This window comes from Tropicimonas sp. TH_r6, assembly GCF_033101155.1.
Lineage (GTDB): Bacteria > Pseudomonadota > Alphaproteobacteria > Rhodobacterales > Rhodobacteraceae > Tropicimonas.
The window spans coordinates 1-226511 of the sequence record NZ_JAWMPX010000004.1; the positions used below are offsets into that span (position 1 = coordinate 1).

Genomic DNA, 226511 nt, shown 5'->3' on the forward strand with positions numbered 1-226511 from the left:
GTCCGTTTCCATTGTCCCTGTGATGGGGCTTCTGGCCGCGATGATCGTTCGTCCTCTGCCGAGCCGCGGCCAACGGGGTGATCTCGATGCGATCTCCGTTGGCGCGCTCGACGGTGATAACGGCGTCCTCGCGGGTCAGAAGCCTGTTCAGGTCCGGGTCGGAACCCTGAAGCCAGTTGCGCAACCACTTCATTGGCATGTCCTTTCTGTTGGGGCGTCTACCGTTGGGAGCCCGAGAAAGGTGGAACCGACACAAAGGAGGAGAGCTTTTTCGATCGATGTCATCGGATGGGAATACAGATGGGACACGAAAATACCAAGGTACTAACCAATTGTTTTTGTTCTAATCATGGAGCCGGTACTCGCCTCGAAGTTCCATAAAGCCTTGATATTATTTAGGGTATCGGAACGTTGTCCAAGCCCGTGTTGTCCACTTTGTACAACAAGGATGCGAGCGAGAACGATATGCGATACCTCAAACAGCCTCGTGGCCTCGGCAAAAGCTGGGTCTTCCGCATGATTACCCCCACTGAACTCGTCGGGATGCCAAACCCGTGGGACGGAAAACCGCTCCGCAAAGCAATTGTGACTACCCCCTAAAACTGGCCAATAGAAATGGAGTTGGACACTCGAAGGCTGGCCGGAGCGACCACACCAGTATCGGTATAGCCATCATGAATTCCGCCGAAACATCGAGCCCACCATCCTGCCTACTGCGACCCGTTACCCCTACTCTCCGCAAGTCAAAATTGACTGGATGTCCGAACCTCAGATCGTGCTGCCGGAAGTATTCCACCAGCGTGATCTCGCCGGGGACGTAGTCCCCGTTCAGCCATTCCTCTTCCGGGCCATACATCCGAAGGATGGTGAACCAGCTCTTGCCCGGAATGGTCTGCACCCAGTTGCTTTCCCAGCCTTCGGGCGCCTCGAGTGCAAAGAAGACATCGATGGATCCGTTGTCGTTGAGCTTCGGATCATTCTGGATGGAGTCGATGGACGGAAGCGGTTGGTCGGTCTGGAGCATGGACCGGGTCTGCGTGTCGTAGAGCGTGAAGGCCCAGAAATTGGCCCCCGGGGGGTTGGGCGGCATGGTCACCTTGTAGGTCTTCGACCCGTCGAATGGCTTGCTCGCCGCATCGAGGAAGGCGATGCGGTAGTCGGAGCCCACGCCGGGCGACGGCTTCGCCATTGCCGGTGTCACGGCCGTGTAGGGGGAGTGGAAGGTCACCCGCGCATCGGTGTTCATGGCGGCATCGCTCTCACGTCGAAGAACATATTCACGTGGAAAATGCTGGGGCAAAGCGATCGTCGGCTGGGACAATTCGGCCTCCACCAGCCGCGTCATGCGCGTGTTCTTATACCCGGCTCTCGGTTAAACGGGAAAGGTTCCAACAGCACAGAGCCCGTCATGGCCAACGCCACAATTGCCCCTTTCCAGTACCGCTCCTACCGGCTTCTCTGGGCTGCCTCGGTGGTCACCAATCTTGGCGGGCTGATACAGGGCGTCGGGGCAGGTTGGTTGATGACCTCTCTCTCCAACTCACCGATCATGGTGTCGCTGGTGCAGGGCGCCGTGACATTGCCTCTGGCAGTGCTGTCGGTATTGGGCGGGGTGTTTGCTGACAATTACGAACGGCGCAGCGTGATGATGGCAGCGCAGACCTTTATGCTGGCAACCTCCTGCGCACTGGCGATCCTCACCTGGATGAGAATGATTGGCCCTTGGGGGCTACTGGCCTTCACGCTAGCCATCGGATGTGGCGCAGCAATGCACCTTCCGTCCTGGCAGGCCTCCGTTGGCGATCTGGTGCCGCGCGAGCACCTGCCGCAGGCGGTGATGCTGAACGGCATGGGATTCAATCTGATGCGCTCGACCGGGCCGGCGGTGGGCGGCCTGATCGTGGCGCTTTTTGGCGCCGCCGCGGCCTTTGCCGTCAACGCCGTGACTTACGTTCCCGTGATCTTCGCGCTCTCCAGCTGGAAGCCGAAACGGGAGCCGGACCCCCTGCCCCGCGAACCGCTTGGCTCCGCGCTCCGCGCCGGAATGCGCTACGCCCTGCTGTCGGCCGGACACATGCGCATCTTCATCCGCAGTGCCATCTTCGGATGCTCTGCCGTGGCGATCCTGGCGCTCATGCCGCTCGTCGCCAGGGTGGTGGTACAAGGCACCGCGATCACCTATGGCGCTTTGCTCGCCTGTTTCGGCATGGGCGCGGTGCTGGTCGCCCTGACCATGCATCGGATCCGCGACCGTTTCGGCTACGAGGCCATCGTACGGTCAGCCTTTCTCGGGTTGGCTCTGGGTCTCTTCGCCATTTCTCGCAGCGAAACGATCTGGGCGGCTGGCGCGGCAGCCTTCGTCACGGGGATCGCCTGGCAATCGGCAATGTCGCTCTTCAACGTGGCGACCCAGATGGCAACGCCTCGTTGGGTGCTGGGCCGCGTCATGTCGCTGCTGCAGGTCTTCACCTTCGGCGGTATGAGCATCGGCAGCTATGTCTGGGGCCGGATGGCCGACAATGCCGACGTGCAGACCGCGCTGGCGGTCGCTGCCGTAACCTGTCTGCTGGGCGCCAGCCTCGGGGTCGTTATGCGGTTGCCAGAGGAAACCAGCGCCAACCTCGACCCTTTCCGCGGCTTCACCCCACCGGAGCTGGCGCTCGACATCGACCTGCAAAGTGGGCCGATCAAGGTGTCGGTGGAATTCCTCATCCCGCGCCAGAATACGCGCGCCTTCCTGGAAGTGATGGCGCAGCGTCGCATCATCCGGATGCGCGATGGCGCCGACAACTGGTCGCTCTACAGAGACCTCGTCGAGCCAGATCTCTGGCACGAAACCTACCGCGTGCCGACCTGGGCGGCCTACCTGCGCCACATGGCACGGCGGACAACGACCGACGCGGAGAACTTCCACAAGCTCACCGAACTGCACAGCGGTGAAGACCCGCCGCGCGCCCGTCGCTGGATCGAGCGTCCGGCAGATCCAGAGCACCTGCACGCCCGAAACTGAGCGAGGATTCGGGTGTGGGCTCCCTCGGCCGAGATGTCTCCACAACGAACGGTGGCTTATCCACCAAACGGCCCCACGTGCTCGCCTTCACCCGAAATCGTCTGCACCCCCGGGAGACGCACGAGGTTTTGGCTCCGATTGGCGACCAGCGGCACCACCCCCGCGGACTGAACCCGCTCCACTGCGCGTTCTGGCAGCAGCACTTCCGCGCAAGGCAGTAGCCGCGTCCCCTCGATCGCCTCGTAATAGACCAGCGGCAGGTCGCCGAAGTCGAGATTGCCACTCAACCGCGCCTTCCAGCCGGCCTGCCGGTAGGCCTGCGCGATCAGCACCGCGCCCATCACCGATGGTGCACCCCACAACATCGCCTCTGGTTCTTCCCCGGGCCGCTCCAATTCCTCGAATGCAAACCCCTCGACCGGGTCGAACTTCTTGCCATAGGGCGAGCGCAACAGAAAACCCGGACCGAAGCCGCAGATCCGGCTCGCGACGCCGCTCTCACGCAAGGCCGTCCACCCGACCGAAGGGGCAATCTCCTGCCCGATCGTATCTGACAGTGCCGCCCAGCTCTCCATGCCCAAAGCATCCGGCTCCACAGGGGCCAGCACCACGCCCCCCGTCCGCCCGGCTATCGCGCCCAGCGTGCCCAGCAACCGCATATCCTCCATCTCGCCGCCGAATGGAAACTCGCTCACAATCAGCGTGAATGGCGCCGCCTCGCGTTCCACGACCAACCGCCGGTCCAGCACCGAGCCCTCAAGCGTCCCTTCGCCCAACGCTGCCAACAACTCGTCCCGCGTCACGTTCCACAGATGGAGCGAAAGCTCTTCATCCGTCTCCACCCGAGAAACCAAGAAATCGAGCCCGCGCCACGCCGCCTCCAGCGCCTGGAACCCCGGATCATGCAGGACCCCCCGCATCTGGGCCGCCAGCGCCGCGTCCACCGCCGCCACATAATGGTCCGCCCGCGGGTCTTCTTCCGGTACGATATGCGCCGCTACCGCCTCCCTGATCAGCCCAGTCAGGAAACTCTCCTGCGGCGTCGCAGGGGCAGCTCCGGCATCCGCGGGCTTACCCAACAAACGCGCGAAGGTGTCACTGTCGGTCTCCGGCACCGTCTCGCTCTCGCCCGCTTCTGGCGCTGCCAGCAAGAGAGCCCGAACCTCCGCTGCCGCCGCATCGAAACTCCCTGACATCCGCAACCGCCGCCGCAGATCGTTCAACTTCTGGAAAGCTGGGAGGTTGCGCGCAATCTCGTCAGGATGGAAATCCTCCACCTCCCGAGGCGCAATCTCCACCTCGCCGAGCGAAATCACCGGCCGCTCACGCTCGAAAAGATCCTCGAACGTATCGACATCCAGCGGCAAGATCGGGCGCATCTCCAGCGGCACATCCTGCGACCGCGTCCCTGCACCCAGATCCAGCATCACGAGAATGCGCAGGGGCTGCCCCTCTACCGGTCGCGCAGATGAATTCATCTGACCGAAATCCATCGAGAAACGAAGCGGGTTGGACATCGTGAACCTCCCTGATCAGTTATTTTCCCCGATGGTACAGCGCGCGCCTGATCGATCCAGAAAATTCGCTCATCTGAGGTGCCCCCACGACTGATGCGCATAGCTCCGATCCTGTTTTTGGGCGCCAAGCCCTCCGATGGCCGAACAGGTTTTGCCAAAGGTTCGGACGGAGAAATCGGCTTTGCCGACCTTTCCTCCGCTCGCGGCAACGCAGCACTCGCCTCCGATCCCGTCCGGCGTCAAACTGCGCGGGGGACAACCGGACGTTCGCGGTGGGGCACACGACGGTCAAGTCAGCGGACAGAACCGTCGTTCGACTCGAGATTGTCAACGAGCACTACCTGCGCGTATCTGCCGCTCACCACGTCCAGCCGGTGTGGGATGCCTGACGGATGACGGCAGTCAGCCCAATGGACGAAGCCGCTCGCGCGGCATTGGCGCGTGTGGCTGTCGTTGGGCACTGATCTGACCGCTAACTATTTGGGAAAGGGCGAGTCTGTCTGACGATTGGGATCTTCTCAATCGAAAGACAGGAGGTTCCGATGAAGAAGGAGAGAACCACGCCGCTGCGGAAACGTATGATCGAGGACATGCGGCTCCGCGGGATGGGCGAGAAGTATCAGAAAGCTCATATCCGGGCGATCAGGGACTTTGCCGCGTTCCTCGGGCATTCGCCGGACACGGCCACGCCAGAGGAGTTGCGTGGGTATCAGTTGCACATGGCGGACAACTGCTCATGTTGCTCGGCTACTACACCGGATTCACAACATGACTCCCCTGCGGAGATATCTGCAACAGAGCCACTGGCACCGGTCAACGTTTTAGCCCCTCAAGGGCACGACTTGCTGAACGTTTACGATGCCCACGTCTCGCTGACCCAATCGGGCCAACCGACCACTGATTTGAGAGACGCGTTCATAAAGGCTGGCGATGTTGTGGTAAGCAACGGTGCGGGGGCGATACATTTGGTCAGATCGGAAACAGCCTTGCGAAGCCGTTTCTGGTCGAAAAATGTTGCAAGGAGGCTCTTCGGGCGGCAACATAACCTTCGAGGAGCGTCACTTGGGAAAGATCGTTTAAGAAAATGGGTAAGCAAACCCGGCGAGATGTTCTTCTTACTTTGCGGCAGTGGGTATAATTCCGTCCGAACAATCTGTCCTAAAAACTCCAACTCGGGAGCGCTGTTATGGCCGTTGAAACCGTCTTCACGATGTCCAATCCACACGACACGTGCACCGCAGCCGCGTATCTTTGGGCCCACAAGAAGTTGAGAAAGGCAGAAGTTCACGCGCAGGACTTTCAGCACGACAACGATTTCCTCACCTACGCAATGCCCAAAATAAATTCTCTCGACAGTGAGTATCGTCAGCAGGCCTCGCATTTCGGACTTCGGATCATTGATATGGCCGATGGAGTAAACATTTCATCGGCCGAAATTTCAGAGAAGTTTAAGGCGAGGAGCCCCCATGTAGGTCTGTTCTGGTGCAGCTTCCATACTATGGGGTATTACTACGGACACCACGACAAGCAGTACTTCGACAACAATCATGGGCTCTACAAATCAAAGCTGACACAGGACCTGATTGCGTTTATGGATGAAAAAAAGACGAACTACTATCAGGTACCTTGGTGCGGTTACATGATCGTCTCTATCTGAGGAACTGAGACCAGCGTCATCTATTGGCGTCGAAGACTGGGGGGTGTTCTTTAACGAGGCAACTGGTGGTTGCTTCATGGAAGCCGCCCAGGGTCCCTACGTCGTCCAAGTCGGAACCGAAGCGGCGCGTCTTGGGGCTGGTGAAGACGAACAGTTCGGCTTCCTGGCGGTCTACACCACCGATCTTGGGCCGCAGGTTGTTGATGGCGAACTCAAGGATGTCGTCTTGGAAGTCGACGGCGAGTCGTTTGTGTACTCTCGTACCGGTGTGGTCCGCGAAGGCTATGTCGGGGGCTATGTCGTTTCGAACGATGTCATCTTTGGTCAAAGTTTTTCAGACAAGCACACGATGTTGATCAACCCGGGCCACCCGGGATCTGTTGCAATCGATCTGACGGGGACGATGAAGGCAATGGACGCAACACGTGCGTGCCAAATGGAAATGGGCGGCAACCAAGTCGCCACGGGTCGAAGGTGTTGTTCTTGCTCAACAGGGCGGCACCTTCGAACATATCGAGCTTCTGCTCGCCACGTGCGGTTCGCTGCGCACCGCTCTAATGTCCGACTCGGACTTTGCCGCCGTTAGCCAGCAACAGGCAAAGGCGGCCGTCAGCCCAATGCAGAAGTTCGGTGGGGATTCCGAATTGGGCAAAGCGGTCCTTCAGTGTGGCGAGGATGGCCGACCGGTGAGCGGACCTTGCCGACATTCGGCCGACCACCGCGAGCAACCGCAACCTGCGCACACCGGACCTCGACTGATTTAGCCCAATGTCGGCTCAGCGCAGCTTTCGGGCTTTGCAAAGTTTGAGCTTTGTCACTGAAGCGGACCTTGATCCCCGACGCGGCGAACGTGGCAGGGACTCCAGTTTGATGGCAATCGCCTTTGTTATCAGTCGATCAGTTTTTCAAGCGGCTGCCATCGCGATTTCGGCTTGCTCATCGAATGTGAGAACTCGAAATAGCAGCCGCCACCGCCTGAGCCCTGATCGAAATCACGGCTAATCGAGTGCCCTGAAAGGTAGCAATACAAAAGCGTACCAACGCCTCCGTGACCAACGAAAAGAACGTCGCCGGTCTTGCATAGACTCAGGCACTGTTGGACCTCTGTCACAATTCTGTTCTGCGCATTCGTCGCGGTCTCCCAGCCCCTCACACTTCTATCAGGGTTGGCAAAGAACTGGTCTGCAACGATTTCGAACTCTTCAGGTGGAAGAAAGCCAGTGGCGCTTCGGTCATTCTCGTGCATCGCCTCCCGAACCTCGTTGCGGCAACCGAGAGCTGTCGCCAGCGGAGTGGCGGTCTCAATTGCCTTGGTTTCTGCACTACTGATCACATGTTGCGTACCAGCCAGCGCCTTGGACGCAGCGAGTGCCGCAACGCGCCCTTTGCCGAGGTCGTTCAGTCCCCAATTTGGCACTGGAATGGCTGGATCAATCAGTACTTGCGGGTGCGAAAGGTATCGAACGACTTGTCTCATGATCTCAGCCTGCCAGAAAGACGACGGGTCAGAAAGTCCGTTAGGTTTACAGCGGCGCAATCGATCGCAAATGACAGCATCCAAGGGCCTCGCCGAGAACCATGCGAGTCCGGTGTCGAATGCTGCAAGTGCGGCGCTTGGCGGCACGGTCGGCATTCCGCCAGTTCGTCCGGAGCGCAGCATCTGCGAAGATGGGCGCGAAGATGCTCGGAGTGACACTATGCGCAAGAAGCACGTCTTCGCCGACGCCGAGGAAATTGGGAACATTGCCACGGCTTGCCGGATTTTGCGGCATTCGTCCGGAAACCTACTACGACTGGAAGAAACGCGACGTAGCTCGGGTGGACGCTGGTCTGGTGAACTCGGAGCGCCACCTGCTGTCCGATCGATCTCCTGTCATTCGAGCTCTGACGCGATTTCCTGCTGGACCGGCCATACAGCCGAGTTGGCCACCTGATCGTGGGCGTCCCAAACAAACTTAACCTGACATCAGTAACCTGGCACAGCCGGCCAATGTGCTCCTGCGCCGTCAAAGGCGATCCGCGACCAAGACCGTGCGGTCATCGAAATACTCGGCACCAGTTGTCCCCTTCACCGTCGCGAAGGGTCCGATCTTGTGAACATCTTCGATCTCAGCGCGGGAAAAGGCGGCTTCCCAGGCTTCAACCGATACCGTCTCTGGAATGCAGGGATAGCCGTCGGTGAAGATCTCGATGCTCCGAACCTGATCCTTGGGCCGCTTGACGTCGATGAACTCGCCACGCCGCGGCAGCACACCGTTCAGGGTGTCGAAGCCAAGTGGACTCTCCGGATCATTGCCGAATTGATACTGAATCTGGATCCCACCCAGCAGGAACCTGCAGACAAGCGCTCGAATATCATCGAGTTGCAGGGCGTCAATCGTGGCGTCGATGATGCTATCCGCAGCTTCCCGCGTGATGATGCCTTCTGCCACAGCATTTTCGAACCCGAGCAGAATGGACCTGCGGGTCGCAGCTTCTGTCGCATCCGTCACTGGTGCGGCGGCGGCCAATGTCTTGAAAACCGCCACCCGCGCATGTGTCGCAATCGCGTCCAGCAGCTTGTTGAAGCAGAACAGTTCGGTACCGTTAAGCCGGATTCCAGTGTCTCCAAGCGCGAAGAAGCGCCAATAGTCGCCGCAGTCGAAGGCGGCGGCCAGCGTTGCGGACGGGGGGATCGGCAGGTCCAACTCTACCGTCCGTCGCGCAAGGGCGTCCGATACCCGGGCGAGGATTTCGGTTCCCGGCATGGTCCGCAACGCCGGATCGAGCGCCAGTTCGGTAACGGCGGTTGCGAGGGTCAGAGCCGCCAGCCGCCCGGCACCGATCCCGTCAACGACAGTGCCGCGAGGATCCGTTGCGCCATCGCAGATCCCGATGACCGCACCAGGCAGGACAATCGGAACATCGTCCCCGACCTTCGAGTTGGTACGGTATTTCGACACATTCAGGAGTTCGAGTCTCATACCAACCTCATACGAATGCCGAGTCACGGTTGTCAGCGAAGCGGAACACGGCGTAGACGCAGATCCCTGTGCAGAGAAGCAGAACGGTCGAGAGCGCCGCCGCAAGACCGAATTCCCCGTCCAGAACCGCGAGATAGATCTTCACCGGCATGGTGATGGTCCCGGAATCATAGAGGATCAGGGTCGAGGACAACTCGTTGATCGCGGTGATGAAACTCATGAGCGAGCCAACGATCAACCCCGGTATGATCAACGGCAACGTGACCGAAAGGAAGGCTTTCAGTGGCGGCGCCCCAAGGTTCACCGCGGCCTCTTCGAGCGAAGGCTTGATCTGTCGCAGGCTCGAAGTTGTCGACCGCACACCATAGGGTAGCCGGCGGATGAAATAGATCAGGATCAGCAGGCCAGCCGTGCCGGCCAGGTCAAAGACACCGCCGCGGAACGTGGTGACAAACCCGATGGCCATTACGACGCCGGGGACGAGGTAGGGCACCATCATGAGGAAGTCGATTGCGCCTGCGGCCACGTTATCGCGACGCACGATGACATAGGAAATCAACGCCGAGAACGTCGTGATCAGCACAACAGCGCATAGCGAGAACAGGAAACTGTTGCCAATCGCCTCGGGGGCGTCATGGAGGATCCGCCGATAGCTTTCCAGCCCGAAACCGCCGGTAAAGACAGGCCCGTTCGTCTGGAGGAACGAGGTGTAGACCACGACCGCCGTTGGCAGCATGGCCAGCGCGACGACACCGTGACAGAAGCCATGCACCGCCATGCTCCGCCAGCCGTGTAGATGCACCTTCACCGGCAGGTTGGTCAGCGAAGAGGCGTAACGGCGTTTCGAGAGGATGAAGCGCTGCACCAGAAGGGCCAGCATCGAAATCGCCATCATGACGATCGAGATGGTCACCGCCATGGTGGGCAGCCCCCCCAGTTCGGAGCGGTAGGCCGCGAAAGCAATGGTCGAAAGCGTACGGAAACCGCGCCCGAGGATCGCTGGCGTGCCGAAATCGGCAATAGAGAGCACGAAGCATATGATTGCCCCGGTCGAGACCGCCGGGAACACCAGCGGGAGTGTGATTTTCACAAACCGTTGCCAAGGCGTGCAGCCGAGGTTTTCGGCGGCGTCTTCGAAGCTCTTGCTCACTGCGTTCAGTGCGGTCTGGGTCATCAGGAAGACGAAGGGGAAGAACTTCAGCGTGTAGACCAGAATGATCCCGTGCGCACCGTAGATCGTCGGTGTCGAGATGCCGATGCTTTCGAAGAAATTGGTGATAAAGCCGTTCGATCCCAGCATCATGATCCAGGCGTAGGCGCCAATAAAGGGCGGCGCGACGAGAACGAGGATCGCCAGCGTCGAGATCCATGCACGGCCCCAGATATGGAAGCGCGCGGTGAAGAAGGCGAGCGGGATGCCGATCAGGCAAGCGCCGAGCGTGCCAAGCAACCCCACGAAGAGCGTGTTCTTGAATCCCTTGAGATAATAGTTTCGCGTGAAGGCCTCGACGTAGTTGCCCAGGGTAAACTCCCCTGTCTTGGCATCGACGAAGCTCAGCATCAGCACCCGCAGGATCGGCAGGATCAGCAACACAGCGAGCAGAACAAGGATCAGGACCGTGACGACCGTCCAGAATTCGAACCGGGGCCGAAGCGCACGGGCAATCATGCAACCCTCCTTCCGGTCTCGCTGTCTTCAAAGAACAACAGGTCGTCGCGGACGGCGGTCAGGGTGATGACACTCCCCTCTTCCAGCGCCACGATCGTCGGGTCCGGACGGGAAACGACCTTCACCTCCTCCCCAGTCTCGGTGCGGGCAAAGACTTCCATCTCGCGCCCCAGGAAACTGACCCCGCGCAGGCTGGCCGGGATCGCGATGGCCTCGGGCGCAGAACCCGCTTGGCCGGGAAGAACCTTGAGCGCTTCGGGCCGAATGGCACAGACAAGAGAAGCCCCACCATCGACAGCCGACAACCTGGCAGACAGGTCCGCCCCGCCTGCGCGCAAGGCGGCCGACGCCCCGTCCCGCTGGACCGACAGAAAATTGTTCGTGCCAACGAAGGAGGCGACAAACCGGTTGGCTGGCTTCAAGTAGATGTCCAGCGGGTTCGTCGCCTGCTGGATGACGCCTTCGTACATCACGCAGACAGTGTCCGACATCGCCAGAGCTTCTTCCTGATCATGCGTGACATAAATTGTGGTGATGCCGAGTTCCTGCTGGATACGCCGCAGCTCGGCCCGAAGGTCGACCCGCAGCTTGGCGTCGAGATTGGACAGCGGTTCATCCATCAGCAGAACCTTCGGCTCGATGACGATGGCGCGGGCGAGGCCGACCCGCTGCTGCTGCCCGCCGGACAGTTCATGCGGCATGCGGTCGGCAAACGGGCCGAGCTGTACAACTTCCAGAACCTTCTCCAACCGGCGGGTGATTTCCGCCGATGCGACCTTGCGCTGTTTCAGGCCGAAGGCAACGTTGTCGCGCACGCTGAGATGCGGAAAGATCGCGTAATCCTGAAACACCATGCCGACATCGCGGCGATAGGCCGGAAGATCCTCGATGGAATTGCCGTCCACCTCGATACTGCCGGAATTCTGCCGATGGAAACCGGCGATTGTCCGCAGCAGCGTGGTCTTCCCGCAGCCCGAGGGGCCGAGCAGGGTATAGAACGCCCCGGAAGGGATCGACACGTTGATGTCCGACAACGCCACCACATCGCCGTAAAGCTTGCGAAGCGCAGAAATTTCCACCGAAGACATTGCTTGCCTGACCTGATTTTGGGATCTTTACGTGCCGGGCGCAGCGGCTGCGCCCGGCTTTTGCGTTACTGGACGTCGAGGACGATGTCTTTCCACTGTTCGACCAGCCGCTCACGATTGTCCGCAGCCCATTTGGCGTTGTATCCAACCGAGTTCACCTCGGAAAGCGGCAGCAGCGCTTCCTTCGAGGCGACATCCGAGCGAACAGGGCGACGACCTTGCTCTGCCACGACTTTCTGGCCTTCCACGGAGAGCATGAAGTCGATGAAGGCCTTGCCGCCATCGGCATTCGGAGCACCCTTGATGAGCGCCATGGCATCCGGTGCGATCGCGGTGCCTTCGGACGGATAGACGATCTGGACCGGACCGCCACCTTCGACATAGCGAAGCGCAGCATCTTCCAGCGTCACGCCAATCGCAAGCTCACCGTCATTGACGAAGCGCGGCACGGCGCCCGAGCTCTCAGACAGAACGAAATTGCCGAGCATGCCCTTGTAGGTCTCAAGCCCTTCTTCTTCGGAGCCGAAGGCCTGGAGCACCGTGGCAAACTGGATATAGGAGGAGCCCGATGCGTCGGCACGAGCCGAGGAAATCATATCGTCATATTGCGGATCGGCCAGCGCAGCCCAGCTATCGGGCACCGGCTTGCCGTCGAGTTTCGACTCGTTGACGATGAAGGCCATGACAACGGCGGTGAACGGAGTCCACAGGTCGCTCTGCTTCATGCCATCGGCCAGTTTGTCGGCTTCGGTGGCCTCATAGGCTTCGAACAGGTCGGGGTTGAAGTCGATGACGGTGCCGTCGACGCTCCAGATCACATCAGCTTGCGGGCTGCCCGCTTCGGCCGTCAGCCGGTTCAGCAACTCGCCCGACCCTGCCTTGATGATGTCGACCTTCATACCCGAGGCCTCTTCGAACATCGGTGCAAGGGCGTCGATGAAGTTCTGAGGAACGGCTGTATAGACCGTAACGTTACCTTCGGCTATCGCGCCGGTGGCGCAAAGCGCCATGGCCGAACCGAGAATCGCGGATTTCAGTTTCATTCAGTCCTCCCGTTGGGTTTAGGGGGCCGAATCCCGCAGTCATGCGGTGCTGTCGGGTCGGCCGTGAATTAAGTTGCAATCCAGAATATAATCCAAGTCAAACGAATTATTTCCGCTTTTCGTCGCAGCACGGTCTGCTACAGCTTCCGTTCATGGGGGACACGAACGACCGTTTCAGGCTGACTTACAACGGCCGCAGGATCATCTCCGCAATCCGGAGCCAGGGTCCGCAATCGCGTGCGGACCTTGCCCGCCGGCTCGATATCAAGCCGTCGACCGTGACCCGCCTGACGGGTCCGATGGTGTCCGAGGGATTGCTGAAAGAAGGTCCGGACCCGAGCCGCGAGGGGCGAAAGGGCTATCCGGCCCGGCTGCTGAGCATTGATCCCGATGGCGTTTTTACGGCCGGGGTCTATCTTGACCCCGACCGCATCATGACCTGTATCTGCGACCTGAGCGGCCGAGCTCTCGAAGTCGAGGAAGCCGCGGTTCACAATACGTCCTTCCCCCAGCTGATGACCGAAGCAGGGGCCAGCGTGGCACGGTTGGTGGACAAGTCCGGCATCGACAGGTCCCGGATTGCCGGATGTGGTGTGAGCTATCCCGGCCAGTACAGCGCCGACCCCACGCAGGTCCTCAAGATCCGGCAGTTTCGCGACTGGCCGGACGTCAATGTCGAGCGCGACCTGACCCGGTATTTCGGCATGCCGGTTCGACACATGAACGACGCCAAAGCGGCCTGCATGGCCGAACTCTACCATGGTGCCTGCCGAAACGTTCGAAACTTCTGCCATATATGGTTGTCCTACGGCATTGGCGGGGCGGCCGTCGTCGACCAGCAGCCATATCTGGGACGTACCAACCTCGCGGCAGAATGGGGCGGACTGTTCCCGAAATCGCAGCCGAGGCCGTCTGGGCAAGACCTCCTGGATGTTCTTGCCCGCGAAGGCATTGCGCTGAGGCATCTGAACGACCTGACCGAAAGCAATCTCTCGCTTCCGGCCGTCAAGGAATGGTGCAAGCGCGCCGCTGAGCAGTTGCGATGGCTCTGCCTTGTCATCGACCGGACATTCGCCCCCGATGCAATCGTTCTGGGAGGCACGCTCCACCCAAGGCTCATTGATGACATGCTGGATGCCATACTGGCTGCCGAAACCCTTGGCGAAGACTACCTTGTTGCACCACCTCCGGTGCTGAGGGCCGAACAGGATACCCTGCCGCAGCTTGGTGCCGCGGCATTGCCGGTTCACGAGATATTCAACCCGTCGGCTTTCTCGGGTGCCGCAAGCAAACAGCGCTGACTGCCTTGTCAGGCTACGGCCGTCAGATTGCGACCAGGCAACCCAAGCTTGGTCGATTTAGTCCGCATCATCAGTTCAAGCGATTTGCATCTCTTAGGCTTCGCTTCACAAACCAGTTGAGGGATTCACTGCGTGAATGCAGCATGACAGCCGGAAGGCAAGAGCAGTTGTCCGGCTCAGCCGTTGGTCGTCTGCAGCACGATGAAGGTCCGCTTGTCCCATTCCGACAGATCCGCGAGAGGACCGCTTTGGGCTGACAGCGGTCAGTGATGCCAGTCTCATCGACGGCGGCTTCGTCCGCTGACCTTACTTCGGTGCGCCACATCCTGAATGACCGGTCCCTGCATACGCACAAAGCTCGGGTGTCAGAGTAAAGGCCCAGAAGCGTCTTCATTCCTCGCGGAACCCATTCAAACTGCTTAATCCATCTCAGGTTAAATGATGCTACCCACAGCTCGCTTCAAGCTCGTGAGGCCCTGCTCACTACGTGTCATCGCCCAGTATCCCGTCGGGCCCCTCGAGGTGCCTTCCGCTTTTGGTGGCTTGTCCAGATGGTGTTGCCTCTCCGTGGAGCGATTTCAGAGTTCTGCAAAGTTGCGAATGTAGGTGTCATCCCCCTCTCTCGTCCATGACCGGCTCCAGCGGTCCGGTGGCTTCACTATGCTGTTGTACACACAGGACAACCACACAAATGGACAACACAAAGCGATATTATACAGCAATATCATTAAGTTAAACTAACAGCACGGCAACGCAAGGCGGTTTCGGAAGGGATGCACAGTAATGGTGGCGGCCTGTTTCTTTGCGTCAAAGGATGCCGAAGGTCATGGGTTTTCCGCTTCACGCCCGCACGGACAAAGAAAAAAGCGCGATCTGGATCGACGTCTTCAGCGAGGCAACCGTCAAGATCAGCAGGACGGCAAGGGCCGCTGGATCGACAACCGCATGATCGAGCGCCTGTGGCGATCCCTCAGTGCGAGTGCATCTACTTTCACGCTTACGATCGTGGCTCAGAGGTGAAGGCCGGTATCGGAACCTGGTTGGCCTAATGGAACGCCGGGCGTCCACATTCCTTCCACGGCATATTGCCTCCCGGCGAGGTCCATGTCAGCAAAAGCAAACCAACGAGAATGGCAGCCTGATGTGAACCCCTGAACCGCCTTAGAAAAGCTAATAACTGATCGAAATTGTAGGACCACCTCGGAGTCCGGCTAGACGGTTTACGTATATGAAGGCGGGGGGCGCCTGCCGGATCGAGCGAAAGTTCACTGCGGAAACTGAATCAGCGACAAGCGCTTCGATCAAGCACGAGTTTTTCAACACAATCCGCCCTCTTTGCCCGTTCAATCGAGCCACCATGACCCGCTGCCTTACCGATGTCGCTGCCATTTGGTTGGATGGCGGTTCTGGCATCAACAAAATAGATGGACTTCGGCACCCGAAAACGCCCAATGTCGAGTGTTGACGGGCTCACCCCGGGGGGAGTCCAGTGATCGAAAGAGAACCAAGACTTCTGTGCTTCCTAAAGTCGATTGGTCCCAAGGGAGCAGGTCAAGGCTTGCGAAAATGGCAGACGCAATCGTGAAAAACCGGAGAAATGAATTGAGTAGCAATAAGCTTCGGGTTGTAACGATGGGATCCGCGACGATCGACATCATCGCGACTGTCGCGAACGAAGATATTGAGCAGATGCGCCTTACGAACCAAACTGCATCATTCTTGCTGATGGAGCCCGGTCGAAAGGTCGACGCGGAGAATATCCGAACTTACATCGGTGGCGGTGCGGTCAACGCTGCGGTCTGCCTTGCAAGACAAGGGTTTTCGGCGGCACCCCTGGTAAAGATGGGACAAGATCTCAATGCCGATAACATCGTCTCGGCGCTGACTTTGGAGGGGGTCGACACATCCCTCGCGATCCATGATCCGAACTATGCGACCGCTGTTTCCCTGCTCATCGCGTCCCATGATCGAGATGCGGCGATCTTCACGCATCGCGGAGCGAACGAGCACCTTTTCCTGGAAGACCTTGAGAAGAACCCCTTTGAAAATGCTGATCTCGTCTACATTGCGGGCCTGAGCAACGCGTCCGCCGATCTGTTCCCGGAGATCGTGAGCCGGGCGAAGGAGGCGGGGGCATTTGTTGCGACCAACCCCGGCATAAGGCAGCTCACGCGGAAGACGGATCCCTTCTTTGACAGCTTGGGCAAAGTCGATCTCTTTATTTGCAATCGCGCCGAAGCGCGCGCGCTCATCCCGAAACTGGTAGAAAGAACCGGATGGGACAAAGGCCAACCGCCAAAGGCCGACCAAGATGAACTCGTCCTCGAAATCGAGGGCTTCAAACTGCCATCGGCAGACTACTTCGCCCGCATGCATAGCCTCGGCCCATCTTACGTTGGTATTACCGACGGCTCTCAGGGCGCTTTTCTGTCTGTTTCAGGCGACATCCAGTTCCAACCGGTCGTGCCTGCCGATGTACTTGGAACAACGGGTGCAGGAGACAGTTTTTCATCCACTTTGGCCGGATGCCTGGCCAGCGGCGACGCACCATTGAAGGCGTTGCGCCTTGCTGCGCAAAACTCGTCCTCCGTGGTGAGTTTCACAGATGCTCATTCCGGGCTGCTGTCCCGGGAACAGCTTGCGGCGCTTGTGCAGTAAGCCGCGCTTTGTGTCGGATGGGCGTTTTTGCATAACAGCCGTAGAGGATTCACTTTGCGAATCCCTTGGTTTAGATCGGCGACATGCCGAAACCCGCTTTTCCCCGCTATCGCGCAATGAACCGGTCCAGCTACAGCGAGTCGCTTCGAAGGCGGGGATCGCTGCTGGTTTGGTTTGATCGAAACATGACCTGGTTGGCGGAACGAACCGGCAAACGCGGGCACCCGGAGACATTCTCCGATGCAACGATCCAGTTCTGCCTGAGTGTGAAGGTGTTGTTCGGTCTGCCGCTTCGCCAGACCTCCGGAATGGTTGCCAGCCTTCTGGAGATGGCTGGGCCTGATTGGCCGGTTCCAGGTTTCAGTACGTTGTCTCAGCGCCAGAAAACCTTGAACGTCCAGATCCCCTATCACCGCGAGGACGAACCGCTGGACCAGAGGTGGCTCGGGAAATATGAACAGTCCGGAGCCGTTTTCTCAGTGGATTTTCCGCTCAGTTATGCCGCGAGCGGGATTGGTCGGGGCGGGTTGAGAGATGTCTGATCGGGCGTTTGCCCGTCCAGCGATGAATGCGGTCTCCGCGTGTTGTAGAAGGCCAGGTATAGGGCGAGGCCCAAGCGGGCGGCGGAGACGGTTTCATCGGCGTGCAGGTAGACCTCTTCGTATTTGATCGCCCTCCATAGACGTTCGACAAAGACGTTGTCGCGCCAGGCGCCTTTTCCATCAGTTACCGGCAGGTGATTGGAACAATCACCGAGAGGCATGCTGATCTGGATCTCGGCGGCCTTCAGCGCCTTGATGAAGTCGTTGGATGTGAACTGGCTGCCCTGGTCCGTGTTCATGATCTCCGGCTTGCCGTATCTGGCTATTGCTTCGTTAAAAGCTTCCAGACGCGGCTCCGTTTCCAGCGTGACCGATAGCCGCCAGGCCAGCACATTGCGGCTGCACCGGTCCACAACCGCCGTCAGGCAGGCGATGCTTCTCATCGCTGAGAGGGGGACCAGCGGTGATGAAGAACCGGATCGGGCATCCCGAAGCGTCGGTGACGGCATGCAGCTTCGTGTTCATACCGCCTTTCGTGCGCCCGATCAGCCTTCCACGCCCCCGTTCGTCGGGAAACTGATCCCCCGGATCAATTCCTGATCCTCCTTACGTCAACCGCAGGCCGGAGGCCGTGCGATGCGCCTTTAGGTAGGTCGCGTCGATCATGATCGTGTTCCGATCCGTTCCCTCCGAAGCCGACCCTACCATGATCCGGGCAAACACGCCCATGTCGCTCCTCCGCTTCCAGCGGTTGTAGAGCGTCTTGGGCGGGCCATATTCTTTTGGTGCGCTACTCCAACGCAAGCCATTGCGATTGAAGAAGATTATTCAATTCAAAACGCGCCTGGCATCGACGCGTGGCTTGCAATGGCTCTTCGGAAAGTACGGTTGGAGCCGTGCCATCTGGTTCGACAGGAAAACAGTCCCCCGGACTGTTTTCGTATCTGTCTCACTCGTTCAGCCACAAAAGATTGCTCATCACGCCCCCTGAAGTTTGGGAACTTGAATCAAGATCGCGCGGAGACCGAAACCAAATCAATGGGTCCAGAGCCTAACGGCGTCCGTCGCCGTCCCGGAGGGCGACCTGTCCCAGAGGCCCGGGGAAAAGCCTGTCCGGGGAGGGGGGGCGTTCAACCATCAACAGAATTACGAAACAGAGCCTTTCTGGGACCTCCACGGAATGTGGTTGAGGCGTTCGGTCTTCTGCCGGAGTCAGGCCTCCGGCACGCGACCGTCCCGCTCCAACAATTCGCCATGCTTGCGCCCGGCGAGCATCTCGCGTGCCTTGGCATATTCCGGGTCGTTCCAGAACATCAGGCAACCGTTGCAGCCACGGCCACAGCATCCCTCGACGCCCTTGCGCGACGAACGGGCGCGCTTGTTCACCTCTTCGGCCGAGATTGCTTCCTGCAACTCGCCCACCTGCCGGCGATAGGCACCCTCGCGACCGGTCTCGCCCAGTTCGATCTTCTGCGCCGTCCGGTCCAGCCGAATGCGGCGCCAGTCGTCTTCGGGCAGCATCGATTCCTTGCGGATGATGGTCAGCGGCGGGAACGCATTGCGGATGGCCTCCGGATCCTCGCGGTCAAACGCGCTCCAGGGGACGAAGACGCGGTGTCCGAGCGAGCCATGGACCACGTCCAGCAAGACATCTTCCTCGTCTTCACCTGCGCCAACAATCTCGAATCCGTAAAGCCGCAGCAGCACCGAGTCCCGCTCCGGATCCGGCGGCAGGAATTCCAGCACATCGCCCGCGTCGATCCGATTGCGGATCTCCAGCACCAACCCATCGTCGCGCAACTCGGACACCTTCGCGGCATATTCCCAAGGCGCAGTCGATTTGGTGTGATCGTAGTTATGGGCGTGGTTCTTCAACCGGCCCTCGTGAAAGCCAATGGTGAAGCCCCGGTTCGTCGCGCCTTCCAACTCCTGCATGAAGGGTTCGGGCGACCATCCTTCGGGATCGCGATACCAGGCGTCGATCGCCCGACGATAGGCGCGGGTGACGGTGGCCACGTAATAGGCGCTCTTGTTGCGGCCCTCGACCTTGAGGCTGTCCACGCCGATGGACAGAAGCTGGTCGAGCTTCGGCATCATGCACATGTCCTTGGAGTTGAGGATGTAGCTGCCGCGCAGATCCTCTTCCAAAGGCATGAACTCGCCCGGGCGCACACCTTCCTCCAGCAGGAACTCAAAGAGCTCGCTATTGTGTTCGTTCAGCTCGATCTCCTGCGAGGTGCCGTCCTTGAGCTTCAGGTGAAGCTTGTACATCCAGCGGCAGGAATTGGCGCAATTGCCCTGGTTGGCGCCCCGTTCGGCGAGGAAATTCGAGAGCAGGCAGCGCCCCGAATAGGTCATGCACATGGCGCCATGCACGAAGGTCTCCAGCCGGATGTCCGGGCAATGCTCCCGGATCTCGGCCAGCTCGGCAAAGCTCACCTCGCGGGCGAGCACCACAAGCTCCGCCCCTTCGTCCTTCCAGTAATCCACCGTCAGCCAGGAGCAGACATTGGCCTGGGTCGAGACATGCAGGGGCAGTTCGGGGGCATGTTTGCGCAGGTAACGGAACACGCCCGGATCGGCGATGATCACCCCGTCGGGCCGAATCTCGCGCAGCACCTCCACGTAGTCGGCGAGCTTGGCGATATCCTTGTTATGCGAGAACAGGTTGAGCGTCAGGTAGACGCGCACCCCATGCGCATGGGCAAAGGCGACGCCGGTGCGAACGTCGTCCAACGAGAATTTCGATTTCGTCCGGAGCGACATGTCGGGCGTCCCGAGATAGACGGCGTCGGCACCGTAGAGCACGGCGATCTGAAGCCGTTCCAGCGAGCCGGCGGGCATGAGCAGTTCGGATCGGCGGGGCGGTTGCGCGTTCATGATGTCCTGTCCTTCGGGAATCGTGGGGTTCTAGCCCGGGAGGGCTCTCGGCGCCAGTAAAAGCACCGCAAGGGAACCGAAGACCCCATCTTGCCAGACCGCGCGGAAAGGCAGAACACTGGTCCCGAAAGGGAGGTCAGCCATGAAGAAGGATCTCTTCTGCCCACCGAACGCCGCCGCTATACGCCCAGCCGGGCACCGCCTCCGAGCGTCGCAGGGCAAGCTGGATTGCCTGTTCCAACCACTCGAAGCAACCGGCGTACCGCTGGGCGGCATAGGGACCGGCACAATCACCCGCGCCTCGGACGGACGGTTTAGCCGCTGGACTCTCAAAGGCGGAGGCATTGCCGATTTCACCATGCCCGCCAATGGGTTCCTGCTGAGGGTCAAACCCGAAGGTGCGGCCGCACAAGCCCGGGCGCTGCAACCCGCGCCGGACAGGAAAGAGATGTCCAGCTTCCAGTTCGAGACAGAGGCGCCGGACTGGGGCGGGCTCTTCCCCCTCGCCTGGCATCGCCACGCGCCGCTGGCCGGGATCGAGACGACCTGCCGGTCCTTCTCGCCCGTTATCCCGGGGGATCTGCAATCGGCGAGCCTGCCTGTCTCGATCTTCCGCTGGCGCCTCACCAACCGGGGCGATACGCCGGCCGAGGTCTCTCTTGCCTTCACCTTCGCCAATCTGAACGGCTGGTTCGACAGTTTCTCCGAAACGCGCCCGGCCCGGGTCGCGGCGGGCTGCTACAATCATGGGATGGAGCTGAGCGGCGGCACAGGGCTGTTTCTCGACCGTCGCCAGGTGGCCGCGGAGCCGCCCGAAGGCTCTGGCCAATGGGCGATTTCCATCGCGGCGGGAGAGGCCGCGCAGTACAGCCGGACCATCTGTTTCGACGCGACGGGCGACGGATCCGAACTCTGGTCCGCCTTCCATGAAACCGGTGATGCACCGGATTTCGGGGACGGATGGGTCTCGGAGAGCGGCTTCCGGGAGACGGCGCCGGGACACCCCGCCGGGGCGGTCTGCGCCCGACTCGACCTCGCGCCAGGCGAGAGCCGGGAGCTTACCGTCACGCTTGCCTGGGACCTGCCCACCCTCTCCTTCGGACAGGGCCGGCGCTGGTTCCGGCGCTACACCGGGGACTGGGATTGCTCGGGCCGCAACGCAACCGCACTGACGGAGCATGCACATCGCCATGCTGCGGACTGGTCGGCGCGGATCGCGGACTGGCACGAGAGCATCCGGAACAGGCTCGGCGACGCGCCGCATCAGGCAGGGTTGGCCATCAACGAGTGCTATTTCCTCACCGGTGGGCTGAGCGTTGCGACCTCGGCGCAGGGCAGCCCGGACGGGCGGCCACGTTTCGGCATTATCGAGTGCCACGATTACGCGCTCTACAACACGATGGACATGTGGGTCTATGCCGCCGAGGCCGTGTCGCGCTTCTTCCCCGAACTCGCCGCCGGCGTGGCGCAGGATTACGCGGAATTCCTTTTGCAGGAGGACCGGAACCAGCGGCGGCACCGCTGGGACAAGAGCCTATTCCCGCTCAACCCCGCCGGCACATGCCCGCATGATGTCGGCGGGCCGGGCGAGGATCCCTTCGTGGTTCCTAACTCCTACAGCTATCGCGACAGCACGATCTGGAAGGACCTCAATTGCGATCTGGTTCTTTGCCTCTATCGCGAAGGTCGGCAGATGCCGGTCGACTGGCGCCGCGCCCGTTTCCCGGCGGTCAAAGCAGCGCTCGATCACCTGCAGCGCTATGACCGGGACGGCGACGGTCTGATCGAGAATGACGGCATCCCGGACCAGACGTTTGACAACATCCCCATGACCGGTCCGTCAAGCTATTGCGGCGGGCTCTGGATCGCAGCGCTGCTGGCCGGGGCTGCGCTGGCGACGGAGATCGGGGAAGCCAGCCTCGCCCGGAGCTGGCGCGAACAGGCCGAGGCCGCAAAACAGGCTTTTAATGCGCGGCTCTTCAACGGCGCCTGGTTCCGGGTCGACACGGACGGCCCGTTCTCCGAGGCCTGCTTCATCGAGCAGCTTTTCGGCCCCTTCCTCGCCAAGAGGCTGGGACTGGGCGATATCGTGCCGCAGGATCACGCCCAAAGCGCGCTATCCGAGATCTTCGCGCGAAACTTCCTGAAGGCTGGCGGCGGCGAGGGCGCGGTCTCGATCACCGGCCTGACAGAGGCCGCCCGGGCCGCCCTGCCGCATCAGGACGACACGAGCTTCCAGACCTCCGAGATCCAGCCCGGCTTCAATTTCAGCCTCGCTGCCCAGCTCGATCTCTGGGGGATGGGCGCCGAAGCCGACCAGTTGCGGGCCGCGCTCTGTCACCAGCTTCACGAGCGGAACCTGTCCTTCCAGACGCCAGCGGCCTTTGACCGTGGCACGCGGAACTGTCGGGCGATCCTGAACATGCGGCCGATGGCGGCGGCCTGGGCCTTCGGGGAGGGGGTCTGATTCAACGCGTCACCGCTCTTCGCAGAGATATCGGGGTCGCAAAACAGGCCGTTTTCTGTTGAACTGCACGGGATGATGCAACCCAACACCTCCCCCTTGCCCGCATTCGCGCGGCGTCTGAAACGACAGCGGATTGCCATCGGTCTGAAGCAGGCGGCGCTGGCGCATCTGCTCGGCCTGAACCAGACGACCGTGTCCCGTTGGGAGAGTGGCCGCCAGATTCCCGATCCGGCGATGCAGCAACGGGCGCTGGAATGTGTCGCCGCGCGCCGAACCGACGATGTAGCACTGAAGCGGCTGGTCGAGAGTTCGACCCTCGCGATGCATCTCGTCGATGACGCCGACCATACCTGCCTTGCCTATTCGAAACGGCGCGCCCGGGACTGGCATACAACGGGTCGGCAGATGCTCGGTACGTCGCTCTGGCGCTTCGCCACGGACGAGATCCGGAAGGCCGAACAGGCGCTGGCAACGCAGGGCTGGTGGGACGAGGCCCTGCCCGCTCCGCGCAAGGTCTTCACGTCCGAAGCGATCTATCCTGAGCTGCGGATCAGCCCGGGCGGCATGCTCTGGGAACGGATCTATCTCGCGGACGGCACCCCCGCACGGCTGGTCACGGGGATCGACGCGGACGCATAATTCATGCGTGGCCTTGCAGGACCGGCTCCGATAGCAGGGGGCCCATGACAGTCACATGCCCCGCCCTCATTCAGGTCCTGCTGCTGTGGTTTGCCGGCCTTGGCGCGGCGGCGCAGTTTGCCAAGATCGCGGTGCCCTTCGCGCAGGTGCGCGCCGCCTACCCGGAGACCGGCGACGAGATCGGCTGGCTTCTTTCCCTGATCAGCCTCGTGGGCGCGGTTCTCGGCGTTGTCGCCGGTGATCTGGTCCGGCGCTTCGGCGAAAGACGTCTGCTCATCGCGGGGCTGTTGCTCGGGGCCGCGATCTCGCTCTGGCAGGCCAGCCTTCCGCCCTTCCCGCTGATGCTGGCGAGCCGCCTTCTGGAAGGTTTTTCGCATCTCGCCATCGTGGTCGCCGCGCCGACCCTGATTTCCCGGATCAGCCATGCGCGCTTCATTGGCGCCGCCATGACGCTCTGGAGCACGTTCTTCGGGGTCTCCTTCGCGCTGGTCGCCTGGGTCGCGTTGCCGCTTCTGGGCGACGGCGGCATCCCGACCCTGTTCGCGAGCCATGGCGGTTTCATGATTGCGATCGCCGCGCTTGTCGCCCTCTCCATCCCGGAGCAGGCACGGGAAACCGGCCCCGACGCCCTTCCCGCATCCGGGATCATCGCGACCCATGTGAAAGCCTATCTCTCGCCCCATATTGCGGCTCCGGCGGCTGGCTGGCTCTTTTACACACTGACCTTCGTCTCGTTGCTGGCGCTCGTGCCGGAAACACTGGCGCCAAAGGATGCGGCCTGGGCGGCCGGGCTGATGCCGCTCGTCAGTATCGCGGTCTCGATGCTGACCGTGCCGATCCTGCTGCGGCGCGTGTCAGGCGTCAGCGTCACAATGCTCGGCTTTGCCCTGGCCATGCCGCTGGTGGCGCTTGCGGGCCTGCTCGACCAGCCGCTGGTCTTCGCCATCGCCCTCTTCGCCGCGCTCGGCCTCGTGCAGGGAGCGAGCTTCGCCGCCGTACCCGAGCTCAACCCCGATCCTGGCGACCAGGCCCTCGCCTATGGGCTGCTGGCGCAGAGCGGCAATTGCGGCAACCTGCTGGGCACGCCGATCCTGCTCGCCATTCTTGGCGCGCAGGGACCGGGCGGCATGTATCTCTCCGTCGTGGCGATCTACCTCGGAGGTTTTCTGGCGCACCTGTTGCTTGCGCAGCGGCGCGGGGTCGCACGGAACTGACCGCGCGCAGCTACACCTTTTCGGCATCCATCACATTGGACTTCACGGCCACGAAGCTGTCCGGCGTCACCGAGATCGAGTCGATCCCGGCGGCGACAAGCAGCCGCGCGAAGCCCGGATCGTTGCTCGGCGCCTGTCCGCAGAGCCCGATCTTCGCCCCGGCCGCATTGGCCTTGGCAATGACCGTCTCGATCATCCAAAGGACAGCCGGGTCGCGCTCGCGGAAGAGATAAGCCAGCCCCGCGCTGTCGCGGTCGATTCCGAGGGTGAGCTGCGTCAGGTCGTTGGAGCCGATGGAGAAGCCGTCGAAGCGCTTGGCGAATTCCTCCGCCACGATGACGTTCGAGGGGATCTCGCACATCACGTAGACCTCAAGCCCGTTCTCGCCCCGAACCAGCCCGTGTTCGGCCATCACCGCGAGCACCTTGTCGGCCTCCTCGGGCGAGCGGCAGAAGGGGATCATGACGAGCACATTGTCGAAGCCCATCTCCTCGCGCAGCCGCTTGATCGCGAGACATTCCAGCGCGAAGCCGTCCCGATAGGCGTCCGAATAGTAGCGCGAGGCGCCCCGGAAGCCGATCATCGGGTTCTCCTCGCCCGGCTCGAACTGCGCCCCCCCAAGAAGGGCCGCATATTCATTGGTCTTGAAGTCGCTCATCCGCACGATGCAGGGGTTCGGATACCAGGGGGCCGCAATACAGGAGAGCCCCTGGGCCAGCTGTTCGACAAAGAAATCCTCGCGGTTGGCATAGCCCTGTGTCAGGGCGTCGATCGCCGCGCGGTCGGCATCGGATTTGAGCTCATCGTAGCGGGTCAGCGCCAACGGGTGGACCTTGATCTCGTTGCTGACAACGAACTCCATCCGCGCCAGACCGACACCATCGGCCGGCAACCGCCACCAGCGCATGGCTGCGCCCGGGTTGGCGAGGTTCAGCATCACCTTGGTGCGGGTCTCGGCCATCGCGCCGAGCTGGGTTTCCTGCACCTCGATATCGGCCTTGCCGGCATAGACCATGCCACGGTCGCCCTCGGCGCAGTTCACCGTCACCATCTGGCCGTCATGCAGAACATGCGTCGCCTCGCCGGTGCCGACAATGGCCGGCAGACCAAGCTCACGACTGACGATTGCCGCGTGGCTGGTGCGCCCGCCATGATCGGTGATGATGGCGGAGGCGCGCTTCATGATCGGGACCCAGTCCGGGTCGGTGATCGAGGTGACAAGGATCGCACCATCGACGAAGCGCTCGATATCGGCGGCGCTCTCGATCAGGCAGACCTCGCCGGTCGCAACCGACAGACCGACGCTCAGCCCTTCCAGCAACTTCTCGCCGGCATGCGTCACCCGGAAGGATTTCAGCACCTCGCCAACGGCGCGGGACTGGACCGTCTCTGGCCGGGCCTGGACGATATAGAGCTTGCCGGTCTCGCCATCGCGCGCCCATTCCATGTCCATCGGCATGCCGTAATGGTCTTCGATGGTGCAGGCCATGCGCGCGAGATCGAGGATCTCGGCATCCGACAGCACGAAGCGCGCCCGCTCCTTGCGCGAGCAGGCGACGTTGCGGGTCTTGGCCCCGGTCGCGCCGCCATGGATCATCTTGATCTCCTTGGCCCCCAGCGCCTTGCGCAGGATCGGCGTGACGCCGGGCCGGCTGAGGAAGGGTTTGTAGACCTGGTACTCGTCTGGATCGACGGCGCCTTGCACCACATTCTCCCCCAGCCCCCAGGCGGCGTTGATCAGCACCACCTTGTCGAAGCCGGATTCGGTGTCGAGCGAGAACATCACCCCCGAGCCGCCGATATCGGAGCGCACCATGAGCTGCACGCCGATGGAAAGCGCCACGGCGAGATGGTCGAAGCCCTTCATGGTCCGATAGGAGATCGCCCGATCGGTGAAGAGCGAGGCGAAGCAGTGGCGACAGGCGCGCAGCAACTCCTCCTCCCCGCGCACGTTGAGGAAGGTCTCCTGCTGGCCGGCGAAGGACGCGTCCGGCAGGTCTTCGGCCGTTGCGCTCGAGCGCACGGCCACCGATGGTTCAACCACCCCGGCCCGAGCGCCCAGCGCCCGGTAGGCGGTCCGTATCTCATCCTCGATTTCAGCGGGCCAGACCCCGGCGCGGATCTCCGCCCGGATCATTTTGCCGGCTTCCTGCAAGGTGATGCGCTCGCGCGCGAGATCCTCGAGGCAGGCCGCCACAACGGCATGCAGCTCGTTCTCCGTGATATAGCGGCGATAGGCGTCGGAGGTGGTCGCGAAGCCCGGCGGCACCGCGATCCCCTGCGCGCCGAGTTCGCGCACCATCTCCCCAAGCGAGGCATTCTTGCCCCCTACCAGCGCAACATCATCGCGCCGCAGTTCTTCAAACCAGACCAGATTGTCATGAGTGTCGTACATGGTCGCACCTCCAGAAGATCGACACAGGTATCCAACCCGAAGTCTACACCCTCCACGCCCGGCGCGCGTTGACCGGCGTCATATTGCGCTGCGCTCTCGCGAAAAACCTGCACCCCCCGTGGATTCGCGTGTCGAACGGTTCAGGCGTTGACGTGTGTCATGGCGCAAACGCGCCGCAGATGGGATAATCGCGACAGGAGGAATCCGACATGCTTGGGACGATCCGGAAAGAGTCCGGAGGGACTCGAGATGTGTCTCTTCCGGACCCGGACGAGACACGCAAGACATTCACCTGGGACATCGCGGAGGCCATGCTGGACGGCCTGCCGGACGGAGGCCTGAACATCGCCCACGAGGCGGTGGATCGCCACGTTCTGGCCGACAACGGAGCGCAGGTTGCGATCCGCTGGCTCGGCAAGGGCGATGCGCGGGAGGACATCACCTACCGCGACCTTGCCGAAAGGACATCGCGTTTCGCCAATGTGCTGACGGCGCATGGGCTGGAGCGCGGCGAGTCTGTCTTCGGCCTGATGGGCCGGGTGCCTGAGCTTTACGTCACCGCCCTTGGTACGCTGAAGGCCGGGCTTGTCTTCACACCGCTCTTTTCGGCCTTCGGCCCGGAACCGATCCGCACCCGGATGGAGATCGGCGCCGCGAAGGTGCTGGTGACGACCGCAACCCTATTCAAGCGCAAGATCGCGAAATGGGTGGATGAGATCCCGACGCTGAAGCTGGTGCTGATCGTCGGGGAGGAGGCGCCGGAGGGCTGCGTGGCCCTCGCGCCCGCGATGGCGGCGGCAGAGCCGGTCTTCGAGACCGCGCGCACCCGGCCCGAAGATCGGGCGCTGATCCATTTCACCTCCGGCACCACCGGCAAACCCAAGGGCGCGGTGCATGTGCACCAGGCGGTGATGTATCACGCCCTATCCGGTCGCTACGCGCTCGAGCTAACCCCCGGCACGGTCTACTGGTGCACCGCCGATCCCGGCTGGGTCACCGGCACGTCTTACGGCATCATCGCACCTCTGGTGAACCGCGTGACGATGATCGTCGACGAGGCGGAGTTCGACCTCGACCGCTGGTACAGGACGATCGAGCGGGAGAAGGTCGAGGTCTGGTACTCGGCGCCGACCGCGATCCGCATGATGATGCGGGCGGGCGACGACGCAACGAAGCCCTATGACTTCTCCGGCCTGCGCTTCCTCGCCTCTGTCGGTGAGCCGCTGAACCCGGAGGCCGTCGTCTGGTCCAACCGTGTCTTCGGCAAGCCCTTCCATGACAATTGGTGGCAGACCGAGACCGGCGGCATCATGATCGCCAATCTCGCCGCACAGGAAGTGCGCCCCGGCTCGATGGGCAAGCCGATGCCCGGCATCTGCGCCGGCATTGTCGAGCGCACGCCCGGTGGCGTGAAGGAGCTCGGCGATGGCGATATCGGCGAGCTGGCGCTGCGGCCCGGCTGGCCCTCGATGATGCGGACCTATCTTGATGAGCAAGCCCGCTACGACAAATGCTTCGCCGATGGCTGGTATCTCTCCGGCGATCTCGCGATGCGGGACAAGGAGGGCTATTACTGGTTCGTCGGGCGCGCCGATGACCTGATCAAGTCCTCCGGCCACCTTGTCGGCCCGTTCGAGGTCGAAAGCGCGCTGATCGAGCATGAGGCGGTGGCCGAGGCCGGAGTGATCGGCGTACCGGACGAGACCGCCGGCGAGGTCATCAAGGCCTATGTGACGCTGAACCCGGGCTTCACGGCAGACGAGGCGCTAGAACGCGCAATCCGCGGCCATGCCCGCAAAAAGCTCGGCCCGGCGGTCGCGCCCCGCGAGATCGTCTTCCGCAACACGCTGCCCAAGACCCGTTCGGGCAAGATCATGCGCCGCCTGCTGAAGGCGCGCGAACTTGGCCTGCCCGAGGGGGATATCTCAACCCTGGAGACTGACGAGACATGACCGTGATCGACAAACCGCGCCTGACGCGCGAGCACGTCCTGTCGCTGCTGACAGGAATGATCCGAATCCGGAAGTTCGAGGATAAATGCGCTGAACTCTATCAGCAGCAGAAGATCCGCGGCTTCCTGCATCTCTATGACGGCGAGGAGGCGATTGCCGCCGGGGTGATCCCGGTGCTGGGGCCTGATGACAAGATCGTCGCCACCTATCGCGAGCACGGCCAGGCGCTGGCACGCGGGGTGCCGATGACGACCGTCATGGCGGAGATGTATGGCAAGGCCGAAGGTTGCTCCGGCGGACGCGGCGGCTCGATGCATATCTTCGACGCTGCGACCAATTTCTACGGCGGCAATGCCATTGTCGGCGGCGGCTTGCCGCTCGCCGCAGGCATCGCGCTGGCCGACCGGATGCGCGCCGCGCCGCATGTCACCGCCTGCTTCTTCGGCGACGGGGCCGCAGCCGAAGGCGAGTTCCACGAAACGCTGAACCTCGCCGCACTCTGGAACCTGCCGGTGCTCTTTGTCTGCGAGAACAATGGCTATGCCATGGGCACGGCCATCGCGCGCTACGATTCCGACACCGACATCCACCGCAAGGCACAGGCCTATGGGCTGGAAAGCCGGCAGGTGGACGGGATGGACGTGGTCGCGGTCGAGGCCGCCGCACGAGCGGCGGTGCAGTTCATCCGCGAGACCGGCAAACCGGTCTTCCTCGAATGCCGGACCTACCGGTTCCGGCCGCATTCGATGTTCGACGCCCAGCTCTATCGCAGCAAGGAAGAGATCGAGGACTGGCGCAAGCGCGGCCCGATCCACCGCTTCCAGGACTGGGCGCTGCAGAGCGGGCTGCTTCATGCCGAGGACGTAACACGCATCCACACGGTGGTCGACGCCGAGATCGCCGAGGCGGTGGACTTCGCCGAGGCCGGCACCTGGGAACCGGTGGCGGATCTCGCGAAGCACGTCATGGCGACGCCGCGCCCCGATCCGGTCACGGCCCGGCCTTCGGGCCAGACCGAGGAGATGACCTATCGCGAGGCGGTCAAGCAGGGGCTCAGCGAGGCGCTGACGCGGGATGACCGGGTTTTCCTCATGGGTGAGGATGTTGGTGCCTATGGCGGCTGCTACGCGGTCTCCAAGGGGCTGCTGGACGCGTTTGGCGAGGATCGCATCCGCGACACGCCGCTCTCTGAATCCGGCTTCACCGGCGCGGGGATCGGCGCTGCGGCGGCAGGCATGCGGCCCATCGTCGAGGTGATGACGGTGAATTTCTCGCTTCTGGCGCTGGACCAGATCCTCAACACCGCCGCCACGGTGCGGCACATGTCGGGCGGACAGTTCGGCGTGCCGGTGGTGATCCGAATGGCAACCGGCGCGGGCAAGCAGCTCGCCGCCCAGCATTCGCATTCGCTGGAGGGTTGGTTTGCTCATATCCCGGGGCTGAAGGTGCTGGCGCCAGCCACGCTGGAGGACGCGCGCGGAATGCTCTGGACCGCGCTGGAAGATCCGGACCCCGTGCTGATCTTCGAGAACGTGATGCTCTACAACCGGACCGATCAGCTCGACACCAATGCCGGCCCGGTGGATATCTCGAAGGCCGCAATCCGGCGCAAAGGCGGAGACGTGACGCTCATCACCTATGGCGGCTCGCTCTACAAGACGCTGGAGGCGGCCGAGGAACTGGCCAGCGAAGGCGTCTCGGCCGAAGTGATCGACCTGCGCGTCCTGCGTCCGCTGGACGATGCGACGATCATGACCTCGGTCGGGCGCACCCGTCGGGCGGTGATCGTGGACGAGGGCTGGAAGAGCGGCTCGCTCTCGGCCGAAATCGCGGCGCGCATTCATGAACAGGTCTTCTGGAGGATGGACGCGCCGGTCGGGCGGATCTGCTCGGCAGAGGTGCCGATCCCCTACCCGGCCCATCTCGAACAGGCCGCAATCCCGCAGGTGCCGCAGATCGTTGCGGCGGCGCGGGCCACGCTGGGGAGGTGAATGATGGGTGTTTTCCAGATGCCAAGCCTTGGCGCAGACATGGAGGACGGCACGCTCGTCGAATGGCTTGTCGCGCCGGGAGATGACGTGAAACGCGGCGATATCGTCGCCGTGGTGGAGACCCAGAAAGGCGCCATCGAGATCGAGATCTTCGAGGCAGGGATCGTGCAATCGCTTGACGCGGAACTCGGCGCCCGACTACCCGTGGGCGCCCCGCTGGCAACGATCCTGGCCGAGGGGGAGGCGCCGCCACCTGCCCCGGCGGCGCCGACAGACGAAGCGGAGGCAGAGCGGCACGAGATCGCGCCGACCGCAACCGCGCCACCGCCGCCCGAAACCCGGACCATCACCTTTGGAATTGCTGCCTCGCCGGCCGCGCGCCGACGGGCGGCCGAGGCCCATATCGAACTGGCCGGGCTCGCGGGGAGTGGCCCAGGCGGGGCGGTGATGCTGCGTGACGTCGAGGGCATCGCGCCAGCGCAAGACTCCCCGGCTCGAAAACCGAGCGATGCCATGGCGGAAATGCGCAAGGCCATCGCGGCGGCGATGCAGCGCTCCAAACGCGAGATCCCGCATTTCCAGCTCAGCCAGAGCGTCGACATCCAGACCGCCTCGGACTGGCTTTCCGCACGCAATGCGGATCTGCCACCGGCGGAGCGCATCCTGCTCGGAACACTCTTCCTGAAGGCGGCGGCCCTTGCCGCCGCCAAGGTCAAGGAAATGAACGGGCATTATGGCGATGACGGGTTCATACCCGCGCGCGCGGTCAATCTCGGCGTCGCGGTGGCGCTGCGCGGCGGCGGCTTGATCGCCCCGGCAATCCCGCAGGCCGACGGGCTTTCACTGCCCGATCTGATGGCGGCGATGAAGGATCTTGTCGCCCGGGCACGGGCCATGCGCCTGCGCTCCTCGGAGATGACCAGCGGCACGCTGACCGTCTCCAGCCTCGGCGAGAAAGGCGCTGACGCGATGGCTGGCATTATCTTCCCGCCACAGGTGGCGCTGTTGGCGATCGGCGCGCCGAAGCTGCGGCCCTGGGTGGTGGACGGCGAAGTCGTCCCGCGCCTGCTCGCCACATTCACCCTCTCGGCGGATCACCGCGTCAGCGACGGTCGGCAGGCCAACCGCTTCCTCGCCGAGATCGACGCACAATTGCAGAAACCGGAGGCTCTATGACACAGGATGACGCAAGAGCGATCTTTCTGGAGGAACTGGTAAAGGTCGCACCCGATCTCGACGCCGAGGACATCGCGGCGGAGGATCATATCCAGGACGATCTTGAGCTGGACTCGATGGATGTGCTCAACCTCGTCGCGGCGCTCCATGCCCGGCTCGGGGTGGATATCCCTGAGGCCGATTATGTACAGATCGCCACGCCAGCGCTGGCGGCAGCCTATCTGAACGGGCGAATGGCGGCCTGACCGGACAGCGACGAAGCCTAAAGGTCCCGCTGTGCGCCCGCTACAGGGCTTCCGCCAGCACCGACTGAAATGTCAGTCCAGCCCGTGCCTCAAACCCAACAAAAAAGCCGCCCATCGGGGCGGCTTCCTCGTCTCGGAAAGGGGCGATCTTACTTGATCTTGCCTTCCTTGTAGTCAACATGCTTGCGCGCAACCGGGTCGTACTTACGAACAACCATTTTCTCGGTCATGGTGCGGGCATTCTTCTTGGTCACGTAGAAATGACCGGTGCCGGCGGAGGAATTCAGCCGGATCTTGATCGTTGTCGGTTTTGCCATCGTCTGTCTCCTACAACGGACCGGTGGCCCGTGAAATCTGAGCCATGCCTTTTACTGTAAGCGTAAACAGAGTCAACCCCAATCGCCCCGATCCGGGGGCGAAGGAAGCAGGCGGCGGCAATTGATCTGGCGGCGGCCGGAGCGCGCCGTCAGGCGAGAGGCGGAACCCCCAGTTTCGCGTGGATCTGGTCCCGGATGTCGTCGTCGATCTGAAGCGCGTCGGCAAGCTGGCGAAGATACTCCGCCTCCGCAGCGTGATCGAGACGAATCGCGGCCAGTGACGTGGCATAGACCTGTTCCCGCGCAGCTTCCGCCGTTTCATTGGCAAGCCCGGTCACGTCGATCGGTTTTTCCAGTTCCGCCTTGACGAAGGCGCGCTCTTCCTCGTTCGCCTCGGTCAGGTGGTCGAGGATCGCCTGCTGTTCCTGCGGGTCGATTTTCCCATCGGCCTTGGCGGCCTGGATCATCGCGCGGATCATCAGTTGGGCCTGCGCTTCGACGGCTTCGCCTGCGGGTGTTCCGCCAAAGATCGAGGACATCATGTCGGCCGACTGCTTGGAACCCGCCGCAGCAGCGCCTTGCAGGGTGTTCATCAAACTGCCGAGGCTCGCGGCGCCTGTGCCTGCGGCGGTCGCCGTTCCAGCGCCCATCTGGCCCATGAGTTCCTTTACCTTTTCGGAGCCTCCCGGCAATCCGAACTGATCGGCGAGCTTGCCGAGTTGTTCGGCAGCGCTGCTGTCGCCCGCGCCTTGCAGCATGTTCTGTACGCCGGCCATGCCGCCCATCTTGCGATACTGTTCTGCGCCCTTTGCGGCGGCGAAACCGGCGCCAACGGCCATAAGCGTTTTCAGAAAACTCATTCTACCCTCCCTGGGAACACCATTGAGATTGCATAGCACAAACCATGCAACAGGCAAAAAACCTGTTTCTGCTCTGGAGAATATGCGCGGATGGCCTGTAAGCCGGATTCTGTTCCAGGGCTCAGCACCCCTTCGATGACCATTCCTCTTGGCGCGCCGTTGCCGACGCACTCTAGCTGCCTACCCGACCTGCCTGGGGCTGAAGCGGCCCTGGGGTCAAGCCCCGCGGAGGTCCTATCTGGCATTGCTCCCGGTGGGGCTTGCCGTGCCAGGGCTGTTGCCAGCCCCGCGGTGGGCTCTTACCCCACCGTTTCACCCTTACTGCGCGAACGCAGCGGTCTGTTCTCTGTGGCGCTTTCCGTCGGGTTTCCCCGCCCGGGCGTTACCCGGCACCGTTGCTCCAGGGAGTCCGGACTTTCCTCGCGGCGCTTGCACGCCCCGCGGCCATCCGGCCATCCGCGCCTGACGGATTTAGGCGTCGCCCGGACCGGGGTCAACCGGGAAGCGCGTGGCGAGGTGTCGGGCAAGCACAAGATCGGCGGAAGAAACGGGTCCGCTGGCTTGTTGTCTGAAGCGGGCGCGGAAAGCGTCGAGCACCGGGTTGGCCGATCCGTCCGTAGGGTAGCCAATCCGCTCGCAGGCCTGTTTGAAGTTCTGTTCGAGGCGGGCGGGTTCCTCGGGGACCGAGCCCCCCTCGTCACCCGCGCAGGCCGCTGGCCAGCAGGCCAGGCCCCGGCGGGCGAGGCGATGCCAGTCGAAGCGGCGGCCGGGATCGATCTTGCGGCCCGGCGCCATGTCGGAATGGCCGATCACGCGGGAGGCGGGGATGCTGTGGCGTGCCTGGATATCCGCGAGAAGCGTTTCGAGGCGGGACAAGAGTGGCTCGCTGAAGGGGCTCGTGCCGTCATTGTCGAGCTCGATGCCAATGGAATGACTATTTACATCGGCGCGCCCGCCCCAACTCCCTGCACCCGCGTGCCAGGCCCGGTCGGTTTCCGAAACCAACTGCCAGCAAGTGCCGTCGCGACCGATCAGGTAGTGAGCGGAGACCTCGATCTCGGGATCGCAGAGCCGCTCCAGCGCCGCCGGTGCGCTTTTCATCGCGGTGTAGTGCAAGACGATCATATCCGGTTGTGCGCCGCCGCGCCGAGGACCGAAACTCGGCGATGGATGCCAGCGGCAACCCGGCGCCTCAGCCACCGACAGCACGGCGATAGCGACCGGGATCCCAGTTGCAGGCATAGCCGTCCCCATCCGGGTCGATGCCAAACCGATCCTTCTGTGGGCCACCGGCCTCCATGAAAGCGAATTGCGCCATGTCGTCGGAACCATAGCCGGCACAGTTGCGTTCCGCCTTGGCGCGGTTCGGCAATGTGCGGGTATAGAGCGTCTGGCCGACGGGCTGGGTCGCGGAGAGCGCATAGGCGACGATATCGGGACCGGTGTCGTTTGGCCGGACCGGAACATCCACCGGGGCGGCAGTGTTGCCGCCCAGATAGGCAGCTCCAGCGGCCGTCGCCGTCAGCGGCGCGCTCGTTGGGAGTGGCGTCGCGGCGGTGCTCGGCGGTGCGGCGGTGCCGATCCCGGCGGCGGCCAGGTCCCCGGCACTCAGGGTGGGAGCGCCCGATGCCGTCGGCGCGCCGGTGGCTTCGGGAGACCCGCTGGGGCGCGAACTCGCCAGCTGGGCATTCCGTTCGGCCCGGATTGCAGCATCGCTGCGCTGGTAGGTCGCGTAGTCGTTGACCCCCGCGCCCGCCGCGCTGTCCGGGACTTCGGGGTCACAGGCGGACAGTGCCAACACGCTGGCCGCCGCAAGTCCGAATTGCCTCATCGGATCACCTGCTCGTTCTGGTTTTCGTTACCGAACCCCTACCACCAGCGACCCGGTTTGGCCACGAATCCTGCTGAACTCTCCAGAGACGCGGCGATGTTCAGCAAGTCGCCCTCTTCCCAAGGCCGCCCGATCAATTGCAGCCCGAGCGGCAGACCTTGCGCGTCAAGACCGGTCGGCACCGAGATGCCCGGCAGTCCGGCAAGGTTCACCGTCACCGTGAAGACGTCGTTGAGATACATCTGCACCGGATCGGCATCGGTCATTTCGCCAAGGCCGAAAGCCGAGGACGGCGTGGCGGGGGTCAGGATCGCATCGACACCGGCCTCGAAGGCCAGATCGAAATCGCGCTTGATCAGCGCGCGGACCTTGCGGGCGCGGTTGTAATAAGCGTCGTAGAAGCCAGCCGAGAGCACATAGGTGCCGATCATAACGCGGCGCTGGACCTCGGCGCCGAAACCCTCGGCGCGGGTCTTCTCGTACATCTCGGTGATGCCGTCGCCCTGTGCCAGCGACGCGCGGCGACCGAAGCGGACACCGTCATAGCGGGCAAGGTTGGAAGAGGCCTCGGCGGGCGCGATCACGTAATAGGTCGGCAGCGCGTATTTCGTATGCGGCAGCGAGATATCGACGATCTCGGCGCCCGCATCGCGCAGCATGTCGGTGCCATCGGCCCAGAGTTTCTCGATCTCGGCCGGGGTGCCTTCCATGCGGTATTCTTTCGGGATGCCGATTTTCTTGCCGCGAATGTCGCCAGTGATGGCGGCCTCGAAATCCGGCACGGGCAGGTCGGCCGAGGTGGAATCCTTGGGGTCGTGACCAGCCATGGCGCCGAGCATGATCGCGGCGTCGCGGACCGACTTGGTCATCGGACCGGCCTGATCCAGCGAAGAGGCGAAGGCGATGATGCCCCAGCGGGAGACACGGCCATAGGTCGGCTTGAGGCCCGTAATACCGGTGAAGGCGGCAGGCTGGCGGATCGAGCCGCCAGTGTCGGTGCCGGTTGCGGCGAGGCAGAGGTCGGCCGCCACGGCGGAGGCGGAGCCGCCCGAGGAGCCGCCCGGCGTGAGCTGGGCCTCGTCATTGCCGCGCCGCCAGGGGTTCACGGCATTGCCATAGGTCGAGGTCTCGTTGGACGAGCCCATGGCGAACTCGTCCATGTTCAGCTTGCCGAGCATGACCGCTCCGGCCTGCCAGAGCTGAGTGGTGACGGTCGACTCGTATTCCGGCTTGAACCCGTCGAGGATGTTGGACGCGGCCTGGCTCGGAACGCCCTGGGTGCAGAACAGGTCCTTGATGCCAAGCGGGATGCCGCACATCGGGTTCTCGGCGCCGCCCTGAATGCGGGCATCGGCGGCCTCGGCCTGTTTCAGCGCGATCTCGGGGGTCTTGTGGACGAAAGCGCCGAGCGCATCGGCCTTCTCGATCTCGTCGAGACAGGCTTGCGTCAGCTCGGTCGAGGTCACGTCGCCGGCGCGCAGCGCATCACGGGCATCGGCAATGGTGAAACGGGTAAGTTCTGTCATCTTTCAGAAATCCTTATCGGGCGTCTAGAACGGACGGGCTCCGCCCGTTCGCGGCTGAAACCGTCCCCCGGACGGTTTCCGAGACGCCGCTCACTCAACAACCTTCGGCACGGCAAAGAAACCCTCGCGGGCATCGGGGGCGTTGGCGAGCACCTTCTCCTGGTAGCCGCCATCGGTGACGACATCCTCGCGGCGCTTCAGGCGCTGCGGGGTGACGGAGGTCATCGGTTCGATGCCGTCCACGTCCACTTCATTGAGCTGCTCGATGAAGCCGAGAATGGCGTTGAACTCGCCGGCAAGGGCCGGCAGCGCGTCGTCCTCGACCTTGATCCGGGCGAGTTTGGCGACGCGGCGGGCGGTATCTGTGTCGATCGACATTGGGGCCTCCGGGGTCGGGCGGATGATCGGTTGCGGTGTATCGCCCGGTGCGGCGGGTCGCAAGTCCAGCGCGGGGGAAAACGGCCGGGGGTGGTGCGGGACGCCTCGGTTATGACGTTTTGGTCGCGACAATGGCCGTTGTGTCGATCACACCGCCGGTCAAAGGAGGCGGAGTTCCTCATCGCGCGTGGTTTGCTTCGACAAAACGGACACAGACGGCACAGTAGCAAGGAAGCTCGTCGAGGTCACTTCGGCATATTGGCGGACCGAGCTTCCAGTCGCCTCGTTTGGTCCAAAGATCGCTTCCTGCGCAAAGCTGCCACTCGCATTGATTGAGCCCGTCGCACTTGCAACATCGCGGCACCAACCCAAAGCGCCCCTTCGCGGCGAGCGCGGCGAATGTCGACAATTGCAGGTGTCATCTGCTGTCTGCGCTCCACCTGTCAATGTGCGCTGATTGCGGGGTTTCGCTGCGGTCGCCTCCACCAGGTGCAACGCAGCGATACCAGCTCATTAATCCCATCTTAGAGGGATATCGTGCATCCCGGTGAGAGCACACGGTACCCGAGTCGAGCAAGCATCTCTCATGAACGAACCGAGATCTTTACATGGCCTTCCGATCCAATCGGTTTGGCTTTTTGGAGGCTTCATGTTCGGGTGTTGCTTCCCAACGGTAGCAATCGTGTTTGATCGCGTTTTTGCCGGAAACAACTCGTCCTCAGTTTGGACGACTCTCGTCTCAAATCCGATCCACTTCATCATTTTGCTGGCCCCCTTGGTTCTGGGGGCAACGGGTTTATTGATCGGTCGATCACATGAACGTCTGCGGGAGACTGTTCAGAAATTGTCGGCCGCTGAGCGGGAGCAGTGGCGGCTTGCAAACCACGATACGCTGACCGGTCTGGGAAACCGGCTGAAGCTGATGTCCGACATGGTAGACGCGCAACGGGAACACGGCAGACAAATCATAGTCCTGATGGACCTGAACAGGTTCAAGTCCATCAATGACAACTACGGGCATGAAGCGGGGGACTCGGTTCTCTGTCATTTTGCTCAGACCTTGCGGTCCGTTTTACCCTCTGACGTCAAGCTATATCGCCTGGGAGGGGATGAGTTTCTGGCCTTGTTTCCCACTGGCGTTGACGCAGAACGCGCCAGTCAAGCCGTCAGCGTGATAACGTCACAAAGCAAGGAACCCAAGCTTATCGGAGACGCGCAACTCAAGATCGGTGTCAGCCTGGGCCTCACGTCCCTGAGATCGGAAGATCAGCAATCGAGCGATGCGATCCAACGCGCAGATATTGCACTCTACCGGGCGAAGTCAGAGGTCGATAGCGCACTCGTGGTGTTCGAAGACAAGATGATGGAAGAAATCGGTCAGGTGAAGACCATACAGACCGATCTTGATGCCGCTTTGCGGCGCGGAGAACTCTATGTCGAGTACCAACCGATCCACAAAGGAGAGACAAACGCCCTGGTTGGTGCGGAAGCATTGCTGCGCTGGCGACATCCGCTTTTCGGGAACCTGCCCCCAGATAAGTTTATCGGCGTCGCGGAAGAGACCGACCAGATCGTGCAACTGGGACATCTCGTCCTCGAAAACGCCTGCAGGGCGGCAACGTTCTGGCCTGATGATCTGTGGGTATCTGCGAATATTTCCATCAAGCATTTTCAGCGTGCTGGCTTCCATGAAGAGGTGCTGGACATCCTGCTCGTGACCGGCCTGCCGCCCCACCGGCTTGTCATCGAGATAACCGAAACGATGTTGATCGAGGATCGCGATGCAGTGATGGCAGCGATCGGAAAACTGCACAAAAACGGCATAAGAATCTCACTCGATGATTTTGGAGAAGGGTATACCAGCGTGAAAAACCTGGTCTCGCTCGGCCTTGATCAACTGAAAATCGACATGTCCCTGACACGTGGTATCGACCAGAGCTCCCGTTCGCGCGGAATCGTTTCGGGCATTGTGACGATTGGCAAGGCAATAGACATCGAATCCGTCATCGAGGGGATCGAGCGAAACTCCGAGCTACAGGAGGCCAGGAAAATGGGAATTGACCTGGTTCAAGGGTATTATTTTTCCAAACCGTTGGGGCGTGATCAATTCGCCGATTACTGCCGCTCATACTATCTGGGATCGTCGCGCGCGTAGGCTGACGACCCGTTCGTGCCGACCGCGGCATTTGTGGCTTTGGGCTATCTTCCGCCGATAGACGTTCATTCTCGAAGGACCGGAGCAAAACAGAGCCCTCAACATGGTCTTTTTCGGCTGAGCAACGCCCCCCCTGCCACGACGGTTGGCAATGCCGTTACCGGGTGCCCGGTTGGGGATCGGGAGCGCGGCGTTTCTGTTCCATCCTGGTCAATCCAACGGTTGCACCGGGCATCGCACCCAAGCCTCGCGCTTGATGCATCTCCCGGGGGGGGATACCCTGCTCCCGACAGCCGGAGTTGACGTCACACTCGCCATGCTCGCCATCCTCGCCAATAAATCCTATCGCCACCTCTTCGCCGCCCAGATCGTCGCGCTTCTCGGCACGGGGCTGGCAACCGTTGCGCTCGGCCTGCTCGCCTATGACCTTGCCGGGGCGAATGCAGCCATGGTCCTCGGCACCGCCTTCACCGTAAAGATGGTGGCCTATGTCGGCATCTCGCCAATTGCAGGCGCCTTCGCTACCCGCTGGCCGCGCCGAACCATGCTGGTCACGCTGGATCTCATCCGCGCGGGCGTCGCCTTGCTCCTGCCCTTCGTCACCGAGATCTGGCAGGTCTACCTGCTGATCTTTGTCCTGCAATCGGCCTCTGCCGCCTTCACGCCGACCTTCCAGGCGACCATCCCCGACCTGCTCCCGGACGAGGAGGACTATACCCGCGCCCTCTCGCTTTCGCGCCTCGCCTATGATCTCGAATCACTGGTCTCGCCGATGCTTGCCGCGCTGCTCCTGAGCTTCCTGAGTTTCGACACGCTCTTCTTCGGCACTTTCGCGGGGTTCCTCGCCTCTGCCCTGCTGGTCTTCTCGGCCATCCTGCCCAGCCCGACTCCTTCGGGACCGCGCAGCATCTACGAGCGCACGACACGCGGCTTGCGGATCTACCTGCGCACGCCGCGCCTGCAGGGGCTGCTGGCCCTGAACCTCTCCGTCTCTGCGGCCGGTGCAATGGTCATCGTCAACACGATCACCCTCACCCGCACCGAGCTTGGTCTCGGAGCGAACGGCGTCGCCCTGACCCTCGCGGCTTTCGGCTGCGGCTCCATGATCGCCGCCCTCCTCCTGCCGCGCCTGCTCGATCACGTCCCGGACCGCCCTGTCATGCTGGTCGGTGCCATGGCGATGACAGCGCTCCTGCTCGGTCTCGCCGGGATCATTTCCGCAATCGGCCTCTCCTGGCCGCTCCTCCTCGCCGCATGGCTCGCCCTCGGCGTCGGCTACTCGACCACCCTCACCCCTTCCGGCCGCCTCCTGCGCCGGTCCGCGCACCCGGAAGACCGTCCGGCTGTCTTCGCGGCGCAATTTGCGCTGTCACATGCCTGCTGGCTGCTGAGCTACCCGCTGTCGGGCTGGCTCCAGACCCGCTTCGGCACCGTCCCGGCGCTGGTCACGCTCGGAATGCTCTGCCTCGCCGGGGTTCTGATCGCGCGCCGATTGTGGTCCCCCGGACAGGTCCGGGAGGTCGAGCATGAGCATCCGGACCTGCCATCGGACCACCCGCATATGCAGGGCGGACATCGGCATAGTCACACCTATATCATCGACGACCACCACAGCCATTGGCCGCAGCAGGGCTGATCCAACGAGTGCAGGGGGGAGGCCTGCCCCCGGGGCTGGAGTGTCTATTCGATGCTACCTTACGCGCCGGCTCCGCACATTGGGGGCAAACGGTGACGGACACGGAAACATAACCAAGCTGCCCCTACCCGTCTCGCAACAGACCCAGCGCGTCATCCGGACCGAGCGGCGCCGGACGCGCGCAGGATGTCGTCAGCGTGACGAAGTCCCCGCATTCGCCGGAGCGCAGGATGGAGGTCATCGCATCCACCACGTGGATCGCCAGCTCCAGCGAACAGCGATGCGCACGGTTCTCGTCGATCGCCGCCATCATCTCGGCCAACCCCGCGCAGCGGAAATTGGCGCGCATCCCGCCCGGGTGTTCGTCATTGGCGACGCCGAACGGATGATCCCACGGCGCGAGCACCTCCGCGTCCTCTTTCGTCGCGCGCTGCAAATCACCGCCGAAGAAATTCGGATCCGGCAAGTAGAGGCTCGCCTCTGAGCCATAGAGCTCCATGTTGGCGTGGCGATGCGCGGTGATATCCCAGCTTGCTCCGAGCGTGATCGTGGCACCGCTCTCGAAATCGAGCAGGGCATGGATATTGGTCGGCGTGTCCACCGGGACCGTCTCGCCCGCGCGCGGACCGGAGCCGATGGTGCGGGTCGGGAAGCTGGCATTGGCAAGGGCCGCCACGCGTTTCACCGGGCCAAGCAGTTGCACGAGATTGGTGATGTAATAGGGCCCCATGTCGAGGATCGGCCCCCCCCCGGGCTGGAAGAAGAAATCCGGGTTCGGGTGCCAGCCCTCCATGCCGCGCCCCATGATATGGGCGGTGCCGGCGACCACGTCGCCGATCCCGCCCGCGTCGATCAGGGAGCGCGCCTGCTGATGCGCGCCGCCGAGGAAGGTGTCCGGCGCGGAACCGATGCGCAGCCCCTTCTCGGTCGCCAGCGCGCGCAGCGCCTCGCCCTGTTCCAGCGTCAGGACCAGTGGCTTTTCCGAGTAGGCGTGTTTTCCCGCCTCAAGGATCGCCGAGGTTACATCGAAATGGACCTCCGGAATGGTGAGATTGATCACCGCGTCGATCTCGTCCGAGGCCAACAGGTCCTCGACGCTCATGGCGGCGATGCCATAGGCCTTGGCCTGCGCCTGTGCGACCTCGGGCTTGATATCGGCGATAGCCGTCATCTTCAAACCGCGGAACAGAGGGCCGAGCTTGAGATAGGCCGAAGAGATATTGCCGGCACCGATAATGCCGATTGCGTGGTCTTTCATGGGTGTGTTCCTCAGAAGGCCTGCGCCGTGGCGATGGAGCGGCGGGCGAAGCGGGCATCGTCTGACGGGTTGTCGTGTTCCATGATGCGAAAACGGGCGGCGGAGGCGTCGACCGCGGCGATAACGGGCGCCCAGTCGATCACACCATGACCAAGATCGGCCCAGCCGCCTTCGTCTAAACAGTCTCCGTCCGGCGCCACATCCTTGAGATGGACCGCGAGGATCCGGTCGGCGTATTTCGTGGCCCAGTCGGCGGGCGCATGGCCAGCACGGGCGACCCAGCCGAGATCCAGTTCGAGACCGATCTCCTCGCCGCCGGCGAGAAGCTGGTCGAGCGGCAACTCGCCGGAAGCGGTCGGAGCGAATTCGAAATCATGGTTATGCCAGCCGAAGGCAAGCCCGGCATCGCGGATCGGCTTGCCGGCTTCCGCCAGCTGCTTGCCGAAAGCGGCCCAATCGGATGGGCGGGCCTCCGGCGGCAGGAAGGGGACGATAATCGCCTCGACATCGAGGATCCCGGCGATCTCGATGGCGAGGTCCGGCGTCTCGGAAACCATGTCGAAGCCAAAATGGCCGGTGGGCATCTTCAGCCCGGTGGCGGCAAGTTCCGCTTCGAGTTTCGCGGCCGCATCCACATCCGGATAGAGTCCGCCGAACCCTTCGACCTGAGTGTAGCCGAGCCCGGCCACTAGGCGCAGCGTCTCGGGGAGAGGACCGAAATTGCGGGAGGAGTAGAGCTGGTAGGAATAGTCTCGCATGGGGTTGCCTTTCGGAACGCGGGTCAGCCGTAAATGGAGCTGGCCGAATGGAGATCCCGGAGCGTCAGGTTGGGCTTGGCGGCGGGGTCTTTGGGAGTGAACTGGATTTCGGCGGGGACGCCAGGGAGAAGCAGGACGCCATTTTCCGAGAACTGGCCCGGGACATCCGCTTCGAGGGCGGTGAAGAAAGCGGGTTTCGCGGCGGTGAGCTGGATGCGGAAAGCTCCCTCGGCCTCGACGACCTCCATGTCGATCTCGGGGGCTTCGAGCGGGTAGGCCTTGTAGGGGCGCGGCGCGAAATGATCCGCGCCGGTGGTTCCGTCGGGCAGGTGCCAGCGATAGACCAACACCTCGAGCGCGCCGATTTCCGTGACACGAAAAATCTCGTTGGCACCGCCCGCTTCAAGGGACGCGGTCACGCTGCCGAGCAGGCGCTGGCTGCCATCCATGCTCAATGCCGCGACCTCAAGCGTGATCTCGACCGGGTCCGGCGCGTCGTTGATGGCGTGCAGGACGATCTCGCTGCCGTCGGGAACGGCGGAGACGAAAACCGGGGCGTAGAAGCGTCGCGCCGCGTGGTGCAGCAGCTTCCAGCCGCCGCCATGGTCGAGCGAGGACCACGAACAGACCGGCCATGTGTCATTGAGCTGCCAGATCAGCGTGCCCATGCAGTGCGGCTTGAGGCTGCGCCAATGGGTGACGGCGGTGTGGATCGCCAGCGCCTGCTGGACCTGGCTCAGATAGACGAAATTCTCGAACCCGTTTGGAAAGCGGAAATAGCGGAACATGGTCTCGGCGATGCGCGCATTGCCGCCCTTGTTCTTCTGGTGGCTCTCGAACACCGGGGCCGAGATGTTGAAATCTTCCGGCGCCGCGAAACGGCGGATGACATCCATCGACGGGTAGGACTGGAAGCCGAATTCGGAGCAGAAGCGCGGGGAGACATCGCGGTAGTGGTCGAAATCGCGGCCCTCGTGCCAGACGGACCAGAAATGCATGTCGCCGGAGCTGTCATCATGCCAGGCATCGCCAAAGGAGAGCGGTCCCGGCGTGGGCGAGCTGGGCCACCAGATCGCCTGCGGGTCCGTCGCCAGAAGCGTGGCTTCGAGGGCGCGGTTGAGCCGGTCGTAATTGACGAGGTAGCGGTCGCGGTCGCGTCGGCTCTCCTCGAACCAGGTCAGCGCGCCGACCAGCTCGTTGTCGCCGCACCAGAGCGCTGTCGAGGCGTGGTGATGCAGCCGGGCGACGGTGTCGCGCACCTCCGCCTCGACCTCGGCAAGGAAGTCTGGCGTCGAGGGATAGAGATTGCAGGCGAACATGAAATCCTGCCAGACGAGCAGGCCCATCTCGTCGCAGAGATCGTGGAGCCAGGTCGGTTCGTAGCGACCTCCGCCCCAGATGCGGATCATGTTCATATTGGCCTGAACGGCGGACTGAAGCAGTTCCTCGACCTCTTGCGGGTCGATCCGACCGGCCAGCGCGTCGGCGGGAATCCAGTTGGCACCCTTGCAGAAGATCGGGCGACCATTGACCTTCAACAGGAAGGAGCGGCCGATCTCATCCGGCTCGCTTACCAGCTCGATCTGGCGCAGCCCGATGCGGCGCTCCTCGGTTTGTGCGCCGAGCTGGACAGAGAGGTCGTAGAGCGGCTGCATGCCTTGCCCTGCCGGCCACCAGAGTTCGGGATTTGCGACCTGAAACTCGGCGATGAGACCGGGGGCCTTGCTGTCCTTGGGGACCGCGATACTCTTCTGCATCCCGCCGAAGGTGAAGGTCAGAGCCGTGTCTTCGGCCGAGACCCCGTCGAGATGGGCGGCGACCCTGACGGCCACGCCGTCGCCGGAATGATCCTGCGAGATCGCCAGTCGCTCGATGCGCAACGCTTCATGCGGCTCAAGCCGAAGCGCACCGTAGACACCGGAGGCGGCCAGCGCGATGTTCCAGTCCCAGCCGAAATCGCATTGCGGCTTGCGCAGCATGTTGCCGTTGCGAATGGGAGAGTTCTCGCCATGGTCAGGGATCGGGAAGGGCTGGGCGGCGGCTCGCGCGTCGCATTCCCGGGTGACCGAATGCAGCCGGATTTCGAGCGTGTTGGCGCCAACCCGCGCAGCTCGGGAGATATCGGCACGATAGGTCCGGTGGGCGTTCTGCGTTTCCAGCACCGGGATATTGTTGAGCGAAATCGTGGCGACGGTATCGACCTCGCCGAGAACCAGCGTGAAATCGGTGCGGTCCAGCTCGATCTCCCGGGTCAGGATCCAGTCGCGCTCGCAGATCCATCGCAGGTCGTATTCATTGCGGCCCCAATAGGGATCGGGAATTTGCCCGGCCGCGTGCAAGCCGGTGATTATGTCGCCGGGCAGGGTGAGGGCAAATCGGTGCGCGCCGCACTCGTCGGTCGCGGTCCATTGGCCGGCAAGCGAAATGGCACCGGCATGCTGGGAATGGGTCATAGTCTGAGTTCCGAGGCCTTGTCGAAGAAGGAGGCTTTTGTCGGGTCGATGCCGATGCGGATCGTGTCGCCGTCGCGAATTTCGGCCTGCCCGTCCATGCGGAAGCGGAAAGACTGGCCGGCGAGCGTGGTCCAGATCTGTGTATCGGAGCCCATCGGTTCGACCAGTTCGACCGTGACATCTGCCTGAATGGCCAATCCCTCGAGATCATGGCCGGTTGCGACATGCTCGGGGCGGATGCCCATCTCGGCCGGACCGGTGGCCGTGCCCTCGAAGGCGTATCCGGAGATGTCGAAATGCGCGCCGCCGGTCTCGAAGTGTCCCTCGGAGAGCGTGCCATCGAGGAAGTTCATCGACGGGGAGCCAATGAAATCCGCAACATAGCGGTTGCGCGGTCGGTTGTAGATCTCGGCCGGCGAGGCGAGCTGCATGATCTGCCCGCCCTTCATGATCGCGATCCGGTCGGCCAGCGTCATCGCCTCGACCTGGTCGTGGGTGACATAGATCATCGTGTTTTCGAGTTGCTGGTGCAGCCGCTTGATCTCGACCCGCAGGTCGGCGCGCAGCTTGGCGTCGAGATTGGAGAGCGGTTCGTCGAAGAGGAACACATCCACGTCGCGCACCAGCGCCCTGCCGATGGCAACGCGCTGGCGTTGGCCGCCCGAAAGCGCGCCGGGTTTGCGCTTCAACAGCGGCTCGATCTGAAGGATCTTCGACGCCCGGGCAACCCGTTCGGCGATGTCCGCCTTGGGCAGGCCGGCGTTTTTCAGCCCGAAGGAGAGGTTCCCTTCCACGGTCATCTGCGGGTAAAGCGCGTAGCTCTGGAACACCATGCCGATGCCGCGCTCGGAGGGTTCCAGCCAGGTGACATTCCGGTCCTTGATGAAGATCTGCCCGTCCGTGACGTCCAGCAATCCGGCGATGCAGTTGAGCAGGGTGGACTTCCCGCAGCCCGAGGAGCCGAGCAGGACGAGGAACTCGCCGTCATGGATGTCGAGATCGAGGTCCCTGAGCACCTTGACGGCGCCGAAAGCGAGGTCGAGCGAGCGGATGGAGACTGAGTGCATTTTCTTATCCCTTCACGGCGCCGGCGGCGATGCCGCGAACGAAGAGCTTGCCGGAGATGAAATAGATGGTGAGCGGGACGAGCCCCGTCAGCAGGGTTGCCGCCATGTTGACGTTGTATTCCTTCACGCCCTGCACCGAGTTGACGATATTGTTGAGCTGCACCGTCATCGGGTAGATTTCCGGCTTGGTGTAGATCACGCCGAAGAGGAAATCATTCCAGATTCCGGTGACTTGCAGGATCATCGCCACCACGAGGATCGGCAGCGCCATCGGCAGCATGATGCGGAAATAGATGGCCCAGAAGCCGGCGCCATCGACGCGGGCGGCCTTGAACAGCTCGTCCGGGACGGAGGTGAAATAGTTGCGGAACAGGAGCGTCAGGAGCGGCATGCCGAAGATCGTGTGGACGAGGACGAGCCCCCAGAGCGAGCCGTAGAGGCCAAGCTCGCGCAACAGGATGACGATTGGGTAGATCATCACCTGGTAGGGGATGAAGACGCCGATCATCAGGATGGTGAAGAAGACCTCCGAGCCGGGGAAGCGCCATTTGGAGAGCGCGTAGCCATTCACCGAGGCGACGGCGATGGAGAGGATGACCGAGGGGATGAGGATCTGGACAGAGTTCCAGAAGCCGCGGCTGAGCCCGTCGCAATTGATCCCGGTACAGGCCTCCGACCAGGCCTTGATCCAGGGCTCGAAGGTGATTTCGACGGGGGGCGCGAAGATATTGCCCATGCGGATCTCGGGCATGCCCTTGAGCGAGGTCACGACCATCACGTAGAGCGGCAGCGCGTAATAGGTCGCCATGACGATCAGCGTGCCGTAGAGCATGATATTGCGCCCCGAGAGGCTGCGGCTCGGCTTCGGGCCGCGCGGACCATCGAGGAGGCGGGTTTCATCCGTCATGTTTCTTGCCTCCGAATTCGAGATAGGCCCAGGGAATCAGGATGATCGCCACGGCGAGCAGCATCATGGTCGAGGCAGCGAAGCCCTGGCCGAGATTTTGCGAGGAGAACATGCGGTCATAGACGTATTTGGCGGGGACTTCGGAGGCGATCCCCGGGCCCCCGGCGGTCATGGCGACCACGAGGTCGTAGACCTTGATGATACCTGCGGTGATGACGACGAGCGCGGTGATGAAGACCGGGCGCATCATCGGGACAATGACCCGGAGATAGGTTTTCCAGACCGGGATTCCGTCGACCCGTGCGGCCTTCCAGACATCCTCGTCGATGCCACGCAGGCCCGCGAGCATGATGACCATGACAAAGCCCGTGCCCTGCCAGAGGCCGGCGATCAGCAACCCGTAAATGACGATCTGGGCGTTGTAGAGCGGGTCGAACTCGAAGCCGGTGAAGCCCATGGAGCGGACAACGTGCTGGATGCCGAGATCGGGGTTCAGGATCCATTGCCAGACCAGGCCGGTGACGATGAAGCTGAGCGCGAAGGGGTAGAGGAAGATGGTCCGGAAGGCGGCCTCGAAACGGATCTTGCGGTCGAGCAGCGCGGCCAGCGTGAAGCCGATCACGAGGGTGAAGCAGAGCGAGAAGATGCCGTATAGCGCGAGATTCTCGATGGAAATCAGCCAGCGGCGGGTGTTCCAGAGCTTCTCGTACTGATCGAAACCGACCCAGTTGAGCTTGGGCAGCAGCTTGGAGCCGGTGAAGGAGTGGACGATGGTCCAGCCTGTACAACCGATGAAGACCACAAGTGCCGTCAGCACCATCGGGAGCGAGGCGATCTTGGAGGTCAGGTTGCGAAAGAGCGGATTGGGCGGACGGCTCCCGTCCGCCCGGGAGGCGGGGGTGGTGTCTGGTGGGCTCATGGAAACCTCCGGCCGGTCGTGACGGCCTGTCGGATGCAAGGGGTGGGCCCGGCGCGCGGCCGGGCCCGGGGATCGCTCAGGCGATCATTCGGCGCGGGAAATGATTTCCGCGTAGGCTTTCTGAGCATCTTCCGGAGCATAGGAATGATCCGACCAGAACTCGGTCAGCAGGTCTTCCAGCTCGTCGAGGATGTCGCGGCTCAACGCCATGTCGCCGGAAGGGATGGTGCCGCCATCGACGAGGATCTGCAGACCCTTCTTCATGCAGTCATTCGCGGCCGAGAGGTCCACGTCGCCACGCACAGGCAGCGAGCCCTTCTTGAGGTTGAAGGCAACCTGGGCTTCCTTGGACATCAGGATCGAGGCCAGTTCCTTTTGGGCAGCGGTGATCTCCGGGTCTTCGTTGACCGGGAAATAGAAGGCATCGCCACCAGTGTCGATCACCGCGTTGACACCAAGGCCCGGCAGGCAGGTGTAATCTTCACCGGCAACTTGCTCGGCCACGGCGAACTCGCCCTGGGCCCAGTCGCCCATGATCTGCGCGCCGGCCTGACCGGTGATCACCAGGTTGGTGGCCTGGTTCCAGTCCTGCACCTTGCTGTCCTTGGAAAGCTCGCGGGCCAGCGCGGCGGCTTCGAAGACCTTGGTGTATTCCGGCCCCATCACGGTCTCTTCGTTCTTGTTCACGAAGACATCGGTCCAGGCATCAACACCGGCAATGGCGACCGACATCACGCCGAAGGCACCGTTGGACTGCCAGGCCTGGCCACCGACGGCGAGCGGTATTTTCCCGGCTTCCTGAAGCGCAGGGGCGGCAGCGACGAACTCATCCCAGTTCTGGGGCACATCAACGCCGGCATCGGCAAAGGCCTTGTGGCTCAGCCACATCCACTGCCAGGAGTGAATGTTGATCGGCGCGCAGTAGATCTTGCCGTCGAGCGTGCAGGCGTCGAGCAGCGAGGGCGGGTTAACCACATCCTTCCAGCCTTCGGCCTCGGCGATCTCGGTGAGATCCATCATCAGGCCTGCCTCGATCAGCTCCTCGGCCTGCCGGCCGTGGTTGAGCTGGGTTGCCCCCATCGGGTCGCCCCCGAGGATGCGGCTGACGATAATCGGGCGGGCTGTGCCGCCAGAGCCGGCGATGGCGCCGTCGATCCAGGTGTGGTCCGTGCCCTCGCTGAAGGCCTTGGCGAACTCGGCCACGGCGGCCGCCTCTCCTCCCGAAGTCCACCAATGCGTCACTTCAAGATCGGTCGCAAAGGCGGCGGAGGCGCTTGTCAGCGCGGTTGCAGCCAGCAGTCCGGTGATGGTTCTCACGTTTCTTCCTCCCAGAACTAAAACGTTGTAGGGAGAGCCTAAAACGATGTAGATTCTTAAATCAAGGGAGTCGTTCCGCCTTTTTCGCTGTTTTTCGAAACCGCCCGGCGGCGCGAAATCGGTTGCTGTTAGCGTCTGGAGCATGGCAACTGCGACTGAGAAACGGGAGCGGTACCGGTGACATCGAAGCGACCGACGCTGAAGACGATTTCGGAGCTGAGTGGGTTCGCGGTGCCGACGGTGTCGCGGGCACTCAAGGATGCGCCCGATATCGGCGAGGCCACGAAGCAGACGGTGCGCCGAATCGCGACCGAGGTCGGCTATGTCCCGAATCGGGCCGGTGTCCGTCTGCGGACCGGCAAGACAAATGTCATCTCCATCGTTTTGAGTTCGGAGCTGGACGCGCTGGACGACCATTCCGGGCGGATCATCAACTCGGTTGCCCAGGTGCTGCGGGGCACGCCTTATCACATGACGGTCACCCCCTATCTGGAGGGCGAGGACCGGCTGGCCCCGATCCGCTACATCGTCGAGACGCGCTCCGCCGACGCGGTGATCTTCGCCCAGGTCGAGCATGAGGATCGCCGTGTCGATTACCTGCTCGACCGGCATTTCCCCTTCGCGACGCTGGGGCGCTCCGGTCGCTGCGAGGAACATCCCTATTTCGATTTCGACAATGTCGAATTCGGCAGACAGGCCGTGCGCCGCCTTCTCGGGCGCGGGCGGCGAAATCTGCTGCTGGTCGCTCCGCCCTTCTCGCAGAGCTACAGCCGCCACATGATCGCGGGCGCCCGCGAGGCGGTCACAGGCACCGAGGCCCGGCTGGCGGTGACCGACGAAATCACGAGCCATGACCAGCGCGAGATCATCAGTGCGGCGCTCGTGCGGCATCTGCAGGCCGATGCGACGATTGACGGCATCATTGTTCCCGCGACAACCGCGGCGATTGCATCGACCATGGCGATCGAGCGGCTGGGGCGCCGGCTCGGCGAGACGATCGATATCTATTCCAAGGAGCCGTCGCCCTTCCTGCGTATGTTCCGGGCGCCGATCATGGCCGTCCACGAGGAGCCGCTGATCGCCGGTCGCTTCCTCGCCGAAGCAGCAATCCGCGCCATCGAACAGCCCGAACTACCTCCGATGCAAGCGGTTGAATGCGCGCGCGAACCTTTCGCTCCGTAAGGCGGTCCGGTCCACTCAAGTTGGGCGCATTCGCCAGAAATCCGCCCAAATCTTTACCTGTTCCCGGTCACAAACCAGCCCTTTTTCCCGGTTAATCCTGTCTTCAGAATTCAAGCCGATGATAGGACCGAAGGTGAGTTCGTGATGGATGAAACCGCAAAGATCGAACGAAAGTCGAATGGGCGCGTTGCCGCTTTCGCCTGTTTCGGGCTTGCATTGGCCTGCGTCGTAGCACGCGCCTCGCTCGGCGCCCGCAAGCCGGATATTGCCTTGCTACCGTTGACGGCGGCCGGCATTCTTGCCTGTCTCGGGCTTTTCCTGCTGCTACGCGGAGTATTCGCCGGGCGAACGCGTTCGAAATCGGACGAGCCCGAAGCGACAGTCCAGATCGCTCCATATTCTCCGGAAATGTCGGATGGCTCTGACGGAGCCGAGGCGGTGCAGGCCGTCCTTGCTCCCCTTTCGAAAATCGGCGAACCGGCGGAGTGCGAGGCCAGTCGCACGGCACCGCGTGCGCCGCGTGGACGGGCCGTGTCACGCAAACGGGTTGCTGCTCAACGGCTTGGGTCGGAATGGAGCAACGACCTGCAATTGTCGCCGCGCGCCCAGGCACGATTGGAAGCAGATCCCTTCGTGCAACGCCTTGCGAGGCTTGCATAGCGGCTCGCCCACTCTCTGACCCGTCTTCAAACAGCACAAAGCGCCTGTCGAAGCGATCTTCAGCTGTTGGTTTGCCGATGTCTGAAAGGATGGAGCGGGTGAAGGGAATCGAACCCTCGTCTTAAGCTTGGGAAGCTCCTGCTCTACCATTGAGCTACACCCGCAAGAGGGCTTCGGGATACGAGGCCCGGGCGCTGACGTCAAGGGGCGTCGGCTCAGCCGCGACGCCGCCGCCGGCGTGGCCGGTCCCCGCCGCCGTCTCCACCGCTGCCGGTATTGAAGGTGACCTCCGGAAGCGTGACCAGTTTCATGAGATTCGGGAACGGGTCGGAGGCATGGGGCAGAGCGCTGGCGGCAACGAAATGTTCCTGAAAACGCGGCTCGATGGCCGTTTCGACCTTGGTGATCTCGCCGACCTCACGCTCGATTTCTGCCCGGGCGGTGCGATTGAGAAGCGCGATCCGCGCGCCGGTTCCGGCGGCATTCCCTGCCGAACTGACGGCCTCGAGCGGCACATCCGGGATCATGCCGAGCACCATCGCGTGTTTGGGGCTGATATGAGCGCCGAACGCCCCTGCCAGGACGACACGGTCGACCGTCTCGGTTCCCATCTCGTCCATCAGCAGCCGCGCTCCAGCATAGAGCGCCGACTTTGCGAGCTGGATCTCGCGGATATCGGCCTGAGTCACGGTGATGCGCGGCCCGCCCTCGGGGGAACCGTCATGGAGCAGATAGGCATGGGTACGCCCGTTGGGCTCGCAGCGCTCCGTTCCGGTCTGGGCAGACGAGCCGATCAGGCCGGCGCGGTCGAGCAGTCCTGCCATGCGCATCTCGGCCACGGCCTCGATGATGCCGGAGCCGCAGATCCCGGTGACCCCGGTCACCGCCGTGGCTGCTTCGAACCCCGGATCGTCGGACCACAGCTCGGAACCGATGACGCGGAAGCGCGGCGCCTTGGTCACCGGGTCGATCTCCACACGTTCGATGGCCCCGGGCGCGGCGCGTTGACCGGAGCTGATCTGCGCGCCCTCGAAGGCCGGGCCGGTGGGCGAGGAACAGGCCAGCACGCGCTCGCGATTGCCCAGCAAGATCTCGGCATTTGTGCCGACATCGATCACCAGCGTCAGGTCTTCCTGCTCCCCGGGCGCCTCGGAGAGCGCCACGGCGGCGGCGTCCGCACCGACATGGCCGGCGATGCAGGGCAGGATATAGCTGCGCGCCTGCGGGTGAATTGAGACGAAGCCAAGCTCGGCGGCGGGGAGATTCACCGCGTCGGACGTGGCCAGCGCGAAGGGCGCCTGACCCAGCTCGACCGGGTCGATCCCGAGCAGCAGGTGATGCATCACCGGGTTGCAGACCAGCACCGTCTCGACGATACCCTCCGGTTCGATCCCCGCCTCGGTCGCGATCTCGGCGGCAAGAGTGTCCAGCGCCTCTCGCACGGTGCGCGTCATCTCGACCGCCCCGCCCGGGTTCATCATCGCGTAGGAGACGCGGCTCATCACGTCCTCGCCGAAGCGGATCTGCGGATTCATCAGGCCGGAAGAAGCGAGCACCTCGCCGGTGGCAAGATTGCACAGATGTGCGGCCATGGTCGTCGAGCCGAGATCAATGGCGAGCCCGTAGAGCGGGCCCTCGAAATAGCCGGGCCAGATGTCGAGCAGGCGCGCGGGACCACCGACCTGGTTGTGGATGGCGCAGGTCACTTGCCAGTCGCCCTTGCGCAGAACGGGTTGCAGCTTGCCCAGCAGCGCCAGCGGGACCTCGGCCAGTTCGACCTCCCATGCTTCGCGCAAGGCATCGCGCAGGCGCTGGAGATCGCCCGAAGGCTCGTGCATGTCCGGCTCGCCCACCTCGACGAGCAACAGACGGGTGGCAGGGTCCATCTCGATGACGCGGTCGGTCGCGGCCTTGCGGACGACCTGCCGGTGAACCTGGCTCTCGGGGGGCACGTCAAGCACCACGTCCCTCTGGATCGTCGCCTGGCACCCGAGCCGCCGACCCGATTTCAATCCGCGCTTCTCGTCATAGCGCGCTTCGACCTTGTTCCACTCCGACAGCGCATCTTCCGCCACGGTCACCCCGTGCTTGGGGAAGTCGCCGAAGGCCGGCTGGACCTGGCATTTGGAGCAGATCCCGCGCCCGCCGCAGACGGAGTCGAGGTCGACGCCGAGTTGACGCGCCGCCTGCAGCACCGGCGTGCCGACGGGAAAGCGGCCACGCTTTCCGGAGGGGGTAAAGATGACGAGGGGGTCCTGTTGGCTCACGGGTCGGATCCTGTTGCTTGGGCCCGACATCTCCGCCGGGTTGGTCTTCCGGCCATTCTTGGCCATGGTCGGGCGCGGGGTCATCCCGTTTGCGACACCCGATGCCGGGGGGCGACGCGATGGCAGGGCTTATCGGACATGTGGTGCGAGAGTTCAACGCCGGGCGGGTGGCCGAACGCCGCTCCAATGATCACGATTTCCGGATGTGGTGCCAGCATTTCGAAGCGTTTGTGGCACCGGGCTGGGCGCGGATTGGCATCGGATCAAGACGGAAGGTCCGGCCCGCTGTTCGGCAACCGTTGAAACCTCATCCTGCCACGGCGGAGAGCGGACCGGTCCACAAGACCTTATCCCCAGTCCGGGCCCAGATCCTCCCGCGCCCGTTCGATCCAGTGCTCCCGAAGCCAGGAGCAGGGCAGCGTGTGACGAATGACCGAGCCGTGATAGCCTTCCACGGCCTCGCTCATCTTCGGCCTGCCGTGGAAACAGACCACCCGCGCCGCTTCCGGCAGGCGCGGCTCCCGGACATAATTCATCGGCGGCAGATGCAGGCAGCCATGCTTGAAACTCACGACCTGGTCGGGCGGCAGATAGGCGAATTCTCCGCGCTCCTGCGCGATGATAGAGGTGTAGCGTTGCTCCGAGCCACGCGCCTTCTCCACCTCGCCCGTCGGATCGGCGGCCAGAGTGTCATAGAGCCAGCCATGCAGCGCCGGGTCATAGCGGAAGACCGATCCATGTCCCGTCTTCCGGCCGCGCCGCGCCTCGACCCAATCCGCGCGCATCGCCACCTTGCCCGGTTCGAAAAACAGCAGGTCGTCGAGATTTCCGGTGATGACCACGTCGAGGTCGAAGCCGAGGATCGGGCCTTCGAGATCCGGAATCAGTCCCGGGCGGAACAAGCTGACCTTGCGCATCGCCCCCTGCCGATTGGCGACCGACAGCGCGGCGTCCATCTTTTCCAGATAGGGTTCGCGGGGCAGATCCAGCAGCTCGATATCCGGATGCAACCCCTCCGCATCTTCGGTCATGCAGAAGAAGCGGACCTCGTCGGTCAGGTTCCGTCGGGCACCCGAATAGAGCCGGTTGACATATTCCGGCCCGAACAGGCTGCCCCATTTGATGCAAATGACATTGGCCATGGCCATGCGCCTCTCCTTTGCCCCGCTCTAGCGTGAAGCCCGCCGGCTCGCCAGAGCAGAAAACCGCAGGCGGCGCCGAATTCGATTGCACTATGGTTGCAAATTGCTTCTGGACCCCCATATCGCTGAATGAAAGCAATTTACTATCAAATTGATGCGACCCGACTTTCGGGCCGCCACGTCCGGGAACCCCGCCATGACCAACCAGATCGCTCCTTCACCCTGCTCGCCCACTCCTCAGTTCCCGGGGGCCGGGGGCGACCGGGCCCGGTTGGGCGCGGAATTGCAGCAGCTCAGCGACACGCTCGCGCATTTGCGCGGGGAGGTTCAGCGTGGCGACAACGGAACGCCGCTATCCGGAAAGCTCATGCAGATCGCGGATCGCCTCGAACAGATCGCGTCCCAGCTGTGCGACTCCCTCCCGCTCAAAGCTGAAGCGCCGCTCCTGAGCCCGCGAGAACATGAAGTTCTGCGCTGGATTGCCCTTGGCAAAAGCAATGCTGTGATCGGCGAGATCCTCGGCATCTCCCGCCATACGGTCGACACACATAACCGTCGGATTTTCCGAAAGCTCAACACGGCAGACCGGACCACGGCCGCGATCCGGGCGGTGGAATTCGGGCTGGTTTGACGTCCACGGAGATCTGGCTTGCTCCGCTGGGCACGGTTTCATGGATGGCGCAGGCCGCTTGCGCGCTTTCTCCAACCGTTGCTCGGAGCCTGAACGCCTAGCGTATCCCCTCGCGCGTTGTCGCCACGCGGTAATAGGCCCAGAGCAGGCGCGCCGCCACGCTGCGCCAGGGAGACCAGGCTTCTGCCATCTCACGCAACGCCGCCTCGCTCGGCCGCCCGTCCAATGCGAACAGAACCCGCGCGGATTCCTGCAAGGCAAGATCCCCCGGGGCGAAGACATCCGCCCGCCCGAGCGAGAACATCGCGTAGATCTCCGCCGTCCAGCGGCCGATCCCCGGAACATCCGTCAGCAAGGCGACAAGCTCCGCTTCCGGCGTTTCCCGCAGGGCGGCATAGTCGAGCCGCGCCGCCGCCAGCGCCTTCGCGTAGCGGATCTTTGGGCGACTCAGGCCGCAGCCACGCAGATCCTCCTCGCTGGCCCAGCCGATCTTGCGCGGACCGGTCAGCCGCGCCGCCTTCAGCCGCGCCCAGATCGCAGTCGCCGAAGCCACCGAGACCTGCTGGCTGACGATCGCCGACAGCAGCGCTTCGAAACCGTCCTTGCGCAGCCGCAGCGGCAGCGGTCCGGTCTGCGTCAGCGCAACCGCGAAACGCGGCTCCCGCGCCGCCAGCCAGGCCGCGCCTTCGGCCACGCACTCCTGCCCCTCGATGATCCGGCCAATTTCACGCATCGCGCATCCCGGCAAAGCCCTGCTTCAAGACGATCTTCTCCCTCGGCGCCAACACGGGACGGCGCCACCGATCAAACCTATCTGTCACCGCCCGACACGCAAAGCCCGGAACATGCGCAAACGTGCATCCCTGCGCCCTTGCCTCGCGCCGCAAAGCCGGGCAAAGCGGATCGCGATGGAAGAGACGCCCAGCATATCCCCCGCCGCACAGGACGCCCGCGCGAAGCGCAACGTGATAATCCTTGTCGCCGCCCAGGCCATCCTCGGCAGCCAGGTCGCGATGATCTACACCGTCGCCGGGCTCGCCGGCGGCATGCTTGCACCAAATGTCTGCCTCGCCACGCTGCCGATCTCGCTGATCGTCATCGGCACCATGACCACCGCGCCGTGGCTTTCCTCTGCCATGCAACTGCTCGGCCGCCGTACCGGCTTCTTCATCGGCGGCATCGGTGGCGTCATCGGTGCCTCGATCTCCGCGTATGCGCTCTGGAAAGGAAGCTTCGGGCTCTTTATGCTCGGCTCCTATTTCACAGGTATCTATGTCTCGGCTCAGGGCTTCTACCGCTTCGCCGCCGCCGACACGGCCTCCGAAGAGTTCCGCCCAAAGGCGATCTCCTATGTGCTGGCCGGCGGGCTGGTCTCCGCCGTGATCGGCCCGACGCTTGGCACCAGCCTCGCCGATATGTTCGTCATCCCATTTCTCGGCACCTATTTCGCCGCCATCGCCATTAACATCCTCGGCATGGGGCTGTTCCTTTTCCTCGACATCCCGACACCGCCCCGCCCCGTCGCCGGCATGCCCACCGGGCGGAGCCGCCGCGAATTGCTCTCGGACCCGAATATCCTCGTCGCGATCATCGTCGCCATGGTCTCCTATGCGCTGATGAATCTCGTCATGACCTCGACCCCGCTCGCGGTGGTCGGCTGCGGCTTCGAGACGGAAACGGCGGGCTTCGTCGTCACCGCCCATGTGCTCGCCATGTTCGCGCCCTCCTTCATCACCGGTCACCTGATCGCACGTTTCGGCGTCAAGGCCATCGTCTCGACCGGCCTTCTCATCCTTGCCACGGCCGGCGCGGTGGCGCTGCAGGGCGTCGATCTTGCGAATTTCTTCATCGCCCTCATGTTGCTTGGGGTTGGTTGGAACTTCGGCTTCATCGGCGCCACGACCATGCTCTCCCAGGCCCATTCGCCGGAGGAACGCGGCCGGGTGCAGGGGATGAACGACTTCCTGGTCTTCGGGTGCGTCGCCGTCGCCTCCATGGTCTCGGGCGGGCTGATGAATTGCTCGGGTGGCGACACCCAAACCGGCTGGGTATCGGTCAACCTCGCCATGGCGCCCTTCCTTGCCTTGGCCGGCGGCGCGTTGATCTGGCTGACCCTGCGCCCGAAGGACTAGGCCACTCCTGCGGTATCACGGCCCCAGCTCACATGAAAAAGGGTGCCCCCGAAGGCCTAAGCATTCCGCCGTAGGGGACATAGGTTAGTGAGAAATGAGATGTGGCCCGAAACCGGCCCATCTCGCTCGCGCACGACATATTTGACCTTGCTCATGTAGCGGCTCACCCCAGCGGCTTGATCCTGGGAAGTTCCCGAGCCGGAATGCGATGCCGATCGGTTCGACTGGTTGCGGCTGGCGCACGGACATATGTCGACGACTTCAGGTCAGCATCGAAGTCCCCGAGATGGATGTCGAGGGCGTCCAGAAGAACTTCTGCAGCGGCAAACACCTTCGTCCGATTTCGGATAGGATTGCTGTGAAAAACTTCGTTCCTGGCATCGCGCACCAACTTGATGCGCGTTTGGAAAGCACTTTTGTCCAGCGCAAAGCCAAGTTCATTGTCCGGCCTGAACACCCCCCGACATTTTCTCCAGCCAGTGACCATGAGTCTTGACAAATCCCCCAGTGTCATCCGCGCGAAGATCTGATCTTCACTGTCGGGATCTATGAGTTTTCCCTTGCTGGGTGAGTGCAGGACCCTGTCAATTGTGAAGAAGACCTGCTTGATGAAGTCTCTGCTGATCGGCATGCCGCAGATGTTATTAAGACCTGACTGGTCCACATTGGCCGTTTTTCTGAGACCGAAAATCTTGAGAGTATTTTCCCATTGAGTGTTGCCCGTAAGTATTCCTACGGGCAACAGTCCCGAAAAATCTGACGATTGCGTGAAAAAATCACAAAAGATCAAGACCCTACCGGCTGTCATCGGCAGGGCCTTGATACTGTCTCACCTATATGTCCCCTACGGCGGAATGCTTAGCCCGAAGGCGCGCCCCAATCTCGTTGAGATCCGGAAAGGATCAGGCCGCTGCCGCGTCCTTCAGCCCGAACCGGCCGTAGAAGCTCTGCCCCTTCTCGCCCATCTCCTTGAGCAGCATTGGCGTCGCGAAACGTGCGCCATAGGTCTCGGCAAGCTCCGCCGTCCGCTCTGCCGCATAGGGCGTGCCCAGCATGTCGAGCCAGGAGAACGGCCCACCGGACCAGGGCGCGAAGCCCCAGCCGAGGATCGCCCCGACATCGCCCTCGCGGATATCTTCCAGGACGCCCTCTTCCAGCGCGCGCACGGCCTCCAACACCTGCACGAAGAGCAGGCGGTGCTGCACCTCGGTCAGGCTCGGCTGCTCCTCGGCCAGCGGGTATTGCTCGGCCAGACCACTCCACAGGCCCGTCCGCTTGCCCTTGACGTCATAGTCATAGAAACCCGCGCCCGCCTTGCGGCCCAGCCGCCCGGCCTCGACCATGCCGAAGACGATGTCGTCGCTGGCATCGTCATAGGCGTCGCCCATCGCCGCCTTGGTCGCCTTGGCGATCTTGGCACCGAGATCGAGCGAGACCTCGTCGGTGAGCTGCAATGGCCCCAGCGGCATGCCGACCAGCTTGGCGGCATTCTCGATCAGCGCCGGGTTCACACCCTCCTTGATCATCCGGATGCCCTCGTTGGTATAGGGCAGGATGCAGCGATTGGCGTAGAAGAAGCGTTCGTCATTGACGACGATCGGCGTCTTGCGGATCTGGCGCACATAGTCGAGCGACTTGGCCACGGCACGGCTGCCGGTCTCGGCACCCTTGATGATCTCCACCAGCAGCATCTTCTCGACCGGCGAGAAGAAATGGATGCCGATGAACTGCTCGGGCCGCTTGCTGGCCTTGGCCAGCTCGGTGATCGGCAGGGTCGACGTGTTGGTGGCGAAGATGCAATCAGCGCCCACGACCTCTTCGACCTTTTTCGTCACTTCGGCCTTTACGGCCACATCCTCGAAGACCGCCTCGATGATCAGGTCGCAGCCGGCCAGATCATTGTAGTCATTGGTCGCGGTGATCTTCGAGAGCAGAGCCTCTTTCTTCTCCGGCGTGGTCTTGCCGCGCTTGATCCCCTTGTCGGCATAGTCGGCGGTATAGGCCTTGCCCTTCTCGGCGGCCTCAAGGCTCTGGTCGAGCAGCACGACATCAATCCCGGCCTGCGCCGAGACCAGCGTGATGCCCGCGCCCATCATGCCCGCGCCGAGCACACCGACCTTCGACACGGTTTGGTCTTCGACGTCAGGACGGTTCGCGCCTTTCTCCAGCGCTTCCTTGTTGATGAAGATCGACCGGATCATCGCAGAAGAGGACGGGTTCATCAGCACATTGACGAACCAACGGCATTCGATGCGAATGGCCGTGTCGAAATCGACCTGCGCGCCCTCATAGACCGCCGAGAGCAGCGCCTTTGCGGCCGGGTAGACGCCCTGCGTCTTGCCGTTGACCATGGCGGAGGCGCCGACATAGGTCATGAAGCCCGCCGGGTGATAGGGCGCGCCGCCGGGGATCTTTTCGCCCTTCTCGTCCCATGGTTTGACGATCTTGGGGTTGCTCAGCACCCATTCTCGGGCCTTTTCGACCAGTTCCTCAGGCGCCACAACCTCATCGACCACACCGGTCATCTTGGCTTTCTTCGGATTGTTCAACCGGCCTTCGAGCAGCAGCGGCGAGGCGCCCATCGCTCCGAGCTTGCGCGAGAGCCGCGTGGTGCCGCCAGCGCCGGGGAAGATGCCGACCATGATCTCCGGCAGGCCGATCTTGGCCTTCGGATTGTCGGCGGCAAAGATGCGGTGGCAGGCGAGCGGAATCTCAAGCCCGATGCCGAGCGCCGTTCCCGGCAATGCCGCCGCGATCGGCTTGCCGCCCTTGTTGGTCTTGGGGTCCATCCCGGCGCGCTCGATCTTGCGCAGGATGGCATGCATGTTCATCACGCCGTCAAACAGTCCCTTGGCAGGATTGTCCCCGGCATTTTCCTTCATCTTCGCGATGATGTTGAGGTCCATCCCGCCGGCAAAGCTGCCTTTCTTGCCGGACGTGATGACAGCGCCCTTGATCTCGTCAGTTGCAAGCACCTCGTCAATCAGCGCGTCAAGATCGATGAAACCCTGCTCGTTCATCACGTTCATCGACTTGCCCTGGGTGTCCCAGGTGATGATGGCGACGCCGTCGGCGCCGACATTCATGGTAAAATCGGTCATGTCTGTCTCCCTGAGGGATTACTGGCCGCCGCCCTCTTCGGGCGCGGGACTGTTGAGCGTGTCGTGGCGAATCGGGTTCAGGATCGCCGCGATCTGGAATGTTTCCCCGAGCCGGCGCAGCACCAGCGTCTGGCGCACTTTCGGCAGCGGGTGGGCCCCGATATCGACCCGGTACACCTCGGCCGTCACGGCCAGGAGGGTGGGGTCAAGTACCTGGATATTGGCGATCTCTTGTCGCCAGATGGGCTCATGCGTGTCGTCGGACAGCTCGGCGACACGTAGCGCATGGCCGCGCAGCGCCTCCTCGTCTTCGAGCGTCTCTGTGAAGCCGTCATGCACAAGGACCAGCGGACGGGCATAGCGCGCCAGCACCGCTTCGAGACGGCCTGCCGAGATATCCCTGCGGGTTTCCGAGAGGAAGTTGTGAACCCGGGACATAAGTTCCTGTTCGCCGATCCTTGAAAGTGACATGTCAGACCCGTTCGATGATGGTTGCAGCTCCCATGCCCGAGGCGACACAGAGCGTGGCAAGGCCGGTTTCCTTGCCGCTGCGCTCCAGCTCGTCGAGCAGGGTCCCGATGATGATAGCACCGGTTGCGCCCAGCGGGTGACCCATTGCGATGGACCCGCCATTGACGTTGACCAGCGCCGGATCGACCTCGAAGGCCTGCAGGAAGCGCAGCACGACAGCCGAGAAAGCCTCGTTGACCTCGAAAAGATCGATATCACTGATCGCCATGCCGCTATCGGCGAGGATCTTCTCGGTGACCGGCACCGGACCGGTCAGCATGATGGTCGGGTCGAGCCCGATCTTGGCGGTTGCGCGGATGCGGGCGCGTGGCTTCAAGCCGTTGGCTTCGCCGAACTCCTTGCTGCCCACCAGAACAGCCGCGGAGCCGTCCACGATGCCCGAGCTGTTGCCGGCATGGTGGATATGGGTGATCGCCTCAAGATGCGGGTATTTCATCAGCGCGACCTTGTCGAAGCCGGGCATGGCCTTGCCCATCTGCTCGAAGGACGCGTTGAGCCTGGCGAGATCCTCGATTCCGGTGCCCGGGCGCATGTATTCGTCGCGCTCGAGGATGATCAGCCCGTTCTGGTCGAGCACAGGAACGATGGATTTCTCGAAACGGTTGTCGGCCCAGGCTTCGGCAGCGCGGCGCTGCGATTCCACGGCCAGCGCGTCGGCCTGCTCGCGGGAGAAGCCGTATTCGGTGGCGATGATGTCGGCGGAGATGCCTTGCGGGACGAAATACTCATTCATCGCGATGGAGGGATCGACGGCAATTGCCGCCCCGTCCGAGCCCATCGCCACGCGAGACATCATCTCGACACCGCCGGCAATATAGGCCTGCCCTGCCCCGCCCTTGATCTGGTTTGCTGCGAGATTCACCGCTTCCATGCCGGAGGCGCAGAAGCGGTTGATCGACAGACCCGGAATGCGCTCGTCGAGATCGGAGGCGAGCACGGCGGTCCGTGCAAGGCAGCCGCCCTGTTCCTTGACCTGCGTGGCGTTGCCCCAGATCACGTCCTCGGCGAAGTGCCCGTCGAGCCCATTGCGGTCCTTGATCGCATTCATCATCAGCGCGGAGAGCCGCGCTGCGGTCACCTCATGCAGCGCGCCGTCCTTGCGGCCCTTGCCGCGCGGGCTGCGCACCGCATCATAGATATAAGCTTCAGTCATGATCTGTCCTCTCTCAAGCCCGGTTTCACACGCGGTCCGCAGGGGAGCCGGGCATCAGGTCATAGGGGTGTTTCCAGCCCGGAAGCGCCGCGATGCGGTCCAGCCAGGCGTCGATATTCGGGTAGGCCGCACGGTCGAAACCGAAGGGCTCGGGATAGAAAAGATAGGAGCAGCAGGAGAAATCCGCATTGGTGACGTCCCGTCCTGCGACCCAGTCACGTCCCGTCATGTGGCGGTCCAACAGTTTGCAGGCATTGAGAAAACGGCCCTGAATGAAGGCGGTTGCCTCGGCCGGGCGTTTCTCCTCGGGGACGAAGTTCAGCAGGAAGCGTGCCACGCCGGCCATGCTCGACATCTTGTGATTGTCCCACAGGATCCAACGCAGCACCTCGCGCCGCTCAGCCGCATCCGCGCCGCCGAACTTGCCCGTCTTCTCGCTCAGGTAGTCGAGGATCACCCCCGATTGCGTCAGCGTCAGATCGCCGTCTACCAGCGCCGGGCATTCGCCCATCTCGTTGACATTGGCGAGGTAGTCTTCGCTGCGCGATCCGCCGTTGAAGAAGTCCACATAGACCGGCTCCCAGTCCAGCCCCGACAGTTCAAGAGCCAGCGCGGCCTTGTAGGAATGCCCGGATTCTCCAAAACAATGCAGTTTCAGTGTCATTTCTTGTCCTCCTGAACACCGGGAACCCTCGGTTTTTCTTCGCGAAAGCAGTGCCGGGAAAGGATCTGTTAACCCTTCCCGGCCTAGAAACCGGATGCGGTACAGGCTGGGGAGCCGATGGCCGCATCCGTCCTGCCTCCTTGGCTCGTCTCGGGGCCGATGAGGCAGGGCGTCGTCCGGTCTCTGCTGACGGTTTGAAAAACCCGGTCCGGGCGTCTCTCCCTGGTTGAAGCATTTCGTCTTGCAACGGCACCATCTTTCGCTGTCTCTCGGCTGCGCCTTGAACGCAAAAGCCGATACAAGATGCCGGGTTGAAGGCGAAACGCTATGATTGGCGACTACTTCTTGCGATCCTCCAGCTCCGCCTTGAACAGGCGAAGCCGGTGCGGCAGCGCTTCGTCATCCGTCACGCTGCCGAAATTCTCGAACAGGAAGACCAGAGCCTCATCCTGCGTCAGCCCGGCCTCCTCGCTGAATTTCCGAAGCCGCCGGAAAGCGTCCTCGTTGAGCGAGATATTGAGCCGCCGCGTGTAGCGCAGGCGTTTGACCATTGTCTTCCCTTCCGATCAAAACGCTTCCGCGGGCAGCGACATGACCGGCTCCGCGCCGCTCTGGATGCGGGCAAGATGCAGGGCGGTCGCGGGAAGCTGGCGCGCCATGTAATAACACCCCGTGGCGAGTTTCGTCTCGTAGAATCTTGCATCCCCGATCCCGGAAGCCAAGGCCTCATTCGCCGCCAGTCCCATCTGGGCCCACATCAGCCCGAGACAGGCATGGCCGAAGAGATGCATGAAGTCATAGGAGCCGGAAAGCGCCGCGTTCGGGTTGGTCATGCCGTTCTGCATGAAGAACATGCCGGCGGCCTGAAGATCCTTGGACGCCGCCTTGAGCGGGTCGAGGAAGTCCTTTTTCAGCGCTTCGTCGCCTTCATTCTCCTTGATGAAGCTCTTGATCATCTCGAAGAACCCCATGATCGGCTTGCCACCCTCGGCGGCCAGCTTGCGGCCCACGAGGTCCAGCGCCTGCACGCCGTTGGCGCCCTCGTAGATCTGGGTGATCCGGGCATCGCGGACGAATTGGGACATGCCCGAATCCTCGATATAGCCATGCCCGCCATAGACTTGCTGTGCCTGCACGGTCATCTCGAGACCCTTGTCGGTCAGGAAACCCTTGAGGACCGGCGTCAGCAGCGAGACCAGACCCTCGGCTTGCGCGTCGCCCGAGCGGTGGGACTTGTCGAGCAGATTCGCGCCCCAGAGCATGAAGGCGCGCGCGCCTTCGATGAAACTCTTCTGGTCCATGAGGTTCCGGCGAATATCCGGGTGCACGATCAGCGGATCGGCGGGGCCGTCCGGGTTCTCAGTGCCGGTAACGGCGCGACCCTGCAGGCGGTCTTTGGCATAGATCACCGCGTTCTGATAGGCGGCCTCGGCCTGCGCCATGCCCTGCATGGCCACGCCCAGACGCGCCTCGTTCATCATCGTGAACATCGCCCGCATGCCCTTGTGCTCCTGCCCCAGCAGGTAGCCTGTCGCATCGTCGAAATTCATCACGCAGGTCGAGTTGCCGTGGATGCCCATCTTCTCTTCGAGCTTGCCCACGGAGACCCCGTTGGACGCACCCACCTTGCCGTCTTCATCGACGAGGTATTTCGGAACAATGAAGAGCGAGACGCCCTTGATGCCGTCCGGACCGCCGGGGATCTTCGCCAATACAAGGTGGATCACGTTGTCGGACATGTCGTGATCGCCGGCCGAGATGAAGATCTTCTGTCCCGTGACCTTGAAGCTGCCGTCTTCCTGCGGGACCGCCTTGGTCCGCATCAACCCAAGATCTGTGCCGCAATGCGGCTCGGTCAGGTTCATGGTGCCGGTCCATTCGCAGGAGACCATCTTCGGCAGCCACTTCGCCTTCTGCGCATCTGTTCCATGGGCATGAATGGCGGAGTAGGCGCCATGGGTCAGGCCCTGGTACATGGTGAAAGCCTGGTTCGCCGCGGAGAACAGCTCGCCAACAGCGGTGCCGAGGATCACCGGCATGCCCTGTCCACCGTAGTCAGGGTCACAGTCCAGCGCGGTCCAGCCGCCTTCCTTCATCTGCTCGAACGCGTCCTTGAAGCCCGTGGGGGTGCGGACGACACCGTTTTCCAGCACGCAGCCTTCCTTGTCACCGACCTCGTTGAGCGGCGCGATCACGTTGGAGGCGATCTTTCCGGCTTCTTCGAGCACGGCGGCGGTGAAATCCGCCTCCAACTCGTCATAGCCGGGAATATCCTGCGCGGACGCCTTGAGAAGCGTGTGCAGGACGAACTGAATGTCGTTCACAGGAGCCGTGTAGCTCGGCATGGATGTCCTCCCTCGGGATCGGTCGTCGAGTTTACTCCGCGGCCGCCTTGGCATGCAGCTCCTCGAGGCGCTGTGCGCCCCAGTCCAGCTGCCGCTTGAGGTCGTCGATCGCTTCGTCGAGTTCCTCGCGCTGATGCACCATGTCGGCCAGGCGTTGCGTTGCCAGTTCATAGGTCCTGGCAAGCTGCGTCGCCTGCTGGTCGCCCACGTTATACAGGTCCAGAAGCTGCCGGATCTCCTCCAGGCTGAAACCGAAGCGCTTGCCGCGCAGGATCAGCTTCAGCCGGGCCCGGTCACGGCGCGTAAACAGCCGTTTGGTGCCCTGCCGGATCGGAAACAGCAGTTCCTTTGCTTCATAGAAACGCAATGTGCGCGGGGTCACATCGTAGGTGTCGCACATCTGGCGAATGGTCATCGTGGTTTCGTCGCTCATCTTTCTTCCTCTCCGCAGCTGCGGATTCTCATGCGACCCCGGCACTTGCGTTCCGGGACCTTCTTACATCCTGCTTTACGTTCGCGTAAGCTAAACGCTGCGTCATGAAATGGCGCCTTGCCACTGCCGGCAGAATCGCGGTGCGCCCTTTGCCCCAAGGGGTCGAAGCGCTTTGGCAATCGGGTTGAACGGGGCTTTGGGCATCGGATTATCGTTCTCCACGCTAGGTCAGGCTTGCGGCGGTCTCGTCGCGAACCTTCTTGAGATCGAGAATCGCTTCTTCCAGCTCGGCCTTCTGGCGGTTGAGTTCATCAAGCTTGCTGTCGGCAAGTTCGACCCAGGTCTCAAGCTGTGGGCGCACGCCCTCTTCTTCGTAGATCAGCAGCCATTGCCGCAATTCCTCGAGGCTGAATCCCCAGCGGCGTCCGCGCAGGATCAACGTCATCCGCGCAACCTCGCGCGGAGTGTACCAACGCGATCGGCCCTCCTTCTCGGGTTGGAGGAGTTCGATATATTCATAGTAGCGAAGGGTGCGCGGGGTTACGTCGAACTTCGCGCACATCTCTTTGAAGCTCAGGCGGGTGTCGGACACCTCGGTGCACTCCATCATTATCGTTGACGATAGGGTAAGCACGTCATGGACATTGTTCAATGCAGGAAAGCGGGAGTTTTTAGAAAAGCATATGCCGTTGGCGTCGTTGCAAGAAAACCGGCGAAAGACCGCCTGCGATCCCGGATCGCCCCGCGCGCGCGGCTGCGACAAGAAAGTGCTTGCGCAAACACTCGGCTGAGCGCATATGCGCCCTGACGCATAAGCATTCGGAGGAATCGATGCAGTCCTTTCTCACAGCTCTTGCCGACCCGGTCCGCCGCGCCGCGCTCAGGATTGTCTGGGATGGCGGCGAACACTGTGTTTGCGAGCTGATGGAGCGGCTCGACGCGACGCAGAGCCGGATGTCGCGCCATATGAAAACACTGAAGCTGGCCGGGATCATCACCGACCGCCGGGATGCGCAATGGGTCAAGTACCGGCGCCATCCCGATCTCGCCCCAGAGCTTGCCGCCGTGATCGACGCGGTTCTGGCGGCTGAAGCTCTCGCAGAAAGGGACGCGGCATGAGTGTCGAAACGCATCCCGGTCCGGCGCAAGGTCGACCGGACTGGAGCTGGCATGTGGGCGTGGTGGCAGCGTTGGTCGCGTGGTGGATGATCTATGGGCAGTTGATTCCGCTGTCCGAATGGCTGGTCTCCCGGCTCCCCGTGGAGCGGCACAGCCACACGGGCGAAGCACTGGCCTTCTTCTTCTATGACGTGCCCAAGGTCATGATGCTGCTGACGCTGATCGTCTTCGCCATGGGCGTCGTGCGCAGCTTCTTCAGCCCGGAAAAGACCCGCGCCCTGCTCTCGGGCAAACGCGAAGGCGTGGGCAATGTGATGTCCGCCGGGCTCGGCGTGCTGACACCCTTCTGTTCCTGCTCGGCGGTGCCGCTCTTCATAGGATTCGTCTCGGCAGGTGTGCCGTTGGGCGTCACTTTCTCCTTCCTGATCGCGGCGCCCATGGTCAACGAGGTGGCGCTGGTGCTGCTTGTCGGGCTGGTCGGCTGGCAGGTCGCGGCGACCTATCTCGTCTTTGGTCTCGGGATTGCCATCGTGGCGGGTTTCGTCATCGGCAAGCTGAACCTCGAGGGCTGGTTGCAGGACTGGGTGCGCGAAATCCATGCCGGGGCCTCGGCGATAGATGCACCGGAGGACGAAAAGCTCACCCTGGTCCACCGCTACCGGCTCGGGCTGGACGCGGTGCGCGAGATCTTCGGAAAGGTCTGGCTCTGGATCCTGCTCGGCATCGGCATGGGCGCATTGATCCACGGATATGTGCCCGAAGAGCTGATGGTGCGCATCATGGGCGCCGATGCCTGGTGGTCCGTCCCGGCGGCCGTTGTTCTGGGCATCCCCATGTATACCAACGCCGCCGGGGTCATCCCCATCGTCGAGGCGCTGCTCGGCAAGGGCGCAGCCCTCGGCACGGTGCTGGCCTTCATGATGAGCGTCATCGCGCTCTCTCTCCCCGAGATGATCATCCTGCGTCAGGTCCTGACCCTGCGCCTGATCGCCGTCTTCATCGGGGTTGTCGGCGGCGGCATCCTGCTGGTCGGCGTCCTGTTCAACCTTCTGTTCTGAGGAGAAGCGACATGAAATCCATCAAGGTCTACGGCCCTGGCTGCAAACGCTGCGAAACCACCGCGGAAATGGTCCACAACCGTGCCGCCGCACTTGGCGAGGAGGTCGAGGTCGAAAAGGTGACCGACCCGCGCGAGATTGCCATGGCGGGCGTCATGTCCACCCCAGGCATCAGCGTCGACGGCAAGCTGGTCCACGCCGGCGGGCTGCCCGATGAGGGCAAGCTGGATGGCTGGTTGAAAGGCTGACCTCAGAGCAAGGCGCGGCACGTGCGAAACCGGTCAGGCAGGCGGCGCACAGACTGTGTGACGGCTCAGAGGAACTGTGGTCCGGGGATGGTTGGCCCTTGCGCCTCGCGGCTTCGCGCCTGCGGCAGCATCCCGGAAACGACGAGTTCCGCCTCCTCTCCGGACAGCACGGTGTAACGCTGGTTGGTGTCGGTCCAGATCGCCTCCTCCAACGATTGCGGGCAGACCCGGCGCGCGGCCGCGCAATAGGCCAGCGCCTGGCCTTCGACGAAGATCATCTGGTCCTCTTCGAAGGAAACCGTCACGACGACGACGCGCCCGTCCGGCAGCCCCTTCTCCACGCCGGGAAGCACCGCGAGCGCAGCGGCTTGCACGGCCGCGAAAGGATCGTCCAGTATCTGTTCTGCCAAGTCACTCTCGACGATCATCGCCTGCGCTTCCGGCAGCAGGATCCGACGCTGATTGCCGACAAGCCCCACGGGCAGAGACAGCAACGGTTGCACCGCGTCATTCTCGCGGAGCGGGAAAAGCCGTCGGGTCACCCCGGTCACTTCCCGGGCTCCATCATCGAAGGTCACGACCTTGTCTCCGACGCAAATCTGTTCGACCGGAACCCAGCCTTCGATCGTCGCCACCATGGTTCCCGCGACGAGGCCGCTCGGCAGATCCGTTTTCGATGGCGCGGACTCCTCGAGCCTGCCGCCCATCCGCTTCGCCCTGATAGCCCAGTCCAACATCACGTCTTCCCTCTTGCCCAGTTGCGCCTGCATCGCTCCTCATCGTCGTTAACAAGACACAACCGAACGGACAGCAATTCGCCCGCAAAGTGACAACTTTGGGGCGAGCGGCCTCAAAATGGATCCAATGCGCCACCTACGCCCGGATCGTTTCCGGATTGGCGACCAAAACCGGCAAATCGGCGTGCATTCGAGCAATTTGGCTTCCTGATTCTGCCGCAATCGGCTTGACAACGCGCATGATTGTTCCCGCGCCCCGGCTCGGCTATCCTAACGGTCAAAGAGGCGGAGCAGGCCCATGACAGCGCTCACAAAATACAGCCGGCTGGAATGCCCTGGCGTCTGGCGCCCCTTGCCGGAGGAGCAACGCCAGGACGTGATCGTGTCCTTTGGCGACACGTCTCTGGTCATTGCCGATCGCAATGGCAGCGCCCTCAGTCACTGGTCGTTGGCCGCCGTCGTCCGGATCAATCGCGGCGAACAGCCGGCGCTCTACACGCCCTCAGCCGAGGGCAGCGAAACGCTGGAGATCGACGACGAGGCCATGGTCGAGGCGATCGAGACCGTGCGATCCGCGATCCTGCGATCCCGGCCGCGCGAGGGGCGGTTGCGGTTGGTATTGCTGAGCCTCAGCCTCGTCCTGCTGCTGGCCGCGGCCACGCTCTGGCTGCCCGGCGCCCTGACACGCCACACGCTTTCGGTTGTCCCCAAGGCCACGCGCACCGAAATCGGCACACAACTCTTCACAGCCATCGGCCGCGTCTCCGGCAGCCCTTGCCGCAGCCGCCGCGGGGATGCAGCGCTGGCCCGGTTGCATGCCCGCCTGCTGCCGCCGGGCAAGGGCGGCCTGCTGGTTCTGCCCGAGGGTATCCATTCCATCGTTTCACTGCCCGGTGGCCTCATGCTCCTCGACCGCGCGTTGGTGGAGGATCACGAAAGCCCCGATGTCGTTGCCGGGTACATCCTGGCCGAGAGCGAGCGACAAGCGAGGACCGATCCTCTGGAAGCGGTGCTGGAAACGGCGGGAATCGTGCCGACGCTGCGGCTTCTGACCACCGGCCACCTGAAGGACGAGACCCTGCGCGCCTATGCCGAGACCCTCACGGCCCGCGTTCCCGCAACCATCCCCGATGGCGCCTTGCTCGACCGCTTCGCCGCCGCCAATGTCGCCTCGACCCCCTATGCCTATGCGCTGGACCTGACCGGCGAGACCGTGCTGGGGCTGATCGAGGCGGACCCCATGCGGGCCGGTGGCAAGCGCAAGCCGGTGCTGGAGGACAGCGACTGGGTCGCACTTCAGGGGATCTGCGGGAACTAGCGCAGAGAGGCAAACGAGACCGGTCTCGCCGCCGACCCTTGACCGCCTGCTTCCGACGCCCTGCGCTTTCCTCTGCCCCGGGACTCCCTGCGTCCAGCATGTTCTCCAGAAAAGGAACGAGGCCCCGGCCCCGTCACACTTCGGGGCTCTTACGAAGCCGTGACGATAAAAATATACTATTTGAAAAAAAATCGATAATAATGCTATGCGTTGAGTCAGCGCACGCAAAGACGTGCCTGTGACAGTCTGGGAGGACACCATGAAATTTCGCAAGATGATCGCTGGCGGGCTTGCTGCCTGCACCCTGCTTTCAGCAACCGGGGCCGTGGCGGCCAATATCGAGGGCCCCAAGGTCTTCTGGAAAATATCGATGTGGGGCAACCCGCGGGCGCTTTCTGCCGGGATGGAAGAGATGGCAAAAAAGGCAGCCGAGGAGACGGATGGCAATTTCCAGATCAAGATCTTCTATGGCGGCCAGCTCAGCCAGGCGCGCGAGAACCTTGACGGACTCAAGCTGAATGCCTTTGAAGGCGCCGCGATCTGCAACTTCTATCACCCGGGCAAGAACCCCGCCTGGATGGTCTTCTCGCTGCCCTTCCTGCCGCTGGGCGATCCGGCGGTCGACAAGGAAGTGCGCTCGAAGCTGTTCGAACATCCCGCGATCGTCGCCGACATGGAGAAGTGGAACGCGGTTCCCTACGTCTCCGGCCTGCTGCCGCAATACGAGATCCTCGGCAAGGGCGACGCGCCTAACGAGCTGAGCGACTGGGAAGGCATGCGCGTGCGCGCAGGCGGCGGACTCGGCTCGGCGATGGAGAAGCTTGGCGCTGTTAAGCAGACGCTGCCCGCGGGCGAGACCTCGACCGCCTTCCAGCGCGGCGCGGTCGACGCGGCGGCCTTCCCCTACACCTATGCCCATGTCGCCTTCAAGATCAACGAGGAGGCCGACTGGTTCACCTCGAACCTCGCGCCGGGCACCTCGGAATGCGGCTGGATCTTCAACAAGACCGCCTATGACGCGCTGCCGCCGCAATATCAGGAGTTCCTGATGAGCCAGCGCGACATGGTCATGGATGTCACCCAGACCGCCTATGCCGAGCAGGACAAGAAGAACCTGCCCGAGTTCGAGGCCAATCTCACCAAGGTGACCTATTCCGAAGAGCAGCTGGCCGAGTTCCGCGAGAAGGCCGGCAAGCCGGTCTGGGACGCCTGGATTGCCGACAACCAGGACAAGTTCGACGCACAGGGTCTCTTCGACGCCGTTTGGCAATATGCCGAAGACGCCGCGAAGTAATTCGGGCCAGGGGCGCCGCGACCGCGTGGCGCCCCTCAACCAGCAGGAACAAGCATGTCGGACAGCACGGATTCAAACGGGGCGCTTGCGGGAGCCAGCCGGGCGCTGGAGCCGCTCGAGAATGCCGCCAACATGGTGGCGGCGGTGGCCATCCTCCTCCTGATGGTGCTGGGCGTGGCCCAGATCATCCTCAGGACCGCCTTCAACACGCCGATCACGGGCTATATCGACCTCGTCGAGCTTTCGATGGCCAGCATGGCCTTCCTCGGCGCAGCGTATTGCCAGCGACTTGGCGCGCATATCCGCATGGAACTGCTTGTCGGACGGGTCCGGGGCCGGAACCTCTGGGCGATGGAGGTCTTCGGCACGCTTGTCGCGATGTTCATCATCGGGGTGCTGATCTGGTACAGCGCCGGCCATTTCTGGCGCTCCTACACGCTAGGCGACACCACGATTGACGCCGAGTTTCCGGTCTGGCCGTCGAAGCTCATCGTGCCGATCGCCTTTACGATCTGGTGGCTGCGCCTGGCGCTCCAGCTTTTCGGCTACCTGCGTCTCTTCCTCGATCCGTCAAAAGCGAAGGTCGCCGTGGTCACCGTCAAGGACGTCGCGGAGCAGGCACAGGATGAAATCCACGAAGCCACAGGCGGCGTTTCGACCGATGATGGGGAGAGCCGGACATGATCCTTGGCATCGGTTTCGAGGACCCTTTCCTCGTCGGTCTGATCGCGCTTGCGGCACTCATGGGCCTGATCCTTGTCGGGGTGCGCGTGGTCTTCGCCGCGGCAACCGTTGGTCTGTTTGGTTTGATCGAACTGCTCGGCTGGGGGCCGGCGGCCGGGGTCGTCGGCACCATCCCGCATTCCAAATCCTCAACATACGCGCTCTCGGTACTGCCGATGTTCATCTTCATCGGCTTCCTGGCCTTCCATGCCGGCATGACCCAACAGCTCTTCGACGCGGCGCGCAAATGGGTCGGCTGGGTGCCCGGCGGGCTGGCGGTCGCGACGATCTTCGCCACCGCCGGGTTTGCCGCCGTCTCCGGCGCGTCCACGGCAACAGCCGCCGTCTTCTCCCGTGTCGCCATCCCGGAGATGCTGAAATACGGCTATGACCGGAAGATGGCCGCAGGCGTTGTCGCCGCGGGCGGCACGCTCGCCACGCTGATCCCGCCCTCGGCGATCATCGTGATCTACGCCATCATCGTCGAGGAATCTGTCGGCGCTCTGCTGCTGGCGGGCTTCCTGCCCGGCATCGTCTCGGCGCTGATCTATGCCGGCATCATCATCGTCTGGGCGATGATCAAACCCGAGCACGCCCCCGCCGTCACCGGTTATACCTGGGGCGACCGGATCAAGTCCCTACCGGGCGTCTCGCCGATCTTCGCCGTCGTCGCCATCATCATATCCGCCATCTATGCCGGCTGGGCCACCCCCACCGAAGCCGGCGCGCTCGGCGCTGCTGTGGTCTTTGGCATCGCTTTGCTGCGCGGCACTTCCTTCAGCGCGATCCGTGGCTCACTGATGGAATCGGCCAAGCTGACGGTGATGATCTTCTCGCTTATCTGGGGCGTGCTGATCTTCGTGCGATTCCTCGGCTTCTCCGGCCTGCCCGAAGCCTTCACGACCTGGATCGTTTCGCTCGATGTCCCGCCCATGGTCATCATGATCTGCATCCTGCTCGCCTATGCCGTGCTCGGCATGTTCATGGACGCCATCGGGATGCTGCTGCTGACCCTGCCGGTGGTCTACCCGGCCGTCACCGCGCTCGGCTTCGACTCGATCTGGTTCGGGATCATCGTCGTGAAGATGGCCGAGGTCTGCCTGATCACGCCGCCCATCGGTCTCAACTGCTTCGTCGTGAACGGCGTGCGCCCGGACATCGCCCTAACGGATGTATTCCGCGGTATCGCGCTCTTTTTCGTCGCCGATGTGATCACGATCGCGGTTCTTCTGGCTTTCCCGGAAATCGTCACCTGGTTGCCGGACCTGATGAGAAACTGAAGGAGTCCCCATGCGTCTGCAAGCAAGCCTGCCCCTCGAATCCGCATCCCGGATCGTCGACGAAGCCCTGAGGCGCGCCCGTGCCGAAGACATGCTGCCCATGACCGTTGTCGTGCTCGATTCCGGTGGCAAGATGATCGCGATGAAATGCGAAGATGGCTCGGGCCTCGTGCGCTTCGACGTGGCCTTCGGCAAGGCCTGGGGCGCGCTCGGCATGGGGATCTCCAGCCGGCTGATCCGCGACAGGCTCGCCGCCCGGCCGAGTTTTCAATCCGCCCTCGCGACGGCTTCCGACGGGCGCTTGATCCCGGTCCCCGGCGGTGTGCTGATCGAGGATGAGGCGGGCGTGACCATCGGAGCGGTCGGCATCAGCGGCGACACGTCCGAGAAGGACGAGTATTGCGCCATCAAGGCGATCAAGGCGGCGGGCTTCGTCTCGGAACCGGTCGAGCCCGATCCGGACTGGCGCGGCTCCGCCCTCTCCGATCAGCGCCCGTGAGGCAGGCGGACGACCTGATCGATAAAGCGGCGGGTCACCTGGAGGCGCGGCTTCTCAAGATCGTCGGAATCAAGGATCTGGATGCTCGGCTGTCCCTGAAGGGCAATCGGCAGGATCATGAAGCGGACGAAAGCCGTCTTCGGGGCGTCTGTGCTGGCATTTGCCCGAACTGGCGAATGCGCCGCCTCGAACCAGCTCTCCCCTGCGCGCATCCTGACCTCGTGGTCATCCGCCTTCAACGTGAGATCCCCCTGCAGCAGGTGCCGGATCCCCGGCCCGGGATGAACGTGGCGCCAGGCAACGGCGCCGGGCGGAAAGGTCACGGTGTCCAGGCGCAAAAGAACGCGTTCCTGTTCGATATCGACCTCGTCGCAGCGAAGCAGTGTCGCGGATTCGGGGGCCGCATCACTCAGGCTGAAGCGCAACCAGGTCGCCGGGCTGTCAACGGCGCGAATATGCTTGCGCCCCTGCAGGAACTCCGTACCGTCCGGCGCATCGGTCCCGTTTCCCTCGATGGACAGCCGACCCGTGACCGGCCAGATCGCCCCGAAAACGCCCGGCGCTTCCACGACCTGTCCCGCCTCGGCCGTCTCGCGTTGAAGGGACAGATGGAATTTCGGCATTCTCGGGGTCCTCGCTCAGGCATTGCGACATGAATAACACGACAAAATCTCGAATTGAAAGAATTTATCGATGTTTTTTTGAGCATCGCCCCATGAGCCTCACCCGGGCCCTGCCGCTTTGCACCCTCTCGATCACCTCGGGCACGGTGCTGCTGCATCTGGTCTCGGGCTGGGACCCACTCCTGCTGCTCTCCCGGATCGGCTTTGTCGGCATGTGCATTGCGGCGATGCCTCGCTTCGCGCTGCGGGAATGGGCGCTGGCGCTGCTCGCCTGCGGCTGCACCATCGCGCTCCTGCAACAGCCCAACGGCCGCCCGCAACTGCTCGCCACGCTCGATCTCGCGGTCTTCTTCGGCAGTTTCATCGCCCTACTCACGCTCCTTAAAGAAGCCGCCGAGCAATCCGACTCGGTGCGGAAAGTTGGTCGTTTCCTGACCAACCAGCCAAGCGGCCGACGCTATTATGCAACGGCCTTCGGTGGGCACGCGCTGTCGCTGGGGCTCAATTTCGCCGCCGTCAGCCTGATGGCGCCCCTGATCCAGAAGGGCGCCCAGGACTGCGCCGGCCGGATTGATCCCGACCTTGAACGCCGGCAGCTCTCGGCCTTGCTGCGCGGGTTTTCCTGGTTCGTGATCTGGGCGCCGACATCGCTGGCTCAAGCGGTTCTCCTCATGCTGTTCCCCGGCGTGAACTGGCCCAACCTGCTCGCTCTTGGGATTGGAACGGCCCTGATGATGATCCTGCTCGGACGCGCGCTCGACCGCTATGAATGGCGCAATGCCGAGCAATCGGCCCTCTCGGACCGACTGCCCCCTCCCCGACGTGCCCTCGCCGTGGTCACACTGGTTTGCGTGGCGTTGATCGGGGGGACGATCGTTCTTGCCGCGATTGCCGGCTTCACGATTGCACAGGCCCTGATGCTGGTGGCGCCGACGATCACGCTGCTCTGGTTCGTATGGCAAGCCGCGCCATTTGCCGAGGTCACGCCCTTGCAGCGCACAGTCGAGTTCGGCCGCGTCCTCGTTCGCGCCACGCCCTCCCTGTTGCGTTCGGCGGTCACGCTTGGCCTGTCAGGCTTCATAGGCCGCGCCGCCGCGCTGGTTCTGCCGACCGACCAGATCGCGCAATGGATCGATTTCTCCGCGCTCTCGCCCTGGCTCTTCCTCGCCGCGCTGCCCGTCCTCGTCACGCTCGGCGGACAGATCGCGCTCAGCCCGATCCTGCTCGTCGTGTTCTTCGGTGAACTGGTCTACCGGCTTCCCGAATTGCCGGCCGACCCGACGCTGATCGTCTATTCTCTCTCCTTCGGTTGGGCGCTCAGCATGTCGGCCTCGCCCAATGCAACCGCCACACTGCTGGTCTCCGCGATCTGCCGAATTCCACCGACCACCCTGACCTGGCGCTGGAATGGCCGCTATGCCCTTCTGTGTTATGCGGTTTTTCTTGCGCTCCTGGCCGTTCTGGTTTGACGCTGGAAAGCGACAGCTCCCACTCGGTCCAAAAAAATCGACAAAAAATTGCATAGTTAGATTTTATCGTTTAACATCCATCCTGCGAACACAGGGAGGAAACGATGTTCAAAGCAACCAAACAACTGGCTGCCGTGGCGGCCTTGGTGCTGACCGGAGCCACGGCCACGGCCGATGAACTTCGGATCGGGACGGCGAGCCTTGGCGGTGCGTTCTACCCCATGGGCCAGTCGATCTCGAACCTGGTCAACGAATATGCCGGCGACGGGATCTCGATGGTGCCAGTGGTGACCGGCGGATCTGTCCAGAATCCCCGGCTGATCGACAGCGGCGAGGTCGAGATTGCCATCACCAACAACAACCTCGCGGTCCTGGCCACCAAGGGTGTGGGCCCCTACAAGACTGGCCCCATCGAGATCGCCGCCGTCGCCGCACTGCATCCCAGCGTGCTGCACATGATCGTGCTGGACGGGTCCGACATCCAGACCATCGAGGACCTCAAGGGCAAGCGCGTCGCGGTCGGTCCGGCTGGCGGCGGCACGCTCGGCTTCATGAATTTCCTGCTGCCGCTGCATGACATGTCGCTGGAGGACATGACGCCGTCCTTCCTGTCCTATTCGGACGGGTTCAGCCAGCTGGCCGACGGCAATGTCGACGCCGCCTTCGCGCTGTCCGGTTATCCGGCCGGCGCCGCGATGCAGGCCGCCGCAGGCAACAAGCTGCGTTTCATCTCCTTCTCCAACGGGATGCTGGACAAGGCGCTCGAAGCGAACTCCGCCTTCCAGGCTGTGGAGATTCCGGCCGATGTCTATGGCACCGAGGCGCCGGGCACGGTGATCGGCGTGAACAACATGCTGATCGCGCCAAGCTCGATGGATGCGGATATTGTCGAGAAGATCACGGCTGCGATCTTCGATCATCTCGACGAGCTGAAAGCCGAAAACGCGAATGCCAAGCAGATCGACCCCGCTATGTCGACCCAGCTTGCGATCCCGCTGCATGAAGGCGCTGCGCGCTACTTCAACAAGTAAACCATGCCGCGCGGGCCGGCCCCATCCCGGCCCGCGCTACTTGCGTTTTTCACGGACAGGATGAACAGGATGCTTGCGGAAACCTGGTTGGGCCCGAAGGGTGGGCTCGTGCGACTGGTCGCCTTCGTCCTCGGGACCTACCACTTGCTGGTCGTCTCCGGGCTGCTGACGGTCTCGACCATGCCGATGCGGCTGACCCATGTCCTGCTTGCCTTCTGTCTGCTCTTTGCCACGCGCCCGCTGCTGGAGGGGATGGCCGGCAACCGCCTCAACAAGATGATCTCCGCCGCGCTGATCCTCGCCACGATCGGCGCCAGCGCCTGGATGCTGACCCGCTGGAAGCCCATCGCCTTCAGCGGCGGCATGACCGAACCGGGCGACTATTTCGCGGGTCTGATCATCATCGCGCTGGTCTTCGAGGCGGCGCGACGAGCCGTCGGAACGATCCTCGCCTGTATCGCGCTGCTCTTCTTCCTCTACCCGTTCCTCAGCCCCTATCTTCCCGGTGTGCTGAACGGCCGGGGGTACAGCCTTGAACGGATCGTGCTCTTCCTGACGACGGACACCGCCGGCGTCTACGGCATCCCGATCGGCGTGGCTGCGACCTATATCATCACCTTCACAATCTTCGGAGCGCTGTTGTCCCGCTTTGGTGCGGGCGACTTCTTCTTCGAGATTTCCGTACGGCTCACCCGTGGCCTGCGCGCGGCCAGCGCCAAATCCGCCGTGCTCTTCTCGACCCTGATCGGCATGGTCTCGGGCTCTGCGGCCGGAAATGTCGCCGTCACCGGCACCGTCACCATCCCGGTCATGAAACGCGATGGCTACGCGCCGCACCAGGCCGGCGCCATCGAGGCCGTCGCTTCGACCGGTGGGCAGCTCATGCCCCCGGTCATGGGCGCTGCCGCCTTCATCATGGCCGAGATCGTCGGCGTGCCCTACACGAAGGTTATGCTGACAGCGCTCCTGCCCGCGCTCCTCTTCTTCGGCTCTGCCTTCATCGTGGTCCACCTCCAGGGGGTCAAGAACGGTATCGAGCCCAAAACCGAGGATAGAAGCGACCCGCGCACAATGGCCCGTGTCCTGCTTGACGGGTTGCCCTTCATCGGCGCTTTCGCGACGCTGATCACGCTCATGCTGGTGGGATATTCCCCCTTCAAGGCCTCACTCTGGGGCATGGTCGCGCTGCTGGGTGTCGACCTGCTCGTGAAGCGCCGCGTCGATCGGGAGTGGCTGGGCAAGATCACCGGCGGGATCACCGATGGCGGCCTCGGGGTAATCACCATTTCCGCCGCCTGCGCCGCCGCCGGCATCATTGCGGGCACGCTCGGGATCACCGGGCTCGGCTCCAAGATCGCTATCCTCATCGACGCCGCGTCCCATGGCAGCCTTCTGCTGGCGCTGCTCTTCACCATGGTCACTTCGATCATCCTCGGCATGGGGCTGCCGACGACGGCGGCCTACCTGATCCTCGCGACCGTCGTCGCGCCCGCCCTCGTGAAGATGGGCGTGCCGGCGCTGACGGCGCATTTCTTCGTCTTCTATTACGGCTGCATCTCGACCATCACGCCGCCGGTGGCGCTGGCCGCCTATGTTGCCGGCGGCATCGCCGGGGCAAATATCAACAAGGTCGGCTGGACCGCTGCGGCCTATGCGACCACGAGCTTCGTGCTGCCCTTCGCTTTCTGTTTCGCGCCCGGGCTGCTGCTTCAGGGCAGCGCCGTCGAGAACATCCTGGCGGTGTTCACCAGCGCGGCGGGCATCTTCGCCATCGCCGTCGGGGTTGTCGGCTGCCTGCGCGCCCGGCTCGACCCGCTGCATCGCCTCGTCGCTCTGATCGCCGGGCTGTGCTTGTTGTTCCAGGGGCTCGCGAGCGGCCTCATCGGCGCCCTTCTGCTGGCCGGGCTGATGCTCCATGGCCGGATGACGGCGCCCAGACCCACCTGACACTCAAAGGAGACCCCTATGCACCGCGAATTCCGTAGGGTCGTGACCGGCCATGACGCGACCGGCAAGGCCATCATCGAATCCGACAAGACCGCCTTTCACTATCTCGAACGCCCCAACCGTCCCGGCGTCCGGCTGACCAATTTCTGGCTCTCCGGGGAGACACCCGCCGAATATGACGGCGCGACGGAGACCTGCGAAGGCCCCTTCATCCTGCACCCGCCTGCGAATGGCAGCGTTTTCCGCTGCGTCGAGTTCCTGCCGGAAGATCGGGAGGTGCTGGCGACGCTGGACGGACAGGCTGCCTTTGCCGAGATGGGCGCCGGGGCCAATATCGTCGAGGACGCGCGTCACCCCTTCATGCACCGGACGGATTCGCTCGACTACGCGGTGGTCCTGTCCGGCGAGATCATGATGCTGATGGATGACGAAGCGGATGACGTGCATCTGAAGGCGGGCGACGTCATCGTGCAGCGCGGGACCAACCACGCCTGGTCGAACCGCTTCTCCGAGCCCTGCGTAATAGCTTTCATCCTGATCGACGGCGTTACCCGATCCGACGCGCCGGAACCGCACCGCAAGGGCATCCCCCAGCGCTAGCTTCCGCGCGCACGGCCAGCCCCAAAACGAAGAAACTTCCCAAGGCCGGAGACGTGCCATGACCCTTCTCGCCGATCTTCTCTCGACCGTTTTCGACCGGCGCTATCGCCGCGACTCCGTCACACCATTTGACGGAAGACCCCTCGCGGAGTTGACCGATGCCCTGGTCGGAACCGAAGGCGAGATTTCGGGGCTTGCTCTGGCCGACGAGATCCTGACCCGGTTCGAGGCCCTTGGAGATGCCGAGAAGCTCGCTTTCCTTGGGGATATCGCGACCCGGATGAACATTGATCCGGAGCGGGTGCGCAGTTGCCTGGAGAACTATGAGCGCAGCCCGTCGCGCGCGAGCTACCGGGCTTTCGCGACCGCAGCCGAACCGGCCCGCCAGGAGCTGGTGCGACGCCTGAATCGCAAACCGGGCGCCACGGCGGCGCTCGTGCGGATGCGCGCCGACCTGATCCGGCTGGGCGGGAACAACCCCGAATTGCAGGCGCTCGATCTCGATTTCCGCCATCTCTTCGCGTCCTGGTTCAATCGCGGCTTTCTCGTGCTGCGCCCGATCAACTGGGAAAGCCCGGCCCACATCCTCGACCGGATCATCGCCTATGAGGCGGTCCATGCCATTCACAGCTGGGACGACCTGCGCCGCCGACTCGAACCTGACGACCGGCGTTGTTTTGCCTTCTTCCACCCGGCCATGCCGGACGAGCCGTTGATCTTCGTCGAGGTGGCACTCACCCGCGGCATCCCGGGCTCGGTGCAGGGGCTCCTGACGGAGGAGCGCGAGGCGCTGGCCGGGCAGGACGCCGATACGGCCGTCTTCTACTCGATCTCGAACTGCCAGGCCGGACTGGCCGGGATCTCCTTCGGCAACTCGCTCATCAAGCAGGTCGCCGCCGATCTCGCGACCGAGTTTCCCGGGTTGAAGACCTTCGTAACCTTGTCGCCGATCCCCGGCCTGACCCGCTGGCTCGACAGCAATGACATCCCCTGGGAGGACGCGTCCCCCGAGCGGATGCAGGCCCTGGCCGCGCATTACCTGCTGAACGCCCGAACCAGCCGCGGCCTGCCCCGGGATCCCGTTGCCCGGTTCCATCTCGGCAACGGCGCCATCATCCACGCCGTTCACGCCGAAGCCGACATTTCGACCAAGGGTTTCGCCCAGTCCGGCGGCGCGATGGTGAACTACCTCTACGACCTGAAACAGGCTGCCCAGAATCACGAACGCTTCGTCAGCACATCCGAAGTCGTCGCGACATCGAAGGTCCGATCGCTGGCGACGACGGTGACACCGGTATCGTCAGCTGAGAGCTAACGGCCGAGACGCGGCAGCTGGCACGGCATTCCGGGCGCGCTGGATCCATCAGGCACTTTGAAAAAAGGACCGGGCCACCTCGCAGGTGGCCCGGCCCCATTGATTTCCAATACCGCGTCTACTTCAACAGGTTCGGGAAGAAGAGGATGATCTCCGGCACCAGAGTCATCAGGACCAGCGACCCGAGAAGGGCGAAGAGGAAAGGCAGGGAGGCCCACATCACCTTCTCCAGCGGCACCTTGGTCACGGCGCTGGCCACGAAGAGGTCCAGCCCGACCGGCGGGGTGATGCAACCGATCGCAAGGTTCACGACCATCAACACACCGAAGAAGAGCGGGTCGATGCCGAGTTGCAGCGCCACCGGCAGGAAGATCGGTGTCAGGATGACAACCGCCGCCGAGGCGTTGATCAGGGTGCCGATCACCAGCAGCAAAACGTTCATCATCAGCAGGAAAACGATGGGTGAGTTGGTGAGCGAGACCACATAAGCCGCAATATGGTGCGGGATCTCGAGATTGGTCAGCATCCAGCCGAAGACCTTCGCCGCGCCGACGATGAACATGATCAGCGTGGTGCCGATCACCGCCTTGAAGATGATCTTCGGGAAATCCTTCAACTTGAGCTCGCGATAGATGAAGAGCCCCACAGCGATGCCATAGACGGCAGCGACGGCCGCAGCTTCGGTCGGCGTGAAGACACCGCCATAGATGCCACCAATGATGATCACCGGGGTCATGAGCGCGAAGAAGCTGTCGCCGAAAGCCTTGATGGCGGCAACGAGGGAGAACTTGCCTTCCGCCGGGATGCCTTCACGCATCGCGGTGAACCAGCTCACGATGCACATGACGACACCCATCAGGATGCCCGGCGCGAAGCCGGCGACGAAGAGGTCGCTGATCGATTGACCGGCAATGACGCCGTAGACAACGAGCGTGATCGAGGGCGGGATGACGATGCCAACCGTGCCGCCAGCCGCGACGACGCCGGTGGCGAATTCGCGGCGATAGCCCTTGCGTTCCATCTCGTCGACCATGGTCGTGCCGATGGCGGCGGTCGTGGCGGCCGAGGAGCCGGAGATTGCGGCAAAGAACATGCCTGCGACGCAAACCACCTGCGCGAGACCGCCCCGGAAGGAGCCGACCAGCGCCTGTGCGAAGCTCACAAGCCGTTTGGTGACGCCGCCTTCGGACATGAAGGCGCCGGCCAGCATGAAGAACGGCACAGCCATGAAGGAGAAGGAATCGACGCCGGTATACATGATCTGCGGGATCAGGACCTGAGGCATCTCCATGAAGAAGAGCAGGATGACCAACACGGCAAGACAGAGAGAGAAGGCGACCGGAACGCCGGCGAAGGCCATCACCAGGAAGGAGCCTATGAGAGCGAATTCCATTGGGTCATTCCTCCGGGTTGATGGGGGTTGAGCGGGCGTGGATGTGATCGACAAGCCCGGCCGAGCCGGAGCTCATATAGACCCGCGCATCGCCGAAGATCCGCAACGTGTCCCGCGTCAGGTAGAGCGCCATCAGCAAGCCGCTGACGGGCAGTGCGGCGTAGATCCAGCTCACCGATATGCCGAGCGCCGGCGTTGTCTGGAAGGACATGGCGGTCACCATCTTGCCGCCCTGAAAAATCAGCAGGTAGATGAAAACATAGCTGAGAAGGTTGATGACGCTTTCCAGGATCAGTCCGGCCAGCTTGCCGGAGAGCGCGTCGGGCAGGAAACGAACGGCGAGGTGGCCGGTTTCGCCCATGATCAGGGCAGAGCCGAGGAAGACGACCCAGACGAAAAGAAAGCGCGCGACCTCCTCGGACCAGTCGAAGGTGAACCCGAAGACGTAGCGGGTGACCACCTGCAGGAAGATGAGGGCCAGCATCGTGGCCATGGCTGCGACCGATAGCCAGTAAAGCGATGTTCGCAGCCCGGTGAAGAGGGTGTTCATGGGGATGTTCCGCGGCGAGAGTGGGAAGGTATGGGGATCCGGGCGGCGGGGAGGTGCCACCCGGATCTCGGATCGAAGACCGAGCTATTAGTTGCTCTTCAGGGCCGCGATCTTTTCGAGATTGTCCGGGCCAACCATCTTGGCGAATTTCTCGTGGACCGGCTGCACGGCTTCGGCGAAGGCTTCACGGTCGACCTCGGTGATCTCCATCTGGCCGGTTTCGCGGATCTTCGCCCAGTATTCGTCATCCTTCTGGGTGGAGAGCTCACGCTGCCAGTCGACGGCCTCTTTCGCGGCCTGGCTCACGATGGCCTGCTGCTCTTCTGTCATCCGGTTCCAGGACACCATCGAGATCAACACAGGCTCGGGCGAATAGGCATGGGCGGTCAGAGAGGCATAGGGCTGGACCTCGAAGAAACGCTTGGTGAAGATATGGGCGGACGGGTTTTCCTGCCCATCAACCGTGTGCTGCTGCAGCGCGGTATAGAGCTCGGCGAAGGCCATCGGCGTTGCGCTGGCGCCGAGCGCGTTGATCGTCTCGACATAGATCTTGTTGTTCATGACCCGGATCTTCAGCCCTTCCATATCGGCGGGCGTGGCGATCGCGTGGTCGGAATTGGTCATGTGGCGGATGCCGTTCTCCATGTAGCCCAGCAGCTTGATGCCGCGCTTCTCGAGATTGGCGCCCATTTCCACCCCAACAGTGTCGAGCGAGGCATAGGCATGGGCGCGGTCCTCGAAGAGGAAGGGCAGGTCGAAGATGGAGATTTCGGGCAGGAACTGGCCGAGAACGGCGGTGCCGGTCAGCGCCATGTCGACGGACCCGAAGACGAGGCCCTCGATGAGCGATTTCTGGTCGCCCAGCTGCGAGGACGGGAAGACCTTGACCTCGATTGCGCCGTCGGAAAGCTCACCCACGCGTTGGGCGAAATACTCGGCGCCCTTGGCGTAGGGATGCTCGGATTCGGCGATATGGCCGAGCTTGAGGGTCACGTCCGCCGCGATGGCAGATGTCGCCAGGCCGCACGCGACCACCGCGCTCGCAAGCGCTGTCTTGAAGATTTTCATGGATGCCTCCAGGTTACTACCCCGACCCTCCTGTCGGGGATAGTTGCCGTCAGCCTACGCTGCCCTTCGGTCAATTCAACAATACGGGCATAAACGGAAAAACGGGTTTAAACCGCGTTCTGCTCATTCTGTTCACGCAGAACGTGGAGGAGGCGGAACACAGGATCACGGGTGCGACCGACGATGCGGCCTCGCGGGTCGCGGCGTCAGCGGCGGCCAATCGTGCGAGCACCGCTGCGGGAACATCGAGCCCGTCCGCGCTCCTTGTCAGCCTGCCGCGCTCTTTCTATATGCCTATCCTTCGCAGCCATCCTCCATTCCTGCGGAAATGGTCATCCCGTGAAGGACTGGCGAAATCCGCGCAGATCCGCTAGAGCGCTATCTTGCGCCAGAGGATCCAGACCATGACCACACGCTGCGGCTTCGTTGCCCTTATCGGAGAGCCCAATGCGGGCAAGTCGACCCTGCTCAACCAGATGGTGGGAGCGAAGGTTTCGATCGTGACCCACAAGGTCCAGACGACGCGGGCGCGTATTCGCGGCGTGGCGTTGGAGGGCGAGAGCCAGCTGGTCTTCGTCGACACGCCGGGCCTGTTCCAGCCGCGCCGGCGACTCGACCGGGCGATGGTTGCCGCCGCCTGGGGCGGCGCGGCCGATGCCGATCTCGTGGTGCTGCTGATCGAGGCGCATCGCGGGCTGACGCCGGGCGTCCGGGCGATCCTCGACGCGCTCGGCGAGCGGACGGACGGGCAGCGCGTGGCGCTGGCAATCAACAAGATCGACCGTGTGAAATCGGATGTGCTGCTGACGCTGACGAAAGAGATGAACGAGGCCTATCCCTTCACCGAGACCTTCATGATCTCGGCCGAGAAGGGCTATGGCGTCGAGGATCTGCGGTCCTGGCTGGCAGCGGAAGTGCCCGAGGGGCCCTGGCATTACCCCGAGGACCAGATCGCCGACCTGCCGCTGCGGATGATCGCGGCAGAGATGACGCGGGAGAAACTGACCCTGCGCCTGCACCAGGAACTGCCTTACCAGCTCACGGTCGAGACCGAGAATTGGGAGGAACGCAAGGATGGCTCGGCGCGGGTCGACCAGATGATCTATGTTGCCCGCGACGGACACAAGGGGATCATCCTCGGCAAGAAGGGCGAGACCATCAAGGCGATCTCGCAGGCGTCCCGCGCGGAGCTGGAGGAATTCCTCGGCCGCAAGGTACACCTCTTCCTGCAGGTGAAAGTACGGCCGAACTGGCTTGAGGAAGCCGAGCGCTATTCAGAGATGGGTCTGAATTTCAAGGACGGCAATTCGTGAGCAGACTGGCCGCGGGTCTCTGGGTCCAGGCCTATCTGATGCGGCTCCAGATCGAGCTGATTCCGGCCTTCGTCGTCGCTCATGGCGATGACACGGCCGGCGCGATCCTCGTGAAGCTCAACCCGCTCGACGGCACGGCGCGGGTGTTCCAGCGGATCATGGCGATGGATGGCTCGCGCCCCTGGGACTTGTTGCGCGAGGGCGCCGAGGCCGATGTTGATGCCTTGATCGAACGGCAGCGCAGTTCAGACCCGGACCTCTGGGTGATCGAGGTCGAGAGCCGCTCCGGGCGGCACATGCTGGACGAACCGGGTCTGGAATGAGACGCTGGGCCTCGTGATCAAACACGCGGAGGCGCTCCGGAATGGATTGGCGGGATGAAGGGGCGTTGCTGGCGGTACGGCCGCATGGCGAAACCGCGGCGATTGTCGAGATCTTCACCGCCGAGCATGGCCGCCATGCCGGTGTCGTCCGCGGCGGCACCTCCCGCAAGATGACCCCCATCCTTCAGCCTGGCACTCAGCTTTCCGTGGAATGGCGCGCGCGGCTGGAAGAGCATCTCGGGGCCTTCCGGGTCGAGCCGGTGAAGTCACGCGCATCCGCGACGATGGGCGAGCGGCGGGCGCTGTACGGACTCGGGGCCGCCTGCGCGCTGCTGAGCTTCGCCCTGCCGGAACGGGAGCCGCATCCCGGGCTTTACGGCGCAACGCAACATCTCCTCGATGCGATGGGGCACGATCCGCGCTGGCCGGAACTCTACCTGCTGTGGGAGCGGGCACTGCTGGAAGAGCTTGGCTTTGCGCTGGACCTTGGCACTTGCGCGGTAACGGGCTCGGAGGAGGACCTCGCCTATGTCTCGCCGAAATCGGGACGGGCGGTGAGCCGGGCCGGGGCCGGGATCTGGGCGGACCGCCTGCTGCCCTTGCCCGGGCTTCTGCGCGGGGAACCCGCCACCGGGCTGGATGACGTGCTGGCCGGGTTGCGCACAACAGGATTTTTTCTGGAGAACTGGCTGGCACCGGCGCTTGGGGACCACCCACTGCCGGGTGCGCGCGCGCGGTTCGTCGCGCTTCTGGAACGGGAGGAACAGGGATGAAGAGCTTTGCGGAGATCCGCGAGATCGCGATTGCGCGCAAGGGCGAGGCAGGGTTCGCGGCGCATATGGCATCCGCGCCAGAGCCGCCCCTGCGCGAGTTGGCGGATGACCGTCTGTTGGCCGAGTTTACCAAACGGATCTTCCAGGCCGGGTTCAACTGGTCGGTGATCGAAACCAAGTGGCCCGGCTTCGAGACCGCCTTTCACGGCTTCGATATCGGGCGCAACGCGATGATGTCTGACGAGGATCTGGACCGGCACCTGTCCAATCGCGAAATCGTCCGCAACGGGGCCAAGATCCTGACCGTGCGAGACAATGCCATCTTCCTCTCGGATCTGGCGCGGGAACATGGCAGTGCTGCGCGGTATCTGGGAGACTGGCCGGTGGAGGACACGGTCGGACTGTTCGAGCTGTTGAAGAAACGCGGTGCGCGACTCGGCGGAATGACCGGGCAATATGCGCTGCGCTGTGCCGGTTATGACGCCCTCATCCTCTCCAAGTCGGTGGTGGCGGGGCTGAACATGGCCGGCGTGATCGACGGCGCGGCGACCTCGAAGACGGCGATGCGCAAAGCGCAGGCGGCGTTCAACGAATGGCATGCAGAGAGCGGCGAGCGCTATGCGGTGATCAGCCGAACCCTCGCCGCCGCGGTGCCGGACTAGGGGCAGGGATATATGGAAGACATCTGGTTGGGCTATGCCAAGCGGCTACAGGCGCTGGCGGTGACGGGGCTGCATTACAGCCCGGCGGATTACGACCGCGAGCGCTTCGAGGAGATCGACGGGATTGCCCGGGAGATGATCTCGCGGCTGGGCAATGTGCCCATCGAACAGCTTGCCGGGCTGGCCGAACCGCATGAAGGCTATGCCACGCCGAAAAACGACATCCGCGCCGCCGTGATCCGCGACGGGCGGATCTTGCTGGTTCGGGAGAAATCTGACGGGAAATGGACCATGCCCGGGGGCTTCGCCGATATCGGTTTCACGGCGGCCGAGGTCGCGGTCAAGGAAACCTGGGAAGAGGCCACGCTGCGCGTGCAGGCGCGCAAGCTTTTCTGCCTGCGGCATCGGGCGAAACAACCCGGCGATCCGGATTACCGGGATTTCTACAAGGTCTTCTTTCTGTGTGAAACGCTGGACAGCGGCCTGCCGGCTCCCGGTCCGGAGACATCGGGTGCGGCATTTTTCGATCCGGGCGAGCTGCCGGAGATGTCCGCCGGTCGGTCAAACCCACGCGATGTTACCCGCGCCTTTGCCCATTTCGACGCGCCGGACCAACCGACCGAGTTCGATTGACCAACCGTTAGCCGCCCTTGCGTTTCTCGAAGACTGCGCAGGGATCCTCGCGCTCAGCGGCCTCGGTCAGCACCCAGAAATCATGCGGAACATCGCCGCCAGGGGCTGCTTCCTCGAACTGCGCAAGCGTCAGAACGCTCACGTCCGGCGCCGCAGCCGCAAGATAGACCGGCATTCCCCAGTCGCGCCGCGCATGCCCGTTCCCGGTGATCACGACCACCGGGCCGCCGGTCTCCCGCAGCGCCTGAAGCGCCGTTTGCGAAAAACGCGCGTCGCGCAACCGCTGGGCCTCGACCATGCCGGGCAGCATTTCCTCGGGCAAAGCGTTGCAATGCGCCTCGAGCTGGTACGCTTCCCGCGCCTGTTGAACAGTGTCGGGAAGCGGACCCAGCCCGAAACGGTCCGCCTCTGCGCCAAACAGCTTTGCCGCGCCTTCGCTCATGGCGTCCATCAGGTCCCCTCGCGCCACGGACGCGCCGTAGACGGGTGCGTCAGGGGCGGCGAGGAATATCGGGTGATACATGGAGAAATCGGGCCAGCTCGAGTGTGCCCAGTCGAGCGCCATTTCCAGCGCCTTCCGATCCGTACGGTCCGTCGCGTTCGCCGTGGCCGCCTGCTCGGCATCGAGCATTTCGAAGACCAGCGCCGAGGGCGCGAGCGCGCCGACTGCGCTCGCCTGGTTCTCGTGCTGAGCAGGGTTGTCATGCACCTCGCCCAGAAGGATTATATCGGCCCCAGACGGGTCGAAAGAGCCGATGTCGGGAAGCTCAGCCGCGCTGGCCGCCGACGCGACGCCAAGCGCCGCCAGGAACAGGCAATATCTCATGCCATCAAGTCGTATACCGCTTCTCCGTGCCGCTCCAGTGTCTTGCGCATCTTCTGAAACGCCGCGGCTTCGAGCTGGCGCACCCGCTCCTTGGACAGGCCGAGCACCTTTCCCAGCTCTTCCAGCGTCTTCGGCGCGTCGCGCAGCTTTCGCTCGCGCACGATGAACTGTTCGCGTTCCGGCAACTGCCCGATGGCATCGGACAACCAACCACGCAGGGTGTCTCCGTCGCGAACGGCCTCGACCTGTTCGGACGCCGGCGGCGCGTCGCACTCCAACGCATCGACCCAGCTGCGCCCCTCGTCCTCGCTGCTTTGCGGCGCATCCAGCGAGAAATCTCCGCCGCCGAGCCGCCCCTGCATCATCTCGACCTCGGCCAGCGTCACCCCGATCTCATCGGCGATCCGCTGCCGGAGCTGCGCCCCGTCGAGGCGCAGGCCCGCCTTCTGGCTCTCCCTCTCGATCTGCGCCTGGACCCGACGCAGGTTGAAAAAGAGCGATTTTTGACCGGTCGTCGAACCGGTCCGAACCAGCGACCAACTCCGCATCACATGATCCTGGATCGAAGCCTTGATCCACCAGGCCGCATAGGTCGAGAAACGCACGCCGCGATCCGGATCGAACTTGTCTGCCGCCTTCAGCAGGCCGAGGCTGGCCTCCTGGATCAGATCCCCCATCGGGGCACCGTACCGGCGGAACTTCGACGACATCGAGATCGCGAGGCGCATATGCGCCTGAACCAGCCGGTGCAAGGCCGCCTCGTCGCGCTGGTCGCGCCAGGCCCGGGCCAGGTCCACTTCCGTCTCCGCATCCAGCATCTCCGCCCGCATGGCAGCTCGGGAGAAGCCGCGATCGCTCGCATCCATTGTCGAATTCATCGCGTTTCCTTTCGCTCCGGCCCCTCGCGGGGCTTCCTATTTGTCCTGTATCTCTGATACGGAAGGCAGCGCGGAACGGATCACTCGGAGCCGAAAACCCAATGACAGCACAGATCACCCTGGTGCTCGGCGGCGCCTCGTCCGGCAAGTCGGCCTATGCAGAAAACCTGGTCACATCCTCCGGACGCCGCCGCGTCTATCTCGCCACGGCACAGGCCTTCGACAGCGAAATGGAAGCCAAGATCTCCGCTCATCGCAGCCAGCGCGGTCCCGACTGGCGGACGATCGACGCGCCCCATGACCTTGCCGCCGCGCTCGACGCGCTGCCCGAAGGCCACGCCGTGCTGCTGGACTGCGCCACCATGTGGCTTTCCAACCGGATGCTTGCAGATGCGGATATCGAGACCGAGGCGGAGGCGCTGCTCGACGCGCTGGCCCGTTGTGCCTCTCCGGTCGTCGTCGTCTCCAACGAGGTCGGGCTTTGTGGAGTCCCCGACACGCCGCTCGCCCGCCGTTTCCGCGACCTGCAGGGCCGGCTCAATCGTCGGATCGCCGAGCGCGCAGCCCGCGTCATCGCCGTCATGGCCGGCCTGCCGCTGGCGCTCAAGGGCGATCTGCCCGGGGAGGAGACATGGTAAGCTGGTGGTGGGTGCGCCATGGTCCGACACATCGACGCGACATGAATGGCTGGACGGATGTTCCCGCCGATCTCTCCGACAGCGCCGCCCTCGCGCGCCTCTCCGCCTATCTTCCAGAGGACGCGCCGGTCATTTCCTCCGATCTCTCCCGCGCGATCGACACAGCCGACGCGATCCAGCAAGGCCGCGCCCGCCTGCCGCATGAGCGCGGCCTGCGTGAGATCCATTTTGGCGCCTGGGAAGCCCGAACCTTCGACGCGGTTCAGGAGGAAGACCCCCGCCTGATCCGCCGTTATTGGGAGCAGCCCGGAGATGTCTGCCCGCCCGGCGGCGAGAGCTGGAACGAGCTGTGTCAACGCGTCAACCGCGCCGTCGACTGGCTCACCGGGGAAGCCGGTCATGTCATCGCCGTCGCCCATTTCGGCACCATTCTGAGCCAGGTCCAACGCGCCCGCGGCTGCACCGCAGTCGACGTGCTCGCGCAAGACATCGACAATCTCTCGGTAACCCGTCTTGACTGGGACGGCCGGCACTGGAGCGAAGGCAAAACCAATCTAATTCCGTGATGATACGGCCAAAATTCATCACCAAAATAGATAATTCTGCGCACGAATTGTCATTGGGAAAGCCGTCTCGGGGCCGCTAGCCTCGCCGCATGACATATCAACTTTTCCTCGGTGATCCCACCTATTCCAGCTGGAGCCTGCGCGGCTGGCTCCTGTTTGAGCATTTCAACCTCCCGGTCGAGACGATCTGGGTCGATTTCATCACCGGCTCGGTGGCCGAGAAGATGGCCATTGCGCCGCCCGCGAAAACCGTACCAACCCTGCGCTGCCCGGACGGGGCCGTGATCTGGGAGTCCCTCGCCATTGCGGAGGAACTCGCCAGCCGCCACCCCGAGGCTGGCCTCTGGCCGAGCGATCCGGTCGCGCGGGCCACGGCGCGCAGCCTCGCCGCCGAGATGCATTCGGGCTTTTCTACCCTGCGGAACGACTGCCCCATGCATCTCCAGGCCGCCTATCGCGATGTCCCCGTCTCCCCGGAGCTCGACACCGACCTGCGCCGCCTTGAACGTATCTGGGAACACGCGCGTGGCCTGCAGGATGACGCCTCCCCATGGCTCTGCGGATCCTACAGTGCTGCCGATGCCTTCTTCGCACCGGTCGCTGCACGTATCGCGGGCTACGGGCTCAATGTCTCGGACCGCGCCCGCACTTATGTCGACGCCCATCTCGCCGACCCGTCCTTCCGCCGCTGGCGCGCCCTTGGACACGCACGCGGCCCGGTCCTGCCCTGGTACGAACGCGACTACCCACGCCGCGATTGGCCCGGTCCTGCGCCCCTGCCCGCCCGCGCTGTCGAGTCCGGCACTGCGAAAAACACCGCCTGCCCCTTCTCTGGCCGACCGGTCACGCATCTGGCCGAGGTTCAGGGACGCGTTCTCGGCTTCTGCAACGCGGTCTGCCGCGACAAGGTCGTGGCAGATCCGGCTGTCTGGCCAGAGGTCATGGCATTGCTGGACGGGTGAGACTCACCGCCCAGAGAGTCGGCAAACAGCCAGGATCGTCAAGGCGAGATACCTCAGATCGCCAAAAACGGACTGGGTCTCGAGATAGTTGAGATCGTATTTCGCCCTATCGGCAAAAGAGACCTCATTGCGCTCGGATACCTGCCAGGGACCGGTTACCCCCGGTCGCATCCGGTAGTAAGCACTGCCGGGATAGATCTCGGTCTGGGCTGGCAGGATTGGACGCGGGCCGACGAGGCTCATGTCGCCGAAGAGCACATTCAGGAATTGCGGCAGTTCGTCGAGAGACGTGCGCCGCAATATGCTGCCGATCCAGGTCACTCGCGGGTCGCGCGTCAACTTCTGGAACTGCTCCCATTCCAGCCGTGCCGCCGGATCCGACTTGAGATATGTCTGCAGTCGGTTTTCGGCCTCCGGCACCATCGTGCGCAGCTTGATCATGCGAAAGCTGCGCCCGTTCCGGCCGATTCGCCTCTGCAGGAAAAAGGGATTGGCGCCGTCCAGCGCCACGACGCTGGCCATCATCGCGACGACGGCCATCAGCAGTGGAAAGGTCATGACAACCAGAGCCAGGTCGAGCGCCCGCTTGCCCGTGTAACTCCCCCGGCCCCAATTCCGAACCCGACCCTTCTGGCCGGCAAGCACATTGGCGGATTTCGCCAGTTCGAAAGGCATGTTCTTACCCGTATTTTCGGTCCTTCAAGGACCAGAAATCCTGGCATCTTCCTTCAGGAAAACGGGGGAGTTTTTCCAACATTTCCGGTGACGGCCCTGCGTGTTTCGGGTCGCTGAAATCGGGTCTAGAGGGAAAGGCTTAACGAAATCTCAACCAATCCTTACCAAAGGGTTGACAAGTGGTAAAAGCGAGGTTCGCGATGGTTACCCGAGCCCATACAGTGGCCTTCGACGGCGTCGAAGCCCGGCCGGTCGAAGTCCAGTGCGCGGTCTCGCCGGGCCTGCCGGCCTTTTCCATTGTCGGCCTTCCCGACAAGGCCGTCAGCGAGGCCCGGGAGCGAGTGCGCGCCGCACTGCAAAGCATGGCCGTCGCCCTGCCCTCGAAACGGATCACGGTTAATCTCTCTCCCGCAAATCTTCCCAAGGAAGGCTCGCATTTCGATCTCCCGATCGCCCTGGCGCTGCTGGCTGCGCTGGAGATCATCCCGGCCGATGATGTGGAACAGGCTGTCGCACTCGGAGAATTGTCGCTCGATGGCAGCCTCGTCCCTGTTCTTGGCGCCCTGCCTGCCTCGATGAGCGCGGCCGAACAGGAGCGCGGCCTGATCTGTCCACAGGCTTGCGGCCCGGAAGCCGCCTGGGTCGGCGCGACCCGCGTCTACGCGCCCGACACGCTGATCGCCACGGTCGCCCATTTCACCGGTCAGACACCGATCACACCGGCCCAGCCGGGCGAAGTCCACGGCGACGCCCCCGGCCGTGATTTCCGAGAGGTCAAGGGCCAGGAGCGCGCCAAGCGCGCACTCGAGATCGCAGCCGCCGGACGTCACCATGTCCTGATGGTCGGCTCTCCCGGTTCCGGAAAATCCATGCTCGCGGCCCGAATGCCCGGCATCCTGCCCCCGCTGGACCCCGTGGAAGCGCTCGAAACCTCCATGGTCCATTCTCTCTCCGGGCTGCTCAAGGATGGCGGCATTTCCCGGACGCGCCCCTTTCGCGAGCCACATCACACCGCCTCGATGGCGGCGATTGTCGGTGGCGGTCGCGGTGCCCGGCCCGGCGAGATCTCGATGGCGCATAACGGCGTGCTGTTCCTCGACGAACTGCCGGAATTCCCTCGTCAGGTGCTTGAAACCCTGCGCCAACCCATCGAGACGGGCGAGGTCGTCGTCGCCCGCGCCAATGCGCATATCCGCTACCCCTGCCGCTTCCTTCTGGTCGCCGCCGCCAATCCCTGTCGTTGCGGCCATCTCGCGGATGCCGCCCGCGCCTGCCCGCGCGCGCCCGGCTGCGGCGAGGACTATCTCGGGCGCATCTCCGGCCCGCTCATGGACCGGATCGACATTCGGATCGAGGTTCCGCCGGTTGCCTTCTCCGATCTCGACCTGCCTTCGGCCAGCGAGGGCACGGCAGAGATCGCCGCGCGGGTCGCCGCCGCCCGGCGCCTCCAGACCGAACGGTTCGACGGCCATCCGCGCGCCCGTGTGAATGCCGATGCAGAGGGTGATTTGCTGGAACAGATTGCCCGGCCAGATGCGGAGGGGCGCGCCTTGATGCAGAAAGTCGCGGACCGCATGGGCCTGACCGCGCGCGGCTATCACCGGATCCTGCGCGTTGCCCGGACCATCGCCGATCTGGAAAGCAGCCCCGATATCCGCCGCTCCCATATCGCGGAGGCTGTGAGCTTTCGCCTCGCGCTCGGCCCGATGACCTGACGGCCCCGACCGTTGCACCTCACGGCCGGAGCGCGTCGTCCAGCCTCTCCCGGGCAAACCCGGCCACGTCGCGCAGCGCCTCCCGCGCTTCAGGCAGATATCCGTCATAGATCGGCCAGATATGGGGTGTCTGCGGCCATTGGCGAAGGGAGACATCCGCTCCGCAGCGGCGCAAATGCGCTTTCATTCTCAGCGCATCATCCCGCAGAATCTCGGTTGTGCCCACATGAAGCCGTACCGGAGGCGGCGCATCAAACGTCGCAAAGATTGGCGAAATTCGCCAATCGGAGGCATCGAACCCACCAGTCGCATAATCGACCACCTCCGGGACCCGGTCCGCCGACAGAAACGGGTCCCGCCCGGCATTGGTCACGAGGCTTTCGCTTTGCAGGGTCAGGTCCACCCAGGGCGAGAATGCGAACAGCCCCGCGGGTCGCAAATCGCGGGCGCACAGATCGGCCAGCAGCGCCAGAGCCAGACCGCCGCCCGCGCTGTCGCCTCCGAGCAGGATCTCGCCCGGACGATACCCTAGGTCAAGCAGGGCCGCATGGGCCGCAAGCGCATCTTCGAATTGGGCGGGGGCCGGATGGGCCGGCGCCAGTCGATAAGCGGGCGCGGCGACACGCAGACGGCTCAAGGCCGAGATCCGCCCGAGCATGCCCTGATGCGTACGCGGGCTCCCGGCGATATAGGCGCCGCCGTGGAAATAGAGGGTCACGCCGCGCCGGGCGACCGGACCCGCCGTGATCCAGTGGATGTCCGGAGCGCCGGGCGAACGGAGCCGCAGGAGATACGGCGGTCGCCGCAGGCAGCGCCGTGCGAAACCAGCGAATTCCGCAGCAGCCACCGTCGGGGTCTCGGTTGCCTGTAGTCGCGGCCGGACAACCCGGCGCAGAAGCCGGTTCAGCAGCCGCAGCTGCCAGCTTACCCGGCCCGCTTCGTCTCGATCACCTGCCATATCTTCTCGGCCACGTTGATCCCGTCGAACCGCTCCAGCTCCTGGATGCCCGTGGGAGAGGTCACGTTGATCTCGGTCAGGTAGTTGCCGATCACGTCGATTCCGACAAAGATCTGCCCGCGCTCGCGCAGGAGCGGCCCGATCGCCGCGCAGATTTCCATGTCGCGCTCGGACAGGCCGACTTTCTCCGGCCGCCCGCCCACATGCATGTTCGACCGCGTTTCGCCCACCGCCGGCACCCGGTTGATCGCGCCAACCGGCTCGCCATCGACGAGGATGACGCGCTTGTCGCCATTCGAGACATCAGGCACGAATTGCTGCGCGATCAGCGGCTCGTTGTTGATGCCGACAAAGAGCTCGTGCAGCGAGGCGATATTGCGGTCGCCCGGATCGAGCCGGAAAACGCCGGCGCCGCCATTGCCGTAAAGGGGCTTGAGGATGATGTCGCCATGCGCGTGCTTGAAGGCGCGCAGATCGTCCAGATCTCGCGCGATCATGGTCGGCGGAATCAGGTCGGGGAATTGCAGGACAAGGAGCTTCTCGGGGCAATTGCGGACCCAGAACGGATCATTGATCACGAGCACCTCTGGAACGAGTTGCTCCAGCAGGTGGGTGTTGGTGATGTAACCCATGTCGAAAGGCGGGTCCTGGCGCAACCAGACGACATCCATCTCCGCGAGATCGAGCTCCTGCTCCTCGCCGAGCGTGACGTGATCGCCATAAACGCGCCGAACCTCCATCGACTGCGCCCGCGCGACGACCTTGCCGTCGCGCCAGCTCAGCTTGTCGACCGTGTAGAACCACATCTCGTGGCCGCGCGCCTGCGCTTCCTCGGCAAGGCGAAAGGTGGAATCGGCGTCGATATCGACGCCTGTGATCGGGTCCATCTGGAAGGCGATCTTCAGGGGCATGGGGGCTCCTTGGAATGGTTTGACACCTTCTTTGCCCAAAGCCCCGGCGGTGGCAATGTCCGATCAGAGACCGAAGGCCGCTTCGAGCACCTCGATCCGCCCCTGGCCGTCCACCAACGCCACGTCAAACCGCAGCTCCGTGTCCTGCCCTGCGGGCATGCGCGCGATATATTCCGAGGCCGCGGCGTAGATCCGGGCCATCTGCCGTTCACTCAATTGTGCAGCGGCCCGGGCGAAATCCTCCGACGCCTTGACCTCGACGAAGATCAGACGGTCCCCATCCGCGATGACGAGATCGACCTCCCCGGCCGTGCCCCGCCAGCGCCGTTCGAGAACCCGCATCTGGCGGTCGCGATAAAACCGTTCTGCAATCTCTTCGGCGGCCTGACCGGTCAGATGCGCCCGGGATCCACGCGCGCGGCGGGACTGCATCGCCTTGCCGTTGCTCGCGTCGCCCGCGTTCACTCCGGCGTGTCCTTCAAGGCGAGTGCCATCTGATAAACATCCCTCTTGCCGACGCCGAACCGCTGGGCCACTTCGGCCGCCGCCTGTTTCACGGACATGTTTGCGAGCGCTTCGAGCAAGGCGGCTTCGAGATCCTGCTCGGTCACGGCCGCGCCATGCGACCGGTCGATGACGAGGACGATTTCGCCCTTGAGCGTCTTGCCGTCCAGCCTCTCGACAAGTTCGCCCAGGGTCCCGCGCAGCGCCTCCTCGAATCGCTTCGTCAGCTCCCGGCAGATCGCCGCCTGCCGGTCCTGTCCGAACGCCTCGCACATTTCCGGCAGGATCCTGTGAATGCGCTTCGGCGATTCGAAGATCAGCAGCGTCGCGTCGACCCCGGCCAGCTCGGCCAGCCATTTCCGTCGCGCGCCGCCCGAGGCGGGCGGGAAGCCGGCGAAGAGAAAGCGGTCGCTCGGCAGGCCAGAGATGCTCAGCGCGGCCAGCGGCGCGGACGGCCCCGGCGCGCAGGTCACCGGCAGGCCCTCTTCCAGCGCCGCATGGGCAAGCTGGTAGCCGGGATCGGCCACGAGCGGCATGCCCGCCTCGGAGGCATAGGCGACGGATTTTCCATCCCGAACAGCCGCCAGCAGCTTCGGGCGCGCCTGCGCACCATTATGGTCGTGATAGGCGACCATTGGGCGGCCGCGCAGGGGCACGCCGTGAATATCCATCAGGTGCCGGGTCGTGCGCGTGTCCTCGGCGGCGATCACATCGGCCGAGGCGAGGATGTCGAGCGCACGCAGCGTGATATCGCGGGCATTGCCAATCGGAGTAGCAACGAAGTGGATTCCGGCGGCGAGCGACACTTCGCGGAACACTCCCTGGGGCTGGTTCTGGGTCATTTACTTGCCGCGCTCCACGTCATAGGTTCGACCCCGCCCGGGGGATCGTCCTTCCCCATAGCCGGAGCCGTAAGGAAGAGCGAGATTTATAACATGTTTTCCGCATTGACCCTCCCCCGCAAGATGACCGGCAGCGCGCTGGCCCTGGCTGCTGCAATGCTTTTGAGCGCCTGTAACCCGGTCACCACCGCCGGTGGGAATTCCGGCCCCTCGATCAACGCCTCCGCGCCGGTTCCTGTGGCGCTGCTCGTGCCCGGCGGTGGCGGTGGCGACGCGGTCGTCTCCAAGAGCCTGGAAAACGCAGCTCGGCTTGCCATCGCGGATCTCTCCGGCGTCCAGATCGATCTGCGCGTCTACGAGACCGGCGGCAGTGCCGGTGGGGCCCAGGCCGCCGCGAGCCAGGCTGCCACTGACGGCGCCAAGATCCTGCTCGGCCCGCTCTATTCCGAAGCCGCCAACGCGGCCGGCCATACCGTCGCCACTCAGAACATCAATGTCCTGAGCTTTTCCAACAATGCCGCCATCGCCGGCGGCAACGTGTTCGTGCTCGGCAACACCTTCGACAACACCGCCAACCGGCTGGTCCGCTACGCGAAATCGAAGGGCAAGGGCAAGATCTTCGTTGTCTCGGCCCAGTCCACCGCCGAAGAGATCGGTCGCAACGCCATCGTCAACGCCATCGGCCAGCAGGGTGCGACCCTGGCCGGCAACGCCTCCTTCGAACTCTCCCAGCAGGGCCTCGTCGGCGCCGTGCCGCAGATCGCTTCGCAGGTCCAGTCGACCGGCGCGCAGTCGGTCTTCTTCACCTCCGACAATGCCGGCGCCATGCCCTTCCTCGCGCAGCTCCTGCCCGAGAATGGCGTCTCGCCGGCCACATCCCAGTTCATCGGCCTGACCCGTCTCGACATCCCGGCCGAGGCCCTGTCCCAGCCGGGCCTGCAGGGCGCCTGGATGGCGCTTCCCGACCCGACCCTGAGCCAGAACTTCAAGAGCCGCTACGCGTCCGCCTATGGCGGCGCGCCGCATCCGCTGGCCGGTCTCGCCTATGACGGGATCGCGGCTATCGGCGCGCTTGCCGGCAAGGGCAAGTCGGACGCGCTTACCCGCAACGCCCTCACCCAGGGCTCGGGTTTCGTCGGCGTGAGTGGCATCTTCCGCCTGCGCGCGGACGGCACCAACCAGCGCGGCCTCGCCATCGGACAGATCCAGAACAACCAGGTTACCGTCATTGACCCTGCCCCCAAGAGCTTCGGCGGATTCGGCTTCTGAGCCGGATCACGTCCTTCAACTGCCCCCCGTACCCGCCGATCTCATCTGCCCAGCGGCCGAGATCTTTGACCTGGACGGATTGTCCGACCGCCTCTCAGCCGCAGTGCAAGGCGAGGCGGGAACCGGCCGCCGCGCCCGCGCGACCAAGGTCCTTGCCGAGGATCTAGCCCGCGGACGGGCGGCAATCGAGGTCGCTTTCGCGAATTCGCCCCGCGCCGCACGCCCGCTGGTCCATAGCTATGCCTGGCTGACCGATTGCCTTGTCCGCGCCGCCTTCTGGACCGCGAAGTTTCTTCTGGTCTCCGGCGGAGCGGATGCGTCCGAGCAGCATATGGCCGTGATCGCCGTGGGTGGCTATGGCCGCGCCGAAATGGCGCCACATTCCGATGTCGACCTGCTCTTTCTCTCTGAGGAAAAGCTGACAGTTCGCATCGAGTGCATCGTCGAGGAGATGCTCTATATCCTGTGGGATCTGCGGCTGAAGGTTGGACATTCGACGCGGACGATCCGCGAATGCATGAAGCTCGGCCGCGAGGATTACACCATCCGCACATCGCTGCTGGAGATGCGCCATGTCGATGGCGATCCCGAGCTGACCGACCTGCTGGCCCAGCGGCTCTGGAAAGAGCTCTTCAGGAATTCCTCCAAGGATTACATCGAGGCGAAGCTGCAGGAACGCGCCCAGCGTCACAAGAAGCAGGGCGGACAGCGCTACATGCTCGAGCCGAATATCAAGGAGGGCAAGGGGGGCCTGCGCGACCTGCAATCGCTCTTCTGGATCGCGAAATACGTCCATAGCGTGAACCGCATCGAGGAACTGGTCGAGCTTGGTGTCTTCACGCCAGAGGAATACTGGGCCTTCGAGCAGGCCGAGACCTTTCTCTGGGCCGCGCGCGCCCATCTGCACCTGATCGCGGGACGGCCCGCCGAGCAGCTCACCTTCGACATGCAGGTCCCGGTCTCCGAACGGCTCGGCTATAGTGACCATTCGGGGCGCCGCGCGGTCGAGCATTTCATGCAGGATTATTTCCGCCACGCCACCCGCGTCGGCGAGTTGACCCGCATCTTCCTGACCGCGATGGAAACCCAGCATGCCAAGCGCGAGCCCATGCTTGCCGGCTTCTTCCGCCGTCGCCAGAAGAAACGGCTGAGCGACGGTTTCCTGATGCAGGGCGGTCGGCTGGCCATCGCGGATGACGCGAAATTCCTCGAGGACAAGCTCAACATCCTGCGCCTCTTCGACGAGGCGCTGAGCACGGACACGCTGATCCACCCGGACGCGATGCGGCTGATCTCGGCCAATCTCACCAGGATCGACGCCGATATGCGCCGCTCGCCCGAGGCCTCGGAACTGTTCCTGCGGCTGATGCTCGATCACGGAAATCCGGAGCGCGCCTTGCGCCGGATGAACGAACTCGGCGTGCTCGCCGCCTTCGTGCCGGAATTCGAGCCCATCGTGGCGATGATGCAGTTCAACTTCTACCACGCCTATACGGTCGACGAGCATACGATTCAGGCGATCAAGGTGCTTGCCGAGATCGAACATGGTGAGCTGATCGAGGAGTTGCCCGTCGTTTCGCGAATCCTCGAAAAGGGCAATATCAACCGTCGGGTGCTCTATCTCTCGGTTTTCCTGCACGATATCGGTAAGGGCCGGCAGGAAGATCATTCTATCCTCGGCGCCCGCATCGCCCGCCCCGTCTGCCAGCGGCTGGGGCTTTCCGACGACGAGGTCGAGACCGTCGAATGGCTGGTACGCATGCATCTCGTCATGTCCGACATGGCGCAGAAGCGCGACATCTCGGATCCGCGCACCGTGTCCGACTTCGCCAAGACGGTGAAATCACGTCGGCGGCTGGACCTGCTGACCGTGCTCACTGTCTGCGATATCCGCGCCGTCGGACCCGACACATGGAACAACTGGAAGGCGCAGCTGCTGCGCACCCTGCATCGGCGCACCGCGGACGCACTCAAGAACGGGCTGGAAGACATCAACAGGGACAATGTCGGCGAAGAGAGCCAGGATGTCCTGCGCCGCGACCTGGCAGACTGGTCCGAAGAAGCCGTCGATGCCGAGATCGACCGTCACTACGCGCCCTATTGGCAGGGCATGCCCAACCAGGCGCATACGGTCTTTGCCCGCCTGCTTCGGGGCCTGCCGGATAACGAGATCCGCATCGACCTCACGCCCGAACCCGATCGCGACGCCACGCGTGCCTGTTTTGCCATGGTCGACCACCCCGGCATCTTTTCGCGGCTCGCCGGTGCGCTGGCGCTGGTCGGGGCCAATGTTGTGGACGCACGCACCTATACTTCCAAGGACGGGTATGCGACCGCCGTGTTCTGGATCCAGGATGGCGACGGTGCGCCCTACGAAGCCGCGCGCCTGCCGCGCCTGACCCAGATGATCGACAAGACGCTCAAAGGCGAGGTCATCGCCCGCGACGCGCTGACCAAACGCGACAAGCCGAAGAAGCGCGAGCGCGATTTCCGCTTCCCGACCTCGGTGCATTTCGACAATGACGGCTCGGAGATCTACACGCTGATCGAGGTCGACACCCGCGACCGCCCGGGCCTTCTTTATGACCTGACGCGAACGCTGGCGAGTTCGCATATCTACATCGCCTCCGCCGTGATCGCGACCTATGGTGCGCAGGTGGTCGATACGTTCTATGTCAAGGACATGTTCGGGCTGAAGATCTTCTCCGAGAGCAAGCGACGCGCGCTGGAAAAGAAACTCATTCGGGCCATCGAACGTGGCGAGGAGAGGGCTCTGAGCGAATGAGGTTCTTGCCAACAGATCGCCTCGCAGGAAACCTGGGGATTGCGCGAGCGGTGAGGCGTCCCACCGGCCTGCGACGCATCAAAGATGCGCCCCATTCCGAGCGGGGGTGGCCGCGCGCTTTGCGCGCGGCGGTTGCGCATCGCGATCAACGCCTTTTGCCGTGTGACTTTGCATGCAACAGGCATGCCACTCCGCGCCGCGAAGCGGCGCCATCGCCGCACGAGCTATGCTCGGCGGCACGCCCCCGCCACCAACCGCGCGGTCGAACGAATCCTGTCGGAACAGATCAACCGGTGGCTGCATGAAGCCGATCCGCTTGATGGCGGGTTTTTTGACCGTCGGATTCTGGACGCTCATGTCGCGAATCCTCGGCTTTGTGCGCGATATCGTCATCGCGGCAAAGCTCGGCGACGGTCCCGTTGCAGAGGCGTTCGTCGTTGCCTTCTCCCTGCCCAACATGTTCCGTCGCTTCTTCGCTGAGGGCGCGTTCAACATGGCCTTCGTGCCGATCTTCTCGAAGAAGCTCGAATCCGGCGAGGACCCGCAGGGCTTCGCACGCGACGCCTTTTCCGGCCTTGCCTCGATCCTGATCGTCTTCACCCTGCTTGCCCAGCTGGCCATGCCCTGGCTGGTGCTGGCCATGGCCTCCGGTTTCAGAGCCGATGGGCGTTTCGACATCGCAGTCGAGTTCGGCCGCATCGCGTTCCCCTATATCCTCTTCATCTCACTCGCGGCCCTGCTCTCCGGCGTGCTCAATGCCACCGGCCGCTTCGTCGCAGCCGCCGCCGCTCCGGTGCTTCTGAATGTCATCCTCGTCAGCTCCATGCTCATCGCCACGCTTGTGGGCGGCGACTTCGGGACCTGGCTTATCTGGGCGGTCCCTGTCGCGGGCATCGCACAGTTCGTCCTCCTCTGGGTCGCGGCCTCGCGCGCCGGCTTCCGCCTGATCCCGCGCCGGCCGGTGCTGACGCCAGACATGCGCAAGCTCGCCGGCATCGCCCTGCCCGCGATGCTCGCCGGCGGCGTGGTGCAGATCAACCTTCTCGTCGGCCGCCAGGTCGCCTCCTATTTCGACGGTGCGATCCAGTATCTCAACCTTGCCGACCGGCTCTACCAACTCCCGCTCGGCGTCGTTGCCATTGCCATCGGCGTCGTGCTGCTACCCGACCTCTCCCGACGCCTCGCCGCCGACGACACGGAGGGCGGCAGCCGCGCCTTCAACCGCGCCACCGAGTTCGCCCTGCTGCTGACTGTCCCTGCCGCCGTGGCCCTCGTGGCCGTTGCCGAGCCAATCGTCTCGGTGCTCTATCAGCGGGGCGCCTTCTCGGCACAAGCCGCCGCCCGCACCGCGGAGGTAACAACGATCTACGGGCTGGGCCTGCCGGCTTTCGTGCTGCAAAAGGTCCTGCAGCCGCTCTACTTCGCCCGCCACGACACGAAGACGCCCTTTCATTTCGCGGTGGTGGCGATGGTGATCAACGCCGTCGTGGCCATCGCTGGCTCCTTCCTGATCGGCTTCTACGCCGCCGCCTGGGCGACCACGCTCGCCGCCTGGGCCATGGTCGTCCTGCTCTGGCTCGGATCGCGCGATATGGGCGACGCAGCGCGGGTGGACGCGCGGCTGAGGCGCCGCGCGGGACGGATCCTGATCGCCTCGCTGGCAATGGGCGCCGTCCTGCTCGGAACGGAATCACTGCTCGGAGACTGGCTCTACACGCAACATGTCCGCTTCCTTGCTCTCGCCCTGCTCGTCGGTTCCGGCATCGTGAGCTATTTCGCGGTCGCCCAGCTTATCGGTGCGGCCAGCTTGGGCGAAATCCGACGCTCCATGCGTCGCGGGGCAAAGACGGACTAGGCCGGAGAGCTGCCACCAAGGCCTTGGACCACCAGCAAAGCGCGCGCGCACTGGCCGAAACAATGCCGTTCAGGCCCGCCCGGCGCTCGCGCTCAGGGTCAGGGGATCAACCCCCAGAACTGCCAACGCCTTCTCCCATTTCTGTGCGTTCTCTGTGCCGAAAACGAGATCCGGGCTCGCATCGCAGGTCAGCCAGCCATTCTGGCCGATCTCGTCCTCGAGCTGCCCCGGCGCCCAGCCGGAATAGCCCAGCGCCAACAGCGCCCGTGCCGGTCCGCGCCGCATCGCCATGTCTTCGAGGACTTCCAGCGTCGCGGTCATGCCGAAATCCGCATCGACCCGGAGCGTCGAGTCCGGCAGGTCATACTCGCCCGAATGCAGCACAAAGCCTCGCCCATGCTCGACCGGCCCGCCAACATGGATCTGCGTCGGCAAGCTCTCGTCGCTGGCATCGATCTCGAGCTGCTCCAGCAGGTCGCCAAAGGCAAGATCCGCCGCCGCCTGGTTCACGATCAGCCCCATCGCGCCATCCTCGGAATGGGCGCAGAGATAGATCACGGCGTGGTCGAAGCGCGGATCGCCCATGCCGGGCATGGCAATCAGGAGCTTTCCGGAGAGGTCCATATGGGAGGCTGAATCGGTCATCGCCCAGAGAATGGGACGCCGCGACGGCCTGCACAAGAGGCTGTGAAGGCACAGGGGGTGTTCCGTCGCCAATATGTGATTTCCCACTGGCGTCAGGCTGCATATCCTCTGGGCCATGACATCCAGATTTTCCCGCCTTCGGATTCTCCTCGCCGCCCTTGTCGGGCTCGTCCCGCCTATTGCGCAGGCCGGCAGTGCTCCGCCCGAAAATGTCGTGCAGGCCGAGATCCTTGGCGGCTGGACGACCGGGGACGGCACCCGCATGGCGGCGCTGCATATCCGGCTCGCTCCCGGCTGGAAGACCTACTGGCGTGCGCCGGGCGAGACTGGCATCCCGCCGCATTTCGACTGGTCGGGCTCGGAGAACCTGCGCGGTGTGCGCTACCACTGGCCGAGCCCGCGCATATTCGACGCCTATGGCGCGCGTACGATTGGCTATGCCGAGGAACTGGTCCTGCCAATCGAGCTCTACCCTGAACAGGCCGGCGCGCCGATTCGATTGCGCGGCGATGTCGATCTCGGGATCTGCGAGACAATCTGCATGCCGGCGTCTCTGAAGCTCGACGCACGCTTGCAGGGCGACGGCGGATCCGACCCCAAGATTCACAAGGCTCTGGCCAGCCAGCCCCGCCCCGCGCGACGCGCCGGTGTGAACGGCGTCAGTTGTGATCTGGAGCCGATTTCGGACGGGCTGCGTCTGGAGGCCACTATCGAGATGCCGCGGCTTCCGGGCGAGGAAATCGCGCTTGTGGAGGCGGGAGATCCGCGAATTTGGGTCTCGCAACCGATGGTCAAGCGACAGGGGAGTGCCCTGCATGTCGAGGCCGATCTCGTCCCGCCCAACGGCAAGCCGATGGCGCTTCAGCGCAGCGCGCTGCGCTTCACGGTGATCGCCGGGGCGAACGCTGTGGACATTCGCGGCTGCAAGGGACGCTGATCTCTCGGACGACGGGTTCTGACTCTTCGATGGCGGGAGCCGTCCGGGAGGACGGAACGCCCGCGAAAACCATCAGAACAGCGCGCATCCTGCCTTTGATCGCAACGCCACCCTGTGCCCAGCCGCGTCCTGCCCAATCGACTGCTGTTGCGCCGAAACGCCAATGACATCCGCAAGCCCCCTTCCCGAACACGCGCCCTTGGGCTAGCAAGTCTCTCATGGTCCACGAGCTCGCATATCACGACGCCTTCGCCGCCCTCGATTTCCAGATCTCGATGGGCGCGGATGAGGCGACCGTCGACGCGCCGGTGGATCGTTTTGCCCTGAGCAAGACACTGATGGCGGAAGCTCAGGCAAAGAAGGAGGCCGCGGCGCTGCCCACTGCCCGGGGCGCGCCTGCAGTCGCGCCGCCTCCGAAGGCGGATCCGATTGGCGACGCCCGTATGATGGCCGGGGCGGCAGAGAGCCTTGAGGCGCTGGAACAGGCGCTGGCCAGCTTCCCGCATTGCGAGCTGAAACAGGGTGCCCGCTCGCTCGTCTTCAGCGATGGCAACCCGAAGGCCCGGTTGATGATCATCGGCGAGGCGCCGGGGCGCGACGAGGACATCCAGGGCCGCCCCTTCGTCGGGCGGGCCGGGCAGTTGCTGGATCGGATGCTGGCCGCGATCGACCTCGCCCGGGATGGGTCCGAGGCCGACAGCGCCGTCTATATCACCAATATCCTGCCATGGCGGCCACCGCAGAACCGCGACCCGCGACCGGAAGAGATCGACATGCTCAAACCCTTCGTGCAGCGGCATGTCGAGTTGGTGGCACCGGAGGCGCTGGTGCTGATGGGCAATATCTCCTGCCAGGCGATGTTGGGGCGGCGGGGAATCACCCGAATCCGTGGCAATTGGGTCGAAGCGCTCGGCCGCCCTGCCCTGCCGATGTTCCACCCCGCCTACCTCTTGCGGAACCCGGGCGCCAAGCGCGAGGCCTGGGCCGACCTGCTGTCGCTCAAGGCGCGCCTGCGGGGAGACGCGGCGCCGTGATCCCCGTCGATCCCCTGACCCTGCTGGCCTTCATCCCGGCCGGGCTGGCGCTCAACCTGACGCCGGGGGCCGACATGATGTTCTGTCTTGCGCAGGGCCTGCGGGGCGGCCCGCGCACCGCGCTGGCTGCCGATGCTGGCATCTCGCTCGGGGTTTTCTTTCACACGGCGGCGGCTGGAATCGGCCTCTCGGCCCTGGTGGCGGCCGAGTCGGTCCTGCTCGACGTGATCCGCTGGGTCGGCGTGGCCTACCTGCTCTGGCTCGCCATCGGCGCGCTGCGCAGCGGGCCTGTTCCGTCCAGCGCGGCCGCCGCGCTCTCGCCCGGGCGCGCCTTCCGGCAGGCGCTGCTGATCAACCTGACCAACCCGAAGGTCATCCTCTTCGTGCTGGCCTTCCTGCCGCAATTCGTCGACCCGGGACATGGCCCCATCCTGCCCCAGTTCCTTGTCTTCGGTCTGCTGCTGTCCCTTGGAGGGCTGGTGATCAACGGGCTGGTCGGGGTCTTTGCCGGCAGCCTCGGGCGACGCCTCGCCCAATCTCCCCGCTTTGCACGTGGCCTCGGCTGGGTGACCGCCGGGGTCTTCACCGCGCTGGCCGCACGGCTGGCCCTCATGGAGCGCAGCTAGATGCACAATCCCGACACACCGAAGGAATTCATCCCCGTCCGCATCGCGGTGCTGACCGTCTCCGACAGCCGCGGCCTCGCCGAGGACCGCTCCGGTGATACGCTGGCGGGCCGGGTCGAAGCCGCCGGGCATGTGCTCGCGGATCGAAAGATCCTGCCCGACGAACGGGTCGAGATCGCCGCACAGCTCTCGGCCTGGTGCGACGACCCGCAGGTCGATGTTGTGATTTCCACCGGAGGAACCGGTCTCACGGGGCGCGATGTAACCGTCGAGGCCCACCGCGATGTCTACGAAAAGGAGATCGATGCCTTCGGCACCGTCTTCACCATTGTCTCGATGCAGAAGATCGGCACGTCGGCCGTGCAATCCCGTGCCTGCGCCGGCGTCGCACGCGGCACCTATCTCTTCGCCCTGCCCGGCTCTCCGGGCGCCTGCAAGGACGGCTGGGACGAGATCCTCGCCCCGCAGCTCGACTATCGCCACCGCCCGTGCAACTTCGTCGAGATCTTCCCCCGCCTGGAAGAGCACAAGCGGCGCAAATAGCGCGAATCCAGGACGACGGCTCCGAAACCGCCGCTAGGGTGCACTTCAGCCGTTTTCAATCCCGACTAAAAACGTAAAAAGCGTTTCCTCGCCTATGCCGCAACGGCATCGGCGTCGGTTTGCCACTGCCTGCCGACAAGACCGGAATCCGGCGCGCACTGGATTGGAAAGGCGCGGATCCTCCTTATTTGCGGTCTGCCTCCGAAAAACGAGAGGCAACAGAATTCAGAGCAGCCACTCCGAAAGGGAAACAGATGAACAGTTTTGCCAAGCGCGCCCTCGGCGCGACTCTTGTGCTCGCCATTGCCGCTCCGGTCTATGCCGGATCGCCCTCCGAACCCGTGATCGAACCGGTCCCCACGCCGATCGCCGTCACGCCCAGTTCCGACTGGACCGGCGGCTATGTCGGCGTGCAATTGGGCTATGGCGAATTGACCGAAGATCTCGAAGGCGACGGCATGATTGGCGGCATCGCCGCCGGCTATGACTGGGATCTCGGCGACTGGGTCGTCGGTATCGGCGCCGATGTGAATCTCGGCGATATCTCCACGGATGCGGGCGATCTCGACTCGCTGACCCGCCTGAAAGTCCGCGGCGGCTATGATTTCGGCGGCACGATGCTCTACGCCACCACAGGCGCGAGCTATGCCGATAGCGGTGATTTCGGCAATTCCTGGGGTTATTTCGGCGGTATCGGCGTCGAACATATGCTGGATGACGCCTGGAGCCTCACCGGTGAAGTCGCCGTCCATCAATTCGACGATTTCAACGACTATGACCAGGTCAACGCGACCACGGCGACTGTCGGCCTGAACTACCGGTTCTGATCCGGCGCACCGCCAAAAACCAAGATACCAGCTTCGGGGGGCACAGTGCCCCCCGTTCGCGTTTTGACGGGACCCCGTCGACGAACACGGCATCCGGACTGGCCGGAAGAGTCTGTTTTGCCACACCGGGCACGCTTTCATCCCGTCCTCCCCCCTCCCTCTTGGCCCACGCAGCGGTTCCAGTAACACTCTGGTCAAACATGCCAGTGTTCGAGGATTACGATGTTCCGCTCGCCCTTCCCGCTGATCACCCTGCTTCTCGTGCTTGCAGGGTGTGGCGAAGACCCCCGTCTGGAACCGTTGAACGAGGGTGCACCGCTGCCGGAAGGCGTCGAAGGCATCGACGATGCGGTGGACGGGTTGATTGTCGGCCATCGCATGATGGCGGCGGGCGAATACGAGTTGGCCCTGAAGGAATACTACCGCGCCGGCGGCGATCACGGGCTGACCGCCGACGTGCTCTCGGCCATCGGCTCGGCCAATCTCAAGCTCGGACGGCTCGGGCAGGCCGAGCGGCAATTGCGCCGCGCGATTGATGAGGATGAGAAATTCGCCGCAGCATGGAACAACCTCGGCGTCGTGCTGATGGAGCAGGGCGAAATCGGCGAGGCCGCACGCACATTTCGTGTCGCCTTCTCCCTGGACAGTGGCCAAAGTGCCGAAATCAAGGAAAATCTGAAGCACGCGCTCGCAAATATCGAGAATCCAGCCTACACTTCCGAGCAACAATCAGAATTCGAGCTGGTGCGCAGGGGCAGCGGACAATACCGCATTCTCAGCACACCATGAGGCAGAACGAGCAGTAAAAGGACGCAAAAAAATGCGCCGCATTACCCTTGTCACCCTGTGTCTTGGCACTGCCATGGCACTGTCGGCCTGTCAGAAAGCCGGCGACACCGAAGTGGATCGTGCTCTTCAGGACGTGAATGTCATCGACGAAAGCAATCTCAGCGACCTGATGCTGACGGTTGCCGATGCCAACGAGGCGGTTTCCTATTTCAAGCGAACCTCCGCGGAAAACCCGGACCGGATCGACCTGCAGCGCAACCTCGCCAAGTCACTGGTGCGGGCCAAGCAGAACACCGAGGCCGCCGCCGCCTGGGCGAAGGTCATCGAGATGGAAGGCGCGACCAGCAGCGACCGGGTCGACTATTCCGACGCGCTGATCCGCTCGGGCGACTGGGACAAGGCCGAAGAGATCCTCGACACCGTTCCGCCCACCCACGAGACCTTCAAGCGCTACAAGCTGGAGGCAATGATCGCCGATGGCAACAAGGAGTGGAAGAAGGCCGACAGCTTCTACGACACCGCCGTGGGCCTGACCACGAAACCGTCCTCGACGCTGAACAACTGGGGCTATTCGAAGCTCTCCCGCGGCAAGTATCGCGAGGCCGAGCGGCTGTTCGGCGAGGCGTTGCAATATGAGCCCGGCCTCTTCACGGCGAAGAACAACCTCGTGCTCGCCCGTTCCGCGCAGCGCAACTACCAGATGCCGATCGTCGAGATGACCCAGACCGAGCGCGCCATGCTGCTGCACACCGCGGCCCTTTCCGCGATCAAGCAGGGCGACACCTCCATGGGCCGCTCGCTGCTCGAAGATGCAATCGACACCCATCCCCAGCATTTCGAAGCCGCCGTCCACTCGCTCAGCGCACTTGACGGCACCTGAACGGACCCGAGACCGGCATGACCCTCGACATTCCCGCCAGTGCTGCGCTCTGGTTCCTGCCCTTTGTCATCCCCATTGGCCTCTGGGTCGGCTGGAACGACATGGCGCGCATGAAGATCCCGAACCGCGCCGTCATGGCGCTGTTCTTCGTCTATCTCGCCATCGGTCCGATCGCCCTGCCGCTGGAGAGCTACGCCTGGCAATGGCTGCATCTCGTCATCGTTCTGTTGGTGGGCTTCATTCTTAACATGGCCGGGCTGATGGGGGCGGGCGATGCCAAATTCGCAGCCGCCATGGCGCCCTTCGTGGCGCTCGGGGACGTGGCGGTCTTCTGCTATATCTATGTAGCCTGCTCGCTGGCCGCGCTTGTCGTGCACCGGGTCATGCGGGCAATCCCGGCAATCCGGAGCGCCGCGCCGGACTGGGAAAGCTGGGAGCGCAAGGACTTCCCGATGGGGCTTGCGCTTGGCTGGATGCTGATCGCCTATCTCGGACTGGGCGCCGTGTACGGCGCCTGACGGGACCTGCCTCACGGCGGCGGCATGGCGCCGCGCCGTCCGGCCCGTTCCAACCTTCGTGACCTATCCCTCGCCCGGCTGAAACTCGTAGAGTCGATACACCTCGTTGCGGTGCACCTCTTTCAACCCGACGCCACGCGCCTCCAGATCCTCGATCACCCCGCGCCGCGCCCGACCATCCATCGGGCAGAGCGGAACCAGCAATAGGCGCGCCCCCTCGATTCCGGGAAGTCCGTCATAGCGCCAGGGGGCTGCGCCCTCGAGCCGCTGGAGATCTCCGAACAGCCAGTAGCTGGATAGCAGGTCGGCACTGTAGATCGCCGCGCCGGCATAACCCGCCGCCTCAAGATCGCGCGCGATGCCGTCGAGCACCGTGACCGTCCCGCCAGAGAGACGGCAGAAGGGCAGCTCTTCTCCCATCACCATCGTCGGCTTCGGTTCGTCTTTCTCCGTCCCGGTTTCAGCCGCAAAGAGGACTGGAAGGCGGACATTCCCCGCCGGGTCCCGGTTCCGCTCGATCAGCACGTGGATATCATCATGCTGGACCGAGCGCGGAAACAGCTGTGTATGGGCTGACGCCGGCGCGTTGAGATGCCGGAAGGGGCTGAAGGCGAGGTTGAGCGCCGACGGCAAGCCGAGCATGAAAACAGCGCAGCCGGCCAGCGCCAGCGCCTGTCTCATGTCCCAGCCCATGCCATTGGTCACCCCCGCTGCCGGGCGCAGGGCGAAGAGCAGAACCCCGAGCAAGTAGAGCCATTGGGGATCATTGCCGTAATTCTGGAAGGTCACGAAAAAGAAGCCGGGCACGAGAAGGAGAAGCAACACGCCCTCGCTGTCCCGGCCCGCCTGCCGCAGCAGCATGACGGCGGCGAGGGCAGCGAAAGATCCGCCGAGATAGGCCGGCGCGGCAATCACCCCGTAGAGGCTGTGACCCGGCTGCGCGCGGGCCTCGGAGCCGGTCACCGTGAGCAGGTCACCGAGATAAGCGATCCAGAAACCCGTCCCGGCCACCAATGTCATTGCCGCGACAATGGCGAGCCCGGTCACAAGCGCCACGAGCAAAGCGCCCCACTGCCGGTGCATCAGGAGCGCCAGCAGGATGACCGGCAGGAAGGCTGCAACATAGGTCACCTTGATCAGCGCCATCCCCGCGACCGTCACCCCGAGGACAAGCCCGTCCGCGGTCTGGCTGTGCCGCCCGGCGCTCGGCAGGAAAACGATGGCGATGGCAATAAAGGCCAGCGCCCAGGCCCATCGGTTGTAATGCATCGAGATAGACAGCGAGGGCTGCGACTCTCCATGGACCATCGCCAGGCAAAGGCCGATACAGATGACGCCAAGGACCATCGCCCAGCCGCTCTTCAGCCGCGAGATCCCGACCCACCAGATCGCCGGGAGCAGCGCCGCCGCAAAGAGGACCTGCGCGCCCAGATAGGCCATTCCGATCCCCCAGCCCTGCCCGACAAACAGCGCAATGGGCGCTGTCGCCAGCCAGCCGATCGGCGTCATATAGTCGAGATGCGGCCACTCGCCCTGGCTCTGACGGATCACCATGTCGATCAGGTGAATCGTGTCGCCCTCATGCTTGGCGAGATACAGCCCGCCCTTGGCCAGCAGGACTGCGCTCAGCCCGGCCCAGAGGGCCAGAAGAAATCCGCCAAAGGCGATAGAAGCTCGTTTCTGCATCCCTGCTCTCTCTTTTTTTCCCTTTTTTGGCCACAATACCACGCCATGCTTCGGACTGTCTGCGGCATTGCAGGCATTCGTGTCGATTTCCGGGCGGGAATGGCAAGTCTTTGGGCAAGTCGATGGAACAGGACAAGCGGGTAGCGAGATGAACATGGAAGTCGGGAATGTGGTGGCGCCGCCGGCGCCGAAGCGACTGGACGAGATGCAGCTTCCGTTGGTCATGATGCGGGATATCCTGCTCAAGACCGTGTTCCGCAAGAACATCGAAATGGTCACCGAACTGGCCCGCGCCGTCTGCCTGCCGATCCCGGTCACGCAGGAACTGGTGGATCTCGCCCGCGAACAGAAGCTCATGGAGGCGACCGGTACGCTGCACGCCAACTCGGGCGGCGAAATGGGCTACCAGCTGACCGATAGCGGCAAAGCCCGCTCCCTCGATGCGCTCTCTCAATCCGAGTATTACGGCGCCATGCCGGTGCCGATGGAGATCTATGGCGAGCAGGTCAAGCGCCAGTCCATCCGCAACATCCAGATAACCCGGGACCAGCTGACCGGCGCCATGGGCCATCTCGTCCTGCCCGACAACCTTCTTGGCCAGCTCGGCCCCGCGGTCTCCGCCGGTCGTTCGATCCTGATGTATGGCCCCCCGGGCAACGGCAAGTCCTCGATCTCCAACGGCATCCGCGATGCGATGGGCGACAAGATCTACATCCCCCGCGCCGTCGAATATGCCGGCCAGGTGATCACCGTCTATGACCCGATCGTCCATTCGGCCGCCGAGGAACAGATGGACGATCCCAACTCGCTGCGCCGCACGGGAAACCGCTTCGACACCCGTTACGTGCGCTGTGAGCGCCCCACCGTCATCACCGGCGGTGAGCTTTCGCTCTCCATGCTGGACCTCGTCTACAACCCGACGGCCCGGACGTACCAGGCCTCGATGCAGCTCAAATCCACCGGCGGCATCTTTATCGTCGACGACCTTGGCCGTCAGGCGGACCCGCCGCAGGCGCTGATCAACCGCTGGATTCTACCGTTGGAAGAGGGCAAGGACATCCTCGCCCTGCAATCGGGCGAGAAATTCGAAGTGCCCTTTGACACGCTGGTGATCTTCTCGACCAACTTCCACCCCAACGAGATCTTCGACAAGGCCGCGCTCCGCCGGATCTTCTTCAAGATCAAGATCGACGGGCCCGTCCAGGAAGATTTCCTGAAGATCTTCGCCATGGTCGCCAAGAAGCGCAAGATGCCGCTGGATCAGGACACGCTGATCCACCTGCTGCGCAACAAGTACCCGACCATCGACAATATCTATGCGAACTATCAGCCGATCTTCCTGATCGACCAGATGATCTCGATTTGCGAATATGAGGGCATCCCCTACCAGATGACCCCTGAACTGATCGACCGCGCCTGGGAAAACATGTTCGTCAAGGAAGAGCATATCGAGCACTGATCCTCGCGGATGGTGCCGGTCCGGACTGCAGGTCCTGTCCGTTTCTTTATCCTATGGTAATCAGGACGGCGTTAAAGATTGACGCCGTCCTGACGACTCACGTGCTGCGCCTGTTCCGCATAAAAGCGAAATGACGCGACGTTCGCCTCGGAGATTGGGTTGGCAGCGCATAGTTTCCCCCGCGCGGAGGACCGGTATGACAGAAGTTGGCAAAGCCGATGTGATCGTGGTCGGCGCGGGCCTTGCCGGGCTGGTGGCGGCCTGCGAGGCGCTGGAACGCGGGCGCAAGGTTCTCCTGCTTGACCAGGAAGGGCCACAATCTCTGGGCGGGCAGGCTCACTGGTCACTGGGCGGGCTCTTTATGGTCGACACGCCGGAGCAACGCCGCATGGGTATCCGCGACGGACGCAACCTTGCGCTGTCGGACTGGATGGGCAGCGCGCAGTTCGACCGTCCCGAGGACGACAATCCCCGCCGTTTCGCCCAGGCCTTTGTCGATTTCGCGTCCGGCGAGATGCGGTCCTGGCTGCACGGGCTCGGCCTGCGCTGGTTTCCCGTGGTGGGCTGGGCCGAGCGCGGCGGCGCTCTGGCCGACGGGCACGGCAACTCGGTCCCGCGTTTTCACATCACATGGGGCACCGGCCCCGGCGTTGTCGCCCCGTTCAAGGCGCGCGTTCTGGACGCAGTGCTCACCGGCGGGTTGCGCCATGTGCCCCGTCGGCGGGTCACGCAGTTGATCGTGGAGAATGGCACGGTCTGCGGCGTCTCCGGCGACATCCTTGCGGAAGATCCGGCGCCGATCGGGGAGAGCACGAGTCGGGACGTGGTTGGCGATTTCACCTGCCGCGCCGAGTCGGTCATCCTCGCCTCAGGCGGGATCGGCGGCAATCACGACCTCGTCCGTGAACACTGGCCAGAAGAACGGCTCGGCCCCGCGCCAACGCAGATGGTCGCCGGCGTGCCCGATTATGTCGACGGCCAGATGCAGCAGACGGCCATCGGCATTGGCGCAGCCGCGATCAACACGGACCGGATGTGGCATTACACCGAAGGGCTGAAGAACTGGAACCCGATCTGGCCCAATCACGGCATCCGTATCCTGCCCGGCCCATCTTCGATGTGGTTCGACGCGCTCGGAAATCGCATGGACGCCCCTTGCCTGCCAGGGTTCGACACGCTGGCCACCCTCAAACGCATCCTTTCCACCGGACATTCCCATTCCTGGTTCATCCTGACCCAGGCGATCATCGAGAAGGAGTTCGCCCTCTCCGGCTCGGAACAGAACCCGGACCTGACCTCCGGGCGCTGGCAAGAGGTGCTGAAGGCGCGGCTTCTGGGCAAGGGCGCCCCGGCGCCGGTCGAGGCCTTCAAGGAGCATGGCGAGGATTTCGTGATCGCCGAAACCCTGCGGGAGCTCGTGCTGGGCATGAACGCACTAACGCCGGAAACGCCGCTCGACTTTCTGCACCTTCTGGAACAGATCGAAGCGCGCGATGCGCAGATCGGCAACCCATTCGCCAAGGACGCGCAAGTCACCGCCATTCGCGGCGCCCGCGCCTATCGCGGCGACAAGCTGATCCGCACCGCGCCACCCCATCGCATCCTCGACGAGAACAAGGGACCGTTGATCGCCGTCCGTCTCAACATTTTGACGCGGAAGAGCCTCGGCGGACTACATACGGACCTGCAATCACGTGTCCTGCGCCCCGATGGCTCCGTCTTCCCCGGCCTCTTTGCGGCCGGCGAGGTCGCCGGTTTCGGCGGTGGCGGCTATCACGGATATAACGCGCTCGAAGGCACTTTCCTCGGCGGCTGCCTCTTCAGCGGGCGGATCGCTGGCCAGTACGCGTGATCGCGGCACGGGGCTTGCCCGCCGAGCCACACCCCGGCACTGTCGCACCGAAACGCCTGATGAAGGAAGTGCGATGTCCTGCCCCGAAGACGCAGCGGCCCGAAAGGCGATCCCGCCGGTCATCTGCTATCCAGTCGAGGCCCTGCCCCGACCGGATCCTGCCGCCCTCGCCCAACACCGCACCACGCTGGAGAAGGTAGAGCAAGTCCGCGTGCCGCCGCGCGACGCGGCCTGTTTCCGCGTCCCCGCGGGCGGCGCTTTCCGCATCTCCTCGATCGAGGGGCCGCAGGTAGGCGATCTCAATCTCTGGAACGCGCACGACCTTTCCGAGCGCTTCTATTCCGGCAAGACCCGCGCCCTGCACGGCACCCATGTGACAACGGGCGAACGGCTCTGGTCGTCTTTCCCCTTTCTGCGCCCGATGGCGACCATCCTGGAAGACAGCCTCGACTGGTACGGGATCGACCCGCATGGCGGCTCGGTGCACGACGTGATCGGCACCCGCTGCGACCCCTACACGAACACCCTGCTGACCGGCGGGCTCTACCACCATTGCTGCCATTCCAATCTGACCCGGGCGCTCGCAGCGGAAACCGGCCTGCCGCTCGCGGAGGCCGAGACGCATGTGCATGACGTGCTGAACGTCTTCATGTGCACCGGTTTCACCCGCGACACGGGCCAGTACTTCATGAAGGCCAGCCCGGTCCGGCCCGGCGATTACCTTGATTTTCTAGCTGAAATCGACTTGCTCGGCGCGCTCTCGGCCTGCCCGGGGGGCGACTGCTCCTCGGAGCATTCCTCCGACACCGCCGCCTGCTACCCGTTGCTTGTCGAGATCTTCGCCCCACCCACCGGCGCCGCAGCCTGGCCCGGCCCCGCCGTGAACGGTTATGACCGGAGCCACGGCACCTGAGCCGAGCTCAATGCATCCTGCCGCCGACCGGGACATCCCGGTCCGGCGCAAGCAGGACGACCTCGCCCTCCTCGTCGGGTACGCCCAGAACCAGAACCTCGGACATGAACCGGCCAATCTGGCGCGGCGGGAAATTGACCACGGCCATGACCAGCTTGCCCGGCAGGGTCTCAACGTCATAATGGCGGGTGATCTGGGCCGAGCTTTTCTTTTCGCCAATCTCCGGACCGAAATCGATCCAGAGCTTGATCGCCGGCTTGCGCGCCTCCGGGTAAGGCTCGGCGCGCACCACCCGCCCGACGCGGATATCCACCTTCAGGAAATCATCAAACCCGATCTCGCTCATTTCGCAAGCTCCCGGCTGCGATCCGCCGCTGCCGCGACTACCTTCTCCATGAGCCGGGGCAAGCCTGTGACTTCATCCATCAGCACCTCCAGCCCGGCGGCGGTCGTCCCGTTCGGCGACGTCACGTTGATCCGCAGCTGCGCGGCGCTTTCCTCGGATTGATGCAGCAACTCGCCTGCCCCGGCGACAGTTGCCCGCGCCAGTTGCATCGCCAGATCCTCCGGCAACCCCTGCGCCATGCCTGCGCGCGCCATCGCTTCAACCATATGGAAGAGATAGGCTGGTCCGGAACCGGAGAGACCGGTCACCGCATCCATCTGCGCCTCCCCCTCCAGCCGGATCACCTGCCCGACCGCCGAGAGGAAGTGCTTGGCGAGGTCCATCTCCGCGGCACTCGTGCGCGCATTGCCGACAATCGCCGTGATCCCGCGCCCAACAGCCGCCGGCGTATTCGGCATCGCCCGGATCACCGGGGTCGCCGCTCCGAGGACGGATTCGTAGAAGGCAATCGGCGTCCCGGCCGCAACGCTCAGAAACAGCGTCTCGCCACCGCCCAGCGCCGCCAACGAGGGCAACGCCTCCGCCATCATCTGCGGCTTGACCGCGACGAGCACGATGGCCGGCCGCTCCGGAAGCGTTGCGTTCAACCGCACGCCCTGCGCCGCGAGCCAGTCCGACGGGTTGGGATCCACAACAGTCACGGCCTCGGGCGGGAACCCGTCCGCCAGCCAGCCCTGAAGCATCGCCGACCCCATCTTGCCACAGCCCAGAAGCACCAGCCCCTGCGCCTTCACGTCTGTCATCTCCATGAAAATCCTCCGGATCCGTTCCGCCCGCAAGCTAAGCGGCCCCGAATGGGGCCGCAACGTCTTCCAGTCAGAAATGTCTCTGCCGAGCCCGCCAAGGGGCGCCGAAGCAGCGCCCCTGCGCCGTCTCAAGCCCGCCCGAAGGCTTCCGCAATCGCGACCTGCAGTGCGTCCTCGGGGTCCTGATCGCCCCAGACGACAAGCTGGAAGGCAGGATAATAGCGCTCTGAGGCCATGACCGCCGAGCCGATCAGCCGGTCGATCTGTTCGGGATGCGGCGTCTGCCCGCCGCCGAGCACCAACCCGTAGCGATAGGTCATGAGCTGCTGCTCGCGCCAATAGGTGAAGGCGCCCGCCCAGCATGAATCGTTGACCCGGTTCAGCGCTTCATAGAGGCGCCCGAGGCGATCCTCCGGCGGCTCCATCTCGAAAGTGCAGATGAGCCGCAACGTTTCGTCATAGGCGGACCATGCCAGCGTGACCGAATAGGTGCGCCACTGACCTTCAACCGCCATGGCGATCTGGTCCTCGGCGATCCGGTCAAAATCCCAGGCGTTGTTCTCGGCGAGGGTCTCGACGATATCGATCGGATGTAGGTCTTCCGTCAGGAACTCTTCGGAGAGTGACATGCCCGGGCCTCGCTGTTTGCTCGCCCCGATTATTCTTGCGCTACCGGGGCTTCGTGCCTGCTCTGGGACGGTCGATACTGCCGCCGTCCTTGAGATTCATCGTGCGAGCAAACCCTCATGCTGTAAAGCAGAATTTTTGTGACAGGACTCTGGCTGGCCGCAAGATGTAGGGTGACAACAGAGGTCTAGTAGCCCCGTCTCGGCCCTGGACGAGCTGAAAAACCGACTCAATTCAATAAAAAACGCGCGCCTTTGCCGACGCGCGTTGATGAGCGGCCCAACGCGGACCGCGCCATTATGACTCAGGGGAAGGAGGGGGCACGAACGCCCCATTAACCCCTTGTTAATCCTTATTAATAGAAGCCTCAAGCGCTTCGATCCGCGCCTTGAGAGCTTCGTTTTCCTCGCGTGCTTTCTGCGCCATTGCGCGAGCCGCATCGAACTCCTCGCGCGTCACGAAATCACGATCGGCCATCCAGCGGTCGATCATGGATTTGAAAGCGGTCTCGGCCTCATCCTTTGCGCCCTGGGCCACGCCCATCGCATTGGTCATCAGCTGGGACATGTCGTCGAACAATCTGTTTCGGCTTTGCATGGGGCACCCATTCGTTACATCCGCCCCCTATATGGCCTTGCGGGCGGGCAGCCTCAAGGTTGACTTTGCCACATCGAGGCGATCAAGAGCGTAAACCATGCAGGCCGTTATCCCTTTCCCCGAGTTCAGCCCCGAGCTGTTTTCCGTCTCCCTCTTCGGTATGGAGTTCGCTCTGCGCTGGTACGCGCTCGCCTATATTGCCGGGCTGCTCATCGGCTGGCGCCTGATCGTGACGCTGCTCAAACGCCCGACGCTCTGGCCCCAGAACACCCCGCCGATGGAGCCGCGACAGGTCGAGGACCTGCTGACCTGGGTCATCCTCGGGGTGGTCATTGGAGGCCGCCTCGGCTTCGTATTCTTCTACAAGGCCGACCATTACCTCTCCAACCCGGCCCAGATCCTTGCCGTCTGGGAAGGCGGCATGGCGTTTCACGGCGGGTTGATTGGCGTCGTGATCGCGGCATGGATCTTCACCGGCCGCCACGCAATCCCGCGCCTGAGCGCCGCCGATGCGCTCGCCATTGCCGCACCGATCGGGCTCTTCTTTGGTCGGCTGGCCAATTTCATCAATAGCGAGCTTTGGGGACGGCCATCGGATGTCCCCTGGGCCATGAAATTCCCTACCCGCTGCGTCGATCCAGCCTGGCAGGGCTGCAGCGTCCCCGGGGAGTGGTTCTATTACGGAAACGAACTCGCGCGTCATCCGAGCCAACTCTACGAGGCTGCCCTCGAAGGGTTGATCCTCGGACTGGTCCTGCTCTGGCTGGCCTTCCGACGCGGCGCATTCAAGCGACCGGGCCTCATCGCCGGCACCTTTTTCGCTGGCTACGGCATCGCCCGCTTCATCATCGAGTATTTTCGAGAGGCGGATGCACAGTTCATCACGCCGGACAACCCGATCGGCTTTGTCATCGGCTCTGGCGCTATCGGCGTTACCATGGGACAGCTGCTGTCCCTGCCGATGATCGTGTTTGGCCTCGCTCTGATCGCAGTCGCGCGCCGCAAGACCCCGGCACCGAAATGACCCCGCTGGCCGACATTCTGCACAAACGGATCGCCCTGACCGGCCCGCTCACGCTGGCCGACTACATGGCCGAATGCCTGCTTCACCCGGAGCATGGATATTACACAACCGCGCCCGTTTTCGGGGCGGCCGGCGATTTCGTCACCGCGCCGGAGATCAGCCAGATGTTCGGCGAATTGCTCGGTCTTGCGCTCGCACAGGGATGGCTGGACCAAGGCGCTCCGCACGGCGCCGTGCTGGCCGAGGCCGGGCCGGGCCGTGGTACGCTCATGGCCGACATGCTGCGGGCCATGCGCCCGATCCCGGGCCTGCCGGACGCATTCGACATCCGCCTCATCGAGGCCAGTGCCCGCCTGCGCGACCTCCAGCGCGACGCGGTCTCGCCGTACCCGGCCCAGTGGATGAACCGTATCGGCGATCTGCCCGACGCGCCCCTCTACTTCATCGCCAACGAATTTCTCGACGCGCTTCCGATCCGACAATTCCAGCGTGCCGCCGATGGGTGGCGCGAACATGTCATCTTTTCAGAAGAAGGCGCTTTTCGCTCCAGCTTCGCCGCCCCCGTCCCGGTTCCCGATCTGGATTACCGCCTCGCCGACACACATCCGGGCGAGATCGTCGAGCTCTGTCCGGCCCTGCCCGCGCTGGTCACGGAGCTTGCCGAGCGGATCGCCCGCAATGGCGGCATGGCTGTGTTCATCGACTATGGCAACTGGCGCTCGCGCGGCGACACGTTGCAGGCGCTGCAAGAGCACGCTCCCGTTGACCCGTTCAAGAGCCCCGGCAGGGCCGACCTGACCGCCCATGTCGATTTCGAAGCCATCGCGCGCGCAGCTGCCTCGGCCGGTGCGGCAACAAGCAGCCTGATAGCGCAGGGCGTGCTGCTCGAACGTCTCGGGATCACCCAGCGGGCGCAGGCGCTCGCCCGCGCCATGCCCGATTCCGCCGCATTGGAAAACCACATTGCCGCGCATCGACGCTTGACCCACCCGCAGGAAATGGGTTCGCTCTTCAAGGCAATCGCCATTCACCCTGACGGCACCGCGCCGCCACCCGGATTTGAGACATGACGCTGGAAATTCTGACCTCGGAAATCCTCTCTCCCCTGCGCCACGGCTTCTTCACCCGACGCGGTGGTGCCTCTTCGGGCGTGTTCGAAGGGCTCAATTGCGGCCCCGGATCGTCGGACCAGTCCGAGATCGTGGCGATCAACCGCGACCGCGTGGCGACATCGCTCGGCGTCACCTCGGCCGAGTTGATCTCCATGAACCAGGTCCATTCCGCCGAGGTCGAGGTGGTCGAAGCCACGCCCACCGAGGCACCGAGGGTCGATTCCATCGTCACCGACCGCCCCGGCCTCGCGCTCTCCGTGCTGACAGCCGATTGTCAGCCAGTGCTCTTTGCCGACCACTCGGCCGGCGTGATCGGCGCTGCCCATGCTGGCTGGCGGGGGGCGCTGTCGGGCGTTCTGGAGGCCACCCTGGATCGGATGGAGAAACTTGGCGCCCACCGTTCGGACACGGTTGCCGTGATCGGCCCCTGCATCAGCCAGAGCGCCTATGAGGTTGGCCGGGAGTTTTACGAGGAGTTCATCGCGCAGGAGCCGGGAAACCAACGCTTCTTTACCCGGGATGACGGCGAGAAGCTGCAATTCGATCTTCCCGCCTTCGGTCTGCATCGGATGCGACGAGCGGGGATCGGCCAGGCGACCTGGACCCGCCATTGCACCTATTCCGACCCGGAACGGTTCTTCTCCTACCGACGCACGACGCATCGCAAGGAAGCTGATTACGGTCGGCTAATCGCCGCAATTCGCCTGTAACTGTTTCGAGATTGTCCACGTTCCGCCCTGAATCCGCCCAAAATCGCCGGCAGATTGTCCTTAACGGAGAAACAGTGTCCTAGACCGACAATTGCGAAGGAACAGAGCGATGAAAACAGAGAAGCGCTGGTTGAAATCGGTCCTGATCGCAGCGGAAGAATGCGATTTCCAGATGCCTTGGGAACGCGGCGCCCGACGGGATGAGATGATCCTGCGCCGGGAACAGCGCGACGCCCCCGAAGCACTTCGCGCCTGACTTCATGCTGAACGCCGGACACCGGGGGCGGAGCAATCCGCTGGGATCCGCACGCTTTGCTGCACGCCATCCGGTTGCTCAGCCGGTAGGCGCCTTGATTCGCCCCAAACAGACAAAATGTGGCGACCGTGTTTGGCTTTGAGAAACAGTTCGACCAGAAGTAAGGGATTGCCTCCTCCGGACTGAAGAAACGATGCAAAATATTGACAGTATCGGCGGATTTAAGCCTATTGAGAGACAAGACACGTCGTCGACGCGACCTGGTGGGGGCCATGGCAGACGCGACCATCCGAGAGGATCGATTGCATGCCTACCCCACTTGCGAACGCCCGCGTTGCCACGGCGACAGATTTCGGCCTGACGGCCAACCGGTCCGAAAGGACGTCTCGATCGGATAGGCAACCTCGGTGCGTACCGCCTCTCTCGCGCCACTATGAGGTTGCCTTTCTGACCCCTTCTGAAGAAATCCACGGTTTTTCCCGCCGTGCTCCCGCCATGCCACTCTTCGAGGACGCATTTGCAGCCTTTGCACGCGGGACACTGATCGCGACGCCCACTGGCCCGACCGCCATCGAGGATCTTTTGCCCGGCGACAGTGTGCAGACCGCCAACGGCCCTGACAGGCTGCTCTGGCTGGGAAATATGGAGCTTTCCCTGCCAAGGGAATCACTCGCCACGGAACAGCCCAGACTGACACGAATCGCGGCTGACTCCTTTGGCCTCGGACGCCCCATGCCGGACCTGCTCCTCGGCCCCCGCGCCCGGATCCTCATGCGTTCGCCCCGTTGCCGCGAGATGCTCGGCGCAACCGAAGCCTTTGCGCCAGCCGATGGTTTCATCGACGGCGTCAGTGTGATCGAGCTGAAACCCGTCGCCTCGATGTCCCTCTATCAACTCGGCTTCGCGGGCCAGCAGACCGTCTTCGCGAACGGTATCGAGGCTGAGAGTTTCCATCCGGGTTTGCGTCTGGGATCGATGCTGGAGTGCGAAACACTGGCTCAGTTCCTCGACCTTTTCCCGCATATCGACGGTCCGGACGGCTTCGGTCCGATGCCGATCCCGCGCCTGACCAGCTTCGAACTGGAGCGGCTGCGCGACGGGCTCTAGCCGTCACGCCTCGCTCTCCTCCAACTTGAGAAGCGGGGCCGGGGCCAGCAGGTCGCTCGTGTCCAGCGCCGCTTTCGGTTTGCCCAACCGATAGCGCGTAACCCAGATGAGTTGCTCCTCGGCGCGCGTGATGGCGACATAGGCGAGTCTTTTCCACAGCGGCTGCCCGGCCTCGACCCGCCCTGCTCGCGCGGCCGCATAGAGATCGGGCGCGAAGACCTGCACCACCGGCCATTGCGACCCCTGCGCCTTGTGGATCGTCACCGCCGAACCATGCAGGAAGGTCGCGCCCATTCGCGCGGCGAAGGGGATGAAAGGTTCTTCCTCGTCGGGGATCTCGATCTTGATGATCGAAGCGGCCGAGAGACGCGGATCTTCCGCCCCGATCACGTGCAGTTGCGAGAATCCGGGTTTGCGGCCGGGTCCGAGATAGACCACCTGCGCGCCTTTGATCAGTCCGCGAGCCTCCAGGTCGAGCCGCTTTTTGCGATGTTTCATCGGCAGTTCGATCCCGTCGCATATCAGCGGCTCGCCCGGCAACAGGCTGTCCGCCGGCGCGTCAAAAGCGGTGCGGAAAGCGTGGATCAGCCGGATCCGCGTCACGTTGCGCCAGACAAGCACAGGCGAGCGCGCCATCAGCTCCGACTCGACCCGTTGCCCGATCCGGACGCGTTCATCCTGCTTTGCGGCATCCTCGATCATCGACTCGAACTGCTCGAAACCGAGTTCCGGATCGGCGAGCGCATGGGCGAGGTCGAGAATCGGGTTGTCGCCTGCCTGTCTGTGAACCCGGTGCAGCACAGCGGTACGGGCCTCGGGCAGGGTGTCGAAGACCATCCCGCCAGGCGTGTTGACGGGCGCGAGCTGGGCCGGATCGCCAAAGAGCAGGAGCGTGGGAAATATCTCCTGGAGATCGTCGAACTGCTTTGCGTCGAGCATGGAGCTTTCATCAACGAAGCCGATATCGAGCGGCTCCTCGCGCCGCTTCCAGCCCGTGATGAAATCCGACCCGCGCAGTCCGGCCGCCGCAAGTGCGCCGGGGATCGACTTGTTTGTCTGATAGAAGGCGTAAGCCCGGTCGAGCGCTGTATCGGTCAGACCCTCGATCTCAGGGCGCTCGCCCTGCCCCGCCAGCCATTCGGCGATACGCTCATATTCCGGGTCATAGACCGGCGTGTAGAGAATCCGGTGAATCGTCGTCGCCGGCACGCCACGCGAGCGCAGCACGCTCGCCGCCTTGTTGGTCGGTGCGAGAATGGCCAGCGTGCGCCGATCCTTGCGCCGCCGCCCCTCCCAGTCGCCGGAGACGATATCGACTCCGGCCTCCTCTAGCTCCTGCGCAAGACGTGCCAGAAGCAATGTCTTGCCCGAGCCTGCCTTGCCGATCACAGCGAGGACCCCGGCTCCGGAGTCGGTTCGAGGCGTTATCGCTTCGTTCAGAAGGTCGATCCCAGCCGAAGCCAGTAATTCGGAGGCCCGATCCCAGGCGTCCGCTTGATCTTCTGAGAATGTGAGGGCGTTCTGCGGCATGCCCGGACCCTATAATGGGCAGAATCCGGGCGCCAGCCACTCTGAACGCCGAATCAGTCCTTCGTGTCAGGCCGTCGCTGCCAGCGGAGAAACCAGGTTGCGGTTGAAAGACCGGTTGAACCAGCTCATCGAGGTTTCGCGGTCGATGCCGAGGCGTGTCAGGGTCGGCGCCCAAGCTTGCGGTTTCATCTCCCACAGGCCGACACCGATCCGATCCATTCCCTCGCCGACCGATCCGATCACGTCCGGATCGACATGGTAGAGGCGGTAGATCCGTTCCATACGCGGATCGAACACGCCGCAGAAATGCGAAAGCTTGAAGTGGTCCATCAACTCACCTCCGCCCAGGACGAGCGCCGCAGCTGCTCGGCGATCGGCTCGCGGCGAGATGCAGAAGCGGGTGCATTCCCAGATCAGGGGTGATTCGATGGTCACCCCGTCCAGAAGGTGGGAAAAATGTTCGTTGATCATCGTCCGACCTGTGGTCGGCAGGAAGCGCATGGACCCACCATGACTTCCATCCTCCAACTCCCAGATCACATAGAGCGGATTCAGCACATCGTATTGATCCCGCTCTTCTCCTTTCGCGTTTACCGAGACTTCCCAGCCCAGACGACGCGAAAACTGCTCCGCCCGATCCTCAAACATAGTGTCCCGGAGTTTGGCAAAGCGGTCGAGTTCATTTCCATATACATAACGCAGCATGACGAGAGGCTCCTTTCCGTCAGATGAGGGAAGGATTGTCTAAACTTGGTTAACAGAAAGCTACCCAATTTACAGATTAACGCATGGTCAGAAACAAAAAACCGCTGACCGGACTGATTACACAACAATCAGACCGCGGGACAATGCACGCGCGACCGCATGCGTCGTATTGAGTGCGCCGAGCTTATGGCGCGCCGCTTCTATGTAGACACGCAGCGTGTGCTCGGAGATCTCCATCTCCTTCGCCGCCTGCGCGCGACTCATGCCTTTGGCGAGATAGGCCATAGCAGCCAGTTCACGCGGAGAAAGCGCAGGGGCCGGAGCCGAATCCCCGCCGCGCTCGAATTCCAGCGCTTTTTTGTTGAATTCATGTGCGATTATCATGAGATCACGCATGTTCTGATCGACAAAGGTAGCCCAGGCAAAGTCGTCGGAATTGTCGGAAACCGTAAAAAGTGCAAATTGCCCGGAGGGGCCACGAATTGGAATGGACAACCCCTGATTTCCAACCCCGTAATCAACGGCCTCTCGATAAAATGCACGCGCCGCACGGCTGGACCAATCGAGCTCTTTCCAGTCGACAGGGTTGAACCTCTGAAGGCACCCAAGGATGACCGGATCCATGCGAAGGTAGTCCTTCTCCACATATCGATCGACCCAATCCTGATTATACGTCCCGGCACCGAAGCGTTCACCGACGGAGTTTACCCAGTGATATACGACATGGGAGATGGTGTAATAGTCGCGCAGCTTTTCGGTTGCGTGCTGCAGGCCACCCACATCTTCCGCGTTCTGGACGGATTCACATAAAGCCTCGAGCTTCTCCTCCATGATCTGCCGCGAACGGCTCTCTCCTTTCGGTCCCATCCGATGCCGACGCCCGGGTGGCAATCTCCATATTCGCAACCTGCCTGGCATCGTCCATCTGCTCGGCCAATGCGCGTAAGTCATGCTCACGCGCGTAAGCGCCGATGTCGGCAAGGACGTCCAGTATCCACCCGTGAGTCATAACAGAGTCTTTCTTGGCTTCGTCGGGAAAACGTTGACACAACCTTAACACGACAGACTCAGCGGCAGAACTCACGGGTTTGCCCTCCCCTAAAGTAGCGAGGTCTCCCCAGGTAACAACCTGATTTCATAATAGCACTGACAAGTTCTGAATATCTGCGACCGATTCGCTACCCTTACGGCATCGTGGCCTACTTGCATGGTCCGTCATCCCTGACAATACAACAGACACGCGCAAGGACAGACCCAGCCCAGATGGCCAGCGCTCCACCGATCCCGATACGCATGTAGATTGGCTTGACCTCCGGTTGACGCTTTCACCTCGCCCTTCCCGGGGTCTGGCGCCCGACAACGAACGCCCCTGAACGGAAAAAGCCGCCGCCGGATCAACCGGCAACGGCTCAGTGCATTTCAGGAGAACGATGCCTAGCCCCGGGCTTCCAGCGCGTCTTCCAGCGTGCGCAGACCGGTTGTCGGAGCCTGGACAAGCACCGACATGTTGCCCGGCTTGTGCTCGTTGCGCATCATTTTCATGTGGGCGGCCGGGATCTCGTCCCAGGAGAAGACTTCGGACATGCAGGGGTCGAGCCGGCGTTCCACCATCAACTGGTTGGCGGCAGCAGCCTGCTTGAGATGGGCGAAGTGGGAGCCCTGAAGGCGCTTCTGATGCATCCAGATGTAGCGAACGTCGAAGGTGCAGTTGAAACCCGTGGTGCCCGCGCAGATCACGACCATGCCGCCCTTCTTGCACACGAAGGAGGAGACCGGGAAGGTCGACTCGCCCGGATGCTCGAACACCATGTCGACATTGTTGCCCTTGCCGGTGATGTCCCAGATCGCCTTGCCGAACTTGCGCGCCTCCTTGAACCAGGCGGCATATTCCGGCGTGTTGACCGTCGGAAGCTGACCCCAGCAGTTGAAGTCTTTCCGGTTCAGCACACCCTTGGCGCCAAGATTCATCACGAAGTCGCGCTTGTCCTCGTCCGAGATCACGCCGATGGCATTGCCGCCAGCCGCGTTGATCAGCTGGATCGCATAGGAACCGAGCCCGCCTGAGGCGCCCCAGACCAGCACGTTCTGGCCCGGCTTGAGCTCATGCGGGTGATGACCGAAGAGCATCCGGTAAGCGGTGGCCAGCGTCAGCGTGTAGCAGGCGCTCTCCTCCCAGGTCAGGTGCTGCGGGCGCGGCAGGAGCTGCTGCGCCTGCACATTGGTGAACTGGGCAAAGGAGCCGTCCGGCGTCTCGTAGCCCCAGATCCGTTGCGACGGGGAATACATTGGATCGCCACCGTTGCATTCCTCGTCATCGCCGTCATCCTGGTTGCAGTGGATCACAACCTCGTCGCCCACCTTCCAGTTCCGCACCCTGTCGCCGATGGCCCAGACGATGCCCGACGCATCCGAGCCCGCGATATGGTAGGGTGCCCCGTGGCCGTCGAAAGGCGAGATCGGCACACCGAGCCCTGCCCAGACGCCGTTATAGTTGACGCCCGCGGCCATCACGAGGACCAGCACTTCGTGGCTGTCCAGCTTCGGCGTATCGACAACCTCGACCTGGAACGACTTGTCCGGTTCGCCGTGGCGTTCGCGGCGGATCGCCCAAGCATACATCTGCTTCGGCACATAGCCCATCGGGGGCATTTCACCAATCTCGTAGAGGTCCTTTTCAGGCGCCTCATAGCTAGCGTGGGTCATGTCATCCAGAGCCATCTGAGCCTCCTTGTCAGCACTTGCCGCATCGCAGAATCAATGCGGGTTTCGAGCTGTGATACGGCGCGCCACGCAACATTGCAATGCATGTTTGCGACATTTTGAAACTTTATGTCTCCAAGGAACGCAGCGTCGCGCCAGAACCAACCCAACGACCCTTTTCTGCGCTCGCAAAACAACCTTTCCCGGCTGCGCCGCAACGCAGCGAATTGACAGCGCCACATTCTTTCGAATAACTCACTCAGAACGAAATCTTATTGCCCATCCTGACTCGGGAGGACTCCGATGAGCGACGCCACGAAAGACCGCCCCTGGCTGTTCCGCACCTATGCCGGCCACTCGACCGCGAAAAAGTCGAACGCCCTCTACCGGAACAATCTCGCCAAGGGGCAGACCGGCCTCTCGGTTGCCTTCGACCTGCCGACCCAAACCGGCTATGACAGTGATCATGTGCTGGCGCGCGGCGAAGTTGGCAAGGTTGGCGTTCCCGTCGCTCACCTTGGCGATATGCGCGCGCTGTTCGACCAGATCCCTCTGGAACAGATGAACACCTCGATGACGATCAACGCGACCGCGCCCTGGTTGCTGTCGCTCTATATCGCGGTCGCCGAGGAGCAGGGCGCCGATGTCTCCAGCCTCCAGGGCACGGTCCAGAACGACATCATCAAGGAATACCTCTCGCGCGGCACCTATATCTGTCCGCCCAAGCCGTCGTTGAAGCTGATCACCGATGTTGCCGAATACTGCTACTCGACCGTTCCCAAGTGGAACCCCATGAATGTCTGCTCCTACCACCTGCAGGAAGCCGGCGCGACACCGGAGCAGGAACTGGCCTTCGCGCTGGCCACCGGCCAGGCCGTGCTGGACGGGCTGAAGGACAAGGTGCCGGCCGAGGACTTCCCCAAGCTCGCTGGCCGCATCTCCTTCTTCGTCAATGCCGGCATCCGGTTTGTCACCGAAATGTGCAAGATGCGCGCCTTCGTCGATCTCTGGGACGAAATCTGCCGCGAGCGCTACGGCGTCGAGGACCCGAAATACCGCCGCTTCCGCTATGGCGTGCAGGTCAACTCACTCGGACTCACGGAGCAGCAACCGGAAAACAATGTCTACCGTATCCTGATCGAGATGCTTGCGGTCACGCTCTCCAAGAAGGCCCGCGCGCGTGCCGTCCAGCTTCCCGCCTGGAACGAGGCACTGGGCCTGCCGCGCCCCTGGGACCAGCAATGGTCCCTGCGGATGCAGCAGATCATGGCCTACGAGACCGACCTTCTCGAATATGAGGACCTGTTCGACAACAACCCGACCGTGGAGGCCAAGGTCGAGGCGCTCAAGGACGGCGCGCGCCATGAGCTGGCCACGCTGGAGAGCATGGGCGGGGCGATTGGCGCGATCGACTACATGAAAGCGCAACTGGTGAATTCCAATGCGGATCGTCTCAACAAGATCGAGGCGAACCAAACAACCGTTGTCGGCGTCAACCGCTGGACCGAGGGCGAGCCTTCGCCACTGATGGACGAGGAAGGCGGCATCATGGTCGTCGACCCGGCCATGGAGCAGGACCAGATCGACCGGCTCAATGCCTGGCGCGCCGACCGTGACAGCGTGGCCGTCACGACGGCGCTCCACGCGCTGCGCGACGCGGCCCGGACTGGCGCAAACATCATGCCTCCATCCATCGCTGCGGCCAAAGCGGGCGCGACCACCGGCGAATGGGCCGGTGTCATGCGCGAGGTCTTCGGCCAGTTCCGCGGCCCGACCGGTGTCTCCCGCTCCGTTTCAAACCGCACCGAGGGTCTGGAGGAGATTCGCGAGGCCGTCGACGCCGTGTCCGACAAGCTGGGGCGCCGGCTGAAATTCCTCATGGGCAAACCGGGCCTCGATGGCCATTCCAATGGCGCAGAGCAAATTGCTTTCCGGGCGCGCGATTGCGGGATGGATATCGATTATGAAGGCATCCGCCTGACCCCGGATGAAATTGTTGCGGCGGCGCAGCGCGAGGAAGCTCATGTCGTCGGCCTGTCGATCCTTTCGGGCAGTCATATTCCGCTCGTTGCCGATCTGATGGAAAAGATGCGCATTGCCGGGCTGGGAAATATCCCCGTGGTCGTTGGCGGGATCATACCGGATGATGACGCCGAAAAGCTTCGGGCAATGGGTGTCAGGACGGTCTATACGCCCAAGGATTTCGAGCTGAACCGGATCATGATGGACATCGTCGCCCTCGCGGATTCAGAGGAAATTGCCGCGCAATGATTTTTTGGACAGGTGCGGAGGCTGTCTTTTCCGGCAATTCCATGCCGAATTAACAATATCCCAATTGCATTCCCCGATGGAGTGTGACCAAAAAACAGGCGCAACCATCGGGAGTAAAGAATGGAAATCGATCTCGACTCACTCACTCGGTCCGAGCTTGAAGAACTCCGCACCAAAATCGACAAGGCGGCATCGACCCTTGCCGAACGCGAACGCCAGGCGGCTATGGATGCCGTCGAGCAGGCCGCGCAGGCCCATGGCTTCAGCCTCAAGGAACTGACCGGCGTTGCGCCGGCCAAGGCCCGAGGAAAAGCCAAGAATCCGCCGAAATTCCGCCACCCGGAAAATCCGTCGGTGACGTGGACCGGGCGCGGGCGCAAACCGCAATGGATCAAGGATGCCGAGGCCTCCGGAACCGACATAGCGGAATTCGCCATCTGAGGGGCGAAAGCCGTTTCAGAATTGGATAGAGTTGACGGACCGCCCGCGCGGTCCGTTTTCATTGGAGGAACAAATGACAGTTCATATCGGAGCAAATCCCGGCGAGATCGCCGATACCGTGCTGATGCCTGGCGATCCCTATCGCGCGAAATGGGCGGCGGAGACGTTTCTGGAAGATGCTGTTTGCGTCAATCAGGTGCGCGGCATGCTGGGGTTTACCGGAAACTGGAAGGGCAATCGCGTCACCATCCAGGGATCCGGAATGGGAATGCCCTCTCTGTCGATATATGCAAATGAGCTAATTCGTGATTACGGCGCACAGACCCTGATCCGAATTGGTTCCGCCGGCGGCATGCAGGAAGCCGTGAAGGTTCGCGATATCATCGTCGCCATGACGGCCTCGACCATTTCGACCCCGTCGCGCGGCTTCTTCCGCGAAATGAGCTACGCGCCCTGCGCCGATTACGGGCTGCTCGCGGCGGCGGTGAATGCCGCCGAAACACGCGAGGTCGGGTGCCATGTCGGCGGCATCTATTCCTCGGACGTGTTCTATGACGAACGCCCGGACCTGACGGAGCAACTCACCCGCCACGGTGTGCTCGCCGTCGAGATGGAAGCGGCCGAGCTCTATACCCTCGCCGCCCGCTATGGCCGCCGCGCGCTCGCCGTGCTGACCATCTCCGACCACCTCGTCACCGGCGAGGCGCTGCCCAGCGACCAGCGCGAGAAGAGCTTCGGCGACATGGTCGAGATCGCACTGGAAGCCGCTTTCGCCTGACCTGACAGAAATGCGCGGGGCGGATCGCCGCCCCGCGCTATAGCCTGCTTGCCCAGACGCGAGGCCCGCGTTATCCGCAGCCTATGGCCAAACTATACTTCCACTACTCGACCATGAATGCCGGCAAGTCGACGATTCTGCTGCAAGCATCACATAACTACCGCGAGCGCGGCATGCAGACCTACCTGCTGACCGCCGGCGTCGACACCCGTGCCGGTTTCGGCACGATCGGCTCACGCATCGGCATCTGCGCGGAAGCGGATGTCTTCTCGCCTGAGGACGATCTCTTCGCGAAAATCGCACAGAAGATGCAGGACGATCCCTGCGCCTGTATCTTCCTCGACGAGGCGCAGTTCCTGAGCGAGACCCAGGTCTGGCAACTCGCGCGCGCGGTTGACGACCTCAAGGTCCCGGTCATGTGCTACGGGCTGCGCGTCGATTTCATGGGCAAGCTCTTTCCCGGCTCCGCTGCCCTGCTGGCCCTGGCCGACGAGATGCGCGAGGTCCGCACCATCTGCCATTGCGGCAAGAAGGCCACCATGGTCGCTCGGATGGGACCGGACGGACAAGCCTTGCGCGAGGGCGCCCAGGTGCAGATCGGCGGCAACGAGACCTATGTATCCCTCTGTCGGCGCCACTGGCGTGAAGCTGTCGGAGACCCGCTCTCTACTGCGCCAGAAGCCTGAGCCCCTGGGTGACATCGCTGCGCACGGCGAGCTTGAGAGACGGCTCGTCGCCGGCCTTCAGCGCCGCAATGATCAGCTTGTGGTGGTAGGGCGCTTCCTGACGACGCAGCCGGTCATAGAGCATCCCCATTGTCGGACCGAGCTGCAACCAGACCGTCTCGGCCATGGCCAGCATCGCCGGGGCCTGCGCCCGCAAATAGAGGGTGCGGTGAAATTCCAGATTTGTTCGGATATAGGCCGGCGCGTCGCCGCTGGAGTTTACCTTGCCGATGGTATGGTTGATCGTCTGCAGCCGCTCGATCAACGCCATGTGGGCGCGCGGCAGTGCGCGTGAGGCCAGCTCCGGCTCCAGCAGCGCCCGCAGCGCAGCCAGTTCCTCGATCCGCTCATTGGTCAGTTCCGGCGTCGACACGCGCCCCGAGCTCGACATGGTCAGGGCCCCTTCGGCCACGAGTCGCCGCAACGCCTCGCGCACCGGAGTCATTGACAGCCCGAACTCCTTGCCCATCCCGCGCAGGGTCAGAGCCTGGCCGGGCAGAACCTCTCCATGCATGATGCGGGTCCGCATGGTCCGGTAGAGCCGGTCATGCGCGGCGGCCGTGGGCGGGGTGTGAGCCGCAGGACTCGGGGACGGGCGCTGGTTCAGATACATACCTGATCATGGCCACGCAGCCAGCACAGGGTCAAGGCGTCGTCTCGAATCTGTAGCGATGCAGCGTCTCGCCATTTTCTCGAAGCCAGGCGCGGTGCGCCCTGTAGTCAGGCCAGAGCCGCTCGACCTGAGCCCAGAATCGCGGGCTGTGATTCATCTCCGCCAGATGCGCGACCTCATGCGCAGCAACGTAGTCGAGCACGTCTGGTGGCGCCAGGATCAGCCGCCAGGAGAACATCAGCGCCCCCTGTGCCGAACAGGACCCCCAACGGGAACGGGTGTCGCGCAGGGTGATCCGACTGTAGGGGCGTCCCAGCTCTGTCGAGAAGGCGTCGCAAGCCGCCACGAGACGGTTGCGTGCATGTTCCCGTACCAGCCCGGTCACAGTGGCCGGCACCGAATGGCTCCGTGTCGAGACCTCGATCCGCCCCATCCCGAAGAGCAGCGCATTCCGCTTTCCCCGCGCGATCTCCAGTTCGATCCCGTCCACCGGCAGCATCGCCCCTTCCGCGACCGATACCTCTTCGGGCCGTTCCGCAAGCTTGTCCCGGATCCATCCGGCCTTCTCCCGGACGAAGTCCAGGGCCCGGGCGCGAGAGGCGGAGCGGGGCAATGTCAGTGTCACCCGACCATCCAGCCGGGACACGCGCAGCGAATATCGTCGGGCCCGCGCGGAGGGCCGCAGCACCACCGAAATCGGCGGATCGCCCGGCAGCTCATATTCGTTCATCGCTCGCTGTCCCGATTCCTGCACTCTTAGGGTTTGACAGACCCGCCAACCTGTGGCATCGGCCTTTTTTCAATGCTTCGCCCTATATGAAGGATCATCCGATGCCCAAGGAAGAATGGGGAGTCAAGCGCGTCTGCCCGACGACCGGCAAGCGGTTCTACGATCTCGGCCGCAGCCCGATCGTCAGCCCCTACACGGGCGAGGTCGTGCAGCTCGACACCGGCAACAAGAATCGCGTCCTGATCAAGGACGAGAAGGACAAACAGAGCGAGCCTGAAAAGGAAGTCGTTCTCGATGACGAGGAAGATGTCCTCGAAAATGACGCCGATCTCGGCGATGACGTGCTCGATGACGACGCCGACGAAGACAACGTCCCGCTCGAGGAAATTGCCGATGTCGGAACCGACGAGGACGACTCGTAAAAACTTTCCGGTGGGAGTTCATTTTTCTCTTGAACTCCCTCCAGCCGGTGAATAGACACCGCGCTACCGGGGCCATAGCTCAGATGGGAGAGCGCTTGCATGGCATGCAAGAGGTCCGGGGTTCGATTCCCCGTGGCTCCACCAAATCACTTCAAGCATTTGATATAAAACCTGTTTCAGGTAGATCGCCGTCGCCCCCAGTCAGCTCGGCCATGTGCATTTGACACAGAGCCTACACCTTGGCACCCCTACGATACTTGGTAAACGGATGCCGGATTTCATCTCCCACAAGGAGTAACCGCGCCGACTGTTCGACATGTTCGAACAGGGTCAGCGAACCGGAAAGACAGCTGACCTTTCGTTATGGTTCTCAAGAGCTTCCAAAGTCACTATAACGATTTAGGAGTTGTGACATCCGCATCGGGGCGTCCTGACCGATAGACGCTCCCCTGCCCGATGTGGCAGAAAGTGACTATTTCCAGTTTGGGGGTCGCCTATGTGTCGCCTGTTCATAGAAGCCGATACTACATTGTGGGAATATGAGACCCGCGAGATTCGTGTCGATGGCGCCGAGGCAGCGCTGCGAATCGAGAGTTTTTACTGGGGTATCCTCGACCGCATTGCACATCGCGATGGTATGAATACCGAGGAACTTCTTCACAAACTCTATTCAGAGGCAATCGAGGCGGACCATACGGTCGGCACCTTCTCGTCCTTCCTGAGGGTCTGTTGTGGGCGCTATCTCGACTTGCTCGGACGCGGCGAGATCCCCGATGACGACACCCCCATCCGCGACCTCGACGCGGACGCGATTCTCAAACGCGAGAAACGACCGACGCTCCGGCTGGTGGACTAGCTTTCAACGACAGGACATAACGGAAAGGGCCCCGGCTGATGCCGAGGCCCTGTCATCTTGCGAGTTGAGTGTCAGTGGCCGAGAATCTGGCTCAGGAAGAGCTTGGTACGCTCGTGCTGCGGGTTGTTGAAGAACGCGTTGGGCTCGTTCTGCTCAACGATCTGACCCTGATCCATGAAGATCACCCGGTTGGCTACCTGCTTGGCAAAGCCCATCTCGTGGGTCACGCAGAGCATGGTCATACCTTCCTCGGCAAGCTGGATCATGGTCTCCAGCACTTCCTTGATCATCTCGGGGTCGAGCGCAGAGGTCGGTTCGTCGAAGAGCATGATCCGCGGCTTCATGCAGAGCGAGCGGGCAATGGCCACACGCTGCTGCTGACCACCCGAGAGCTGGCCTGGATATTTGTGGGCCTGCTCGGGAATCTTGACCTTCTCCAGGAAATGCATCGCCGTCTCCTCCGCCTCCTTGCGGGGGATCTTGCGCACCCAGATCGGCGCCAGCGTGCAATTCTCCAGGATCGTCAGATGCGGAAAGAGGTTGAAGTGCTGGAACACCATGCCGACCTCGGAGCGGATCTTGTCGATATTCTTCAGATCTGAAGACAGCTCCGTCCCGTCAACGATGATCTCCCCCGCCTGGTGTTCCTCCAGACGGTTGATACACCGAATCAGCGTCGACTTGCCCGAGCCCGAAGGCCCGGCGATGACGATCCGTTCGCCCTCATAGACGCTCAGGTTGATGTCCCGGAGCACGTGGAAGGTCCCATACCACTTGTTCATATGGGTGATCTGGATTGCCAGCTTGTCGGAGACTTCCATCTGCGAGCGGTCGATCTGGCGTTCAACTGCGGTTTCTGACATTTGGCGTTTCCTTAACGGTGGCCCGTCTGAAGCTTGCGCTCCAGGTACATGGAATAACGGGACATGGAGAAGCAGAAGATGAAGAACATCAGCGCGATGAAACCGTAGAGCTCCCAAACAACGCCGTTCCAGGCCTGGTCGGCACGGATGGAGTTGGAGAGCCCGATCGGGTCCAGAAGGCCAATGATCGACACCAGCGTGGTGTCCTTGAAGACACCGATGAAGGTCGAGACGATCCCCGGGATCGAGATCTTGAGAGCTTGCGGCATGATGATCAGCCGCTGTGCCATCCAGAAATCGAGCCCAAGCGCGTCAGCCGCCTCGTACTGGCCCCTGGGAAGGGCCGCGAGGCCGCCCCGCACCACCTCGGCCATATAGGCGGAGGCAAAGAGCGTGACCATGATGATGACGCGCAGGATGATGTCGAAATCGGTTCCCGGTGGCATGAAGATGTTCAGCAGCGTCGAGGCGACGAAGAGAAGCGTGATCAGCGGCACGCCGCGGATGAACTCGATGAAGCCAACCGAAAGCGACCGGACGATGAAGAGGTCCGATTGCCGCCCGAGCGCCAGCACGATGCCGATGGGCAGCGAGATGGCAATGGCGACGACGCCGATGGTGATCGACAGCATGAAGCCGCCGAAGTTGCGACTCTCAACGGTTTCGAGGGCCAGCGGAAGCACCGAGGCCAGCCCGTCGGCGACAGGACCTGCCAGCAAGAACCACCACAACACCGGAACCAGGAAAGCGAGGATGACCGCAGTCAGCCCGCCGAGCACCGGCTTGGCGTATTTATGCGCCAGGAATCCCAGCACGAAACCGGCGGCCGCGACGACCGGGTTCCAGATCGAACCGCCCCAGAGCAACCAGGGCATCAGGAACGGGTAGATCGCCGAGAAGATCAGCATCTTGCGCGGCAGCGTGTTGAAGAGCACGGGCGCCACTGCGACGAGCAGCAGCGCGAAGTCGAGCACGACCCGCCAGTAAAGCTCCTTGGGGTAGAAACCGAACATGAGCTGCAGCCAGCGTTCCCGGATCACGCCCCAACAGGCCTTGCCATGCCCGCCGCCGATGAGTTCGCGACATTCGTTGAGCGAGGCAGCGGACCATGTCGGCGACATGACCCAGGGCAGCAAGGCCGAGAGGACGTAGACGACGAAGCCCAGCGACAGGATGGAAAGGACCGCGTTGAGCGGCGAGGAGAAAAGATTCTCCCGAATCCAGCCAGCAACCCCGGTGGTCGCCGCCGGCGGCTCCTGTTCCTCGATCATGGCTTTGCGGACGAAGTGAATATCAGCCATCTTACCGCTCCACCAGTTTGACGCGTTCGTTATACCAGTTCATCACGCCCGAAATGCTCAGCGAGATGGCAAGGTAGACCAGCATCAGCATGAGAACGCATTCGAGCTCCTTGCCGGTCTGGTTCATGGTGATGCCACCAAGCGTGCCGGTGATATCCATGTAGCCCACGGCAATGGCCAGGGAAGAGTTCTTGGTCAGGTTCAGGTAGTTGGAGATCAGTGGCGGGATGATGACCCGCAATGCCTGCGGCAGGATCACGAGGTTCATGATTCGGTTCGACCGCAGGCCGAGCGCAGCCGCCGCTTCCGTCTGGCCCTTGGAAATGGCGAGAATACCGGCCCGCACGATCTCGGCGATGAAAGCCGCCGTGTAGAGCGAAAGCGCCAGCCAGAGCGCGAGGAGCGAGTTCCGCAGATGCGTGCCGCCCTTGAAGTTGAAGCCCTTGAGCTCCGGATACCCGAGATGAAAGCCAAGTGCGACAAGCACGGCGAGCGTGGGAACGGCAATAACGGCGAGACGGAGATACCAGGTTTTGGGTCGATCGCCCGTCGCGTTCTGGATCCTGTCGGCTCGTTTCCGGATACGGGCGGAGGCGTAAAGCCCACCGCCGAAAACAAAGGCGATCAGGAGAAGGTCGAGGCTGATCTGGAAGACGCCACAGGCGTCATCGACAGAGCCATCCTCTCCCGGTTGGCAGGCCGCGCTGTCCCGATCCGGCAGGATCGGCAGGTCGCCCAGCCCGCGGCTGAACAACGCCTCGGGAATATAGACACCGCGATTGGTGAAGGCCACCGTGTCGAAGAGCACCATGGAGGCCGTGGGGTTTTCGCCCTTGAAGGCGCGCGGTGCGGGCAGGGTCTCGATCATGATCGCCATGGTGAAGACGATCCAGAGCAGCACCGGCACGTTGCGGAACATCTCGACATAGACCGTCATCAGCCGAGCGATGAGCCAGTTGTTGGAAAGCCTGAGAATACCGACAAAAACACCGATGATCGTCGCCGTAATGCAGCCCAGAAAAGCCACCAGAAGCGTGTTCAGCAGCCCGACAATGGCCGCACGCCAGTGGCTCGACTGCGAATTGTAATCGAGCAGCCTCTGGTTGATGTCATATCCGGCGGTGTCGCTGAGAAATCCGAAACCGATGGTCTTGCCCTGTTCGGCAAGGTTGTACAGCGTGTTGTTGATCAGCCAGGCGGCGAAGATCATGAACCCGATTAGCGCGACGACCTGAATGGTCAGGGAGCGATAGCGGGTGTCGTAGATCAGCATGCCGAGCCTGAACGACTCCTTCGGCGGGTCGGTCAGTGAGGTCATGATTATCCCTGCGGCTTCCTGGGCTTCCCTTGTGCGGATCTGACGCCCGCTCTCCTCGGCCCGGATGTTATCTTTGTTGGGGGAGGATGGGGAAAGGGCGCGACCACAGCCGCGCCCTCCCCGATCAATTTAGCGGAACGGCGGCGCGTAGAGCAGGCCGCCCGAGGTCCACTGCGCGTTCAGGCCGCGCGCGAGGCCAATCGGGGTGGTCTCACCGATATTCTTCTCGAAGATCTCGCCGTAGTTGCCATTGACCGAGATCGCCTTGACGGCCCAGTCAGCCGGCAGGCCGAGCATCTCGCCCAGCGTACCTTCGGTGCCGAGCATACGATTGATCTCCGGGTTGTTGCCGGCAGCAGCGGCCAGTTCGGTGACATTCGCAGAAGTCACACCGAGCTCTTCGGCGGCGATCAGAGCGTTCAGCGTCCAACGGACGACATCGGCCCATTCGTTGTCGCCATGGCGAACGAGCGGCCCCAGCGGCTCCTTGGAGATGATCTCCGGAAGGATCACGTGGTTGGCGGCGTCTTCGAAAGTGGCGCGGGTGGCGGCGAGGCCGGAGGCGTCTGTCGTGTAGGAATCACAGGCGCCGGCCAGATATTGCTGCTGCCCTTCGGCGTTGGTCTCGATCGGAACCGGCTCGTATTCCATGTTGTTGATGCGGAAGAAGTCCGCAAGGTTGAGCTCGGTGGTGGTGCCGGTCTGAATGCAGACTGTGGCACCATCGAGTTCCTTGGCCGAGGAAACGCCGAGATCCTTGCGAACCAGGAAGCCCTGACCGTCATAGTAATTTACGCCGACAAAATCGAACTTGAGGTCGACGTCACGAGAGAAGGTCCAGGTGGTGTTCCGGGCCAGCATGTCGATTTCGCCGGAGGCCAGCGCGGTGAAGCGGGTCTTGCCGGTGGTGGGAACGAATTCGACAGCGGTCGGATCGTCGAGAACGGCAGCAGCGACAGCGCGGCAGACGGCGACGTCAAAGCCTTGCCATTCGCCATTCGCGTCAGGGGCAGCAAAGCCGGGAACGCCGGTGGCAACGCCGCAGTTCAGCGTGCCACGCGTCTTGACTTCGTCCAGCAGACCGGCGGCCGCGACGGATGCGGACATGCCGGCAAGCGCCATTACCCCAACGAATACGGTCTTGTTCATGTGTACCTCTTCCTGATGGTCCCGGTCCGTGAGTGATCGGGATATATTTTTTTTTGGGTCCCTGACCCGATTACAGAACAGGCTCGGAAGGGGTTCCCCTCCGAACGCAACAACTTTGGGCAAATTCCCAAGAAAACGTCAAGTGCTCTACCGGACAGGTTCCGCTGCCCGCTTTGGAATCGAAAGACGCGATTCTGAGAGCATAATAATCAGGCAACCAAGCAGGCCTGCTGTCAGTTTGCAGGCAAGGCTTGCGAAAGCCGATAGAATCTCACCGCATGGAGGAACTCGCCGCGCTTGAAACTTGCCGTAACGGAAGCTTCTTCATCCGCCCCCCACTGGCTCTCCTGGAAGTTTTCATCGACTCGGGAACGCGCCCAGAGATCCTCTTCCGGAAGCCGCCCCCGAAGAGCTGCCAGTCCGATCAGAAGCGAACCGGACATGGCGACCAGATCATGCAACGCGGTGAGTGCGAAGGCGTCGAGCGAGGCCACCTCGTGGCGCAACCGTGCGACGCTCTCCTCTGGCTGCGCATGCGGCACCACGCCAACGCAGACCTCCAGCGGCGCGCCAAGGTCCTCGCGCGCCCAGTCCAGCAAGTCGTCCCAGGCCGCCGCCTGCTGCGCACAGAGCGCCTCCGGCCCCTCGGCGCGATAGCAAAGCAGGTCGGTCTCGCCATAGGCGGCGATCAGCGCCGCCACTTCATCGAACTGCGTCGCAACCTTGTCGATGGCAGCATTGGCCGAGCGGGTCAGCGGCATGATGGAAGGGTCGACCGCCTCCTCCAGCGCGTCCCACTCTGCTGCAATCGCCTCGGCCAGCGCCTGGCTCGGCAGCACCAGCGGGGCCTTGGCCGGTGTCTTGACCGGGCGCCCGTCGAGCTGCACGTCCCAGCCATCCGGCCCCCGCACCGCCTTCGCTTCTTTCCAGAAGCGTTTCGCCTTCCACTCTGCCATTCAGACCTCCCAGACCCGCTCCAGCGCCGCCTCCAGCGCGTCGTATTCCTCGATCACCTGATCCGCCCCGGCCGCTTCCAGCGCGCCGCGTGGGTGATACCCCCAGGTCACGCCGATTGTCCTGAACCCGGCCGCCCGGCCCATCTCGATGTCGAAGCTCGTATCGCCGACCATCACCCCGTCCGCCGCTTCACAGCCAGTTTCGGCAAGCGCTGTCAGCAGCATTGAGGGGTGAGGCTTCGACGGGTGGTGGTCCGCGACCTGTTCGGTCACGAATCGTCCCGTCAACCCATGCGCCTTCAGCAAGTGATCCAGCCCACGCCGCGACTTGCCTGTCGCCAACCCGACCACCAGGTCGTCGCGGGTCAACAGCCGCTCCACGGTCTCTTCCGCGCCGGGGAAGAGTGGCGACATCTCCGTCCCCGCACCTTTCACCCGAATATCCGCGAAGCTGTTCTTGTAAGCCTCGACCAGCGCCGTGTGGCCATCCGGTTCGAGATCCGGCGCAAGGCGTGGCATCAGCACCGGCAGAGACAGCCCGACCACCGACAGCACTGCCTCGCGCGGTGGGCAGGGCAGGTCAAGCGCATCAAACGCGTGGGTCATGGCGGCCATGATATGGGCTTGCGAATCGATCAGCGTGCCATCGACATCGAAGACGACGAGGCGCAGCGAAGAGGAGTGCGTCATTCCAGTTCCTCGAACGGGTCCTCGGGCACGTCCGACGCCCGCCAGTCCAACATCTCCCAGGTCCGCGCCATGTGCTCGGGCAACGCGGCGGTAAGATTAAGTCGATTGCCGGTGACGGGGTGCGTCAGGCTCAGCGAACGCGCATGCAGATGGAGCTTTCGGGACAGCTCGCCGCCCAGCCCCGCGCCCCAGCCGTCGCCGAGGTTTTCCTGGCCCGACCCGCCGTATTTTCCGTCACCAATAATGGGATGGCCCAGCTCGGCCATGTGGGCGCGCAGCTGGTGCGTCCGCCCGGTGATCGGGATCAACGCTGCCCAACTCACCCGCCCGCCAAGCGCCGAGAGCACGGCGTAGTCGGTGGTCGCCCGCTTGGCGCCCGGCGTGGTCGCAACCTCACGCGGGTGGATGCAATGCATCTTCTCGCCCTCGCCGCCGGAACCATGGCCGCCAGCCTTGACCAGTCCGTAGCGGATCGTGCCCATCTGCGGCACCGGCACCCCGGCCACCGCGGCCCAGTAGATCTTGCGCGTTTCCCGCGCCCGGAAGGCCTCGGTCAGCGCCCCGGCAGCCGCGCGCGTGCGCGCCAGCAGCAGGATGCCGGATGTGTCCTTGTCCAGCCGGTGCACCAGCCGCGGCTTGTCATCGAGCCCGAACCGAAGCGCCTCGGCCATCCCGTCCACATGGCGCAGCTGCTTGGAGCCGCCTTGCGAGGGCAAGCCCGGCGGCTTGTTCAAGGCGATGATGTGGTCGTCGCGATAGATCACGCAGCTGCGGATCATCTTCGCATCCTCATCAGAAACCGTTTCCCGGTCCGGCGCCGGCCCCGCCTCGTCCGGCAGCGGCGGCACGCGCACAATCTGCCCGGCCTCGACCCGCGTTGCGCTCTTCACGCGCCCGCCATCGACACGGATATCGCCCTTACGGCACATCTTCTCGATCCGTCCCTGGCTGATATGCGGGAAGCGGCGGCGGAACCAACGGTCGAACCTCTGACCGGCTTCGTCTGCGGTGATCTCGATCTGCTGCACCCGGCTCATGGCATCACCACCATCGCCCGTGCCGCCCAGAGCCCGACCACCAGCGCGAGAAGCGCACAGGCGAAAGACGCCCCGGCATAGAGCGCTGCCGTTCCGATCTGCCCCTTCTCGATCAGGAAGATCGTGTCCAGCGAGAAGGCGGAGAAGGTGGTGAAACCACCAAGTATGCCCGTCATCAAGAAAGGTGCCAGATGCGTGCCATTCTTGCGCTCAAGATAGACGACGATGAAGCCCATGATGAAGGAGCCCACGATATTGACCGTCAGCGTGCCATGCGGGAAGCCCGGCCCGAAGAGCCGCAGCGTCCCGATACCGGTGAGATAGCGACAGGAGGCACCGATGGCACCTCCGAGAGCGACGTGAGATAGGGTAATCCAATGCATGGCGCCGGTGTCATACCCCCGGCGCCGCTTGTCAAGCGCGGCTCAGGCCTCCTCGGAGACCTCCTCGATGATCCGCCCTGCAGGGACCTCGCCCTTCACGACCTTCCTGCCATGCAGCATCGAGGGGATCAGGTTCTCCCGCTTCCAGATCTTGTAGAAGGCAACAGCGCCGAGATGCAGGACCACGAGCAGAAGAATGATCGGCGCCAGCGTGTGGTGGATCTCGGTGCCGAGCTTCACCATTCCGGGGAAGTCATCCGCCAGCGGGCCGGCATTGATGTAATCTTCCGGATCGGCAAAGAGCCCTGAGAAAACCTGAAGCGCCAAAACACCGAGCAACAGGTAGACCGAGAGTGCGCCAACCGGATTATGCCCCGGCCAGTTGCTTGGTTTGCGCTTGGACATGCCGGAAATATAACGCGCATAGGTGCCCGGCCCGTAGATGAAATGCACGAAACGAGCGGGCCAGGGGCCGACCAGCCCCCAGACCAGGCGAAAGACCAGAAGGCCGATCACCGTGTATCCCAGCCAGAAATGCAGGGTCAGAAATCCCGTCGGATTGAACTGGCCCCACAGCCAGGTCACGATCACGCAGATCGCCAGAAGCCAGTGAAAGACCCGAACGAACGGGTCCCATAGGCGGACGAGGTAGAGTTTGTCGCTCTCCGGCGATCCGTCGCGCATCGTTTAGTCTTTCTTGGCCTGATAGGCCTTGTGGCAGGCTTGGCAGTTCTTGCCGATACCGCCAAGGGCCTGGGCCATCTCGCCCTTGCCGCTGCCAGCCACCTCTTGCATCGCAGCTACCGCTGCGACCATCTCCTTGCCGATCGCGCCGGCCTTGTCCATCTCGGACCAGAAAGCGGGTTTGGCATAGGAGACGCCGGGCATATCTTCAGTAGAGGTGCCGGGCAGCCAGAACGCGGACTGATCGACCATGACCAACTTGCCAAGCTCATCGGCGGCGGCCTGGGCGGCGGCGGCGTCATAGTCGACTTCGCCCTTGGCCATCGCGGCGAAGGTGCCCATCTGCTTGCCATAGGACTTCATGTGGTCCTGGCGCGCCTTTACAGCATCGGTCGCGGCATCGGCAATGGCGAGGGTGGGTAGGGAAAGGGCAATGGCCGCGATAATGAACTTGCGCATAGCTGGTCTCCTTGGTGGCCAGATTTGGGATAATCCTTCGATATACGAAGGTGGACTCGTTTACCGTTGCAGATTTTTGCACAATCTACGTGAGATTTTAAAGGAATATTATGCGTGCAGAGTTTTTTCGCTCACTCAGAGCCGCCGCGTTTCGCCCTCAACTTGACGAAATAATCAACGCGGCGTTTTAATTCACGTTCGAAACCGCGCTCGACAGGAAGGTAATAGATCCCCCGCTTCATGCTCTCCGGAAAATAATCCTGTCCTGAGAATGCATCTTCTGCGTCGTGATCATATTGATAACCGTCACCATAGCCCTGATCCTTCATGAGGTTGGTCGGCGCATTCAGGATATGCTTGGGCGGCGGTTCCGAGCCAGTCCGCGTGGCGGCCGCCATGGCAGACTTGTAGGCCGCATAGGTCGCATTCGATTTTGGCGCGAGTGCCAGATAGACGACCGCCTGGGCCAATGCCAATTCACCTTCGGGGCTGCCGATCCGCTCATACGTCTCCCAGGCCTGCAGGCAAATCCCCTGCGCCTGCGGGTCCGCCAGCCCGATATCCTCGACCGCCATCCGTGTGACTCGCCGTGCGAGAAAACGCGGGTCCTCGCCCCCCTTCAGCATACGTGCCAGCCAGTAGAGCGCCGCATCCGGGTCCGAGCCCCGCACCGACTTGTGCAGCGCGGAGATCAGGTTGTAATGCGCCTCACCGGACTTGTCATATTGCGCCGCCCGCCGCGTAAGCCGCGCAGTGAGGTGATCGATGTCCAGCGGCGCCGAGACCGCCCAGACCGAGACCTGCTCGACGAGGTTCAACAGGGCCCGCCCATCGCCATCGGCCATACCGACAAGGGCTTCCCGCGCCCCCGGCGTCAGCGGCAGCTTCGCCCCGACCTCCACCTCGGCGCGCTGCAGCATTCGCTCCAGCGCCTCTTCGTCCAGCCGATTGAGCACCAGCACCTGCGAACGACTCAGCACGGCGGCGTTCAGCTCAAAGGAGGGATTCTCCGTCGTCGCACCGACGAGCACGATGGTCCCGTCCTCCATATGCGGCAGGAAGCCATCCTGCTGTGCCTTGTTGAACCGATGGATCTCGTCGACGAAAAGCAGGGTCCCCTGCCCCGTCCGCCGCCGAAGGCGCGCCGCCTCGAAGACCTTTCGCAGTTCGGGAACGCCGGTAAAAATCGCGCTGATCTGAATGAAATGGAGGTCTGTCTCGCGCGCCAGCAGCCGTGCGATGGTCGTCTTGCCGACTCCGGGAGGCCCCCACAGGATCAGCGACGACAGGCTGCCACTCGCGAGCATCGTGCCAAGCGGAGCATCTGGCCCCAACAGATGATCCTGCCCGATCACCTCTGAAAGCCGCGCCGGGCGCATACGGTCGGCCAGCGGGCGCGGCGCGCCGTCCGTCGAGTCAGTGGGGGAGTCGAAGAGATCAGCCATCGGCGCCAGATTAGGCCCGGCGCGCGACAGGGAAAAGCTGGAAACGTGTCAGCGACAACGCATTAAAGAAGACGCGCATCTTTCGCGCGCTGGATCGCTTCGGCCGTCGTCCGCGCCATGAGCCGCTGGCGGGCAGAGGTCAGACGCGCCTTGAGCGCGCTTTCCGAGATCCCGAGCTTGGCCGCCGCAGCCGCATGTCGATCCCCCGCCGCAACAAGCCGCAACGCCTCGACCTGCGCCTGGGTGAGGCTCTCGGGTGGTTCGGTCATGTCATGCATGCGCTCGATGATGCTCCAGGCCCTGTCCCGTTCTGAATCGGTGAACTCACGATCCGCCCGTGTGACAGAAGCAATCGTGCGCGAGGCAATCGGCCCACACGCGACCTGCACGCCGTATTTCAACCCATAGGTCGCGGCTTCCACCATGATGCCGAACGGATCCGGGATATCGATGTCGCTCCACCGCGCAGCCCCGACCGTCGAAAAGCCCCAGGCCGTCATCGGATCCCGCATTGCATAGGCTTGAGACGTGTAACGATCGATCCAGGCACTGTCGTAGGTCTGGAAAGTCATCAAAGGAGACGCGAAACGGATATGAAGCCCGACGAAATACCCCGCCGGTGCCAATTCAGCCAGAAGCCGCAATTCTCGTTCGATCGTAGCGCGCTCAATCATATCTTTTTTTTGCCCATTTGCCCCATGTAAGGTCAATATCAAAGTAAACCAACGGTTAACGCAGATCACTTTCTGGCGAATGACGTTGCGTTAATGTTTATCCGTTTTCTTCCCTGACACGGGTCTGACGTTTTCGCTCGGAGTATACCGCCCACCGTTCGGTGGTCCAAAAAAAAGGCTCCCGGAACCCGAGAGCCTCTTACGATCCGCTGGAGCAGGAACTTATTCCTCAGCGGCTTCCTCGCGAGCGCGGTCCTCGGCGCCCTTGGCGTCGACATCGCGGTCAACCAGCTCGATGATCGCCATCGGCGCCATGTCGCCATAGCGGAAGCCGGCTTTCAGGATACGAACGCAGCCACCGTTGCGCTCGGCATAGCGCGGCCCGAGAATCTCGAAGAGCTTTGCAACATGCTTGTCTTGCTTGAGGCGCGAGTCGGCCAGGCGGCGGGCGTGCAGATCGCCGCGCTTGCCCAGCGTGATCAGCTTCTCGACGATCGGCTTGAGTTCCTTGGCCTTGGGCAGGGTAGTCTTGATCTGCTCATGCTCGATCAGCGAGCCGGCCATGTTGGCGAAAAGCGCCTTGCGGTGCTCATGAGTACGATTCAGGCGGCGGTATCCGCGGGCGTGACGCATTGTATCTCTCCTAATTGCCCTCTACGGGCGGTTTTGCTTTGTCTGGCCGGAGATGCGTGTCTCCGGCTCTCCTTGGGGCGGGATGCCCATTGGTTGGACGCGCCACGGCGGCGCGCCCGGTCGAAGATCAGAACTGATCTTCGAATTTCTTGGCCAGATCCTCGATGTTCTCCGGCGGCCATTCCTCGACATCCATGCCGAGATGCAGGCCCATGCCCGAGAGCACTTCCTTGATCTCGTTGAGCGACTTGCGGCCGAAGTTCGGGGTGCGGAGCATCTCGGCTTCGGTCTTCTGGATCAGGTCGCCGATATAAACGATGTTGTCGTTCTTCAGGCAGTTGGCGGAGCGGACAGACAATTCCAACTCGTCCACCTTCTTCAGCAGAAGCGGGTTGAACTCGAGGCCATCATCCTCTTCCTGGCGACCGGCAGCTTCCGGCTCCTCGAAGTTGACGAAGATGCTGAGTTGGTCCTGAAGGATGCGCGCAGCGAAAGCCACGGCGTCTTCCGGGGTCACCGAGCCATCGGTCTCGATCTTCAGAGTCAGCTTGTCATAGTCGAGCACCTGGCCCTCACGGGTCGGCTGCACGTCATAAGACACTTTCTTGACCGGCGAATAGATCGCGTCGATCGGGATCAGACCGATCGGGGCGTCCTCCGGACGGTTCTTGTCGGCGGCGACATAGCCCTTGCCGGTATTGACCGTCAGTTCCATGTAGACATCCGCGCCCTCGTCGAGGTGGCAGATGATGTGCTCCTTGTTGAGCACTTCGATGCCAGCCGTCTCGGAGATGTCGGCAGCCGTAACAACGCCCGGACCCTTGGCGGAAATCGACAGCCGCTTGGGGCCATCCACATCCATCGCGAGCGCAACGCCTTTGAGGTTCAACACGATGTCGGTCACATCCTCGCGGACGCCGGCAACGGAGGAGAACTCATGCAGAACGTTGTCGATCTGAACCGAGGTGATCGCGGCGCCCTGCAGCGACGAGAGCAGCACGCGACGAAGCGCATTGCCGAGCGTCAGGCCAAAGCCCCGCTCCAGCGGCTCAGCCACGAGTGTCGCCTTGCGGGACGCATCCGCGCCCGGCTTGACGTCCAACTGCGTCGGCTTGATCAGTTCCTGCCAGTTCTTATGGATCATGTATGTCGCCTCCATACCTGTTTCCCCGCCATGTCCGAGCGGGCAAACGCCCGAGGTTCAAAATGCCAGAACGGACCGCACCCATTCTGGCGCGGCCCGAATTCTTTGGTCCCGTAGCTTAGACGCGACGGCGCTTCGGCGGACGGCAGCCGTTATGCGCGATCGGCGACACGTCGCGAATCGACGTGATGTTGAAGCCGATCGCTGCGAGGGCACGCAGGGCGCTCTCACGGCCGGAGCCCGGGCCCTGAACCTCGACCTCAAGCGTCTTCACGCCATGTTCCTGCGCCTTGCGGCCCGCATCTTCGGCGGCCATCTGAGCGGCGTAGGGGGTCGACTTCCGGGACCCTTTGAAGCCCATCGTACCGGCGGACGACCAGGAAATGGCGTTGCCTTGTACGTCGGAAATCAGGATCTTGGTGTTGTTGAACGAGGAGTTCACGTGAGCAACGCCAGTGGCGATGTTCTTGGAAACCTTGCGCTTGGTTGCTGCGCGGCGATCTCGTGCCATATCTGCTGCCTCCCCTTACTTCTTCTTGCCGGCAATGGCCTTCGCGGGGCCTTTGCGGGTACGAGCGTTGGTATGGGTACGCTGACCGCGCACGGGCAGGTTACGGCGATGGCGCAGGCCACGGTAGCAGCCGAGATCCATCAGACGCTTGATGTTCATCTGCGTCTCACGGCGCAGGTCGCCTTCAACGGTGAAATTGGCGTCGATATGCTCGCGGATGGCGAGGACTTCGGCATCGGACAGCTCATTCACGCGGCGCGTGGCATCGATGCCGACGGCTTCGCAGATGGCTGCGGCAGACGTGTTGCCAATGCCGGTGATGTAGGTGAGCGCGATCGGGACGCGCTTGGCGGTCGGGATGTTGACCCCAGCGATACGTGCCAAGAGGTATCTTCCTTCATGGTTGCGGTTCCGTAGCACCAGAACCTTTTTTCACAACAGAGGCCCGACAGCATGAGCGCCACCGGGCCGGGCTTCCCGCCGAGCGATCATTGCCGCAAGGGCAAGAATTCGACGACGATTCTCGATTGAGACGCTGTCAACTAAAGGGAAAGCAGGGGGGCGTCAAGGCCCCCCGTTCATACCTTGTCAAGGTAAATCCGGTATCGCGCTCCGGACGGGTCGTCACGGACAGCATTCTGCGAAGGAGTGCTCGGGTCAACCGGTCTCTTTGTCTGCCATGCGCCAATCTGGGCAGGCGTCGCCCGCCAATTTGAGATTTCTGGACAATCGTACGTCCTTTTTCCTGGAAAACGCGGCATTTCCGTCGCCATTTAACGGCTTGTTCAGATAGCAGCGGGCATTCTTCTTCCCGGGTGGGGCTCCAGACGAGGGGACCCAAATGATTCTCATAGGCAACGGACCACTTCCGTTTGCGTCTCCCGCGCCGGTCGGCGCGGGCGCGAACGCGTCCGGCGTCGCAACCCGGTCCGCCACGTCCCAGAATGGGACTGCTCCGGAAGCGACGATTCCCGCAGCGGCACCGAACAAGACAGGACAGTCACACGCCTCTGCTGCCATCCAGACGCAAGGGAACACGATTCGCGCCGTTCTCGCGCCAAGCCGGACAGAGGCGACGGTCACGAACCCGCAAGATCTCTACCGGTCGCTGGGCAGTGGCGCGACTGCGGCAACTTCCGGCTCAATGGAGAGCGCCGTTGGCGGGTCAGGCGGAACGATACAGCTTTCCGAGAAAAGGCCAGATCCGCCGCCACCGCTATCCGCCTATGCGTCGATTCCGACCGAAGTGACGGCGGAGATCCAGCGCTTGCGGGCGGAAAATGCTGAGCTCAAGATCGAGTTGGCGGAGAAAGACAGGCAGATCGAGCAGGCGAAGGCGCAAGCTGCGACTGATCAGACGCAACCTGCCGACATCCCGGCGCCGGACGCCGACTCGCGATCGACCTCGGAGGCATCACAATCGCCGCCTGAGACCGCAGCGTCCGCGGAGCCCCCGGTTTCGCCCCAGACGTCATCCGACGTGGCAACCGATCCTGAGCCACAGGAATAGACCCACGCACTGTCCCGGTCCGCCTTTCGGATAGATCACTGGCCCGCAGGTTGCTCATGACGCGCCAGCGGGCCCTCTTTCTATGACATGGCCTCGCAGCGTTATGGCCAGGTTGCCATTTGAGACGACGTCCACGCACGCCACGGACTGTCGAGCGCGTCCCGGCCTCTGGGTTAGGGGTGCAACACCACTTCTTTTTGGTCCGTTCAGATAATCCAAAGGAACTCAGAGCGGTGTTGTTTCGCCTACAGAGCGCTCTCCGACCGGGCCAGGCAAGTGAGGGCTCGACGCCTTCGGCCAGCATTTGTAGCAATGATCTTTGGTCTCCGAGGCGTGATCGGCCCAAAACCGACCGGCATGACGGACCAACACTGCCTGTCCCTCTCTGGCGCGACTTGGACAGGGCCTGCCACTTTCGCGCATTTCTCGGAACTGACATCGGGCCCCAATAAAAAAGGCACCGCCCGCAAGGGCAGCGCCTCCTGTCCAGGTCATGGATGGCGTCAGTTCAGCGCCTTGTCCGTGATCGCGCTGGTCCAGGCTCCTTCCGGGGTCTTGGTGATGACCGGATCGGAGCCGCCGCCCAGCAGGGTCTCGACGGTGCGGGTATAGTCCGCCTCGTCCAGCGCACCGTTGGAACCGGCGGTGAGCTTGGCGATCTCACCCATCATGCGCTTCTGGTGGGTCTCGGTCTGGGCACCGGTCTCGTCATTGTCGAGCACGATTATCGCCGCGTCGTCCGGGTTCTCCTCGGCCCATTTCCAGCCCTTCATCGAGGCCTTCACGAAGCGCACCATCTTGTCCTCGAAGGCCGGGTCGGAGAGGTTTTCCTCCAGCACGTAGAGCCCGTCTTCCAGCGTTGCGACGCCCTGATCCTCGTATTTGAAGGTAATCAACTCGTCCGGGTTCACACCGGCATCGATCACCTGCCAATACTCGTTATAGGTCATGGTCGAGATGCAATCGGCCTGGCGCTGGATCAGCGGGTCGACATTGAAGCCCTGCTTGAGCACTTCCACCCCCATCTCTGCCTTGCCATCGGTGGCAATCCCGAGCGAGGACATCCAGCTCATGAAGGGGAACTCGTTGCCGAAGAACCAGACGCCGAGCGTGCGGTTGGCCAGATCCTTGGGTGCCTCGATGCCGGTATCCTTCCAGCAGGTCAGCATCATGCCCGAGCTCTTGAAGGGCTGGGCGATATTGACCAGCGGCAGGCCCTTTTCGCGGGCCGCCAGCGCGGCGGGCATCCATTCGACGGTCACATCGGCGCCACCACCGGCGATGACCTGCGTCGGCGCGATGTCCGGGCCGCCCGGCAGAATGGTCACGTCGAGGTCTTCTTCCTCGTAGAAGCCCTGATCGAGGGCGACATAGTAGCCGGCGAACTGCGCCTGGGTGACCCATTTCAGCTGAAGCTTCACCTCGTCGGCCGCCATGGCCGTGCTGGCGATCAGGGAAAGTGCCGTCCCCGCAAGAAATCTCTTCATTATGTCTCTCCTTGTTGGTCTTCGGTTTATGCCGCCTTGTTCCGGCGGTTTGGTTATCTGCGTTGCGAGGGGTGCCAGAAGGTCACCGCCTTTTCGATCCAGGACACGCTGCCATAAAGAAGCGTGCCGACGATAGCCGCGACGACGATCTCCGCCCAGACGAGGTCAATGGACAGGCTTCCGACGCCGGTGGAAATGCGGAACCCCATGCCCCGGGTTGGCGAGCCGAAATACTCGGCGACGATTGCCCCGATCAGCGCCAGTGTTGATGCAATTTTCAGCCCGTTGAAGATGAAGGGCATCGCGGCCGGCAAGCGCAGCTTCAGCAGCGTCTGCAGATAGCCCGCCGCATAGGTCCGCATCAGGTCGCGCTGCATCGCGTCGGTCTCGCGCAGCCCCTGCACCGTGTTGACCAGCACCGGGAAGAACACCATCACCACCACGACCGCCGCCTTGGAATGCCAGTCGAAGCCGAACCAGCTCACGAGGATTGGCGCGATGCCGACAATGGGAAGCGCAGCGACGAAATTGCCGATTGGCAGCAAGCCGCGCGTGAGGAAGCTGGATCGGTCGATCAGGACCGCAACAAGGAACGCGGCGCCGCAGCCCATGACATAGCCCGTCAACGCGCCCTTGAGCACGGTCTGGACGAAATCCTGCCAGAGCATGTCGGTCGAGGCCGCGAAGGTTGCGGCGATGGCCGAGGGGGCCGGCAAGATCACCGGCGAGACGCCGAGCCCGTCGACCAGCCCTTCCCAAAGATAGAGCGAGGCGAGCCCGAGCATCACCGGTACGAAGACCCGTGCGGCCCGATCGTCGCGATCTGGCGAATTGGCGATAGCGCTGTTGATGGCCCATACGGCGATGAAACCCGCGATAGAGAAGATCAGCGTCGTCATGCCTGCAGCCCCATCCGCTTGAGGGTTATCCGCTGCGCGAGATCAAGAAGCGTTACGAGGATGCCCGCGAGGATGGCCGCGGCCAGCAGCGCCGCCCAGATCGCCAGCGGCGTCCCGAACTGGTCCCCGATCAGGATACGCGCGCCAAGTCCCGAGATGGCCCCGGTCGGCAATTCGCCCACGATGGCGCCGACCAGCGCCGAGGCGATACCGATCTTCAGCGAGGTGAAGAGGTACGGCACGGAGGCCGGCAGGCGCAGCTTGACGAAGGTCTCCCATTGCGAGGCGCTATAGGTCCGCAGCAGGTCGAGTTGCGAGGCGGATGGCGCGCGCAGCCCCTTCACCATGCCGACCAGAACCGGGAAATAGCACAGATAGGCGGAGATGATCGCCTTCGGCACACCCCGATCCTCGATACCAAGCTGCGAGGAGAGCACGATGATCATCGGCGCCAGCGCCACGATGGGGATAGTCTGGCTGATGATGGCCCAGGGCATGACGCTCATATCCATCACCCGAGAATGGGTGATCGCCACCGCACCGGCAATGCCAAGGAAGGTGCCGAGCAGGAAGCCCCAAAGCGTCGATTTCAGCGTCACCGTGGCATGATAGATCAGCGAGCGCTTGGACATCGCCTTGCCCCGCAGCGCCATCTCGCCGGTGGTTTTCCAAAGCTCGCGACCGACTTGCGCCGGCGTCGGCAGCCGTGGCCGGTCGAGCGCATAGCCCTCCGAAATATACTCCGAATTGTCGGCCATCAGCCGCCAGACCGAGACCTCCAACCGCGTACGTCCGCCTTCGGGCTCGATCACGGCGCCGCCCCGCTCGGCCTGATCGAGCGCAGTGCGGATATTCATCGGCGCCACGGCGGCATACCAGATACCGACGATCGCCGCGAGAACCACGAGAACGGGAACTACATTCTTCATCGCTGAGCCTCCCGATCAATCGTCATACGCATGCCCCGCCCGCAGTCCTTCGCGCACACGATGGGCGATTTCGAGGAATTCCGGCGTGTCGCGAATGTCGAGCGGACGTTCGCGCGGCAGGGTGCTCTCGATAACATCCGTGATCCGCCCCGGACGTGGCGACATCACCACGATCTTGGTCGAGAGATAGACCGCTTCCGGGATCGAATGCGTGACAAAACCGATGGTCTTGCCAGTCCGGCCCCAGAGCGCGAGGAGCTGCTCGTTGAGGTGGTCGCGCACGATCTCGTCCAACGCCCCGAAAGGCTCGTCCATCAGCAGGATCTCGGCGTCGAAAGCCAGCGCACGGGCAATCGACGCCCGCTGCTGCATCCCGCCCGAAAGCTGCCAGGGGAATTTCTCGCCGAAGCCTTCGAGATCGACCAGCTTGAGCACCTTGTCGACATGCTCCCGCTTGCTCTCTTTCGAATAGCCCATGATCTCCAAGGGCAGCTCGATATTCTTTGAGATCGTCCGCCACGGGTACAGCCCCGCCGCCTGGAACACATAGCCATAGGCCCGCTGGCGGCGCGCCTCGTCCGGGCTCATCCCGTTCACGGTGATCTCGCCGCCCGTCGGATGCTCCAGCGCCGCCACGACCCGCAGGAAGGTGGTCTTGCCGCAGCCCGACGGGCCGATGAAGGAGACGAAATCTCCCTTGTTGATGGTCAGGTTGACATCGCGCAGGGCCTGAACCGCCCCGTCATTCGTCTGGAAGGTCAGGTCGAGCTTTTCTGCGAAGATGACAGGCTCTTGCGCCACGCCGTTCATCTTTTCATTCGATTCAATCAGCGCCATCTAACCCGCATCTTTCCATCTGAGTACGATCTCTTCAGCGTCTTCATAGAGTTTTGGGTTCTTGAACTGCGCTCGCTCTTTTTCCACAAAACTCTGTAGGCGCTCCCAATCACGGAGTAACGTTGTACGCCAGTACAGCCTTAGAGCTTCTTCATCGATTGCGTCTAACCGGATCTTTAGCCCAAGCATCTCGTAGACATTCACCACGTGCCGAAAAACGGCAATGTCGCCTTTGTCGGTTGGAACATCTATTCCATCATTCAGCTTCGTGAGCATCTTATCGCGGTTCGATCGAAACTTGTCGTTTTGAAGCACGTCAAACGCGTCCTGAGCAGACTCCCGACGAAACCTAGCTTGCTCAAGTGTGCTTGATCCCGCCATCAATCCAACTTGCTTCCACACAAACACGGCGGTGGCGAGTACCGCCACCGAAGCCGCGACAGTCGAAATATTTGCCCAAGTCTCAAGATTCGAGTACCAAACCAATCTCACACCCCGCTTGCGGGAATGCCGGACCGTTCGACGGGCCGCGGTGCCGTGAGTTCTTTCCAGGTCGACAGCGCCTTGTTGACGGTCGCGTTCGGTTCGCGGGCGACAAACTCGCCATGCCCGCTCTCGCAGGTCATCTCGCCATCGGTCACGGCCACCTGCCCGCGCGTCAGCGTGTAGCGCGGCAGCCCCTTCACTTCCTTGCCTTCGAACACGTTGTAATCAATCGCGGATTCCTGTGTCTCGGCGGTAATGGTCTTCGACTTCTCCGGATCCCAGACGACGATATCCGCATCCGCGCCGACAAGGATCGCCCCCTTCTTCGGATAGCAGTTGAGGATCTTGGCGATATTGGTCGAAGTCACGGCCACGAACTCGTTCGGCGTCAGCCGCCCGGTGGCCACCCCGTGGGTCCAGAGCATCGGCATCCGATCTTCCAGCCCGCCGGTCCCGTTCGGGATCTTGGTGAAGTCGCCCACGCCGAAGCGCTTCTGCTCGGTCGAGAAGGCGCAGTGATCCGTGGCGACACAGGAGAGCGTGCCCGATTGCAGGCCGGCCCAGAGGCTGTCCTGATGCTGCTTGTTGCGGAAAGGCGGGGACATCACGCGGCGCGCGGCGTGGTCCCAGTCGGGATTGGCATATTCGCTCTCGTCCAGCGTCAGGTGCTGGATCAGCGGCTCGCCCCAGACGCGCTTGCCATTCATCTTCGCCCGGCGGATCGCCTCATGCGCCTCCTCGCAGGACGTGTGCACGACATAGAGCGGCGCCCCGGCCATGTCGGCGATCATGATCGCGCGGTTCGTCGCCTCGCCCTCGACCTGGCTGGGCCGCGAGAAGGCATGCGCCTCGGGGCCGTTATTGCCCTCGGCCAGCAGCTTGGCCTGCATCTCGGCGACAACATCGCCATTTTCGGCATGAACAAGCGGCGTCGCGCCCAGCTCGGCACAGCGCTGGAAGCTCGCATAGAGCTCGTCATCATTCACCATCAGCGCGCCTTTATAGGCCATGAAATGCTTGAAGGTGTTGATGCCGCGCCCGACGACCTGCTCCATCTCATTGAAGACCTGCTCGCCCCACCATGTGATCGCCATGTGGAAGGAATAGTCGCAATTGGCCCGGGTCGACTTGTTGTCCCACATCTGGATCGCGTCTAGGAGCCCCTGCCCCGGGCTCGGCAGCGCGAAATCGACGACCATCGTCGTGCCGCCAGCCAGCGCCGCACGAGTGCCGGACTCGAAATCGTCCGTCGAATAGGTGCCCATGAAGGGCATCTCCAGATGGGTATGCGGATCGATCCCGCCCGGCATCACGTAGCAGCCCGTCGCGTCCAGCACCTCGTCGCCCACCAGCCCCTCGCCGATGGCCACGATCTTGCCGCCCTCCACCAACACGTCCGACTTGTAGGTCAGGTCGGCGGTGACGATGGTTCCGTTCTTGATGACCGTTGTCATTTCGTATCTCCCTGTTTTTCGCACCCGCGGCCGATTATTGCGGCAGCTCACAATACCGGTCCAGACCGGCCAGTCTTTGGGCTTCCGTCGGCGGCAGCGGGTAAATCTCTTCTTCGTAGCGGTAGTAGTAGCAGTCGCCCTTGAGCAGGATGTCCTCGGCGGTCACGCCTTCGGGCAATACCTGCGCAAGCGCCAGCGGCAGCCCCCAGTCAACGACCTGATACCCGCCCGGCGCAGTGCAGCCGGACAGGATCAGGGCAGCCGTCAGGGGCGTTGCCGCTTTTTTCACTCCACGATCTCCGCCGTTTCCAGCACCGCGTGGAACAGCACATTCGCGCCCGCCTCGGCCCATTCCGGCGAGATATCCTCGGCCTCGTTATGGCTCAGCCCGTCCACGCAGGGGCACATGACCATGGAGGTCGGCGCCACGTCGTTGATCCAGCAGGCGTCGTGACCGGCGCCGGAGACAATGTCGATATGGCTGTATCCGAGGCGCTCGGCGGCGGCGCGCACGGCGGAGACGCAGTTCTCGTCAAAGGCGGGCGGGTCGAAGCTGCCGACGATCTCGGTTTCCAGCGACACCCCGATCTCCTCGCAGAGCCCCGGCGCGCGGGCGTAGAATTCCTCCAGCATCGCGTCGATGATGTCCTGCACATGCGAACGGAAATCGACCGTGAAGACGACCTTGCCGGGGATGATGTTGCGCGAGTTCGGGTAGACATCGACATGGCCAATGGCGCCGACCGAGTTCGGCTGGTGCTTCATCGCGATCTCGTGGACCAGCTCCGTGATCCGCGCCAACCCGCGCCCGGCATTCTTGCGCATCGGCATCGGCGTCGAGCCTGTATGGCTCTCCTTGCCGGTCACGGTGCATTCGATCCAGCGCAGACCCTGCCCATGGGTGACGACGCCGATATCGATGCCTTCGGCTTCGAGGATCGGACCCTGCTCGATATGCAGTTCGAACAGCGCATGGATCTTGCGCGCGCCGACTTCCTCCTCGCCCTTCCAGCCGATCCGCTCCAGCTCATCGCCGAACTTCTTGCCTTCCGCATCGACACGGTCAAAGGCCCAGTCCAGCTCGTGTTTGCCGGCAAAGACGCCGGAGGCGAGCATGGCGGGCGCAAAGCGCGTGCCTTCCTCGTTGGTCCAGTTGACGACCACGATCGGGTGCTTTGTCTTGATTCCGAGATCGTTCATCGAGCGCACGGCCTCCAGCGCGCCAAGCACGCCCAGAACGCCGTCATATTTCCCGCCCGTCGGCTGGGTGTCCAAGTGCGAACCGGCATAGACGGGCAGTGCGTCCGGGTCCGTGCCCTCGCGATAGGCGAACATGTTGCCGATCTGGTCGACCCCCATCGTCATCCCGGCGGCTTCGCACCAGCTCTGGAACAGGGCGCGGCCGGTGGCATCGTCGTCGGTCAGCGTCTGGCGGTTGTTGCCACCGGCGATGCCCGGGCCGATCTTGGCCATTTCCATGATGCTGTCCCAAAGACGGGAGCCGTTGATTTTCAGGTTCTCACCAGGTGCGGCCATAGCCTTATTCCTTTTCCCGGTTGACATGTTCACCCCGGCTGAGCCGGCGCAGCGCATCAAGCGCGGCTTCGGCCATCTGTTCGGGGACAAAGATATGATCGTGATGATTGGCGGCGACGACATTGCTGGGAATGTTCAGCTCCGCCAGCGTAACGGACACCGCCGCCGTAAGACCGACACCATCGAGTGCCGAATGGACATCGAGCGTGATCTGGCGATAGGCATCCGCATCGTCTGGCCCGGCCTCGACAATCACCGACAGCCCCTCTTCCTCGCGAAACATGCCCAGCGCGGCGGAGAGCTCCGCCTGCCCGGCCCCGGCTTCCAGCGTCCGGAAGACATAGCGACCGGCAAGCAGGCGCGGCGACATCTGCCGCACCATCTCGCTCCCGTCCCTGACCCGTTCCGCCATCTCGCGCCTCCTCAGTCCAGCGCCGTCAGAACGTCGCGCAGCGTGCCGAAGAGTTGGTCGATATGGGATTTCTCGATGATCAGCGGCGGCGAGAGGGCGATGATGTCCCCCGTCGTGCGGATCAACACGCCCTTGTCATAGGCATCGAGGAAGGCCTGGAAAGCGCGCTTGGTCGGCGCACCCGCGATGGGCGACAGCTCGATGGCGCCGATCAGGCCCATGTTGCGGATGTCGATCACATGCGGGCAGTCGGCCAGCGAATGCAGCGCATCCTCCCAATAGGGCGCGAGTTCGGCCGCGCGCTCGAAGAGCCCTTCCTCGCGATAGGTCTGGAGCGTGGCCAGACCAGCGGCGGAGGCGATCGGGTTGCCCGAATAGGTGTAGCCGTGAAAGAGCTCGATCATATGCTCGGGGCCGGTCATGAAGGCGTCATGGATCTGGGCCGTGGCCAGCACCGCGCCCATCGGGATCACGCCATTGGTCAGCCCCTTGGCGGTGGTGATCAGGTCCGGCATCACGCCGAAATGCTCGGCCGCGAAGGAAGAGCCAAGCCGCCCGAACCCGGTGATCACTTCGTCAAAGATCAGCAGGATGCCATACTTGGTGCAGATCTCGCGCAGCTTCTCCAGATAGCCCTTCGGCGGCAGCAGCACGCCCGTGGAGCCGGCCATCGGCTCGACGATCACCGCCGCGATGGTCTCGGCCCCGTGCAGCGTGCAGATCGCCTCCAGCTCCTCGGCGAGATAATCGCCATGTTCCGGCTGGCCGCGCGTCATCGCGTTCTCGGGCAGATGGGTCGCCGGCAGGTGGTCCACGCCGGTCAGCAGCGAGCCGAAGAACTTGCGGTTGTTGACGATCCCGCCAACAGAGATCCCGCCGAAATTCACTCCGTGATAGCCGCGCTCGCGCCCGATCAGCCGCGTCCGCTGCCCCTCGCCACGGGCGCGGTGATAGGCCAGCGCGATCTTCAGCGCTGTCTCGACGGATTCGGACCCGGAATTGGTGAAGAAGACATGGTCGAACGGCTCCGGCGCCATGTCACGCAGCGCGGAGGCCAGTTCGAACGCCTTGGGGTGCCCCATCTGGAAGGCCGGCGCGGAATCCAGCTCGCCGGCCTGCGCCCGGATCGCCTCAACGATCTTCGGCCGGTTGTGGCCCGCATTGCAGCACCACAGACCGGCTGTGCCGTCCAACACCTCCCGCCCGTCATCCGTCTTGTAGAACATGCCATCGGCGGACACGAACATCCGCGGCGCCTGTTTGAACTGGCGATTGGCCGTGAAAGGCATCCAGAATGCACTGAGGTCATTTGGAGCAGACGGTTGGTCGAGCACCATTGGCTTATTCCCTGCTAGCTACCGCGTTGACTGAGACGGCTTGCTTGTCGTTATGTTTGACCAAATGGTCAGGAACACGCTACCACCGACTCGACTCCAGTCAAGCGAATGGCTGAATTCTGTGCATAGGCCCAAAAAGGCCCCGGATTTTCGCCCCAGGTGATGGATAATTGAGCGTAACATGAAAGCCCAACGAACCAAGCCCAGAAAGCCTGAAACGCGAATCCAGAAGCGCAACCACGAGGCGATCCTGGATGCGGCGCTGGAAGTCTTCTCCGCGCGCGGTTTTCGCGGCGCCACAGTGGACCAGATCGCGCAGGAAGCGGGGCTGTCGAAGCCGAATCTGCTCTATTACTTCCCCTCCAAGGAGGCGATGCATACCGCGCTCCTGACCGGGCTGCTCGACACCTGGCTGGACCCGCTTCGGGCGCTGGATGCCGGCGGCGAGCCGATCGAGGAAATCCTGACCTATGTGCGCCGCAAGCTCGAAATGAGCCGGCAGATGCCACGCGAGAGCCGGCTCTTCGCCAACGAGATCCTGCAAGGTGGACCGCGGCTGCATGGCGTGCTGGCCGATTACCTGAAGCCGCTGGTCGACGACAAGGCAGGGATCATCCGAACCTGGGTCGAGGAAGGCCGGATCGCACCGGTTCAGCCCTATCACCTGCTCTTCTCGGTCTGGTCGCTGACGCAGCATTACGCGGATTTTGACATCCAGGTTCGGACATTGCTGGCCGATGTGGAACCGGACCCGTTCCCGGAGGCAGAACGCTATCTTGTGTCGCTGTTCACGCGGATGCTTGCACCGGATGCGGGATAGACAGAGCGTGGGCGGCGCGCACAGCTCTGAGCCGTTTGCGGACATTGGGCCTGAGCGCTTAAAGGCACGGAAACAAGGCGACGCAGCCGCCCCAGCGCCCATAAAAAAAGCCGCGCACCTTTTGGCACGCGGCTGATTTCCAAATCGCCCTATGAGCCTATTCCGCAGCGCAGGTCGCGCCGGGATTGTTCGGATGTTCGGTCCAGTTCCCGTAGTCACCGACCTTTTCGCCTGTCCGTTCGTCCAGCTCCCCCTTCGACAGCTCGCGCATGGTGATGCAGTTCTCTACCGGACAGACACTGACGCAGAGATTGCAGGCCACGCATTCGCTGTCATCGACCTCGAAGACCCGCCCCTCCTTCATCAGGATCGCCTGATGCGAGGTGTCTTCGCAGGCCGCATAGCAACGACCGCACTTGATGCAGGCTTCCTGGTCGATCTCGGCCTTGGTGACATAGTTGAGGTTGAGATATTGCCAATCGGTGACATTCGGCACGGCCTTGCCGACAATCTCGGCGGTCGACGCATAGCCCTTCTCGTCCATCCAGTTCGACAGGCCGGCGATCATCTCTTCGACGATCCGGAACCCGTAGGTCATCACCGCCGTGCAGACCTGCACATTGCCCGCGCCAAGCGCCATGAACTCCGCCGCGTCGCGCCAGGTCGTCACCCCGCCAATGCCGGATATCGGCATACCCGCCGTCTCCGCATGGCGCGCGATCTCGGCCACCATGTTGAGCGCAATCGGCTTCACTGCCGGGCCGCAATAGCCGCCATGGGTGCCCTTGCCGTCGATCATCGGCTCCGGGCTCATCGCGTCGAGATCGACCGAGGTGATCGAATTGATCGTGTTGATCAGGCTGACCGCATCCGCCCCGCCCCGTTTCGCGGCCTCGGCCGGGTAGACGACATTGGTGATATTCGGCGTCAGCTTCACGATCACCGGCATGCGGGTGTTCTGTTTGCACCAGCGCGTGACCATCTCGATATATTCCGGCACCTGCCCGACCGCCGATCCCATGCCGCGCTCTGCCATCCCATGCGGGCAGCCGAAATTCAGCTCGATCCCGTCCGCGCCGGTCTCCTCGACCACCGGCAGGATCGCCTTCCAGGCCTCCTCTTCGCAGGGCACCATCAGCGAAACCACCATGGCACGATCCGGATAATCCCGCTTCACGGTTTTGATTTCCCGCAGGTTCTGCTGCAGCGGCCGGTCCGTGATAAGCTCGATATTGTTGAGCCCGAGCAGCCGCCGGTCGGCACCGAAGATCGCACCATAACGCGGGCCGGAGACATTCACCACCGGCGGCCCCTCGGAGCCCAGCGTCTTCCAGACCACGCCGCCCCAGCCCGCCTCGAAGGCGCGACGGACGTTGTATTCCTTGTCCGTCGGCGGCGCGGAGGCCAGCCAGAACGGGTTGGGCGACTTGATGCCGACGAATTCGCTCGCAAGATTTGCCATCTGTCGCTCTCCCTTACCCGGCCGCGCCGGTCAGCATTGCATGGATATCCTCGGCCGCGTCGCGCCCGTTGGCGACCGCCGTCACGGTGAGGTCATCGCCGCCTGAGGCGCAATCGCCCCCGGCCCAGACCCCGGAGATCGAACTGCGCCCGGCCGCGTCGACGACGATCTTGCCGCCCTTGGTCTCCAGCACGCCGGGAACGCCCTTGAGTGACTGGCCGATGGCCTTGAAGACCTGGTCGGCCTTGAGCGTGAAAGTCTCTTCGGAGAGATGGAACCCGGTTGCGCCATCCTCGGTATAGGCGAAAGTGACGGAAGAGATTGTCTTGCCGTCCTCACTGTTGAAGGCGACCGGCTGCGCATTGAGCACGATCTTGACGCCTTTCGCGGTGGCCAGTTCCTGTTCGAAGGTCGAGGCGGAGAGCCGGTCCCGGCCGCGCCGATAGACCATGGTCACATTCTCCGCGCCCAGCAGCTTCGACTGGATCGCCGCGTCCACCGCCGTCATGCCGCCGCCAATCACCACCACGTCGCGCCCGACAGGCAGGGTAGAGAGATCCTCGGCCTGCCGCAGATCGGCGATGAACTCGACCGCGTCGCGCACATGAGCATGTTCCTCGCCCTCGGTGCGCAATGCATTCACGCCAGCCAGCCCCATGCCGAGAAAGACCGCATCATACTCGTCCTGAAGCTCCTCCAGCAGCAGCCCCTCGCCGAGCTTCTCGCCATAGCGGATCTCGATCCCGCCCAGGCGCAGCAACCACTGCACTTCGGCCTCGGCGAAATTGTTCGGCGCCTTGTAGGCGGCGATGCCAAACTCGTTCAGCCCGCCCGCCTTCTTGCGCGCGTCATAGATCACCGTCGAGTGGCCCTTCAGCGCCAAACGGTGCGCACAAGCCAGCCCCGCCGGCCCGGCCCCGACAATCGCAACCCGCCGCCCCGTCGGCGTGGCGCGTTCGAAGGGATGCCCCTCCTGCGCCATCAGGTGATCTGTCGCGTAGCGCTGGAGCTGGCCGATCTCGACCGGCTTGGCTTCGGCCGTCTGGCGCACGCAGACCTCCTCGCAGAGCGTTTCGGTCGGGCAGACCCGCGCGCACATTCCGCCGAGAACATTCTGCTCGAAGATCGTTCGGGCGGCATTGTCCGGATCGCCCGACTGGATCTGTCGGATGAACATCGGGATGTCGATCTCGGTCGGGCAGGCGTCCATGCAGGGCGCATCGTGACAGAAATAGCAGCGATCCGCGGCCACACTTGCCTCATGCGCGTCGAGCGCCGGATGGAGATCGTCGAAATTGCTGCGGTAGGTGGCGTCGTCGAGCCGACCGGGCACGACACCCGGCGTTCTCTGGCTGTTTTGCATCGCGCAAACCCCTGCTGGAGACATTCTTGTTCTCGCCGAAGGCTGGCACAGCTCTCATTTTTTATCAAACGGTAAATTTTCTGCGAATTACGCCACCCGAAAACTTGACTGTTTTTTAGGCAACTCTGTCGAGTTCGAAGGCAGTTCACGGAGGTACAAAGGCCATTCGATGCGGATGCACGGACGCGCAGCGCTGGCCATTGCCGTCAATTCTCTGGGGGTAATCGGTGCAGGCGAAGGCGGACTAGGCGGAAGAATCCTGATGCAGTCAGCGCCCGTTCCCGAGTTCCGGCGCCAGACCGGACGTCTCCAGCATGTCGTCAGGTTCCACATGGATCGTCGTGCGAGCTTCCGGCAAATGCACGGCAATCTCTGCCTCGATGGCGTCACAGATCTCATGCGCCGCGCCGACCGTCATCTCCGTAGCGACAACCAGGTGGAACTCGATGAAGAGCACCTTGCCCGCACGCCGGGTCCGTAAGTCGTGAACCTGCAAGGCGCCATGACACGAGCTCCGCACGGCGTTCTCGATCACCTGGTGGTCGGAATCATGGGCGGCCGAATCCATCAGGTCGCCCGCCGAGGAGAAGATGACCTTCCAACCTTCGTACAGGATGTTCACCGCCACCAGCAGGGCGATGAGCGGATCGAGCAGCGCCCACCCTGTCAGGAGGACAAGGACGAGGCCGACAAGAACCCCCGCCGAGGTCCAGACATCCGTCATCAGGTGCCGCCCATTTGCGCTGAGCGCGGGCGAGCGGCGGCGCGTGCCGGCCGTGATCAGGACCCGGGCCCAGACCAGGTTGATCACCATGGCCACGGCATTCACCGCCAGCCCGAGCGGGCCGAGCCGCTCCAGGTCCGGTGAGAAGATCGCCCCCCCGGCCTCCTGCAGAATCAGGACAGCGGCCAGGACGATCAGGCTGCCTTCGGCAATCGCGGAGAGGTTCTCGGCCTTGTGATGTCCGAACGGGTGGCTCTTGTCGGCCGGACGGTCGGCAATGCGGATGGCGATCCAGGCAAGCAGCGCACCAGCGACATTGACGAAGGATTCCATCGCGTCGGAATACAGCGCCACAGCGCCCGTAAGTTGCCAGGCGGCGATCTTCAGCGCCAGCACGAACAGGGCCACGGCAAGCGACCCGAGTGCGAGGGTCTGGGAGGATTTCGACTGAACCATGGCCGCTCAATGCCGTGTTGCGCCGTGAGGGACCAGTGGAAACTGTTCCCTATTCGAGAAACCCGAGTTGCCGGAAGGAGGCGTCCTCTTCCTTGCCGATCACGACATGGTCGTGGATCGTGATTCCCACCGCGCGGCAGGCCTCGAAGATCCGGTCCGTCATGACAATGTCCTCGTTGGAGGGCGACGGGTCGCCCGAGGGGTGATTGTGGACCAGGATCAGCGCCGAAGCATTCAACTCCAACGCCCGTTTGACGATTTCGCGCGGGTAGACCGGCACGTGATCAACCGTCCCCTCGGCCTGCGCCTCATCGGCAATCAGGTTGTTCTTGCGATCGAGAAAGAGGACGCGGAACTGTTCGGTGTCGCGATGCGCCATCACGGTCTTGCAATAGTCCATCAGCGTGTCCCAGGAGGAGAGCACCTGGCGCTGCATCACCTTTGCCCGTGCCATGCGATGCGCGAAGGCCTCGGCCAGGCGGAGCTGGTAGTATACCTTGTGAGTCGCGCCTTCGACCTCCATCAAGCGGGGCTCCGGTGCGGCGATCACGCCGTTCAGATCGCCGAAGGTGGCCAGCAGGCGCTTGGCCAGCGGCTTCACATCGATGCGTCCAATAGCGTTGAAGAGCAGCATCTCCAGCAGCTCGTATTCCGGCATCGCCTCGTGCCCGCCCGAGAGAAACCGCTGCCGAAGCCGCTCGCGATGCCCCCAGTAATGCGGACGAAGCTTGCCGTCATCGCCCTCCACGAGGCCGCCACCGGCCGCAACCTCCGGCTTCAGACGCCCTGTCTGGCGATACCGCGGCTCTGCGGCAGGCCGCGTCTCGATGCCAGGAGGCGGAAGGCGCGCGTCGAGATCGTCCAGCCCCTGCATCGCGGCATCGGTGAAAGCGTTGCGAGACGCCCCTTCCGCGAAGCCCTCCCGCACAGCGCGCGCCGCAGGGTGGCCATAGGTCGGGCGCGGCCGCTTCGACCCCACCGTGCCCTTCGTCGCCTTGTCGCGCCCTGCAAGCCTGTCCCAGAAACCTGACATCGCGGGAGTGCCCCCTGCCGGTCGGACCGCCCATCGGCCTCACCTTCCCCGGCAACAGGGTTAATCAACGCTGAAGAGGTTAATAAATGGTTTGCCGATCTTCGGCGCGAGGCTCAGAATCCGCGATCCGCGATGACCCGCGCTAGGTCCCGAACAACTGTCGCCCGCGCGGCCGCAATCGCCGGCGCGCCGCCATCCGGCGTGAAGGGCGCGGACAGGTTGAACTCTCCCGAGCGGTCGCGCCCGCCATCCAGATGCGCCACAAAATACTGTCCGGAAATCCGGAACCGACCATCCGCCCCAGCCACCATCTCCTTGACCCGAACGACCAGCCGCGCCTGCGGCAGGTCCTCGAACGGCCATGGCTCGGCGGCAACCCGTGCTCCGCTCATGGTCGCAAGGTGATGGCTCAGTTCCATCGTCACCCCGCGTGCAGGATCATCGGCCCAGAGCGTCGCCGCATCGCTCGTCAGGGCGCCGTTCTCAGCCTCGCGCCAGATCTCCTCACTGCGCGCATAGGCCGGCAGAGACACTTCCCGCACCTCCAGCCTCGACAGACCGATGGCGATCCGCCCCCCCGAGGAGACAGGAGCCGCCGCGTAGCGAACGGTCGACGCTCCGCAAGATGCCAGCACGGCAATGAGAACAAATGTGGAAATGAATAGACGCATTGCCTGTCCGATCTGTCTGAATGCAGCGGGCGGAGCATACTCACCCCGGGCCGGGGAACAAGCCCGCCGCCGCGTCTTCGCATCGCTTTCCCGCATCGCACCTATTTCCCGGTCAGAAGCGCATTCGGCTTACGCTCCAGCGTCCGCATGAGCGACCGCACCGAATCCGCCGCCCGACTGACCTCCCGCAGGGTCTCCCGCGCCTCGCGGTTGAGCGCCCCACTGTCCGAAAGTCCGGCCAATGCCAGCTCGGCCTCGCGCAGAACCGCCTCCGTCCGGCGCACGAGGTCGGGCAGTTCGCTGGAGGCATCGGCCACCGCATCCGCTGCCTTCTCCGCCGAATCCAGCGCCGCGTTTACGCTCTCGACCGTGCCGCCTTCGCGCAGCTCGGCAACCGCCGTGCCAATCTCGTCCAGCGCCAACCGCAGGCTCTCGGGCAGCGCCCTGGCGGCTTCGGTCCCGATCACCGCCTCCGCACTGTCGAGCAGCGCGGTCACCTCGCTGGCCAGCGCATCGAGATCCATCGCGGCCGCCTGGGCCGTCAGCGCCCGGATATCCTCGACCAGCGCCGGAACATTCGCCGCCGCCTCGCTCAGATCCGCCGTCAGCTCGCTGACATTTTCCAGCGCCGCATTCGCATTCTCGATGGTGCCGCCCGACCGCAACTCGGACACCGCCGTCGCGACCTCGTCCACCGCCGTGCGCAGGCTCTCGGGCAGGGCTTGCGCCGCCTCCGTCGAAACCAGCTCGCGCGCCGAACCGATCAGCCCGGAAGCCTCGTCAACCATGCCGCCCAGCTCCAGTGACGCGATGTCTTCCGCCACCGCACTGATCTCGGCGACCAGCGCCGGCACACCCTCTGCCGCGGTTCCGATCTCCTGGGCGGCCTCCCCGGCCCGATCGATCGCCTCGACCAGCCTTGCGATTCCATCACGCTGCTCCAACTCTGCGAGCAAGCTCGAAATCTCCCCGGAGATGTCGTCCAGCCGTGCCGGCAACGCCTGAAATTGCTCGGAGCCAATCACACCCCGCACATCGCCAACCGCGCCGCGGACCTCCTCGACCGTCCCCCGAAGGTCTCCCGGAATGGCCTGGATATCGTCGCTCGCCACGAGGGCGGCAGCACCGTCGAGGAATGTCTTGGCGGAGTTCAGGATTTCCTCGATGGGCAGGTCGCCCACGCGCTGGATCAGCCCCTCCGCGGGATTGGCACCGCCCTCCAGATCCGCCTGGACCGAGGGGAAGATCGGGTAAGGATCGGCATCGCGCAGGAACTCGGCCGGCTCGGGATCCTCGATCTGGACCATCTCGATCCGCAGCGCATTGGAGAGCAAGCCCGCACGCGCCAGTCGCGCACGCCACCCTTCGGCCACTGCCTGCTCGAACAGGTCCAGAATCGCTGCGCTCTCGGCATCGGACGTGTCGCTGTCCGGGGCCGCGTCGAGCTTGTTCAGTTCGATCGAGAGCACCACGACCAGACGCACCCGCTCATCCCCGAACTGCTCCGGGTCGACCTGCCCTGTGATCCCCACGACTTCGCCGATCGGCAACCCGTTCAGCGTCACCTGCGCGCCGATATTCAGCCCGGTGACATTCTCGTCGAAGACCATCGAGAGCTCGAGCGTGCCCTCATCCGGACCGGTGCCCTCGAACAGGCTCTCCCGGGCATCGTCCAGGTTCTCGAACACGGCGAATCTCTGCCCTTCAAGGATCGGCTCGCCGCCGGAGACCACCGTCTCGAAGCTGACGCCGCCCGAGATCAGAGCCGCGACGCTTTCCACATCGACCGACGCACCACCAGCCCCGAGGTTGAAAGCGATCCCGGAGGCGTTCCAGAAACGTGACTGCGTTGTCAGAAGCGTGTCATGCGGGGCACTGATGAAGGCGTCGGCGGAAATGGTCACACCGTCATCCGACAGTGTCGGCTTGCCAAGTTGGCCAACCTCCAACCCCTTGAACAGGATCGGAGACCCTTCGCTCAAACCCTTGCCGGTGCGAGAAAAGAGCGTGATCTTCGTGCCCTCCTGGTCGGGCCGGGCGATTGGCCGCTCGGACAGGCCGTCGAAGTGCCGCGAGAGCCCCCCCGGGCTCCCGTCCCAGCTGCCCTCGATATAGACGCCGCTCAGCACCGTTTGCAGCCCTGACACGCCGCGCGCGGAAACCTCTGGCTGGACCACCCAGAATAGCGCCTCGGAATCGACGAAATTCGCGACATCCTTGTCGAGACGCAGATGGGCGATGACTTCGGAGAGGTCGTCAGAGAAGGTGATCTCCTCCACCACGCCGACCGAGAGCTCGCGATAGCGCAGCTGCGTTTGCTCGGCGACGATGCCGGACGCGTTCTCGAACCGGATCTCGATCAGCGGGCCACGTTCGGAATAGGCCTGCCAGGCAATGCCGAGCGCGATGGCCAGCGCGACAAGCGGTACAACCCAGACGATAGAGATGCGTTGCCGCAGGCTGCGCTTGGCCGGCTGGATGGGGGTGGGCGGGATCTGATCGGTCACGGGAGGCTGTCCTTCTGGGCGCCGCTCGGGGCTGGCGCAGGATCATTCGGGGAATCGGGGACAAGATCCGGGTCGAGGCTGTCCCAGATCAGGCGGCTGTCGAAGGAGCGCGCCGAGAGCATGGTGAAGACAACGGCGAGCGCGAAGGTCACCGCGGCCGGGCCGGGCTTGATGGAAACGACGATGGAGAGCTGGACCAGCGAGGAGAGCACCGCCACGACGAAGACATCGATCATCGACCAGCGGCCAACGAATTCGACCAACTCGTAGAGTCGCATGCGGCGAAGCCGGTCAGAGGGCCAGTTATGCTGGACCGAGAGGGCGAGATAGGCCACGGCGATGAACTTGGCCACGGGGATGCAGACCGAGGCCAGCAGGATGACAAGCGCCACGGGAACCGCGCCATGCATGGCCAGCAACACCGCCCCGCCGACGATCGTGTCGCCGGAAGTCTTCCCGAGCAGTGTCGTTTGCAGCATCGGGAAGAGATTGGCCGGGATGTAGCAGATCAACCCGACCCACCACCACGCCCAGACGCGCGAGAGCGAATGTCGGTCGCGCGACGCCAGCGCCGAGCCGCAGCGCGGACAGGTTTTTTGCTCGCCTGGCCAGACCCGGGCGCAATGGGTACAGGCGACAAGGCCGGCCTTGCGCGCCGTGTTCAGGGGCATTGAGAGGGCATCGTAGCTAGACATGCTTCGGCTCCCCCTCGGCATCGGCGGCAGGCGCGTGCCGTCCCCGCCCTTCCAGCGCCTGCCAGATCGACCAGCGGCAGAGGAACCCGTCCTGCAGGACGGTCACGATGACCAGCGCCGCGAAGAGCCAAAAGGCAGCCTGCAGCTCGACCCGCGCCATATCGGCCACCTTGACCAGCGCCACGCCGACCCCCAGCACGAAGATCTCGGCCATGGACCAGGGCCGCAACTCCTCGGAAAGACGGAAGGCGGTGCGGGCGCCTTGAAATGGTGGGCGATGGGCCAGCAGCGGCAGCAGCGCGAAGAGCAGCAACAGGGACCGGGCGACCGGCACGAAGATGATCAGCGAAAGTACGCCAAGGGCGAGGCCAAACATATGCACCCCGGAGAAGGAAAGGGCGGCATCGACGATGGAGGTCGAATGCGTGAGCCCACTCGCCTCGATCTTCAGGAAAGGCAGGAACATCGCCGTGCCGAGTAACATGAGAACGGTCAACGAGAGCGCCACGACTCGGGTGATCGCGCGACTTACCGGGGCGATGAGCACGTGATGGCAACGCTCGCACACGGCCCGCTCACCATTCTCCGGCTCCACGGCGCGGTACAGCGCGTCGCAGGAGGGGCAGGCGATCAGCTCGCTCAGATCTGTGTCGTCAGGCAAGGGCAATGGGCAGCTCGGGCGCGGTTTCGGACGGACGCAGACTAGCAGTCGGGACGGGGGGCGCAATGGCCGGCAGATCACGCGATGTTGGGGCCACCGGGGCCATGACCGCGGCCCCTTGGCGATTGACCTATCTCATGGCGAAAAACCCACCCATGTATTACCCTAAGTAAGCCGCTGCTGATGGAGGAGGAAAGCCGCGCGCAGCCGGCAGGGACTGGTGTTGAGAGCGCCGACAGGCCATCGCGGGTCACAGGCCCGGGATTGGTCAGGAGGCAGCAGATTCTTTCAGGAGGAGGACTCGACATGCGGCCCGAAAACCTCACGACAAGACCAAGAAAGGCGAGAGCGATGGTCCTTGGCATCCTTGCAATCGGCGCGATTTGCCTCGCACCGCAGGTCGGGCTTGCCGAAGAAGAACTCATCGGCTCCGACGAATACATGATCTCCTGCCTCGCCTGCCACGGTGTCGGCGGCAAGGGAAACGGCCCGATGGCCGAATACCTGACCGTGGACCCCACGGACCTGACGATGATCACGCGCGAGAATGACAACGTGTTCCCGCTCCTGGAGGTTTTCATGGTGATCGACGGCCGTTCGGTGATCGGCGCGCATGGCGTGCGCCAGACCGAAGGTTGGGAAATGCCGGTCTGGGGAACGCGCTACAGCGACGATATCGGCAACAAATACGGCCCCTATGGCGGCGAGCAGGCCGTCCGGGCGCGGATCCTAGAGCTGGTTTACTACATCCAGTCGATCCAGGAGCAGTGAGCCGGATGCTTGAACGGCCCGAAGCGGGCGCGCAAAGCTGTGCTCGCCTGCTCAGGGCGCGCGCGTCAGCAGGAATGCGAAACTCGGATCGCCAGCGATAAGGGCGTCGTGCCGTTGCACATCATATCCCGGCAACCTCTCCGCCAGCCAACCTGACAAGTCGTTGGCGTCGAAAAAGCTCCGGCGGGTTTCCGACCGCACTGCGCCACTGTCCCAGTCATAGGCCAGTGCAAGCTGGAGTCTGCTCACCTTTGGGCGCGCGCTCGCCTTGGGCGCGACGGCATCGGCGATCCTCCATTGGCCGGTGACCGCTCCTCCTCCAAACGCAAGAGTCTGTCCCGGCGCGACTGCCTCGCGGTCGAAGAAATCGACCAGAACGCGGGCGGGACGCCGTCGTTCCAGCGCGCGCGCGAACCGTTCGACACTCTCCGCATCCCAGAAAGCCGTGAGGCGGCCCGTCACCGCGACATCCACGGGGGCCACGGTTTCGAGGGTTTCGAAGACATCTGCGCAGACGAGCGATGTCAGCCCGGGGAAATCCCGCCGGGCCATGTCGAGAATTGCGGGGGAGATATCGACGAAGGTGACCGGGCGGTTGGCGGCAAGGCAAGCCGCTGTCTCAGGGAACCCGGCAAAAAGGAGAGGGCGCGGCGGGTCGAGGCAGGCCGCGATCCGCTCGGCCGAGCGGACGGCCTCATGGCACTGCGCATAGATCAGGTTCCAGTCGACCGCCCCGCTGTAGTCGTCCTCGATACGGGGCGGAGGCGTTGCCATGGCGTGTCAGGCGTTTTGTGCGAGCCGCTCTCCCGCCGTGACCGGGCAGTAGGAGACGTGTCCGGGCGCGATCTGTTCCGGGCCGGGGCGCTCGCCGGCGCAGCTCGCATTGGCCAGCGGGCAACGGGTGCGGAAGACGCAGCCCGAGGGCGGGCTGAGCGGGCTGGGCAGGTCGCCTTCGAGCACGGGGTGTTCGCGGGCAAGCTCCACCTTCGGATCCGGGATCGGCACGGCCTGGACCAGCGAGCGGGTATAGGGGTGCACGGGCGCGTCGATCAGCGTGTCGGCATCGGCGGTTTCCATCACCCGGCCGAGATACATCACCAGGATATTGTCGGAGATATGTTTCACCACCGAGAGGTCATGGGCGATGAAGATCAGCGACAGGCCGAGATCGCGCTGAAGTTCGGAGAGCAGGTTGATCACCTGCGCTTGCACCGAGACGTCGAGCGCGGAGACCGGCTCGTCGCAGATGACCAGCTCCGGGTTCAAGATCAGCGCGCGGGCAATGCCGATGCGCTGGCACTGGCCGCCGGAGAATTCATGCGGATAGCGGTTGATCAGGTTGGGCAGCAGCCCGACGCGCTCCATCAGCTCGCCAACGCGGCGCTTGACCTCCGCCTTCGGCGTCTGCGGCGCGTGGGTGATGAGCGGTTCGGCGATGATCTCGCCGACCTTCATGCGCGGGTTGAGCGCGGCAAGCGGGTCCTGAAACACCATCTGCGCGGCCTGCCGGTGCTCGCGGCGCTTGGTCGGGTCCATCTGCAGAAGGTCGTCGCCCTTCCACAGCACGCGCCCGCCGGAGGCCGGGACGGTGTTGATGATGGCGCGGGCGACGGTGGATTTTCCCGAGCCGGATTCGCCCACGATGCCCAGGGTCTCGCCCTTCTCAAGCTCGAAAGAGACACCGCCGACGGCGTGGAGCGGGATGGACGGGGTCCAGGGCCAGGCGCCGCGCGGGCGGATGTTGAAGGTGACCTGGAGGTCTTCGACTTTCAGGAGAGGCGTGCTCATGCGACTTCCTCCGGGGAACGGTGACAGGCGCGGACGCGGGTCTCGGAGAGACGTTCGAGCGACGGGGGCTCGGTCTTGCAGCGCTCCTCCGCCAGCGGGCAGCGCGGCTCGAAGGGGCAGCCGATGAAGCCTCTGAGCATGTCGGGCGGCTCGCCGGGGATGGTCGGCAGCGTGTCTTCCTTGCGGTCGAGCCGCGGGACGGCTTCGAGCAGGCCGAGCGTGTAGGGATGGGTCGGGGTAGCGAAGATCTCTTCGGTGGTGCCGCGCTCCATGATGCGGCCGCCATACATCACCATCGTGCGCTCGCAGGCGCCGGCGACGATGCCGAGATCATGGGTGATGAGGATCATCGCGGTGTTGAACTCTTCGCGAATATCCCTGAGCAGGTCCATGATCTGCGCCTGCACGGTCACGTCGAGCGCCGTGGTCGGCTCGTCGGCGATGATCAGGCGCGGGCGGCACAAGAGCGACATGGCGATCATGATCCGCTGGCGCATACCGCCGGAAAACTCATGCGGATACATGGTGATCCGCGCGGCGGCGTCGGGGATGCGGACAGCGTCGAGCATTCGGACGCATTCGGCGCGCGCCTCGCGGCGGGACATGCCGCGATGGAGCGTCAGCACCTCCTCCATCTGGTCCGAGACCTTCAGGAACGGATTGAGCGAGGTCATCGGATCCTGGAAGATCATCGCGATCTCGTCTGCCCGGATACGGTTCAGCTTCGCCTCGGGAAGGTTCAGGATCTCCTGCCCGTCCCATTTCACCGAGCCCGTGGCATGGCCATTGCGGGCCAGGAGGCCTATTGCGGCAAAGGCGGTCTGGGATTTCCCGGAACCGGATTCGCCCACGATGGCAAGCGTATCGCCTTCGCGAACGTTGAAGGAGACACCGTTGACGGCCGAAACGATGCCGTCATTGGTTTCGAACTTGACCGTGAGGTCCTTGATTTCAAGCAACGCCATGGATCAACGGTCCTTCGGGTCGAGCGCATCGCGCAGGCCATCGCCGACGAAGAAGAAGGCGAAGAGCGTGATGACGAAGAAGAAGAGCGGGAAGAGCAGCATCCAGAGCGTGCCATATTGCATCTGTTTCGCGCCCTCGGAGATCAGCGCGCCCCAGGAGGTGGCGGGCTCCTGCACGCCGAGGCCGAGGAAGGAGATGAAGCTCTCATAGATGATCATCGAGGGCACCAGCAGCGTGGCATAGACGATGACCACGCCGAGCAGGTTGGGCACGATATGGCGGCGGATAATGGTGCCGGGGCGGACGCCGATGGCATGGGCCGCCTCGACGAATTCCTTGTTCTTGATCGAGAGCGTCTGGCCGCGGGCGATCCGCGCCATGTCGAGCCAGGAGATCAACCCGATGCCGACAAAGAGCATCAGCACCGACCGCCCGAACACGACCAGAAGCAGGATCAGGACGAACATGTAGGGGATGGCGAGAAGCACATCGACGATCCGCATCATCACGTTGTCGACTCGCCCGCCATAATATCCGGCTGTGGCGCCATAGATCGTGCCGACGATGACGGCGATCAGCGCACCGATCAGCCCGACCATGAGCGAGATCTGCGTGCCCTGGATGGTGCGCGCGAAGAGATCGCGGCCCAGCTCGTCAGTGCCGAAATAATGGCCGGAAGAGAGGCTCGGCCGGCCCATCGTGTCGACATTGCCGAGCACGGCCCAGTCGACCTCTTCGTTGGACCAGGGCGCGATATACTGCCCGAAGGCGGCGAAGAGCCCGACGAGGATAAGGATGACCATTCCGCCCACGGCGGCACGGTTGCGGAAGAAGCGGATCCGGGCATCGGCCCAGAGCGAACGGCCTTCGATCTCCGCGCCGATCTGGGCGGTTTCGAGGTCCTTGGCTGTCTTGCGGCTGAGGATCATGTCTGGCTCGCCTCAGTAACGGATCTTCGGGTCGATCCATGCATAGATGATATCGACCGCGAGGTTGAAAAGAATGGTCAGCGCGCCGGTCAGGATGGTGATCCCCATGATCACCGAATAATCCCGGTTGAGCGCCGAATTGACGAAGAAGACGCCGATGCCGCCGGTGGAGAAATACATGTCCACCACGACCGAGCCGGTGATCATCGCCACGAAGGCCGGGCCGAGATAGGAAACGACCGGCAGCAGCGCGGGCTTGAGCGCGTGGCGGAAGATGACGCGGCGCATCGGCAGGCCCTTGGCGCGGGCGGTGCGGATATAGTTGGCGTTGAGCACTTCGAGCATGGACGACCGGGTCAGGCGCGCGATCGAGGCCATGAAGGAGGTCGAGAGCGCGATCACCGGCATAATGATGTATTCCCACTGCCCCCCTTGCCAGCCGCCGCCCGGCAGCCAGCCGAGCCAGAGCGTGAAGACCAGCACCAGGATCGGCGCCATCACGAAGTTCGGCAGGACCTGGGCGCCGATGGAAATGCCCACGGCGAGATAGTCGAGCCAGGAATTGTGATAGATCGCGGCCATGATGCCGAGGCTCATGCCCACCACCACAGCAACAACAAAGGACCAGAACCCATAGGTCAGCGTGACCGGGAAGCCCTGGGCGATGATGTCGTTCACCGTCTGGTCCTTGTACATGTAGGACGGCCCGAAATCGAAATGCACGACCACGTTGTAGACGTAGTTCCACATCTGCACGATCAGCGGCTGGTCCAGCCCGTATTTGGCGTTCAGGTTCGCCATGACCTCCGGCGGCAGCGCCCGGTCCTTGTCGAACGGACCACCGGGGGCGGCGTACATGATCAGGTAGGAGAAGACGACGAGGATCAGCAGGGTCGGGATGGCGATTGCCAGCCTGCGCGTGATGAATGAAAGCATGGGGGGGCCTGATAAAGGGTCGGGCGCGCGAGGGAAAGCCCCCGCGCGCCCGAGTTACGGACGCTTACTCGGCAACGCGGTAGAAGTCTTTGGAGTACCAGTTGTTTTCGGCGTTGTTATACGGCCAGCCCTTGATGTCCGAGGACAGCAGGAAGGTGTTGGCATAGTGGTAGATCGGCGCGATGGCCGATTCGTCGGCCACGATCTGCTCGGCCTTGGTGTACATCTCGTTCGGGTTGTCCGAGGTCTTCGATGCAGCCATCAGCTCGTCATATTCGGCATTGGAGAACTTGCCGTCATTGGAGCCGTGGGTGGTGGTGAGCAGGTCGAGGAAGGTCGACGCTTCGTTGTAGTCGGCGCACCAGGCGGAACGGGCGACATCGAACTGGCCGTCACGACGGACGTTCAGATAGGTCTTCCATTCCATGTTCTCGAGCGTGGTCGAAACACCAAGCTTCTGCTTCCACATCTGAGAGACGATCGTGGCGATCTGCTTGTGGCTCTCGGAGGTGTTGTAGATCAGCTTGAGATCGAGATCCTTGACGCCGGACTCTTCCATCAGCTTCTTGGCTTCCGCGTCCCGATCGGCCTGTGTCATGCCAGCAAAATCGATCTCCGGCATCTCGAAACCGGCGGTCTTCAGGTGCGCGAAGTTATAGGCCGGCCACTGGCCACCCTTCAGGATCTGGTTCACGATCACGTCGCGGTCGATGGCCAGCGTGAGAGCCCGGCGGACGCGCGGGTCCTGGATCTCGGGCTTGGCATCGGGGCGCAGGTTGAAGGCGTAGTAATAGGAACACAGACGCGGAACCGAGGAGGCCTCATCCGGCATCTCTTCCTTCAGCGCGGGGTATTGCCCCGGCGGCAGCGGCTCAAGGTGGTCGATCTCGCCAGCCTTGTAGCGGGTCAGGGCCTGGTTCACGTCGTTGATGACGTAGCCGGTGGTCTTCTCGATGATGACGCTGTCGGCGTTCCAGTACGTGTCGCTCTTCTCGCGGGTGTGGTACTCGTTCAGCACCATCGCGGTCAGGTTATAAGCGCCGTTATTGACCATGTTCTCCGGGTCGGTCCACTTGGCGCCGAACTCCTCGACGGTCGCCTGATGGACCGGGGAAAGCGTGGCATAGGTGGTCATTGCCGGGAAATAGGGCAGCGGCTGGGTCAGCTGCACTTCCAGCGTCTTGTCGTCGATGGCCTTCACGCCAAGCTCGGACGGGTCCATCTCGCCGGCGACGATCTCCTTGGCATTCACCATCGAGGTCAGCTCCACATACCAGGCATAGGGCGAGGCCGTCTCGGGGTTCGCGGCGCGCTGCCAGGCATAGACGAAGTCCTGCGCGGTGACCGGGTCGCCATTGGACCATTTCGCGTCACGCAGGTGGAATGTGTAGGTCATGTTGCCGTTGGAGGCTTCATAGCTCTCGGCAATGCCGGGGATCAGGTTGCCGTCGGCGTCCTGGATCATCAGGCCTTCGAAGAGGTCGCGGATCACGTGCGAGCCAGCGGTTTCCTCGTTCAACTGCGGGTCCAGTGTCGGGAACTGGTCGAGCAGGCGATAGGAAAAGGTCTGGTTGTCGGACAGCTTCTCACCGGTCACCGGATGGGTGCCCTCGGCCAGCGACGCGGTCGCAAGGACAGCCGTCGCGGCGGTGAGTGTGAGCATTGCCTTGAGGTTCATGTACAGTCTCCCTGTTTATGGCGACATAGGTCCGGGCTTGCACCTCCAGACCAGTCTGGGAGCACTATGACCGCGCGGACCAATGGGCGCCAATATTTTCTGATGAACGGGAGCCACAAGAGTGACGTTGCGGAAACTCACGCCGCGCGCAGTGAATTCAACGGCTTCCCGAATGCGACACCAAAGCGCTTCAAAGTCCAGTCACGGGACTGCGCCACAATGCCCGAATCAGTCAACCGGACTGACGCTCGGAGAACAGGAATTGCATCAGAGCGAGTTCCTCGGCGCCATAGAAGACCTCGTCGTCAAGCCCATCGGTCAGGTCGGCTGACCCAGTCAAAAAAAGCGCCGCCGAGCGCCCCGTCGCCTCGTTGTGCCAGACCCCGCCAGTGAAACCGAGCGCATGTCCGGCATGGCCGATCAACGGCCCGGGGAGGCGCGGTTCCGCGCGATAGATGGTCAGGCCAAGCCCGAACTCGCCGAAATGGCCGTCACAATCAGAGCCGTTCGGCGCAGTGGGGTCGAATTTCCACTGGGTTTCCCGCTGCAACGTCCCGGCCGGGCTTTCATCGCCCAGCAGCCGCGCCAGCCGCGCCGCTTCGATCACGCTCATCCGCAGCCCGGCATGGGGCGAGAAAAGCAGCGTGTCACGGACCGGCACATAGTCGGCAAAGGCAAAGCCGCGTCCATCGCCCCAGACGATATCAGCTCCCCAATCGGCCATCTCCGGTTCGGTCTGCCGCTCCAACCGGTCGCCATAACGCTGATAGATCGGCAGGCGGCACGCGCGCTCTTCGACGGAGACGCCTGCCCAGTTGAACCCGCCTCCGATCCCGGCCGGGTCGAACACGTAGCGCCGCGCCAGCAGGTCGAACCGCTCCCCTGTCACGGCCTCAAGCACCGCCCCGGCGAGCACGAAGTTGAGGTTGCAATAGCGAAACCAGCGCCCCGGCCCCTGCCCGGACCCGATCTCGTCGGCACGCGCCTCGATGAACGCCATCGGGCTTTGCGGGCGCTCGAAGATATAGCCGGCCGCATCGGTCAAGCCGGAGAGATGGGTGAGCAGGTGCCGCAGGCTGACGCCATGCATCAGCGCCGGAGCATCCGGCCAGTCGAGCAGCGCACGGACCTCCGCATCGAGATCGAGCACGCCCTCAACGGCCAGTGCGCAAGCAATCCGCGCCGTCGCCGCCTTGGAAATCGAGGCCATGCGCATCCGGATCCGGGGAGCGTCGAGACAGCCGGGATCGGTGGCGCTGGCGGGGTGAACCTGTCCGGTGACATAGGCCTGCTCGGACCCGTCGCTCTCGATCACGCACATCCCACCGCCGAGGAACGCGCCCGCTTCAACGGCGGCGTCTACCGCTTGCGCATAGCGTTCGATCATCCCCCTGCCCTTTCGCGTCAATAGACCGGCGCACCGTCGCGCCAGACCGAGGCCAGCCGCCCCGTTGGGTCGAGATGGACGAGATCGGCCGGGTGGCCCGGCTTGAGCCAGCCATGCCGCCTCCCAAGCCCGGCCACCGCCGCCGGAATGGAACTGGCCATGGAAAGCGCGATCTCCGCCGGCAGGCCAAGCTGCCCGGTCAGGTTCCGCACCGCCCCGGGCAGGTCGAGATCGGCCCCGGCCAGCGTCCCGTCAGCCAGTGTAAGCCGCCCGTCCCGACGCAGGATCTCGCGGCCATTGAGCTCGAACCGCTCGGCCTCGATACCCGCCACAGCCATGGCGTCGGAGACAAGGAAGATCCGCCCCGGCCCAACCTTGCCCCGCAGGGCAGAGGCGATGCTGGCCGGGTGGACATGGATCATATCCGCGATCAGCCCGGCCGAAAGCGCCCCGCAATCCAGCGCCGCGCCGACAAGCCCGGGCGCGCGGCCGGTCATCTGGCTCATGGCGTTGAAAAGATGAGTGACAGCGCTCGCCCCGGCCTCGACCGCCTCGAGGCACATATCGTACTCCGCGTCCGAATGGCCCAGCGAGACCACGGCCCCTGCCCCGGTCAGCGCGGCAATTTCCTCTGGCGAGACGACCTCGGGCGCGACGGTCAGCAGGAGCGCCGGCAACGTCTCGGCCGCCCGCGCAAGCATTTCCAGATCGTCATTGTCCATCGGCCGCAGGAACTCTGCCGCATGCGCCCCCTTTCGGGTTGCGGCAAGATGCGGCCCTTCGAGATGCAGCCCCGCGATCCCCGGCACGCCCGCCTCCACCGCGGCGCGCACCGCCTCGATCGCGGCCCGCGTCTTCTCGCGGCTGTCGGAAATCAGCGTCGGCAGGATCGCCGTCGCGCCAAGCCGTCCGTGGGTTGCCGCCATCGTCTCCAGCGTCCCGATGTTCGGCGCCTCGTTGAACATCACCCCGCCGCCGCCATTGACCTGCAGGTCGACGAATCCCGGCGCCAGCGTGCCTGCGCCGAAATCGACGCACTCGACCTCCATCGGCACCGCTCCGGCGGGGATCACATCAACCACGATTCCGCCCGAAACCAGCAGTGCATGCTCGCGCTGCAGCACCCGCCCGTCGAAGATATCGGCGCCGATATAGGCGGTGATGGCTGTGTTCATCGGATCCCGATCCTGTTTCTTGCCGGCGCGGTGGAGCGCCCATGCCCCTTCTCTGCGCCGCCGCGCCCCGGATTGGAAGAGGCTTAGAGGGTTGGGTGAATCCCGATCACCGGACCATGCGCGAGGAGAAGCAGCCCATAGACCGCCGCACCAGCCGCCAAGCGCAGCAGCCCGGCCCGTGTTGGGCGGATCGCAGGCGTGCCGCTGGCCAGACGGCGCCATTCCTCCGCCCCCATCTCGCGTCTCTTGCGCCGGTCGATCAGCCGCATGCCGAGCAGGCAGAAACCGGCAAAGAGTCCGAAGAGCAGCACATGGGCAAGCTGGCCATTGGGCAGCAAATGCCCGACAGACCAGAGCAGAAGCGCGACAAGCAGCGGATGCCGGGCCCATCCGACAATGCCGGGCGCAGCCGGGTCGAAATCCTCATTGCGCGCGCCACCGAATGAGAGCGGGTTGGGCCGCCCGATGGCCAGCGCGGCCAGTACAGTGGCCAGCGCCATGGCGGTGAAGGTGGCGTGGTTCTGCCAGGGTGCCCAATCCCAGAGCATGACCACCGGCGCTCGCCCCGCGGCACCGATCAGCCAGACGAGGGCCACCAGCGACAGCGCCGAATAGGCCAGCGTGAAGCCGCTCGCCCCAAGCCGCGCCACCAGCGCCGCCTTGACCGGCGGACGCACCGGGATCGAATGCGAGACGAGGAAGAAGACGAGGGCAGCGAGAAATTCGCCCCAGCCGGATGGCATCATGATCTGAGCTCCTGTTCGGCGTCGGCTTAGAAGAGCCGGCCACGCGGGGCAAGCCCGCAGAAACCCGGTCCGGGAGCGCCTCCGTTCTTGGCCCCCGCCCGGAGCCTGTGCATAAGGAGCGCAGGTCGTCATTTCGGAGACAGCTATGATGCTGAAGTGTTTCAAGAGCTACGATGTGCGCGGACGCGTCGGCGAGGATCTCGACGCCGAGATCTGCCGCCGGATCGGACGCGCCTTCGCCGAGGTGATGGATCCCGGAAGCGTCGTGCTTGGCCGCGACATCCGCTCGACCTCCGAGGAATTCCAGACCGCCCTGGCCCAAGGCCTGCTGGAAAGCGGTGTCGATGTCATTGATATCGGGCTCTGTGGCACCGAAGAAGTCTATTTTGCCACCGATCATTTCGGCGCCGGCGGCGGGCTGATGGTCACGGCCTCGCATAACCCGATCGACTATAACGGCATCAAGCTGGTCGAACGCGGCGCCCGTCCGATCCCGCCGGAGGGCGGGTTCAGCGAGATCCGCGACCGCGTTGCCGCCGGGATCGCCGCGCCGGAAGGCCCGCGCGGCACACTCCGGCGCGAGACGGCCCGCCCGGCTTATGTCGAACGCGTGCTGTCCTTCATCACGCCAGATCTGCTGAGGGGCCGGAAGATCCTCGTCAATGCCGGCAATGGCTGCGCGGGCCCGACATTCGACGCCATTGCCAAGGCGCTGGCGGGCAAGGGCGCCGATATCACCTTCGAGCGGCTGCACCACCAGCCCGATGGCAGCTTTCCCAATGGCATCCCCAACCCGCTCCTGCCGGAGAACCGCCCTGTCACGGCCGATGCCGTGCGCGCGTCCGGCGCGGATTTCGGCGTTGCCTGGGATGGCGATTTCGACCGCTGCTTCTTCTTCGACGAGACCGGCGCCTTCATCGACGGCGAATACCTCGTCGGGCTGCTGGCCGAGGCTTTCCTCGGCACCCATCCCGGCGCGAAGATCGTCCATGACCCGCGTGTCATGTGGAACACGCGCGAGACAGTCACGGCGCTTGGCGGCGAGCCGGTCGTGTCATTGACCGGGCATGCGCATGTGAAGGCGACGATGCGGCGGGTCGATGCGATCTATGGCGGCGAGATGTCGGCGCATCACTATTTCCGCGACTTCATGTATTGCGATAGCGGCATGATCCCGTGGCTGCTGGTGGCCGAGCATCTCTGCCGGACGGGCAAGCCGCTCTCCGAACTGATCGGCACCGCACGAGCCCGGTTCCCCTCCTCGGGCGAGATCAATTTCCGTGTCACCGATGCCGCAGCCGCAATGGAATCCATCGAAACCGCGCTTGTGGGTGAAGGCTGCGAGATCGACCGGCTGGACGGGGTGAGTCTCGATTTCGGCGACTGGCGGCTGAACCTGCGCCGATCCTCGACCGAGCCGATGCTGCGCCTCAATGTCGAAGCCCGCAACGACCGGGCATTGCTGGAGCGCAAGACCGCGGAGATCACCGGGATGATCCGTGCTTTCGAGGCTTGAGGCGGTCGCGGTCCGGGTCAGTCCTAGGCGGAGTTGCACGCTCTGGCCCAGAGGCGAAACGGGAGCTGGCATGACCGCCGCCCGCTCACTCAGATGATCGGCACCAGCGGGACGCCGCAACTTGCCGGCAGGGAGAACAGGACCGCAGCGAGCGCAAGGCGGATCATGCGGATTTCCGCTCGACGATGACGGAGCCAACCGAGTAACCGGCGCCGAAGGAGCAGATCAGGCCGATCTCGCCCTCCGCCATGTCGTCGCTGTTCTGGGAAAAGGCGATAATGGAGCCCGCCGAGGAGGTGTTGGCATAGGTCTGAAGGATATTGGGCTGCTCCTCGGGGGTCGGCACGCGGCCCATGACCTTCTTGCCGATGAAATCATTCATCGTCTTGTTGGCCTGGTGCAGCCAGATCCGCTTGAGCTGCTCGCGGTTGATGCCGTCCTCTTCCATATGGCCCGCGATATGGGCACAGACCAACGGCAGCACCTGCTTGAACACCTTGCGGCCCTCCTGGACGAAGAGCATGTCGCGGCGGTCGTCCATGTGGCCGGGGCGCGTGCGGCGCAGGAAGCCGTTATTGTTGCGGATATTGTTGGAAAACTCGGTGGCCAGTTTCGTCGAGCGGATGGTGAAATGCGCCCCTTTGGCATCCTCTTCGCGCTCGATCAGCGTCGCGGTACAGACATCGCCGAAGATGAAATGGCAGTCCCGGTCGCGCCATTCGAGATGCGCCGAGCAGATCTCCGGATTGACCACCAGTGCCTTGCGGATGGAGCCGGCGCGGATCATGTCGGCCGCGGCCTGGATGCCGAACGTGGCCGAGGAACAGGCGACATTCATATCGAAGCCGAAGCCGGAAGTGCCCAGCAACTGCTGGATCTCGACGGCGATGGCGGGATAGGCGCGCTCGTGATTGGAGGCGGCACACAGGATCGCATCGACCTCGGAGGCGTCGACACCGGCCTGGGCCAGCGCCTTGGTGCAGGCATCGACGGCCATCTCGGCCATCACACCCGGCTCTTCGTCGCTGCGCTCGCGCAGGACAGGGTGCATGATCGCGGGGTCGAGCGTACCGGACTTGTCCAGCACGTAGCGACTCCCGATGCCGGAGGCGGCCAGGATGAACTCGGTGGAAGAATGTGCGAGCGGCTCCTTCTCGCCGGCGGCGATGGCCTCGGCATTCTCCGCGTTCACCCGGTCGGCATAGGCGTTGAAGGCCACGACCAGCTCGTCATTGGTGATGGTGTCGGAGGGCGTGAAGACCCCGGTTCCGGTGATCGCTGGCTGATGCATGGGGGGCCTCCTTCTCGATCCGAGACAGAGAGCCTGACTGAACGCGAAGGTCAAGAGGGGGCGGCATCGCCGGGCGCGGGGCTGGCTTCGAAACGGCGAGATACTGCCGGCGGATCAGCTTGCGAAAGGCAGGTCGCGGGAAGGCTCAATTCAGGTGCAGCAGCCGTTCTTCCAGCGCATCGGCCAGGACCGTTTCGGGAAGCGTTTCGCCGAGCCAGTCGAGCAGGGGAACAAGGCCCGCCGGGCTGCGGTCAAACTGCGCGTGGTCGATGAGGAAGCTGCGGTCCGGATGGGCGGCATGGGCGCGCTGGAAACGTTCGATTGTCATCTCCAGCACGTCGATGACAACGTCACGGTCGCGATCCTGCCACCATCCCGATTGCGAGGCATCGGCCGGATCGCGGGTGAGGAAAATGATACGCGGGTCCTCGAAACGGGTCAGCATGAAGCGGATGACCGCCTCGAAGGCACGGTCGGACAGGGTCTCGTCGGTGTAATTGATCTCCTTGAAACCGGTAATCCGCGTGCCCTCGGGCGGGCGCAGGACATGGGAGACGAAATTCTCGGCCAGCGCATCGGCAAAAGCATCGGGCCGGGCCTCGCCGATCCCGTACCACGGGTTCCCGGTCAGGCGGGCGCGATTGCCCGAGCGCTCGCGGTGCTTGTCCGCGAGGGTCTCGGCGGCCTCCGCGAGGCTGCACAGGAGCGCGCCGTTCTGGCCACGTATGAAGGCACCATCAATGGCATTGAGCGCCTTGAGCAGGGCCGTGGAGCCGGTCCGCCCGAAGGTGACGATGAAGACATGTTTCATGAAAGGACACCCGCGCTGTTGCGCCTCCCCCGTAGCATGGGCCGCGGCAAGCGAAAACAGCCTCGACCGGCGAGAAGAAGATGCTAGACAGGACGGTGCGTTTTGATGGGAGTGGACGAATGGAAGACGTTGCAACGGCGGATACGATGGTCTTCTCGGGCTGGTTGATCGCGATCATTATCGGGGCCCTTGCCGGCTGGCTGGCCGGCAAGATGGTCGCGGGCGGAGGCTTCGGCTTCCTCGGCAACACGGTGCTCGGGATCGGCGGGGCCATCCTGGCCAACTGGGCGCTGCCATTGATCGGGGTCGATTTCGGAGCGGGGTTCTTCGGCTCCGTTGTTTCCGCGTCGATCGGGGCGGCGGTGGTGCTGCTCCTGATCCGGATTATCAAGCGGGTCTGAGTGGCCGCGCAATGGGCAGAGTTTCTGTTCGTTGCGCCAAAACGGAATTGCGCCTCCGGCTGTGCCAACACCTGATCGTGGGATGGCACAGCAATAATGGCAATCTCCAGGTTGCCCCCGCCAAGCCCGACACGGACCCAATCGCCGCAGGTCTGAAAAAGCGCCATCCCGCCGGGAGGGGCCGGCGGTGATGCCCACCGGATCGCCCGAGTTTCCAAACTGCCCGGTGAACCGGCACTGCCCCTCCGGGCGGGACCAAAAAAAAACGCCCGCACAAGGCGGGCGCTAAGTCATTGAGGCAGGTTTCATACAGGCAAGAAACCTATCGAGCAGTACCCTTGTTATACTCAAACGAGCACCGCGCGCCAAGTTAAAAGTTTGAAATGGTTGACTTGCAGGGCTAGGTTCGGGGCCAAGAATACAAGGGCAGAGAGGGATTGTTGCTAAAATGCGACCCAAATATTTCGAAGCCGCGCGTGGTTTTGCTTGCGCCGCGGCCCTGACCTGCGCAGGGGGATTCGCCGCTGCGGATCCGGCCCATGGCATAGCTATGTATGGAGACCCCGCACTTCCACCGGATTTTGTGTCTCTGCCGTATGTAAACGCAGACGCACCTAAGGGCGGCCGAATCGTTCTCTCCGAGGTCGGCGGCTATGACAGCCTGAACCCATTCATCCTGAAAGGCAGTTCCGTCTACGGGCAGCGGAATTACGGATACGAGTCCCTGATGGGCCGAAACTGGGACGAACCCTTCACGCTATACGGCCTTCTGGCCGAATCGGTCGAGACCGGGCCGAATCGCGAGTGGGTTGAGTTCACCCTGCGGAAAGAGGCGCATTTCTCCGACGGCTCGCCTGTGACCGTCGAGGACGTGTTGTGGTCTTACGAAACGCTCGGAACGCTTGGTCACCCGCGCTATCACGGCGCGTGGAAGAAGATCGAGACGGCGGAGGCGGTCGACGACCGCACCGTGCGCTTCACGTTCAACACCAAGGATAACGAACTGCCGCTCATCCTCGGGTTGCGCCCGATCCTGAAGAAATCGACCTATGACGACCGTCCCTTCGACGAAAGCTCGCTGGAGCCCCCCATCGGCACCGGCCCCTATGTCATCTCCGATTTCGAGCCCGGCCGTTTCGTGACGCTGAAGAAGGACCCGGACTGGTGGGGCGCGGACCTGCCCTTCAACACCGGCCTGCACAATATCGGCGAGATCCGCTACGAGTGGTTCGGCGATGGCGATGTCGCCTTCGAGGCTTTCCGCGCCGGCGAGATCTCCTCCAATCGCGAAGGCAATTTCGCCAAGTGGAAGACGGCCTATGACTTCCCGGCCGTGCGGGATGGCCGGATCGTGCTCAGCGAGATCCCGCATCAGCGCCCCTCGGGCATTCGCGGCATGGTCATGAACACCCGCCGCGCGCCCTTCGACGACTGGCGCGTGCGCGATGCGCTGACCCACGCGTTCAATTTCGAGTTCATCAACAACGCCCTCAATGGCGGTGAGGAGCCGCGCATCACCTCCTTCTTCTCCAACTCCGTGCTGGGCATGTCCGACGCGCCGGCCGAAGGAAAGGTGAAGGACTTGCTGGCTCCCTTCGCCGAGGCGCTGCTGCCCGGCGCGCTGGAAGGCTATGCGCTGCCGGTCTCGGACGGCTCGGAAGCGAACCGGAAGAACACCCGCACGGCGCTGAAGATCCTCGGCGATGCCGGTTGGACGGTGCAGGACGGCGTGATGAAGAACGCCGATGGCGTGGCGCTGGAATTCGACATCCTGCTGCGCTCCGGCGCGACCCAGACGATCAATATCGCCGAACTCTTCGCCGAGCAGCTCAAGCGGATCGGTGTGACGGCCAATCTCGTCTCCGTGGACAGCGCCCAGTACAAGGAGCGCACCCAGGAATACGATTTCGACATGGCTTACTACATCCGTTACATGTCGCTTTCGCCCGGCAACGAACAGAACCTCTACTGGGGCGCCGAAGGTGTCACCAAGCCCGGCACGCGCAACTGGATGGGGATGAACTCCCCCGCTGCCGAGGCGATGATCGAAGCGCTCCTGAATGGCGAAAGCCAGGAGGATTTCCGCGCTGCCGCCAAGGCGCTGGACCGAGTCCTGACCACCGGCCGCTATGTGATCCCGATCTGGTATTCGCCTGTCGGCCGGCTCGCCCACAAGGCGGAGCTGAAATACCCCGAGGGCAAGACACAGATGTATGGCGACTGGATCGGCTTCCAGCCCGATGTCTGGTGGATCGAGGAGTGATGTCCTGACCTCCGGGGCGTCGCGCCGAAACGCGGCGCCCTGACATGACCTCAGTTGCAGCGTTCCCAGTCGGCGACATAGCCATCGCGAATGACATAGACGCCGTGTTCGCTGCGCATCAGCATGACCCGCTCGCGATGGGTCATCCCTTCGCCCGAACATTCCAGATCATACAGCTCCGCCGCCATATCGCGGACAGTGACCGGATTGGTCATCTCGCAGCTGTTCTCGACCCCCTCCAGCCGGCCATCCCGGATCGCCAACGCCCCCATATCGGCGCCGATGGTCTGGCAGTCCCAGCCTTGCGACCCCGCTGGAAAAAAGACTCCGTCGAAGTTGCCAGCGGTCGCGGCCTGCCCGGTCAGGAGCAGCCCGATACAGATCATTGAAATACGCATATGTCTTGCCTCCCAGGCTCTGGCAGAAGCATAGAACCGCCGGGAGAAACCGCAAAGCAAAGACCGGGTCCCGAGCCTGGCCTCCGCCAACCTCTCGCAGCCCGTCAGAACGTGTCGAGGATCAGGTTCAGGATCTCGCGACGGTATTTCGGGCTGGCAAATCGGGCACACATGGCCTGGCTCGCCGCCACCATCTCGGCACATCGGTCCGGATTGCTCCGCGCCCAGTCGAGCTTCTCCTGCGCATCGCCCGCGCCGGGTTCCAGGGGGATGTAATGCTGCCAGGGTCGGAAGGACGCGGTATAGAACAGCTCCCAGCCATCCTCCTCCTTCAGCACGACCGAGTTGGAATTGGCCGCGGCGAAGAAATTGGAGCCCGTATCGTGCCCGGAGAGGCTGGCGATATAGCGAGACCCATAGATCCAGGAGAGCGGCTCGCGCCTGGCGCAATAGGGAGAGAGCAGCGAGCCCTCGCACAGGCGTGAGAACTGGTCCGGCAGGGTGAACCCGATATCAAAACCGGCATGACCAAAATGCCGGGTCACGAAATCATAGCGCGTGAGCTGCATCAGCTCGGCCTCCAGCGCCATCTCCGCGTCCGAACCGCGCTCGGTCGTCATCAGGTCCTGCAGGATCTGGTGCGAGGGGCGACGTGGCAGCTCCGGGTCGAACCGCCCCGACAGCGCCCGGCCGGCAAGGTTGCCACGCCAGGCCAGCCTGTCGGCCTTTTGCTCGAAGGGAACCGGGTCCGGCGTCTCGGACTGGGCGAAATGGCGTTCGCCGATCGTGTGATAGCCGGGCAGCGGCCAGAGCACGAGATTGGCCGCATCGGGGCGACGGTTATAGGTCACGATTGGCACATCCGGCGCGTGCGTCCCGTCGGCGCCGAGATTGCGCCCGTCCTGCATGTCGATCTCCATCGGCCGTGCCCGGTGCAGCGACAGCACCTCGTTGAGCACGCCTTGTAGCCGCTCCAGCTTGGGCACGCGCGGGCGGGCGAGAAAGATATCCCGCTCCCAGCCGGGGACGCGGATCACCGGCCAGGGCTTGCCGGTCTTGTCCAGCACGCTGTTGCGACCATCCCAGACCGCCTGTAGCGCCGAGTGGCGTCGTGTCTCCAGCGGCATATCGGGCTGCGGCGCGCGCAGGGCACAGTGCCGCGCCACGCTTTCGACGAAGAGCCGGTCCACAGGCGGCGGACGGCGTGCAGGCTCGGCGCCCCTGAGCTGCGCCTGCAAGGTCTCAAGCTGGCGTTCCCGCCGCTCGAAGGTCTTCTTGCCGGGGCCGCCGGGGATCTTCCGGAAAGCAAACCAGGGCGAAAGCCGCTCGGCGAGGTCGCGCGGCTGATCGGTATCGATATTGTAGCGGATCAGCTTCTTGCTGCCGTCGAAATGCGTGAGCACATCGGAGATATGGCGCTCCCAGTCGCGCAACCAGAAATGCGGAACGTCGCTCAGCGGCAGGCCGAGGTGATGGGCGTGAAAGCGGATATATTGCCCGTCATGATGACTGGCGCGGCTGGCCGCCCAGGCTTCCGGATCCCGTTCGTTGAGGAGGAAGAGCGCGTCGGGAAACTGCTCCTCCAGGAAGCGGAACTCCTTGTAGCCCTCCAGCATCGGCTTGTCATAACGATGCACGCTTTCAAGATCCGAGAACAGCCGGGCGTTGGGCCAGTCCTGCAAGGGGAGCGTGCCCGTCGCCTTGGCATGAAAGATATCTTCGGCCAGCCCGCCCCTGCCCCAATGCCGGGCCTCGTAGCCGTTCGACTGGAACAGGTCGGTAATGAATTTCGTTCCGCAACGGTTGAACCCGATCTGGAAGACGACGGGGGGACGCGCTTCCATGACAATGTCCTTTCCAATGCCTGCACGCGACGTGCCAAATGCGTGCCGCCTGCGGTCTCCTGAGCCTGTTTGCATGGTATTTGCAAACAATTTCGTCGGAAGTTTGGCTCCCGGGGTTCGTTCCGGATGCCCGCCGCCCTCCCTGTGAAGCCCACTTGTTGATAAAATCCTAATGGCTTGCCCAGAAGGTGTCACAATTCGTTAAGAAGAGGTTAGGGCTGAAACAGCCATTTTGGCTTCTGCAGAAGGACCCGTGCGTACTCCCTTCGGGGCGGGACATCACGGTCAGAGCGGAGCAGCCGAAATGACGACAAGTATTTCCTTCCAGACATCCGGATCTCTGGGAACAGTGTCCGAAAACATGCTTGGCGGCAACTTCCTGATCGACCGTGACCGGATGGATGACGGTACCTATGACGAGGCGGTGCAGGATCTCGGCCTGAGCAACCTGCGCTATCCCGGCGGCACCGTCACCGAGTGGTTCTTCGACATCAATGACCCCGACAAGACCACCGGCTGGGACCCCGACAGAGGCGAATACCGCGACCTGCTTCCGCTGTCCGATTTCATGGCGGATGCGGCCGCTCTCGGCGTCGGCGTCAATATCGTCATTCCCACCCGGAGCCTGCTGGGAGAGGGCGAGCTCGGCACACGCGCGCCGCTGGATACCGCCTATGACGATGTCTACGACTTCGTCTACGAGCTGCTCTCCGGGACGTTCGGCGATGCCGAGGTGATGTGCCTCGAGATCGGCAACGAGTACTGGCTCGGTGGCGAGATGGACGTGACCGAATACGCGAAGATCGCCAGCGTCATCGCCGAGGCCTCGCAATCCGCCATCGATCAGCTCAAGACCGAAGGCAGCCTTCTGACCGAGCCGGATATCGCGGTCCAGCGCGGCCAGTACGGCGCTTATTCGACCGAGAAGGGCTGGGTGCAGAACGATTACCTGATCGAGAACATCACCGACGAGGCCGCCGAGGCGATCGACGCGGTGGTGACGCATTACTATGCCTCCGGCAGCTACGATAATCTCGAAAACACCGATTACCGTTTCGACTATCTCGACGACTGGTCCGAAAGCGGGCGGTTCGGCGACCTCAAATACTACGTCACCGAATGGAATGTCGCCGGCAACAATACCGAAGATCTCGGAATGCGCGGTGCCTCGGTGCTGCTCTGGGTGTTCTCGGAAATGGTCATGGAAGGGGTCGATGCTGCCTTTGTCTGGCCCGTCCAGCAGACCACGGATATCACGCTGACCGGGAACGAGGGCGACGACACGCTGTCGATCTCCGGCGAGACCTTTGCCATGCTCGGCAGCTCTGTCGGCGGCAAGGACCTGCTATCGCGCTACGACTATGGCAATGGCCATGTCTATGTCTATTCCGATGGCGAGGAGACGGTGGTCTACCTTGCCTCGCGCGAAGAGACCGACAGCCAGATCTCGCTGGACCTGACCTCCCTCGGCCTGACCGGTCTGTCCTACGAAGTGACCTCTCTGGGCACGGATGGTCTGTTTGACGATCCCGATGCCACCCCGATCGTGACGGTGGTCGGAAGCTACAGCAATGCCGGCAGCACCGCCCTGTTCGATATCGGTGCCTATGGCGTTGTCCAGGTCGTCTTCGGGAGCCAGATGGATGCTGGCACCGATGCAGTGGAGGTCGATCTGGCGGAAGCCCTCTCCAGCATCACCGAGACCCTCGATTTCGCGATCTGGACCGGGTGTGACGACCTGCTCGACAATGGAGGCACATTGATCGACGGCTGCGACAGCGATCTGGAGATCCAGTCCGGCGACGGAAATGACCTCATTCTCGGCAGCGATGGACAGGACACGGTTTTCGGCGAAGGTGGCCATGACTGGCTCGAAGGCAATAGCGGCAACGACCTCATCGAAGGCGGCGACGGCGATGACGGGATCATTGGCGGCAGCGGCGATGACGGGCTTCAGGGCGGCGCCGGCGAAGACTACATCTCCGGCGGCAGTGGTTCCGACCAGATCAGCGGTGGCGCCGATGACGACTACATCCTCACCGGTGCGGGCCATGATTTCGTCGATGGCGGCATCGGGAACGACCATGTCGCGGATACGAGCGGCGCCGATACCGTCTGGCTGGACTCCGGCGATGATGTTTTCGTCGATGGCGTCTATGCAAAGGACGGCGACGATGTCGTTCATGGCGGGGCCGGCAATGACACCATTCTCGCCAAGGCGGGCAATGACATGCTGTTCGGCGAAGCCGGCAATGACGTGATCGAAGGCGGCAATGGCGATGACCAGATCGAGGGCGGCGATGGCAACGACCGGATCTGGGGCGGTGGGGGCGCGGATACGCTCCTGGGCGGAACCGGCGATGACGCCATCTCGGGCGGTGGCTCGGACGACCTGATCAATGGTGGCGAGGGCGGCGACCTTCTTCGGGGCGGCGACGGCAATGACAGCCTCATCGGCGACATTGGCGACGACCATCTGGTCGGCGATGATGGCGACGACCACCTTTCGGGCGGGGACGGGCGCGACATGCTGAAAGGTGGCGCGGGCGATGACACGATCCTCGGCGAAAGCGGCAAGGACACGCTCTACGGACATGACGGCGCGGACAGCCTCGATGGCGGTATCGAGCAGGACTACATCTATGGCGGCGACGGCAATGACACCCTGATCGGCGGCGACGGCGATGACCGTCTCTTTGGCGGCAATGATGACGATGCCATCCTGGGCGGCACGGGGCGCGACCAGCTCACCGGCGGCAATGGCGACGACATGCTCGATGCGGGGAGCGAGGATGACTGGCTCTTCGGCGGCGCGGGCAACGACACGTTGCTGGGCGGAGACGGGCGCGATCAGATGGAAGGCGGCGCGGATGACGACACGTTGTTCGGCGGCGACGGGGCCGACAAGCTCTATGGTGAGAGCGGATCCGACAGCCTCGATGGCGGCGCGGGCAACGACTACATCTATGGCGGCAGTTCGGCGGACAGGTTGCTCGGCGGTGCCGGCGATGACCGCCTCTATGGCGAAGACGGCAATGACCGGCTGGAGGGCGGCGACGGAACAGACCTGCTTGATGGCGGGGACGGCGACGACACGCTGATTGCCGGCGATGGCGGCGGCTGGCTCTATGGCGGCGCCGGCGCGGATGCCTTTGTCTTCGACAGTGACGACGGCAAGCACAATATCTACGATTTCGACGCCGATGACGTCATCCGGATCCAGGACTCGGTCTCCTCCTTCGAAGACCTGACAATTGTCGAACATGCGAACGGCAATGTCGCGATCTCCTTTGCCGAGACCTCGGTCATGCTGGTAACGCCGTCCACGCCAATCGACGCCGGGGACTTCATCTTCTCCTGAGCCCGCGCGCCCCCCTGCGCGCCTATCACAGCTTGCATTCCGGGCGGCGTCGCGCAATCTGCCGCCGTCCACATGCATCTCGAAAGGCTCGGGCCATGAAGAAGCCCTGTATCATCTGCGTCGCGATCACCGGTTCGGTCGCAACCAAGGAAAACAACCCCGCCGTTCCCATCACGTTCACCGAACAGGTTGAAAGCGTTCATGAAAGCTTCGAAGCCGGGGCCGCCATCGCCCATTGCCACGTGCGCAATGACGACGGCACACCCAGCTCGGACCCGGAGAAATTCGCCCGCCTGAAGGAAGGGCTGGAGACACACTGTCCCGGCATGATCCTGCAGTTTTCGACCGGCGGTCGCTCCGGCGCGGGCTCTGCGCGCGGTGGCATGTTGCCGCTGGCCCCCGACATGGCCTCGCTCTCGGTCGGCTCGAACAACTTCCCGACCCGCGTCTATGAGAACCCGCCGGACCTCGTCGACTGGCTCGCCAGCGAGATGCGGACCTATGACGTGAAACCGGAGATCGAGGCCTTCGACCTCAGCCATATCCACCAGGCCGTGGCGATGAATCGCGACGGGCGGATCCCGGGCCGGCTCTACGTGCAATTCGTCATGGGCGTGAAGAACGCGATGCCGGTCGATCGCGACGTGTTCGACTATTACATCAAGACGATCCAGCGTCTGGCACCGGACGCCGATTGGTGCGCTGCCGGCATCGGCCGCAACCAGATCGTGGTCAATGAATGGTGCATCGCCGAGGGCGGCCATACGCGCACCGGCCTCGAAGACAATGTCCGGATCGACAAGGACACACTCGCCCCGTCCAACGCCGCGCTGGTGTCCCGAGCCGTGGATCTCTGCGAGAAATACGAGCGACCTGTTGCGACCTGGCAGCAGGCGCGAGAGATGCTCGACCGGCCGCTCCGGCAGCCTGCCTGACGGCGACAGCGGCGCCCAAAACAGGGGCGCAAAAACAATTCGGGGCCCCTGAGGGCCCCGAAAAAACGTCCAGGCGAAAATCGCCCTGAATTACATCGCTTCGAGATTGATCGCGGATTCGCGACCATCACGGCCAGCTTCGATGTCGAAGTTCACCTTCTGGCCATCGGCCAGACCGGTCAGGCCGGAACGCTCAACGGCGCTGATATGAACGAAAACGTCCTTTTTGCCGCCATCGGGTTGAATGAAGCCGTAGCCTTTGGTGGTGTTGAACCATTTCACGGTGCCAGTAGCCATCCGTCGTCTCCTAGTTAGATCTCGCTGCCCGCAGGATTGCGGCAACGTCGGCGTCAGTCGTTGCAATCGAGACTGAAGCCGAGGTGGAGACAATCTGTGCGTGGTACCGGTCGCATTTTCGGATATGGCCTACCAAACTGAGTCTTGCAAGTCCCAGTCTACGCGTCGAGGCCATGCCCCGCGCCTTTCGGTGATTTTCTGCCAATGGTTGCGCCTGACCTGTCCCCTCTCCCGAGGGTCAGTGGGTCCAGACGGTTCGGCGATTGGTGGCGAAATTTTCGCCATAGCCGCCCTGCCGGATCACCGGCTTGCGCTTCTTGGGCGCGACCACCACGTAATCCAGCCCCTTGGACTTCGCATAATCCTCGGCAGCTTCCCGGCTGGCGAACTTCATCTTGATCTGCGCGGCCATGTCCGAATTGCTCGGCCAGCCCATCAGGGGATCAATCTCGCGGCCGCCCGACGGCACAAGTTCCAGCATCCAGATCTTCGTCTTGCCCGTACCGGACTGCATCGGGTTCTTGGCCGGCTGATAAATGCGCGCGCGCATGGGCAACTCTCCTTGGATCACGGCAGATATATCGCCAAGAGGCGGGGGCGACGCAAGGGGCCATTCTGTCTCGGGAGGATGAGCGGTTGCCAGCCGGCATCGAGGGAATGGGGTGGGTCGTGAGGCGAACCGGCTGGCAACCTTACTGCTGCGTGAAGTTACCGTAGCGTCATTTTGTCCGAATCGCGAGTCATATTGGTCGCACCTGATGACAGCTCAGCGCGGAGCCGCGGTTTCGGCCTGCACAGAGCAGCTCCGGAAACGCGCCGCTTGAACTTTGCGGCCCAAGAGATGAAATGGAACAAAACCGGATCACCGGTCCCCCCAGTCGCGAGTCGCCCGATGCCTTATGCCCATTCCGACAAGAGCGAAGCCCTCCTCAACAGTCCCGCGTCGGATGTCCGGACGCGGGAGAAGCTGGAGGGCGGCAAAGAGTTCACCCTGCATGCAAAGTTCGAACCGGCCGGCGACCAGCCGAATGCGATCGTCGAGATGGTGGCCGCCGTTCGCGAGGGCGAGCGTGACCAGGTCCTGCTCGGCGCGACCGGCACCGGCAAGACCTTCACCATGGCCAAGGTGATCGAGCAAACGCAGCGCCCCGCCATCATCCTCGCGCCCAACAAGACGCTGGCCGCGCAGCTCTATGGTGAGTTCAAGAGTTTCTTCCCGGACAACGCGGTCGAGTATTTCGTCAGCTTTTACGACTATTACCAGCCGGAAGCCTATGTCGCGCGTTCCGACACCTATATCGAGAAGGAAAGCCAGATCAACGAGCAGATCGACCGGATGCGCCACTCGGCCACCCGCGCCCTGCTCGAACGCGACGACGTGATCATCGTCGCCTCGGTCTCCTGCATCTACGGGATCGGCTCGGTCGAGACCTACGGGGCGATGACGCAGGATCTGCATGTCGGCAAGGAATATGACCAGCGCGGCGTGATCGCGGATCTGATCGCCCAGCAATATCGCCGCAACGACCACGCGTTTCAGCGCGGATCCTTCCGGGTGCGCGGCGATGTGCTGGAGATCTGGCCCGCGCACCTCGAAGACCGCGCCTGGCGGCTCAGCTTCTTTGGCGAAGAACTGGAGGCATTGACCGAGTTCGACCCGCTGACCGGCGAGAAAACCGACACGTTCGAGCGCATCCGCGTCTACGCCAACTCGCATTACGTGACGCCCAAACCAACGATGAAACAGGCGATCAACGGCATCAAGAAGGAGCTGAAGCAGCGCCTCGACCAGCTCGTCAACGAAGGCAAGCTGCTGGAGGCGCAGCGACTGGAACAGCGGACGAATTTCGACCTCGAAATGCTCGAAGCCACCGGCGTCTGCAACGGCATCGAGAACTACTCCCGCTATCTCACAGGGCGCGCGCCCGGCGAGCCGCCCCCCACGCTTTTCGAATTCATCCCCGATCACGCCATTGTTTTCGCAGATGAATCCCACGTTTCCGTCCCCCAGATCGGCGGCATGTACAAGGGCGACTACCGGCGCAAGTTCACCCTCGCGGAGCACGGCTTCCGCCTGCCCTCCTGCATGGACAACCGCCCGCTCAAATTCGAGGAATGGGACGCGATGCGCCCGCAATCGGTCTTCGTTTCCGCCACGCCCGCCGCCTGGGAGCTGGACCAGACCGGCGGCGTCTTCACCGAACAGATCATCCGCCCAACCGGCCTTCTGGACCCACAGGTCGAGATTCGTCCGGTCGAGATGCAGGTGGACGACCTGCTGGACGAGATCCGCAAGGTCGCCGCTGACGGCTACCGCACGCTGGTCACCACGCTGACCAAGCGCATGGCCGAGGACCTGACCGAATATCTGCACGAGCAGGGCATCAAGGTCCGCTACATGCATTCCGATATCGACACGATCGAGCGCATCGAGATCCTGCGCGACCTGCGCCTCGGCGCTTTCGATGTGCTCGTCGGCATCAACCTGTTGCGGGAGGGGCTCGACATTCCCGAATGCGGCCTCGTCGCGATCCTCGACGCCGACAAGGAGGGCTTCCTGCGCTCCGAGACCTCGCTCATCCAGACCATCGGCCGCGCCGCCCGGAACGCCGAGGGCCGGGTCATCATGTATGCCGACCGGATCACCGGCTCGATGGAGCGTGCGCTCAAGGAGACCGAACGCCGTCGGGTCAAGCAGATCGCCTATAACGAGGAACACGGCATCACGCCGGAAACGGTGAAAAAGAATGTCGAGGACATCCTTCAGGGCCTCTACCAGGGCGATGTGGACATGTCGCGCGTCACCGCGAAGGTCGACAAGCCCCTGCATGGCGCCAATCTCGAGGCGCATCTGGACGGCTTGCGCAAACAGATGCGCGAGGCCGCCGAGAACCTCGAATTTGAGGAAGCGGCGCGGCTGCGCGACGAGGTCAAGCGGCTGGAAACGGTGGATCTGACCATCTCCGACGACCCGCTCGCCCGGCAATCCGCCGTCGATCAGGCGGTGGAATCGGCCCAGAAGAGCAGCGGTCGCTCCACAGCCGGGCGTCCGGGCCAACGCGGGGGCGTCAAGAAACGGCGACGCAAGTCCTGACCGGACACGCTGGACGTTAACCACTTGGCAAGATCGCGTGCCTGCCTTGGCAGTTCTTAACGGATTGCAAAGGAAGCCATGCGACTCTCGTCTCAGGTTTTCATTGATCGTTCTTGTGCCGAACTATCCGGCGCTCGAGACGAACGGGATTTGCCGGTGGGCGGCCGGTGTTTGGGGGATTGTCATGGTTGTCGGATTGGTACTTGTCTCGACGGCGGTCGCCATGAGCTGTGCCGGCGCGATGCTCTTTCTGGGCGGCGGCTGGCTGTCTGTTCTCGGCATCTACATGGCGTCGGGCATGGTGACGGCAATCATGTTTCTGCTGCGCCTGATCCTGATCGAGATGCATCAGGTTGACGCGTCCTCCGGCGCTGCCGAGGAACTGCCCGCCAATAGTGCGGGACGCCCCGCCAAAACGGTCTGATTCCAAACCTTCCATGCTCGGGTAACCACTTCTTAACCAAGATGACCGAGCGTTCCGGCTATGAAAGCCGGCCCGTTTTCTCTTGTTCTGGGCATCCTGTGCCTCGCCCTCATCGCGGCAGCGCAACCAGGCCTCGCCGGAGGCGCATGGCCGCGCGGCAAGGACAAGGGATTCCTCTCGCTCTCCTACTCTACCTTTGGCGACGTGATGGGCTACATGCAGTCACTGTCCTATCAGGTCCCTGGCGTCGAACCGGTTGAACTCACGCAAGAAATAGCTGCCTATTTCGAGTATGGCATCACCGAGAATCTGACTTTCGGCATCGACCGGATCCAGCGCCCACACGAGCACAGCTTCAGCACCGTCTATTTCTTGCGCCGAAACTACAGCCGTCCGAACTGGCGCAGCAGCTATGGCTTCGAGGTCGGGATGGGCGGCTACCGGGACTGGCGACAAATCAATGACACCCAGTTTCGAGTCGGCGCGTCCTGGGGACGGGGCTTCGAGACGCGCTGGATCGATGGATGGGTCGATATCGACGCGAAGATGAGCGGCCTGGACAAAGCGCGCACCATGGCCTGGAAGGTCGATTCGACGCTGGGCCTGAAACCGGGCGAGCGCTCACTCTTCTACCTGCAGATGCAATCCGGTGCCCTTGACGGATACCCCACCTATACCCGCGCGCAACCAACCTATGTGATGAAGCTCGGGCGCGGCATCAGCATCGAATCCGCAGTCACGATCGGACTCGAAAATGACGAGTCGCAGGGGATGAAGATCGGGGCCTGGCTGGATTTCTGACCGCGCGCGGGATTGAACTTCACAGCGAAGCGCTGCAGCCTGTCCCGGCACCCAGCAGAGACATGAAACCGCCAGATGGCATCACCCTCCCCTCCAGACGCACCGGTCGTCGCGCTTGTCCTCGGCGCCGCTGCCTGGGAAGGCGGGCGCGCTTCACCGACATTGGAACGCCGCGCACGCCATGCCGCGCGGCTCCTCCTCGAAGACCACGTCACCCATATTGTCGGCTGTGGTGGCATCGGCCGGTTTCCTCCAAGCGAGGCCAGCCTCATTTGCCGGATCTGCCGCGCCGCCGGCATTGCCGAAACCACGCTCCACGCGGAAGATCGCTCGACGAACACGTTGGAAAACATCGCCTTCGCGCTGCCGATCCTGCAGGAAATTGGCACGGACAGGGTCTGTATCGTCACCGACGGCTATCACCTGCCGCGCGCGCACCTGATCGCGCGCAGGATGGGCCTGCGGTGCCAGCCTGCGCCACCACCGCCGCCCGGCCCGCTCACCGCGCGCAAGATCAAAGCCCTGCTACGCGAAGCCGTCGCCTATCTGTGGTACCTTTTGCGGGCGCCTAGCGCACCACCATGACCGCACAGCCCGCATGGCGCACCACCTGGGCCGCCGTGCCGCCAAGCAGGTAATCCTGCATGCCCGGCCTGTGACTGGCGATGACGATGCAATCGCTTTCATGCTCGGCGGAATAGTCGAGGACTGCCCGCCCCGCATGCCCCTGGATCAGGACACCATGCCCGCCGGGGACTTGGGCCGCAAAGCGCGCAAGCTCGGACATGAGCCCTTCGCGCGTGGCCTCGGTCAAGTCGGCCGGCATGTAATGCAGAGCATAGGTCGGGATGTATTCCATAACGTGAAGAAGGGTAATCTTCGCCTCCGGCGCCGCCAGGGCGCGCGCGACATCGAGCGCAGCGCTGATCTTTGCGTCATCTTCGAAGGATACCGGCACGAGGATATTGTGATACATGTTTGCCTCCCGTACACGCGCCAAGTATCCCCCAAAACCGCCGCAAGCGCGTTGATTCAGGTCACGTCCCGCGCATTACGGGTGGCGGATGAACGGCGAGAGAACTGGTGCTCCGGGCAGGAGCCGGCCGAGCGCGTCGAAGTCACCCGCCGGATTGGACGCCCAGACCGGCCGATCGCCAAGCCCGTCCAGCAGCGCACCCTGCCCGTCCAGAACGCCCGCGATACGCGCCGCGAAGGCGTCTCGGGTCGGCGCCTCGTGATAGCCATGCACCTCGTGCACGCATTCCGGCGCCAGCACCGTGAAGCCGCAATAACGCAGCGCATGGGCCAGCGGCCAGAGTTGCAGGCGCAGATCGCCCTCTCGGCCGTCTGGCCCGCATTCCGCAGCGCGACAGCCCGTCGAACAACAGATGAGCGCCCGCTTGCCAATGCAGGGACCCTTCTCGAACCGCTCCTCGACCAGATGCAACGCGCCATGCACCAACGCCCGGTCGATCCAGCCCTTGAGCATCGCCGGCGCGCCAAACCACCAGATCGGGAAATGCAGAACCAACAGGTCGGCCGCCCGGATCTTTGCGACCTCCGCCGCCAGATCCGCCGGCAGGCTGCCCGCCGCCACGGCCTCTTCCTGAACCCGGAGCGGGTCGAACCGCCCCTCATGGCCATAGAGTTCCGCCCGCTCGGCCGGATCGAACCCCATCGCGTAGAGATCCGACGTCTGAACCTCCCCGAAGCCCCGCGCTGCATCCACCGTGGCGCGGGCCCAGGCGTGGGTGAAGGACTTCGGCTCCGGATGGGCCGAAACAACAAGCGTGTTGGTCACGTCTGCCTCATTTGAAACTGGCAACGACCTCGTACATGACCGGTTCGAAGCTGCGGCACAACTCGTTGATCTCCCGGTTCCGCCGCCGCATTTCGTCGCTGCGCAGCATGGCCTGAAAATCCTCGCGCCGCTCCCATTGCGAGTAATTCGCGATCCGCGTCTGCGCATCGTTGACATGCAGGCCCGCCCCGACAAAGCCAGGCTGCTTGGAGATGAAGGTCTCATAGGCATCGATCAGCGCGTCCATCAGATCCTGACAGGTCCCCGGCGTCATCTCGAAGGTCGTGAGAACGGTCTGAACATCATTGGCCCTGGAAATCGTCGGCATGTTTTCCTCCCTGTGGTTGGCCCCAGCCTAGCACGGCCGGAGCAGGCCGCACGGGAGAAATGCGGCGCGGGCACGCTCCGCATACAGGCCGAAACGAAAAGACCCGCCGCGAAAACGCGACGGGCCCCGAAAGATCTTTGATCGCTCGGCTCAGCGCACGACATGCACCGCGCATTTGGCGTGACGCACCACGCGGGCGGCGGTCGAACCAAGGAAATAATCCTGCATGCCGGGCCGGTGCGAGGCGATCACGATGCAATCGACTTTGGCCTCGTCCGCATAATCGAGAATGGTGCGCGCCGAATGCCCTTCGACGACCACGACCTCGGCCGCATCGACATTCTCCGACAGCGCCGACAGCCCGCCGGTGATGTCTTCGCGCGCCTTCTCGAGATGGTCCGGCGGCAGATACTCCGTCGCGTATTGCGGCAGGTGCTCCATGACATGCAGCAGGGTGATCTTGCCGCCCTCGGCGCGGATTGCCTGCGCGATATCCATCGCTTCCCGCGCATTGCGGTCCGCTTCGAACGATACTGGAACGAGGATGTTGTCATACATGATGCGATGTCTCCTTACAGCCCAGAGCCTATCTCGCTGCCGGGCGCTCTACCTTGATTCAAGTCAGGAAATTCCACCAGTAGCCCGCAAGATCTTCCTTTCGGCCGACCGGCTGCGCGCTTCCCTTGTCATTCCCCCTCCGGCCACTACCCTGCGTTCAGTGAGGACAGGTGGCAAGAGACCAATGCGCGAAAAGATTTCCGATCCGATCCGGCCAACCGATGACGAGGCACGGCAAATTGCGCGGGACTTGCTCGACCGCGCCCGGTTCGGCGCCCTTGGCGTGATCGACCCGGATTCCGGCGGCCCGATGGTCACGCGGGTCGCGGTCGGGACCAGCCCGGAGCGGACACCGCTCCTGCTCGTCTCGACCCTCTCGGCCCATACCGGCGCGCTGCGGGCAAACCCGGCCTGTTCGTTGCTGCTGGGCGAACCAGGACCAAAAGGCGACCCCCTCACCCATCCGCGCCTGAGCCTTCAGGCCACGGCACGGTTCGTGCCGCGCGACGCCGCGGACCATCCCGCAATGCGGGACCGGTGGCTGCGGGATCACCCCAAGGCAAAGCTCTATATCGACTTCGGGGATTTCGGGTTCGTGCGGCTGGAGACGGAGCAGGCGCTGCTCAATGGCGGCTTCGGCAAGGCCTATCGGCTCGGGCCGGAGGATCTCGTCGCGCCCGGATAAGCCGTCACTTCTGAGACATGGCGGCCAGCTTGCCGCGATTCATCAGCAGTTGCACCCGCGACGACCCCTCGGCCGACGCATAGACATCGACAAAGACCGCCTGCTTGGAGAGCTTCCTGACGCCCCGCTCCTTGCAGGCCCGCCCGCTGCTGCCGCAGACCTTGGACCGCAACTTCGCATAGGTTCGGTCCACCTCCGCCTGCGTCGGCTTGATCCCCACGGGGCCGTAGTGAACCAGCTCGTAAAGCTCGACCGAGCCGAACATGGCAACAGCGCCGTCGAGCCTGCGCGGACAGCCATCGGAAAAGCCGGTGAGATAGAAAGCACGTCTGGTCGTGCTGCCGGGGGCGGTGTCATGGAGCTTCCACTTGCCCGGCCCCTTCTCGACAACCTTGCCCAGCGCCTTGCCGCGCACATCGCACGCCTTGGCCATCGGCCCCGAGGACGCGCGCGCCGTGGCCATCGCGCCGCTCCTGGCATCGAGCTCAATCGCCGCCGGCGTCTTCGAAGACGCCCGCAGGAATCCGAGAACACCCTTGCGCTCCTCAGCCGTCGCAGCTCCCGAGAGCAGCGCGAAGAGACAGATGGCAGCAAGACCGCGCGAAAAGACGAGCGAAAGCGGCATATTGTAATCCCCAACCAATATCCGCCTCCCGGATACAAACTGGCCTCCGTTCACGCAAGCGTGAAGGTCCGGAGCGCCCCGGCTTGGCAGATTCGTGCCGATAGGCCCCCGGGCGCACCTGGTTGGCGGTTTCGAGATCCGGGCCTATCCGCCCTCCAGCTCCTCGACATCCAGCACGCCGGCGACAGCCTTCATCGCCCCGCGCACCTGCGGACTGACAGGAAGATCCGTGCCCAGCTCCAGCGTCACCTCGCCGGGCAGGCCGGAATCGAGCAGCGTGACATGGATCGGCCCCTTGGCCCGCACCGGCCCCGCCTCCCGCGTGCGCTCCAGGATCGAGTGCAGGATCGGGATCGCCTTGCCATCATTGACAAACAGCCGGAAGCCGCCGCTCCCGCCGCCCGGCCCGCCGGAGACCGCATCGATCGAGCGCGCGCCCTTGCACAGCAGCTTGAGCTGTTCGCTCTCCGACGTCGCCTCGACCGTCAGCAGCACATTCTGCCCCGCCTCAAGGAAATCCCGCGCCTTTTCAAGCGTATCGGAGAAAACGGTCATCTCGTATGTGCCGGTCGGGTCGGAGGCCTGCACGAAGGCAAAGCGGTTGCCCTTGGCGGATTTGCGTTCCTGCTTGCCCGCGACCGACCCCGCCAGCTTGACCACCTGCGGCCCGGCCTTGACCATCTCGGAGACCTCGGCCAGCGTCTTCACCCCGCGCCGTTTCAGCATCGGCATGTAATCGTCGAGCGGGTGGCCGGAGAGGTAGAAGCCGATGGCCGCGTGCTCCTCGCGCAACCGCTCGCCGGGCAGCCAGTCTTCCATCTCGACAAGACGCGGCTCCGGCAGGTCCTCCCCTGCCTCGCCAAAGAGCGAGACCTGGTTGGAATTGCGCTGCTCGTGGATCGCCGCCGAATAGGCCACCAGCGCATCGAGCGATTTCAGCACCCTGTGGCGGTTCCGATCCAGCACATCGAAAGCCCCGGCGCGGGCCAGCATCTCCAGCGGTCGCTTGCCGACATGTTTCAAATCCACCCGCCGGGCAAAATCATACAGCGTCACGAAAGGCCCATCTGCACGGCCCTTCACGATCAGGCTCATCGCCTCATGGCCCACATTCTTCAGCGCGGCCAGCGCGTAGATCAGCTTGCCGTCCTCGACATTGAACGTCTCGATGGAGCTGTTCACGCAGGGTGCGACGATCTCGATCTCCAGCCCCCGTCGCACCTCCTCGGCATAGACCGAGAGCTTGTCCGTCAGGTGGATATCGCAGTTCATGATCCCGGCCATGAACTCGACCGGGTAATTCGCCTTCAGATACGCGGTCTGGTACGAAACCACCGCATAAGCCGCCGCGTGGGACTTGTTGAATCCGTAATTTGCGAATTTCTCCAGCAGGTCGAAAACCTCGTTGGCCTTCTTCTTGTCGACCCCGTTCTCGGCCGCACCGGTCTGGAATTTCGGCCGCTCGGCGTCCATCGCCTCCTTGATCTTCTTACCCATCGCGCGCCGCAACAGGTCCGCGCCGCCCAGCGTGTAATTCGCCATGACCTGCGCAATCTGCATCACCTGTTCCTGGTAGACGATGATGCCCTGCGTCTCTTCGAGGATATGGTCGATCAGCGGATGCACGGATTCGCGCTCCCGCGTGCCGTTCTTCACCTCGCAATAGGTCGGGATATTCTCCATCGGCCCGGGCCGGTAGAGCGCCACAAGCGCGACGATATCCTCGATACAGGTCGGCTTCATGCGCCGGAGCGCATCCATCATGCCCGAGCTTTCCACCTGGAACACCGCGACCGTCTTCGCGTTGGCATAGAGTTCGTAGGTCTTCTCGTCATCAAGCGGGATATGATCGATATCGATCTCGACCCCGCGTTTCTTCAGCAGGTCCAGCGCGTTCTGGATCACCGTCAGCGTCTTCAACCCGAGAAAGTCGAACTTCACCAGCCCCGCCTGCTCGACCCATTTCATGTTGAACTGCGTCGCCGGCATGTCCGAGCGCGGATCCTGGTAGAGCGGCACCAGCGCGTCCAGCGGCCGGTCCCCGATCACCACGCCAGCGGCGTGGGTCGAGGCATTCCTGAGCAGCCCCTCGACCTGCTGGCCATAGACCATCAGCCGGTTGACCTGCGTGTCATTCTTCGCCTCGTCGCGCAGCCGCTCCTCGCTGGCCAGCGCCTTCTCGATAGAGACAGGCTTCACCCCCTCCACCGGGATCATCTTGCTGAGCCGGTCCACCTGCCCGAACGGCATCTGCAACACCCGCCCGATATCGCGCACCGCCGCCTTGGAGAGCAGCGCACCGAAGGTGATGATCTGGCCGACCTTGTCGTGGCCATATTTTTCCTGGACGTAATGGATCACCTCCTCCCGGCGATCCATGCAGAAGTCGATGTCGAAGTCGGGCATCGAAACCCGCTCCGGATTGAGAAACCGCTCGAACAGCAGCGAGTAGCGCAGCGGGTCGAGATTGGTGATGGTCAGCGCATAGGCGACCAGCGAGCCGGCGCCCGACCCCCGCCCCGGCCCGACCGGAATATTGTGGTCCTTGCCCCATTTGATGAAGTCCGCAACGATCAGGAAATAGCCCGGGAACCCCATCGACTCGATGATCCCGAGCTCGAACTCCAGCCGCGCATTGTATTCCTCGACCGTCGCCGCATGCGGGATGACGGCCAACCGCGCCTCCAGCCCTTCATGGGCCTGCCGGCGCAATTCCTCGACCTCGTCCTTCGCAAAGGTCGGCAGGATCGGATCTCGCAGCTGTGAGACCACATGGCACCGCCGGGCGATTTCCACTGTGTTTTCAATTGCCTCCGGAAGATCGGCAAAAAGTGTGATCATCTCCTCGGGCGTCTTGAGGTAATGCTGCGGCGTCAGCCGCCGGCGCGGCTCCTGCTGGTCGACATAGGCGCCATCGGCGATGCAGATCAGCGCATCATGCGCCTCGTAGAAATTCGCCTTGGGGAAATAGACGTCATTGGTCGCCACCAACGGCAGGTCCAGCCTGTAGGCCGCCTCGACAAAGAATTTCTCCGTGAGCAGCTCCGCCTCCGGCAGCCCGTCCTCGCCCGGATGACGTTGCAGCTCGACATAGAGCCGGTCCGGGAAAGCCGCGACCATCTTCGCCAGCAGCGCCTCGGCCGCCGGTTCATGTCCGTCCCGCACCATCCGACCCAGCGCTCCGTCCGGCCCTCCGGTCAGGCAGATCACACCGTCGGAATACTGCGCCAACTCCTCCGCCGTCACATGCGGCAGAAGGTGATCCCCGCGCAGGTAGAGGCAAGAATTGAGCTTCATCAGGTTCTCGTAGCCCGTCTCGTCCTGCGCCAGCAGCACGACAGGCGCCGGCGGCACCGGTTTTTGCCCCTGCACCGCTGGCTCATATTCGAGATCGACCTGGCAGCCCATGATCGGCTGGATCCCGGCCCCGCTCGCCGTCACGGAAAATTCCAGCGCCGCGAACATGTTGTTCGTATCGGTCACGGCCACGGCCGGCATACCCATGTCGCGACACAGGCCGGGCAGTTTCTTGGTCCGAATGGCGCCCTCGAGGAGCGAGTATTCGGTGTGAAGGCGGAGATGTATGAATCGGGGGGCGCTGCTCATGCGGCGACTTTAGGCGTCGGACCCGTGCAGGAAAACCGCCCCGCTCGCGACTTCCTGTGGATATCCGGCAACCCTCTGCAATCGGACGAAACTTCCCGCCCCCCAACCGCCCCGCCACGAAATGCGGCAAGCCTCTGGCAAACCCCGCGACCGTCCAAACCGGCACGACCTAACCACCCCCCAATACGGACAGCCTGGTCCAACACATCTCAACCGGGTCTGCCAAGCCCTGCACATCCCAACCAGGCCAGCCAGATCCTACACACCCCAAACCAGATCAGCCAAGCCCCACACCTCCCAACCAGGCCAGCCAGATCCAACACACCCCAACCAGATCAGCCAAGCCCCACACATCCCAACCAGGCAAGCAGGGTCCAACGCATCCCAACCAGACCAACCAGGTCCCCTCGCACCACAACCGGGTAAACCAGCTCCAAAACACGCCAAACAGGCAAGCAAGACCCGCACCCCAACCAGCTCCGCCCCCACAGCCTTTCTCTCCCCCTTCCTGCGTTAACCTTAACGACCATTAAGGTTAACGCAGGAAGGGGGAGGCCCGGACAGAACCGCCCATCCGCTGCCCCAATCGCTCTCCGTCCGCCCGCCCATCCAATTCCGTCACATTCCCCAGCGCACCGCCCAACAATTGTGCAATCGCCCCAAGTAAAGGCGTTCCCGCCGTCCTTCGCTTGCAATAGCGCCATGTTTTGGTTTTGCTGAGGTCTGCAACAGGACCACGCGCCTTCTACGCCGCATCGGGGGCGCGCCTTGGGGAAGCCAACCCGGTACCGCGGCGGAAGACCAAATGAAGATCGCTTTTCGTCTCAACGGAAAGGTCGTGCGCGCCGATGCGCCGCCGACACGCACGCTGCTGGACTGGCTACGTGAAGAACGCGGGCTCACCGGAACGAAGGAGGGCTGCAACGAGGGCGATTGCGGCGCCTGCACGGTGATGCTGCGCGACGGCGACGGGCCGGCCCGCGCCCTCAATGCCTGCATCCTGTTGCTGCCCCAGCTCGCCGGCAAGTCGATCACCACGGTGGAAGGCCTCAGCGGACCGAATGGCGAGCGGCACCCGGTCCAGCAGGAAATGATCACCCATCACGGCAGCCAATGCGGCTTCTGCACGCCGGGATTCGTCATGTCCATGGCCACGGCCCATCTCAACGGCGCGCGCGATTTCGACGACCGCCTCGCTGGCAATCTCTGCCGCTGCACCGGCTATGCCCCCATCGTCGCCGCCGCCGAAGCCGCCGCCGACACGCCCCCGCCCGACTGGTTCGCCGCGCCCTCCGAGCCAGTACCGGAAGGGGCCCGCCCCGACGCGGGCGAGGAGGCGGGGCTGGGCCTGCCCAGCTCCTCCGACGAGCTCGCCCGCTGGTACGAAGCCCATCCCGAGGCCACGCTCATCGCCGGCGCCACCGATATCGGCCTCTGGATCACCAAGCACCTGCAGGAGATCGGCCCGCTGGCCTTCCTCTCCGGCTGCGACGACCTGCGCCATGTCGAGATCACCGACACGGAACTCCGCCTCGGCGCCATGGTCACGATCGCCGATCTCCACCGGCTCATGGCCAACCGCCATCCCGGCGTCGCCGAGATGCTGCGCCGCTTCGCCTCCGCCCAGATCCGCGATGCCGCCACCATCGGCGGCAATATCGCCAACGGCTCCCCCATCGGCGACGCCCCGCCCGCCCTGATCGCGCTCGGCGCCACGCTCCACCTGCGCAAGGGAGACACACGCCGCGCCCTGCCGCTGGAAGACTACTTCCTCGCCTATGGCAAACAGGACCGCGCCCCCGGCGAGTTCGTCGAAGCCGTCTCGATTCCCCGCCAACCCGATCACTTGCGCTGCTACAAGATTTCCAAACGCTTCGATCAGGACATCTCCGCCCTTTGCGGCTGCTTCAACATCGCCGTGCAAGAGGGCCGCGTCACCGCCGCCCGCATCGCCTTCGGTGGCATGGCCGCAACCCCGAAACGCGCAAGCGCCGTCGAGGCGGCCCTGCTCGGACAGCCATGGAACGAGGTCGGCATCGCCCCAGCCCTCGCGGCCTTCGAAACCGATTTCGCCCCGATCAGCGACATGCGCGCCTCCGCCGCCTACCGTCTCGACACCGCCCGCAATCTCCTGCGCCGCTGCCTCGCCGAAAGCACCGGCACGGCGACCAATGTGCTGGAGGTCCGCCCATGAGCGTCTCCCGCCCCCTGCCCCATGACGCAGCAGAGCAGCATGTCACCGGCAGCGCCCGCTATGTCGATGACATCCCCACCCCGGCCAATTGCCTGCACCTCGCCTTCGGCCTCTCCACCACCGCCGCCGGGCGCATCACCGACATGGATCTCGACGCGGTCCGCGCCGCCCACGGCGTCGTCGCGGTTCTCACCGCCGCCGACCTGCCGGCCCATAACGATGTCTCGCCCACGCCCGCCTTCCACGAGGAAATGCTGAGCTCCGGCGAGATCCACTATCGCGGCCAGCCGCTCTTCCTCGTCATCGCCGAGAGCCACATCGCTGCCCGCAAGGCCGCCCGGCTCGGAGAGATCGCCTGTGAAACCCGCCACCCCATCCTGACCATCGACGACGCCCTCGCCGCGGACTGGCGCTTCGAAGACGGCCCGCGCACCTATGAGCGCGGCACCCCGGAGTCCGCCATCGCCACGGCCGCGCATATCGTCGAAGGCAGCATCGAAATGGGCGGGCAGGAGCATTTCTACCTCGAAAGCCAGGCCGCGCTCGCCCTGCCGCAGGAAGCCGGCGACATGCTCGTGCATTCCTCCTCCCAGCACCCGACCGAGATCCAGCACAAGGTCGCCGAAGCGCTCGGTCAACCGATGCATTCGGTCCGCGTCGAGGTCCGGCGCATGGGCGGTGGCTTCGGCGGCAAGGAAAGCCAGGGCAACGCGCTCGCCGTCGCCTGCGCGGTCGCGGCTCAAGCCACCGGCCGCCCCTGCAAGATGCGCTATGACCGCGACGATGACATGATCATCACCGGCAAACGCCACGACTTCCGCATCTCCTACCGCGCCGGGATCGACACGCAAGGCCGCATCCTCGGTATCGAGTTCGAACAGTTCTGCCGCTGCGGCTGGGCGCAGGACCTCTCCCTGCCGGTCGCGGACCGGGCGATGCTGCATGCCGACAACGCCTATTTCCTCGACAATGTCCGGATCACCTCGCACCGGCTGCGCACCAACACCCAATCGGCCACCGCCTTCCGCGGCTTCGGCGGCCCGCAGGGCGTGCTCGGCATCGAGCGCGTGCTCGACCACATCGCCCATGAGGTCGGGCGCGACCCCCTGGAGGTCCGGCGGCTGAATTTCTACACCGAGGCCAGCTCCGACACCCCGCCCCAGCCCACACCCTATCACATGGAGGTCGAGGATTTCATCCTCGGCGCCATGGTCGAGCAGCTTGAGGCCAGCTCGGACTACACCGCCCGGCGCGCGGCGGTGGACGCCTGGAACGCGGAGAACCCGATCCTGAAAAAGGGGCTCGCGCTGAGCCCGGTCAAATTCGGCATCTCCTTCACGCTCACCCATCTCAACCAGGCCGGCGCGCTGGTCCATGTCTATAGCGACGGCTCGATCCACCTGAACCATGGCGGCACCGAAATGGGACAGGGCCTGTTCCAGAAGATCGCGCAGGTCGCCGCCGACCGCTTCGGCGTCGGCACCGAACGCGTCAAGATCACCGCCACCGATACCGGCAAGGTGCCCAACACCTCCGCGACCGCCGCCTCCTCCGGAACGGATCTCAACGGTATGGCCGTCAAGGCCGCGTGCGACGAGATCCGCGACAGGATCGCCGCAATCGTCGCGGAGCAGTTCCAGGCCGAGCCCAGCGCCGTCCGCTTCGAAGACGGACAGGTCCATGTCGGCCCTGAGTCCATCCCCTTCGAGGACGCCGTGATGGCCGCCTATCTCGCCCGCGTCAGCCTGAGCGCGGCCGGCTTCTACAAGACCCCCAAACTCGCCTGGGACCGGATCGCCGGCCGCGGCCGCCCCTTCTTCTATTTCGCCTATGGCGCCGCCGTCACAGAAGTCGTGATCGACACGCTGACCGGCGAAAACCGTATCCTGCGCACCGACATCCTCCACGATGCCGGCGCCTCGCTGAACCCCGCGCTCGATATCGGCCAGATCGAGGGCGGCTACGTGCAGGGCGCGGGCTGGCTGACCACCGAGGAGCTGGTCTGGGACGACACGGGCCGGCTCACCACCCACGCCCCCTCGACCTACAAGATCCCCGCCTGCTCCGACCGCCCGGATATCTTCAATGTCGCCCTCTGGGACGCGCCCAACCGCGAGGAAACAATCTACCGCTCCAAGGCCGTCGGCGAGCCGCCCTTCATGCTCGGCATCTCCGCCTTCCTCGCCCTCTCCGACGCCATCGCCGCCTGCGGCCCGGGCTACCCGGCGCTCGACGCCCCCGCGACCCCCGAACGCATCCTCGCCGCCGTCGAAAGGGTCCGCCCATGAGCTTCGACCTCGAAACCTTGCGCAAGGCCACCACCCGCCATGGCCGCGTCGCCCGCATCCTCGTCGCCGAGGTCAAGGGCTCGGCCCCGCGCGAACCCGGCGCCTCTATGCTGGTCTGGGAGGGCGGACAGAGCGGCACGATCGGCGGCGGACGGCTGGAATGGGACGCCGCACAGGACGCCCTCACCGGACCATGGCTGCGGAAAATCCCGCTCGGAACCGCGCTCGGCCAATGCTGCGGCGGCGCCGTCACCCTGCTCTGCGAGATCTTCGAGCAAGACACCCTGCCCGCCCCCGAAGCCGGCTGCATCGCCCGCCCGCTTCCCGGCCATCCCGCCGCAAGACCGCTCTCGGTCACCCGTCACCTCGCCCACCACCGAAACGCCGCCGCCCCCGCCGACCTCGCCCTCAGCGGCGGCTGGATCACCGAGCCGCTGAGCCAACCGCAACAGGCGCTCTGGGTCTGGGGCGCCGGCCATGTCGGCCGCGCCATCGTCACGATGATGGCGCCGCTCGAAGACTGGCGTATCCACTGGATCGACACCGCGCCCGAGCGCTTCCCGACCCCGCTGCCGCCCCGCGCAGAACAGATCGTCGCGCAGGACCCGGCCCGGCTCGCCGCCCACGCGCCGCAAGACGCCCACCACCTGATCCTGACCTATTCCCACGCGCTGGACCTCGCGCTCTGCCACGCGCTCCTGTCGCGCGGCTTCGCCTCCGCCGGGCTGATCGGATCTGCCACGAAATGGGCCCGGTTCCGCAAGCGATTGCGGCAACTTGGCCATTCGGACAGGTCCATTCAGCACATAACCTGCCCGATCGGCGATCCATCCCTCGGCAAGGCGCCGCAGGCCATTGCGGTCGGTGTCACGGCCTTGTTACTTAGAGCCGACTCAGCGAGAATCGAGACTGCCATGGACCGTCCCGCGTGACCGAACTCCTCTCCGTCCAGGGGCTGACCAAGGCCTATCCCGGTGTCGTCGCCAATGACGACGTGTCCTTCGACATTGCAGAGGGCGAGATCCACGCCCTTCTCGGCGAGAACGGCGCCGGCAAATCGACGCTGGTCAAGATGATCTACGGCCTCGTCAAGCCGGACTCAGGGACGATGCGCCTGCGCGGCCAGGCCTTCGCGCCACCCGAACCCCGCGCCGCCCGCGCCGCCGGCGTCGCCATGGTCTTCCAGCATTTCTCGCTCTTCGAGGCGCTGAGCGTGGCCGAGAATGTCGGGCTCGGCATGGAAAGCCCGCCGCCGCTCTCCCAGCTCGCCCGCGAGATCCGCGAGGTCTCCCACGCCTATGGCCTGCCGCTGGACCCCCGCCGCCTCGTCGGCGAGCTCTCCGCCGGCGAACGCCAGCGCGTCGAGATCGTGCGCTGCCTGCTGCAGGACCCGAAACTCCTGATCATGGACGAGCCGACCTCCGTGCTGACGCCGCAGGAGGTCGAAATCCTCTTCGCCACGCTCAACAAGCTGAAGGCCGAAGGCACCTCGATCCTCTACATCTCGCACAAGCTCGAAGAAATCCGCGCCCTCTGCGACGGCGCCACGATCCTGCGCCGCGGCAAGCATGTCGCCTCCTGCGACCCGCGCGAGAAATCAGCGGCCGAGCTGGCCGAGCTGATGGTTGGCGAAGCGCTGCAAGTGCCGGACCGGGCGCCGGGCACGCCGGGCGACGTGGTGCTGCAAGTGGCCGGGCTGACCTCGGTCGATGTCGCAACCTTCGGAACCAAGTTGCAGAATATCGGCTTCGAGCTGCGCGCAGGCGAGATCCTCGGCATTGGCGGCGTCGCTGGCAACGGGCAGGACGAGCTGCTCTCCGCGCTCTCGGGCGAAACGATGGGCTCGCCGGAGACGGTGCGGTTCCGCGGCAAACCGGTCGGCCACCTGCCCCCCAATGCGCGCCGCCGCCTGGGCATGTTGACCGCGCCAGAGGAGCGGCTGGGCCATGCGGCAGCGCCGGATATGAGCCTGACCGAGAACGGAATTCTCTCCGGCTGGCAGCGACAGGAGCTGACCTCCGCCGGCTTTCTCAAATGGGGCGCGGCGAAGCGCTTCGCCGAAGAGATCATCGACGCCTTCGACGTGCGCACGCCGGGCGCCCATGTCGCCGCCCGCGCGCTCTCGGGCGGCAACCTGCAGAAATTCGTCATCGGGCGGGAGATCCTGCAGCGTCCCGAGCTGCTGGTGGTCAACCAGCCGACCTGGGGCGTGGACGCGGCGGCAGCGGCGGCGATCCGGCAGGCGCTGCTGGACCTGGCCTCGAACGGCACCGCCGTCCTGGTGATCAGCCAGGACCTCGACGAGCTGCGCGAGGTCTCGGACCGCTTTGCCGCGCTCAATGCCGGCCATCTCTCGGCGCCCAGACCGATGCAGGGGCTGACGATGGAACAGATCGGCCTGATGCTCGGCGGCGCCCATGACATGGATGTCGCGGACACGTCCGGGGCCGAACATATCAAGGAAGCTTACGAGGAGGGTCACCCGTGATCCGGCTGGAAAAACGCCCCACCCCCTCGAAGGCGTGGACCTATGCGACGCCTGTGCTGGCGGTCGTGCTGACAATGCTGGCAGGCGGGCTGATGTTCGCGCTTCTGGGCAAGAACCCCTTCCTCGCCATCAAGACGATCTTCTACGACCCGATCCTCGGTGAGTTCGCCTTCTACTATCGCGGCCAGTTGCTGGTGAAGGCGGGTCCACTGATCCTGATCGCCATCGGCCTCGCCATGGGCTTCCGCGCGGGCATCTGGAATATCGGCGCCGAGGGCCAATACATCATTGGCGCCATCTGCGGCGCCGCCGTCGGCCTCGCCTTCTATCCGGCCGAGCATTGGTACATCTTCCCGCTGATGGTGATCGCCGGCGCGCTTGGCGGCCTGCTCTGGGCAATGATCCCGGCGATCCTGAAGGTGAAGTTCCACACCAACGAGATCCTCGTCTCGCTGCTTCTGGTCTACGTGGCCGAGCAGCTTCTCGCCGCGATGGCGCTCGGCGCGCTGCGCAACCCGGACGCCACCGGCTTTCCCGGCTCGCGCAACCTGCAGCAATACCCGGCCGCCTCCAATCCCGAGCTCTGGGCCGGGACAGGCATCCATTACGGTGTCGTCGCCGCGCTGATCGCGGTGATCTTCGCCTATATCCTGCTGTCGAGGCATCTCACCGGCTTCCACATCCAGCTCGCTGGCCAGTCCCCCAAGGCCGCCCGCTTCGGCGGCGTGAACCCGACCATGCTGGTCGTCTTCTGCATGGGCCTCTCCGGCGCGCTCGCTGGCCTCGCCGGTCTCTTCGAAGTCACAGGCCCCGCCGGCCAGATCGCCATCAACTTCAATTCCGGCTACGGCTTCACCGCCATCATCGTCGCCTTCCTCGGCCGCCTCCACCCCGTCGGCATCCTCCTCGCCGGACTGCTGATGGCCCTGACCTATATCGGCGGCGAAGCGGCTCAAGCCTCGCTGCAAATCCCCGCCGCCGCCATCCAGGCCTTTCAGGGCATGCTGCTCTTTTTCCTGCTCGGCGTCGACGTGCTGTCGAACTACAAGATCAAACGCGTGAAGGAGGGCGTGGCATGACCCTCCACCCGATTGAGACACAAGCCGTGCGCGCGCCAGACCGTGGGCTGGCGCTGCAACCTCGGAGGCGCGCGCTTTATCCCAGCCAGGTCCGTCAAAGCTCCGAGCGTCGCGCGCCGGCGGCAAAGCGCCAGCCCGCCGGGACGGTCTGGCGCTCGCACGGCGGCTTCGCCTTGATTCCGTGCGAACCAGCCCACCGTTCTACCGGCCAAGGAGTTCGCACCCAATGAATCTCGACTCCATCAACTGGATCCTGCTGCTCGCCTCGCTTATGGTCGCTTCCACCCCGATCCTGCTCGCCGCCATTGGCGAACTGGTCACCGAACGCGCCGGCGTGCTCAATCTCGGCGTCGAAGGCATGATGATCACCGGCGCCATCTGCGGCTTCGCCATCTCGGTCGAAACCCAATCCGCCACGCTCGGCTTCATCGCCGCAGCCCTGTCCGGCGCAGCCCTCTCGATGGTCTTCGGCTTCCTCACCCAGTTCCTGCTCTCCAACCAGGTCGCCACCGGCCTCGCGCTGACCCTCTTCGGCCTCGGCCTCTCGGCGCTGATCGGACAGGGCTATATCGGCATCAAGGGCCTGGAAATCGCAAGCCTCCACATCCCGCTCCTGTCCGACATCCCCATCCTCGGCCCGATCCTCTTCCAGCACGACCTCATGGTCTATGTCTCGATCGCCATCATCGCCGCCACCTCGGCCACGCTGAAATACACCCGCGCGGGGCTGATCCTGCGCGCCGTCGGCGAAAACCACGACGCCGCCCACGCGCTCGGCTACAAGGTCATCCGCATCCGCCTCATGGCCATCGGTTTCGGCGGCGCCTGCGCCGGGCTCGGCGGCGCCTATCTCAGCGTCGTGCGCGTGCCGCAATGGACCGAAGGCATGACAGCCGGCGCCGGCTGGATCGCGCTGGCCCTCGTCGTCTTCGCCTCCTGGAAGCCCTGGCGCATCCTGATCGGCGCCTATCTCTTCGGCGGCCTCTCCGTGCTCCAGCTCAACCTGCAGGCCGCCGGCCTCAAGGTGCCGGTCGAATATCTCTCCATGTCGCCATACCTGATCACGATCCTCGTGCTCGTGATCATGTCCTCCGGCCGCTCGCGCGCCGCGCTCAACGCGCCCGCCGAACTCGGCCGATCCTTCCACGCCTCGACCTAGAGGCTGCTGCCCAAAAACCAACACGGGAGACTACCAATGACACTCAAAACCCTCCTCGCCGGCACCGCGCTGGCGGCCAGCCTCGCAACGACGGCGCTCGCCGAAGACCCCACCAAGGTCGGCTTCATCTTCGTCGGACCGGTCGGCGATGGCGGCTGGACCTATGAGCACAATGAAAGCCGCCTCGCCGTCGAAGAGCATTTCGGCGACAAGGTCGAGACCGTCTATCAGGAATCCGTCCCCGAAGGCGCCGACGCCGAACGCGCCATGACCCAGATGGCCCTCGGCGGCGCCGACCTCATCTTCACCACCTCCTTCGGCTACATGGACCCGACCATCAACGTCGCCGCCAAGTTCCCGGATGTAAAATTCGAGCACGCCACCGGCTTCAAGCGCGCCGACAACGTCTCCACCTACTCGGCCCGCTTCTATGAAGGCCGCGCCGTGCAGGGCCATATCGCCGGCAAGATGACCAAGACCAACAAGGTCGGCTATATCGGCTCCTTCCCGATCCCCGAGGTGATCCGCGGCATCAACTCCGCCTATCTCCACGCCAAGAAGGTCAACCCGGATGTCGAGTTTTCCGTCATCTGGGTCTACACTTGGGTCGATCCTGCCAAGGAAGCCGACGCCGCCACAGCACTCATCGAACAGGGCGCAGACGTGATCCTGCAGCACACCGACTCGACCGCGCCGCTGGCCGCCGCAGAGGCCGCTGGCAACGTGATTGGGTTCGGCCAGGCCTCCGACATGTCCGAATATGCGCCAGAGCCACGGGTCTCCTCGATAATCGACAACTGGGCACCCTACTACATCGACCGGGTACAGGCGGTCATGGACGGCACATGGACGAGCGTTGACACCTGGGACGGCATCTCCACCGGCATGGTGAAGATCGGCGAAATCACCGACGCCGTGCCCGCTGACGTGAAAGCCGAAGCCGAAGCCATGGCCACCGCCATCGGCGCCGGCGAATACCACCCCTTCACCGGCCCGATCAACAAGCAGGACGGCTCTGCCTGGCTGGCCGAAGGCGAAGTGGCCGATGACGGCACGCTCGCGGGCATGAACTTCTATGTCGAAGGCATCACCGGCGAGATCCCGCAGTAAGCCTGAGAGACACTTGAGAGACTCGAAAGGGCCCGCCGATGGCGGGCCCTCTTGATTCCCTCTGAGCAGTGAAGGTGTCTTGTTGGCATCGTCGATGAGCTTTACGGAAATTCCTGTCCGCAATCTGCTGACAACTCCTGCCTTTCTGTTAAAATGCCACGAGGTCTGATTTGGGTGTAGGAATGAGCGGCAAGCAGGAACCAATCTGGAACAACTTAATCAATATTGGGTCAAAGAACGTTGCCTCTCAGAAGGTGAGAAGCGTCCTGACACCCACGCTCTGGCTGTGCGGCTTGATATCCGCGCCAACCCTCACACTGTATGGCTATTTGGGGAAAAGTGTCGACACAGTTATGGTTTTGGCGTCTATTCCCCTTGTAATTGCCGCTTATCAACTGATCTTTTTTACCCACCGCAACCCCGGACTCTTGCAATCTGAGCAGTTTCAGCTCGCAAGGATGCAGATAGATCTCGTGGGACAGTCGGGTTCGGACAACGTTATTCTCGCTGAGTACGCCGATTTTTCCGAGGATCCAACGGATGGAGAAGACGATGGAAAGTAAGCCATATATTTTTGTGTATAGCGACGACTTGGGAACTCGTGACGAACTTGTCGGCTTCTTGAACGATCAGGATGAAATTGACGCATGGCGTTACGACATGGACTATTGTTTCTACCTGCTTTCAAGCCTATCAGCCGTTGAACTTAGTAAACGAGTCAAAGCAGCGCTGGGAACTGAAAAGAGGTTTCTAATTAGTGAAGTTGGCAGTAATCGCCAAGGCTGGCTGAGCAAAGGATCTTGGGGAATTCTAAACAAGAACGCCCCTGAGAAGCTCGAAAGAGCGGACGTTCAAATCAGTCGAGAAAACTTTTCGAGTATTTCAAAAAGGTATCAGGAACTGGCTGCCAGCATATACTCTACACGCCTACGCGAAGGAGAAAACATTTTTCTCAATAAACGCGCAACGGAGGCGCGTTCAGCTTCTTCCGGTATCGACTTAATGGTTAAGAACGTCGGCGGTCGCGTTGTTATCGTGCCATCAAAAACTGACGCAAAAGAAGCCAAGTCAAAGGCGAAGCCTCGACTGCCTAGAAAAGGTTTGAGTTCGATTAGGGAAAAAAAGTGAAATAATTGGAGCGCGCGCCAAGCCGCCCCACGTTCAGATTTTTACTCCCAATGCAACCCCAAAGCGCCTTCGTGCTAGGAAAGCGCGAGCAGACCGGGCCAAGCCCGACCTCGAGAGGGCGTCCGCTCCGCTCGGGAGATGCACTTTATGGCGCAACCCACTCCAACGCTGGTTCCCGCCGCAACGTCGCAAAACGCCCTCCCGGGGGGACTGAGGCGGGATCGTGGCCCCTGATGGGGCCGCGTAAGCCGACGAAGGGGCATGGCCCGGGCTGGTCGCCCGGGCCGATAGGCGGTGAGGTCCCGCCCAAACTCCGAGCGCCGTTCCCAGCGGCAAGAAGCGCCAGCGTCACCCCACGATCAACACCAAAAGGCCATCACGCTACGCCCATCGTCCGATCCTTCTGGGCGGATATCCACGGACCAGCATGGTTCCTCGAATGCGCTTTTCGTTGAACCAACTCACAGATCCCGTTTTCTCCTGAGCATCGCCCGGGTCATTGAACACAACCGTGCCTTCGCCGGCATCGTTACAGCCGGCAACCACGACCGCATGCGCCACCCCGAACCACATCCCGGCGGCCCAGATCGGGCCATATCGGGAAAGCGTTGCAATCAGACTTGCGGAGCTGAACTCATGGTCGCTGGACTGCAGAAGCTTCAAACCTTCGAACCTGGCCAGCGTCTTGACTTCATCGACGGTGATACCGGTATTCGAAACATAGGCCGCCTCGAGCGCGATCTGCCGGGGGCCCACTTCATAGGTATATCCAATCATCATCGCCGCCGCATTCCAACAGGACATGGATTTCGCCTGCTGTAGAAGCGGAACATCATACTTGATTGATCCCAATTTCGTTCCTCCAAAAATGGCTGCACGTATTTCGCGACAGCAACAAAAAAATCTAAAAAAGGCCTTCGTACGTGTAATTTTTGCATTTTCACGGGGATCTCCCAAGAGAAATTGCACCAGGACACCAAATTCGGAGGTTTGCCGCCCTGCGATGGGTGCTCGAACCGCCGCGTTGACCTTCGCCAAAGTTGGGACGACGCCTCGGTCGCCTCCATGAAGACCGACAGGGGCGAACAACCCGCCCGGATAATGGAGAGAGGGCGCTCTGCAGTCTTTCGCCGATGACCGGCCAAACGTCCCACCTGCCCGCTATCCGGTCAAACGACCGAAACCCGGGGGCAAATCGACCGAAACTTCGGTCAGAGCCGGGATTTCGCCTTGCTTGCCCGCCCCGATTGACCGAATTCGCCTCCAAACCGGTCGTTTCGACCCGATTTTCGGTCGTTCCAGTCCCACCTTTCTTACGTTTCGACCGCTCTGAAGCCCCCAACCGCGCGCGCTTCCGTCCCAAGGCGACGTAGATTCCCTCTTTCCAAAAGCTTTCGTTTGCTGTTTCATTCGAAAGAAATGACCGGGAAAACTGTACGATATGAAAACCGGACGAAACACCAAGGCCCGCCAGCAGGCGATCCTGCGGCACCTGCACCAGAACGGACGCGCCATGGTCGAGGACCTGGCGGAGTTCTTCGAGACCACACCGCAGACCATCCGCAAGGATCTCAACATCCTCGCCGAGGAAGGCCGCGTGATGCGCTTTCATGGCGGCGCCTCGCTGCTCGCGGGCAGTGAATATACCGGCTACGAGATTCGCCAGCAGATCGCGCGCGAGCAGAAAGAACTGATCGGGCGGGCGGCCGCACAGCTCGTGCCGAACAACACAGCGATCATCATCAATGCCGGCACGACAACGGCAGAGCTTGCCCGTCACCTCGGCCTGCATTCGGGGCTGAAAGTGGTGACGGATTCCGTCTTGATCGCCAATGATACAAGGGGGCTTCCGGGGGTCGAGGTCATGGTGCCGGGGGGCGTTGTTCGCGGCTCCGACGGCGCGATCCTGGGTGAGTCCGCGGTCGAGTTCATCCGCCAGTTCCGGGCCGATCTCGCCATCGTCGGCTGTGCCGCCATCGCCTCGGACGGGGCGTTGCTCGATTTCGACCTGCGCGAGGCCGCCGTGGCCCGCGCCATCCTCGCCTCATCGCGCAATGTCATCCTCACAGCCGATTCCTCGAAGTTCGAACGCATGGCGCCGGTCTGTATCGGCCATCTCCAGCAGATGCGCACGCTTGTCACGGACAAGGCCTGTCCGGCCGAATTACGTAACCTTTGTCGCAGCCTGGGAGTTGGACTAACGCTCGCAGACTAGGCCAAGCTATGCCAGAAAGGTGATGCTGGACAGTCACGTCGCTTGACAGAAACATTCGTTTGGAACAGCATTCGACAAATTCGAAACTCAAAACGCACAATACGAACGGCGATTCTGTTTCGAATTTGATGGGGAGGAGATAGCTGGTGCTCGCATTGCTGCGTCCGCTGTGCTGGGTCAACACGCATGTACTGCGTGTTGGGCGCAGCTTGGGCTGGGTCGCCTTGGCCTTGATGGTCTTTGTCATCCTGCTTCAGGTCTTCTTTCGATATGCGCTGAACAACGCGTTGAACTGGCCCGACGAGGCCGCGCGCTTCCTGATGCTCTGGATGACCGGCCTGATGGCACCCTCCGCCTATCGCTGGGGCGGCTTCGTCGCCATCGATATGCTGCCCCAGGCGCTGCCGCGCACAGCGGGGCTGGTTCTTTCGCTTGTCATCCTTGTTCTTTCGCTTTTCGTCCTCGTGATCGGCGTTCAGCATGGCTACGAGCACACATTCGGCTTCGGTGGAAAATTCAACTCCTCTTCCTTGCGCATCCCGCTCGAGTGGGCAGGCATGGAAACGGTCAAGGTCAAACTGAAATTCATGTATATGTCGCTCTTCGTGGGGATGATCCTGCTGATCTCGGTCAATATCGAGCTGATCCTGCGCAGCTTGATCCAATTGCTTGACGAAGACGCCGAACTTCCGTCCGACGACGCCCCTGACACCTTGCAGAGTGCCGACTGATGCTCGCCCTGTTCCTCCCGCTCTTCCTGCTCTTCCTGCTTGTCGGCATGCCGGTCTTCTTCGCGTTGCTGGTGTCCCCCGGTCTTCTCCTGTGGCTGAACGGGCAGGAACGCGATCTCGCGCTGCTGTATCGCAACCTTTACAACGGGATGGACAGCTTCCCGCTGATGGCGCTGCCCTTCTTCGTGCTCGCGGGCGAGCTGATGAACAAGGGCGGGATCACCACCCGCCTTGTCGAGTTCTCCCAGGCGCTGATGGGACACCTGCGCGGCGGGCTGGCGCATGTGAACATCCTCAGTTCCATCCTCTTTGCCGGCCTCTCCGGCTCGGCCGTGGCCGACACCTCGGCGCTCGGCTCGACCCTGATCCCGGCGATGGAAAAGAACGGCTATACCAAAACCTTCGCTGCCGCTGTCACGGCCGCCTCCTCGGTTATCGGGCCGATCATCCCGCCCTCGGGCATCATGATCATCTATGCCTATGTCATGGGCGAGAGCGTCGCGGCCCTCTTCCTCGCCGGCATCGTGCCCGGTGTCATGGTCGGCGTCGGCCTGATGTTGGTCGTGCGGCTCATGGCCGACAAATACGACCTGCCCAAAGCCGAGCGCATCGTCACCAAGGGCCAGACCATCTCGCCGCTGGAAGGCAAGGTCTCCTTCGTCCTGCTGCGCCTGAACTTCGCCGGCATCCTCGTCGTCGCCTTCAACCTCATCTCCGCCGTGATCGCGGCCACCACCGGCGCCTCGCTCGCCATCAATGGCTGGCTGGTCTTCCTCGTCTTCCTGCCGATCGCACATCTGATGCTGCTGCGTCTGCGCCGCACCACCTCGGCCGATTTCCGGATCATCTGCAAGAAAGCCGTCGCGCCGCTGCAAACCCCGATCATCATTCTTGGCGGCATCCTCGTCGGCGTCTTCACCCCGACCGAAGCCTCCGCCATCGCCGTGGCTTACGCGCTGGTCATCGCCTTCTTCGTGCTGCATTCGATGAAGCTCTCCGACCTGCCTGCAATCATCACCAAGGCCGCGCTCTCGGCCGCGACGGTGCTGCTGCTGGTTGGCGCCGCCGTCTCCTTCAAGACCGTTGTCTCGCTGAGCCATGCGCCCGAAACCATGGCGCATTTCATCCTCGGCCTGTCCGAGAATCCGCTGATCCTGCTCTTCCTGATCAACATCCTGCTCTTCATCGTCGGCATGTTTCTCGACGCCGGCCCCGCGATCATCATCCTCGGCCCCATCCTCGGACCGATCTTCGTCGATCTCGGCGTCCATCCGGTCCATTTCGCCATTATCATGTCGGTGAACCTGACCGTGGGCCTCGCCACGCCGCCTATGGGGCTTGTGCTCTTCGTGGCCTCGGCCGTGTCTGGCGAGAGAGTGGAGGCCATCTCGAAAGCCATCCTGCCATTCCTGGCCGTCGAAGTCGCGGTGATCTTCCTGATCACCTATTTCCCGGCCATCTGCATGACGATCCCGCGTCTGACCGGGTTCGTGCAATAAAAGAATTGAATGCTCTCAAAGGGAGGAAAGAAAGCATGTTCGGAGCAACCATCAAGACCCTGACGGCGGCCGCCATTCTGGCGGGGTCGACCATCGCGGCTTCAGCGGCGGATTACACGCTGCGCGCCACCGCGAACTCGAACGAGAATGACGAGGATTATGACGGGCTCGTCGTCTTCAAGAACTATGTCGAAAGCGCTTCCAACGGCGCCATCGAGGTCGAGCTCTTCATCGGCACCCAACTTTGCGGCAACGGCGCCGAGTGTCTCCAGGGCGTGGCCGACGGCTCTGTCGACATCTACATCTCCACCTCGGGCGGCGCCTCCGGCATCTTCCCCTATGTGCAGGTACTCGACCTGCCCTACCTGATGTCCTCGGACCGTATCGCCGAATCCGTACTTCAGGGCGACTTCACCCGCACCATGCGCGAGATGGCGCTTGAGGATTCCGGCGGCATGATCCGCCTGATGACCATCGGCAACACCGGCGGCTGGCGCAACTTCGCCAACACCAAGCGCCGTGTGCAGGGCCCGGCCGACATGGAAGGCCTCAAGATCCGCACCGTCGTGGCCGACTTGCCGCAGGAGCTGGTCAAGGCGCTTGGCGCCTCGCCGACCCCGATCCCGTGGCCCGAGCTCTTCACCTCTTTCCAGACCGGCGTGGTCGAAGGCTCCAAGAACGGCATCACCGACATCATGGGCATGAAATTCCCCGATGCCGGGCTGCAATATGTGACGCTTGACGGTCACGCCTACATGGGCGCGCTCTGGTGGATGAACAACGCCAAGTTCATGGAGATGTCCGACGAGCTGAAAATGGTCGTGAATGACGGCTTCTATGCGCTTCAACAGGCAACCTTCGCCTCGCCCAAGCGCAAGTCGATCCAGGCCTATGAAGACTTCGTGGCCGGTGGCGGCGATCTCTACGTGCCGTCTCCCGAAGAAAAGGCCGCGTTCAAGGAAGCCGCAGCCCCCGTCTATGACTGGTTCAAGGGCAATATCGATGGCGGAGAGAAGATCTTCGACGCGCTGACCGCTGCCGTGGCCGAGGTCGAGGCAGAAATCGCCGAAGCCAACGCGATGGATCTCAAGTAGTCCACTCTCGTCCGGAGCCCCGCCGGGGCTCCGGACCCCGCGGCCGCCTACCGGAACGGGTAGAGCCACACACGATAGTCATCAATCAAGATATGGGCATGTTCGATTTGGTCGGGCGTCATCTTCTTTACGACTTCTTCCTGAGAAATCGCGGCATCGGGGTCCCCTCCGATGGCGGAGAGGGCGTACCACATATAGGCGCGCACGAGATCCGGCGCGGGCATACCCCGGCCGACCTCGTAATACCAGCCGATGCCGGATTGCGCCCCCGCGTGGCCCTTGAGCGAGGACCGAAGATACCACTCGAACGCCCGCACATCGTCCCGCTCGACGCCCAGCCCGCTGGCATACATGACCCCGATCAGCTCCTCGGCCTCCGCATTGCCCGCCCGCGCCGCCGGCAGAAGCTCTGCCATCGCCTCCGGGTATTTCTGCGCATCCATCAGATCGCGCGCCGTCTCGATCTCGGCCAGCGCCGGGCTGGTGACGCAAAGGGCAAGGGCAAAACACAGGCGTTTCATGGCATCCTCCTCGGGCTGGCGCTCTGCGCCGTCGGCGCCCAAGCAAGCGAGCTTCCGCGCCAATTGCAAGCCTCCGATTTCCCGACCTTTCCGCCCGAACAGGTGAAGCTCGGCCAGTTCCTCTTCTTCGACCCGATCCTCTCGGGCAATCGCAACATCTCCTGCGCCACCTGCCACAGCCCGGACCACGGCTCCGGGGACGGCCTCCCGCTTGGTATCGGCGAGGGTGGCCACGGTGTTGGCCCCAAGCGAAATGCCGGGGCGGGCGAAGACCGCATCAAGAAGCGCATCCCGCGCAATGCGCCCGCGCTCTGGAATCTCGGCGCGACGGACATCCACACGATGTTCCATGATGGCCGCCTGCATGTCTCCGATCTCTATGGCAACGGTTTCAACTCCCCGGCGCAGGAATGGCTGCCCGACGGGCTGGAAAGCGTGCTCGCCGCGCAGGCGCTCTTCCCGATGACCTCCGAGTTCGAGATGGCCGGGAACCCGAAGGAAAACCAGGTCGCCGGCGCTGTCTATGACCGGATCGACAATGTCTGGCCGATCCTCGCCAAGCGTGTCCGCGTGATCCCGGACTATGCCGAGATGTTCATGGCCGCCTACGCCGATGTCGAAAGTCCGCTGGACATCAATATCGTCCATATCGCCAATGCAATTGCCGCCTTCGAAGCGACCGAGTTCCAGAGCTTCGACAGCCCCTTCGACGCATTTCTCGCAGGCGACGAATCTGCGCTGTCCCCCGAGCAAAAAGCCGGCATGGCGCTCTTCTACGGAGACGCCGGCTGTGCGGCCTGCCATTCCGGCCCGCTCTTCACGGATCAGGAATTCCACGCCATCACGCTCCCGCATTTCGGCCCCGGTCGCACCCGCCAATGGGACCCGATTGTCCGCGATGTTGGCCATATGGGTGTCTCCGACCGGATCGAGGACGCCTATCGCTTTCGCACGCCCTCCTTGAGAAACGCAACCCTGACAGCCCCTTACGGCCATAACGGCGCCTATGCGACGCTGAAGGGGATCGTTCGTCATCACCTCGACCCCGACGCCGGCTTCGCCAATTGGTCGCCGGACGAGGTGCAATTGCCCGACGTGCCCTGGCTCCAGAAAGCCGATTTCATCCCGCTTCAGGACAAGCGCGAACGCGAAAGGCAGGCCGCGGCGGGCGATCTGGAACCGATCTCGCTCAGCGATGCAGAGGTCGACCAGATCATCGCTTTCCTGCAAGCCCTGACCGGCACGGATTCGATCAAGGGTCGTCTCGGCCGCCCGGAGAGCGTCCCCAGCGGATTGGAGGTGGATTGATGGCTGACATTCTCGTCCTCGGCATGGCGGCGGTGGATTTCGTTCTTTCCATGGACAGTTTCCCGACCGAACCTACGAAATACCGCGCCAAGGCAGCCGAAATCGTTGGCGGAGGCCCAGCCGCCAATGCCGCCGTCGCCATCGCCCGCCTCGGCGGCATTCCCAGTTTCATCGGCCGGCTCGGAGACGACCCGCTGGCCGATCTTGTGCTGAACGACCTCGAAGCGGCTGGCGTCTCGACCCAAAATGTCCATCGCGCCCCCGGTGGCCGCTCTTCCTTCTCCTCGGTCTATATTGACGCGACAGGCGAACGGCAGATCATGAATTTCCGTGGCGAGGGGCTGACGGAGGAAACCGGCTGGATGTCCGCCCTCCCGCCCGCGCGCGCCGTACTCGTGGACACACGCTGGCCGGACGGCGCCGCCACCGCGCTGGACCTGGCGCGACGCTGGGACGTGCCCGGCATTGTCGATGGCGAGGCCCCCATCGACCCGCGCCTGCTGGAAAAAGCCAGCCACCTTGCCCTTTCGGCGCAGGGGCTGGCCTCGCTGGAGCCGGGCGACGACCTCGCCGGTGCCCTCGCCCGCCTCAAAAGCCGCATCCCCGGCTGGGCCTGCGTCACCGACGGCGCGAATGGCGTCTGGTACACGGGCGAGACCGGGATCTCGCATATCCCGGCCTTCCGCGTCGAGGTGGTCGACACGCTCGCGGCGGGCGATGTCTGGCATGGCGGCTTCGCGCTCGCCCTCTCGGAAGGCCAGCCCGAGGCGCAGGCGATCCGCTTCGCCAATGCCACCGCCGCTTTGAAATGCATGAACTTCGGAGGCCGCACGGGCACCCCTGCCCGCGACGCCGTCCTGACATTCCTCAAGGAGTACGACTGATGGAACTCTCTCCCGGCAAGCTTTGGGGCCTGCGTCGCATGGCCGACGAGACCGGTATCTTCAAGATGACCGCCACCGACCAACGCCCGCCCATCAAGAACCCGATCAAGGCGCATCTCGGCGTGGACGAGGCGCCCTGGGAAGAGGTCGCCCGCTTCAAGGGGCTGCTGATCGAGACGCTGCAGGCGCAGTCGACCGCGCTTCTGGTCGACCCGCATTTCGCCATTCCCTACGGGATCGACACGCTGAACCCGGCCAAGGGCCTGATCGTCACGCTTGAGGATTCCGTCTTCACCGAGACGTCCGGCGGGCGGATCAGCTCGGATATCGACGACTGGACGGTCGCCAAGATCAAGCGCATGGGCGGAGACGCGGTGAAGGTTCTGGCCTGGTACCGGCCCGATGCCGAAGCTGACGTTGTGCAGGCTCAGAACGACTATGTAAAACGCATCGGCGAGGAATGTGCCCGCTACGACATCCCCTTCCTGCTGGAAATGCTGGTCTACCCGCTGGCGAAAGACGCCCATCAGACCAAGGACTACGTGGAGATGAAGGGCAAGAAATCCGACGACGTGCTGGCCACGGTCGAGGAGTTCGCCAAACCCGATTACGGCGTCGATGTCTTCAAGCTCGAAAGCCCGGTGAACGCTGAAGATGCTGACGGCTCGGCCGAGGTGCAGGCGATCTTCGACGAGATGGGCCGGCTGGCGGGCCGCCCCTGGGTCATGCTCTCGGCAGGCGCAGGGAAACCGGAATTCCGCAAGGTGCTGGAACACGCCTTCGCAGCGGGCGCGTCCGGGTTCCTCGCCGGTCGCGCCATCTGGCTCGACGCGTTCCAGTCCTATCCCGACTGGGCGGCCATCGAAGCCGGCCTGCGCGGCGAGGCCTGCGATTACATGGCGGACATCTCGGCGCTGGCCGACGCAAAGGCCAGCAACTGGGCGCAACATGCCTGCTACGGGACCGGCGGCGCACGGTTCACACCCGCCGATGCCAGCTTCCGCCACGGCTATGACGCGTTCTGAGGCGGCAAGCGTGACACTCGGCTCAGCAATTCAAACAGTGCTACATAAGCCAGGTCGGCGCTGGCCTGGCGCCTTCGGCGTGATCCCGGACCAGGGCGCGCAACTCCAACTCGAGGCCAGATCATGAAAATCGGCATCCTTCCTCTCGGACGCCCCACTTTCGACGTCCCCTTCGCGGAAGAAAAACTCGCCGCGATGCTCGCCGCGCTCGACGCCACCGGCCATGAGATCATCGGTCCGCGCCGCCTCCTCTTTGACGAGGAGGCCACCCGCGCCGCCATGGCCGAGCTCACGGCCGGAGGGATCAACCATCTCCTGCTCCTTCAGGTCACCTTCACCGACGCCTCCATGGCGGTCGCCGCGGGCAATGCCTTTGACCAGCCGCTGTCGATCTGGGCCGTGCCCGAGCCGCGTCTTGGCGGACGCCTGAGGCTCAACGCCTTTTGTGGGCTCAACCTCGCGTCCCACGCGCTCGGTCTCAATCAGCGCAAGTTCTCCTGGCTCTATGCCGATCCTGAGGGCGACATTGCCGAGGAGCTGGGCGATCTTCTCGCCGGCAACCGGCAAGCGGGACGGCTGGAAGCTGAACCCGTCCTCAAGCGCAATGAAGAGGGAGCCCGCGTTGCTGCCGCTCTCAAGGGTCAGAAAATCGGCCGCATCGGCGAACACCCGGTTGGCTTCGACACCTGCGCTTATTCCGCCGAAAAGATCGAGGCACTGGCCGGGATCGGTGTCGATGTTCTGGCTCTGGACGATCTCTTTGACGCGGCGAAAGCGGTGCCCGCCAGCACGGCGGTCGAGCTGCGCGCCGAAGCCGAAGCGGACGTTTCCGGGCTGGAGAAGGTCGACCAGACCGAACTCGACCGCTCGCTCAAGCTCAAGGCCGGGCTCGACGCGATCCGGAAAAAGGGCGGCTACAGCGCCTTCGCCATCCGCTGCTGGCCCGAGACCTTCACACAATATGGCGGCGCGGTCTGCGGCCCGGCGGCGATGCTGGGCGAAGGAAAGGTGCCCTGCGCCTGCGAGGCCGATGTCTATGGCGCGCTCACGCAGCTCATCCTGCTCGAAGCCGCACAGGCGCCGGTCTTCCTCACCGACCTCGTCGATATCGACGCGACCGACAATACCGGCGTGGTCTGGCATTGCGGGCAGGCCCCGATCTCGATGCGCGACGACACGGTCGAGCCGACGGCGACCGTGCATACGAACCGCAAGCAGCCGCTGCTCTACGAGTTCCCGCTGAAACCCGGCCCCGTGACCTTCCTGCGCATCTCGCAAAGCTTCGGGGAGCCGAAAATGGTGCTGTCCTTCGGCGAGATGCTGCGTCGCCCGATGGCCTTCACCGGCACGTCGGGCGTTGTCCGCTTTGAATGGCCCGCCAGCGACATGCTG

The 226511-nt window shown here is 63.3% G+C and carries 212 protein-coding genes, 2 tRNA genes, 1 other RNA gene and 3 pseudogenes (1 of these 218 running past the window's edge); 97 read left to right on the forward strand and 121 right to left on the reverse strand.

The window, feature by feature from the left end; translation table 11 throughout:
- Both R3X27_RS05490 and R3X27_RS05495 read right to left on the reverse strand, forming a co-directional pair.
- A partial coding sequence (locus tag R3X27_RS05490) for a hypothetical protein (RefSeq protein WP_317707832.1) occupies positions 1-193 on the reverse strand: 193 nt, incomplete at its 3' end.
- A 396-nt stretch (positions 194-589) separates the two neighbouring features.
- Positions 590-1345: a DUF1214 domain-containing protein gene (locus tag R3X27_RS05495; RefSeq protein ID WP_317707833.1), complete on the reverse strand. Its 756-nt coding sequence runs from the start codon at positions 1343-1345 to the stop codon at positions 590-592.
- A 63-nt stretch (positions 1346-1408) separates the two neighbouring features.
- Here R3X27_RS05495 and R3X27_RS05500 point away from each other — a divergent pair, with 63 nt between their 5' ends.
- Positions 1409-3010 carry an MFS transporter gene (locus R3X27_RS05500; RefSeq protein ID WP_317707834.1) on the forward strand — a complete coding sequence of 534 codons (1602 nt, stop codon included), beginning with the start codon at positions 1409-1411 and terminating at the stop codon, positions 3008-3010.
- A 56-nt stretch (positions 3011-3066) separates the two neighbouring features.
- Here the strand turns inward: R3X27_RS05500 and R3X27_RS05505 are convergent, their stop codons facing one another.
- On the reverse strand, positions 3067-4527 hold the full coding sequence (locus R3X27_RS05505) for a type VI secretion system contractile sheath domain-containing protein (RefSeq protein WP_317707835.1): 1461 nt from the start codon (positions 4525-4527) through the stop codon (positions 3067-3069).
- 578 nt (positions 4528-5105) lie between these two features.
- Between R3X27_RS05505 and R3X27_RS05510 the strand changes: the two genes are divergently transcribed.
- The 3 genes from R3X27_RS05510 (at position 5106) to R3X27_RS05520 (ending at position 6770) form a co-directional block, all read left to right on the forward strand.
- Entirely contained in the window at positions 5106-5798 is a 693-nt protein-coding gene (locus R3X27_RS05510) for a phage integrase N-terminal SAM-like domain-containing protein (RefSeq protein ID WP_411572467.1), read from the forward strand.
- On the forward strand, positions 5714-6184 hold the full coding sequence (locus R3X27_RS05515) for a hypothetical protein (RefSeq protein WP_317708061.1): 471 nt from the start codon (positions 5714-5716) through the stop codon (positions 6182-6184). The genes R3X27_RS05510 and R3X27_RS05515 overlap by 85 nt, the downstream gene beginning before the upstream one ends.
- A gap of 76 nt (positions 6185-6260) precedes the next feature.
- On the forward strand, positions 6261-6770 hold the full coding sequence (locus R3X27_RS05520; RefSeq protein ID WP_317707837.1) for a hypothetical protein: 510 nt from the start codon (positions 6261-6263) through the stop codon (positions 6768-6770).
- Between the two features lie 303 nt (positions 6771-7073).
- Here R3X27_RS05520 and R3X27_RS05525 read toward each other — a convergent pair whose 3' ends face one another.
- From R3X27_RS05525 to R3X27_RS05545, 5 genes are all read right to left on the reverse strand, one after another.
- The gene (locus R3X27_RS05525) at positions 7074-7817 is read right to left on the reverse strand and encodes a histidine phosphatase family protein (protein ID WP_317707838.1); all 744 of its coding nucleotides are present in this window, start codon (positions 7815-7817) and stop codon (positions 7074-7076) included.
- Positions 7818-8190: 373 nt separating this feature from the next.
- Positions 8191-9147 (reverse strand): hypothetical protein, encoded by a 957-nt coding sequence (locus tag R3X27_RS05530; protein ID WP_317707839.1) that lies wholly within the window; start codon positions 9145-9147, stop codon positions 8191-8193.
- Positions 9148-9154: 7 nt separating this feature from the next.
- On the reverse strand, positions 9155-10816 hold the full coding sequence (locus R3X27_RS05535; RefSeq protein ID WP_317707840.1) for an iron ABC transporter permease: 1662 nt from the start codon (positions 10814-10816) through the stop codon (positions 9155-9157).
- Positions 10813-11904 carry an ABC transporter ATP-binding protein gene (locus tag R3X27_RS05540; protein WP_317707841.1) on the reverse strand — a complete coding sequence of 364 codons (1092 nt, stop codon included), beginning with the start codon at positions 11902-11904 and terminating at the stop codon, positions 10813-10815. The genes R3X27_RS05535 and R3X27_RS05540 overlap by 4 nt, the downstream gene beginning before the upstream one ends.
- Positions 11905-11969: 65 nt before the next feature.
- On the reverse strand, positions 11970-12947 hold the full coding sequence (locus R3X27_RS05545) for an extracellular solute-binding protein (protein WP_317707842.1): 978 nt from the start codon (positions 12945-12947) through the stop codon (positions 11970-11972).
- Between the two features lie 152 nt (positions 12948-13099).
- Here R3X27_RS05545 and R3X27_RS05550 point away from each other — a divergent pair, with 152 nt between their 5' ends.
- The 3 genes and pseudogenes from R3X27_RS05550 to R3X27_RS05560 form a co-directional block, all read left to right on the forward strand.
- Positions 13100-14248 carry an ROK family transcriptional regulator gene (locus tag R3X27_RS05550; RefSeq protein ID WP_317707843.1) on the forward strand — a complete coding sequence of 383 codons (1149 nt, stop codon included), beginning with the start codon at positions 13100-13102 and terminating at the stop codon, positions 14246-14248.
- Positions 14249-15814: 1566 nt separating this feature from the next.
- Positions 15815-16906 carry a carbohydrate kinase family protein gene (locus R3X27_RS05555; RefSeq protein ID WP_317707844.1) on the forward strand — a complete coding sequence of 364 codons (1092 nt, stop codon included), beginning with the start codon at positions 15815-15817 and terminating at the stop codon, positions 16904-16906.
- A gap of 83 nt (positions 16907-16989) precedes the next feature.
- Positions 16990-17340 (forward strand): annotated as a pseudogene (locus R3X27_RS05560) (transposase); the annotation flags it as partial.
- Positions 17341-17402: 62 nt separating this feature from the next.
- On the opposite strand, the pseudogene R3X27_RS05565 reads toward R3X27_RS05560, so the two are convergent.
- The 3 genes and pseudogenes from R3X27_RS05565 to R3X27_RS05575 all read right to left on the reverse strand — a co-directional run.
- A pseudogene (locus R3X27_RS05565) lies at positions 17403-17888 on the reverse strand (transposase); the annotation flags it as partial.
- A 16-nt stretch (positions 17889-17904) separates the two neighbouring features.
- Positions 17905-18351, reverse strand: a pseudogene (locus R3X27_RS05570) (IS5 family transposase); the annotation flags it as partial.
- Between the two features lie 309 nt (positions 18352-18660).
- On the reverse strand, positions 18661-20328 hold the full coding sequence (locus R3X27_RS05575) for a U32 family peptidase (RefSeq protein ID WP_317707845.1): 1668 nt from the start codon (positions 20326-20328) through the stop codon (positions 18661-18663).
- Between the two features lie 142 nt (positions 20329-20470).
- Here R3X27_RS05575 and R3X27_RS05580 point away from each other — a divergent pair, with 142 nt between their 5' ends.
- The 3 genes from R3X27_RS05580 to R3X27_RS05590 all read left to right on the forward strand — a co-directional run bounded on the left by R3X27_RS05580 (position 20471) and on the right by R3X27_RS05590 (position 24648).
- The gene (locus R3X27_RS05580) at positions 20471-22795 is read left to right on the forward strand and encodes a GH116 family glycosyl hydrolase (protein ID WP_317707846.1); all 2325 of its coding nucleotides are present in this window, start codon (positions 20471-20473) and stop codon (positions 22793-22795) included.
- Positions 22796-22867: 72 nt separating this feature from the next.
- Complete coding sequence (locus tag R3X27_RS05585) at positions 22868-23434, forward strand: helix-turn-helix transcriptional regulator (protein WP_317707847.1); 567 nt, start codon at positions 22868-22870, stop codon at positions 23432-23434.
- Positions 23435-23478: 44 nt separating this feature from the next.
- A complete protein-coding gene (locus tag R3X27_RS05590) occupies positions 23479-24648 on the forward strand; it encodes an MFS transporter (protein ID WP_317707848.1) in 1170 nt (389 codons plus the stop codon).
- Between the two features lie 10 nt (positions 24649-24658).
- On the opposite strand, the gene ppsA is transcribed toward R3X27_RS05590, so the two are convergent.
- A complete protein-coding gene (gene ppsA / locus R3X27_RS05595; protein WP_317707849.1) occupies positions 24659-27043 on the reverse strand; it encodes a phosphoenolpyruvate synthase in 2385 nt (794 codons plus the stop codon).
- A gap of 251 nt (positions 27044-27294) precedes the next feature.
- Here ppsA and acsA point away from each other — a divergent pair, with 251 nt between their 5' ends.
- The 4 genes from acsA to R3X27_RS05615 are packed head-to-tail and all read left to right on the forward strand — an operon-like array spanning position 27295 to position 32407.
- A complete protein-coding gene (gene acsA, locus R3X27_RS05600) occupies positions 27295-28995 on the forward strand; it encodes an acetate--CoA ligase (protein WP_317707850.1) in 1701 nt (566 codons plus the stop codon).
- A complete protein-coding gene (pdhA, locus tag R3X27_RS05605) occupies positions 28992-30986 on the forward strand; it encodes a pyruvate dehydrogenase (acetyl-transferring) E1 component subunit alpha (RefSeq protein ID WP_317707851.1) in 1995 nt (664 codons plus the stop codon). The genes acsA and pdhA overlap by 4 nt, the downstream gene beginning before the upstream one ends.
- On the forward strand, positions 30987-32162 hold the full coding sequence (locus tag R3X27_RS05610) for a dihydrolipoamide acetyltransferase family protein (RefSeq protein ID WP_317707852.1): 1176 nt from the start codon (positions 30987-30989) through the stop codon (positions 32160-32162).
- On the forward strand, positions 32159-32407 hold the full coding sequence (locus R3X27_RS05615) for an acyl carrier protein (RefSeq protein WP_317707853.1): 249 nt from the start codon (positions 32159-32161) through the stop codon (positions 32405-32407). The genes R3X27_RS05610 and R3X27_RS05615 overlap by 4 nt, the downstream gene beginning before the upstream one ends.
- 149 nt (positions 32408-32556) lie before the next feature.
- Here the strand turns inward: R3X27_RS05615 and rpmG are convergent, their stop codons facing one another.
- The 7 genes from rpmG to gatC all read right to left on the reverse strand — a co-directional run bounded on the left by rpmG (position 32557) and on the right by gatC (position 37319).
- Positions 32557-32724, reverse strand: a complete 168-nt coding sequence (gene rpmG, locus R3X27_RS05620) for a 50S ribosomal protein L33 (protein WP_317707854.1) — start codon at positions 32722-32724, stop codon at positions 32557-32559.
- A 149-nt stretch (positions 32725-32873) separates the two neighbouring features.
- A complete protein-coding gene (locus R3X27_RS05625) occupies positions 32874-33584 on the reverse strand; it encodes a DUF533 domain-containing protein (protein WP_317707855.1) in 711 nt (236 codons plus the stop codon).
- 82 nt (positions 33585-33666) lie between these two features.
- Positions 33667-34044: RNase P RNA component class A (gene rnpB / locus R3X27_RS05630), an RNA gene on the reverse strand.
- An 11-nt stretch (positions 34045-34055) separates the two neighbouring features.
- The gene (locus R3X27_RS05635; RefSeq protein ID WP_317707856.1) at positions 34056-34709 is read right to left on the reverse strand and encodes an N-acetylmuramoyl-L-alanine amidase; all 654 of its coding nucleotides are present in this window, start codon (positions 34707-34709) and stop codon (positions 34056-34058) included.
- Between the two features lie 67 nt (positions 34710-34776).
- Complete coding sequence (locus R3X27_RS05640; RefSeq protein WP_317707857.1) at positions 34777-35415, reverse strand: hypothetical protein; 639 nt, start codon at positions 35413-35415, stop codon at positions 34777-34779.
- 38 nt (positions 35416-35453) lie between these two features.
- A complete protein-coding gene (gatA, locus tag R3X27_RS05645; protein ID WP_317707858.1) occupies positions 35454-36941 on the reverse strand; it encodes an Asp-tRNA(Asn)/Glu-tRNA(Gln) amidotransferase subunit GatA in 1488 nt (495 codons plus the stop codon).
- A 90-nt stretch (positions 36942-37031) separates the two neighbouring features.
- On the reverse strand, positions 37032-37319 hold the full coding sequence (gene gatC, locus R3X27_RS05650) for an Asp-tRNA(Asn)/Glu-tRNA(Gln) amidotransferase subunit GatC (RefSeq protein ID WP_317707859.1): 288 nt from the start codon (positions 37317-37319) through the stop codon (positions 37032-37034).
- Positions 37320-37905: 586 nt separating this feature from the next.
- On the opposite strand from gatC, the gene R3X27_RS05655 reads away from it, so the two are divergent.
- Complete coding sequence (locus R3X27_RS05655; protein WP_317707860.1) at positions 37906-39474, forward strand: putative bifunctional diguanylate cyclase/phosphodiesterase; 1569 nt, start codon at positions 37906-37908, stop codon at positions 39472-39474.
- 316 nt (positions 39475-39790) lie between these two features.
- Positions 39791-41110, forward strand: a complete 1320-nt coding sequence (locus R3X27_RS05660; RefSeq protein ID WP_317708053.1) for an MFS transporter — start codon at positions 39791-39793, stop codon at positions 41108-41110.
- A 124-nt stretch (positions 41111-41234) separates the two neighbouring features.
- On the opposite strand, the gene R3X27_RS05665 is transcribed toward R3X27_RS05660, so the two are convergent.
- From R3X27_RS05665 to R3X27_RS05695, 7 genes are all read right to left on the reverse strand, one after another.
- A complete protein-coding gene (locus R3X27_RS05665; protein WP_317707861.1) occupies positions 41235-42368 on the reverse strand; it encodes a Gfo/Idh/MocA family oxidoreductase in 1134 nt (377 codons plus the stop codon).
- An 11-nt stretch (positions 42369-42379) separates the two neighbouring features.
- Positions 42380-43126, reverse strand: a complete 747-nt coding sequence (locus R3X27_RS05670) for a sugar phosphate isomerase/epimerase (RefSeq protein ID WP_317707862.1) — start codon at positions 43124-43126, stop codon at positions 42380-42382.
- Positions 43127-43149: 23 nt separating this feature from the next.
- The gene (locus R3X27_RS05675) at positions 43150-45579 is read right to left on the reverse strand and encodes a beta-mannosidase (protein ID WP_317707863.1); all 2430 of its coding nucleotides are present in this window, start codon (positions 45577-45579) and stop codon (positions 43150-43152) included.
- Entirely contained in the window at positions 45576-46646 is a 1071-nt protein-coding gene (locus tag R3X27_RS05680) for an ABC transporter ATP-binding protein (RefSeq protein WP_317707864.1), read from the reverse strand. The genes R3X27_RS05675 and R3X27_RS05680 overlap by 4 nt, the downstream gene beginning before the upstream one ends.
- Positions 46647-46650: 4 nt before the next feature.
- On the reverse strand, positions 46651-47553 hold the full coding sequence (locus tag R3X27_RS05685) for a carbohydrate ABC transporter permease (protein WP_317707865.1): 903 nt from the start codon (positions 47551-47553) through the stop codon (positions 46651-46653).
- Positions 47543-48472, reverse strand: coding sequence for a sugar ABC transporter permease (locus R3X27_RS05690; protein ID WP_317707866.1), 930 nt, complete (start codon positions 48470-48472; stop codon positions 47543-47545). The genes R3X27_RS05685 and R3X27_RS05690 overlap by 11 nt, the downstream gene beginning before the upstream one ends.
- Positions 48473-48556: 84 nt before the next feature.
- A complete protein-coding gene (locus R3X27_RS05695) occupies positions 48557-49789 on the reverse strand; it encodes an ABC transporter substrate-binding protein (RefSeq protein WP_317707867.1) in 1233 nt (410 codons plus the stop codon).
- Positions 49790-49966: 177 nt separating this feature from the next.
- Here R3X27_RS05695 and R3X27_RS05700 point away from each other — a divergent pair, with 177 nt between their 5' ends.
- Entirely contained in the window at positions 49967-50971 is a 1005-nt protein-coding gene (locus R3X27_RS05700; protein ID WP_317707868.1) for a LacI family DNA-binding transcriptional regulator, read from the forward strand.
- 144 nt (positions 50972-51115) lie between these two features.
- Positions 51116-51631 (forward strand): hypothetical protein, encoded by a 516-nt coding sequence (locus R3X27_RS05705; protein ID WP_317707869.1) that lies wholly within the window; start codon positions 51116-51118, stop codon positions 51629-51631.
- 90 nt (positions 51632-51721) lie between these two features.
- On the opposite strand, the gene R3X27_RS05710 is transcribed toward R3X27_RS05705, so the two are convergent.
- From R3X27_RS05710 to R3X27_RS05720, 3 genes are all read right to left on the reverse strand, one after another.
- Positions 51722-51795 (reverse strand) — tRNA-Gly (locus tag R3X27_RS05710).
- 51 nt (positions 51796-51846) lie between these two features.
- Positions 51847-53898 (reverse strand): ASKHA domain-containing protein, encoded by a 2052-nt coding sequence (locus R3X27_RS05715; protein ID WP_411572465.1) that lies wholly within the window; start codon positions 53896-53898, stop codon positions 51847-51849.
- A gap of 347 nt (positions 53899-54245) precedes the next feature.
- A complete protein-coding gene (locus tag R3X27_RS05720) occupies positions 54246-55046 on the reverse strand; it encodes a glycosyl transferase (protein ID WP_317707870.1) in 801 nt (266 codons plus the stop codon).
- 190 nt (positions 55047-55236) lie between these two features.
- Between R3X27_RS05720 and R3X27_RS05725 the strand changes: the two genes are divergently transcribed.
- Positions 55237-55671, forward strand: a complete 435-nt coding sequence (locus tag R3X27_RS05725) for a helix-turn-helix transcriptional regulator (protein WP_317707871.1) — start codon at positions 55237-55239, stop codon at positions 55669-55671.
- A 97-nt stretch (positions 55672-55768) separates the two neighbouring features.
- Here the strand turns inward: R3X27_RS05725 and R3X27_RS05730 are convergent, their stop codons facing one another.
- Positions 55769-56404: a DNA-3-methyladenine glycosylase 2 family protein gene (locus tag R3X27_RS05730; protein ID WP_317707872.1), complete on the reverse strand. Its 636-nt coding sequence runs from the start codon at positions 56402-56404 to the stop codon at positions 55769-55771.
- 175 nt (positions 56405-56579) lie between these two features.
- Between R3X27_RS05730 and R3X27_RS05735 the strand changes: the two genes are divergently transcribed.
- Positions 56580-57803, forward strand: a complete 1224-nt coding sequence (locus R3X27_RS05735) for an MFS transporter (protein WP_317708055.1) — start codon at positions 56580-56582, stop codon at positions 57801-57803.
- 163 nt (positions 57804-57966) lie between these two features.
- Here the strand turns inward: R3X27_RS05735 and R3X27_RS05740 are convergent, their stop codons facing one another.
- The 9 genes from R3X27_RS05740 to R3X27_RS05780 all read right to left on the reverse strand — a co-directional run bounded on the left by R3X27_RS05740 (position 57967) and on the right by R3X27_RS05780 (position 66622).
- Positions 57967-58611: a hypothetical protein gene (locus R3X27_RS05740; RefSeq protein ID WP_317707873.1), complete on the reverse strand. Its 645-nt coding sequence runs from the start codon at positions 58609-58611 to the stop codon at positions 57967-57969.
- A gap of 94 nt (positions 58612-58705) precedes the next feature.
- Positions 58706-60904, reverse strand: a complete 2199-nt coding sequence (locus tag R3X27_RS05745; protein WP_317707874.1) for a 3-hydroxyacyl-CoA dehydrogenase NAD-binding domain-containing protein — start codon at positions 60902-60904, stop codon at positions 58706-58708.
- Positions 60905-60922: 18 nt separating this feature from the next.
- A complete protein-coding gene (locus R3X27_RS05750; RefSeq protein ID WP_317707875.1) occupies positions 60923-61342 on the reverse strand; it encodes a hypothetical protein in 420 nt (139 codons plus the stop codon).
- Positions 61343-61376: 34 nt separating this feature from the next.
- Entirely contained in the window at positions 61377-62588 is a 1212-nt protein-coding gene (locus tag R3X27_RS05755; protein WP_317707876.1) for an acetyl-CoA C-acetyltransferase, read from the reverse strand.
- A gap of 25 nt (positions 62589-62613) precedes the next feature.
- The gene (locus R3X27_RS05760) at positions 62614-63252 is read right to left on the reverse strand and encodes a glutathione S-transferase family protein (protein ID WP_317707877.1); all 639 of its coding nucleotides are present in this window, start codon (positions 63250-63252) and stop codon (positions 62614-62616) included.
- A gap of 338 nt (positions 63253-63590) precedes the next feature.
- Positions 63591-63803 (reverse strand): hypothetical protein, encoded by a 213-nt coding sequence (locus R3X27_RS05765; RefSeq protein ID WP_317707878.1) that lies wholly within the window; start codon positions 63801-63803, stop codon positions 63591-63593.
- Positions 63804-63818: 15 nt separating this feature from the next.
- The gene (locus R3X27_RS05770; protein ID WP_317707879.1) at positions 63819-65597 is read right to left on the reverse strand and encodes an acyl-CoA dehydrogenase C-terminal domain-containing protein; all 1779 of its coding nucleotides are present in this window, start codon (positions 65595-65597) and stop codon (positions 63819-63821) included.
- 31 nt (positions 65598-65628) lie between these two features.
- Positions 65629-66030 carry a MerR family DNA-binding transcriptional regulator gene (locus R3X27_RS05775; protein ID WP_317707880.1) on the reverse strand — a complete coding sequence of 134 codons (402 nt, stop codon included), beginning with the start codon at positions 66028-66030 and terminating at the stop codon, positions 65629-65631.
- 223 nt (positions 66031-66253) lie between these two features.
- Positions 66254-66622: a MerR family DNA-binding transcriptional regulator gene (locus tag R3X27_RS05780; RefSeq protein ID WP_317707881.1), complete on the reverse strand. Its 369-nt coding sequence runs from the start codon at positions 66620-66622 to the stop codon at positions 66254-66256.
- Between the two features lie 239 nt (positions 66623-66861).
- Between R3X27_RS05780 and R3X27_RS05785 the strand changes: the two genes are divergently transcribed.
- From R3X27_RS05785 to R3X27_RS05795, 3 genes are read left to right on the forward strand one after another with little or no spacing between them, the layout of a single operon-like run.
- The gene (locus tag R3X27_RS05785) at positions 66862-67149 is read left to right on the forward strand and encodes a metalloregulator ArsR/SmtB family transcription factor (protein WP_317707882.1); all 288 of its coding nucleotides are present in this window, start codon (positions 66862-66864) and stop codon (positions 67147-67149) included.
- Positions 67146-68207 carry a permease gene (locus tag R3X27_RS05790; RefSeq protein ID WP_317707883.1) on the forward strand — a complete coding sequence of 354 codons (1062 nt, stop codon included), beginning with the start codon at positions 67146-67148 and terminating at the stop codon, positions 68205-68207. Before R3X27_RS05785 ends, R3X27_RS05790 begins: the two co-directional genes overlap by 4 nt.
- 11 nt (positions 68208-68218) lie before the next feature.
- Positions 68219-68455 carry a thioredoxin family protein gene (locus tag R3X27_RS05795; RefSeq protein WP_317707884.1) on the forward strand — a complete coding sequence of 79 codons (237 nt, stop codon included), beginning with the start codon at positions 68219-68221 and terminating at the stop codon, positions 68453-68455.
- Positions 68456-68520: 65 nt separating this feature from the next.
- On the opposite strand, the gene R3X27_RS05800 is transcribed toward R3X27_RS05795, so the two are convergent.
- Positions 68521-69225, reverse strand: a complete 705-nt coding sequence (locus tag R3X27_RS05800) for a Hint domain-containing protein (RefSeq protein ID WP_317707885.1) — start codon at positions 69223-69225, stop codon at positions 68521-68523.
- A 265-nt stretch (positions 69226-69490) separates the two neighbouring features.
- On the opposite strand from R3X27_RS05800, the gene R3X27_RS05805 reads away from it, so the two are divergent.
- The 5 genes from R3X27_RS05805 (at position 69491) to R3X27_RS05825 (ending at position 74306) form a co-directional block, all read left to right on the forward strand.
- Positions 69491-70510: a hypothetical protein gene (locus tag R3X27_RS05805; protein ID WP_317707886.1), complete on the forward strand. Its 1020-nt coding sequence runs from the start codon at positions 69491-69493 to the stop codon at positions 70508-70510.
- Positions 70511-70769: 259 nt separating this feature from the next.
- Positions 70770-71804, forward strand: a complete 1035-nt coding sequence (locus R3X27_RS05810; RefSeq protein WP_317707887.1) for a C4-dicarboxylate ABC transporter substrate-binding protein — start codon at positions 70770-70772, stop codon at positions 71802-71804.
- Between the two features lie 54 nt (positions 71805-71858).
- Positions 71859-72488: a TRAP transporter small permease gene (locus R3X27_RS05815; protein ID WP_317707888.1), complete on the forward strand. Its 630-nt coding sequence runs from the start codon at positions 71859-71861 to the stop codon at positions 72486-72488.
- The gene (locus R3X27_RS05820) at positions 72485-73807 is read left to right on the forward strand and encodes a TRAP transporter large permease (protein WP_317707889.1); all 1323 of its coding nucleotides are present in this window, start codon (positions 72485-72487) and stop codon (positions 73805-73807) included. The genes R3X27_RS05815 and R3X27_RS05820 overlap by 4 nt, the downstream gene beginning before the upstream one ends.
- 10 nt (positions 73808-73817) lie before the next feature.
- Entirely contained in the window at positions 73818-74306 is a 489-nt protein-coding gene (locus R3X27_RS05825) for a heme-binding protein (RefSeq protein WP_317707890.1), read from the forward strand.
- On the opposite strand, the gene R3X27_RS05830 is transcribed toward R3X27_RS05825, so the two are convergent.
- Complete coding sequence (locus R3X27_RS05830) at positions 74294-74929, reverse strand: cupin domain-containing protein (RefSeq protein ID WP_317707891.1); 636 nt, start codon at positions 74927-74929, stop codon at positions 74294-74296. The genes R3X27_RS05825 and R3X27_RS05830 overlap by 13 nt on opposite strands.
- A gap of 92 nt (positions 74930-75021) precedes the next feature.
- Here R3X27_RS05830 and R3X27_RS05835 point away from each other — a divergent pair, with 92 nt between their 5' ends.
- From R3X27_RS05835 to R3X27_RS05855, 5 genes are all read left to right on the forward strand, one after another.
- On the forward strand, positions 75022-76398 hold the full coding sequence (locus R3X27_RS05835) for a hypothetical protein (RefSeq protein WP_317707892.1): 1377 nt from the start codon (positions 75022-75024) through the stop codon (positions 76396-76398).
- Positions 76399-76502: 104 nt separating this feature from the next.
- The gene (locus R3X27_RS05840; RefSeq protein WP_317707893.1) at positions 76503-77429 is read left to right on the forward strand and encodes a TAXI family TRAP transporter solute-binding subunit; all 927 of its coding nucleotides are present in this window, start codon (positions 76503-76505) and stop codon (positions 77427-77429) included.
- A 69-nt stretch (positions 77430-77498) separates the two neighbouring features.
- Entirely contained in the window at positions 77499-79376 is a 1878-nt protein-coding gene (locus tag R3X27_RS05845) for a TRAP transporter fused permease subunit (protein ID WP_317707894.1), read from the forward strand.
- A gap of 18 nt (positions 79377-79394) precedes the next feature.
- Entirely contained in the window at positions 79395-79976 is a 582-nt protein-coding gene (locus R3X27_RS05850; protein WP_317707895.1) for a cupin domain-containing protein, read from the forward strand.
- 58 nt (positions 79977-80034) lie between these two features.
- Positions 80035-81291 (forward strand): malonyl-CoA decarboxylase, encoded by a 1257-nt coding sequence (locus tag R3X27_RS05855; protein WP_317707896.1) that lies wholly within the window; start codon positions 80035-80037, stop codon positions 81289-81291.
- A 118-nt stretch (positions 81292-81409) separates the two neighbouring features.
- Here the strand turns inward: R3X27_RS05855 and R3X27_RS05860 are convergent, their stop codons facing one another.
- The 3 genes from R3X27_RS05860 to R3X27_RS05870 all read right to left on the reverse strand — a co-directional run bounded on the left by R3X27_RS05860 (position 81410) and on the right by R3X27_RS05870 (position 84302).
- Positions 81410-82684: a TRAP transporter large permease gene (locus tag R3X27_RS05860; protein ID WP_317707897.1), complete on the reverse strand. Its 1275-nt coding sequence runs from the start codon at positions 82682-82684 to the stop codon at positions 81410-81412.
- A gap of 4 nt (positions 82685-82688) precedes the next feature.
- Complete coding sequence (locus tag R3X27_RS05865) at positions 82689-83234, reverse strand: TRAP transporter small permease (RefSeq protein ID WP_317707898.1); 546 nt, start codon at positions 83232-83234, stop codon at positions 82689-82691.
- Positions 83235-83321: 87 nt separating this feature from the next.
- A complete protein-coding gene (locus R3X27_RS05870) occupies positions 83322-84302 on the reverse strand; it encodes a DctP family TRAP transporter solute-binding subunit (RefSeq protein ID WP_317707899.1) in 981 nt (326 codons plus the stop codon).
- A gap of 404 nt (positions 84303-84706) precedes the next feature.
- Here R3X27_RS05870 and era point away from each other — a divergent pair, with 404 nt between their 5' ends.
- The 5 genes from era to R3X27_RS05895 are packed head-to-tail and all read left to right on the forward strand — an operon-like array spanning position 84707 to position 88006.
- Entirely contained in the window at positions 84707-85615 is a 909-nt protein-coding gene (gene era, locus R3X27_RS05875) for a GTPase Era (protein WP_317707900.1), read from the forward strand.
- On the forward strand, positions 85612-85938 hold the full coding sequence (locus R3X27_RS05880; protein ID WP_317707901.1) for a DUF1491 family protein: 327 nt from the start codon (positions 85612-85614) through the stop codon (positions 85936-85938). Before era ends, R3X27_RS05880 begins: the two co-directional genes overlap by 4 nt.
- Before the next feature lie 41 nt (positions 85939-85979).
- Positions 85980-86711 (forward strand): DNA repair protein RecO, encoded by a 732-nt coding sequence (gene recO, locus R3X27_RS05885; RefSeq protein WP_317707902.1) that lies wholly within the window; start codon positions 85980-85982, stop codon positions 86709-86711.
- Positions 86708-87373 carry a DNA-3-methyladenine glycosylase I gene (locus R3X27_RS05890; protein WP_317707903.1) on the forward strand — a complete coding sequence of 222 codons (666 nt, stop codon included), beginning with the start codon at positions 86708-86710 and terminating at the stop codon, positions 87371-87373. Before recO ends, R3X27_RS05890 begins: the two co-directional genes overlap by 4 nt.
- Before the next feature lie 12 nt (positions 87374-87385).
- On the forward strand, positions 87386-88006 hold the full coding sequence (locus R3X27_RS05895; protein ID WP_317707904.1) for an NUDIX hydrolase: 621 nt from the start codon (positions 87386-87388) through the stop codon (positions 88004-88006).
- 7 nt (positions 88007-88013) lie between these two features.
- Here the strand turns inward: R3X27_RS05895 and R3X27_RS05900 are convergent, their stop codons facing one another.
- Positions 88014-88832: a ChaN family lipoprotein gene (locus R3X27_RS05900; protein ID WP_317707905.1), complete on the reverse strand. Its 819-nt coding sequence runs from the start codon at positions 88830-88832 to the stop codon at positions 88014-88016.
- A complete protein-coding gene (locus tag R3X27_RS05905) occupies positions 88829-89710 on the reverse strand; it encodes an RNA polymerase factor sigma-32 (RefSeq protein ID WP_317707906.1) in 882 nt (293 codons plus the stop codon). The genes R3X27_RS05900 and R3X27_RS05905 overlap by 4 nt, the downstream gene beginning before the upstream one ends.
- A 101-nt stretch (positions 89711-89811) precedes the next feature.
- Here R3X27_RS05905 and cobU point away from each other — a divergent pair, with 101 nt between their 5' ends.
- From cobU to R3X27_RS05920, 3 genes are all read left to right on the forward strand, one after another.
- Entirely contained in the window at positions 89812-90348 is a 537-nt protein-coding gene (gene cobU / locus R3X27_RS05910) for a bifunctional adenosylcobinamide kinase/adenosylcobinamide-phosphate guanylyltransferase (RefSeq protein WP_317707907.1), read from the forward strand.
- Complete coding sequence (locus R3X27_RS05915) at positions 90342-90914, forward strand: histidine phosphatase family protein (protein WP_317707908.1); 573 nt, start codon at positions 90342-90344, stop codon at positions 90912-90914. Before cobU ends, R3X27_RS05915 begins: the two co-directional genes overlap by 7 nt.
- Before the next feature lie 89 nt (positions 90915-91003).
- The gene (locus R3X27_RS05920; RefSeq protein ID WP_317707909.1) at positions 91004-91876 is read left to right on the forward strand and encodes a glutathione S-transferase; all 873 of its coding nucleotides are present in this window, start codon (positions 91004-91006) and stop codon (positions 91874-91876) included.
- Positions 91877-91879: 3 nt separating this feature from the next.
- Here the strand turns inward: R3X27_RS05920 and R3X27_RS05925 are convergent, their stop codons facing one another.
- Positions 91880-92551, reverse strand: coding sequence for a sugar transferase (locus R3X27_RS05925; RefSeq protein ID WP_317707910.1), 672 nt, complete (start codon positions 92549-92551; stop codon positions 91880-91882).
- Between the two features lie 200 nt (positions 92552-92751).
- Between R3X27_RS05925 and R3X27_RS05930 the strand changes: the two genes are divergently transcribed.
- Positions 92752-94266 carry a YifB family Mg chelatase-like AAA ATPase gene (locus tag R3X27_RS05930; RefSeq protein WP_317707911.1) on the forward strand — a complete coding sequence of 505 codons (1515 nt, stop codon included), beginning with the start codon at positions 92752-92754 and terminating at the stop codon, positions 94264-94266.
- Between the two features lie 19 nt (positions 94267-94285).
- Here R3X27_RS05930 and R3X27_RS05935 read toward each other — a convergent pair whose 3' ends face one another.
- The 4 genes from R3X27_RS05935 to rsmI form a co-directional block, all read right to left on the reverse strand.
- The gene (locus R3X27_RS05935) at positions 94286-95224 is read right to left on the reverse strand and encodes an alpha/beta hydrolase fold domain-containing protein (RefSeq protein WP_317707912.1); all 939 of its coding nucleotides are present in this window, start codon (positions 95222-95224) and stop codon (positions 94286-94288) included.
- Positions 95191-96129, reverse strand: coding sequence for a glutathione synthase (gene gshB, locus R3X27_RS05940; protein ID WP_317708056.1), 939 nt, complete (start codon positions 96127-96129; stop codon positions 95191-95193). Before gshB ends, R3X27_RS05935 begins: the two co-directional genes overlap by 34 nt.
- Positions 96130-96198: 69 nt before the next feature.
- Complete coding sequence (locus R3X27_RS05945) at positions 96199-96600, reverse strand: YraN family protein (protein ID WP_317707913.1); 402 nt, start codon at positions 96598-96600, stop codon at positions 96199-96201.
- Entirely contained in the window at positions 96597-97481 is an 885-nt protein-coding gene (rsmI, locus tag R3X27_RS05950) for a 16S rRNA (cytidine(1402)-2'-O)-methyltransferase (RefSeq protein WP_317707914.1), read from the reverse strand. The genes R3X27_RS05945 and rsmI overlap by 4 nt, the downstream gene beginning before the upstream one ends.
- 93 nt (positions 97482-97574) lie before the next feature.
- Here rsmI and R3X27_RS05955 point away from each other — a divergent pair, with 93 nt between their 5' ends.
- Both R3X27_RS05955 and R3X27_RS05960 read left to right on the forward strand, forming a co-directional pair.
- Positions 97575-98750, forward strand: coding sequence for a penicillin-binding protein activator (locus R3X27_RS05955; protein WP_317707915.1), 1176 nt, complete (start codon positions 97575-97577; stop codon positions 98748-98750).
- On the forward strand, positions 98710-101535 hold the full coding sequence (locus tag R3X27_RS05960) for a [protein-PII] uridylyltransferase (protein WP_411572466.1): 2826 nt from the start codon (positions 98710-98712) through the stop codon (positions 101533-101535). The genes R3X27_RS05955 and R3X27_RS05960 overlap by 41 nt, the downstream gene beginning before the upstream one ends.
- A 78-nt stretch (positions 101536-101613) precedes the next feature.
- Here R3X27_RS05960 and R3X27_RS05965 read toward each other — a convergent pair whose 3' ends face one another.
- Positions 101614-101892, reverse strand: a complete 279-nt coding sequence (locus R3X27_RS05965; RefSeq protein ID WP_317708062.1) for a hypothetical protein — start codon at positions 101890-101892, stop codon at positions 101614-101616.
- Between R3X27_RS05965 and murJ the strand changes: the two genes are divergently transcribed.
- Positions 101837-103390 (forward strand): murein biosynthesis integral membrane protein MurJ, encoded by a 1554-nt coding sequence (murJ, locus tag R3X27_RS05970; RefSeq protein ID WP_317707916.1) that lies wholly within the window; start codon positions 101837-101839, stop codon positions 103388-103390. The genes R3X27_RS05965 and murJ overlap by 56 nt on opposite strands.
- A gap of 69 nt (positions 103391-103459) precedes the next feature.
- Here murJ and R3X27_RS05975 read toward each other — a convergent pair whose 3' ends face one another.
- Positions 103460-104035 carry a YqgE/AlgH family protein gene (locus tag R3X27_RS05975; protein WP_317707917.1) on the reverse strand — a complete coding sequence of 192 codons (576 nt, stop codon included), beginning with the start codon at positions 104033-104035 and terminating at the stop codon, positions 103460-103462.
- A 115-nt stretch (positions 104036-104150) separates the two neighbouring features.
- Between R3X27_RS05975 and R3X27_RS05980 the strand changes: the two genes are divergently transcribed.
- The 8 genes from R3X27_RS05980 (at position 104151) to R3X27_RS06015 (ending at position 110189) form a co-directional block, all read left to right on the forward strand.
- On the forward strand, positions 104151-104972 hold the full coding sequence (locus R3X27_RS05980) for a protein-disulfide reductase DsbD domain-containing protein (RefSeq protein WP_317707918.1): 822 nt from the start codon (positions 104151-104153) through the stop codon (positions 104970-104972).
- 218 nt (positions 104973-105190) lie between these two features.
- Positions 105191-106006, forward strand: a complete 816-nt coding sequence (locus tag R3X27_RS05985; protein ID WP_317707919.1) for a uracil-DNA glycosylase — start codon at positions 105191-105193, stop codon at positions 106004-106006.
- Positions 106006-106632, forward strand: coding sequence for a LysE family translocator (locus tag R3X27_RS05990; protein ID WP_317708058.1), 627 nt, complete (start codon positions 106006-106008; stop codon positions 106630-106632). The genes R3X27_RS05985 and R3X27_RS05990 overlap by 1 nt, the downstream gene beginning before the upstream one ends.
- A complete protein-coding gene (moaB, locus tag R3X27_RS05995) occupies positions 106633-107175 on the forward strand; it encodes a molybdenum cofactor biosynthesis protein B (RefSeq protein ID WP_317707920.1) in 543 nt (180 codons plus the stop codon).
- Between the two features lie 254 nt (positions 107176-107429).
- Positions 107430-108002: an outer membrane protein gene (locus R3X27_RS06000; protein ID WP_317707921.1), complete on the forward strand. Its 573-nt coding sequence runs from the start codon at positions 107430-107432 to the stop codon at positions 108000-108002.
- 222 nt (positions 108003-108224) lie between these two features.
- Positions 108225-108791, forward strand: a complete 567-nt coding sequence (locus R3X27_RS06005; protein WP_317707922.1) for a tetratricopeptide repeat protein — start codon at positions 108225-108227, stop codon at positions 108789-108791.
- 31 nt (positions 108792-108822) lie between these two features.
- Positions 108823-109671 carry a tetratricopeptide repeat protein gene (locus R3X27_RS06010; RefSeq protein WP_317707923.1) on the forward strand — a complete coding sequence of 283 codons (849 nt, stop codon included), beginning with the start codon at positions 108823-108825 and terminating at the stop codon, positions 109669-109671.
- 17 nt (positions 109672-109688) lie between these two features.
- Positions 109689-110189 carry a prepilin peptidase gene (locus tag R3X27_RS06015; protein WP_317707924.1) on the forward strand — a complete coding sequence of 167 codons (501 nt, stop codon included), beginning with the start codon at positions 109689-109691 and terminating at the stop codon, positions 110187-110189.
- A gap of 63 nt (positions 110190-110252) precedes the next feature.
- On the opposite strand, the gene R3X27_RS06020 is transcribed toward R3X27_RS06015, so the two are convergent.
- Positions 110253-111875, reverse strand: a complete 1623-nt coding sequence (locus R3X27_RS06020) for a hypothetical protein (protein WP_317707925.1) — start codon at positions 111873-111875, stop codon at positions 110253-110255.
- Between the two features lie 148 nt (positions 111876-112023).
- Between R3X27_RS06020 and R3X27_RS06025 the strand changes: the two genes are divergently transcribed.
- From R3X27_RS06025 to R3X27_RS06035, 3 genes are all read left to right on the forward strand, one after another.
- Positions 112024-113334 (forward strand): ATPase, encoded by a 1311-nt coding sequence (locus R3X27_RS06025; RefSeq protein WP_317707926.1) that lies wholly within the window; start codon positions 112024-112026, stop codon positions 113332-113334.
- A gap of 196 nt (positions 113335-113530) precedes the next feature.
- On the forward strand, positions 113531-115186 hold the full coding sequence (locus R3X27_RS06030) for an FAD-binding dehydrogenase (protein WP_317707927.1): 1656 nt from the start codon (positions 113531-113533) through the stop codon (positions 115184-115186).
- A gap of 73 nt (positions 115187-115259) precedes the next feature.
- Positions 115260-116099 carry an urea carboxylase-associated family protein gene (locus R3X27_RS06035; RefSeq protein WP_317707928.1) on the forward strand — a complete coding sequence of 280 codons (840 nt, stop codon included), beginning with the start codon at positions 115260-115262 and terminating at the stop codon, positions 116097-116099.
- Positions 116100-116106: 7 nt separating this feature from the next.
- Here R3X27_RS06035 and R3X27_RS06040 read toward each other — a convergent pair whose 3' ends face one another.
- The 4 genes from R3X27_RS06040 to R3X27_RS06055 form a co-directional block, all read right to left on the reverse strand.
- Positions 116107-116445 (reverse strand): tRNA-binding protein, encoded by a 339-nt coding sequence (locus R3X27_RS06040; protein ID WP_317707929.1) that lies wholly within the window; start codon positions 116443-116445, stop codon positions 116107-116109.
- Complete coding sequence (proC, locus tag R3X27_RS06045) at positions 116442-117254, reverse strand: pyrroline-5-carboxylate reductase (protein WP_317707930.1); 813 nt, start codon at positions 117252-117254, stop codon at positions 116442-116444. Before proC ends, R3X27_RS06040 begins: the two co-directional genes overlap by 4 nt.
- 125 nt (positions 117255-117379) lie before the next feature.
- Complete coding sequence (locus R3X27_RS06050) at positions 117380-117880, reverse strand: YbjN domain-containing protein (protein ID WP_317707931.1); 501 nt, start codon at positions 117878-117880, stop codon at positions 117380-117382.
- Between the two features lie 343 nt (positions 117881-118223).
- A complete protein-coding gene (locus tag R3X27_RS06055; protein WP_317707932.1) occupies positions 118224-118475 on the reverse strand; it encodes an accessory factor UbiK family protein in 252 nt (83 codons plus the stop codon).
- A gap of 97 nt (positions 118476-118572) precedes the next feature.
- Here R3X27_RS06055 and lgt point away from each other — a divergent pair, with 97 nt between their 5' ends.
- The 5 genes from lgt (at position 118573) to R3X27_RS06080 (ending at position 122684) form a co-directional block, all read left to right on the forward strand.
- A complete protein-coding gene (lgt, locus tag R3X27_RS06060) occupies positions 118573-119499 on the forward strand; it encodes a prolipoprotein diacylglyceryl transferase (RefSeq protein ID WP_317707933.1) in 927 nt (308 codons plus the stop codon).
- On the forward strand, positions 119496-120569 hold the full coding sequence (locus R3X27_RS06065) for a class I SAM-dependent methyltransferase (protein ID WP_317707934.1): 1074 nt from the start codon (positions 119496-119498) through the stop codon (positions 120567-120569). Before lgt ends, R3X27_RS06065 begins: the two co-directional genes overlap by 4 nt.
- Positions 120566-121321, forward strand: a complete 756-nt coding sequence (pgeF, locus tag R3X27_RS06070; RefSeq protein ID WP_317707935.1) for a peptidoglycan editing factor PgeF — start codon at positions 120566-120568, stop codon at positions 121319-121321. Before R3X27_RS06065 ends, pgeF begins: the two co-directional genes overlap by 4 nt.
- Positions 121322-121430: 109 nt before the next feature.
- Positions 121431-121577 (forward strand): hypothetical protein, encoded by a 147-nt coding sequence (locus tag R3X27_RS06075; RefSeq protein ID WP_317707936.1) that lies wholly within the window; start codon positions 121431-121433, stop codon positions 121575-121577.
- Positions 121578-122072: 495 nt separating this feature from the next.
- On the forward strand, positions 122073-122684 hold the full coding sequence (locus R3X27_RS06080) for a Hint domain-containing protein (RefSeq protein ID WP_317707937.1): 612 nt from the start codon (positions 122073-122075) through the stop codon (positions 122682-122684).
- Between the two features lie 3 nt (positions 122685-122687).
- Here R3X27_RS06080 and R3X27_RS06085 read toward each other — a convergent pair whose 3' ends face one another.
- The 4 genes from R3X27_RS06085 to ccrA all read right to left on the reverse strand — a co-directional run bounded on the left by R3X27_RS06085 (position 122688) and on the right by ccrA (position 127637).
- The gene (locus R3X27_RS06085; protein WP_317707938.1) at positions 122688-124214 is read right to left on the reverse strand and encodes an ATP-dependent RecD-like DNA helicase; all 1527 of its coding nucleotides are present in this window, start codon (positions 124212-124214) and stop codon (positions 122688-122690) included.
- Between the two features lie 66 nt (positions 124215-124280).
- Entirely contained in the window at positions 124281-124919 is a 639-nt protein-coding gene (locus R3X27_RS06090) for an acyl-homoserine-lactone synthase (RefSeq protein WP_317707939.1), read from the reverse strand.
- 117 nt (positions 124920-125036) lie between these two features.
- On the reverse strand, positions 125037-125750 hold the full coding sequence (locus tag R3X27_RS06095; protein ID WP_317707940.1) for a LuxR family transcriptional regulator: 714 nt from the start codon (positions 125748-125750) through the stop codon (positions 125037-125039).
- A gap of 603 nt (positions 125751-126353) precedes the next feature.
- The gene (ccrA, locus tag R3X27_RS06100) at positions 126354-127637 is read right to left on the reverse strand and encodes a crotonyl-CoA carboxylase/reductase (RefSeq protein ID WP_317707941.1); all 1284 of its coding nucleotides are present in this window, start codon (positions 127635-127637) and stop codon (positions 126354-126356) included.
- A gap of 285 nt (positions 127638-127922) precedes the next feature.
- On the opposite strand from ccrA, the gene R3X27_RS06105 reads away from it, so the two are divergent.
- From R3X27_RS06105 to R3X27_RS06120, 4 genes are all read left to right on the forward strand, one after another.
- Positions 127923-129890, forward strand: a complete 1968-nt coding sequence (locus tag R3X27_RS06105) for a protein meaA (RefSeq protein WP_317707942.1) — start codon at positions 127923-127925, stop codon at positions 129888-129890.
- Positions 129891-130010: 120 nt separating this feature from the next.
- Positions 130011-130331, forward strand: coding sequence for an H-NS histone family protein (locus tag R3X27_RS06110; RefSeq protein WP_317707943.1), 321 nt, complete (start codon positions 130011-130013; stop codon positions 130329-130331).
- Positions 130332-130404: 73 nt separating this feature from the next.
- On the forward strand, positions 130405-131109 hold the full coding sequence (gene deoD, locus R3X27_RS06115) for a purine-nucleoside phosphorylase (protein WP_317707944.1): 705 nt from the start codon (positions 130405-130407) through the stop codon (positions 131107-131109).
- An 83-nt stretch (positions 131110-131192) separates the two neighbouring features.
- Positions 131193-131795 (forward strand): thymidine kinase, encoded by a 603-nt coding sequence (locus R3X27_RS06120; RefSeq protein WP_317707945.1) that lies wholly within the window; start codon positions 131193-131195, stop codon positions 131793-131795.
- Here the strand turns inward: R3X27_RS06120 and R3X27_RS06125 are convergent.
- Positions 131776-132447, reverse strand: a complete 672-nt coding sequence (locus tag R3X27_RS06125; protein ID WP_317707946.1) for a GntR family transcriptional regulator — start codon at positions 132445-132447, stop codon at positions 131776-131778. The genes R3X27_RS06120 and R3X27_RS06125 overlap by 20 nt on opposite strands.
- 31 nt (positions 132448-132478) lie before the next feature.
- Positions 132479-133177: a SprT family zinc-dependent metalloprotease gene (locus R3X27_RS06130; RefSeq protein ID WP_317707947.1), complete on the reverse strand. Its 699-nt coding sequence runs from the start codon at positions 133175-133177 to the stop codon at positions 132479-132481.
- Between the two features lie 101 nt (positions 133178-133278).
- Here R3X27_RS06130 and R3X27_RS06135 point away from each other — a divergent pair, with 101 nt between their 5' ends.
- The 3 genes from R3X27_RS06135 to R3X27_RS06145 all read left to right on the forward strand — a co-directional run bounded on the left by R3X27_RS06135 (position 133279) and on the right by R3X27_RS06145 (position 134455).
- Positions 133279-133599: a TIGR02300 family protein gene (locus R3X27_RS06135; protein ID WP_317707948.1), complete on the forward strand. Its 321-nt coding sequence runs from the start codon at positions 133279-133281 to the stop codon at positions 133597-133599.
- A gap of 68 nt (positions 133600-133667) precedes the next feature.
- Positions 133668-133743, forward strand: a tRNA-Ala gene (locus R3X27_RS06140).
- Between the two features lie 352 nt (positions 133744-134095).
- Entirely contained in the window at positions 134096-134455 is a 360-nt protein-coding gene (locus R3X27_RS06145; RefSeq protein WP_317707949.1) for a ribbon-helix-helix domain-containing protein, read from the forward strand.
- A 71-nt stretch (positions 134456-134526) separates the two neighbouring features.
- Here the strand turns inward: R3X27_RS06145 and R3X27_RS06150 are convergent, their stop codons facing one another.
- The 26 genes from R3X27_RS06150 to R3X27_RS06275 form a co-directional block, all read right to left on the reverse strand.
- Positions 134527-135318, reverse strand: coding sequence for an amino acid ABC transporter ATP-binding protein (locus tag R3X27_RS06150; protein ID WP_317707950.1), 792 nt, complete (start codon positions 135316-135318; stop codon positions 134527-134529).
- Positions 135319-135329: 11 nt separating this feature from the next.
- On the reverse strand, positions 135330-136619 hold the full coding sequence (locus tag R3X27_RS06155; RefSeq protein ID WP_317707951.1) for an amino acid ABC transporter permease: 1290 nt from the start codon (positions 136617-136619) through the stop codon (positions 135330-135332).
- Between the two features lies 1 nt (position 136620).
- Positions 136621-137937 (reverse strand): ABC transporter permease subunit, encoded by a 1317-nt coding sequence (locus R3X27_RS06160; protein WP_317707952.1) that lies wholly within the window; start codon positions 137935-137937, stop codon positions 136621-136623.
- A 129-nt stretch (positions 137938-138066) separates the two neighbouring features.
- Complete coding sequence (locus R3X27_RS06165) at positions 138067-139086, reverse strand: amino acid ABC transporter substrate-binding protein (protein ID WP_317707953.1); 1020 nt, start codon at positions 139084-139086, stop codon at positions 138067-138069.
- A 233-nt stretch (positions 139087-139319) separates the two neighbouring features.
- A complete protein-coding gene (locus R3X27_RS06170) occupies positions 139320-140042 on the reverse strand; it encodes an ATP12 family chaperone protein (RefSeq protein WP_317707954.1) in 723 nt (240 codons plus the stop codon).
- The gene (locus tag R3X27_RS06175) at positions 140043-140732 is read right to left on the reverse strand and encodes an HAD-IA family hydrolase (protein WP_317707955.1); all 690 of its coding nucleotides are present in this window, start codon (positions 140730-140732) and stop codon (positions 140043-140045) included.
- Entirely contained in the window at positions 140729-141769 is a 1041-nt protein-coding gene (locus R3X27_RS06180) for an RluA family pseudouridine synthase (protein ID WP_317707956.1), read from the reverse strand. Before R3X27_RS06180 ends, R3X27_RS06175 begins: the two co-directional genes overlap by 4 nt.
- Positions 141766-142152, reverse strand: a complete 387-nt coding sequence (gene crcB / locus R3X27_RS06185; RefSeq protein WP_317707957.1) for a fluoride efflux transporter CrcB — start codon at positions 142150-142152, stop codon at positions 141766-141768. Before crcB ends, R3X27_RS06180 begins: the two co-directional genes overlap by 4 nt.
- Before the next feature lie 42 nt (positions 142153-142194).
- The gene (locus R3X27_RS06190) at positions 142195-142836 is read right to left on the reverse strand and encodes a cytochrome b/b6 domain-containing protein (RefSeq protein WP_317707958.1); all 642 of its coding nucleotides are present in this window, start codon (positions 142834-142836) and stop codon (positions 142195-142197) included.
- A gap of 3 nt (positions 142837-142839) precedes the next feature.
- A complete protein-coding gene (locus R3X27_RS06195) occupies positions 142840-143295 on the reverse strand; it encodes a cytochrome c (protein ID WP_317707959.1) in 456 nt (151 codons plus the stop codon).
- Positions 143296-143426: 131 nt separating this feature from the next.
- Positions 143427-144740, reverse strand: a complete 1314-nt coding sequence (locus tag R3X27_RS06200) for a replication-associated recombination protein A (protein ID WP_317707960.1) — start codon at positions 144738-144740, stop codon at positions 143427-143429.
- Between the two features lie 62 nt (positions 144741-144802).
- Positions 144803-145414, reverse strand: a complete 612-nt coding sequence (locus R3X27_RS06205; RefSeq protein WP_317707961.1) for an autoinducer binding domain-containing protein — start codon at positions 145412-145414, stop codon at positions 144803-144805.
- A gap of 222 nt (positions 145415-145636) precedes the next feature.
- On the reverse strand, positions 145637-146047 hold the full coding sequence (gene rplQ / locus R3X27_RS06210) for a 50S ribosomal protein L17 (protein ID WP_317707962.1): 411 nt from the start codon (positions 146045-146047) through the stop codon (positions 145637-145639).
- A gap of 127 nt (positions 146048-146174) precedes the next feature.
- Positions 146175-147191 carry a DNA-directed RNA polymerase subunit alpha gene (locus tag R3X27_RS06215; RefSeq protein WP_317707963.1) on the reverse strand — a complete coding sequence of 339 codons (1017 nt, stop codon included), beginning with the start codon at positions 147189-147191 and terminating at the stop codon, positions 146175-146177.
- Positions 147192-147309: 118 nt separating this feature from the next.
- Positions 147310-147702: a 30S ribosomal protein S11 gene (gene rpsK, locus R3X27_RS06220; protein ID WP_317707964.1), complete on the reverse strand. Its 393-nt coding sequence runs from the start codon at positions 147700-147702 to the stop codon at positions 147310-147312.
- 15 nt (positions 147703-147717) lie between these two features.
- Positions 147718-148086: a 30S ribosomal protein S13 gene (gene rpsM / locus R3X27_RS06225; RefSeq protein WP_317707965.1), complete on the reverse strand. Its 369-nt coding sequence runs from the start codon at positions 148084-148086 to the stop codon at positions 147718-147720.
- A gap of 1629 nt (positions 148087-149715) precedes the next feature.
- Positions 149716-150699, reverse strand: coding sequence for an ABC transporter substrate-binding protein (locus tag R3X27_RS06230; protein WP_317707966.1), 984 nt, complete (start codon positions 150697-150699; stop codon positions 149716-149718).
- Between the two features lie 53 nt (positions 150700-150752).
- Positions 150753-151598 (reverse strand): ABC transporter permease, encoded by an 846-nt coding sequence (locus R3X27_RS06235; RefSeq protein ID WP_317707967.1) that lies wholly within the window; start codon positions 151596-151598, stop codon positions 150753-150755.
- Positions 151595-152527: an ABC transporter permease gene (locus R3X27_RS06240; protein ID WP_317707968.1), complete on the reverse strand. Its 933-nt coding sequence runs from the start codon at positions 152525-152527 to the stop codon at positions 151595-151597. The genes R3X27_RS06235 and R3X27_RS06240 overlap by 4 nt, the downstream gene beginning before the upstream one ends.
- Positions 152528-152542: 15 nt before the next feature.
- Positions 152543-153364 (reverse strand): ABC transporter ATP-binding protein, encoded by an 822-nt coding sequence (locus R3X27_RS06245; protein WP_317707969.1) that lies wholly within the window; start codon positions 153362-153364, stop codon positions 152543-152545.
- Entirely contained in the window at positions 153365-153850 is a 486-nt protein-coding gene (locus R3X27_RS06250; protein WP_317707970.1) for a DUF4760 domain-containing protein, read from the reverse strand.
- Between the two features lie 2 nt (positions 153851-153852).
- A complete protein-coding gene (gene hydA, locus R3X27_RS06255) occupies positions 153853-155304 on the reverse strand; it encodes a dihydropyrimidinase (protein WP_317707971.1) in 1452 nt (483 codons plus the stop codon).
- A gap of 34 nt (positions 155305-155338) precedes the next feature.
- Complete coding sequence (locus R3X27_RS06260) at positions 155339-155593, reverse strand: hypothetical protein (protein ID WP_317707972.1); 255 nt, start codon at positions 155591-155593, stop codon at positions 155339-155341.
- Positions 155590-156840, reverse strand: a complete 1251-nt coding sequence (locus R3X27_RS06265) for a Zn-dependent hydrolase (protein ID WP_317707973.1) — start codon at positions 156838-156840, stop codon at positions 155590-155592. The genes R3X27_RS06260 and R3X27_RS06265 overlap by 4 nt, the downstream gene beginning before the upstream one ends.
- A 4-nt stretch (positions 156841-156844) precedes the next feature.
- Entirely contained in the window at positions 156845-157252 is a 408-nt protein-coding gene (locus tag R3X27_RS06270) for an ACT domain-containing protein (protein WP_317707974.1), read from the reverse strand.
- Positions 157253-157263: 11 nt separating this feature from the next.
- On the reverse strand, positions 157264-158589 hold the full coding sequence (locus R3X27_RS06275; RefSeq protein WP_317707975.1) for an aspartate aminotransferase family protein: 1326 nt from the start codon (positions 158587-158589) through the stop codon (positions 157264-157266).
- Positions 158590-158770: 181 nt separating this feature from the next.
- On the opposite strand from R3X27_RS06275, the gene R3X27_RS06280 reads away from it, so the two are divergent.
- Positions 158771-159409, forward strand: a complete 639-nt coding sequence (locus tag R3X27_RS06280) for a TetR family transcriptional regulator C-terminal domain-containing protein (RefSeq protein ID WP_317707976.1) — start codon at positions 158771-158773, stop codon at positions 159407-159409.
- 157 nt (positions 159410-159566) lie between these two features.
- Here the strand turns inward: R3X27_RS06280 and preA are convergent, their stop codons facing one another.
- The 8 genes from preA to R3X27_RS06320 all read right to left on the reverse strand — a co-directional run bounded on the left by preA (position 159567) and on the right by R3X27_RS06320 (position 168981).
- Entirely contained in the window at positions 159567-160871 is a 1305-nt protein-coding gene (preA, locus tag R3X27_RS06285) for an NAD-dependent dihydropyrimidine dehydrogenase subunit PreA (RefSeq protein WP_317707977.1), read from the reverse strand.
- 13 nt (positions 160872-160884) lie between these two features.
- Complete coding sequence (locus R3X27_RS06290) at positions 160885-162234, reverse strand: NAD(P)-dependent oxidoreductase (RefSeq protein ID WP_317707978.1); 1350 nt, start codon at positions 162232-162234, stop codon at positions 160885-160887.
- A 268-nt stretch (positions 162235-162502) separates the two neighbouring features.
- Positions 162503-163414 carry a cation diffusion facilitator family transporter gene (locus tag R3X27_RS06295; RefSeq protein ID WP_317707979.1) on the reverse strand — a complete coding sequence of 304 codons (912 nt, stop codon included), beginning with the start codon at positions 163412-163414 and terminating at the stop codon, positions 162503-162505.
- Positions 163415-163463: 49 nt separating this feature from the next.
- Positions 163464-164288, reverse strand: coding sequence for a RadC family protein (gene radC, locus R3X27_RS06300; protein WP_317708059.1), 825 nt, complete (start codon positions 164286-164288; stop codon positions 163464-163466).
- A 272-nt stretch (positions 164289-164560) separates the two neighbouring features.
- Positions 164561-165118, reverse strand: a complete 558-nt coding sequence (locus tag R3X27_RS06305) for a membrane integrity-associated transporter subunit PqiC (protein ID WP_317707980.1) — start codon at positions 165116-165118, stop codon at positions 164561-164563.
- 101 nt (positions 165119-165219) lie between these two features.
- A complete protein-coding gene (locus R3X27_RS06310) occupies positions 165220-167625 on the reverse strand; it encodes an MlaD family protein (RefSeq protein WP_317707981.1) in 2406 nt (801 codons plus the stop codon).
- Complete coding sequence (locus R3X27_RS06315) at positions 167622-168320, reverse strand: paraquat-inducible protein A (protein ID WP_317707982.1); 699 nt, start codon at positions 168318-168320, stop codon at positions 167622-167624. The genes R3X27_RS06310 and R3X27_RS06315 overlap by 4 nt, the downstream gene beginning before the upstream one ends.
- Positions 168313-168981 (reverse strand): paraquat-inducible protein A, encoded by a 669-nt coding sequence (locus tag R3X27_RS06320; protein WP_317707983.1) that lies wholly within the window; start codon positions 168979-168981, stop codon positions 168313-168315. The genes R3X27_RS06315 and R3X27_RS06320 overlap by 8 nt, the downstream gene beginning before the upstream one ends.
- Positions 168982-169332: 351 nt before the next feature.
- Between R3X27_RS06320 and R3X27_RS06325 the strand changes: the two genes are divergently transcribed.
- A complete protein-coding gene (locus R3X27_RS06325; RefSeq protein ID WP_317707984.1) occupies positions 169333-169752 on the forward strand; it encodes a cytochrome c in 420 nt (139 codons plus the stop codon).
- Positions 169753-169803: 51 nt separating this feature from the next.
- Here the strand turns inward: R3X27_RS06325 and R3X27_RS06330 are convergent, their stop codons facing one another.
- The 9 genes from R3X27_RS06330 to R3X27_RS06370 all read right to left on the reverse strand — a co-directional run bounded on the left by R3X27_RS06330 (position 169804) and on the right by R3X27_RS06370 (position 179357).
- Positions 169804-170526, reverse strand: coding sequence for a hypothetical protein (locus R3X27_RS06330; protein WP_317707985.1), 723 nt, complete (start codon positions 170524-170526; stop codon positions 169804-169806).
- Positions 170527-170532: 6 nt separating this feature from the next.
- Positions 170533-171540, reverse strand: a complete 1008-nt coding sequence (locus tag R3X27_RS06335) for an oligopeptide/dipeptide ABC transporter ATP-binding protein (protein ID WP_317707986.1) — start codon at positions 171538-171540, stop codon at positions 170533-170535.
- On the reverse strand, positions 171537-172505 hold the full coding sequence (locus R3X27_RS06340; protein ID WP_317707987.1) for an oligopeptide/dipeptide ABC transporter ATP-binding protein: 969 nt from the start codon (positions 172503-172505) through the stop codon (positions 171537-171539). The genes R3X27_RS06335 and R3X27_RS06340 overlap by 4 nt, the downstream gene beginning before the upstream one ends.
- Positions 172506-172508: 3 nt before the next feature.
- Entirely contained in the window at positions 172509-173435 is a 927-nt protein-coding gene (locus R3X27_RS06345; protein WP_317707988.1) for an ABC transporter permease subunit, read from the reverse strand.
- A 12-nt stretch (positions 173436-173447) separates the two neighbouring features.
- On the reverse strand, positions 173448-174371 hold the full coding sequence (gene oppB / locus R3X27_RS06350; RefSeq protein WP_317707989.1) for an oligopeptide ABC transporter permease OppB: 924 nt from the start codon (positions 174369-174371) through the stop codon (positions 173448-173450).
- Positions 174372-174435: 64 nt separating this feature from the next.
- A complete protein-coding gene (locus R3X27_RS06355; protein ID WP_317707990.1) occupies positions 174436-176049 on the reverse strand; it encodes a peptide ABC transporter substrate-binding protein in 1614 nt (537 codons plus the stop codon).
- Positions 176050-176281: 232 nt separating this feature from the next.
- Entirely contained in the window at positions 176282-177436 is a 1155-nt protein-coding gene (locus tag R3X27_RS06360) for a serine hydrolase domain-containing protein (protein WP_317707991.1), read from the reverse strand.
- Positions 177437-177453: 17 nt separating this feature from the next.
- Positions 177454-178611 carry an N-acetylglucosamine-6-phosphate deacetylase gene (gene nagA, locus R3X27_RS06365; RefSeq protein WP_317707992.1) on the reverse strand — a complete coding sequence of 386 codons (1158 nt, stop codon included), beginning with the start codon at positions 178609-178611 and terminating at the stop codon, positions 177454-177456.
- An 83-nt stretch (positions 178612-178694) separates the two neighbouring features.
- Positions 178695-179357: an NnrU family protein gene (locus R3X27_RS06370; RefSeq protein WP_317707993.1), complete on the reverse strand. Its 663-nt coding sequence runs from the start codon at positions 179355-179357 to the stop codon at positions 178695-178697.
- A 145-nt stretch (positions 179358-179502) separates the two neighbouring features.
- On the opposite strand from R3X27_RS06370, the gene R3X27_RS06375 reads away from it, so the two are divergent.
- Positions 179503-180873: a phosphomannomutase gene (locus tag R3X27_RS06375; RefSeq protein ID WP_317707994.1), complete on the forward strand. Its 1371-nt coding sequence runs from the start codon at positions 179503-179505 to the stop codon at positions 180871-180873.
- Between the two features lie 163 nt (positions 180874-181036).
- On the opposite strand, the gene R3X27_RS06380 is transcribed toward R3X27_RS06375, so the two are convergent.
- Together R3X27_RS06380 and R3X27_RS06385 are read right to left on the reverse strand one after the other, a co-directional pair.
- Positions 181037-182164 (reverse strand): beta-ketoacyl-ACP synthase III, encoded by a 1128-nt coding sequence (locus R3X27_RS06380; protein WP_317707995.1) that lies wholly within the window; start codon positions 182162-182164, stop codon positions 181037-181039.
- A 145-nt stretch (positions 182165-182309) separates the two neighbouring features.
- Positions 182310-182975, reverse strand: coding sequence for a sulfotransferase (locus R3X27_RS06385; RefSeq protein ID WP_317707996.1), 666 nt, complete (start codon positions 182973-182975; stop codon positions 182310-182312).
- Positions 182976-183094: 119 nt separating this feature from the next.
- Here R3X27_RS06385 and R3X27_RS06390 point away from each other — a divergent pair, with 119 nt between their 5' ends.
- Together R3X27_RS06390 and R3X27_RS06395 are read left to right on the forward strand one after the other, a co-directional pair.
- Positions 183095-183376, forward strand: coding sequence for a GlsB/YeaQ/YmgE family stress response membrane protein (locus R3X27_RS06390; protein ID WP_317707997.1), 282 nt, complete (start codon positions 183095-183097; stop codon positions 183374-183376).
- Between the two features lie 448 nt (positions 183377-183824).
- Positions 183825-185639 carry an extracellular solute-binding protein gene (locus tag R3X27_RS06395; protein WP_317707998.1) on the forward strand — a complete coding sequence of 605 codons (1815 nt, stop codon included), beginning with the start codon at positions 183825-183827 and terminating at the stop codon, positions 185637-185639.
- Between the two features lie 50 nt (positions 185640-185689).
- Here R3X27_RS06395 and R3X27_RS06400 read toward each other — a convergent pair whose 3' ends face one another.
- Positions 185690-186037, reverse strand: a complete 348-nt coding sequence (locus R3X27_RS06400; protein WP_317707999.1) for a hypothetical protein — start codon at positions 186035-186037, stop codon at positions 185690-185692.
- 104 nt (positions 186038-186141) lie between these two features.
- Positions 186142-187881, reverse strand: a complete 1740-nt coding sequence (locus R3X27_RS06405; protein ID WP_317708000.1) for a glycosyl transferase family 90 — start codon at positions 187879-187881, stop codon at positions 186142-186144.
- A 304-nt stretch (positions 187882-188185) separates the two neighbouring features.
- Between R3X27_RS06405 and R3X27_RS06410 the strand changes: the two genes are divergently transcribed.
- Complete coding sequence (locus tag R3X27_RS06410) at positions 188186-191242, forward strand: calcium-binding protein (RefSeq protein WP_317708001.1); 3057 nt, start codon at positions 188186-188188, stop codon at positions 191240-191242.
- A 95-nt stretch (positions 191243-191337) separates the two neighbouring features.
- The gene (locus R3X27_RS06415) at positions 191338-192177 is read left to right on the forward strand and encodes a 3-keto-5-aminohexanoate cleavage protein (RefSeq protein WP_317708002.1); all 840 of its coding nucleotides are present in this window, start codon (positions 191338-191340) and stop codon (positions 192175-192177) included.
- Between the two features lie 90 nt (positions 192178-192267).
- Here R3X27_RS06415 and R3X27_RS06420 read toward each other — a convergent pair whose 3' ends face one another.
- Together R3X27_RS06420 and R3X27_RS06425 are read right to left on the reverse strand one after the other, a co-directional pair.
- On the reverse strand, positions 192268-192474 hold the full coding sequence (locus tag R3X27_RS06420; protein ID WP_317708003.1) for a cold-shock protein: 207 nt from the start codon (positions 192472-192474) through the stop codon (positions 192268-192270).
- A 238-nt stretch (positions 192475-192712) separates the two neighbouring features.
- On the reverse strand, positions 192713-193024 hold the full coding sequence (locus R3X27_RS06425; RefSeq protein ID WP_317708004.1) for an ETC complex I subunit: 312 nt from the start codon (positions 193022-193024) through the stop codon (positions 192713-192715).
- A gap of 342 nt (positions 193025-193366) precedes the next feature.
- Between R3X27_RS06425 and uvrB the strand changes: the two genes are divergently transcribed.
- The 4 genes from uvrB to R3X27_RS06445 all read left to right on the forward strand — a co-directional run bounded on the left by uvrB (position 193367) and on the right by R3X27_RS06445 (position 197378).
- Entirely contained in the window at positions 193367-195568 is a 2202-nt protein-coding gene (gene uvrB / locus R3X27_RS06430) for an excinuclease ABC subunit UvrB (protein WP_317708005.1), read from the forward strand.
- A gap of 184 nt (positions 195569-195752) precedes the next feature.
- Positions 195753-195992: a hypothetical protein gene (locus R3X27_RS06435; protein ID WP_317708006.1), complete on the forward strand. Its 240-nt coding sequence runs from the start codon at positions 195753-195755 to the stop codon at positions 195990-195992.
- 60 nt (positions 195993-196052) lie between these two features.
- Positions 196053-196793, forward strand: coding sequence for a hypothetical protein (locus R3X27_RS06440; protein WP_317708007.1), 741 nt, complete (start codon positions 196053-196055; stop codon positions 196791-196793).
- Positions 196794-196868: 75 nt separating this feature from the next.
- The gene (locus R3X27_RS06445; protein WP_317708008.1) at positions 196869-197378 is read left to right on the forward strand and encodes a YdcF family protein; all 510 of its coding nucleotides are present in this window, start codon (positions 196869-196871) and stop codon (positions 197376-197378) included.
- Here R3X27_RS06445 and R3X27_RS06450 read toward each other — a convergent pair.
- The 4 genes from R3X27_RS06450 to R3X27_RS06465 all read right to left on the reverse strand — a co-directional run bounded on the left by R3X27_RS06450 (position 197362) and on the right by R3X27_RS06465 (position 199480).
- Positions 197362-197769 (reverse strand): universal stress protein, encoded by a 408-nt coding sequence (locus tag R3X27_RS06450; RefSeq protein WP_317708009.1) that lies wholly within the window; start codon positions 197767-197769, stop codon positions 197362-197364. The two genes, R3X27_RS06445 and R3X27_RS06450, sit on opposite strands and share 17 nt — an antisense overlap.
- A 75-nt stretch (positions 197770-197844) precedes the next feature.
- A complete protein-coding gene (locus R3X27_RS06455; protein ID WP_317708010.1) occupies positions 197845-198594 on the reverse strand; it encodes an NAD(P)H-dependent oxidoreductase in 750 nt (249 codons plus the stop codon).
- 7 nt (positions 198595-198601) lie between these two features.
- A complete protein-coding gene (locus tag R3X27_RS06460; protein ID WP_317708011.1) occupies positions 198602-198922 on the reverse strand; it encodes an antibiotic biosynthesis monooxygenase family protein in 321 nt (106 codons plus the stop codon).
- 150 nt (positions 198923-199072) lie between these two features.
- Positions 199073-199480, reverse strand: coding sequence for a universal stress protein (locus tag R3X27_RS06465; RefSeq protein WP_317708012.1), 408 nt, complete (start codon positions 199478-199480; stop codon positions 199073-199075).
- Between the two features lie 184 nt (positions 199481-199664).
- On the opposite strand from R3X27_RS06465, the gene R3X27_RS06470 reads away from it, so the two are divergent.
- Positions 199665-200165, forward strand: coding sequence for a HugZ family protein (locus R3X27_RS06470; RefSeq protein WP_317708013.1), 501 nt, complete (start codon positions 199665-199667; stop codon positions 200163-200165).
- Positions 200166-200169: 4 nt separating this feature from the next.
- Here the strand turns inward: R3X27_RS06470 and R3X27_RS06475 are convergent, their stop codons facing one another.
- Positions 200170-200790, reverse strand: coding sequence for a hypothetical protein (locus R3X27_RS06475; protein ID WP_317708014.1), 621 nt, complete (start codon positions 200788-200790; stop codon positions 200170-200172).
- Positions 200791-200934: 144 nt separating this feature from the next.
- Positions 200935-204396 (reverse strand): DNA polymerase III subunit alpha, encoded by a 3462-nt coding sequence (gene dnaE / locus R3X27_RS06480; protein WP_317708015.1) that lies wholly within the window; start codon positions 204394-204396, stop codon positions 200935-200937.
- A gap of 805 nt (positions 204397-205201) precedes the next feature.
- Here dnaE and xdhA point away from each other — a divergent pair.
- The 9 genes from xdhA (at position 205202) to R3X27_RS06525 (ending at position 215842) form a co-directional block, all read left to right on the forward strand.
- Positions 205202-206590, forward strand: coding sequence for a xanthine dehydrogenase small subunit (gene xdhA, locus R3X27_RS06485; protein WP_317708016.1), 1389 nt, complete (start codon positions 205202-205204; stop codon positions 206588-206590).
- Positions 206587-208878: a xanthine dehydrogenase molybdopterin binding subunit gene (xdhB, locus tag R3X27_RS06490; protein WP_317708017.1), complete on the forward strand. Its 2292-nt coding sequence runs from the start codon at positions 206587-206589 to the stop codon at positions 208876-208878. Before xdhA ends, xdhB begins: the two co-directional genes overlap by 4 nt.
- A complete protein-coding gene (gene xdhC, locus R3X27_RS06495; protein WP_317708018.1) occupies positions 208875-209810 on the forward strand; it encodes a xanthine dehydrogenase accessory protein XdhC in 936 nt (311 codons plus the stop codon). The genes xdhB and xdhC overlap by 4 nt, the downstream gene beginning before the upstream one ends.
- Positions 209807-211366, forward strand: a complete 1560-nt coding sequence (locus tag R3X27_RS06500; RefSeq protein ID WP_317708019.1) for an ABC transporter ATP-binding protein — start codon at positions 209807-209809, stop codon at positions 211364-211366. The genes xdhC and R3X27_RS06500 overlap by 4 nt, the downstream gene beginning before the upstream one ends.
- Entirely contained in the window at positions 211363-212445 is a 1083-nt protein-coding gene (locus R3X27_RS06505) for an ABC transporter permease (protein ID WP_317708020.1), read from the forward strand. Before R3X27_RS06500 ends, R3X27_RS06505 begins: the two co-directional genes overlap by 4 nt.
- A 226-nt stretch (positions 212446-212671) precedes the next feature.
- Complete coding sequence (locus tag R3X27_RS06510; protein ID WP_317708021.1) at positions 212672-213604, forward strand: ABC transporter permease; 933 nt, start codon at positions 212672-212674, stop codon at positions 213602-213604.
- 36 nt (positions 213605-213640) lie between these two features.
- Positions 213641-214714 (forward strand): BMP family ABC transporter substrate-binding protein, encoded by a 1074-nt coding sequence (locus R3X27_RS06515; protein WP_317708022.1) that lies wholly within the window; start codon positions 213641-213643, stop codon positions 214712-214714.
- 182 nt (positions 214715-214896) lie between these two features.
- Positions 214897-215277 carry a hypothetical protein gene (locus R3X27_RS06520; RefSeq protein WP_317708023.1) on the forward strand — a complete coding sequence of 127 codons (381 nt, stop codon included), beginning with the start codon at positions 214897-214899 and terminating at the stop codon, positions 215275-215277.
- Positions 215267-215842, forward strand: coding sequence for a hypothetical protein (locus R3X27_RS06525; protein WP_317708024.1), 576 nt, complete (start codon positions 215267-215269; stop codon positions 215840-215842). The genes R3X27_RS06520 and R3X27_RS06525 overlap by 11 nt, the downstream gene beginning before the upstream one ends.
- 381 nt (positions 215843-216223) lie before the next feature.
- On the opposite strand, the gene R3X27_RS06530 is transcribed toward R3X27_RS06525, so the two are convergent.
- Positions 216224-216880 (reverse strand): papain-like cysteine protease family protein, encoded by a 657-nt coding sequence (locus R3X27_RS06530; RefSeq protein WP_317708025.1) that lies wholly within the window; start codon positions 216878-216880, stop codon positions 216224-216226.
- A 403-nt stretch (positions 216881-217283) separates the two neighbouring features.
- On the opposite strand from R3X27_RS06530, the gene R3X27_RS06535 reads away from it, so the two are divergent.
- From R3X27_RS06535 to dctP, 4 genes are all read left to right on the forward strand, one after another.
- Positions 217284-218057: a DeoR/GlpR family DNA-binding transcription regulator gene (locus R3X27_RS06535; protein WP_317708026.1), complete on the forward strand. Its 774-nt coding sequence runs from the start codon at positions 217284-217286 to the stop codon at positions 218055-218057.
- 146 nt (positions 218058-218203) lie between these two features.
- On the forward strand, positions 218204-218788 hold the full coding sequence (locus R3X27_RS06540) for a TRAP transporter small permease (protein ID WP_317708027.1): 585 nt from the start codon (positions 218204-218206) through the stop codon (positions 218786-218788).
- A complete protein-coding gene (locus tag R3X27_RS06545) occupies positions 218788-220287 on the forward strand; it encodes a TRAP transporter large permease (RefSeq protein ID WP_317708028.1) in 1500 nt (499 codons plus the stop codon). The genes R3X27_RS06540 and R3X27_RS06545 overlap by 1 nt, the downstream gene beginning before the upstream one ends.
- A gap of 35 nt (positions 220288-220322) precedes the next feature.
- Complete coding sequence (gene dctP / locus R3X27_RS06550) at positions 220323-221381, forward strand: TRAP transporter substrate-binding protein DctP (protein ID WP_317708029.1); 1059 nt, start codon at positions 220323-220325, stop codon at positions 221379-221381.
- Between the two features lie 47 nt (positions 221382-221428).
- On the opposite strand, the gene R3X27_RS06555 is transcribed toward dctP, so the two are convergent.
- A complete protein-coding gene (locus R3X27_RS06555) occupies positions 221429-221902 on the reverse strand; it encodes a tetratricopeptide repeat protein (protein ID WP_317708030.1) in 474 nt (157 codons plus the stop codon).
- A 63-nt stretch (positions 221903-221965) separates the two neighbouring features.
- Between R3X27_RS06555 and R3X27_RS06560 the strand changes: the two genes are divergently transcribed.
- The 4 genes from R3X27_RS06560 to R3X27_RS06575 all read left to right on the forward strand — a co-directional run.
- The gene (locus tag R3X27_RS06560) at positions 221966-223210 is read left to right on the forward strand and encodes a cytochrome-c peroxidase (protein WP_317708031.1); all 1245 of its coding nucleotides are present in this window, start codon (positions 221966-221968) and stop codon (positions 223208-223210) included.
- Complete coding sequence (locus R3X27_RS06565; protein WP_317708032.1) at positions 223210-224094, forward strand: PfkB family carbohydrate kinase; 885 nt, start codon at positions 223210-223212, stop codon at positions 224092-224094. The genes R3X27_RS06560 and R3X27_RS06565 overlap by 1 nt, the downstream gene beginning before the upstream one ends.
- Positions 224094-225119: a tagatose 1,6-diphosphate aldolase gene (locus tag R3X27_RS06570; protein WP_317708033.1), complete on the forward strand. Its 1026-nt coding sequence runs from the start codon at positions 224094-224096 to the stop codon at positions 225117-225119. The genes R3X27_RS06565 and R3X27_RS06570 overlap by 1 nt, the downstream gene beginning before the upstream one ends.
- 123 nt (positions 225120-225242) lie before the next feature.
- A protein-coding gene (locus R3X27_RS06575; protein WP_317708034.1) for a hypothetical protein crosses the window boundary here: on the forward strand, positions 225243-226511 show its 5' portion. 114 nt of this gene lie beyond the right edge of the window; the window shows 1269 of its 1383 coding nt (coding positions 1-1269); the start codon lies at positions 225243-225245; the stop codon falls past the right edge of the window.

Coding starts and splice junctions, on each gene's coding strand:
- R3X27_RS06095 (WP_317707940.1), bottom strand. CDS start 125,750: ATGGAGGAGAAGCTCGAGGCTTTATGTGAATCCGTCCAGAACGCGGAA.
- R3X27_RS05640 (WP_317707857.1), bottom strand. CDS start 35,415: ATGAGGCAATTCGGACTTGCGGCGGCCAGCGTGTTGGCACTGTCCGCC.
- R3X27_RS05720 (WP_317707870.1), bottom strand. CDS start 55,046: ATGGCCATGGCCAATGTCATTTGCATCAAATGGGGCAGCCTGTTCGGG.
- R3X27_RS05900 (WP_317707905.1), bottom strand. CDS start 88,832: ATGAGATATTGCCTGTTCCTGGCGGCGCTTGGCGTCGCGTCGGCGGCC.
- R3X27_RS06380 (WP_317707995.1), bottom strand. CDS start 182,164: ATGCATCAGCCAGCGATCACCGGAACCGGGGTCTTCACGCCCTCCGAC.
- R3X27_RS05865 (WP_317707898.1), bottom strand. CDS start 83,234: ATGAACACCCTCTTCACCGGGCTGCGAACATCGCTTTACTGGCTATCG.
- R3X27_RS05775 (WP_317707880.1), bottom strand. CDS start 66,030: ATGAGCGACGAAACCACGATGACCATTCGCCAGATGTGCGACACCTAC.
- R3X27_RS06015 (WP_317707924.1), top strand. CDS start 109,689: ATGACCCTCGACATTCCCGCCAGTGCTGCGCTCTGGTTCCTGCCCTTT.
- ppsA (WP_317707849.1), bottom strand. CDS start 27,043: ATGTACGACACTCATGACAATCTGGTCTGGTTTGAAGAACTGCGGCGC.
- R3X27_RS06470 (WP_317708013.1), top strand. CDS start 199,665: ATGCGCGAAAAGATTTCCGATCCGATCCGGCCAACCGATGACGAGGCA.
- R3X27_RS05535 (WP_317707840.1), bottom strand. CDS start 10,816: ATGATTGCCCGTGCGCTTCGGCCCCGGTTCGAATTCTGGACGGTCGTC.
- R3X27_RS05785 (WP_317707882.1), top strand. CDS start 66,862: ATGCAGTCCTTTCTCACAGCTCTTGCCGACCCGGTCCGCCGCGCCGCG.
- R3X27_RS06010 (WP_317707923.1), top strand. CDS start 108,823: ATGCGCCGCATTACCCTTGTCACCCTGTGTCTTGGCACTGCCATGGCA.
- ccrA (WP_317707941.1), bottom strand. CDS start 127,637: ATGGCTCTGGATGACATGACCCACGCTAGCTATGAGGCGCCTGAAAAG.
- oppB (WP_317707989.1), bottom strand. CDS start 174,371: ATGCTTTCATTCATCACGCGCAGGCTGGCAATCGCCATCCCGACCCTG.
- R3X27_RS06370 (WP_317707993.1), bottom strand. CDS start 179,357: ATGATGCCATCCGGCTGGGGCGAATTTCTCGCTGCCCTCGTCTTCTTC.
- R3X27_RS06475 (WP_317708014.1), bottom strand. CDS start 200,790: ATGCCGCTTTCGCTCGTCTTTTCGCGCGGTCTTGCTGCCATCTGTCTC.
- R3X27_RS05975 (WP_317707917.1), bottom strand. CDS start 104,035: ATGACCGATTCAGCCTCCCATATGGACCTCTCCGGAAAGCTCCTGATT.
- R3X27_RS05520 (WP_317707837.1), top strand. CDS start 6,261: ATGGAAGCCGCCCAGGGTCCCTACGTCGTCCAAGTCGGAACCGAAGCG.
- R3X27_RS06415 (WP_317708002.1), top strand. CDS start 191,338: ATGAAGAAGCCCTGTATCATCTGCGTCGCGATCACCGGTTCGGTCGCA.
- R3X27_RS05705 (WP_317707869.1), top strand. CDS start 51,116: ATGGATGAAACCGCAAAGATCGAACGAAAGTCGAATGGGCGCGTTGCC.
- R3X27_RS06360 (WP_317707991.1), bottom strand. CDS start 177,436: ATGATCGAACGCTATGCGCAAGCGGTAGACGCCGCCGTTGAAGCGGGC.
- R3X27_RS06565 (WP_317708032.1), top strand. CDS start 223,210: ATGGCTGACATTCTCGTCCTCGGCATGGCGGCGGTGGATTTCGTTCTT.
- R3X27_RS05835 (WP_317707892.1), top strand. CDS start 75,022: ATGAGCCTCACCCGGGCCCTGCCGCTTTGCACCCTCTCGATCACCTCG.
- R3X27_RS05985 (WP_317707919.1), top strand. CDS start 105,191: ATGGTCCACGAGCTCGCATATCACGACGCCTTCGCCGCCCTCGATTTC.
- R3X27_RS05500 (WP_317707834.1), top strand. CDS start 1,409: ATGGCCAACGCCACAATTGCCCCTTTCCAGTACCGCTCCTACCGGCTT.
- R3X27_RS06235 (WP_317707967.1), bottom strand. CDS start 151,598: ATGACGACGCTGATCTTCTCTATCGCGGGTTTCATCGCCGTATGGGCC.
- gatC (WP_317707859.1), bottom strand. CDS start 37,319: ATGTCGATCGACACAGATACCGCCCGCCGCGTCGCCAAACTCGCCCGG.
- R3X27_RS06080 (WP_317707937.1), top strand. CDS start 122,073: ATGCCACTCTTCGAGGACGCATTTGCAGCCTTTGCACGCGGGACACTG.
- R3X27_RS06395 (WP_317707998.1), top strand. CDS start 183,825: ATGCGACCCAAATATTTCGAAGCCGCGCGTGGTTTTGCTTGCGCCGCG.
- R3X27_RS05555 (WP_317707844.1), top strand. CDS start 15,815: ATGGCAGACGCAATCGTGAAAAACCGGAGAAATGAATTGAGTAGCAAT.
- R3X27_RS05810 (WP_317707887.1), top strand. CDS start 70,770: ATGAAATTTCGCAAGATGATCGCTGGCGGGCTTGCTGCCTGCACCCTG.
- R3X27_RS05610 (WP_317707852.1), top strand. CDS start 30,987: ATGATGGGTGTTTTCCAGATGCCAAGCCTTGGCGCAGACATGGAGGAC.
- R3X27_RS06545 (WP_317708028.1), top strand. CDS start 218,788: ATGCTCGCCCTGTTCCTCCCGCTCTTCCTGCTCTTCCTGCTTGTCGGC.
- R3X27_RS06420 (WP_317708003.1), bottom strand. CDS start 192,474: ATGGCTACTGGCACCGTGAAATGGTTCAACACCACCAAAGGCTACGGC.
- xdhC (WP_317708018.1), top strand. CDS start 208,875: ATGAGCTTCGACCTCGAAACCTTGCGCAAGGCCACCACCCGCCATGGC.
- R3X27_RS06405 (WP_317708000.1), bottom strand. CDS start 187,881: ATGGAAGCGCGTCCCCCCGTCGTCTTCCAGATCGGGTTCAACCGTTGC.
- R3X27_RS06240 (WP_317707968.1), bottom strand. CDS start 152,527: ATGAAGAATGTAGTTCCCGTTCTCGTGGTTCTCGCGGCGATCGTCGGT.
- era (WP_317707900.1), top strand. CDS start 84,707: ATGACCACACGCTGCGGCTTCGTTGCCCTTATCGGAGAGCCCAATGCG.
- R3X27_RS05540 (WP_317707841.1), bottom strand. CDS start 11,904: ATGTCTTCGGTGGAAATTTCTGCGCTTCGCAAGCTTTACGGCGATGTG.
- R3X27_RS05765 (WP_317707878.1), bottom strand. CDS start 63,803: ATGGTCAAACGCCTGCGCTACACGCGGCGGCTCAATATCTCGCTCAAC.
- R3X27_RS06515 (WP_317708022.1), top strand. CDS start 213,641: ATGACACTCAAAACCCTCCTCGCCGGCACCGCGCTGGCGGCCAGCCTC.
- R3X27_RS06315 (WP_317707982.1), bottom strand. CDS start 168,320: ATGTCTAGCTACGATGCCCTCTCAATGCCCCTGAACACGGCGCGCAAG.
- rsmI (WP_317707914.1), bottom strand. CDS start 97,481: ATGACCCAGAACCAGCCCCAGGGAGTGTTCCGCGAAGTGTCGCTCGCC.
- R3X27_RS05735 (WP_317708055.1), top strand. CDS start 56,580: ATGGAAGAGACGCCCAGCATATCCCCCGCCGCACAGGACGCCCGCGCG.
- R3X27_RS05655 (WP_317707860.1), top strand. CDS start 37,906: ATGAACGAACCGAGATCTTTACATGGCCTTCCGATCCAATCGGTTTGG.
- R3X27_RS05665 (WP_317707861.1), bottom strand. CDS start 42,368: ATGAAAGACCACGCAATCGGCATTATCGGTGCCGGCAATATCTCTTCG.
- R3X27_RS05575 (WP_317707845.1), bottom strand. CDS start 20,328: ATGAACGCGCAACCGCCCCGCCGATCCGAACTGCTCATGCCCGCCGGC.
- R3X27_RS06465 (WP_317708012.1), bottom strand. CDS start 199,480: ATGTATGACAACATCCTCGTTCCAGTATCGTTCGAAGCGGACCGCAAT.
- R3X27_RS05840 (WP_317707893.1), top strand. CDS start 76,503: ATGTTCAAAGCAACCAAACAACTGGCTGCCGTGGCGGCCTTGGTGCTG.
- R3X27_RS06030 (WP_317707927.1), top strand. CDS start 113,531: ATGACAGAAGTTGGCAAAGCCGATGTGATCGTGGTCGGCGCGGGCCTT.
- R3X27_RS05730 (WP_317707872.1), bottom strand. CDS start 56,404: ATGCGTGAAATTGGCCGGATCATCGAGGGGCAGGAGTGCGTGGCCGAA.
- R3X27_RS05800 (WP_317707885.1), bottom strand. CDS start 69,225: ATGCAGGCGCAACTGGGCAAGAGGGAAGACGTGATGTTGGACTGGGCT.
- R3X27_RS06205 (WP_317707961.1), bottom strand. CDS start 145,414: ATGATTGAGCGCGCTACGATCGAACGAGAATTGCGGCTTCTGGCTGAA.
- R3X27_RS05755 (WP_317707876.1), bottom strand. CDS start 62,588: ATGACTGAAGCTTATATCTATGATGCGGTGCGCAGCCCGCGCGGCAAG.
- R3X27_RS05550 (WP_317707843.1), top strand. CDS start 13,100: ATGGGGGACACGAACGACCGTTTCAGGCTGACTTACAACGGCCGCAGG.
- R3X27_RS06155 (WP_317707951.1), bottom strand. CDS start 136,619: ATGGCTGATATTCACTTCGTCCGCAAAGCCATGATCGAGGAACAGGAG.
- R3X27_RS06450 (WP_317708009.1), bottom strand. CDS start 197,769: ATGTATCACAATATCCTCGTGCCGGTATCCTTCGAAGATGACGCAAAG.
- R3X27_RS05750 (WP_317707875.1), bottom strand. CDS start 61,342: ATGTCCCGGGTTCACAACTTCCTCTCGGAAACCCGCAGGGATATCTCG.
- R3X27_RS06020 (WP_317707925.1), bottom strand. CDS start 111,875: ATGCAGAAACGAGCTTCTATCGCCTTTGGCGGATTTCTTCTGGCCCTC.
- R3X27_RS05930 (WP_317707911.1), top strand. CDS start 92,752: ATGGTTACCCGAGCCCATACAGTGGCCTTCGACGGCGTCGAAGCCCGG.
- R3X27_RS05935 (WP_317707912.1), bottom strand. CDS start 95,224: ATGGCAGGTGATCGAGACGAAGCGGGCCGGGTAAGCTGGCAGCTGCGG.
- R3X27_RS06525 (WP_317708024.1), top strand. CDS start 215,267: ATGGAAAGTAAGCCATATATTTTTGTGTATAGCGACGACTTGGGAACT.
- R3X27_RS06105 (WP_317707942.1), top strand. CDS start 127,923: ATGAGCGACGCCACGAAAGACCGCCCCTGGCTGTTCCGCACCTATGCC.
- R3X27_RS05615 (WP_317707853.1), top strand. CDS start 32,159: ATGACACAGGATGACGCAAGAGCGATCTTTCTGGAGGAACTGGTAAAG.
- rpmG (WP_317707854.1), bottom strand. CDS start 32,724: ATGGCAAAACCGACAACGATCAAGATCCGGCTGAATTCCTCCGCCGGC.
- R3X27_RS06570 (WP_317708033.1), top strand. CDS start 224,094: ATGGAACTCTCTCCCGGCAAGCTTTGGGGCCTGCGTCGCATGGCCGAC.
- R3X27_RS05820 (WP_317707889.1), top strand. CDS start 72,485: ATGATCCTTGGCATCGGTTTCGAGGACCCTTTCCTCGTCGGTCTGATC.
- dnaE (WP_317708015.1), bottom strand. CDS start 204,396: ATGAGCAGCGCCCCCCGATTCATACATCTCCGCCTTCACACCGAATAC.
- R3X27_RS05920 (WP_317707909.1), top strand. CDS start 91,004: ATGACATATCAACTTTTCCTCGGTGATCCCACCTATTCCAGCTGGAGC.
- R3X27_RS05845 (WP_317707894.1), top strand. CDS start 77,499: ATGCTTGCGGAAACCTGGTTGGGCCCGAAGGGTGGGCTCGTGCGACTG.
- R3X27_RS05760 (WP_317707877.1), bottom strand. CDS start 63,252: ATGACACTGAAACTGCATTGTTTTGGAGAATCCGGGCATTCCTACAAG.
- R3X27_RS06025 (WP_317707926.1), top strand. CDS start 112,024: ATGAACATGGAAGTCGGGAATGTGGTGGCGCCGCCGGCGCCGAAGCGA.
- nagA (WP_317707992.1), bottom strand. CDS start 178,611: ATGAACACAGCCATCACCGCCTATATCGGCGCCGATATCTTCGACGGG.
- R3X27_RS06325 (WP_317707984.1), top strand. CDS start 169,333: ATGGTCCTTGGCATCCTTGCAATCGGCGCGATTTGCCTCGCACCGCAG.
- moaB (WP_317707920.1), top strand. CDS start 106,633: ATGCACAATCCCGACACACCGAAGGAATTCATCCCCGTCCGCATCGCG.
- R3X27_RS06160 (WP_317707952.1), bottom strand. CDS start 137,937: ATGACCTCACTGACCGACCCGCCGAAGGAGTCGTTCAGGCTCGGCATG.
- recO (WP_317707902.1), top strand. CDS start 85,980: ATGGATTGGCGGGATGAAGGGGCGTTGCTGGCGGTACGGCCGCATGGC.
- R3X27_RS05545 (WP_317707842.1), bottom strand. CDS start 12,947: ATGAAACTGAAATCCGCGATTCTCGGTTCGGCCATGGCGCTTTGCGCC.
- R3X27_RS06270 (WP_317707974.1), bottom strand. CDS start 157,252: ATGGCGGAACGGGTCAGGGACGGGAGCGAGATGGTGCGGCAGATGTCG.
- uvrB (WP_317708005.1), top strand. CDS start 193,367: ATGCCTTATGCCCATTCCGACAAGAGCGAAGCCCTCCTCAACAGTCCC.
- R3X27_RS05515 (WP_317708061.1), top strand. CDS start 5,714: ATGGCCGTTGAAACCGTCTTCACGATGTCCAATCCACACGACACGTGC.
- murJ (WP_317707916.1), top strand. CDS start 101,837: ATGAAGCCGATCCGCTTGATGGCGGGTTTTTTGACCGTCGGATTCTGG.
- R3X27_RS06130 (WP_317707947.1), bottom strand. CDS start 133,177: ATGAACGAATATGAGCTGCCGGGCGATCCGCCGATTTCGGTGGTGCTG.
- R3X27_RS05690 (WP_317707866.1), bottom strand. CDS start 48,472: ATGAGCCCACCAGACACCACCCCCGCCTCCCGGGCGGACGGGAGCCGT.
- R3X27_RS06050 (WP_317707931.1), bottom strand. CDS start 117,880: ATGTCACTCTCCGAAGAGTTCCTGACGGAAGACCTACATCCGATCGAT.
- R3X27_RS06175 (WP_317707955.1), bottom strand. CDS start 140,732: ATGACGCACTCCTCTTCGCTGCGCCTCGTCGTCTTCGATGTCGATGGC.
- R3X27_RS05590 (WP_317707848.1), top strand. CDS start 23,479: ATGACAGTCACATGCCCCGCCCTCATTCAGGTCCTGCTGCTGTGGTTT.
- xdhA (WP_317708016.1), top strand. CDS start 205,202: ATGAAGATCGCTTTTCGTCTCAACGGAAAGGTCGTGCGCGCCGATGCG.
- lgt (WP_317707933.1), top strand. CDS start 118,573: ATGCAGGCCGTTATCCCTTTCCCCGAGTTCAGCCCCGAGCTGTTTTCC.
- crcB (WP_317707957.1), bottom strand. CDS start 142,152: ATGCATTGGATTACCCTATCTCACGTCGCTCTCGGAGGTGCCATCGGT.
- preA (WP_317707977.1), bottom strand. CDS start 160,871: ATGGCAAATCTTGCGAGCGAATTCGTCGGCATCAAGTCGCCCAACCCG.
- R3X27_RS06145 (WP_317707949.1), top strand. CDS start 134,096: ATGTGTCGCCTGTTCATAGAAGCCGATACTACATTGTGGGAATATGAG.
- R3X27_RS06180 (WP_317707956.1), bottom strand. CDS start 141,769: ATGAGCCGGGTGCAGCAGATCGAGATCACCGCAGACGAAGCCGGTCAG.
- rpsK (WP_317707964.1), bottom strand. CDS start 147,702: ATGGCACGAGATCGCCGCGCAGCAACCAAGCGCAAGGTTTCCAAGAAC.
- R3X27_RS05790 (WP_317707883.1), top strand. CDS start 67,146: ATGAGTGTCGAAACGCATCCCGGTCCGGCGCAAGGTCGACCGGACTGG.
- R3X27_RS05510 (WP_411572467.1), top strand. CDS start 5,106: ATGATCGAGGACATGCGGCTCCGCGGGATGGGCGAGAAGTATCAGAAA.
- R3X27_RS05870 (WP_317707899.1), bottom strand. CDS start 84,302: ATGAAAATCTTCAAGACAGCGCTTGCGAGCGCGGTGGTCGCGTGCGGC.
- R3X27_RS06375 (WP_317707994.1), top strand. CDS start 179,503: ATGATGCTGAAGTGTTTCAAGAGCTACGATGTGCGCGGACGCGTCGGC.
- cobU (WP_317707907.1), top strand. CDS start 89,812: ATGACAGCACAGATCACCCTGGTGCTCGGCGGCGCCTCGTCCGGCAAG.
- R3X27_RS06330 (WP_317707985.1), bottom strand. CDS start 170,526: ATGGCAACGCCTCCGCCCCGTATCGAGGACGACTACAGCGGGGCGGTC.
- R3X27_RS06355 (WP_317707990.1), bottom strand. CDS start 176,049: ATGAACCTCAAGGCAATGCTCACACTCACCGCCGCGACGGCTGTCCTT.
- R3X27_RS05890 (WP_317707903.1), top strand. CDS start 86,708: ATGAAGAGCTTTGCGGAGATCCGCGAGATCGCGATTGCGCGCAAGGGC.
- R3X27_RS05680 (WP_317707864.1), bottom strand. CDS start 46,646: ATGCACTCAGTCTCCATCCGCTCGCTCGACCTCGCTTTCGGCGCCGTC.
- R3X27_RS06215 (WP_317707963.1), bottom strand. CDS start 147,191: ATGATCCATAAGAACTGGCAGGAACTGATCAAGCCGACGCAGTTGGAC.
- gatA (WP_317707858.1), bottom strand. CDS start 36,941: ATGACAGAACTTACCCGTTTCACCATTGCCGATGCCCGTGATGCGCTG.
- pgeF (WP_317707935.1), top strand. CDS start 120,566: ATGACGCTGGAAATTCTGACCTCGGAAATCCTCTCTCCCCTGCGCCAC.
- R3X27_RS05670 (WP_317707862.1), bottom strand. CDS start 43,126: ATGCGAGACTATTCCTACCAGCTCTACTCCTCCCGCAATTTCGGTCCT.
- R3X27_RS06075 (WP_317707936.1), top strand. CDS start 121,431: ATGAAAACAGAGAAGCGCTGGTTGAAATCGGTCCTGATCGCAGCGGAA.
- R3X27_RS05805 (WP_317707886.1), top strand. CDS start 69,491: ATGACAGCGCTCACAAAATACAGCCGGCTGGAATGCCCTGGCGTCTGG.
- R3X27_RS06305 (WP_317707980.1), bottom strand. CDS start 165,118: ATGCGTCTATTCATTTCCACATTTGTTCTCATTGCCGTGCTGGCATCT.
- R3X27_RS05860 (WP_317707897.1), bottom strand. CDS start 82,684: ATGGAATTCGCTCTCATAGGCTCCTTCCTGGTGATGGCCTTCGCCGGC.
- R3X27_RS05825 (WP_317707890.1), top strand. CDS start 73,818: ATGCGTCTGCAAGCAAGCCTGCCCCTCGAATCCGCATCCCGGATCGTC.
- R3X27_RS05850 (WP_317707895.1), top strand. CDS start 79,395: ATGCACCGCGAATTCCGTAGGGTCGTGACCGGCCATGACGCGACCGGC.
- R3X27_RS05580 (WP_317707846.1), top strand. CDS start 20,471: ATGAAGAAGGATCTCTTCTGCCCACCGAACGCCGCCGCTATACGCCCA.
- R3X27_RS06040 (WP_317707929.1), bottom strand. CDS start 116,445: ATGAGCGAGATCGGGTTTGATGATTTCCTGAAGGTGGATATCCGCGTC.
- R3X27_RS05585 (WP_317707847.1), top strand. CDS start 22,868: ATGATGCAACCCAACACCTCCCCCTTGCCCGCATTCGCGCGGCGTCTG.
- hydA (WP_317707971.1), bottom strand. CDS start 155,304: ATGACAACGGTCATCAAGAACGGAACCATCGTCACCGCCGACCTGACC.
- R3X27_RS06085 (WP_317707938.1), bottom strand. CDS start 124,214: ATGCCGCAGAACGCCCTCACATTCTCAGAAGATCAAGCGGACGCCTGG.
- pdhA (WP_317707851.1), top strand. CDS start 28,992: ATGACCGTGATCGACAAACCGCGCCTGACGCGCGAGCACGTCCTGTCG.
- R3X27_RS06190 (WP_317707958.1), bottom strand. CDS start 142,836: ATGCGCGACGGATCGCCGGAGAGCGACAAACTCTACCTCGTCCGCCTA.
- R3X27_RS06290 (WP_317707978.1), bottom strand. CDS start 162,234: ATGCAAAACAGCCAGAGAACGCCGGGTGTCGTGCCCGGTCGGCTCGAC.
- proC (WP_317707930.1), bottom strand. CDS start 117,254: ATGGAGATGACAGACGTGAAGGCGCAGGGGCTGGTGCTTCTGGGCTGT.
- R3X27_RS06280 (WP_317707976.1), top strand. CDS start 158,771: ATGAAAGCCCAACGAACCAAGCCCAGAAAGCCTGAAACGCGAATCCAG.
- R3X27_RS06555 (WP_317708030.1), bottom strand. CDS start 221,902: ATGAAACGCCTGTGTTTTGCCCTTGCCCTTTGCGTCACCAGCCCGGCG.
- R3X27_RS06195 (WP_317707959.1), bottom strand. CDS start 143,295: ATGCGCAAGTTCATTATCGCGGCCATTGCCCTTTCCCTACCCACCCTC.
- R3X27_RS06120 (WP_317707945.1), top strand. CDS start 131,193: ATGGCCAAACTATACTTCCACTACTCGACCATGAATGCCGGCAAGTCG.
- R3X27_RS05925 (WP_317707910.1), bottom strand. CDS start 92,551: ATGCCTTTCGAACTGGCGAAATCCGCCAATGTGCTTGCCGGCCAGAAG.
- radC (WP_317708059.1), bottom strand. CDS start 164,288: ATGCAGGGGCTGGACGATCTCGACGCGCGCCTTCCGCCTCCTGGCATC.
- R3X27_RS05795 (WP_317707884.1), top strand. CDS start 68,219: ATGAAATCCATCAAGGTCTACGGCCCTGGCTGCAAACGCTGCGAAACC.
- R3X27_RS06440 (WP_317708007.1), top strand. CDS start 196,053: ATGAAAGCCGGCCCGTTTTCTCTTGTTCTGGGCATCCTGTGCCTCGCC.
- R3X27_RS06135 (WP_317707948.1), top strand. CDS start 133,279: ATGCCCAAGGAAGAATGGGGAGTCAAGCGCGTCTGCCCGACGACCGGC.
- R3X27_RS05725 (WP_317707871.1), top strand. CDS start 55,237: ATGACCAACCAGATCGCTCCTTCACCCTGCTCGCCCACTCCTCAGTTC.
- R3X27_RS06435 (WP_317708006.1), top strand. CDS start 195,753: ATGGTTGTCGGATTGGTACTTGTCTCGACGGCGGTCGCCATGAGCTGT.
- R3X27_RS06170 (WP_317707954.1), bottom strand. CDS start 140,042: ATGGCAGAGTGGAAGGCGAAACGCTTCTGGAAAGAAGCGAAGGCGGTG.
- R3X27_RS06065 (WP_317707934.1), top strand. CDS start 119,496: ATGACCCCGCTGGCCGACATTCTGCACAAACGGATCGCCCTGACCGGC.
- R3X27_RS05530 (WP_317707839.1), bottom strand. CDS start 9,147: ATGAGACTCGAACTCCTGAATGTGTCGAAATACCGTACCAACTCGAAG.
- xdhB (WP_317708017.1), top strand. CDS start 206,587: ATGAGCGTCTCCCGCCCCCTGCCCCATGACGCAGCAGAGCAGCATGTC.
- R3X27_RS05905 (WP_317707906.1), bottom strand. CDS start 89,710: ATGAATTCGACAATGGATGCGAGCGATCGCGGCTTCTCCCGAGCTGCC.
- R3X27_RS05855 (WP_317707896.1), top strand. CDS start 80,035: ATGACCCTTCTCGCCGATCTTCTCTCGACCGTTTTCGACCGGCGCTAT.
- R3X27_RS06125 (WP_317707946.1), bottom strand. CDS start 132,447: ATGTATCTGAACCAGCGCCCGTCCCCGAGTCCTGCGGCTCACACCCCG.
- R3X27_RS06035 (WP_317707928.1), top strand. CDS start 115,260: ATGTCCTGCCCCGAAGACGCAGCGGCCCGAAAGGCGATCCCGCCGGTC.
- R3X27_RS05660 (WP_317708053.1), top strand. CDS start 39,791: ATGCTCGCCATCCTCGCCAATAAATCCTATCGCCACCTCTTCGCCGCC.
- R3X27_RS06005 (WP_317707922.1), top strand. CDS start 108,225: ATGTTCCGCTCGCCCTTCCCGCTGATCACCCTGCTTCTCGTGCTTGCA.
- R3X27_RS05745 (WP_317707874.1), bottom strand. CDS start 60,904: ATGACCGATTTTACCATGAATGTCGGCGCCGACGGCGTCGCCATCATC.
- R3X27_RS06510 (WP_317708021.1), top strand. CDS start 212,672: ATGAATCTCGACTCCATCAACTGGATCCTGCTGCTCGCCTCGCTTATG.
- R3X27_RS06390 (WP_317707997.1), top strand. CDS start 183,095: ATGGAAGACGTTGCAACGGCGGATACGATGGTCTTCTCGGGCTGGTTG.
- R3X27_RS06425 (WP_317708004.1), bottom strand. CDS start 193,024: ATGCGCGCGCGCATTTATCAGCCGGCCAAGAACCCGATGCAGTCCGGT.
- R3X27_RS05635 (WP_317707856.1), bottom strand. CDS start 34,709: ATGATCGTCTTGCACTACACCGCGATGAAAAGCGCACCGGCGGCGCTG.
- R3X27_RS06335 (WP_317707986.1), bottom strand. CDS start 171,540: ATGAGCACGCCTCTCCTGAAAGTCGAAGACCTCCAGGTCACCTTCAAC.
- R3X27_RS05495 (WP_317707833.1), bottom strand. CDS start 1,345: ATGACGCGGCTGGTGGAGGCCGAATTGTCCCAGCCGACGATCGCTTTG.
- R3X27_RS06200 (WP_317707960.1), bottom strand. CDS start 144,740: ATGGCTGATCTCTTCGACTCCCCCACTGACTCGACGGACGGCGCGCCG.
- R3X27_RS06460 (WP_317708011.1), bottom strand. CDS start 198,922: ATGCCGACGATTTCCAGGGCCAATGATGTTCAGACCGTTCTCACGACC.
- R3X27_RS06165 (WP_317707953.1), bottom strand. CDS start 139,086: ATGAACAAGACCGTATTCGTTGGGGTAATGGCGCTTGCCGGCATGTCC.
- R3X27_RS06385 (WP_317707996.1), bottom strand. CDS start 182,975: ATGAAACATGTCTTCATCGTCACCTTCGGGCGGACCGGCTCCACGGCC.
- R3X27_RS06410 (WP_317708001.1), top strand. CDS start 188,186: ATGACGACAAGTATTTCCTTCCAGACATCCGGATCTCTGGGAACAGTG.
- R3X27_RS06275 (WP_317707975.1), bottom strand. CDS start 158,589: ATGGTGCTCGACCAACCGTCTGCTCCAAATGACCTCAGTGCATTCTGG.
- R3X27_RS05955 (WP_317707915.1), top strand. CDS start 97,575: ATGTTTTCCGCATTGACCCTCCCCCGCAAGATGACCGGCAGCGCGCTG.
- R3X27_RS05675 (WP_317707863.1), bottom strand. CDS start 45,579: ATGACCCATTCCCAGCATGCCGGTGCCATTTCGCTTGCCGGCCAATGG.
- R3X27_RS05505 (WP_317707835.1), bottom strand. CDS start 4,527: ATGTCCAACCCGCTTCGTTTCTCGATGGATTTCGGTCAGATGAATTCA.
- R3X27_RS06535 (WP_317708026.1), top strand. CDS start 217,284: ATGAAAACCGGACGAAACACCAAGGCCCGCCAGCAGGCGATCCTGCGG.
- R3X27_RS06400 (WP_317707999.1), bottom strand. CDS start 186,037: ATGCGTATTTCAATGATCTGTATCGGGCTGCTCCTGACCGGGCAGGCC.
- R3X27_RS05965 (WP_317708062.1), bottom strand. CDS start 101,892: ATGAGCGTCCAGAATCCGACGGTCAAAAAACCCGCCATCAAGCGGATC.
- R3X27_RS05525 (WP_317707838.1), bottom strand. CDS start 7,817: ATGCCGACCGTGCCGCCAAGCGCCGCACTTGCAGCATTCGACACCGGA.
- R3X27_RS05895 (WP_317707904.1), top strand. CDS start 87,386: ATGGAAGACATCTGGTTGGGCTATGCCAAGCGGCTACAGGCGCTGGCG.
- rplQ (WP_317707962.1), bottom strand. CDS start 146,047: ATGCGTCACGCCCGCGGATACCGCCGCCTGAATCGTACTCATGAGCAC.
- R3X27_RS06090 (WP_317707939.1), bottom strand. CDS start 124,919: ATGCTGCGTTATGTATATGGAAATGAACTCGACCGCTTTGCCAAACTC.
- R3X27_RS05830 (WP_317707891.1), bottom strand. CDS start 74,929: ATGCCGAAATTCCATCTGTCCCTTCAACGCGAGACGGCCGAGGCGGGA.
- R3X27_RS06245 (WP_317707969.1), bottom strand. CDS start 153,364: ATGGCGCTGATTGAATCGAATGAAAAGATGAACGGCGTGGCGCAAGAG.
- R3X27_RS06345 (WP_317707988.1), bottom strand. CDS start 173,435: ATGATCCTCAGCCGCAAGACAGCCAAGGACCTCGAAACCGCCCAGATC.
- R3X27_RS06230 (WP_317707966.1), bottom strand. CDS start 150,699: ATGAAGAGATTTCTTGCGGGGACGGCACTTTCCCTGATCGCCAGCACG.
- R3X27_RS06295 (WP_317707979.1), bottom strand. CDS start 163,414: ATGGTTCAGTCGAAATCCTCCCAGACCCTCGCACTCGGGTCGCTTGCC.
- deoD (WP_317707944.1), top strand. CDS start 130,405: ATGACAGTTCATATCGGAGCAAATCCCGGCGAGATCGCCGATACCGTG.
- R3X27_RS06520 (WP_317708023.1), top strand. CDS start 214,897: ATGAGCGGCAAGCAGGAACCAATCTGGAACAACTTAATCAATATTGGG.
- R3X27_RS06445 (WP_317708008.1), top strand. CDS start 196,869: ATGGCATCACCCTCCCCTCCAGACGCACCGGTCGTCGCGCTTGTCCTC.
- R3X27_RS05625 (WP_317707855.1), bottom strand. CDS start 33,584: ATGAGTTTTCTGAAAACGCTTATGGCCGTTGGCGCCGGTTTCGCCGCC.
- R3X27_RS06110 (WP_317707943.1), top strand. CDS start 130,011: ATGGAAATCGATCTCGACTCACTCACTCGGTCCGAGCTTGAAGAACTC.
- R3X27_RS05740 (WP_317707873.1), bottom strand. CDS start 58,611: ATGACAGCCGGTAGGGTCTTGATCTTTTGTGATTTTTTCACGCAATCG.
- dctP (WP_317708029.1), top strand. CDS start 220,323: ATGTTCGGAGCAACCATCAAGACCCTGACGGCGGCCGCCATTCTGGCG.
- R3X27_RS06265 (WP_317707973.1), bottom strand. CDS start 156,840: ATGGCCGCACCTGGTGAGAACCTGAAAATCAACGGCTCCCGTCTTTGG.
- R3X27_RS06340 (WP_317707987.1), bottom strand. CDS start 172,505: ATGGCGTTGCTTGAAATCAAGGACCTCACGGTCAAGTTCGAAACCAAT.
- R3X27_RS05980 (WP_317707918.1), top strand. CDS start 104,151: ATGACATCCAGATTTTCCCGCCTTCGGATTCTCCTCGCCGCCCTTGTC.
- R3X27_RS06055 (WP_317707932.1), bottom strand. CDS start 118,475: ATGCAAAGCCGAAACAGATTGTTCGACGACATGTCCCAGCTGATGACC.
- R3X27_RS05770 (WP_317707879.1), bottom strand. CDS start 65,597: ATGCCGAGCTACACGGCTCCTGTGAACGACATTCAGTTCGTCCTGCAC.
- R3X27_RS05815 (WP_317707888.1), top strand. CDS start 71,859: ATGTCGGACAGCACGGATTCAAACGGGGCGCTTGCGGGAGCCAGCCGG.
- R3X27_RS05915 (WP_317707908.1), top strand. CDS start 90,342: ATGGTAAGCTGGTGGTGGGTGCGCCATGGTCCGACACATCGACGCGAC.
- R3X27_RS06000 (WP_317707921.1), top strand. CDS start 107,430: ATGAACAGTTTTGCCAAGCGCGCCCTCGGCGCGACTCTTGTGCTCGCC.
- R3X27_RS06150 (WP_317707950.1), bottom strand. CDS start 135,318: ATGTCAGAAACCGCAGTTGAACGCCAGATCGACCGCTCGCAGATGGAA.
- R3X27_RS05685 (WP_317707865.1), bottom strand. CDS start 47,553: ATGACGGATGAAACCCGCCTCCTCGATGGTCCGCGCGGCCCGAAGCCG.